At 72.9% G+C, this 230,686-nt stretch carries 179 protein-coding genes, 2 pseudogenes and 6 riboswitches (2 of these 187 only partly in view); of the genes and pseudogenes, 90 read left to right on the top strand and 91 right to left on the bottom strand.

All coding sequences use genetic code 11. From position 1 onward, the window contains the following. The 13 genes from OG556_RS37115 to OG556_RS37055 form a co-directional block, all read right to left on the bottom strand. A protein-coding gene (locus tag OG556_RS37115; protein WP_331744371.1) for a hypothetical protein crosses the window boundary here: on the bottom strand, window positions 1-506 show its beginning. Its footprint begins 817 nt before the window's first position; the window shows 506 of its 1,323 coding nt (coding positions 1-506); the start codon lies at window positions 504-506; its stop codon lies beyond the left edge, outside the window. 390 nt (window positions 507-896) lie between these two features. Continuing rightward, window positions 897-1,745, bottom strand: coding sequence for a class I SAM-dependent methyltransferase (locus OG556_RS37110; RefSeq protein ID WP_331744369.1), 849 nt, complete (start codon window positions 1,743-1,745; stop codon window positions 897-899). A 174-nt stretch (window positions 1,746-1,919) separates the two neighbouring features. Next, window positions 1,920-2,375: a TIGR03618 family F420-dependent PPOX class oxidoreductase gene (locus OG556_RS37105; RefSeq protein ID WP_331744366.1), complete on the bottom strand. Its 456-nt coding sequence runs from the start codon at window positions 2,373-2,375 to the stop codon at window positions 1,920-1,922. An 89-nt stretch (window positions 2,376-2,464) separates the two neighbouring features. Further along, complete coding sequence (locus OG556_RS37100) at window positions 2,465-3,607, bottom strand: Glu/Leu/Phe/Val dehydrogenase dimerization domain-containing protein (protein ID WP_371523109.1); 1,143 nt, start codon at window positions 3,605-3,607, stop codon at window positions 2,465-2,467. Between the two features lie 32 nt (window positions 3,608-3,639). Beyond that, window positions 3,640-3,855 (bottom strand): MbtH family NRPS accessory protein, encoded by a 216-nt coding sequence (locus OG556_RS37095; RefSeq protein ID WP_331744360.1) that lies wholly within the window; start codon window positions 3,853-3,855, stop codon window positions 3,640-3,642. Window positions 3,856-3,859: 4 nt separating this feature from the next. Next, a complete protein-coding gene (locus OG556_RS37090; protein WP_331744357.1) occupies window positions 3,860-4,663 on the bottom strand; it encodes an indole-3-glycerol-phosphate synthase in 804 nt (267 codons plus the stop codon). Further along, window positions 4,664-5,338, bottom strand: coding sequence for an N-(5'-phosphoribosyl)anthranilate isomerase (locus tag OG556_RS37085; protein WP_331744354.1), 675 nt, complete (start codon window positions 5,336-5,338; stop codon window positions 4,664-4,666). It abuts the gene before it with no gap. Between the two features lie 6 nt (window positions 5,339-5,344). Next, window positions 5,345-6,484 (bottom strand): acyl-CoA dehydrogenase family protein, encoded by a 1,140-nt coding sequence (locus tag OG556_RS37080; protein WP_331744351.1) that lies wholly within the window; start codon window positions 6,482-6,484, stop codon window positions 5,345-5,347. A gap of 13 nt (window positions 6,485-6,497) precedes the next feature. Beyond that, a complete protein-coding gene (locus OG556_RS37075; RefSeq protein WP_331744348.1) occupies window positions 6,498-6,872 on the bottom strand; it encodes an ectoine synthase in 375 nt (124 codons plus the stop codon). 108 nt (window positions 6,873-6,980) lie between these two features. Then, window positions 6,981-7,784, bottom strand: coding sequence for a tryptophan synthase subunit alpha (gene trpA / locus OG556_RS37070; protein ID WP_331744345.1), 804 nt, complete (start codon window positions 7,782-7,784; stop codon window positions 6,981-6,983). Then, on the bottom strand, window positions 7,781-8,878 hold the full coding sequence (locus OG556_RS37065; RefSeq protein WP_331744342.1) for an anthranilate phosphoribosyltransferase: 1,098 nt from the start codon (window positions 8,876-8,878) through the stop codon (window positions 7,781-7,783). The genes trpA and OG556_RS37065 overlap by 4 nt, the downstream gene beginning before the upstream one ends. Before the next feature lie 2 nt (window positions 8,879-8,880). Then, window positions 8,881-9,150, bottom strand: coding sequence for an acyl carrier protein (locus tag OG556_RS37060; RefSeq protein WP_331744340.1), 270 nt, complete (start codon window positions 9,148-9,150; stop codon window positions 8,881-8,883). Next, window positions 9,147-10,664: an AMP-binding protein gene (locus tag OG556_RS37055; RefSeq protein ID WP_331744339.1), complete on the bottom strand. Its 1,518-nt coding sequence runs from the start codon at window positions 10,662-10,664 to the stop codon at window positions 9,147-9,149. The genes OG556_RS37060 and OG556_RS37055 overlap by 4 nt, the downstream gene beginning before the upstream one ends. Window positions 10,665-11,100: 436 nt before the next feature. On the opposite strand from OG556_RS37055, the gene OG556_RS37050 reads away from it, so the two are divergent. From OG556_RS37050 to OG556_RS37020, 7 genes are all read left to right on the top strand, one after another. After that, window positions 11,101-12,813, top strand: coding sequence for a condensation domain-containing protein (locus OG556_RS37050; RefSeq protein ID WP_331744338.1), 1,713 nt, complete (start codon window positions 11,101-11,103; stop codon window positions 12,811-12,813). Beyond that, a complete protein-coding gene (locus tag OG556_RS37045; RefSeq protein WP_331744335.1) occupies window positions 12,810-17,156 on the top strand; it encodes an amino acid adenylation domain-containing protein in 4,347 nt (1,448 codons plus the stop codon). The genes OG556_RS37050 and OG556_RS37045 overlap by 4 nt, the downstream gene beginning before the upstream one ends. Next, complete coding sequence (locus OG556_RS37040; protein WP_331744332.1) at window positions 17,153-20,302, top strand: amino acid adenylation domain-containing protein; 3,150 nt, start codon at window positions 17,153-17,155, stop codon at window positions 20,300-20,302. Before OG556_RS37045 ends, OG556_RS37040 begins: the two co-directional genes overlap by 4 nt. 131 nt (window positions 20,303-20,433) lie before the next feature. Next, window positions 20,434-20,814 carry a nuclear transport factor 2 family protein gene (locus OG556_RS37035; RefSeq protein ID WP_331744329.1) on the top strand — a complete coding sequence of 127 codons (381 nt, stop codon included), beginning with the start codon at window positions 20,434-20,436 and terminating at the stop codon, window positions 20,812-20,814. 4 nt (window positions 20,815-20,818) lie between these two features. Further along, the gene (locus OG556_RS37030; protein WP_331744327.1) at window positions 20,819-22,921 is read left to right on the top strand and encodes a non-ribosomal peptide synthetase; all 2,103 of its coding nucleotides are present in this window, start codon (window positions 20,819-20,821) and stop codon (window positions 22,919-22,921) included. After that, window positions 22,918-24,153 (top strand): cytochrome P450, encoded by a 1,236-nt coding sequence (locus OG556_RS37025; protein ID WP_331744325.1) that lies wholly within the window; start codon window positions 22,918-22,920, stop codon window positions 24,151-24,153. Before OG556_RS37030 ends, OG556_RS37025 begins: the two co-directional genes overlap by 4 nt. Window positions 24,154-24,207: 54 nt before the next feature. Continuing rightward, window positions 24,208-24,966, top strand: a complete 759-nt coding sequence (locus tag OG556_RS37020) for a thioesterase domain-containing protein (protein ID WP_331744323.1) — start codon at window positions 24,208-24,210, stop codon at window positions 24,964-24,966. 112 nt (window positions 24,967-25,078) lie between these two features. Here the strand turns inward: OG556_RS37020 and OG556_RS37015 are convergent, their stop codons facing one another. Then, window positions 25,079-29,992, bottom strand: a complete 4,914-nt coding sequence (locus OG556_RS37015) for a glycosyl hydrolase family 18 protein (protein WP_331744322.1) — start codon at window positions 29,990-29,992, stop codon at window positions 25,079-25,081. A gap of 338 nt (window positions 29,993-30,330) precedes the next feature. Here OG556_RS37015 and OG556_RS37010 point away from each other — a divergent pair, with 338 nt between their 5' ends. The 7 genes from OG556_RS37010 to OG556_RS36980 all read left to right on the top strand — a co-directional run bounded on the left by OG556_RS37010 (window position 30,331) and on the right by OG556_RS36980 (window position 39,404). Then, complete coding sequence (locus OG556_RS37010; protein ID WP_331744320.1) at window positions 30,331-33,246, top strand: glycoside hydrolase family 3 C-terminal domain-containing protein; 2,916 nt, start codon at window positions 30,331-30,333, stop codon at window positions 33,244-33,246. A 292-nt stretch (window positions 33,247-33,538) separates the two neighbouring features. Then, entirely contained in the window at window positions 33,539-34,186 is a 648-nt protein-coding gene (locus tag OG556_RS37005) for a hypothetical protein (RefSeq protein WP_331744317.1), read from the top strand. Beyond that, window positions 34,183-35,079, top strand: a complete 897-nt coding sequence (locus OG556_RS37000; protein ID WP_331744315.1) for a DUF692 domain-containing protein — start codon at window positions 34,183-34,185, stop codon at window positions 35,077-35,079. Before OG556_RS37005 ends, OG556_RS37000 begins: the two co-directional genes overlap by 4 nt. Window position 35,080: 1 nt before the next feature. Further along, complete coding sequence (locus tag OG556_RS36995; RefSeq protein WP_331744313.1) at window positions 35,081-35,851, top strand: DNA-binding domain-containing protein; 771 nt, start codon at window positions 35,081-35,083, stop codon at window positions 35,849-35,851. Then, complete coding sequence (locus OG556_RS36990) at window positions 35,848-37,161, top strand: ferritin-like protein (RefSeq protein ID WP_331744310.1); 1,314 nt, start codon at window positions 35,848-35,850, stop codon at window positions 37,159-37,161. The genes OG556_RS36995 and OG556_RS36990 overlap by 4 nt, the downstream gene beginning before the upstream one ends. A gap of 159 nt (window positions 37,162-37,320) precedes the next feature. Continuing rightward, on the top strand, window positions 37,321-37,890 hold the full coding sequence (locus OG556_RS36985) for a LemA family protein (protein WP_331744307.1): 570 nt from the start codon (window positions 37,321-37,323) through the stop codon (window positions 37,888-37,890). Next, window positions 37,887-39,404 carry a hypothetical protein gene (locus tag OG556_RS36980; protein WP_331744304.1) on the top strand — a complete coding sequence of 506 codons (1,518 nt, stop codon included), beginning with the start codon at window positions 37,887-37,889 and terminating at the stop codon, window positions 39,402-39,404. The genes OG556_RS36985 and OG556_RS36980 overlap by 4 nt, the downstream gene beginning before the upstream one ends. Window positions 39,405-39,461: 57 nt before the next feature. Here OG556_RS36980 and OG556_RS36975 read toward each other — a convergent pair whose 3' ends face one another. Continuing rightward, a complete protein-coding gene (locus OG556_RS36975) occupies window positions 39,462-43,256 on the bottom strand; it encodes a hypothetical protein (protein WP_331744302.1) in 3,795 nt (1,264 codons plus the stop codon). A 334-nt stretch (window positions 43,257-43,590) separates the two neighbouring features. On the opposite strand from OG556_RS36975, the gene OG556_RS36970 reads away from it, so the two are divergent. The 3 genes from OG556_RS36970 (at window position 43,591) to OG556_RS36960 (ending at window position 46,300) form a co-directional block, all read left to right on the top strand. Next, a complete protein-coding gene (locus tag OG556_RS36970; RefSeq protein WP_331744299.1) occupies window positions 43,591-44,223 on the top strand; it encodes an RNA polymerase sigma factor in 633 nt (210 codons plus the stop codon). Between the two features lie 5 nt (window positions 44,224-44,228). Next, the gene (locus tag OG556_RS36965) at window positions 44,229-45,290 is read left to right on the top strand and encodes a CU044_5270 family protein (RefSeq protein ID WP_331744297.1); all 1,062 of its coding nucleotides are present in this window, start codon (window positions 44,229-44,231) and stop codon (window positions 45,288-45,290) included. Window positions 45,291-45,478: 188 nt separating this feature from the next. Then, window positions 45,479-46,300, top strand: coding sequence for an isocitrate lyase/phosphoenolpyruvate mutase family protein (locus OG556_RS36960; protein WP_371523108.1), 822 nt, complete (start codon window positions 45,479-45,481; stop codon window positions 46,298-46,300). 95 nt (window positions 46,301-46,395) lie between these two features. On the opposite strand, the pseudogene OG556_RS36955 reads toward OG556_RS36960, so the two are convergent. Further along, window positions 46,396-46,597: pseudogene (locus OG556_RS36955) on the bottom strand (transposase); the annotation flags it as partial. A 51-nt stretch (window positions 46,598-46,648) separates the two neighbouring features. Then, entirely contained in the window at window positions 46,649-47,371 is a 723-nt protein-coding gene (locus tag OG556_RS36950; RefSeq protein WP_331745427.1) for a TetR/AcrR family transcriptional regulator, read from the bottom strand. Window positions 47,372-47,481: 110 nt separating this feature from the next. Here OG556_RS36950 and OG556_RS36945 point away from each other — a divergent pair, with 110 nt between their 5' ends. Continuing rightward, on the top strand, window positions 47,482-49,026 hold the full coding sequence (locus tag OG556_RS36945; protein WP_331745425.1) for an FAD-dependent monooxygenase: 1,545 nt from the start codon (window positions 47,482-47,484) through the stop codon (window positions 49,024-49,026). Window positions 49,027-49,179: 153 nt separating this feature from the next. Then, window positions 49,180-49,902: a GntR family transcriptional regulator gene (locus OG556_RS36940; protein ID WP_331744293.1), complete on the top strand. Its 723-nt coding sequence runs from the start codon at window positions 49,180-49,182 to the stop codon at window positions 49,900-49,902. Between the two features lie 90 nt (window positions 49,903-49,992). Here OG556_RS36940 and OG556_RS36935 read toward each other — a convergent pair whose 3' ends face one another. Both OG556_RS36935 and OG556_RS36930 read right to left on the bottom strand, forming a co-directional pair. Continuing rightward, window positions 49,993-50,775, bottom strand: a complete 783-nt coding sequence (locus tag OG556_RS36935) for a MerR family transcriptional regulator (protein ID WP_331744291.1) — start codon at window positions 50,773-50,775, stop codon at window positions 49,993-49,995. Between the two features lie 47 nt (window positions 50,776-50,822). Further along, entirely contained in the window at window positions 50,823-52,022 is a 1,200-nt protein-coding gene (locus OG556_RS36930) for a serine hydrolase domain-containing protein (RefSeq protein WP_331744289.1), read from the bottom strand. 313 nt (window positions 52,023-52,335) lie between these two features. Between OG556_RS36930 and OG556_RS36925 the strand changes: the two genes are divergently transcribed. Then, complete coding sequence (locus OG556_RS36925; protein ID WP_331744287.1) at window positions 52,336-53,166, top strand: LLM class F420-dependent oxidoreductase; 831 nt, start codon at window positions 52,336-52,338, stop codon at window positions 53,164-53,166. A 76-nt stretch (window positions 53,167-53,242) separates the two neighbouring features. Here the strand turns inward: OG556_RS36925 and OG556_RS36920 are convergent, their stop codons facing one another. Then, on the bottom strand, window positions 53,243-55,342 hold the full coding sequence (locus tag OG556_RS36920) for a hypothetical protein (protein ID WP_331744285.1): 2,100 nt from the start codon (window positions 55,340-55,342) through the stop codon (window positions 53,243-53,245). 185 nt (window positions 55,343-55,527) lie between these two features. Here OG556_RS36920 and OG556_RS36915 point away from each other — a divergent pair, with 185 nt between their 5' ends. After that, on the top strand, window positions 55,528-56,481 hold the full coding sequence (locus OG556_RS36915) for a hypothetical protein (RefSeq protein ID WP_371523107.1): 954 nt from the start codon (window positions 55,528-55,530) through the stop codon (window positions 56,479-56,481). Continuing rightward, complete coding sequence (locus OG556_RS36910) at window positions 56,478-62,831, top strand: hypothetical protein (protein WP_331744280.1); 6,354 nt, start codon at window positions 56,478-56,480, stop codon at window positions 62,829-62,831. Before OG556_RS36915 ends, OG556_RS36910 begins: the two co-directional genes overlap by 4 nt. 134 nt (window positions 62,832-62,965) lie before the next feature. On the opposite strand, the gene OG556_RS36905 is transcribed toward OG556_RS36910, so the two are convergent. Beyond that, entirely contained in the window at window positions 62,966-63,679 is a 714-nt protein-coding gene (locus OG556_RS36905) for a TNT domain-containing protein (RefSeq protein WP_331744278.1), read from the bottom strand. A 399-nt stretch (window positions 63,680-64,078) separates the two neighbouring features. Here OG556_RS36905 and OG556_RS36900 point away from each other — a divergent pair, with 399 nt between their 5' ends. The 3 genes from OG556_RS36900 to OG556_RS36890 all read left to right on the top strand — a co-directional run bounded on the left by OG556_RS36900 (window position 64,079) and on the right by OG556_RS36890 (window position 66,524). Next, window positions 64,079-64,936 carry an alpha/beta hydrolase gene (locus OG556_RS36900; protein ID WP_331744274.1) on the top strand — a complete coding sequence of 286 codons (858 nt, stop codon included), beginning with the start codon at window positions 64,079-64,081 and terminating at the stop codon, window positions 64,934-64,936. 152 nt (window positions 64,937-65,088) lie between these two features. Then, complete coding sequence (locus OG556_RS36895) at window positions 65,089-65,784, top strand: hypothetical protein (RefSeq protein WP_331744271.1); 696 nt, start codon at window positions 65,089-65,091, stop codon at window positions 65,782-65,784. Between the two features lie 413 nt (window positions 65,785-66,197). Then, on the top strand, window positions 66,198-66,524 hold the full coding sequence (locus OG556_RS36890; protein WP_371523106.1) for a hypothetical protein: 327 nt from the start codon (window positions 66,198-66,200) through the stop codon (window positions 66,522-66,524). A 115-nt stretch (window positions 66,525-66,639) separates the two neighbouring features. Here the strand turns inward: OG556_RS36890 and OG556_RS36885 are convergent, their stop codons facing one another. The 6 genes from OG556_RS36885 to OG556_RS36860 form a co-directional block, all read right to left on the bottom strand. Then, complete coding sequence (locus OG556_RS36885; RefSeq protein ID WP_331744268.1) at window positions 66,640-67,581, bottom strand: nitrilase-related carbon-nitrogen hydrolase; 942 nt, start codon at window positions 67,579-67,581, stop codon at window positions 66,640-66,642. A gap of 284 nt (window positions 67,582-67,865) precedes the next feature. Beyond that, window positions 67,866-69,344: an MATE family efflux transporter gene (locus OG556_RS36880; protein ID WP_331744266.1), complete on the bottom strand. Its 1,479-nt coding sequence runs from the start codon at window positions 69,342-69,344 to the stop codon at window positions 67,866-67,868. A gap of 38 nt (window positions 69,345-69,382) precedes the next feature. Next, window positions 69,383-70,414 (bottom strand): cysteine synthase family protein, encoded by a 1,032-nt coding sequence (locus OG556_RS36875; protein ID WP_331744264.1) that lies wholly within the window; start codon window positions 70,412-70,414, stop codon window positions 69,383-69,385. Between the two features lie 38 nt (window positions 70,415-70,452). Continuing rightward, window positions 70,453-71,796, bottom strand: a complete 1,344-nt coding sequence (locus OG556_RS36870) for a Y4yA family PLP-dependent enzyme (RefSeq protein WP_331744262.1) — start codon at window positions 71,794-71,796, stop codon at window positions 70,453-70,455. Further along, window positions 71,787-72,776, bottom strand: a complete 990-nt coding sequence (locus tag OG556_RS36865) for an ornithine cyclodeaminase family protein (RefSeq protein ID WP_331744260.1) — start codon at window positions 72,774-72,776, stop codon at window positions 71,787-71,789. The genes OG556_RS36870 and OG556_RS36865 overlap by 10 nt, the downstream gene beginning before the upstream one ends. A gap of 129 nt (window positions 72,777-72,905) precedes the next feature. Then, window positions 72,906-73,886 (bottom strand): TauD/TfdA family dioxygenase, encoded by a 981-nt coding sequence (locus OG556_RS36860; protein WP_371523105.1) that lies wholly within the window; start codon window positions 73,884-73,886, stop codon window positions 72,906-72,908. A 383-nt stretch (window positions 73,887-74,269) separates the two neighbouring features. Between OG556_RS36860 and OG556_RS36855 the strand changes: the two genes are divergently transcribed. From OG556_RS36855 to OG556_RS36840, 4 genes are read left to right on the top strand one after another with little or no spacing between them, the layout of a single operon-like run. Next, window positions 74,270-75,826 (top strand): ABC transporter substrate-binding protein, encoded by a 1,557-nt coding sequence (locus tag OG556_RS36855; protein WP_331744253.1) that lies wholly within the window; start codon window positions 74,270-74,272, stop codon window positions 75,824-75,826. Next, window positions 75,823-76,821 carry an ABC transporter permease gene (locus OG556_RS36850; protein ID WP_371523104.1) on the top strand — a complete coding sequence of 333 codons (999 nt, stop codon included), beginning with the start codon at window positions 75,823-75,825 and terminating at the stop codon, window positions 76,819-76,821. Before OG556_RS36855 ends, OG556_RS36850 begins: the two co-directional genes overlap by 4 nt. Then, window positions 76,818-77,669, top strand: a complete 852-nt coding sequence (locus OG556_RS36845) for an ABC transporter permease subunit (protein WP_331744250.1) — start codon at window positions 76,818-76,820, stop codon at window positions 77,667-77,669. Before OG556_RS36850 ends, OG556_RS36845 begins: the two co-directional genes overlap by 4 nt. Then, complete coding sequence (locus OG556_RS36840; protein WP_331744245.1) at window positions 77,666-79,147, top strand: ATP-binding cassette domain-containing protein; 1,482 nt, start codon at window positions 77,666-77,668, stop codon at window positions 79,145-79,147. The genes OG556_RS36845 and OG556_RS36840 overlap by 4 nt, the downstream gene beginning before the upstream one ends. A 3-nt stretch (window positions 79,148-79,150) precedes the next feature. Here OG556_RS36840 and OG556_RS36835 read toward each other — a convergent pair whose 3' ends face one another. The 3 genes from OG556_RS36835 to OG556_RS36825 all read right to left on the bottom strand — a co-directional run bounded on the left by OG556_RS36835 (window position 79,151) and on the right by OG556_RS36825 (window position 81,258). Beyond that, complete coding sequence (locus tag OG556_RS36835; RefSeq protein ID WP_371523103.1) at window positions 79,151-79,684, bottom strand: MarR family winged helix-turn-helix transcriptional regulator; 534 nt, start codon at window positions 79,682-79,684, stop codon at window positions 79,151-79,153. Between the two features lie 195 nt (window positions 79,685-79,879). After that, window positions 79,880-80,827: a M48 family metalloprotease gene (locus OG556_RS36830; RefSeq protein WP_331744239.1), complete on the bottom strand. Its 948-nt coding sequence runs from the start codon at window positions 80,825-80,827 to the stop codon at window positions 79,880-79,882. After that, window positions 80,818-81,258 carry a BlaI/MecI/CopY family transcriptional regulator gene (locus tag OG556_RS36825; RefSeq protein WP_331744236.1) on the bottom strand — a complete coding sequence of 147 codons (441 nt, stop codon included), beginning with the start codon at window positions 81,256-81,258 and terminating at the stop codon, window positions 80,818-80,820. Before OG556_RS36825 ends, OG556_RS36830 begins: the two co-directional genes overlap by 10 nt. A gap of 250 nt (window positions 81,259-81,508) precedes the next feature. Beyond that, a riboswitch (cobalamin riboswitch) is annotated at window positions 81,509-81,700 on the top strand. Window positions 81,701-81,915: 215 nt separating this feature from the next. On the opposite strand from OG556_RS36825, the gene OG556_RS36820 reads away from it, so the two are divergent. From OG556_RS36820 to OG556_RS36800, 5 genes are read left to right on the top strand one after another with little or no spacing between them, the layout of a single operon-like run. Next, entirely contained in the window at window positions 81,916-83,415 is a 1,500-nt protein-coding gene (locus OG556_RS36820) for a CoA-acylating methylmalonate-semialdehyde dehydrogenase (RefSeq protein ID WP_331744233.1), read from the top strand. Between the two features lie 7 nt (window positions 83,416-83,422). Then, the gene (locus tag OG556_RS36815; protein WP_331744230.1) at window positions 83,423-84,562 is read left to right on the top strand and encodes an acyl-CoA dehydrogenase family protein; all 1,140 of its coding nucleotides are present in this window, start codon (window positions 83,423-83,425) and stop codon (window positions 84,560-84,562) included. Continuing rightward, window positions 84,562-85,635: an enoyl-CoA hydratase/isomerase family protein gene (locus OG556_RS36810; protein ID WP_331744227.1), complete on the top strand. Its 1,074-nt coding sequence runs from the start codon at window positions 84,562-84,564 to the stop codon at window positions 85,633-85,635. The genes OG556_RS36815 and OG556_RS36810 overlap by 1 nt, the downstream gene beginning before the upstream one ends. Continuing rightward, the gene (gene mmsB, locus OG556_RS36805) at window positions 85,632-86,522 is read left to right on the top strand and encodes a 3-hydroxyisobutyrate dehydrogenase (RefSeq protein ID WP_331744224.1); all 891 of its coding nucleotides are present in this window, start codon (window positions 85,632-85,634) and stop codon (window positions 86,520-86,522) included. Before OG556_RS36810 ends, mmsB begins: the two co-directional genes overlap by 4 nt. Next, window positions 86,519-87,295: an enoyl-CoA hydratase gene (locus OG556_RS36800; RefSeq protein ID WP_331744221.1), complete on the top strand. Its 777-nt coding sequence runs from the start codon at window positions 86,519-86,521 to the stop codon at window positions 87,293-87,295. Before mmsB ends, OG556_RS36800 begins: the two co-directional genes overlap by 4 nt. Before the next feature lie 46 nt (window positions 87,296-87,341). Here OG556_RS36800 and cobF read toward each other — a convergent pair whose 3' ends face one another. The 3 genes from cobF to OG556_RS36785 form a co-directional block, all read right to left on the bottom strand. Then, the gene (cobF, locus tag OG556_RS36795; protein ID WP_331745419.1) at window positions 87,342-88,100 is read right to left on the bottom strand and encodes a precorrin-6A synthase (deacetylating); all 759 of its coding nucleotides are present in this window, start codon (window positions 88,098-88,100) and stop codon (window positions 87,342-87,344) included. A 98-nt stretch (window positions 88,101-88,198) separates the two neighbouring features. Continuing rightward, the gene (locus OG556_RS36790) at window positions 88,199-89,125 is read right to left on the bottom strand and encodes an NmrA family NAD(P)-binding protein (RefSeq protein WP_331744217.1); all 927 of its coding nucleotides are present in this window, start codon (window positions 89,123-89,125) and stop codon (window positions 88,199-88,201) included. After that, window positions 89,122-89,946 (bottom strand): polysaccharide deacetylase family protein, encoded by an 825-nt coding sequence (locus OG556_RS36785; protein WP_331744214.1) that lies wholly within the window; start codon window positions 89,944-89,946, stop codon window positions 89,122-89,124. The genes OG556_RS36790 and OG556_RS36785 overlap by 4 nt, the downstream gene beginning before the upstream one ends. Window positions 89,947-90,058: 112 nt before the next feature. Between OG556_RS36785 and OG556_RS36780 the strand changes: the two genes are divergently transcribed. The 3 genes from OG556_RS36780 to OG556_RS36770 all read left to right on the top strand — a co-directional run bounded on the left by OG556_RS36780 (window position 90,059) and on the right by OG556_RS36770 (window position 92,328). Then, entirely contained in the window at window positions 90,059-90,418 is a 360-nt protein-coding gene (locus OG556_RS36780; RefSeq protein WP_331744211.1) for a helix-turn-helix domain-containing protein, read from the top strand. 105 nt (window positions 90,419-90,523) lie between these two features. Then, window positions 90,524-90,645: riboswitch (cobalamin riboswitch) on the top strand. Between the two features lie 99 nt (window positions 90,646-90,744). Continuing rightward, on the top strand, window positions 90,745-91,818 hold the full coding sequence (locus OG556_RS36775) for a peptidase (RefSeq protein WP_331744209.1): 1,074 nt from the start codon (window positions 90,745-90,747) through the stop codon (window positions 91,816-91,818). Between the two features lie 30 nt (window positions 91,819-91,848). Then, a complete protein-coding gene (locus tag OG556_RS36770; protein WP_331744207.1) occupies window positions 91,849-92,328 on the top strand; it encodes a flagellar hook-length control protein FliK in 480 nt (159 codons plus the stop codon). Between the two features lie 118 nt (window positions 92,329-92,446). Here OG556_RS36770 and OG556_RS36765 read toward each other — a convergent pair whose 3' ends face one another. Beyond that, window positions 92,447-93,811: a hypothetical protein gene (locus tag OG556_RS36765; protein WP_331745417.1), complete on the bottom strand. Its 1,365-nt coding sequence runs from the start codon at window positions 93,809-93,811 to the stop codon at window positions 92,447-92,449. 211 nt (window positions 93,812-94,022) lie between these two features. Next, window positions 94,023-94,099, bottom strand: a riboswitch (cobalamin riboswitch). Between the two features lie 90 nt (window positions 94,100-94,189). Continuing rightward, window positions 94,190-94,320, top strand: a riboswitch (cobalamin riboswitch). 103 nt (window positions 94,321-94,423) lie between these two features. Between OG556_RS36765 and OG556_RS36760 the strand changes: the two genes are divergently transcribed. From OG556_RS36760 to metE, 6 genes are all read left to right on the top strand, one after another. Next, complete coding sequence (locus tag OG556_RS36760) at window positions 94,424-97,507, top strand: prenyltransferase/squalene oxidase repeat-containing protein (protein WP_331744205.1); 3,084 nt, start codon at window positions 94,424-94,426, stop codon at window positions 97,505-97,507. Further along, complete coding sequence (locus OG556_RS36755) at window positions 97,504-98,721, top strand: hypothetical protein (protein WP_371523102.1); 1,218 nt, start codon at window positions 97,504-97,506, stop codon at window positions 98,719-98,721. Before OG556_RS36760 ends, OG556_RS36755 begins: the two co-directional genes overlap by 4 nt. 10 nt (window positions 98,722-98,731) lie before the next feature. Beyond that, window positions 98,732-99,991: a CbiQ family ECF transporter T component gene (locus OG556_RS36750; RefSeq protein ID WP_331744202.1), complete on the top strand. Its 1,260-nt coding sequence runs from the start codon at window positions 98,732-98,734 to the stop codon at window positions 99,989-99,991. Beyond that, a complete protein-coding gene (locus OG556_RS36745; RefSeq protein WP_331744199.1) occupies window positions 99,988-101,676 on the top strand; it encodes an ATP-binding cassette domain-containing protein in 1,689 nt (562 codons plus the stop codon). Before OG556_RS36750 ends, OG556_RS36745 begins: the two co-directional genes overlap by 4 nt. Then, window positions 101,673-102,563, top strand: a complete 891-nt coding sequence (locus tag OG556_RS36740; protein ID WP_331744196.1) for an ECF transporter S component — start codon at window positions 101,673-101,675, stop codon at window positions 102,561-102,563. The genes OG556_RS36745 and OG556_RS36740 overlap by 4 nt, the downstream gene beginning before the upstream one ends. Window positions 102,564-102,592: 29 nt before the next feature. After that, window positions 102,593-102,815, top strand: a riboswitch (cobalamin riboswitch). A gap of 164 nt (window positions 102,816-102,979) precedes the next feature. Next, complete coding sequence (metE, locus tag OG556_RS36735; RefSeq protein WP_331744193.1) at window positions 102,980-105,295, top strand: 5-methyltetrahydropteroyltriglutamate--homocysteine S-methyltransferase; 2,316 nt, start codon at window positions 102,980-102,982, stop codon at window positions 105,293-105,295. Window positions 105,296-105,380: 85 nt separating this feature from the next. On the opposite strand, the gene metF is transcribed toward metE, so the two are convergent. Continuing rightward, the gene (gene metF, locus OG556_RS36730; RefSeq protein WP_331744189.1) at window positions 105,381-106,298 is read right to left on the bottom strand and encodes a methylenetetrahydrofolate reductase [NAD(P)H]; all 918 of its coding nucleotides are present in this window, start codon (window positions 106,296-106,298) and stop codon (window positions 105,381-105,383) included. Between the two features lie 114 nt (window positions 106,299-106,412). Here metF and folP point away from each other — a divergent pair, with 114 nt between their 5' ends. Then, entirely contained in the window at window positions 106,413-107,273 is an 861-nt protein-coding gene (gene folP, locus OG556_RS36725; protein ID WP_331744186.1) for a dihydropteroate synthase, read from the top strand. 53 nt (window positions 107,274-107,326) lie between these two features. On the opposite strand, the pseudogene OG556_RS36720 reads toward folP, so the two are convergent. The 6 genes and pseudogenes from OG556_RS36720 to aceA form a co-directional block, all read right to left on the bottom strand. Further along, window positions 107,327-107,464: pseudogene (locus tag OG556_RS36720) on the bottom strand (bifunctional 2-methylcitrate synthase/citrate synthase); the annotation flags it as partial. Between the two features lie 20 nt (window positions 107,465-107,484). After that, window positions 107,485-108,390 carry a methylisocitrate lyase gene (gene prpB / locus OG556_RS36715; RefSeq protein ID WP_331744183.1) on the bottom strand — a complete coding sequence of 302 codons (906 nt, stop codon included), beginning with the start codon at window positions 108,388-108,390 and terminating at the stop codon, window positions 107,485-107,487. Then, entirely contained in the window at window positions 108,390-109,895 is a 1,506-nt protein-coding gene (locus OG556_RS36710) for an MmgE/PrpD family protein (RefSeq protein WP_331744180.1), read from the bottom strand. Before OG556_RS36710 ends, prpB begins: the two co-directional genes overlap by 1 nt. A gap of 235 nt (window positions 109,896-110,130) precedes the next feature. Further along, window positions 110,131-110,997: a 3-hydroxybutyryl-CoA dehydrogenase gene (locus OG556_RS36705; RefSeq protein WP_331744178.1), complete on the bottom strand. Its 867-nt coding sequence runs from the start codon at window positions 110,995-110,997 to the stop codon at window positions 110,131-110,133. A gap of 27 nt (window positions 110,998-111,024) precedes the next feature. Then, complete coding sequence (gene aceB / locus OG556_RS36700) at window positions 111,025-112,635, bottom strand: malate synthase A (protein ID WP_331744175.1); 1,611 nt, start codon at window positions 112,633-112,635, stop codon at window positions 111,025-111,027. 125 nt (window positions 112,636-112,760) lie between these two features. Then, the gene (aceA, locus tag OG556_RS36695; protein ID WP_331744172.1) at window positions 112,761-114,047 is read right to left on the bottom strand and encodes an isocitrate lyase; all 1,287 of its coding nucleotides are present in this window, start codon (window positions 114,045-114,047) and stop codon (window positions 112,761-112,763) included. A gap of 347 nt (window positions 114,048-114,394) precedes the next feature. Here aceA and OG556_RS36690 point away from each other — a divergent pair, with 347 nt between their 5' ends. After that, window positions 114,395-115,798: a short-chain fatty acyl-CoA regulator family protein gene (locus OG556_RS36690; protein WP_331745414.1), complete on the top strand. Its 1,404-nt coding sequence runs from the start codon at window positions 114,395-114,397 to the stop codon at window positions 115,796-115,798. A gap of 183 nt (window positions 115,799-115,981) precedes the next feature. Further along, entirely contained in the window at window positions 115,982-117,829 is a 1,848-nt protein-coding gene (asnB, locus tag OG556_RS36685; RefSeq protein WP_331744169.1) for an asparagine synthase (glutamine-hydrolyzing), read from the top strand. Window positions 117,830-117,953: 124 nt separating this feature from the next. On the opposite strand, the gene OG556_RS36680 is transcribed toward asnB, so the two are convergent. Next, window positions 117,954-119,063 carry a HoxN/HupN/NixA family nickel/cobalt transporter gene (locus tag OG556_RS36680; protein ID WP_331744167.1) on the bottom strand — a complete coding sequence of 370 codons (1,110 nt, stop codon included), beginning with the start codon at window positions 119,061-119,063 and terminating at the stop codon, window positions 117,954-117,956. A gap of 50 nt (window positions 119,064-119,113) precedes the next feature. Then, window positions 119,114-119,356: riboswitch (cobalamin riboswitch) on the bottom strand. A gap of 97 nt (window positions 119,357-119,453) precedes the next feature. Between OG556_RS36680 and OG556_RS36675 the strand changes: the two genes are divergently transcribed. Then, a complete protein-coding gene (locus OG556_RS36675; protein ID WP_331744165.1) occupies window positions 119,454-119,786 on the top strand; it encodes a metalloregulator ArsR/SmtB family transcription factor in 333 nt (110 codons plus the stop codon). Window positions 119,787-119,933: 147 nt separating this feature from the next. Here OG556_RS36675 and OG556_RS36670 read toward each other — a convergent pair whose 3' ends face one another. After that, window positions 119,934-120,875 carry a nitrilase-related carbon-nitrogen hydrolase gene (locus OG556_RS36670; RefSeq protein WP_331745412.1) on the bottom strand — a complete coding sequence of 314 codons (942 nt, stop codon included), beginning with the start codon at window positions 120,873-120,875 and terminating at the stop codon, window positions 119,934-119,936. Window positions 120,876-121,065: 190 nt separating this feature from the next. Between OG556_RS36670 and OG556_RS36665 the strand changes: the two genes are divergently transcribed. Then, the gene (locus OG556_RS36665) at window positions 121,066-122,067 is read left to right on the top strand and encodes a LacI family DNA-binding transcriptional regulator (protein ID WP_331744163.1); all 1,002 of its coding nucleotides are present in this window, start codon (window positions 121,066-121,068) and stop codon (window positions 122,065-122,067) included. Window positions 122,068-122,081: 14 nt separating this feature from the next. Here the strand turns inward: OG556_RS36665 and OG556_RS36660 are convergent, their stop codons facing one another. Then, window positions 122,082-122,627, bottom strand: a complete 546-nt coding sequence (locus OG556_RS36660) for an adenylate kinase (protein ID WP_331744160.1) — start codon at window positions 122,625-122,627, stop codon at window positions 122,082-122,084. A gap of 180 nt (window positions 122,628-122,807) precedes the next feature. Here OG556_RS36660 and OG556_RS36655 point away from each other — a divergent pair, with 180 nt between their 5' ends. Continuing rightward, entirely contained in the window at window positions 122,808-124,100 is a 1,293-nt protein-coding gene (locus OG556_RS36655) for a cytochrome P450 (RefSeq protein ID WP_331744157.1), read from the top strand. A gap of 110 nt (window positions 124,101-124,210) precedes the next feature. On the opposite strand, the gene OG556_RS36650 is transcribed toward OG556_RS36655, so the two are convergent. From OG556_RS36650 to OG556_RS36635, 4 genes are all read right to left on the bottom strand, one after another. Continuing rightward, window positions 124,211-124,864 carry a response regulator transcription factor gene (locus OG556_RS36650; protein WP_331744155.1) on the bottom strand — a complete coding sequence of 218 codons (654 nt, stop codon included), beginning with the start codon at window positions 124,862-124,864 and terminating at the stop codon, window positions 124,211-124,213. After that, window positions 124,852-126,099, bottom strand: coding sequence for a histidine kinase (locus OG556_RS36645; protein ID WP_331744153.1), 1,248 nt, complete (start codon window positions 126,097-126,099; stop codon window positions 124,852-124,854). The genes OG556_RS36650 and OG556_RS36645 overlap by 13 nt, the downstream gene beginning before the upstream one ends. Window positions 126,100-126,335: 236 nt before the next feature. Further along, window positions 126,336-127,001 (bottom strand): response regulator transcription factor, encoded by a 666-nt coding sequence (locus tag OG556_RS36640; RefSeq protein ID WP_331744151.1) that lies wholly within the window; start codon window positions 126,999-127,001, stop codon window positions 126,336-126,338. Window positions 127,002-127,037: 36 nt separating this feature from the next. After that, window positions 127,038-128,048, bottom strand: coding sequence for a sensor histidine kinase (locus OG556_RS36635; RefSeq protein WP_331744150.1), 1,011 nt, complete (start codon window positions 128,046-128,048; stop codon window positions 127,038-127,040). A 267-nt stretch (window positions 128,049-128,315) separates the two neighbouring features. Here OG556_RS36635 and OG556_RS36630 point away from each other — a divergent pair, with 267 nt between their 5' ends. From OG556_RS36630 to dacB, 4 genes are all read left to right on the top strand, one after another. After that, on the top strand, window positions 128,316-129,095 hold the full coding sequence (locus OG556_RS36630) for an ABC transporter ATP-binding protein (RefSeq protein ID WP_331744148.1): 780 nt from the start codon (window positions 128,316-128,318) through the stop codon (window positions 129,093-129,095). Beyond that, on the top strand, window positions 129,092-130,432 hold the full coding sequence (locus tag OG556_RS36625) for an ABC transporter permease (RefSeq protein WP_331744146.1): 1,341 nt from the start codon (window positions 129,092-129,094) through the stop codon (window positions 130,430-130,432). Before OG556_RS36630 ends, OG556_RS36625 begins: the two co-directional genes overlap by 4 nt. Window positions 130,433-130,484: 52 nt before the next feature. Next, the gene (locus OG556_RS36620; protein WP_331744144.1) at window positions 130,485-131,252 is read left to right on the top strand and encodes a DUF4097 family beta strand repeat-containing protein; all 768 of its coding nucleotides are present in this window, start codon (window positions 130,485-130,487) and stop codon (window positions 131,250-131,252) included. A 220-nt stretch (window positions 131,253-131,472) separates the two neighbouring features. After that, window positions 131,473-132,963: a D-alanyl-D-alanine carboxypeptidase/D-alanyl-D-alanine-endopeptidase gene (gene dacB, locus OG556_RS36615; protein WP_331744142.1), complete on the top strand. Its 1,491-nt coding sequence runs from the start codon at window positions 131,473-131,475 to the stop codon at window positions 132,961-132,963. A gap of 152 nt (window positions 132,964-133,115) precedes the next feature. Here dacB and OG556_RS36610 read toward each other — a convergent pair whose 3' ends face one another. The 3 genes from OG556_RS36610 to OG556_RS36600 all read right to left on the bottom strand — a co-directional run bounded on the left by OG556_RS36610 (window position 133,116) and on the right by OG556_RS36600 (window position 136,121). Continuing rightward, the gene (locus tag OG556_RS36610) at window positions 133,116-134,315 is read right to left on the bottom strand and encodes an alpha/beta hydrolase (protein WP_331744139.1); all 1,200 of its coding nucleotides are present in this window, start codon (window positions 134,313-134,315) and stop codon (window positions 133,116-133,118) included. Between the two features lie 244 nt (window positions 134,316-134,559). Further along, entirely contained in the window at window positions 134,560-135,231 is a 672-nt protein-coding gene (locus OG556_RS36605) for a hypothetical protein (protein ID WP_331744136.1), read from the bottom strand. Window positions 135,232-135,296: 65 nt separating this feature from the next. Next, window positions 135,297-136,121 carry an SAM-dependent methyltransferase gene (locus OG556_RS36600; protein ID WP_331744133.1) on the bottom strand — a complete coding sequence of 275 codons (825 nt, stop codon included), beginning with the start codon at window positions 136,119-136,121 and terminating at the stop codon, window positions 135,297-135,299. Between the two features lie 284 nt (window positions 136,122-136,405). On the opposite strand from OG556_RS36600, the gene OG556_RS36595 reads away from it, so the two are divergent. The 3 genes from OG556_RS36595 to OG556_RS36585 are packed head-to-tail and all read left to right on the top strand — an operon-like array spanning window position 136,406 to window position 141,453. Further along, window positions 136,406-137,911: a leucyl aminopeptidase gene (locus tag OG556_RS36595; protein WP_331744131.1), complete on the top strand. Its 1,506-nt coding sequence runs from the start codon at window positions 136,406-136,408 to the stop codon at window positions 137,909-137,911. Continuing rightward, window positions 137,908-139,608: an AbgT family transporter gene (locus OG556_RS36590; RefSeq protein WP_331744128.1), complete on the top strand. Its 1,701-nt coding sequence runs from the start codon at window positions 137,908-137,910 to the stop codon at window positions 139,606-139,608. The genes OG556_RS36595 and OG556_RS36590 overlap by 4 nt, the downstream gene beginning before the upstream one ends. Window positions 139,609-139,644: 36 nt before the next feature. Continuing rightward, entirely contained in the window at window positions 139,645-141,453 is a 1,809-nt protein-coding gene (locus OG556_RS36585) for an SLC13 family permease (RefSeq protein WP_331744126.1), read from the top strand. 6 nt (window positions 141,454-141,459) lie between these two features. Here OG556_RS36585 and glsA read toward each other — a convergent pair whose 3' ends face one another. The 3 genes from glsA to OG556_RS36570 all read right to left on the bottom strand — a co-directional run bounded on the left by glsA (window position 141,460) and on the right by OG556_RS36570 (window position 143,506). Then, window positions 141,460-142,686, bottom strand: a complete 1,227-nt coding sequence (gene glsA, locus OG556_RS36580; protein WP_331744125.1) for a glutaminase A — start codon at window positions 142,684-142,686, stop codon at window positions 141,460-141,462. Window positions 142,687-142,762: 76 nt separating this feature from the next. Beyond that, window positions 142,763-143,071: an SHOCT domain-containing protein gene (locus OG556_RS36575; protein ID WP_331744123.1), complete on the bottom strand. Its 309-nt coding sequence runs from the start codon at window positions 143,069-143,071 to the stop codon at window positions 142,763-142,765. Window positions 143,072-143,083: 12 nt separating this feature from the next. Next, window positions 143,084-143,506: a DUF6325 family protein gene (locus tag OG556_RS36570; protein ID WP_331744121.1), complete on the bottom strand. Its 423-nt coding sequence runs from the start codon at window positions 143,504-143,506 to the stop codon at window positions 143,084-143,086. A 364-nt stretch (window positions 143,507-143,870) separates the two neighbouring features. Here OG556_RS36570 and OG556_RS36565 point away from each other — a divergent pair, with 364 nt between their 5' ends. Next, entirely contained in the window at window positions 143,871-144,410 is a 540-nt protein-coding gene (locus tag OG556_RS36565; protein ID WP_331744119.1) for a hypothetical protein, read from the top strand. A 122-nt stretch (window positions 144,411-144,532) separates the two neighbouring features. Here OG556_RS36565 and OG556_RS36560 read toward each other — a convergent pair whose 3' ends face one another. The 12 genes from OG556_RS36560 to OG556_RS36505 form a co-directional block, all read right to left on the bottom strand. Beyond that, a complete protein-coding gene (locus tag OG556_RS36560) occupies window positions 144,533-147,367 on the bottom strand; it encodes a hypothetical protein (protein WP_331744116.1) in 2,835 nt (944 codons plus the stop codon). Next, a complete protein-coding gene (locus tag OG556_RS36555) occupies window positions 147,364-147,498 on the bottom strand; it encodes a hypothetical protein (RefSeq protein WP_331744114.1) in 135 nt (44 codons plus the stop codon). Before OG556_RS36555 ends, OG556_RS36560 begins: the two co-directional genes overlap by 4 nt. Before the next feature lie 455 nt (window positions 147,499-147,953). Next, window positions 147,954-149,252: an MFS transporter gene (locus OG556_RS36550; protein ID WP_371523101.1), complete on the bottom strand. Its 1,299-nt coding sequence runs from the start codon at window positions 149,250-149,252 to the stop codon at window positions 147,954-147,956. A gap of 133 nt (window positions 149,253-149,385) precedes the next feature. Then, on the bottom strand, window positions 149,386-150,663 hold the full coding sequence (locus tag OG556_RS36545) for an ATP-grasp domain-containing protein (protein WP_331744110.1): 1,278 nt from the start codon (window positions 150,661-150,663) through the stop codon (window positions 149,386-149,388). Then, window positions 150,660-150,896 (bottom strand): MbtH family NRPS accessory protein, encoded by a 237-nt coding sequence (locus tag OG556_RS36540; protein WP_331744107.1) that lies wholly within the window; start codon window positions 150,894-150,896, stop codon window positions 150,660-150,662. Before OG556_RS36540 ends, OG556_RS36545 begins: the two co-directional genes overlap by 4 nt. Continuing rightward, window positions 150,893-151,627: a DUF6875 domain-containing protein gene (locus OG556_RS36535; RefSeq protein ID WP_331744105.1), complete on the bottom strand. Its 735-nt coding sequence runs from the start codon at window positions 151,625-151,627 to the stop codon at window positions 150,893-150,895. The genes OG556_RS36540 and OG556_RS36535 overlap by 4 nt, the downstream gene beginning before the upstream one ends. Next, a complete protein-coding gene (locus OG556_RS36530; RefSeq protein WP_331744103.1) occupies window positions 151,624-153,426 on the bottom strand; it encodes a non-ribosomal peptide synthetase in 1,803 nt (600 codons plus the stop codon). Before OG556_RS36530 ends, OG556_RS36535 begins: the two co-directional genes overlap by 4 nt. Continuing rightward, the gene (locus OG556_RS36525; RefSeq protein WP_331744101.1) at window positions 153,423-154,811 is read right to left on the bottom strand and encodes a cytochrome P450; all 1,389 of its coding nucleotides are present in this window, start codon (window positions 154,809-154,811) and stop codon (window positions 153,423-153,425) included. Before OG556_RS36525 ends, OG556_RS36530 begins: the two co-directional genes overlap by 4 nt. 2 nt (window positions 154,812-154,813) lie before the next feature. Further along, on the bottom strand, window positions 154,814-155,713 hold the full coding sequence (locus tag OG556_RS36520) for a phytanoyl-CoA dioxygenase family protein (RefSeq protein ID WP_331744099.1): 900 nt from the start codon (window positions 155,711-155,713) through the stop codon (window positions 154,814-154,816). Window positions 155,714-155,786: 73 nt separating this feature from the next. After that, window positions 155,787-160,361, bottom strand: a complete 4,575-nt coding sequence (locus tag OG556_RS36515; protein ID WP_331744097.1) for an amino acid adenylation domain-containing protein — start codon at window positions 160,359-160,361, stop codon at window positions 155,787-155,789. Beyond that, window positions 160,358-163,336 (bottom strand): beta-ketoacyl synthase N-terminal-like domain-containing protein, encoded by a 2,979-nt coding sequence (locus OG556_RS36510; protein WP_331744095.1) that lies wholly within the window; start codon window positions 163,334-163,336, stop codon window positions 160,358-160,360. Before OG556_RS36510 ends, OG556_RS36515 begins: the two co-directional genes overlap by 4 nt. Continuing rightward, complete coding sequence (locus tag OG556_RS36505) at window positions 163,333-169,770, bottom strand: amino acid adenylation domain-containing protein (protein ID WP_331744093.1); 6,438 nt, start codon at window positions 169,768-169,770, stop codon at window positions 163,333-163,335. Before OG556_RS36505 ends, OG556_RS36510 begins: the two co-directional genes overlap by 4 nt. Before the next feature lie 829 nt (window positions 169,771-170,599). Here OG556_RS36505 and OG556_RS36500 point away from each other — a divergent pair. Next, on the top strand, window positions 170,600-171,418 hold the full coding sequence (locus OG556_RS36500; RefSeq protein ID WP_371523100.1) for an LLM class flavin-dependent oxidoreductase: 819 nt from the start codon (window positions 170,600-170,602) through the stop codon (window positions 171,416-171,418). A gap of 43 nt (window positions 171,419-171,461) precedes the next feature. Here OG556_RS36500 and OG556_RS36495 read toward each other — a convergent pair whose 3' ends face one another. Then, complete coding sequence (locus OG556_RS36495) at window positions 171,462-171,848, bottom strand: MerR family transcriptional regulator (protein WP_371523099.1); 387 nt, start codon at window positions 171,846-171,848, stop codon at window positions 171,462-171,464. A gap of 61 nt (window positions 171,849-171,909) precedes the next feature. Between OG556_RS36495 and OG556_RS36490 the strand changes: the two genes are divergently transcribed. Beyond that, window positions 171,910-173,193, top strand: coding sequence for an MFS transporter (locus OG556_RS36490; RefSeq protein WP_331744087.1), 1,284 nt, complete (start codon window positions 171,910-171,912; stop codon window positions 173,191-173,193). Window positions 173,194-173,243: 50 nt separating this feature from the next. Here the strand turns inward: OG556_RS36490 and OG556_RS36485 are convergent, their stop codons facing one another. After that, window positions 173,244-174,065: an alpha/beta hydrolase gene (locus OG556_RS36485; RefSeq protein WP_331744085.1), complete on the bottom strand. Its 822-nt coding sequence runs from the start codon at window positions 174,063-174,065 to the stop codon at window positions 173,244-173,246. A 201-nt stretch (window positions 174,066-174,266) separates the two neighbouring features. On the opposite strand from OG556_RS36485, the gene OG556_RS36480 reads away from it, so the two are divergent. Together OG556_RS36480 and OG556_RS36475 are read left to right on the top strand one after the other, a co-directional pair. Further along, the gene (locus tag OG556_RS36480; protein ID WP_331744083.1) at window positions 174,267-174,692 is read left to right on the top strand and encodes a VOC family protein; all 426 of its coding nucleotides are present in this window, start codon (window positions 174,267-174,269) and stop codon (window positions 174,690-174,692) included. 184 nt (window positions 174,693-174,876) lie between these two features. Further along, entirely contained in the window at window positions 174,877-175,809 is a 933-nt protein-coding gene (locus OG556_RS36475) for a glycosyl hydrolase family 18 protein (protein WP_331744081.1), read from the top strand. 41 nt (window positions 175,810-175,850) lie between these two features. Here the strand turns inward: OG556_RS36475 and OG556_RS36470 are convergent, their stop codons facing one another. After that, window positions 175,851-176,447 (bottom strand): TetR/AcrR family transcriptional regulator, encoded by a 597-nt coding sequence (locus tag OG556_RS36470; protein ID WP_331744079.1) that lies wholly within the window; start codon window positions 176,445-176,447, stop codon window positions 175,851-175,853. Window positions 176,448-176,510: 63 nt separating this feature from the next. Here OG556_RS36470 and OG556_RS36465 point away from each other — a divergent pair, with 63 nt between their 5' ends. Then, window positions 176,511-176,999: an SRPBCC family protein gene (locus tag OG556_RS36465; protein WP_331744076.1), complete on the top strand. Its 489-nt coding sequence runs from the start codon at window positions 176,511-176,513 to the stop codon at window positions 176,997-176,999. A gap of 151 nt (window positions 177,000-177,150) precedes the next feature. On the opposite strand, the gene OG556_RS36460 is transcribed toward OG556_RS36465, so the two are convergent. Further along, entirely contained in the window at window positions 177,151-178,650 is a 1,500-nt protein-coding gene (locus OG556_RS36460) for an alpha/beta fold hydrolase (RefSeq protein ID WP_331745409.1), read from the bottom strand. 457 nt (window positions 178,651-179,107) lie between these two features. Between OG556_RS36460 and OG556_RS36455 the strand changes: the two genes are divergently transcribed. The 3 genes from OG556_RS36455 to OG556_RS36445 all read left to right on the top strand — a co-directional run bounded on the left by OG556_RS36455 (window position 179,108) and on the right by OG556_RS36445 (window position 181,952). After that, a complete protein-coding gene (locus OG556_RS36455; RefSeq protein ID WP_331745407.1) occupies window positions 179,108-180,229 on the top strand; it encodes a histidine kinase in 1,122 nt (373 codons plus the stop codon). Further along, window positions 180,226-180,888, top strand: coding sequence for a response regulator transcription factor (locus OG556_RS36450; RefSeq protein ID WP_331744074.1), 663 nt, complete (start codon window positions 180,226-180,228; stop codon window positions 180,886-180,888). Before OG556_RS36455 ends, OG556_RS36450 begins: the two co-directional genes overlap by 4 nt. 344 nt (window positions 180,889-181,232) lie before the next feature. After that, window positions 181,233-181,952: a phosphatase PAP2 family protein gene (locus tag OG556_RS36445; RefSeq protein ID WP_371523098.1), complete on the top strand. Its 720-nt coding sequence runs from the start codon at window positions 181,233-181,235 to the stop codon at window positions 181,950-181,952. 222 nt (window positions 181,953-182,174) lie between these two features. Here OG556_RS36445 and OG556_RS36440 read toward each other — a convergent pair whose 3' ends face one another. The 4 genes from OG556_RS36440 to OG556_RS36425 are packed head-to-tail and all read right to left on the bottom strand — an operon-like array spanning window position 182,175 to window position 189,781. Beyond that, window positions 182,175-182,459 carry a hypothetical protein gene (locus tag OG556_RS36440; RefSeq protein ID WP_331744070.1) on the bottom strand — a complete coding sequence of 95 codons (285 nt, stop codon included), beginning with the start codon at window positions 182,457-182,459 and terminating at the stop codon, window positions 182,175-182,177. After that, on the bottom strand, window positions 182,456-188,650 hold the full coding sequence (locus OG556_RS36435) for a DNRLRE domain-containing protein (protein ID WP_331744068.1): 6,195 nt from the start codon (window positions 188,648-188,650) through the stop codon (window positions 182,456-182,458). Before OG556_RS36435 ends, OG556_RS36440 begins: the two co-directional genes overlap by 4 nt. Before the next feature lie 49 nt (window positions 188,651-188,699). Further along, window positions 188,700-189,269 (bottom strand): transposase, encoded by a 570-nt coding sequence (locus OG556_RS36430; protein WP_331745374.1) that lies wholly within the window; start codon window positions 189,267-189,269, stop codon window positions 188,700-188,702. After that, complete coding sequence (locus tag OG556_RS36425; RefSeq protein ID WP_331744066.1) at window positions 189,185-189,781, bottom strand: winged helix-turn-helix domain-containing protein; 597 nt, start codon at window positions 189,779-189,781, stop codon at window positions 189,185-189,187. The genes OG556_RS36430 and OG556_RS36425 overlap by 85 nt, the downstream gene beginning before the upstream one ends. Before the next feature lie 454 nt (window positions 189,782-190,235). Between OG556_RS36425 and OG556_RS36420 the strand changes: the two genes are divergently transcribed. From OG556_RS36420 to OG556_RS36410, 3 genes are all read left to right on the top strand, one after another. After that, on the top strand, window positions 190,236-191,477 hold the full coding sequence (locus OG556_RS36420) for a 2-isopropylmalate synthase (RefSeq protein ID WP_331744064.1): 1,242 nt from the start codon (window positions 190,236-190,238) through the stop codon (window positions 191,475-191,477). A gap of 14 nt (window positions 191,478-191,491) precedes the next feature. After that, window positions 191,492-192,151, top strand: a complete 660-nt coding sequence (locus tag OG556_RS36415) for a Sua5/YciO/YrdC/YwlC family protein (protein ID WP_331744062.1) — start codon at window positions 191,492-191,494, stop codon at window positions 192,149-192,151. Window positions 192,152-192,415: 264 nt separating this feature from the next. Then, window positions 192,416-192,853: a VOC family protein gene (locus tag OG556_RS36410; RefSeq protein WP_331744060.1), complete on the top strand. Its 438-nt coding sequence runs from the start codon at window positions 192,416-192,418 to the stop codon at window positions 192,851-192,853. A 32-nt stretch (window positions 192,854-192,885) separates the two neighbouring features. On the opposite strand, the gene OG556_RS36405 is transcribed toward OG556_RS36410, so the two are convergent. After that, window positions 192,886-193,533: a TetR/AcrR family transcriptional regulator gene (locus OG556_RS36405; RefSeq protein ID WP_331744058.1), complete on the bottom strand. Its 648-nt coding sequence runs from the start codon at window positions 193,531-193,533 to the stop codon at window positions 192,886-192,888. Between the two features lie 90 nt (window positions 193,534-193,623). On the opposite strand from OG556_RS36405, the gene OG556_RS36400 reads away from it, so the two are divergent. Next, complete coding sequence (locus OG556_RS36400) at window positions 193,624-194,013, top strand: Dabb family protein (protein WP_331744056.1); 390 nt, start codon at window positions 193,624-193,626, stop codon at window positions 194,011-194,013. A gap of 133 nt (window positions 194,014-194,146) precedes the next feature. Here OG556_RS36400 and OG556_RS36395 read toward each other — a convergent pair whose 3' ends face one another. After that, entirely contained in the window at window positions 194,147-194,683 is a 537-nt protein-coding gene (locus OG556_RS36395) for an AAA family ATPase (RefSeq protein WP_331744054.1), read from the bottom strand. A gap of 54 nt (window positions 194,684-194,737) precedes the next feature. Next, on the bottom strand, window positions 194,738-195,493 hold the full coding sequence (locus OG556_RS36390; protein ID WP_371523097.1) for a helix-turn-helix domain-containing protein: 756 nt from the start codon (window positions 195,491-195,493) through the stop codon (window positions 194,738-194,740). Window positions 195,494-195,876: 383 nt separating this feature from the next. On the opposite strand from OG556_RS36390, the gene OG556_RS36385 reads away from it, so the two are divergent. Continuing rightward, on the top strand, window positions 195,877-196,443 hold the full coding sequence (locus OG556_RS36385; RefSeq protein ID WP_331744051.1) for a hypothetical protein: 567 nt from the start codon (window positions 195,877-195,879) through the stop codon (window positions 196,441-196,443). A 178-nt stretch (window positions 196,444-196,621) separates the two neighbouring features. Here the strand turns inward: OG556_RS36385 and OG556_RS36380 are convergent, their stop codons facing one another. After that, on the bottom strand, window positions 196,622-198,148 hold the full coding sequence (locus tag OG556_RS36380) for an alkaline phosphatase family protein (RefSeq protein WP_371523200.1): 1,527 nt from the start codon (window positions 198,146-198,148) through the stop codon (window positions 196,622-196,624). Window positions 198,149-198,356: 208 nt separating this feature from the next. Here OG556_RS36380 and OG556_RS36375 point away from each other — a divergent pair, with 208 nt between their 5' ends. The 4 genes from OG556_RS36375 to OG556_RS36360 all read left to right on the top strand — a co-directional run bounded on the left by OG556_RS36375 (window position 198,357) and on the right by OG556_RS36360 (window position 202,070). Next, entirely contained in the window at window positions 198,357-199,124 is a 768-nt protein-coding gene (locus OG556_RS36375) for a GntR family transcriptional regulator (protein ID WP_331744047.1), read from the top strand. 129 nt (window positions 199,125-199,253) lie between these two features. Further along, on the top strand, window positions 199,254-199,463 hold the full coding sequence (locus OG556_RS36370; RefSeq protein WP_331744045.1) for a ferredoxin: 210 nt from the start codon (window positions 199,254-199,256) through the stop codon (window positions 199,461-199,463). Next, window positions 199,453-200,841, top strand: a complete 1,389-nt coding sequence (locus OG556_RS36365; protein ID WP_331744043.1) for an FAD-dependent oxidoreductase — start codon at window positions 199,453-199,455, stop codon at window positions 200,839-200,841. Before OG556_RS36370 ends, OG556_RS36365 begins: the two co-directional genes overlap by 11 nt. 32 nt (window positions 200,842-200,873) lie before the next feature. Further along, window positions 200,874-202,070, top strand: coding sequence for a cytochrome P450 (locus tag OG556_RS36360; protein ID WP_331744041.1), 1,197 nt, complete (start codon window positions 200,874-200,876; stop codon window positions 202,068-202,070). Window positions 202,071-202,096: 26 nt separating this feature from the next. Here the strand turns inward: OG556_RS36360 and OG556_RS36355 are convergent, their stop codons facing one another. Further along, the gene (locus OG556_RS36355; protein ID WP_331744039.1) at window positions 202,097-202,762 is read right to left on the bottom strand and encodes a TetR/AcrR family transcriptional regulator; all 666 of its coding nucleotides are present in this window, start codon (window positions 202,760-202,762) and stop codon (window positions 202,097-202,099) included. Between the two features lie 107 nt (window positions 202,763-202,869). Between OG556_RS36355 and OG556_RS36350 the strand changes: the two genes are divergently transcribed. Together OG556_RS36350 and OG556_RS36345 are read left to right on the top strand one after the other, a co-directional pair. Next, entirely contained in the window at window positions 202,870-203,817 is a 948-nt protein-coding gene (locus OG556_RS36350) for an SDR family NAD(P)-dependent oxidoreductase (RefSeq protein WP_331744037.1), read from the top strand. Between the two features lie 177 nt (window positions 203,818-203,994). Beyond that, window positions 203,995-204,627, top strand: coding sequence for a hypothetical protein (locus tag OG556_RS36345; RefSeq protein ID WP_371523096.1), 633 nt, complete (start codon window positions 203,995-203,997; stop codon window positions 204,625-204,627). Window positions 204,628-204,723: 96 nt separating this feature from the next. Here the strand turns inward: OG556_RS36345 and OG556_RS36340 are convergent, their stop codons facing one another. Then, window positions 204,724-205,704: a LysR family transcriptional regulator gene (locus OG556_RS36340; RefSeq protein WP_371523095.1), complete on the bottom strand. Its 981-nt coding sequence runs from the start codon at window positions 205,702-205,704 to the stop codon at window positions 204,724-204,726. Window positions 205,705-205,812: 108 nt separating this feature from the next. On the opposite strand from OG556_RS36340, the gene OG556_RS36335 reads away from it, so the two are divergent. Next, window positions 205,813-206,706, top strand: coding sequence for an NAD(P)H-binding protein (locus OG556_RS36335; RefSeq protein ID WP_331744029.1), 894 nt, complete (start codon window positions 205,813-205,815; stop codon window positions 206,704-206,706). Window positions 206,707-206,794: 88 nt separating this feature from the next. After that, the gene (locus OG556_RS36330; RefSeq protein WP_331744026.1) at window positions 206,795-207,172 is read left to right on the top strand and encodes a darcynin family protein; all 378 of its coding nucleotides are present in this window, start codon (window positions 206,795-206,797) and stop codon (window positions 207,170-207,172) included. A gap of 326 nt (window positions 207,173-207,498) precedes the next feature. Here the strand turns inward: OG556_RS36330 and OG556_RS36325 are convergent, their stop codons facing one another. The 4 genes from OG556_RS36325 to OG556_RS36310 all read right to left on the bottom strand — a co-directional run bounded on the left by OG556_RS36325 (window position 207,499) and on the right by OG556_RS36310 (window position 209,406). After that, complete coding sequence (locus tag OG556_RS36325; protein ID WP_331744023.1) at window positions 207,499-207,777, bottom strand: dsRBD fold-containing protein; 279 nt, start codon at window positions 207,775-207,777, stop codon at window positions 207,499-207,501. A gap of 50 nt (window positions 207,778-207,827) precedes the next feature. Next, window positions 207,828-208,256, bottom strand: a complete 429-nt coding sequence (locus OG556_RS36320; RefSeq protein ID WP_331744020.1) for an Hsp20/alpha crystallin family protein — start codon at window positions 208,254-208,256, stop codon at window positions 207,828-207,830. 65 nt (window positions 208,257-208,321) lie between these two features. Next, window positions 208,322-208,747 carry a CBS domain-containing protein gene (locus OG556_RS36315; RefSeq protein ID WP_331744017.1) on the bottom strand — a complete coding sequence of 142 codons (426 nt, stop codon included), beginning with the start codon at window positions 208,745-208,747 and terminating at the stop codon, window positions 208,322-208,324. Continuing rightward, a complete protein-coding gene (locus OG556_RS36310; RefSeq protein ID WP_331744015.1) occupies window positions 208,744-209,406 on the bottom strand; it encodes an OsmC family protein in 663 nt (220 codons plus the stop codon). Before OG556_RS36310 ends, OG556_RS36315 begins: the two co-directional genes overlap by 4 nt. Window positions 209,407-209,682: 276 nt before the next feature. Here OG556_RS36310 and OG556_RS36305 point away from each other — a divergent pair, with 276 nt between their 5' ends. Next, on the top strand, window positions 209,683-210,669 hold the full coding sequence (locus OG556_RS36305) for a hypothetical protein (protein ID WP_331744013.1): 987 nt from the start codon (window positions 209,683-209,685) through the stop codon (window positions 210,667-210,669). Between the two features lie 111 nt (window positions 210,670-210,780). On the opposite strand, the gene OG556_RS36300 is transcribed toward OG556_RS36305, so the two are convergent. Beyond that, complete coding sequence (locus tag OG556_RS36300; protein WP_331745405.1) at window positions 210,781-212,031, bottom strand: IS701 family transposase; 1,251 nt, start codon at window positions 212,029-212,031, stop codon at window positions 210,781-210,783. 145 nt (window positions 212,032-212,176) lie between these two features. On the opposite strand from OG556_RS36300, the gene OG556_RS36295 reads away from it, so the two are divergent. Continuing rightward, on the top strand, window positions 212,177-213,061 hold the full coding sequence (locus OG556_RS36295) for an IS982 family transposase (RefSeq protein ID WP_331744010.1): 885 nt from the start codon (window positions 212,177-212,179) through the stop codon (window positions 213,059-213,061). 119 nt (window positions 213,062-213,180) lie between these two features. Beyond that, complete coding sequence (locus tag OG556_RS36290) at window positions 213,181-213,981, top strand: maleylpyruvate isomerase family mycothiol-dependent enzyme (RefSeq protein ID WP_331744003.1); 801 nt, start codon at window positions 213,181-213,183, stop codon at window positions 213,979-213,981. A 131-nt stretch (window positions 213,982-214,112) separates the two neighbouring features. Here the strand turns inward: OG556_RS36290 and OG556_RS36285 are convergent, their stop codons facing one another. Continuing rightward, window positions 214,113-214,976 carry a GntR family transcriptional regulator gene (locus OG556_RS36285; RefSeq protein ID WP_331744000.1) on the bottom strand — a complete coding sequence of 288 codons (864 nt, stop codon included), beginning with the start codon at window positions 214,974-214,976 and terminating at the stop codon, window positions 214,113-214,115. Between the two features lie 249 nt (window positions 214,977-215,225). Between OG556_RS36285 and OG556_RS36280 the strand changes: the two genes are divergently transcribed. Both OG556_RS36280 and OG556_RS36275 read left to right on the top strand, forming a co-directional pair. Beyond that, window positions 215,226-216,431, top strand: coding sequence for a GDSL-type esterase/lipase family protein (locus tag OG556_RS36280; protein ID WP_331743997.1), 1,206 nt, complete (start codon window positions 215,226-215,228; stop codon window positions 216,429-216,431). A 297-nt stretch (window positions 216,432-216,728) separates the two neighbouring features. Next, the gene (locus OG556_RS36275; protein WP_371523094.1) at window positions 216,729-217,307 is read left to right on the top strand and encodes a hypothetical protein; all 579 of its coding nucleotides are present in this window, start codon (window positions 216,729-216,731) and stop codon (window positions 217,305-217,307) included. A gap of 77 nt (window positions 217,308-217,384) precedes the next feature. Here OG556_RS36275 and OG556_RS36270 read toward each other — a convergent pair whose 3' ends face one another. Next, window positions 217,385-218,473, bottom strand: a complete 1,089-nt coding sequence (locus tag OG556_RS36270) for an alcohol dehydrogenase catalytic domain-containing protein (protein ID WP_331745403.1) — start codon at window positions 218,471-218,473, stop codon at window positions 217,385-217,387. Window positions 218,474-218,575: 102 nt separating this feature from the next. Here OG556_RS36270 and OG556_RS36265 point away from each other — a divergent pair, with 102 nt between their 5' ends. Then, on the top strand, window positions 218,576-219,469 hold the full coding sequence (locus tag OG556_RS36265) for a LysR family transcriptional regulator (RefSeq protein WP_331743991.1): 894 nt from the start codon (window positions 218,576-218,578) through the stop codon (window positions 219,467-219,469). Window positions 219,470-219,605: 136 nt separating this feature from the next. On the opposite strand, the gene OG556_RS36260 is transcribed toward OG556_RS36265, so the two are convergent. From OG556_RS36260 to OG556_RS36245, 4 genes are all read right to left on the bottom strand, one after another. Further along, on the bottom strand, window positions 219,606-221,474 hold the full coding sequence (locus OG556_RS36260) for an ATP-binding cassette domain-containing protein (RefSeq protein WP_331743988.1): 1,869 nt from the start codon (window positions 221,472-221,474) through the stop codon (window positions 219,606-219,608). Between the two features lie 96 nt (window positions 221,475-221,570). Beyond that, window positions 221,571-222,005 carry a lasso peptide biosynthesis B2 protein gene (locus tag OG556_RS36255; protein ID WP_331743985.1) on the bottom strand — a complete coding sequence of 145 codons (435 nt, stop codon included), beginning with the start codon at window positions 222,003-222,005 and terminating at the stop codon, window positions 221,571-221,573. Then, window positions 222,002-222,247, bottom strand: a complete 246-nt coding sequence (locus OG556_RS36250) for a PqqD family protein (protein WP_371523198.1) — start codon at window positions 222,245-222,247, stop codon at window positions 222,002-222,004. The genes OG556_RS36255 and OG556_RS36250 overlap by 4 nt, the downstream gene beginning before the upstream one ends. Before the next feature lie 56 nt (window positions 222,248-222,303). Next, complete coding sequence (locus tag OG556_RS36245) at window positions 222,304-224,031, bottom strand: asparagine synthase-related protein (RefSeq protein ID WP_331743979.1); 1,728 nt, start codon at window positions 224,029-224,031, stop codon at window positions 222,304-222,306. 746 nt (window positions 224,032-224,777) lie between these two features. Here OG556_RS36245 and OG556_RS36240 point away from each other — a divergent pair. The 6 genes from OG556_RS36240 to OG556_RS36215 form a co-directional block, all read left to right on the top strand. Then, on the top strand, window positions 224,778-225,905 hold the full coding sequence (locus tag OG556_RS36240) for a transcriptional regulator (protein WP_331743976.1): 1,128 nt from the start codon (window positions 224,778-224,780) through the stop codon (window positions 225,903-225,905). Between the two features lie 219 nt (window positions 225,906-226,124). Then, complete coding sequence (locus tag OG556_RS36235) at window positions 226,125-226,718, top strand: ASCH domain-containing protein (protein ID WP_371523093.1); 594 nt, start codon at window positions 226,125-226,127, stop codon at window positions 226,716-226,718. A gap of 389 nt (window positions 226,719-227,107) precedes the next feature. Next, window positions 227,108-227,263 carry a hypothetical protein gene (locus tag OG556_RS36230; protein WP_331743970.1) on the top strand — a complete coding sequence of 52 codons (156 nt, stop codon included), beginning with the start codon at window positions 227,108-227,110 and terminating at the stop codon, window positions 227,261-227,263. A 362-nt stretch (window positions 227,264-227,625) separates the two neighbouring features. Continuing rightward, window positions 227,626-229,659 carry an ABC transporter ATP-binding protein gene (locus OG556_RS36225; RefSeq protein WP_331743968.1) on the top strand — a complete coding sequence of 678 codons (2,034 nt, stop codon included), beginning with the start codon at window positions 227,626-227,628 and terminating at the stop codon, window positions 229,657-229,659. Continuing rightward, a complete protein-coding gene (locus OG556_RS36220; RefSeq protein ID WP_331743965.1) occupies window positions 229,656-230,306 on the top strand; it encodes a 2'-5' RNA ligase family protein in 651 nt (216 codons plus the stop codon). The genes OG556_RS36225 and OG556_RS36220 overlap by 4 nt, the downstream gene beginning before the upstream one ends. 186 nt (window positions 230,307-230,492) lie before the next feature. Beyond that, window positions 230,493-230,686: the 5' portion of a serine hydrolase gene (locus tag OG556_RS36215; RefSeq protein WP_331743963.1), read on the top strand. It continues 1,069 nt past the right edge of the window; only the first 194 of its 1,263 coding nucleotides appear in the window; it begins with the start codon at window positions 230,493-230,495; its stop codon lies beyond the right edge, outside the window.

Genomic DNA, 230,686 nt, shown 5'->3' with positions numbered 1-230,686 from the left:
GCGCCGGTGCCCGCGGTGAGCGGTTCGGTGCGGCCGGTCCAGCGGTCGCGGACGTAGACGTCGAACCGGCCGTCGCCGTGCCGCCCCGGGATGACGTCGGTGGCGTTCGTGCTGAAGGCCACGTACCGGCCGTCGGCGCTGATCGCCGCCTGGTTGGTGGAGCCGTCGAGCTGGCCGCCGCCGTCGGCCACGCTCACCCGCTCGGTGTGCCCGGTCCACAGGTCGCGGACGAACACGTCGTACAGGCGGTTGGTGTCGCCGGGCACCAGGTTGGCGGCCAGCGAGGTGAAGAGGGCGTAGCGGCCGTCGGCGCTCAGGCCCAGCGGCTCCGACCAGTCGTCGGCCGGGGTGCCGTCGGGGGCGACGTTCACCGTGACGGTGCCCTCCGGGAGCGGCGCGGCCTGGGCCTGGACCTGGGCCGTGGTGGCGGCCAGGAGTGCGGCTGCCAGCACGCTGCCCGCCCGTACCGCCCACCGGCCGCGGGTCCTCGCGTTCGTCCGTTCCACCTGAACCGTCCTCCCCTTGCCTCGGCCCGCACCGCTTCCCGCCCCCGCCGGCCGGCTCGGGGCGAGCCAACCGCCCGGCCGTACCGGCGGTCAACGGGGCCGGACCGGTCATGGACACGATTTCGCCAACTCCTCTCCACCTCCCGACCACGGCGGATGCCGGTCCGGCCGGGCCCGGTGGGCATGCCACCTGCGGAATCCGGGAGTTGAGGAATGACCGTTGACGAACCCTTTGCCGGAACGCTCTGGACGTGGCGGCCACGGCCCGCACATCCGCGACCTCCAGCGGGATGCGCAGGCGGCCTGGCTTCGTTCACGTGAAGTGGCAGCGTTCGGGCGGCTGTTGGCCGACTGTTGGGCGCCTGTTGGGCGGAGGAACCGGGAGGCGCGCTACCGGCGGACCGCCGAGACCAGTCCGCCGGGCTGCTCCTCGCGCTGCGGCGGGGTGCTGATCGGGCGGCCGTAGGCGGCGGCGCGCTCGCGCAGGGTGTGGGTGTCGGCCTCCCAGCCGTGCCCGGCCAGCCAGTCCACCGGGTCGTCTGGCATCTCCGAGACCCACATGGACGCCGCCGAGCCGGGCACGGAGTCCGCGCCGAAGCGCTCGATCACGCCGCGCGAGCCCAAGGTCAGCCCCATCCGACTGCCTGGCGCCGACTGCGCGCTGATCCGGGCCAGCAGCAGCTCCACCGCGTCCTCGGGCAGATAGATCAGCAGTCCTTCGGCGATCCACACGGTCGGCGCGGCCGGGTCGTGCCCTGCGGCGGCCAGCGCGGCCGGCCAGTCCTCCCGCAGGTCCGCCGCGACGGTGATCCGCTCGCAGCGTGCGACGGCCCGCTCCTGGCGCAGCACCGAGGCCTTGAAGTCCAGTGGCACGGCGGTGTCGACCTCGAACAGCCGGGTGCCCTCGGGCCAGTCCATCCGGAAGGCGCGGCTGTCCATGCCGGCGCCGAGCAGCACGACCTGCCGGACCCCGGACGCGGAGGCCTGCTGCAACAGGTCGTCGAGGAACTTCGTCCTGATGACGATGGAGAACGACACGGCCAGTCGGCGGCGGCGCGCGGCCTCGTCGGCGGGTGGCGGCGAGGAGGGCCACAGGCCGCCGGCGGTGGCGAAGGCCTGTGCCAGCGGGTCGCGGAACAACGCGTCCACCCGCTCGGTCTCCAGCGCCCGCACCCTGGCCACTCCCACCGCCGTGGCCCACACTCCCGACGGCTGCACCCGCTCCTGCTCATCAGTCATCGCGCCAGCCTAGATGATCGAACCGGAGGGGCCTGATGAGGGCAGCCGGGTCCGTGCGCGGCCGACCGCGAATGCGCGCACTGACCACCAACCTTGAGTCGCTTCGGTCGCTTCGGTAGCTGATGAGTCGCTGGTGAGTCGCCGATGAGGCGAAGGGCGGCGAGGGCAGGAGCACTACTCAGGGGCAGGGGCAGGGACGGGCCCGCCGGGACGGAAGCGCTCCACCCCGACGATGTGCCGCACCTTGAGCGGGCGCACGATCACCGCGACCCGCTGCTCACCCGGCATGGTCCACTCGAAGCGCTCGACGCCCAGGTACTTGCGGGCCAGCCGGTCCATCCGGTCGTGCGCCTCCTCGCCCTCGACGAAGCGGGCCACCACGCCACTGATCTGCACGCGGTCGAAGGGATCGGTGGCGTCCGCGTGCGAGAGGTAGACGCGCGGGTCGCGACGGAGGTTCTCCTCCTTCACCCGCCCCACCGAGGTGTTGAACGTCAGTTCCCCCTCGCCCTCCAGATCCACCCATATCGGGCTGACCTGCGGTGCTCCGTCGGCGAACACGGTGCCGACGTACCAGATGTTGGGTGCCCGCAGCCGGGCGCGGACGGCTTCGTCGAAGGTCGCGGTCATCCCGGGAGGCTAGCAACCACGGAGGGTGCGGTCCGCATCGCGCGAGGCCACGTTCGAGTGAGGCCGTGAGGGTTCGTCCTGACGCCTAGTCACCGCCCAGCCCGCACCTCCGGTTCGGAGGCGTCGGCCGGGGCTCCGCGCGAAGCGAGGAGCTGCGCGACCGGATCGGCGCTGCCCGCGGCGCTCAGCTCCTGTACCAGCTCGCAGTTCCTGGCGACCCTGCTGGAGACCCACTCGCGCAGCCACGCGGACAGCTGCGGGAGCGGCAGGTCGGACGGGGCCAGCCCGGCGAGCACGCACCCGGTCGCCGCCGCTCCGCCGACGTTGACGACCACGTCCGGCAGGACGGTGTGGCCGGCCTCGCGCAGCAGCCGGCGGGCGGGCGGGGTGCAGCTCAGGTTTCCGCCCTCGACCACCAGGCCGGCCCGGACCGCCGGCACCGCCTCCTCGTCGACCGCGGAGGCGGAGGCCGCCAGCACCAGCACGTCGGCGTCGACGTGCAGCCACGCCTGCCCGGGCCCGTGGACGGTGACCCGGGCGGGCAGCCGGCTCCGGTCGATCGTGCCGTCGCTGCTGGTGAGCGCGGCGAGTTCGGCGACGGGCAGTCCGCGCTGGTCCTCGACGGTGCCCCGGACGTCGGCCACGGCCACCACCGAGTGGCCGTGGGCGGCCAGGTGGCCGGCCACCGCGCGCCCGACGGTGCCGAAGCCCTGGATCGCGATGCGTTGCGGGGTCCGCGCACCGGAGGCCCGTAGGGCGCCGAGCACCGCGACGGCCACGCCGAACCCGGTGATGTCGCCCATGTGGTCCCACAGTTCGGCCCAGTCGACGGTGAGGCGGGTGGTGCCGGGGCGGCGGGTGACGTCGTACCCGGCGGCCTCGAAGGCGACCTGCCGGTCGGCGTAGGTGGTGCCCTGGTCGCACCCCAGGTACACCCCGCCGTTCAGCAGCGGGGCCGCGGCGCGGCCGAACCCCCGCATCACCGCCTGCCGTTCGACGGTGGCGCCCGGATCGGGTGCGATGCCGGCCTTGGCGCCGCCGATGGGCAGGCCGACCAGTGCCAACTTGTGGGTCATCGCCCTGGCGAGCCCGGCCAGTTCCTGTTCGGTCACCGTCGGGGTCATCCTGGTGCCGCCCAGGGCCAGGCCGTCGACCATGGAGTCGACGACGACCCAGCCCCGGGCCTGGCACCCCGGGAGGTTCAGGGTGGTGGAGAGCAGGGGCTCGGCCACCGGGCGTGCGTCGTGCGGTGCGAGCGTCCGGTTCACTGCGCACCGTCCGCCGGGACGGACCGCAGGCGCAGGCTGCGGGGGCGCATGTCGGTCCACACGTGTTCGATGTGCGCGAGGCACTCGTCCTTCGCGCCCCGGACGCCGACCTCGCGCCAGCCGGCCGGCGACTCGCGGTCGGCGGACCAGATCGAGTACTGCTCCTCGTCGTTGACGACGACCTTCCACTGCTCGGGTGCTGCGCTGGTCATGCCGTTACCTCCAGATGTCGGTGGTCGGGGGGGCCGCCGGGCGGCGGACGGGTGGAGCCGGTTCACAGCCGGCGTCGAGACGGGTGTCGAGGCGAGTGCCGGGACGGGCGCCAAGACGGGCGTCGAGACGGGCATCGAGGCCGTCCAGCCACGCCGGCAGGCTGGCGGCGCGCAGGAGGCCCGTTCCGACGAGCACACCGGCGAAGCCCTCACTGAGCAGGCGGGCGGCGTCGTCGGGGCCGCGGATGGCCCCGGCACTCACCGGGCACCGGGTGCCGCTGCCCAGCACCGCGGGCAGGAGTGACGAGCTGCGCCCGAGGTCGCCCGCGCCGCGTTCGCGGGTGGCGATGTCCTTGTTGTTCACCGCGACCACGCACTCCTCGGCGCGCGGCACGCGGCTGATCTCCTCCTCGGTGGTGACCTCGACGAACGGCGTCAGGCCCAGGCTCAGGCCGAGCTCGACCAGATGGCCCAGGGTGGCGCGCGGCAGCAGCGCGGCGGTGAGCAGGACCGCGGACACGCCGCTCTCGCGGGCCTGGTGCAGTTGGCTCCGACGGGTGATGAAGTCCTTCTGCAGCACGGGCAGGTCCGTCGTCGCCATGACCTCGTGCAGCAGGTCCGGGGTGCCGCCGAACCACCGGCCGGTGACCACGGACAGGCAGGGCGCGCCGACGTCCTGGTAGTCGGCGACCAGCCGGGCGGCCGACCTGTCGCCGAACAGGTCGTGTCCGGCGGCGTCCTGCCGCTTGAGCTCCATGATCACCGGTCGGCGGGCGTCCAGCAGCGCCTCGATGAACGCGGCCGTCATCTAGGCCCTCGCTTTCGGGTCACGCCAGCCGCGCCGCACGGCCGTGACCCGGTCGGCGCTCAGCCGTCCGTCGAGGTCCCTGGCCGCCGTGTCCACGTCGACGCCCAGGAACAGGGGGTGGTCCAGCACGGCCCGGTAGTCCTCCCGGTTGTCGGCCGAGATGCCGCCGGCCAGCAGGAAGGGCCGCGAGAGGCGGTCCGCGAACTCGATGACGGCCCCGCAGTCCGCCGGTTGCCCGGTACTGCCGATCCGGCCGTCCCCGGCGACCGCGTCCAGCAGGAAGAGGTCCGTCCCGGCCCGCTCGTACGCCGCGATCAGGGACCGTTCCGCGCGGGTGTCCGCGCCGAGGTGCAGCACCTTGACCACGGTGAGGTCCGTGGTGCCCTTCAGGGCGCGGACCAGGCCCGGCGGCTGGTAGCCGTGCAGTTGGACCCACCGGACCCCGGCCGCGGCCGTCGCCGTGCGCAGCGTCTCGGCGTCGTTGAGGAAGGTCACGAGGACCGGATGCATCCGCGCCGTTCGGTGCACGGCGTCGGCGAGAGAGGTGAGTTGACTGAGCGTCAGATTGGCGCGGCCGCCTGGGACGCCGTGCCACAGGCCGACGAAGTCGGCTCCGGCGCTGTCGAGTGCTGCCACGTCCTCGGCCGAGGTGGCTCCGCAGATCTTGACCAGCATCAGGTGTCACAACCCCAACATGGCGGCGATGCGGTTGCGTTGGATCTCCGACGTGCCCGAGTAGATCGGGCCGGCGACCGCGTCGCGCACGTCCTTCTCCAGTCCGTACTCGGCCAGGTACCCGCTGCCGCCGAAGATCTGCACGGCGGCCAGTGCGGAGGAGAGGTTGCTCTCGCTGGTGAGGACCTTGCTGACGGCGATGTCCCTCGTGACGTTCTCGCCCTCCGTGAGCCGGACGGCCGTGTCGTAGAGCCACTTGCGCGCGGTGTCCAGGCCGATGCTCATGTCCACGAGCTTGTGGGAGACCGACTGGTACGAGCCGATCGGACTGCCGAACTGGACGCGCTCCTTGGCGTACTCGACGCAGCGGTCGAGCCGGTACCGCATCTGGCCGGTGTTGATGACGAAGGAGCAGAGGATCTCCCACTTCATCACGTGGTCCAGGACCAGGAACCCGGATCCGACCCGGCCGATCGCGGCGGACGCGGGGATCCGGCAGTCGTCGAAGTGCAGTTCGCCCAGCGGCGCCGTCCGCAGCCCCATGGTGGCGACGGGCGGCCCGACGACGAGCCCGGGGGTGTCCCGCTCCACGACGAAGGCGGTGATGCTGAGCGGGCCGGCCTTCGGGTGGGTGCGCGCGTAGACCACGAACACGTCGGCCACCGGGCCGTTGGTGATGAAGGCCTTGCCGCCCCGCAGCACGAAGTCGTCGCCCTCGCGGGTGGCCGTGGTCCTCATCGCCAGCGCGTCGGAGCCGCTCTCGGTCTCGCTGATCGCGTGCGCCCCGATCGTCTCTCCCGAGCAGATCCCCGGCAGGTGGCGCGCCTTGAGCTCCGGCGAGCCGAACCGTTGCAGCGGGACTCCGACGCCGACCAGGTGGGTGGCGACCGAGAAGTTCAGCCCGCCGTCACGGCATCCGGTGCCGAGTCGTTCGAGCACGTGCATGGTGGTGAGCAGGTCCTGGCCCAGCCCGCCCCACTGCTCGTCGAACGGCAGGCCGAGGATTCCGGACCGCTGGATCAGCTTCCACTTGTCCCACGGGAAGGCGCCTTCCGCGTCCCCTTCGAGATGGCCCGAGCTGAGTTCCTCGCACCACTGGGCGATGCCCTCGCCCAGGGCGATCTGGTCGGCGTTCCAGCTGATCATCCGTCAGTCCTGCTCAGTACTCGGAGAAGTCGGTCGAGTCCAGGTTGTGGCGTTCGTCGCCGCGCAGCGCGGGCGAGAACACGCACACCAGGCGGAGGTCCGCGTCCTGGTCCGCGATCAGGAAGTGGGCGTCGTGCAGGTCGAGCGCGTACAGGGTGCCCGGCTCGATCGGGTGGGACGTGCCGTCGGCGTTCACGACCTGGCCCGTTCCCTCGATGCAGTAGCAGGCCTCCAGGTGGCGGCGGTACTCCAGCCTCGACTTGGTGCCGGCGCGGACGGTGGTGTCCGTCATCGTGTAGCCCAGGCCGTCGGATTCGAGAAGGAACCTGCGGCTGAGCCCGTTGCCCCAGTCCACGGTGGTCACCTCGTCAAGGCGTCGGACGATCATCGGGTGTGCCTCCTGGCGGCTTGTTGAGTGAGCGGTTTGTTGAGTGAGTGGCTTGTTGAATCAGCGGGTTGCTGAGCGAGCGGTTTGTTGAATGAGCGGCTTGCCGGATCAGCGGTTTGCCGAGTACGGCGAGACGGTCCGTACGAAGGTGTGGAGCTCCTCGACCACGTCGGCCCCTGCGGCGAGGGCGTGCTCGATCCGGGCGACCCCGGCGCTGCCCACGACCGCGGCGTCGGCGCCGAGGCCGTGCAGCAGGTCGATGTCCGCCCTGGAGCGGACGCCGAACCCGACGGCGATCGGTGCGGCGGTCGTCCTGCGCAGCGCGGCCAGCGCGGCGGCCAGCTCCCGGCGGTCGGCCGTGAGCGTGCCGCCGCTGCGGCCGTAGTGGGCCACCAGGTACAGGTACGCGGTGGCGGATGCGGCGGCCGCGGCCTTGACCTCGGCCGTCGACGCGGCGTAGCAGGTGGCGACCACGGGCAGCCCCGCCTCCTGCACCGCTTCGAGGTAGCCGGCCCGTAGCCGCGGCGGCAGGCCGTGGACCAGCAGGCCGTCGACGCCCGAGTCGGCGACCTGCCGGACGAAGCCGGGCACGGTCAGGCCTCTGACCGTGTGGCTCCAGTCGGCCAGCAGTGCCACCCGCAGGTGGCGCAGCCGGGGCAGGATCCCGTTGAGGAGTCCGAGCACCTCGTCGAGTCCGACGCCGTCGGCCAGGGCCCGCTGCGCCGATCGGCGGATGACCGGCCCGTCGGTGACCGAGTCGGGGAAGGGCACCGCCAGCTCCAGGCAGTCCACGCGGCAGTCGTCGAGCATCCGCATGACGTCGGCGAGGACGGGCAGCGGGGGGTCTCCGGCGTTGAGGAACATCGCCAGGCCGGGCCGGTCCGGTGGCCGGTGTGCGAAGAACCCGCTCATCGCGCACGCGCCGTGGTGATCACGCTGCGCGCCGGGTGGGTGCGCAAGCGGTCGACGAGGTCGCGGGCGGCGCCGCTGCGGAGGGCGTCGTCGGCCGCCCGGATCGCCTCCGGCCAGCCGTCGATCAGCCCGCTCGCGACGGCCAGGGCGGCGGCGTTCAGGCGGACGGTCCGCGTTGCGAGAGGTGTCCCGGCTCCGGAGAGCACGGCGAGGAAGTGGTCGACGACGTCCTCTCCCGCTGCGGCCGGCCGTAGTTCGGCGATCGCGTCGGTGCCGGTGCCGGTGCCGGTGCCGGTGCCGGTGCCGTCGCCGGGAGACCCGGGCAACGTTCCGGGAGCCTCGGCCCGCAGGCGGATCGCGTCGGTGCCGTCATTGGTGAGGACGATGTTGTCGACGGAGCTGACGAGCTCGTCGACTCCCAGCTCGTTGGAGCACAGCCAGATCCTCCGGCCGGCGACCGTGGCGGCGACCTGGCCCAGAACCGGCAGCAGCGCATGGTCCGAGACACCGACGAGCTGGGCGGAGGCCGGCACCGCGGCCAGGAAGGGGCCGACGGAGTTGACGAATCCGCCGATCATCCGCAGGTCCATCGGCACGATGCTCCGGGCCAGCAGTGCCACCTCCCGCGGGTAGACGAAGTTCCCCGGGAAGGCGATGCCGAAGCGTTCCAGCAGGTCGTCGGTCTGCTCGTACGAGGTGGTCGTCCGGATGCCGAGGCGGTCGAGCAGGTCGTGGGAGCCGCAGGTGCTCGTGTAGGCGCGGGATCCCGTCTTGACGATGCGCACGCCCAGGGCGGCGGCGACGAACGCCGCCGCGGTGGAGATGTTGAACGTGGCCGGCCCGCCTCCGGTGCCGACGATGTTGGCCGTGCCGTCCAGCCGCGCGGGGACGGCCGGCCGGCGCTCGTCCAGCGAGCGGAGCATGGCGACCAGCGTGCCCCGGTCGGGCATCCGGGTGGACAGCGAGGACAGCAGCGCCACCGTCTCGCCGGAGCGGAGGGCGCCGTCACGCAGCTGGTCCCAGAAGGACCCCCACATCTCCTGGTCGACGACGGCGCGGTCCCGGCCGATCAGCGCTCGCAGCACCTCGTGCATGACTAGGGGGCGTCCGTCCGGTGCTGCTGGGCCTGCTCGATGAACCTGCTGATCGAGCCGACCGAGCGGAAGCTGTCCGGGTCGAGGTCGAGGTCGATCTCCTCGACGCGCAGGTCGAAGCAGTCCTCCAGCCAGGCGATCGTCTTGAGCAGGCCGAGGCTGTCGATGACCCCTCCGTCCACGAGGTCGTAGTCGGCGTCCAGTTCGTTCGCGCCGACGTCCGGCAGGAACTCCTCGATGATGAACTGGGTGACTACCGCGGCGTGTTTCACGTGGCCGTTCCTTCGTTTGGCTGGGACGGGGAGCAGGCGGGCTGGAGGGATGTGCGGTCGATCTTTCCGGTGGACGTCCTGGGCAGCGGGTCGTCCACGATCAGCAGGGTCGAGGGGACGGCGGTGAGCGGAAGCCGTTGTGCGCAGTGCCGGCGCAGCGCCAGCGAGTTCAGCCGGCTGTCCGGGGCGCGGCGGACCACGCCCCGCAGCAGGCGGCCGGCCACCGGGTCCGGCACGGTCACCACGGCCGCCTCGACGACGTCGGGGTGGTCGAGCAGCACCTGCTCGACCTCGTGGGTGTTGACCCGCACGCCGCGGACCTTGACCTGGTGGTCGTTGCGGCCTTCCAGGGTGATGCGGCCGTCCCGGTCACGCCGCACGAGGTCGCCGCTGCGGAAGTGGCGCCGCGCCTGCCCGTCGTGGTGGTGGGTCGCGAACCTGTCCGCGTCCTGCTCCCGGTCCAGGTAGCCGTCGGTCTGGAACGGTGTCGCGACGTGGAGCTCGCCGGTTCCCGGCCCGGTCAGGATCCCGCCGTCGGCACCGACGATCAGCGCGTGGACTCCGGGTAGCGGGCGCCCGATCGGCACCGGGCCGTCGGCCGGCTCGGTGCCGTCGACCTCGTGCAGGAAGCTGTCGTTGGTCTCGGTGCAGCCGTAGACGTTGTAGAACCGTGCGCCGGTGAACAGCTGCGGGAGTTCGGCCAGGCAGCGGGCGGGCATGCTGTCGCCGGTGAAGACGACGTGCTCGACCGTGTCGAGCCGCCGGCCGCTCCCGGCGGTCGCGTCGACCAGCAGCCGGTAGAACATCGGTACCGCCTGGACGAGTCGGACCGCGTGGCGGGACACGAGGTCCAGCAGGTAGCCGGGCTGGGTGGCCCGGGCCGGATCGACCAGGACGACGCGGCCGCCGTACTTGAGCGTCGTCCAGATGTCCAGCAGGCACAGGTCGAAGGTGAGCGGCGCGTAGTTGAGGACCGTTGTTCCCCGGCGGATGCCGAACCGCTCGCCGGCCCAGGTGGTGAAGCGGTCCACCGCCCCCGTGCTCAGCGGCACGATCTTCGGCCGCCCGGTGGATCCGGAGGTGGTGAACATGAAGGAGACGTCGGCGGGCTCCGTGCGGCGCGGCGCCTCCGGTTCCGCCGGCCGGCCCGGGGTACCCGGCCCCGGTCCGGGCGCCCGGGGGCTCTCCGGCGACAGGACGTGCCGGATTCCGGCCTGCTCGACCAGCGCGTGGGGTGTTCTCCCCTCCGGCGCGGGCGCGGGCAGCAGCAGGAAGCGCCGTCCTTCCAACAGGCAGGCGAGCACCAGGGCGATCGTCGAGGGCGACTTGGCGGCCGGGATGCCGACCGGCTCGTCCCCGCCCAGGGCGAGCCCGGCGATCCGGACGCGCTCCCGCTCCGCCAACTGGTGGAGTTCACCGTAGGTCGTCTCTTCTCCGCGCCATATCAGCGCCGGATCGCCGGGGTGGCCGGTGGCGTGCGAGACGAATGAACCCACCAGACTCTGCTGCTGCATCACGACTTCTCCGAGTTCATGCAACGGGGTGGGTTCATATACAACGGATGAGTTCATGCAACGGGTTCACCGATCTTTTCCGGAACAATGAAGGACCGACAGGAAAGGGGCCCACCCGGCCGTCCCCTGGAGACAGAAGAATTATCACGTGGTGCCCGTCCACGGAAGTGGAGTGCGTGATCCGCGTCATGACGGCACGTCAGAGACGGTGTCGGGTCGGCCGCGCCGATGCTAGCCGTCGAGCGTGTTCGATCTACATAAGGATTCCGGTGGACTGGCGTAAATATTGTCTTGATGCCTGCAACCCCGTTCTCGATCTTGCGGAGTGAGACGGGACCGACCTAGTATCCGCCGTACTGTTCGCCAAGTAGCGAATCGGCGAGGGGATTTCCGGGGCGTTGAAGCGTTCCCGATCGCCGTGAAAGGTGGATCCGTCATGCCTGGTCCCGATCGGCGCGCGCACGCTCCGACCCTGTTGTCCTTCGCCCAGCAACGGCTGTGGTTCCTCGACCGGCTGCGGCCGGGCCGGCCGGACCACAACGTCCCGACCGCGGTACGCCTGCGCGGCCGACTGGACCAGGAGGCGCTCACCCGGGCGCTGACCGAAGTCGTGCGACGCCACGAGGTGTTGCGCGGCAGGATCGTCGACACCGAGGACGGCCCGCGCCACGTCGCGGAGCCGGTCGAGACCTTCGTGCCGACGATCACCGATCTGACGCACACCCCTGCGGAGCAGGCCTGGCAGCGGGCCCGGGAGCTGGTGGCCGCCGATCTGGCGACCCCGTTCGACCTCGGCACCGCTCCGATGCTGCGGGCCCGGCTGATCCGCATCGCCCCCGACGACCACCTGCTGCTCCTGGTGATCCACCACATCGCCTGTGACGGCTGGTCGCTGTCGGTGCTGTGGCAGGAGTTCTCCGCCGCATACGGCGCCGCCGTCGACGGCCGGCCGATCGCCCTGGCGGACCTGCCCGTCCAGTACGCCGATTTCGCCGACTGGCAACGGAGCCACCAGGCCGGAACGGCGATGCTGGACCAACTCGCCTACTGGCGCGAGCACTTGGCCGACCTGAGCCCGTCGGTGCTCCCGACGGACCGAGCCCGCCCCGCGGAGTGGTCAGGCCGGGGCGACCAGGTCGAGATCGAGATCCCGGCGGAACTCGCCGAGCGCATACGCACACTGGGGCGCGCCCACGAGGTGACGCCGTTCATGACGCTGCTGGCCGCCTTCCAGGTCCTGCTCGCGCGCTGCACGGGACAGTCCGACGTGACGGTGGGGACGCCGATCTCCGGGCGGACCCGGATCGAGGTGGAGCCGCTGGTCGGCTTCTTCGTCAACACGCTCGTCCTGCGCACCGACCTGTCGGGCGACCCCGGCTTCACCGACGTGCTCGCCCGGGTACGGCGGGGCGCGGTGGAGGCCTACGCCCACCAGGACGTCCCCTTCGAGCGGCTGGTGCAGGAGCTGAGGCCCGAACGCGACCTCGGCCAACACCCGCTGTTCACGGTCATGTTCCAGCTGGAGGATCCGCCCTCGCTCCCGTCCGGCCTCCCGGGACTCGAAGTGAGTGCCCATCAGATACCGAACGACGTGGCGAAGTTCGACATCGAGGTCTCCATGACGGACGGCGGCGATCGCTTCACCGGCGTCATCCGCTATGCCGCCGACCTCTTCGACCGCGACACGGTGCGGCAACTCTCCGAGGGTTTCCGGGCGTTGCTCGACCAGCTCGTCGACAGCCCCGAACGGCCGATCTCGGCGTGGGAGACCCCTCCGGGCCTCCGCGTGTGCCGCCCCGCGCCCGCCACCCTCGGGACCGAGTCCGAGCCCGCCGCAGAGACCGAGCCCGAGACCGGACCCGCCACCGAGACCGAGCTCCTCGTGCTGGAGACCTGGGCCGAGGTGCTCGGTGTCACCCCGGACGGCGTGGACAGCGACTTCTTCGAGCTGGGCGGCCATTCGCTCCTCGCGTCGAAGGTCATGTCCCGACTCGGCCGGGCACTCGACCTCGAACTGCCCGTCGCCCTGCTCTTCTACCACCCGACCGTCGCCGAACTCGCCGACGGCATCGACGCGGCGTTGCTGGCGGACCTCGGCGCCGCCGCCGAAACGGAACCGCTTCCCGCCGGAAAGGCCCGTCACCCGTGAAGGCACAGCACAGTCGCCCCGAGCCCGGCCGGCCGACCGGTTCCGCGCCCGGAGCCGCCCAGTCGACCGGCCCGTCGACCGGCCCGGCGCCGGCCACCACACGGGCCGCCACCCGGGCCCTGCTCGACCAACGCGTCCGCGCGGCCCGGAGCCGGGCCGCCGAGGGCGAGCCGGAGGCCGCGATCCCGCCCCGCCCGGCGGGTGCACAGGTGACGTCGTTCACCCAGGAACGCATGTGGCTGATCGAGCGGCTGTCCACCGGCCCCGCGATGTACAACGTCCACGAGGTCTTCCGGCTGCACGGCCCGCTGGACGTGGCCGCCCTCGGCCACAGCCTCACCGAGCTGGTGCGACGCCACGAAGTCCTGCGCACCGCCTTCCCCGAGCGGGACGGGCGCCCCAGCCCCTCGGTCGAGCCGGCCCGGCCGCTCGACCTGCCCGTCACGGACCTCCGGGCCGAGCCCGCGGAACGCCGGGCGCAGCTGGCCCTCGACCTCGTCCGGTCCGAGATCCTGCGCCCGTTCGACCTGGCCGCCGCCCCGCTGCTGCGCGCAGCACTGCTGCGGGTCGGCGAGGACGAACACGTCCTGGTGGTGGTCGTCCACCACATCGCCGTCGACGGCTGGTCGATGCCGCTGCTGTGGGACGACCTGTCGGCGATGTACCGGAGCCGGCTGGAAGGCCGCGAGCACGAGCTGCCCCCCTTGCGGATCCAGTACGCGGACTTCGCCCACTGGCAGCGGGACCGGCTCTCCGGCGAGCGCCTGAAGCGCCAACTGGACTACTGGAGTACACAGTTGTCCGGGCTGTCGCCGCTGGACCTGCCCACCGACCGCCCGCGCGGACCGGTCCGCGCGGGCCGGGGCGAGCGGATCACCTTCACGGTGCCCGAGGAACTGGCCGGCCGGTTGCGGCTGCTGGGCCGGCGGCACGGCGCGACGATGTTCATGACGCTGCTCGCCGGGTTCCAGGCCCTGCTCGCCCGCTACAGCGGGCAGTCCGACGTGGCGGTCGGCACCCCGGTCGCGGGCCGGACCCGTCCGGAACTCGACCCGCTGGTGGGCTCGTTCATCAACACCGTGGTCATCCGCACCGACCTCGCGGACGACCCGAGCTTCGCCGAACTGCTCGACCGGGTCCGCCGGACCGCCGTGGACGCCTACGCGCACCAGGAGCTGCCGTTCGAACGGCTGGTGCAGGAGCTGCGGCCGGCCCGAGGCCTCGACCGCAACCCGCTGTTCCAGGTGATGTTCGCCGGCCTGTCCGACCCGGCCGCCGCCCTCCGGCTGGTGGGGACGGAGGTCGAACAGATCGAGGTCGACAACGGCACGGCCAAGGTCGACCTCAGCCTGGTGATAGCCGAGCGGTCGGCCGCCACGACCGCCACGACCGCCACGACCGCCACGACCGGCACGACCGGCACGACCGGCACCACCGGGACCGTGGCCTTCGACACCGACCTGTTCGACCGCGCGAGCGTGGAACGCCTGGTCGGCCACTACCTGCGGCTGCTGGACGCCGCGGCCGCCGACCCCGACCGCCCCGTCTCGCGCCTGGACCTGCTCACCGAGGCCGAGCGCGAAGCGCTGCTGGTGGCCGCCAATGCCACCGACGAACCCTTCCCCGCCGACCTCTGCGTGCACGAGTTGGTCGAGGAGCAGGCCCGGCGGACCCCCGACGCGGTGGCGGTCCGCTGCGGCGCCCAGCGACTGACCTACCGGGAACTCGACAGTCGGGCCAACCAGTTGGCCCGACACCTGCGAGCCCGGGGCGCGCGGCCGGAACGCCTGGTCGGCGTGTGCCTGCCGCGCTCGGCGGACCTGGTGGTGGCCCTGCTGGCCGTCCTCAAGTCGGGCGCCGCCTACCTGCCGCTGGACCCGGACCTCCCGGCGCAGCGCATGTCGTTCATGCTCGCCGACGCCGAAGTGCCGCTGCTGCTCACCCAGCGCTCCCTGGCCGACCGGCTGCCGCAGCACGGCGCCGCGACGGTGTGGACGGACGACGAGGCCGGGCTCATCGCGGCCCTGCCCGGGGACGGGCTGCCGCCGCTCGCGACGCCCGCCGACCTGGCGTACTCGATCTACACCTCCGGTTCGACCGGCCGCCCCAAGGCCGTGCTGGTCCCGCACGAGGGCGTGGTCAACTACCTGGTGGTCCGAGGCCGGCAGCTGGACCTCGACGGGGACGACGTCGTCGCCTCGGTGGCCTCGATCTCCTTCGACGTCATCGTCCCCCAGGTGCTCATGCCCCTGGCCTGGGGCGCGAGCGTGGTGATCGCCCCGTCGGAGGTCGCGGTCGACGGCCCGCGCCTGACGGAGATGATGCGCGAGTTCGGCGTCACCACGCTCATGGCCACACCGGCCACCTGGCTCCTGCTGCTGGACGGCGGATGGCAGGGCGGCCGGTTCCAGGCGATCTGCGTGGGCGAACCGCTCCAGCCCGCCCTGGCCCGGCGGCTCCTCGACCGGGTCTCCACGCTTTGGAACGGTTACGGCCCCACCGAGGCGTCCGTCGGCTGCGTCACCCGGCGCGTGGACGCCGACCGGGACCTGGCCCGGCCCGGAGGGTCCGTGCCGATCGGCCGGCCGCTCGGCAACCTCCGGATCTACCTGCTGGACCCGGCCGGCGCCCCGGTGCCCGTCGGCGTCCCGGGCGAGATCCACATCGGCGGGGTCGGCGTCACCCGCGGGTACGCCAACCGGCCGGGGCTGACCGCCGAGCGCTTCGTGCCCGACCCGTTCGGTGCCGACGGCGGCAGGCTGTACCGGACCGGCGACCTGGCGCGGTACCTGCCGGACGGCAGCCTGGTCTTCCTCGGCCGCACCGACGAGCAGGTGAAGATCCGGGGGTACCGCATCGAGCTGGGCGAGATCGAGGCCGCGCTGTGCGCGCAGCCCGGTGTCGCCAGGGCCACGGTGACGGTGCGGGGCACCGGGACGGACGCCGAACTGGCCGGCTACCTGGTGTGGCAGGACCAGCCCGGTGACCTGGCGGTCCTGCGGCGCTCGCTGCGTGAGACCCTGCCCGAGTTCATGGTGCCCACGACGCTCACCGCACTCGACCGGATCCCGTTGACCACGAACGGCAAGGTGGACCGCGGGGCCCTGCCCGAGCCCGCCCGCCACGGCCACGAGGCGGGTGCGCTACCGCCGCGGGACCTGCTGGAACTCCTGATGACCAGGATCTGGGAGCGCGTGCTGGGCACCCCGCGGGTCGGCGTCCGGGACGACTTCTTCGCGCTGGGCGGGCATTCGCTCAGGGCGGTCGAGCTCGTGGAGGCGGTCCGGCGGGAGTGGGGGGTCACCGTGCCGCTGAACACGGTGTTCCGCCACCCCACCGTCGAGGGGCTGTGCGCGGAACTGCCCAACGCCTCGCAGGCCCTGCGCCGGCTCGTCGTCCCGCTGGCCGAAGGAGACCACCGCAGGGCGCCGCTGATCCTGGTGCACCCGCAGAGCGGCGACGTGTGCTCCTTCCTCCACCTGGCCGAACACCTCACCGAACACCTCACCGAACACCTCACCGAACGCCTGGCCGAGCACCCCGCCGCACACCCCGCCGCACACCCCGACGGACCGCTCGCCGCCGGACCGCTCGCCGGCGGCCGACCCGTCTACGGCCTGGAGGCCGTCGGCTACAACACCGACGAGCCGCCACTGGCCACCGTCGAGGAGCAGGCGCAGCGCTACCTGCGGGAGCTGCGGTCCGTCCTGCCCGACGGCCCGTACCTGCTGGCCGGCTGGTCCTTCGGCGGGCTGGTCGCCTTCGAGATGGCCCGTCTGCTGGAGGAGGAGGGGAACCCCCCGGGATTCCTCGGGATCATCGACGTCGGAGCGCCCGCGCCCGCCGACGGAGCCACCGACGGAGCCACCGACGGCTCCACTGCTGGACCCACCGACGGGCCAGGCGGCCATGACGCGCACGGGACGGCCCGGTTCGCGCTCGCCTCCGGGCTGCCCACCGGAGCCGTCGGAGACCTCCACGAGCTCGACGAGCAGGACGCCCTCTCGCTGCTGCTCCACGACGCGCACGCCGACGAGCGCCTTCCCCGGCGGGTGCGCACCGAACAACTGCGGCGCATGGTAAGGGTCTTCACCACCAACGGCGACGCCGCCCGACGCTACCGGTCGACCGCGCGGCTGCGGACACCGATCCACCTGTTCACGAGCGCCGAGGCACACCCCGTGCTCGCCGCCCCGGTCGTGGTCCCCGCCCGGTGGCGCGACCGCACCGAGGGGGCGTTGAGCGTGGTCGAGGTGCCCGGCAACCACCACGACATGCTGTCGCCGCCCCACGCCGCACCCTTCGCCGACGCGCTGTCGGCCGTCCTGGAGGAGCTCGGATGAGCGACGGACACGAACTGCCGCTGTCGTCGGCCCAGTCCGGCATCTGGTTCGCCCACCACCTGCGCCCCGGCAGCCCCGTCTACAACACCGGCGAGTACGTGGACATCCCCGGGCCGATCGACCCGGAGCTGTTCGAGACGGCCGTGCGGCGCGTGGTGGACGAGACCGAGTCCCTGCGCGTTCGCCTCACCGACGGTGCCGAGGGCCCCCGGCAGGTCGTCACCCCGGCGCCCGACTGGTCGATGGACCACGTCGACCTCACCCTGGCACCGGATCCGCTGCGGGCGGCGGAGCGCTGGATGCGCGCCGACCTGTCCACGCCGGTCGGGCTCACCCGGGACCGGCTGTTCCGCCAGGCTCTGTTCGCCGTCGCGCCGGACCGCTTCCTCTGGTACCAGCGCGTCCACCACATCGTGGTCGACGGCTTCAGCATGTCGCTCATCGCGCGCCGCGTCGCCAGGACCTACACCGGGCTGGTCGAGGGCAGGGGAGGGGCACGGCCGGCCTTCGGGCCGCTGAGCACCCTGCTGACGTACGACGCCGCCTACCACGCGTCGGAACAGCCCGAACAGGACCGGGAGTTCTGGGCGGCCCGGCTGGCCGGGCGGCCCGATCCCGTCAGCCTCGCCAGCCGTTCGGCGGCCGCCTCGGACGGCTTCCTGCGCCGTACCAGCACCCTCGACGTGCCCACCGTGGCCGCGCTGCGGCGGGCCGCGCGGCCCGCCGGGGCGAGCTGGCCCACCGCCTTCACCGCGGCGGTCGCCGCCTACCTCCACCGCCTCAGCGGCGAACGGGACATCGTGCTGAGCATGCCGGTGACCGGGCGCACCGGCTCCTCCGTGCAGTCCGTCCCCGGCATGGTGGCGAACGTGGTGCCGCTGCGGCTGCGCGTGCACCCGGAACAGGGCCTGTCCGCACTCGCGCGGCAGGTGGCCGAGGAGGTCGCCGCCCTGCGCGGGCACCAGCGCCACCGCAGCGAGGACCTGCGCAGGGACCTGGATCCGGCCCGGTCGGAGCGGGTCCTGTTCGGGCCCCTCGTCAACATCATGTCCTTCTACTACCACCTGGACTTCGCGGGCGTCCGGGCCACCGTGCACAACCTGTCCAACGGGCCGGTCGAGGACCTCTCGTTCTCCGTCTACGACCGCTCCGACGGCACCGAGCCCCGGCTCGACGTCGACGCGAACCCCGCGCTCTACTCCGAGGCCGAACTCACCGCCCACCAGCAGCGGTTCCTCCGGTTCCTGGACGCGGTGGCCGCCGACCCGGACCGTCCGATCGGCCGGCCCGATCTCCTCACCCCCGAGGAACGGCAGCGCACCGTCGTGGCCGTCAACCGCACCACGCAGCCGCTGCCGCACCCGACGGTGCCGCTGGCCTTCGCGGCCGAGGTCGCGCGCACGCCCGACGCACCCGCCGTGGTGTGCGGCGAAACCACCCTGTCCTACGCGGAGTTGAACGACCGCGCCAACCGGCTGGCCCACCGCCTCATCGCCCTGGGCGTCCGCTGCGACAGCACGGTGGCCGTGCTCATGGAACGCTCCGCCGACGTGGTGGTGTCGGTCCTGGCGATCAGCAAGGCCGGCGGCGCCTACGTGCCGCTGGACACCCGGGCCCCGGCGGCCCGCCTGCGCCGCGTCCTGGACGACACCGGGGCGGCGGTGCTGCTCACCCACCGGGCCACCCGGGACGACGCACCACTGTCCCACGGCACACCGGTCGTGGTCGTCGACGCCGACCCCGGACTCGCCGACGAACCGGCCACCGACCCCGTCGTGCCGCTGCGCCCGGACCACCTGGCGTGCGTCCTGTACACCTCCGGGTCCACGGGCACGCCGAAGGGGGTGGCCCTGACCCACGGCAACGTCATCAGCCTGACCGCGCAAGGCTATTGGCGCGAGTCGGACGGCCCGCGGGTCCTCGCCCACTCCCCGCACGCCTTCGACGCCTCGACCTACGAGTGGTGGGTGCCGCTGCTCAACGGGGGCCGGGTCGTCGTGGCCCCGCCCGGCGAGCTGGCGCTCGCGGACCTCCACCGGCTCATCGTCGACCACCGGGTCGGGGCGCTGTGGCTGACGGCCGGGCTGTTCCGGGTGTTCGCCGAGGAGTCGCCCGGCACGCTGGCCGGGGTCGGCCAGGTGTGGACCGGCGGTGACATCGTGCCGGCCGATGCCGTCCGGCGCGTCCTGGCCCGGTGCCCGGACTCCGTGGTGGTCGCCGGGTACGGCCCGACCGAGGCCACCACGTTCACCACGCGCCGGGTGCTGCGCCCCGGCGAGCCCGTGCCCGACGTCGTCCCCCTCGGCCGACCGGTGGACAACAGGCGGGTGTACGTCCTGGACGAGGCGCTGTCGCCGGTGCCGCCGGGGGTGGCCGGCGTGCTGTACGTCGCCGGTGCGGGCGTGGCGCGCGGGTACCTGAACGACCCTCGCCGCACGGCCGGTCAGTTCCTGCCGTGCCCCTTCGGCGCACCGGGCGAGCGGATGTACCGCACGGGCGACGTGGTCCGCTGGAACGCCGAGGGGGAACTCGAGTTCCTCGGCCGCGCGGACGAGCAGGTCAAGCTCCACGGCTTCCGCATCGAGCTGGGCGAGATCGAGGCGGTGCTGGCCGGGCACCCGGCCGTCGCCCAGGCGACCGTGGTCGCCGGCCCGGGCGCCTCGACCGGCCGGCGTCTGATCGGCTACGTCGTCCCGGCCGGGGACTCGGGGCTCGACCCGGCGGCGCTGCGGGAACACGTCGGCGCGGTGCTGCCGGACTACATGGTGCCCTCGGCGATCGTCACGCTCGACGCCTTCCCCCTGACGCCCAGGGGCAAGATCGACCGGGCCGCGCTGCCCGTCCCCGACCTCGCACCGGCACCGTCGGGGCCCGAGCCGCGAACCCCGGCGGAGCAGACGATGTGCGCGCTGTTCGCCGAGGTGCTCGGCCGGCCGGCGGTGGGCGTCGACGACGGTTTCTTCGCGCTGGGCGGCAACTCCCTGCTGGCGACCCGGCTGGTCAACCGGGTGCGGGTGCGGTTCGGCCGTGAACTCACCCTCGGCGCCCTGTTCCAGGCACCCACGCCGGCGCGCCTGGTCGAAGCGGTCGAGGACGCCCCGGACGCCGCGGCCGTACCGGCCCTCTCACCACGCACACGACCCTGACACCGATCAAGCGATCGAACGATCACAGGAAGCACCTCGGCATGGTCCACACCCTCTCCCATCCCGACGAAACGCCGGCACCACCGGCACCACCAGCAGCACCGGCAACACCCGCACGACCGGAGACCCCGATGGCCCAGAAAACCCCGACGGCCCCGGCACTGGGGGTGTCCCAGGTCCGCCGGTACTACCAGCTCGTCGACGCCGGGGACGTGCCCGCGCTGGTCGCCCTGTTCACCCCGGACGCCCGCTACCACCGCCCCGGCTACCGACCCATGGTCGGGCACGCCGAACTGGAACGCTTCTACCGCGACCAGCGGGTGATCCGCACCGGCGTGCACACCCTGGCCACCGTGGTCACGACCGACGACGAGGTGGCGGTGCACGGCCTGTTCCGCGGCGTGCTGCACGACGGCGGTGAGGTCGAGCTGCGGTTCGCCGACTTCTTCCGGATGACGCCGCAGGGCCGCATCGCCGCGCGGGACACCTTCTTCCACGTGCCGGCGGTCTGAGGCGGTGGACGCACCCGGTGACACCGCGCACCACGTGCTGCGCAGCGGCCACCGCGACGACCGCCCACCGAGCAGCGCCGACAGCGGCCACCGCGCCGGCCACCACGACGGCGACGGCCACAACGACGGCCCACACGGTCGCGCGTCCAACCCCGACGGGGACACTTCAGCACAGGAAAGCGGGAAGCAGTTGACCAAGACGGTCCTCACCTCCGACATCCCGGCGTTCGTCGGCAGCGGACGGCCACCGTTCGACGCGCGGGCCATCCACGAGCTGGTCGCCGAACAGGCGGAGCGGGCCCCGCACGCGCCCGCCGTCACCTGCGACGGACGGACCCTGACCTACCAGCAGCTCAACGACCGCGCCAACCGGCTCGCCGGGCGGCTGCGCGCGGCCGGACTGGCGCAGGAGGACGTCGTGGGCGTGCTGGTGCCGCGGTCGCCGGAGCTGATCGTGGCCCTGCTCGCCGTCCTCATCGCGGGCGGGGCGTACCTCGGGCTCGAACCGGACGACCCGGCCGGCCGCCACGCGATGCTGCTCAGGGACGCCGGCGCGGGCATGGTGATCGTCGGAGAGTCCCTGGGGGAGCAGCTGCCCGTCACCGTCGTCACGGTGACGGAAGGCGGCCCGGCGCAGGAGCCGGCCGCAGGGCCGGCGGCTGCGGCCCGCCCCGGCGACCCGGACCGGCTCGCCTACGTCAGCTACACCTCGGGCTCCACCGGCGAGCCCAAGGGCGTCGGCGTGCCCCACCGGGCGATCGACCGGCTCGTCCGGGGTGCGGACTGGGTGGACGTCCGCGCCGAGGACGTCTTCTTCCACCTCGCGCCGGTCGCGTTCGACGCGTCCACGTTCGAGATCTGGGCCCCCCTCGTCAACGGCTGCCGGCTGGTCCTCTTCCCCCCGGTCGCCATCACGCTGGAGCACGTGGCGCGCGTCGTCCGCGCCGAGCGCGTGACGGTCCTGCTGCTGACCACCGGGCTCTTCCACCAGATGGTGAGCTCCCACCTGGAGGCGTTCGCCGACGTGCGGCACGTCCTCACCGGGGGCGACGTGGCCTCGCCGGGCCACGTCCAGCACCTGCTGGCCCGCTACCCGGAGCTGCTCTTCACCAACGGCTACGGGCCGACCGAGAACACCACGTACACGACCTGCTGGACCAGCAGCACCCTCCCGGAGCTGCGCAGCGTGCCGATCGGACGCCCGATCAGCGGCACCCGGGTCGCCGTGCTCGACGGCGACCTCGGGCCGGTGCCCGTCGGCGAGTGCGGCGAACTGTACGTGGCCGGGGCGGGCCTGGCCCGCGGCTACCTGGGCCGCCCGGCCGCGACGGCCGAACGGTTCCTGCCCGACCCGTTCGGGACCGAGCCGGGGGCCCGGATGTACCGGACCGGCGACCTCGTGCGATGGCTGCCCGACGGCACGCTGGAGTTCGTCGGACGCGCGGACGACCAGGTCAAGGTCCAGGGCTACCGCGCCGAACCGCGCGCCGTCGAGGTCGAGCTGGAACGGCTCGCCGAGGTGCGGCACGCGGTCGTGCTGCCGCAGGCCGACCCGGCGGGCGGCACCCGGCTCCTGGCCTACGTCGTGCCCACGCAGCCCGACCCGGCGGGCAACGCCGACCTCGGCCGGCGACTGCGCCACGAGCTGCGGGACAGGCTGCCGGGCTACCTGATCCCCTGGGCGATCCTCGTCCGTCCCGAGCTGCCGGTGAACCGCAACGGCAAGATCGACCGCCGGGCCCTGCCCAGCGCCACCCGGGTCCCGCGCAACGTGGCCAACGAGTACGTCCCGCCCGTCACCGAGGTGCAGACGCGACTGACCGAGTTGTGGGGCGACATCCTCGGCATCGAACCGGTCGGCGTCGAGGACGACTTCTTCGACCTCGGCGGGCACTCCCTGCTGGCCACCGACCTCCTGGTCGCCACCCAGCGCGAGTTCGACGTGGACCTCCCCGCACAGATCCTGTACCTGTCGCCGACCGTCGCCGAGCTGGCGACGGCCCTCACCGCCCGGATGCGGACGGCGGACCCGGACGGTCCGACGCAGAGCCCGGACGGTCCGACGGCGGGTCCCGCCGGCGGAGCACGGCAGGAGCAGCCCCGATGACGGCCGTTCCCCCCACCCCGCGATGCCCGGTCCTCGCCCCGCAGCCGGTCGACCTGATCGACCCCGACCTCTACCACTCGGGCGGGGCGCACGAGGTGTGGCGACGGCTGCGCCGCCACGCCCCGGTGAGCTGGCAGCCGGTCGGCGACATCGGCTACTGGTCGGTCGTCGGCTACGCCGAGGCCAACCGGGTGCTCCGCGACCACGACACGTTCACCTCCGAACAGGGCACCCTGCTCAACCTCCTCGGCCAGGGCGACCCCGCCGGCGGCCGGCAGATGGCCGTGACCGACCCGCCCCGGCACGCGCACCTGCGCGGCCCGCTGCAACAGGCGCTGTCGATCAAGACGGTGGAGAACGACCGGGAGGCCATCCGCCGGGTCATCGTCGAACTGCTCCGGCCGTTGGCCGACGGCGGCCCGTTCGACTTCGCCGCCGCCATGGCCACCCTGCCGATGGCGGTGATCGGCACCATGATGGCGCTGCCGGAACAGGACTGGCCGCGACTGGTCCGGCTCGCCCACGCCTGCATCGCCGCGGACGACCCCGAGTTCCAGCTCGCCGCCGGACCGCAGGCCACCCTGGTGACCGCCCACCGCGAACTGTTCGCCTACTTCCAGGACATCGTCACCGCGCGTCGCCGCGCACCGGGTGACGACCTGATCAGCGTGCTGCTCACGATGGAACTGGACGGACGCCGGCTGTCGCCGGGCGAGATCGTGTCCAACTGCTACAGCCTGCTGCTCGGCGCGACCGTCACCACCGCCCAGCCGCCGATCGCGGCGATGGTCGAACTGGCCGGGACGGCGGTCCTGGACGACTGGGCGGCCCACCCGGAGCTGCTCGGCAGCGGCGTGGAGGAGTCCCTGCGATGGGCCTCGCCCACCCAGCACTTCATGCGCCACGCCACCCGCGACGTCGAGGTCCGGGGCGTGCCGATCGCCGAGGGGGACGCGGTCGTCGTGTGGCTGGGGTCGGCCAACCGCGACGAGACCGTGTTCGCCGACCCGGACACCTTCGACATCCGACGGCGGCCCAACAAGCACATCGCGTTCGGCGTCGGCGCGCACTACTGCATCGGACACACCGTCGCCCGGGTGGCCCTGCGGATCCTGTTCGCCGAACTGCTCGGCCGGTTCACCGGCTTCGAACTCGCCGGGGAGCCACGACGCATGCGCTCGAACATCATCGCGGGCTTCACCCACCTGCCGATCACCGCGCGGACCCGCTAGGCCCTGTCCCACCGCAGCCGCACCCGAGAAGAAACCCCACCCGGAAGGTCATCAGTGAACGCTCCGCCGGCCCGTACCCGCAACAAGTGGTTCCTGCGCGAGCCGTCGCCGGTGGCACCGGCCCGGCTGTTCTGCCTGCCCTACTCCGGGTGCGGAGCGAGCATGTACCGCCAGTGGCCGTCCTCGGCCAACGGCGTCGAGGTCTGCCCCGTGCAGCTGCCCGGCCGGGAGAACCGGATGCGCGAGCCCGCCCACACCACCTACGAGGCGCTGGCCGACGACCTCTGCGAGGCGCTGCGCCCCTACCTGGACCGCCCCTACGCCCTGTTCGGGCACTGCGGCTCCGCGTTGGCGGCGTACGAGACCGCCGTACGGCTGGTCGAAAGGGGCTGCCCCGCCCCGACCCGGGTGTTCGTCTCCGCCGAGGTCGCGCCGCAGGACGGCCCCTACGGCCGCTTCCTCGGCATGGACGACGACGAGCTGGCCGACGAACTGCGCCAGCTCGTCGCGGAACTGGGCGGCACCCTGGAACCGAGCCTGCTCGCGCTCTACCTCGGCGTCCTGCGGAACGACGTCGACATGAACAAGCGGTACCACGTGGCCGAGCCGGTCCGGCTGCCGTCCCCGATCACCGCCATCGGCTGGACCCAGGACACGGGCATCGAGCCGTCACTGATGACCGGCTGGTCGGCCTGCGGCGAGACGACCTTCGAACTCCTGGAGGGAGGCCACTACCGCTTCATCGAGGCGCCGACGGACCTGCTGACGCTCCTGGTCGCCGACCTGACGCCCACCCGGCCCGGCACCCCCTGACACCTGCACCCGGGTGAGCCGGCCGGCCGCGCCGATGCGCAACGGGCCCCGGCAGAGCGGCGATGCTCTGCCGGGGCCCGCCGGCGTCAACTCCTGTCAGGGTGCGGGTCGGTCACGGCGTGGGGCCGAGCTTCTGCCAGGCGTCGCTCCTGCCGGGCTCGTCCGTCGCCTTGTTCCACCACTTGGCGCGCCAGTAGAAGCCGTTCCACGACACCGTCGAGGCCCAGGCGCCGTCGGTGTCCCCGGCGATGATCTTCGTACTGGAGGCGGTGGCGCTGTTGGCGGGGGCGGCGAGGTAGGCCGGGGTCTTCCACCAGTCGGTCCCGTCTGCGAAGCTGCCCAGCGCGTAGGAGCTGCCGTGCTTGGCGCCACCGGTGACCCACCGGTCCAGCATCGGCTTGCCCGCGGTGGCCTGGTCCGTGCTGAGCGGCACCAGCCGCCACCACTGGTCGACCTTCCCGTCGCAGTCCCGCACCGTGAGCGTGCCCCTGGCCGTGGTGGCGCCGAGGCACTGGTCGTGGCCGCTGGTGGCGGACTTGATGTGGTACCAGCCCTGGTCGTCCTCGCTCACCGTCCACAGCTGGTTGGCGTTGCCGGTCTGCTTCATCGACAGGTGGGCGTCGGTCCAACTGCCCGGGTGGTCGAGGACGTTGCCGCTGTTGCGGTCCTCGATGATCCACTTGTCGCCGGTCTGCCAGAACGCGAAGGAGGGGTTGGGGTTGTAGGCGTGCGCCTGCCACGGCGCGGCCTGGCACTGGCCGGTGCCGGACACCGCCGGAGGATCGACCGTCGTCACCGCCCTGCGCCGGTCACCGGTGGACCCGAAGTCCTTGCCCGCGATCCTGAAGGTGACGTTCGCCGGGCCGGTGATGGGCAGGTAGTACTTGACGTCGATGTCCTTCGACCGGCCGGCGGGCACGTCCTCGCAGTAGCCGAGCTTGATGGTCACCCGGTGGAAGTCGCCCTTCAGCCCGCCCGCGTTGGGCCCGGTGTGACCGGGGACGATGCCGCTCATCTCCTTCCAGGCCCCGTCCTTCACCACCGGCGGGGCGGAGGTGGGGAGGTCGAAGGAGATCTCCGTGCCCTGGACGAGGGCGACCTTGGAGTTGTTGGTGATCCGCAGCTTCGGCTGGATCGGCCACATGTCCCCGACGTCGGTGGGGAAGTCCACCAGCTCGGCCTTGACGTCGATCACCTGGGAGGGCAGCGGCTTGCCGCCGCCGGTGGTGTTGCCGTACGCCCCCGCGCCCTTGAGCGCGTTGTCGAGGCGGGTGGTCAGGTCGTAGCCCATGCCCCACTCGCCGTTGGAGCGCTTGGTGTAGTCGCCGGCGAGCTCCCAGATCATGGCGCCGCCGACGCCCTTGTCCGCGATGTACTTCACCTTGGCGTCGATCGACTTCTCGTTCTCCGTGGAGAGGAACACCTTCCTGCTGTCGTTCCACAGCCACGACGACTGGAGCGGGTCGGAGTACTTCTCGGCGTAGCTGCCGGTCAGCCTGCCGGCGTCGGTGGCCGGGTCGACCCCGTAGGACTTCAGGTAGCCGGGGGTGCGGCCGTCCTGGAGGTTCTTGGTGTGCCACAGCGGGTTCGACCCGGCGCCGACCTCGCGGCCGTCCTCGGTGTCGTGCCACACGTTGTCGATGCCGGTCGCGCCGAGACCGCAGTCCTGGCCGTTGGCCGGGCCCCGGCCGCCGACGCCCAGCGGGCACTTGGACTGGTCCGGCATGGCGGAGGTGCCCCACAGTCCGTCCGTGCCGCCCTGCACGCTCTGCCAGCCGCGGGAGTAGTAGGGGATGCCGAGGTTGATGCGGCCGGGCGGGAGGGCGCCGCGGTAGTAGTGGTAGGCCCAGTCGACGTTGAAGTAGCCGTTCTTCTGGTAGTCCTTGGTGTCGGGCGCCTGGTCGTTGTAGATCCCGGCGTCGGCCAGCTCGTTGTCCCTGCCGTCGTCGTGGAGCGGGGCCTGCGGGCCGACGTACTTGTTCCAGGAGCCGTGCAGGTCGTAGCTCATGACGTTGACGTAGTCCTGGTACTGCAGCGCCTGCCCGGCGTCCAGCCCGCGCACGAGGTAGCCGGAGGCGGACCCGGCCGAGGTCAGCAGGTAGTAGCGGCCCTTGGCCGTGCCGGACTGGTCCAGCTTGGTCCGCAGGGTCTTCATCAGCGAGGTGTAGCCCTGCTGGAGGCCCTTGCGGCGCGGGTTGGAGACGTCCCAGTCGTTCGGATTGCCCGTGCTGGGAAGGGCGGTGGGGTACTCGTAGTCGATGTCGACGCCGTTGAACCCGTACCGGTCGAGGAAGTCCGTCACGGAGTCGGCGAACGCGTCGATGCCCGCCTGGTTCACCGAGCCGTCGGCGTTGGTGGCCATCGCGTAGAAGTTGCGTGTGTCCGCCCAGCCGCCGACGGAGATCAGCGTCTTCACGGCCGGGTGCTTCTTCTTGTAGGTGTTCAGCAGGTTGAAGTGCCCCTTGTACGGCAGGGACGGATCCATGGCGTTCCGGTCGCCGTCCCAGGTCATGCCGGTCGCCGGGTTCTTCGGGTCGTTCACGTCGCCGACGGAGATCCGGTTGTCCTCGACGCGGGCGAAGGCGTAGTTGACGTGCGTCACCTTCGACCACGGGATGTTGGACGCCAGGTACGTGGGGTCTCCCTTCGTCCCGGTGCGCCATCCGGTGAAGTACCCGACCGTACGACGGGTGCGGTTGTTGCCGACCCACTCCCGGCCGGCGTTGTCGTAGACGTCGCAGTAGCGGGCGGCGACGCCCGCGGTGGGCGTCATGCCCTCGGGGCGGCAGTCGCCGGAGGTGGCGGGCTTGGTGCCGCGGTCGTCGGCGGAGTCGTCGAAGGGGGAGCCGGCGTCGCCGTTCACGGGCGTGGGCCGGTCGGTGCCCGACGGGTCGTTGAGCACCCACTTCTGGGCGTCGCTGCCGTTGCAGCCGTACAGCTGCAACTGCCGCCCGTCGTCGGACACCGAGCCGGGTACGTCCAGGCACAGACCGGCGTTGACGTTCTTCAGCTCCCGGGCCGCGGTGCGGGTCCACTTCTGGGCGTCGCTGCCGTTGCAGCCCCACAGCTGCACCTTGGTGCCGTAGTCCTTCCCGGAGTGGTCCGCGTCCAGGCACAGGCCCAAGGCCTGGACCGTGCTGTCACCGGGCACCGACCACGTCTGGGCATCACCGCCCTTGCAGTCCTGGAGCCGGACCGGGGTCCCGTTGTCGCGGGAGCCGTCCTTGACGTCCAGGCACTTGCCCGCCAGGCCCTTGATCGGGCCCGGGGCAAGCCCCTTGGACGGTCGGTGCATGCTGTCCGGGATGCGGGTGGCACCGTTTCCTGCAGAGAAGAGCGAGTTCCTGAAGTAGTACCAGTCGTCGTCGATCATGCCGGCCGAGATGTAGTCGTCGTCCACCGTGCCGGGATGGACCTCCATGGAGACGAAGGCGCCGTTCTTGATGAACACGGTTTCCGTGGAGGACGACGAACTACCCCCTACGGGCCGGGGCACGGAGAAGGCGGCGTCCAGGTCCCGGAAGAAGCCGGCCGCCTTCAGCGCGGACCAGTTGTCCGCGATGGTCTTCGGACCGTTCACGATCCTGTCCCCGGTCCCGCCGAGGTCGACCTGGACGAGGGCGTACTGGTCCCCTTTGAAGAAGTAGACCTGGCTTCCGGTGACGGAGACCGCGGTGTCGACGCCGTTCGCGAAGACGGTGCCCTTCAACGGTTTGAAGGCGTCCCCGATGGCGGCCGGCTTGGTCACCGCGGAGCAGCCCTCCAGGGTCTTCCTGCCGAACGCTCCCGTCCCGAGCCGGAGGCGAAGGTACTGGTCGCCCCGGAACAGCAGCAGGTCGTCCGGGTAGTCCGGAAGCCGGAGGGCCGCGTCGACCCCGAGGGCGAAGTCCGTGCCCCGCAGTGCCGGACAGGCCTGGACAATGCTGCTCGGCTTCCCGTCCAGTGCCCACGGCCAGTCCCGGGACCCGATCATGTACTGGAAGCTCGGCCCCTTGAACAGGATCACCGTGCCACGCGAGTCGCTGACCGACACCGCGGCGTCGATGGGCTTGTACCGGGCGGTGCACGTGTCCGGCCCGGCGGAGGCCGCGTCGGACCCCAGCTGGAACGGCCGTCGGCAGCCGGGGCCGGGCACGGCCGCCGCCTCGACGTGCACGGTCGCGAGGATCACCAGGACCTTCCCTATGGTGAAGGGGACACCCCGCAACGCCGTGTCGAGCACGCCCCCGTCGTAGGGGGTCTCCAGATCAGCGCCCGGGGTCCGCATCCAGGCCGTGACGAACCGGCTCAGGTCGTTCCAGTGATTGGTGAGCCAACCGCCGGTGACGACCTGCCGCACCGCGTCGGGAACGGTCTCGTTGTCCCGCCACACGGTCTCGTTGGCGTGCCACGTCCCGCCGTTCGCAAGAGCGCGGTAGATGCCGTCGCGGATGGGCTGGAACCGGGCCGCTTCGGCCACACCCACGGCCAGCCGCAGGAGGTGCCCACGCAGGTACTGGCGGTAGTCGTGATTGTTCCTCGCCGTGCGCAGCGCCTCCGCGGCGATCTGGAGATCGGAGCGGTTGATCGTCACGGTGTTCTGGTCGTCGAGGCCGTTCGCGTCGTTGTACCTGTCGTTGTATCCGAGGTCGACCTCTTCGTAGCCCTCCGGTGCCGTAAGGCCCCTCACCTCGCGGAACCGGAAGAACCGCCCTTGCCTCTCGTCGCCCATGGCGGGCCTCAGGAACCCCACGATGTACAGATCGCTCCGGCGCACGTACAGGCTGGCCGGCTGGCGATCCGTCGTCGGATCGAGTTCCTCGAGCCAGGTGAGCGGGATCTCTACGAATCCCTCTGTCCCTTCCTGGGCCTGACGGACATCGTGCTCGGCTGCGGCCTGGGCATCGAGCAGCGGGAGGGTCGCATTGGCCCGCACCTCGTCGATGAACTTCAGGTACCGGGCCGCGTACACCGTGTCCTCCGTCGACGCGGACGCGGGCGGAGCGCTCAGCATGGACATCGACGTGAACGCCAGGAACACGGCCATGCCTATGGCGGCCAACCGTTCGGGCCACCGCCCGCGCGGCCGCACCAAGGGGAATCTCACTGATCGCGCCTCAACTTTCTTCCGTATAACGCCCGCATCACGGGGCGCGGACAAGCTAGGGTCGGCGTGTTGACAGCGGATAGACGACGCGTCAACGACGGCCGGGACGACGCCGCCCGCGCCCCGCCTGCGCCCCTCGGTGACTGTCTGCGCCCTTGGTGCATCCGACGCGCCCTTGCGCGCTACCTGCCGGTAAGTGTTAATACGCCGTAAATTTGACTGGCCGTCACATTTCCCGGCCCTCCCGGCTCGGCCCGCCTTCGTCGAAAGGTGCTGCCATGCGGCGTATCTCCTCGTGGACGCGAATACTCCGTTTCGGACTCAGCGGCTGCCTCCTGGCGGCCGCCTCCGGCTCCGGCATGTTCCCAGCGGTCGCCGGACCGGCCGGTCCGGCGCCGCACGGCGGGCAGTCCCAGGACGGGCGGTCCCAGGACGGGGCGTCGCACGGCGGGCCGTCGCAGGGCGGGCCGTCGCCGGAGCAGCGGATCGAAGCGCTCCTCGGCCAGCTGACCACCGACGAGAAGGCGACGCTGCTGCAGGGGATCGCCGCACCGAACGGGGTGTACTCGGTCGGCTACGTCCGGGGCGTGCCACGGCTGGGCATCCCGCCGCTGCTGCTGTCCGACGGCCCGGCCGGCGTGCGGGACGGGCAGCCGGCGACGGCGCTGCCGGCACCGGTGTCGCTGGCCGCCGCCTTCGACCCGGGGCTCGCCGCCACCTACGGCGCGGTGCTGGGCCGCGAGGCCCGGGCGCGCGGCTACCAGGTGCTGTACGCGCCGATGGTCAACCTCGTGCGCGTGCCGCAGGGCGGGCGGAACTTCGAGACGCTGGGGGAGGACCCGTTCCTCGCCGGGCGGGTCGCGGCGGCGGAGGTCCGCGGCATCCAGGCGCAGGGCGTCGCGGCCCAGGTGAAGCACTTCGCGGCGAACAACCAGGAGAACAACCGGCAGTCCTACAGCTCGGAGGTGGACGAGCGGACGCTGGCCGAGATGGAGCTGCCCGCCTTCCAGGCGGCCGTCCGGGACGGCCGGGCCTGGTCGGCGATGTGCGGCTACAACCCGGTCAACAGCATCTGGGCCTGCGAGAACTTCCCGCTGCTGCGGGACGTGCTGAAGGGCCGCTGGGGGTTCGACGGGGTGGTCGGCTCCGACTACCCGGCCACGCACTCCTCGGTGAACGCCGCGACGGGCGGGCTGGACCAGGAGTTCGGCGGTACGACGTACTTCGCCGACCTGGCCGCCGCCGTGGCCGACGGCCGGCTCGCCCCGGCCGTCCTGGACGACCAGGTGCGGCGGGTGCTGCGGCTGATGGTCCGGACCGGGGCGCTGGACGGGGGCCAGCCGCCCGCCGCCGACCCCGCCGCCGGCGCGCGCGACGCCCGGGCGGCGGCCGCCGCCGGGACGGTGCTGCTGCGCAACCAGGGGTCGGTGCTGCCGCTGGACGCCGCGCACCTGTCGTCCGTCGCGGTGATCGGCCCGTGGGCCGACCACGCCTACACCGGCGGCTACGGCTCCTCGCACGTCGCCCCCTACCCCGACCAGGTGGTGACGCCGCGCCAGGGCATCGCCGCCCGGGCCGGTGCGGGCGTCGCGGTGCGCTACCACCCGGGCGACGACGCGAACGCGGCCGCCGCGGTGGCCGCCGGGGCGGACGTCGCGGTGGTGGTGGTCGGCGACGAGGAGACCGAGGGCGCGGACCGCGGCTCGCTGGACCTCGCCCCGGCGGACGACGCGCTGATCCGCGCCGTCGCCCGCGCCAACCCGCGGACGGTGGTGGTGCTCGACACCGGCGGGCCGGTCACCATGCCGTGGCTGGACGCGGTGCCGGCGGTGGTCGAGGCCTGGTACCCGGGCGAGCAGAGCGGTACCGCGCTCGCCGACGTGCTGTTCGGCGACGTCGATCCGGCGGGGCGGCTGCCCGTCACCTTCCCGACCTCGGCGGCGGCCACGCCGATCCGGGACGCCTCCCAGTACCCCGGCACGGACGGCGCCTACCACTACACCGAGCAGCTCGCGGTCGGGTACCGCTGGTACGACGCGACCGCCACCGCCCCGCTGTTCCCCTTCGGCCACGGCCTCTCGTACACCACCTTCGGCTACAGCAACCTCACCGTGACCGGCCCGGACGCCGCCGGCCGGGTGCGGGTCGGCTTCGACCTCGCCAACCAGGGCGCCCGGACCGGCACCGAGGTGCCGCAGCTGTACGTCTCCTTCCCGTCCGTCGCCGGCGAGCCGCCGCAGCAGCTCAAGGCCTTCGACAAGGTCACGCTGGCGCCCGGCCGGTCGACGCACGTGGAACTGCCGCTGGACCGCTCCTCCTTCGCGGTCTGGGACACCGGCGTGCACGGCTGGCAGGTGCCCGGCGGGCGGTACGGCCTCATGGTCGGCTCCTCCTCGCGCGCGCCGAAGCTGCAGGGTGCGGTGGACGTCCCGGGCGCGCCGGCCGTCTCCACCTGGTCCGGGCGGATCACCGGCGCCGACGGGTCCTGTCTGGACGCGGGCGCCGCCGCCGCGGACGGCAACGAGGCGGTAGGGCTGGCCGGCTGCGCGGGCACGGCGGCCCAGGACGCCACGGTCGGCTCGGACGGCAGCGTCCGCGCCCTCGACGGCTGCCTGACCCCGGCGGGCCCGGACGACGGCGCCGCCGTCCGGCTGCGGGACTGCACCGCGGGCGCCGACCAGGTGTGGCGCCCGGGTCCGGGCTCCTCGATCCTCCACCCGGCGTCCGGCCGCTGCCTCGCGGCCGCCGACGGCCGGCTGCTGCTGCGGACCTGCTCGGGGGGCGCCGAACAGAGCTGGGCCACCCCCCGCCCGAGCGGCCGGGTGACCGGCATCGCCGGGCAGTGCGTGGACCTCAACCGCGCCGACACGGCCAACGGCACCGCCGTCCAGCTCTACCGCTGCAACTCCACCGGCGCCCAGGACTGGACCGTCGGGCAGGACGGCTCCCTGCGGGCCCTCGGCAAGTGCCTGGACGTCACCAACGGCTGGACCGCCGCCGGGACGCCCGCCCAGCTCTACGACTGCAACGGCACCGGCGCCCAGCGCTGGCAGCCACGCCCGGACGGCACGCTCCTCAACCCGGCCTCCGGCCGCTGCCTCGACGCCCGCGACGGCAGCGGCGCCGACTGGACCAGGCTGCAGATCTGGGACTGCCACGGCGGCCCCAACCAGCGCTGGACCCTCCCGTCCTGACACCCTGCCGTCCTGATACCTCCCGTCCTGACGCCTGCCGTCGGCGCAGGCGTCCGCCGCCGCCACCGGGGCGGGCCCCGCTCCGACGCGGACGACGTCCGGGCGCTGCGCCCGACTGAAATAATTCGCACACTACTCATTTGGCGCTATCCAGCCCGCCCCCGGCTGTGATCACCTTGGCGGCTGTGGCGCGCGTCACATCGTGTGAGATCGCGCCACCTCACATCGCGTCACATCGCGGCGGAATCGCACCGCCGTGGGTGCCCGAGCCAAGGCGATCGAGGAGGTACTCGTGAGTGGCAGGGAGAACGGTGGCAGGAAGGCCGACGGTGACGGCTTCCCGGACCTGGGCCCCGAGGAGCTGGCGGAGATCGAACGTGTGATCCTCGGCGGCGACGACGGGATCGCGCTGCGGCACGCCGCGCACGAGGCCGGCGGGCCGCGCGTGTCCGCGGCCGATCTGCAGAAGGCCCTCGAACTCCATGTGTGCATGGGCCTGAACGCCTGCCGCAACCACGACATCGACGAGAAGGCGCCGATGGCGGGCATGGGGGCCTGTGCCACCGTCCTGCACGTGTGCCACGGCGCCAACGAGTGCCGCGGACAGGGCGGGTGCGGCTACACCGGCCCCGACGCGGAACTCGCCAAGCCGGGCGACCAGGCCTGTCGGCAGAACGGCAGCTGCGCGAGCCCGATCAACGTCAGCCGGGTGTTCGCGGGCGGCCCGCTGAAGGGCAAGAGCGTCTGGAAGCTCGCCCGCCAGCTGTTCGAGGCCCGGATGTACGCCGCCGGCCTCCCGTTCGGCCCGTCCCCGGGCGAGGGCTACCCGGACGACCTCGTCCCGCCGTACGAGGTGAACGAGGCCGAGCGGAGGAAGAGCAGGCTCGACCGGAGCAAGCCGCAGGTGCTGCCGCTGCCGTCGGACGAGGCGACCGCGTGACGGAGCCCCACCAGGGCGAGCGGCACGGCAGGGTGTCCCGCTTCGACCTGCCGAACCTGGGGTTCGGTGTCGGCCTGCGCAGCCCGCACCACCGGTACGTACTGGACCACCTCGGCGACGGGCTGGGCGCCGAGTGGCTGGAGATCATCTCCGAGAACCACCTCGACTCCCACGGCCACCCGCGTCACGTACTGGACCGGGTCGCCGAGCGGCACCCCCTGGTCATGCACGGGGTGTCGCTGTCGATCGGGAGCGTGGAGCCCCTGGACTTCGACTACCTGAGGCGGCTCCGGCAGCTGGCCGACACGGTGGGCGCCGCCTGGGTGTCGGACCACGTGTGCTTCACCGGGGTCGCCGGGCTCAACACCCACGACCTGCTGCCGGTCCCCTTCACCGAGGCCGCGCTGACGCACCTGGTGCGAAGGGTCAGGACCGTGCAGGACTTCCTGGAGCGCCCGCTGGTGCTGGAGAACCCCAGCACGTACGTGGGCTTCGCCGCATCGACCATGCCGGAGGAGGAGTTCGTCGCGCGGCTGGCGGTCGAGGCCGACTGCGGGCTCCTGCTGGACGTCAACAACGTGTACGTGTCGGCCGTCAACCACGACACCGATCCGCGCGCCTACCTCGGAGCACTCCCGCACGACCGGGTCGTGCAGATCCATCTGGCCGGTCACACCGACGCGGGCACACATCTGATCGACACCCATGACGGACCGGTCGCACCGGCCGTGTGGGAGCTGTACGACGCGGCGATCGCGCTGACCGGGCCCGTGTCCACCCTGCTGGAGTGGGACGACCACCTGCCGCCCTTCCCCGAACTGGTGGCGGAACTCGACAAGGCGCGCCGACGGGCCCTCGATCCGACGAACGCTCCCGTCGCGACGGGAGTCTGACATGTCGACGGTCGAAGGGGCGCCGCTGCACCTGGCCGAACTCCAGCACTGGCTGCAGGCCGCCGTCCTCCACGCCACCGGCCCGGACCAGGAGGGCGGCGCGGCCACCGCCCAAGTGCTCACACCGTCCAGCCGGCTCACCGCCGACGAACGGCTGGACGTCTACCGTCGCGGCTACCGGCTGCGCCTGCTGGCCTGCCTGCGCTCCTGCTTCCCCGCGCTGCGCCGACTCCTGGGGCCGGAGGCCTTCGACGCGCTCGCCACCGAGTACCTGAACACCTGCCCGCCCCGCAGCTGGACCCTGGAACACTTCGCCGACGGCTTCGCGACACACCTCGCGACCACCAGACCCGACCGCGACCCACCGGGCCGCGACGTCGACCCCTGGGTCCAGCTGATCGTCGAACTCGCGGGATATGAACGGGCCTTCGCCGAGGTGTACGACGCCGAGCCGGCCCGCGCGTGCCGCGTACTGGCCTGTCGCCACCCCGTGCACCACTACGCGGCCGCGGTGGCCCGCGGCGAGGACCCGCAGCCGCCGGCCGCACGCCCCGTACTCCTGCTGCTGCGCCGCCGGGACCACGGTGTCCACGTGACGGAGCTGACCGAGGACGTCCGGCGCGCGCTCCTCGCCTCCTCGAACACCGAGCACTCCTACACCGACCGCCCGGACCGCCCCGCCCGGACCGGTCCGCCACTCGCACCGCCCTCACCGCCCTCACCGCCCCCACCGCGCCCCGAGCGCCCGGAACCGAACGGAGCCGAGGTATGACGACCACCAAGCCCGCCACCCGTCGCCAGGCCGACATCCCCTTCGCCGTCACCCCGATCAGCACGATCAAGGCCGATCAACCGATCGAGGACATCGACACCCTGCTCGACCACCTGTACCAGGCGGCCCAGGTCGAGCTGTCGACCGTCCCGATGTACCTGTACGCGGCCTACTCCATCGGCACCAAGGGCCACAGCCAGTGGGACCCGGGAATCTCCGCGCAGCGCACGATCATCAGCATCGCGATCGAGGAGATGCTGCACCTGTGCCTGGTGCGCAACCTGATCATCGCGCTCGGCGGAGCGGACCGGGTCGTCTTCTACGACCCGGACTTCATCCCCAAGTACCCGAGCCTGATGCTCCATCGGACTCCGCCGCTGACCCTCCACCTGGAGCCGTGCAGCAGGGATCTGATGAACCGGGTGTTCCTGCCGCTGGAACTGCCCGCCGAGAAGGGCGCCGCGCCGCAACCGGACGAGTACAACACGCTCGGCCAGTTCTACAAGGCGATCGAGGTCGGCCTCAAGCACCTGACCGAGGTCGACCCGGACAACGTGTGGAAGTACGCGAAGGCGAACGCCCCCTGGCAGTACGAGAGCGCGTACTGGAACCACGACGGCGGCGGCGAACCCGTGGTCATCACCGACCTCCAGACCGCCGAGAGCGCTCTGAGGATGGTGGTCGAGCAGGGCGAGGGCGTGGACCCGAAGAAGGCCACCGTCCCGATCGACCCGATCAACCCGCGCCCCGGCCTCGACGAGCTCTCGCACTACGCGAAGTTCAAGAGGATCGAACAGGGCATCGAGGTCATCGGGCAGGTCCGCAACGTCCCCGGCGATCCCCGGGTGAAGGACTTCTCCGGACCGGCCGCAGGCCTGGCCGTCCTCTTCAACGCCGCCTACTGCTACACCCTGGCCATGCTCGACAAGCTCTACGACGTCCAGTCGAACTTCAACCCGAACCAGCGGAACACCCGCTACCACCTGGAGCGCACCTTCATCGCCGCGATGAGCGGTGTGCTCTACCCCCTCGCGGAACTCCTCATGACGACCCCGGGCAGCGACGACCCCGCCTGGGACGGGACCTGTGCCGCCCCCACCTTCGAGTACTACGACTTCGCGGCGGAGCAGAAGGCCAAGGGGCACCCGACCATGAAGGAGCACCTGCTCTGGCTCTGCGAGACCGCCGTCGTCGACTTCCCCGAACTCGGCGGTGACAACAGCGTCCACTGGCTCCTGAAGAACCTGCCCAGCGTGGACGACATCCCCTCGGATCCCCCCGCCAGCCGCCCGCGCCCGATGCCCAACTGACGCCCCGCGACCGGCGCCCGTGAGTCCGGCGCCCACCAGCCCGGCGCCGGTCGCACCCGCCCCCCGGTTTAATGGCGCCGGTCGACCGGCGAATACCCCTAAGATCGCCACGACCTGCCGGAATGCCCGGAACACCGGGTCATTCCTCGGGAGGGCATCATGGGTGTCGTCATAGCCGGAGCCGTCGTCGTCGTACTGGTGGCGGTGCTGGCGTGGTGGGTCGTCGCGACGTACAACCGGCTGGTGCGGCTGCGCAACCAGACCCAGGCGTCGTGGGCGCAGATCGACGTTCAGCTGAAGCGCAGACATGACCTGATACCGAACCTGGTCGAGGGCGCGCGCGGGTACGCCGTGCACGAGCAGGCGACGTTCGAGGCCGTCGTCACCGCCCGCGGGGCGGCCACGGGCGCAGGCCTCGGGGTCGCGGACAAGGCCGCCGCGGAGGACGTGCTGACCGCGTCCCTCGGCAGGCTCCTCGCCCTGGGCGAGAGTTACCCGCAGCTGAAGGCCGACCGGCATTTCGCCACCCTCCAGGCGGAGTTGACCACGGCCGAAGACAAGATCGCCTACGCGCGGCAGTTCTACAACAGCGCCGTCCAGAGCTACCACACCGCTCTGGAGAGCTTCCCGGGGAACCTCGTCTCCCAGCTCGGTGGCACGCACGGCCAGCGGGAGTACTTCGAGGCCGAGGCCGCCGTTCAGGAGGCGACCCGGGTGAGCTTCGCATGAGCCTCGAAGACCAGTTCTACTGGGCCGGCGCCGGGCTGATCGTGCTCTGGTTCGCCGCCTTCTGGCTCTCCCTCATGGCCACCCGGAACGGCACCGTGCACACCGGCCCCGCCACGCAGGAATTCGGCTCCGAGCCGGAGGCACCGGCCGTCGTGGCCCTGCTGGCCAACCGGTGGCGCTCCGTGGACCACGCCGCCGCCGCGACCCTGCTGGACCTCGCGGCGCGCGGCCTGGTCGAGGTGCGACAGCCCGCCGCCGATCCGGGACACAGCACGGTGCACGTCACCGGCAGGGACGCCACCGACCTGACCCCGTACGAACAGCGGGTCCTCGCCCGGATCACCGAGCAGGCCGGCGGGTCCGGTGCCCCGATCGGCGCGATCGCCTTCCGCGCGGAGGAACGCGCGAAGGCGTGGAACAGCGCGCTGCGCCGGGAGATCATCGCCGAGGCCCGGCTGCGCGGGCTCTCCCGGGCCCGGTTCGCCCCCCTGCTGGCCGGCGCGCTGTCCGTCGCCGCCTTCGGGCCCGGGGTGCTCCTCGGACTGGGCGTCCTCACGGGCGGGCACAACGTCCGCGCCGCGGTCGTGGTCGGCGTCCTTCCGTCGGTCCCGCTGATGTACCTGCTGACCAGGGCGCTCGGCGAACGGGCCACCCGGTTCGGACTCGAACGCGCAGGGCACTGGGCCGGAGTCCAGACGTGGCTGCGGGCGCACGAGGACTTCGCCCAGCTGCCGCCCGCGGCCGTCACCGTGTGGGACCGCTACCTCGCGTACGGCGCCGCGCTCGCCGTCACCACCCACACCACACGACTCCTCGGCTTCGACGCGGGCGACAAGCGCCGGGTCTGGTCCTCCTACGGCGGTGCCTGGCGCCCGGTCCGGATCCGCTACCCCCGCCTGCGCCTCGGCTTCGGAGCCGGCACCGCACAACTGCTGCAACTGGCGGGCGCCGCCGCCGTGGTGGTCGTGGGCCTGGCCCTGTTCGCCGCACTGCGCCAGCCCGACTGGGCCGTCACCTCCGGCCCCGACGCGAGCCACTCGCTCCGCCGCCCGGGGCTGCTGCTGACCTTCGGCTGGGTCGGCATCGGGATGCTCGCCGTCGCGGCGGCCGGCCGCTTCGGCCGCTGGACGCTGTTCGCGGCGTTCCTCGCGACGATGCCCGGCAACTACGCCAGCGGCCACGGCTGGCTCGGCCACGCCATGGAGCGCTCAGGGCCCCTGCCGGGCGAGACGGTCGCGATCGCCTGCTTCGGCGCGCTCACCGCCTACTACCTCGCCCTCGCCGTGCTGGAACGGCGCGCTCCGCACACCGTCACCGGCGAGGTGCTGCGCATGGAGCCGCGCAAGCGCGACAAGGCACCGCGGTTCCTGGCCGTGGACACGGGCGACGCGGACCGCACCGTCGCCTGGGCCCTGCCCGCCGGGGCACCCGCGCTCGCACCCGGAAGCGTGGTCCGCCTCACCGTGTCGCCGGCCACCCGGGCGGTCAGGTCGGCGGAACCCGCCACCGCCTGACCGGCGGGGCCGGACCGGCCGGGATCGGCGCCCCGGGCGGTTCCGGCGCGATACCGCTCACCGGCAGGAGCCGCCCGGGGTGGGGCCGGAGGGGGAGCCGGGCCAGTGGTTGGTCCGGCTCAGGTCGCAGATGCGGTCGGCGGTCCGGTCCGCGTCCGTGGGCCACAGCCGTGCGCCGTCGCCGGCGGCGGTGAGGAGCGTGCTCTGGTCGGGGCTGAAGGCCGCCGTGTGCACGGCTCTGGTGTGACCGACGAGCAGTGCCGTGACCTGATGTGATGCCACGTCCCACAGGCACACCGTGCCGCTGGCGTCCGTGCTGGCCAGCGTGCGGCCGTCGGCGCTGAAGGTGACGGAGAAGACGGTGTTGATGTGGCCGGTGAGGGTGGCGACCGTCCGGCGCTGCGCCACGTCCCACAGGCGCACGGTGGCGTCGGAGCTGCCGGTGGCCAGGGTGCGGCCGTCGGGGGAGAAGGCCAGGGAAGAGATGGCGTTGGCGTTCTCGGACAGGACGGCGACGGTGCGGCGCGTGGCCAGGTCCCACAGGCGCACCGTCCCGTCGTACCCGGCGGTGGCCAGGGTGTGGCCGTCGGGGGAGAAGGCGGCCTTGGAGACCAGGCTGGTGTGCCCCTGGAGGACCGCTGTCGTCTGGTGGGTCGCCACGTCCCACAGGCGTACGGTCGTGTCGAGGCTGCTGGTGGCCAGGGTGCGGCCGTCGGGGGAGAAGGCGACGCTCGACACCTGGTCGGTGTGGCCTTCGAGGGTGGCCACCGGGCGGCCTGACGCGGCGTCCCACAGGCGCGCCGTGCGGTCGGAGCTCGCGGTGGCCAGCAGGAGGCCGTCCGGGGAGTACGCCAGGTGCATGATGTCCTGGCTGTGCGCCGCGAAGGTCACGAGCGGGCGGGGCGGGTTGGTGGTCCACGAGGTGACGGAGCCGTCGGTGTGGCCGATGGCGAGGGTGCGGCCGTCGGGGGCGTAGGTGGCGACGGTCGCGACGGCCTCCAGGCCGTTGGTCGCGCTGAAGGTGGCGGCGATCTGGCGGGTCCTGAGGTCCCACGTGTGGACGATGTGATCCGTGGCGGTGGTCGCCAGCTCGTTGCCGTCGGGGGAGAGCGCCAGCGCGGGGGCGGACGTGTTGGTCTCGTGGAGGGTGGCGGTCAGCCGCTGCCCGGCCACGTCCCACAGGGCGACCGTGTTGTCCTGGCCGACCGTGGTCAGGGTGCGGCCGTCGGCGGTGAACGCGGCCTGGCTCACCTCCTGGGTGTGCCCGTTGAGGACGGCCGTGGTGTCGTGAGACGCCAGGTCCCACAGCCGGACGGTGTGATCGGTGCCGGCGCTGGCCAGGGTGCGGCCGTCGGGGCTGAAGGCGACGGTGCCGACGGAGCCGGTGTGGCCGCTGAGGGTGGCGAGCACGCGGTGGGTGGTGCTGTCCCACAGCTTCACGGCGTGGTCGGCGCCGGCGGTGGCCAGGGTGCGGCCGTCGGGCGCGTACGCCACTGCTCGTACGGAACCGGCGTGACCGGTGAGCGTGGCGACGGTGAGCTGGGACGCCACGTCCCACAGCCGGGTGGTCTGGTCGGCGCCGGCGGTGGCCAGGGTGCGGCCGTCGGGCGAGAACGCCGCCGAGGAGACGGCGCCGGTGTGGCCGGTGAGGAGGCCCGTCGTGCGGCCGGAGGCGACGTCCCACAGCCGGACGGTGTGGTCGGCGCCGGCGCTGGCCAGGGTGCGGCCGTCGGGGCTGAAGGCGACCGCGTTGACGATGCCGGTGTGGCCGGTCAGGGTGGCGAGCATGCGGTGGGTGGTGGTGTCCCACAGTTTCACGGTGTGGTCGGCGCTGCCGGTGGCCAGGGTGCGGCCGTCGGGCGCGTACGCCACCGCCGTCACGGCGCCGGTGTGACCGGTGAACTGGTTGGAGGAGTAGGCGGCGTAGGCGCTCAGCAGGCTGCCCCGGGCCTCGGTGGTGCGGGCCGTCCGGTAGCCCTCCAGTGCGACCAGCGCCGCGGCCTCGGGCTGCGTTTCGAGGAGTTGCCTGGACTGGGCGGCCCGTTCGCGGGAGACCGCGACCCGGCGCTGCGCGTCGGACCGCTCCCCCTGGACGAACGCGGTCACCGCCAGCACCAGGGAGAGCACGGTCAGGACGGCCAGCGCCACGACCGTCCGGCGTCGGCGACGGCCGCGCTGGTCGTCCGCCGCGATGCTGGCGTCCAGGAAGGCGGACTCCAACCGGTTGAGCGCCGCGCCCCGGGTACGGGACCAGCCCCAGGCGGTGGCGAGCTGCGCCCCCCGGTACAACGCGCCCGGGTCGCGCTGGAGTTCGTGCCAGGTCAGGGCGGCCTGGGTGAGCCGGCGGTGCGTCCGCAGGGCCTCGCGGTCGACGTCGATCCAGTGGCGCAGCCGCGGCCAGGCGCGGATGACCGCTTCGTGGGCGACGTCGACGGTGCCGTCGGCCAGGACGATCAGGCGGGCGGCGGCGAGCCGGTGCAGGAGGTCGTCGACGGTCGCGGCGTCGGCGAGGCCGTCGAGTTCCTTCCGGGCCAGGCGGCGGCGGGTGTCCTCGGTGCCCTCGCCCGGGGCGGTGAGCCGGAGGAACAGCAGCCGCATGGCCTCCTGGTGGCCCGGCGGGAGAGCGGCGTACATGGCCTCGGCGGTCTGGGTGATGGCTCCCCGCATGCCGCCGATGGCCCGGTAGTCGGCCAGCCGCAGGACGGTCCCGCGGTGCCTGGTCCAGGTCTCGCGCATCGCGTGGGCCACCAGCGGCAGAGCGCCGGGCTGGCCGGTGGCCTCCGCGAGGACGGCCTCCAGCAGATCGGGGTCCACCACGACGCCTGCTCGGGCCGCGGGCTCGACGACGATGTCCCGCAGCTCGGCCCGGGTGGGTGCGCCGATCGGTAGTTGGGCGCCGGAGCGGAGGGCGGCGGCCAGGGCGGGGTGGGCGAGGCAGCGGTCGTAGAAATCGGCGCGCACGCTGATGACGACCCGTATTCGGGCCTCGGCCGCGCCGGCGGCCCCGTCGCCGGTCGTCCGCACGCCGGCCGTCCAGGCCAGGCAGGCCAGGGCCGCTTCCCGCTCCCCGGCGTCCGCGCAGGTGGTGAAGAGCTCCTCGAACTGGTCGACGACGAGGACGACGCGCCGGTCGGCGGGCTGCGTGACCAGCCAGGTGTCCAGCGCGATGCCCAGGGCCGCGGGCTCGTCGGCCAGCGCGCGGGACAGCGCCTCCGCGTCACCGCCCGTCACGGCGCAGACCGCCAGGGCCAGCGCCCGTAGTGGGTGGTCGCCGGGGACCAGCGGCGCGGTGTGCCAGGACTCGTCGAGCCGGGGGAGCAGCCCGGCCCGCAGCAGCGAGGACTTGCCGCTGCCGGAGGCGCCGACGACTGCCGTCAGCCGGTGGTCACCCACGTGCCGGACCAGGTGGCTCACCAGTTCCGAGCGGCCGAAGAAGATGTCGGCGTCCCCCGTGCCGAACGCGGCCAGTCCCAGGTACGGGCAGTGAGCGGGGTCGCCCCCGTCCGCGCGGTCCTCGTCGTCGTCCTGCGCGGTGGCGGACGGCCCCTGGACGGCGCGGGAAGCCGCCAGCCAGCGGGCCTCCCACTCCGCCTTCTCCCCGCCGCACACCCGCGCGTAGGCGAGCACCACGGCCAGCGACGGCAGGCGCTCGCCCTTCGCCGCCTCCGCCAGCGTGCTGGCGGAGTAGTGCGACTCCTTCGCCAGTGCGCGGTAGCTCGGTGCGCCCGACCGGTCCCGCAACTGGCGCAGCTCCCAGGCGAGCCGTTCCACCGGGCCGGCCTGCGGATCGACGAACCCCTCCGGTCTGCCCAGTCGGGCCTTGCGCCGTGTCCCGTTCGGCCGCGTGTCCACGTTCACCACCCTTGGCAGGCCTCTCCCGCCCCCTCACATAGTTGTCCGACTTGAATGTCCTGCCCAGAGGGCTCTTTCGGACAATGCGCCGCCGCTGCAGAGTTCTCGGCATCGGGGGGTTCGCCGGAACACCTCGTGGCGTTCGGGGGACGGCCCGGTAGGCAGCCGCTCGCTACCGGGCCGAGCGCCTCAGGTGCCGCCGCGCAGGTGCCGCCGCTCAAGTCGGCACCTGCGCGGAGGACCTGCTGTCAGTGCGAAAGGCATCCGCCGATTGCCGGCACACCTGTGACGCAGCTCACTGGAACTGCTTCGTGGTGGCCGGACAACCAGAGGTGTGGACTATTCGCTGCACGAACGGATCAGAGCCGGGGACCCGGGCGCCTTCCGGCAGTTGTTCCAGGAGCACTCGCGCGCGGTTCTGGCGCACGCGGTCCGGGTGAGCGGGGACCGCGCCGGTGCCGAGGACGTCATGGCGGTGGTCTTCCTGGAGGCCTGGCGTCTGCGGGACAAGCTCCGCGACGAGGGCACCACTCCCCGCCCGTGGTTGATGGGCATCACCGTCAACGTCCTGCGCAACCGGGCCAGGGCCGCCCGCCGCCATGCGGCCGCCCTCGCCCGCATGCCGCTCCCCGATCCCGCCCCGGACTTCGCCGACGAGTTGGTCGGCCGCCTCGCCGACCGCGATCAACTGCTGGCTGCCAAGGCGGCGCTGGAGAAACTGCGCCGCGGGGAGCGCGAGGTGTTCTCGCTGTGCGTGTGGGCGGGCCTCAGCTACCCCGAGGCCGCCGAGGCCCTCGGCATCGCGGTCGGCACCGTGCGCTCCAGGCTCTCCAGGGCCCGGACCCGGCTGCGCGCCCTGGCCGACAAGGAACTGCGGCAGGCCGAGAAAACTCGCCGGGAACCCCTGCGGGCAGCCGGACAAGTACAGGGTGGCCGGATGGTTCCGGCCCGGTCGAACAAGGAGTGAAGCAGATGACCAGCATCCCGCAGCGGCGGCAGCCGCTCGACGACACGGAGCTGAGGCACCTGCTGCCGGCGGCCGGAGCACCTGCCGTCCCGCTCGGCCGGCAGCGCCAGATCGAGGAGTTCCTGATGAGTGAGATCACCCGTACCACCGAAGCCGCAGTGCCGGTCCGCCCCGAGGTCAGGAAGCGCCGGCGGCTGCTGATCGCCGTTCCCACCACGGTGGCGGCCCTCGCCCTCGCCGCCACCGTGGCGGCCACCACGTTCGGCAGCGCGGGAACGACCCCCGCGCGCAGTGAGCGCGTCGCCGCGCCCGTCATCCAGGTCTCGGCGGGCGACACCGCGGGCCTGGCCGGCGCGGTGGAGCGGATCTCGCTGGCCGCCAAGGCCGCGCCGGACGTCGTCCTGCGTCCGGGGCAGTACGTCTACATCGAGAGCACCGTCTCCCACCTCGCGGGCTCCGTCGACCTCAGCAGCGGCACGTCGAAGGTGTGGGTCGAGAAGCCCCACCAGCGGCAGATCTGGCGCTCGGCCGACGGCCGTACCGGCTGGCTCACCGAGGAGGGCAAGTCCCCGGAAGGCGGCGCGGCACTCTCGGCGGACAGCGGCAACCACCTGAACGCGCCGTCCTACGACTACCTGCGCACCCTGCCCACCGACCCGCAGGAACTCCTGCAGAAGATCTACACCGAGACCAAGGGGAGCGGCAACGGGCCGGACCAGCAGGCGTTCGTCACCATCGCCGACCTGATCCGCGAGCAGGCCGTCCCCGGCGAGCTCGCCGCCGCGCTCTACCAGGCGGCGGCCCGCATCCCCGGTGTCGTCCTCCTCGACAGCGCCACCGACGCCGCCGGGCGCACCGGCATCGCGATCGCCCGGACCAACACCGCCACCGGCTCGCGCGACGAGATCATCTTCGACCGCAGCTCGTACGCCTTCCTGGGCGAGCGCAGCGTCCAGGTCACCGAGGCCGCCGGGGTCGAGCCGGGTACCGTCACCGCGAACACCGCCGTCCTCAAGCGCGCCGCCGCCGACGCCCCCGGCCGCCAGCCGGGCAACGCCCAGGCCTGACCGCACCTGCGCGTCGTTCCGCGCGTTGCTCCGCCCGTCGTTCCGGCCCTCGTTCTCGGGCCGGGGCGGCGGGCGGAGCCGTGTGAACGGAGTCGGACAGAGAGCTCTAGGCCCTGTCCGGCGGATCATGGCGTCGACGGGGTGCGGGCCGTGATCGTCCATCTGGCTCTCGTGATGCAATGTTGCTTATGGCAACGCTTCTTGATGTGGCGCAGAGGTTCCGTTCCCTGCATGTACCTGGCACGCCGCTGGTCCTGCCCAATGCGTGGGACGGTGCTTCCGCTTGTGTGGTGGCGGACGCAGGTGCTGTTGCGATCGCGACCACCAGTGCCGGGGTCGCCTGGTCACTCGGCCGCGGCGACGGCGATCACATGACCCGCGACCAGGCGCTCGGCGCGATCGCCCGGATCACGGCCGCTGTTGACGTACCGGTCACCGCCGACATCGAACGCGGCTATGCGACCGGCCCTGACGGCGTGGCCGAGACTGTCCGAGGCGTCCTCGCGGCCGGAGCCGTGGGGATCAACCTCGAGGACACCCTGCACCCCGTCGCCGAGCAGGCTGAGCGGATCGCAGCCGCCCGCAGGGCCGCGGACGAGACCGGCATCCCGCTGTTCATCAACGCCCGCATCGACACGCACCGCCTGCCGCCGGGTGACCACACGGCCTGGCTGGACGAGACGCTCACCCGCGCCCGCGCCTACGCGGCAGCCGGCGCGGACGGCATCTTCGTCCTCGGCACGCCGGACGCCGAGACGGTCAGGGCACTCGTGGGCTCTCAACCCCTGCCGGTGAACGTCCTGGCCGGCCCCGGCGCACTCCCGGTCTCTGAGCTCGCCGAGGCGGGAGCCGCCCGCATCAGTGCTGGATCCTCCATCGCAGAGGCGGCGTACGGGCTGGTCCGCCGGGCTGCCCGCGAACTGCTGGAGAATGGCACGACGACCACACTGGAGGGCGGATTCGACTACGCCACCCTCAACGCGCTGCTCCTGGCCGAGCCCGCGCACTGAGACGCGGTCAGGGGCGCAGCCACAGCCTGATCGCCGCTAAGGTGACGGTTCCGTGGAAGACGTAGGCCCGCTTGTCATAGCGCGTCGCCACGGCCCCAACGGCGGTGGCGCTCGTAGACGGTTTTCCAGTTCCCGAACCGCGAGGGCAGGTCCCGCCACGGGACGCCTGTGCGTATTCGGAAAAGGATCCCGTTGATCGCCTTCCGGTGATCGATCCAGCGCCCTCCGCGGCAACCGGACTTCGGCAGCTGCGGCCCCAATCGCCCACTCCTCGCTTGTCAGTTCGCCCCGCCCCACAAGCAATAATCATCCAAGAACGAGGCCGTCATGTGATCCGCCGGAAAGGGCCTAGTGGCGGCCGAGGCCGTCGATCATCAGGGAGACGGTGAAGTCGAAGCGGTCGTGGCCCGTGCCCGCGGTGATTTCGGCGGCGTGGCGGGTGGTGTGGGGGAAGGACGCGGCGGGCAGGGCGGTGAGGCGGCGCAGCAGTTCCCCGCGGTCGAGGACCCACGCGTCGTCGTCGTGTGCTGCGCGCTGGCGCACGATCGAGGTTTCGAGGCAGTAGGCGGCCACGTACAGCAGGAGCGCGTCGACGGCCCAGGCGGCGGCCTGCGGCGCGACGCCGCCGGCGAGCAGGATCGCCAGCATCCCTTCGCTGACGCGCATGGTTTCGAGGTCGGTGGGGGCCATGGCGAGCGCGGCGCGGGAGATCCCGGGGTAGTCCAGGTACTGGTCACGGATCTGGGTGCAGACGCCGCGGATCTGGTCCCGCCAGGCCGCGGGGTCGGGCTCGGGCAGGACGAGCGCGGCGCACAGCCGGCCGATGAGCAGCTCGTCGAGGTCGGCCTTGTTGACGACGTGGGCGTAGAGCGAGGCGGGCCCGGTGTCGAGGGCGCCGGCGAGGCGGCGCATGGTCAGTGCCTCGTAGCCCTCGGCGGCGATGACGTCCAGCGCGGTGTCGACGACCTGGTCCACGGTGATGGGGGCCTTGCGGCGCCGGGGCCTGGGGTCGGTTCCGGCGTCGGGGTTCGGCGGCTGGTGGCGTGCCGCGCGTCGCTCTCTCGGGTTCACCGGACCATCATAGCTTGACACGAACGCCGTTCGTTTATAGAACACTGTTCGTGACTAGGAATGTGAACCGGGATTCGAACCAGGCCGTGAGCCCGGACGTGCACCCGGACGTGGACGTGACCGTCGTCGGTGCCGGGCCGGTGGGCCTCGTGCTCGCCGCCGAGCTGGCGCTCTCCGGGGTGACGGTGCAGGTGCTCGAACGACTCGCCGAGCCGGACCGGTCGATGAAGGCGGGGGCGATCAACGTCCCGACGGCCGAGGCCCTCGACCGCCGAGGCCTGTTGCCGGCCGCCGAACAGGTGCAGCGGGAGCAGCTCGAACGGGTCGGGGCGTTCGCCCGCGCGGTCGACCAGCCGGCCGGCGGCGACCGGCCGGCGCGCGCACCCCGCTTCACCGGGCACTTCGCCGGGATGGTCCTCGACGCCGACCTCGTGGACTGGTCCGACGCCGACCTCGCCGCGCACACCGCCGTCGACGGAGCGCGGATGGTGCCGCAGCGCGAGCTGGAGGCGCTGCTGGCCGGCCGGCTCGCGCGCCTGGGCGTGGCGGTGCGTCGCGGGGTGGAGGTCACCGCGCTCGAAGACACCGGCGACGGCGTGATCGTCACCACCACCGCCGGCCCGGTGCGCACCGGATGGCTGGTCGGCTGCGACGGCGGGCGCAGCACCGTGCGCCGCCTCGCGGGCATCGGCTTCCCCGGCACCGACCCCGAACTCACCGGACACCTGGCGGTCGTCGACATCGCCGACCCCACGGTGCTCGCGGACGGGTGGGTGTGGTCGTCCAAGGGCGCCTACCGCTGCGGGCCGCAGCCCGGGCGGGTGGTCACCGTGGAGTTCGGCGGCGGCCCCGTCGACCGCTCCGCGCCGGTCACCCTCGAAGAGGTGCAGGGCAGCCTGCGCCGGGTCTCGGGCACCGACGTCACGCTCACCGCGCTGCGCGCTCCCGCGACCCGCTGGAGCGACAACGCCCGCCAGGCCGCGTCCTACCGCTCGGGGCGGGTGCTGCTGGCCGGCGACGCCGCGCACGTGCACTCGCCGTTCGGCGGCCAGGGGCTCAACCTCGGGGTCGGCGACGCGATGAACCTCGGCTGGAAGCTCGGCGCCGTGGTCGCCGGGTGGGCGCCCGAAGGGCTGCTCGACACCTACGACGCCGAGCGCCGCCCCCTCGGCGCCTGGGTACTGGACTGGACGAGGGCCCAGATCGGGGTGCTGCGCGGGGACGCCAAGTCGGCCGCGCTCCGGGAGGTCGTCGCCGACCTGCTGGGCACCGGGGCGGGCGCGACCTACGCGGTCAAGAAGATCTCCGGGGTGACGCAACGCATCGACCTGCCCGGCGACCACCCGCTGGTCGGCCGGTACGCCCCCGACCTGTGGCTGGGGGACGGCTCCCGGCTGGTCGACCACGGCCACGGCGGCGGATTCCTGCTGCTCGACCGCACGGCGGACGGCGCGTTCACCCGCCTCGCCACGGGCTGGACCGGGCGGGTGACCAGCGTGACCGACGGCCACGCGACACCGACCGGCGTCCTCGTCCGCCCGGACGGAGTGGTCGCCTGGGCCTGCGACACCGCTGACGCTGCCGGCCTCGAAGCCGCCCTGCACCGCTGGGCGGGCACACCGTCCCCCGAGCCGCAGCCCGACCCGGTGCGCTGAACTTCACCTCTTGTGAACCGCCACTGCGAACTCCCTGGAGCACTCAACCTGTGTCCTGGGTCAGAAGGTAGAGCGAGGAGAAGTGCTGTCGGCTTCAACATCGGTGCACTAGCGTTTTCCTGAGTGACTATCACCTCGACCGAGGAGTAGCGCATGGCCGGCCCCAAGACGTTCACCGCGATCGCCGATCACTACCGGCAGGCGATACTCACCGGCGAACTCGTTCCAGGCGAGAAGCTCCCGACCAACAGGGAGATGTGCCAGCGGTGGAACGTCGCAGCGGCGACCGTCAGCAGGGCCTTGAACCAGCTGTTGGTGGAAGGGCTCATCAGGACGAGCCCGCGGGGCACGTTCGTCGCGGACGAGGTGACGTCCACCGCGACGGGGCGGGACCGGCTGACCACCGTCCAGCGGTTCAAGTCCAGTCTGATGGAGGGCGAAACCAGCCGGGTCACCGCCGCCGAGCTGGTGGTGCCCCCGTTGTACGTGCAGGACATCTTCAACCTCGATCCCGGCGATCAGCTCGTCCGCCGCGAGTACATCGCGGGCCGGGGCAGGAGCCGGACCATGCTGGCGGTCGTCTGGTACCCGGCGCACTTCGCCGCGCTGGTGCCGGATCTGCTCTCGACGGCGCCCGGCAAGAACGCGGGTCTCACTGCGAAAGTGCTCGACGCGTCCGGCCGGACGATCACGCACGCCCGGGACGACATGCACGCCCGGGAGTGCGATGCCCGAGAGGCATCGGCCCTGGGTCTTCGCGTGGGGTCCCCGGTCCTGGGTGGGGTGCATCGCTGGTCGGACGATGAGGGCGTGATCGAGTTCGGCCTCTGGGTCGTCCCGACCCGGGTCACGATCGGCTACGAGTACGGCGCCTGAGCCATCGACACCTGCGCCACCGGCGAACGAGCGAGCCGCCCCGGTCCCGTAGGCCGGGGCGGCTTTGTCGCGTGATCGGTCCCGTCTCGGTCAGGGGGAGTTCGGCCTGGGGATGCGGATGTCGGCGGAGCGGAGCTTGGTTTCGACCAGTGCGACCAGGCGGGCCCCGGCCGATCCCTGTTCTTCTCCGTGGTGGGCGATCAGTTGGTACCGGGTCGCGGCATCGGTGCGGGCCTGGAGGCCGGTCACGATCTTCAGCTGGGCGGGGTTGGCGAGGAAGTGGTCGGCCGCGGCGGTCGCGAGTTCGGCGATGCGCGGGTCGTCCGGATCCCAGGCCGCGGCTTCGGCTCCGCGCCTGAGCAAGGCGACGAACCGCTCGTCCAGCAGAGCGTGTTCGACATCGGTGAGGTAGTCCTCGAAGCCTTCCGGGACCAGGGCTCTGGCCAGCACCCAGCCCTCCCGGGTGGCCGCCGCCTCGTCCGGGGTGAAGCCGAGTCCGGCCATCCGCTCCAGCAGTGCCACGGCGCGGTCGGGCAGTAGTGCCCGGTCGCCGTCGGCGAGCCGGTGCAGCATGTCGCGCCGAGCGGTCAACTCCTCAATGCGTTCGGTGAGTTGACGTTCGACGTCGGCGATCGCGGTGGTGAACAGCGCGGCGTCGGCGTCGAGCAGGGGCGCGGTCTCGGCCAGCGGCACCCCGGCGGCGGCCAGCGTCCGGATCTGCACCAGCCGCAACAGGTCGGCCGATCCGTACCGTCGGTATCCGGAGCTGTCGCGTTCCGGCTCCTCGGCCAGGCCGAGCTTGTGGTAGTGCCGCACCGTCTTCACCGTGATGCCGACGAATGCCGCCGCCTGCCCGATTGTGACTCCGTTCATCCGTCAATCCTGCCCCGGGTTCGAACTCGGCGGCTACGCACAGCACATCAGTCCGTCGGCTGGGCCGGATCGGCCTGCCTGCCGCAGAACACCTCGGCGACGAGCCTGCGCGTCGCCTGCTGGAACGCCCCGCCGATGGACAGGTCGGCGTCGTCCACGCAGTTCAGCGCGGCGGTCAGGGTCCTGCGTCCGTCGGGCGTGCTGTACATCAGCGCCGCGTGGCCCACGGCGGCGCCGTTGTGGGAGATGACGGTCGCGCCGTCGTCCGTCGTCACCACGAACACGCCCAGGCCGTAGTCCATGTTGGGGATGCCCGTCGGGTGCGGGGTGCACATCTCGGCCAGCAGCGGGGCAGGCAGGAGCCTGCCGCCCAGGAGCGCGGAGATGAACGTGTGGAGGTCCCGGGTGGTGGAGATCATGTCGCCGCCGCTGGAGATCCAGGAGGGGTTCTGGCGGGTGATGTCGATCGTCCTCTGCTCGCCGGCGTCCTCGTAGCGGTAGTAGGCATGGGCGTGCGGCTCGGGGATCTCCGGTGAGGCGCCCGGCACCACGGTGGCCGACAGTCCGAGCGGCCCCAGGATCAGCCGCTGCGTCTCCTCGGCGGCCGGGTGGCCGGTGACCTTCTCGATCAGCAGCCGGGCCAGCACGTAGTTGGTGTTGGAGTAGCTCCAGCCCGTCCCCGGCTCGAACCGGGCCGGCCTGGACAGCGCCAGCCGTACCAGCTCCTGCGGCCGGTAGGTCTTGAACCGGTTGTCCATCCACTCGCTGCCCGTGGTGCCGTAGGGGATGGGGATGCCCGGCGCGACCGTCCCGTCGGCGTAGACCTCGCCGGTGTGGTTGAACACCCCGCTGGTGTGCTGCAGCAGCATCCGCACCGTGATCCGCTGGTCCAGACCGAACTCGGGCAGGTAGTGCGCCGCCGGGGTGTCCAGCCCGACCTTGCCCTCGGCCACCAGTTGCAGCACCAGGGTCGCGGTGAAGGTCTTGGTGGTGCTGCCGATCCGGACCCGCCCGTCCGTCGGCGGCTTCGCGGCCCCGCCCAGTTCGGCCGTCCCGGCGCTGCCGACCCACGCGCCCCGCTCGTCGTGCACGCGCAGCGACACCCCGGTGAAACCGGAGTCGACGATCTCCTCGATCGCCTTCTGCAGCTCCGGGCGGTCCTGCCCGGCGGCGTCGAGGGCGGCGGTCCGCAGGGTGTTCTCGTCCTGGTCGGAAGGGCCGGAAAGGTCGGAAAGGGGGAGTGGCATGGTGGTGTGCTCCTTCGCATCGGTGACGCCCGGGTCGGCGCCGTGCCGTTGCGAGGAGCTTGAGCCCTGACCCAAGGTCAACCTCAACGGTGATGTGGCTCACAGGCGAGCAGGGGGGGGGCGGGTGGGCTCGGGTTGTCGAGGACGTGCAGGAGGTGCAGGGCGGTGGCGGCCGCGCGTCGTCCGTGACGGCGGCCGCCGCTTCGGGTATGACGGGTCCACGGCCGTGAAACGCGCACTCCACCGGTGCGGCGTTCCCGGCCGCACACATGCCGTTGTCGAACGAGGCGGGCAGTCATTCATGGAACTCGGAGTGTTCGGAATCAGTGCCAAGGCCACGCACGGGCCGCGGGCGACGGCGCGCCTGGCCGCCCTGGCCGAGGAACTCGGCTACCGGTCCTGGTGGGTGGGCGACCACGTGGCGCTGCCCGACCCGCGCACCCCCGACTCGCCCATGGACGCGGGCGAGCCGATCCTCGACCCGCTCGTCCACCTCGCCTACGTCGCCGCCCTCACGGAACGGATCGAACTCGGCACCGGGATCATCATCCTGCCCCAACGCCACCCCGTGGTCCTCGCCAAACAGCTCGCCAGCCTCGACGTGCTCAGCGGCGGCCGACTGCGGGTCGGCGTCGGCGCCGGCTACCTGGAACCGGAACTCGCCGCCATAGGCGTGCCGTTGGCCGAGCGCGGCGCGCGCACCGACGAGTACCTCGACGCCATGACCGCCCTGTGGACCCAGCCCGCACCCGCCTTCCACGGCAGGCACGTCGCCTTCGACCACCTCGACGCCCACCCCCGCCCCGTACAGGCCGGCGGCCCGCGCATCCTGATCGGCGGGCACAGCCCCGCCGCCTACCGCAGGGCCGTCGCCCGCGGCCACGGCTGGTTCGGCGCCGGCGACAGCCCCGACCAGCTCGCCGCCAACCTCGCCGGGCTGCGCAAGGCGGCCGACGAGGTCGAACGCCCCGCCCGGCTGGGCCCCCTCGAACTCAACTACACCGCCATGACGCCCGTCGACAGCGAGGCCCACCGCCGCTACGCAGCACTCGGCCTCAGCCGCCTCGTCGTCTACCCGCTGCCCCTCGACGACGTCCAGGAGGTCGCCGACTACCTCCGCCGACACGCCCGCCTCGCCGACTGAACGAGCCGAGGGCCGGGCGGCATTGGTGAGGTTCCGGCCCCTTTCGCTGCCTACCGCGTACGGCAGGTGGCGGCCGTCATGTGCCCCGGGTCGTCCCGGAATCGCTCCGGGGGGCGGCCGACAGGAGGCCGCTGTTCGGGGCGAGGGCGGTGGACAGTCGTCGTGTCCCGCGTCCTGGGTGCCGGGCCAGCTCGCGGAACAGGATGTCCACGGCCTCGCTCCGGGGACCGGTCGGAGCGAGGCGGCACCATCGGACGAGGTGCCGACAGGTCAGGTCGAAGACTCCGTCGTGGTCCAGGCTGCGGCGGATCAGTTCGACGACCGGCCGCATGCACGCGCCCTCGGCGAGGATTTCCTGCTGGAACCAGGACGCCTCGGTGAGGAGATCCGCCAGGAGGTGCGGAAAGAGGCGCAGGGCAGATTCGGCGTCGGCCTCGCCCTGCCGCAGCCGGCTCGCCAGGTGCCGCACAACCGTCGGCTGGCTGCCCGAGGTGAACAGGCTCACCACGGAGGGGCGGACGGCGCGTTGGACCAGCAGGCTCGGTTCACCGCCGGGCCCTTGGGCGACCCGTAGAAGGAGCTCCATGGCACGATCCGGCCGAGAACGTCCGAAGGAGGTGCCGCAGACGTGGGCCACGGTGCCGCGATGTCGCAGGTCATGGCTCCGACTCAACCGGTTCAGAAAGGACTCGACCTGCTCTGCCGGCGTCGGATCGGCGGCCGCTGCACTCAGGGCGTGGGCCGCGATCGCCCGGTCGGCGCCGCGTCCCGACGCGGCGAGGGCGCCGATCCGCCGGAACGCCTGGGGGCCGAGGCCGCAACCCGCGGCCAGGCCCAGGGCTCGGCCGGCCGCCGCGGTCAGTTCGGCGGTGTCGGCGACGTGTTCGAGCCATGTGGTCAGCGCGGCGGCGAGGCCGCTGTACTCGCGCCAGACATGTCGTAGGACCGCTTCCGCCTGCCGGTGTCGCGTGAATCGCACCGGTTCCAGCGTCCGGGGGTGAGGTGGCCCGGTGCGGATCTCCGGCGGCATCCGCTCCGCGCGGACGATGTGCAGCAGCTCCTCCCACGGCCATGCGAGGGCGAGTCGAGGATCGGCGTAGAACTGCGGGCTTCCGTCGTCGCCGTTCCCGGGTACGGTCCGAAGGGCACCGTCGAGGATGCCGAGGAGCCGCTCCGCCTGTTCCTGGACGACCCGGTGGTCGAGGCCTTCGAAGACGCAGACGGCCAGCAGGAACGCCAGGGCATGCGGGTTCGCGCGCAACTCGGCGACGATGCGCGGAGCTTCGCTGTCGGCGAGGAGGACCAGTCGCTCCTGCAGACTGCCGAGTGTCAGGGACTTCCCGGCCGAGGTGGCCACGGCCGTCGCCAACTCGGCGACTTCGGCGGGCACCAGTTCCGGGACGAGCAGTGTGTCCAGCAGGCCGGGCGCCAGGCCTCCGAGCAGCCGGTCGCGTTCGTCCGGGTCCGGTACTGCGGCTGCGAGGCGGGCCGCGAACACGACTTCGGGGATCGGTGGTTGATGCCTCAGTGGACTGATGCGGAGCTGGTGTTCCAGACCTCGGACGAGTTCGGGGCTGTCGGGTACGACGATCACCAGGTGGGCGTCGGCGTTGTCCAGCGACTGCTGGAGATGATGAACGGTGCTGAGCCTCAAGGAGCGCGGAGCCTGCCGGTCGTCCAGCAGGTAGCCGCCGGCCTCTCCTCGGTGGGGCCGCCACGACGACAGGTCCGTATCGCCGTCGACGGACCACAGCGCGCTGCCCGGCCGACCGCGGCGGAGAAGCAGGCGGAGCAGCAGATTGACGGCCGCGGTGCGCCGTCCCGTCCCCGGCCGCCCGGTGAGGAAGAACAGCCGCGCCCCAGGTGACGCCAGGGCGCCGGCGAACCAGTCCGGCTCTGCGAAGCCCGATTGCGCGTCGGCGAGTTCCGCCGGGGGGATCGGGCCGCTGCGGACGTGTGCGTGACGGTCCTCATGATGAGCCGCATGGTCGTTGAGGACGCGCTGGTCGCCGTGTACCGCACCGGTGTTGATGTTTCCGTATGGCGCGTAGATGACCGGGCCGGTCCGATCGCCGGCGCTCAGGAGGTCGGCCAGGTCCTCGAACGAGGTACCGGTACCGGCACCGCACTCCTCGTCCGCCGTCTCGTCGGGATGTGCGTCCGGGTGGTTGGCCATGGCAGGACGCTAGCGGGTTTCGAGGTGACGACGGGTAAACGCATGGATTCGACAGTGATGATCAACAAGACTGGTATACAGGGAAGTTGCCAGCTCGAAAGTCGTCCGAGCGGTCGCTCTGGACCGCTGCGGTGAACGGAGGAAGGGTGACGAAGGGTGCACGGGTGGGCGAACAGTCGGGAGCGGTGACCGTGCTGACGACCCTGCCGGTGATGTACCAGGCGCTTCTGGGCCAGCTGGACGAGGTGGAGCGATGGCCGGTCGGGGCGCGGGAGTTCGTGGCGTGCGGCCGGCTGGCCGGCAGTTCGTGGCGGGTCGCGCCCGTCCTCGTCGGCGGGTACGACCGGGCCGCCGCGGTGATTGCCGAACGTGTCGGTGAAGCCGAACCCACCGCCCTGTTCTTCGCCGACCTCGTGAACTGCCTGGAGGACGACATCGCGCTCGGCGACGTCGTCGTCGCCACCGAGGTGCATCACGAACTGGCGGGCCCGTACTCCGTGGGGCTCGGCGGCCCTCCACGGCCGTGGCAGCCGCCGGTGCCCCTGGTGCAGGATGCCTCGGCCGCTCTCACCGACGGGCGATGGCGCGACCGGATCGCCCCGGGGGTGCTCCTGACCGGGAGGCCGGCCATCCACTTCGAGCCGATCGTTTCCGGAGGCGCCCCGCTCGACGTGACGGTCGGAGAGGTGGCCGGTGGGGTGGCCGAATCGTTGAGCGGCGACCACCGGGACGCGGTGGCGGTCGACGACGGGCGCGCAGGGTCCGCGCTGGCGTACCTGCGCCGTGCCCGCCAGGCGTTGGTGGTGTGCGGGGTGGGCGGCCGTGCGCAGGATGCCGGACAGGCCGTCGACACCGACGGATCGCGATCGAGAGCGGCAGCTTCTGCCGCCGCCGCGGTGTCGTCCGTGATCGCCGGCCTCCCCCCGAGGCAGTCGGCCGGTCCAACCGGTGACACCTTCGCCACCACGTTCGCCACCACGTTCGCCACAGCACGGGAGCGACCTGCGGGCCGGACCGGCGGTGACCGCCGCTACGGCGGTGACCACTACGAGTTCAACGGAGTCTTCACGGGCTCGACGGTGACGGGCAGACAAGCAGGTTGCCGTGCGGAGCGGCCCCACTCGGATGGTGATCGTTGAGGAGTCTGTTCCAGGTCCAGGCCGAACGGCTGTGCCGGGTCCGGGCGGGCAGTGATCCGGTCGAGGACCTGTTCCCGCTCGGGTACGACGGCTTCCTGGACGAGGAAGCGGGATACCGGCCGGTGGACGGCGAGGTGCTCCCGGGGGCCCTGCTGCGGCCGGAGGAAGTGGCGGGAGCCGGGGTCATGGTGTTGCTGGGCGAGCCCGGCGGCGGGAAGACGACGGTGCTGCGGCGTCTGGTCGAGGACTTGGCGCCGCTGGACCCGGCGGATCCGGGGACCTCGGACGGCTACGTCTGGGTCGACGGCTCCGAGCTGACCGAGTACTCCTACCAGCAGCTGGTCGGACGGATTCTGGACGGCCTGCCCCGCAAGCCCCGCCGGAGCGGCGACGGCACGGCGGCGGCATCGGATGCGGCAGCCGCCCGCCGCCTGACCATCGTGCTGGACCAGCTGGACGAGAGCCCCCGGCTGCTCCCCCTGCACGGAGCCCTGGCGAGGTCGCTGAACGGCAGGGACACCACGGGCCTGCGGATGCTGCTGGCCTGCCGGACCGCCGACTGGCCCCCGCGGCTGACCGACGTACTCACCGAACACTTCAGCGACTGCCTGTTCGTCGACCTCGCACCACTGTCCCGTGCCGAGGCCGTGCGCCTGGTCGACAGCACCGGTATGGACGGCGAGCGCCTGGTGACCGCCGCGGTGTCGGTCGGCGCGGGCGCCCTGGCCAGCGCGCCGCTGACGCTGGAACTGCTCGTCCGTTCCTGCCGGGAGAACGACGGCCTGAGCGGTGATCCGCACGGGCTCTTCGCGAGCGGTGCCCGGCTGCTGGCCGCCGAACACGACCCCGGACGCAACACCCCGGGCCCACCGCAGACGTTGCCCAAGCAGCGCGTGGAGATCGCCGGCCGGATCGCCGCCCGGATGCTGCTGTCGGGACGACGGACGCTCTGGCACGAGCCCGCGCACCGCGATCAGCTGCACCGGCTCGACCTGGAGATCGACGACGTGGCCGGGGGAGAGGAGGAGACCGCGCCGGGGGACCGCTTCCAGGTCACCCCGCCGGCGGTGCGGGAGGTGCTTCACACCGCCCTGTTCACCGCGACCAACCGCGAACGCAGCGCGTTCCGGCATTCGTCGCTGTCGGCCTATCTCGCCGCCTCGTACCTGGTCCGTCGACGGCTGCCGCGCCGGCAGCTGAAGGCGCTCTTCCTGGTCGACATCCCGGGGGCGAGCGCGGCCCGCATCCCGCCGCCCCTGCGCGAGACGGCGGCCTGGCTGGTCGCCCTCGATCCGGAGCACGTCGGATGGCTGGCCGACGCGGATCCCGAGAGCGTGACCGTCCACAGCTCGCTGGTGCGGTCCGACGCGATGCGCGAGCTGATCGTCGCCCGGCTCCTGGAGGACGCGGCCGAGGTGGAGCTGAGCGCCAACCGGTGGCAGCTCACCCGCTGGAGCCTGCTGCACCCACGGTTGGGGGAGCAACTCCGTGCGGCCCTGGTGGGCGACCCGACCGCGCTGGACGACGACTGGCCGATGCGGGCGCGGGTACGGGTGGCTCTGCAACTCGCCCGGGGCTGCGCCGCACCCGCCCTGGTGGCCCCGCTGCTCGCCCTGTGCCGCGACGACCGCTGGCCGGCGACCGAGCGCAGGCTCGCCGTGAGCGCGGCGTTCGCCTGTGCCCCCGAGACGGCTGCGAGTGAACTGCGGCCCCTGCTCTGCTCCCTGGAGGACGACGAGTACGCCGCACGCGTCGATCCGGACGATGAGCTCCGAGGCGTCCTGCTGACCGGCCTCTGGCCCGGTCATCTCGACCTCGCGGCGGTGCTGAGGGTGCTGCGACCGCCGCGGAACACCCATCTGTACGGCAGCTATCGCGCATTCCTCCGGGTTCTGGTGGCCGACTGCGACGAGGAGCAGGCAGCCGGTCTGCTGGGCCGGCTGGTGGCCCGGGACTCCGGGTTCCCCGGTTCGGACGATCCGGCGGTGGAGCAGTTCGTCGACGCGGTCATCGATCGCGTGCTGAGCTCCGAGCGTGCCGCGGTGCTCTATCCGCAGGCGGCGGTGATCGTCGCCGGGCGCCTCCGGCGGCATGCGCGGGTCTCCTGCCCGAGCGCCATGGACGACACCGAGCCCGACGACACCGGGCCGGGCGCCTCCGCTTCCGCCGCGGCCCGGTCGCGCCGGTTGGCGTTCGTGGACGCGCTGGTCAGGGAGAGCCTCAGCGACGACCGATCGTCCGTGGTGGTGCTGTGGGAGCTCACCCGCCCGCGGTGGTCGGCACGGGATCGTGCTTCCCTGTGCAGTCTGGCGAAGGCGGAGGACTTCGGGTGGGTCCTGGACCAGGGGGATCGGGCGGCGCAGGCTGGCGAGCCGGAGGTCGCGGAAGCCTACGCGACCCTCGCGTCCTACCTCTACCGCCACGATGACCAGGAGGCTTTCGAACTCCTCTGGGAGCGGCGGGAGGACCCGACCTGGGCGCGACTGAAGTGGATCTTCGAGGGAGTTCCGCTGGCCGGTGAGACGGCGGACTCCCTGCGCATGAATTCCGAAGCCGAACGCGATGCGTCCGAGCCGGCCGACGCATCCGCCGAACTGTCCGGTTTTCAGCATGCGGCACTCGCCGGTGCCCGAAACGGTGACACCGACAGCTTCTGGAAACTGCTGTGGAACCTCCAAGTGCCTCTCGAAGGCGGCAGGACCGAGGCGTGCGACAGCGGTGACATCAAGGACTGGCCGGGCGCCGCACTGTTCTCCGCCGAGCAGCTTGCCGAGCTTCCGGGCTGCGCGCTGCACTACCTCCGGGCCGAACACGACCACCGCGATTCCTGGCTCGGGACGGACAAGCAGGACCTGCGAGCCTGGGCGGGCCATCAGTCGCTCGTCCTCCTGCACCGGGCCGGCCGAATCGGCGAGGTTCCCGAACAGATCTGGCGCCATTGGACAGCGGCAGTCGCGTGCAGTCCGCCGACCGCGCCCGAGGGGGTGCTTCGTGAGGTGCAGGCGGCGCTGCTGCGCCTCGCCGCCGAGCACGCGCCGGACGATTTCGCGGAAACCGTCGAACGATGCGTCCGAGCAGACCTGGAGCACGGGCAGCACCCTTGCAACCTGCGGCTCCTGGAACCGCAGTGGTCCGCGCCGTTGGCACTCGCGATGGAGGGCCTGGCCCGGTCAGTGGCCGAGGGGATCGGGCAGTCAGCGGGTGACGACAGGGTGGACAGGGCGGCGTTGGACACCTGGTCGGTGCTGCTCGAAGCCTTGCTGCCGGCGGGAAGCGCGTCGGTACACGCTCTCGTGGCCGAGGTGCTGAAGGGGGTCGCGGACTTCCAGGAGCCCGTCCGAGCGGAGCTGGCGGTCAGGGCGGCCAAGGCGCTGCTGACCACGGACTCGCCCGGGGCGTGGCCGCGCCTTCGGACGCTGACCGGTAGATCGGAGTCGTTCAGCCGCGGCCTGGCGGAGGCCTGTACCGCGGAGGCGGCAAGGCAGCGGATCGAAGCACCGCTGGCAGAGGCCGAACTGGCCGAGCTCTACCGCTGGCTGCACTCCTTGTCCGCCGCAACCGAAGCCGCCTACCCCCTGGGAGCCCATTCCATCGGTGTCGAGCAGCAGGTCGTGGAGTGGCGGGACGCCATCCCCCGGACGCTGACTCGCCGATGCACCCCGGAAGCGCTCCATGTCCTCAAGTCACTGGTCGCGGAATTCCCCTGGCGACTGGGTCTGAAGTCCGCGCTCGTCGCCGCACAGAACGGCTACGCCGCGGCCGGATGGTCGGGAGTTCCCCTCGATGAACTGGTCGGCATCCTGTCGTTCCCCGGACAGCGGGGAACGATCGTCCTGGGGGACCACTACGAGTTCAACGGTCACTACATCGACACGAACGTCATCGGACAGCTGAACGGCCGGTCCGAACTCCCCTCGCCCGAGGACGGGTTCGCCCGCCCGATCGGCCTCGATCGCGAGGCTGCCGTCGCTGCGCGCCACGTCCGGCGGGCGGTGTCCGGCGACGACGCGTCGAGTGGGCAGGCCAGGAGGGACGCACTCCTCGCCGGCCTGTCCGCCAGCCGGGGACGGCTGGTGACGCGTTGGATCGCCGTGGGGCTGGCACCCGAACTGGCGGAGGAGCTGGCCGAGGACGGCGCCGTCGGCGCGTGCCCGGAGTTCGGGCGATTCCACAGCGGACGCAGGATCGCCGTCCTGACGGGCGACTTCGGCTCGGGGAAGACCGTCGCCCTGGAACGCGAGTACCGGACGTCGGTGCTGCGGGCCGTCGACGACCTCCGTGCGCCGCTGCCGGTCCACCTCACCGTGAAGTCGAGCGGGTCCGACCTGCTGCGAGCGCTCGACGAACAGGTCGCACGGTTCCCCGGCGACCACGACCAGGTGACGGTCTTCCTCGACGGCCTGGACGAGTTCGGTGCCGGGCGCTCGGCGGAGATCCTCGACGACCTCCGGGAATGGGTCTACAGCGCGTCCGGCCGGAAGGTCCTGGCCACCAGCCGCCCCGACAGCCTCCTTCAGAGCACCGACTGTCTCACCCTGCCCGCTCTCTCGGACACCGAACTCCGCGACCTCCTCGACAGGGTGGGGGCACCACGGGCGCTGGCGTGGCACTCCAACCCCGAGATCCGCGACGCACTGCACCGGCCGCTCTTCGCGCTGATCGCCGCCGACTGCCGGAAGGCCGGCTCCGATGTACCCCACACACGGGGGGAGTTCCTCGCCGCCCTCGTCGAACGGGCGCTCGCGCGGGCCCCCGGGCTCGGTGACGACACGTACGGCCTGCTCGGCCGGCTCGGGCGGCTCACCCTGGACTCCGGTGGCGCCGTCCCGGCGGGCGAGGCCGGGACGAGGGAGGAACAGCTGCGACTCGTCCGGACCAGGCTGGTCGTCCACCGGCAGCGCACGCTCACCTTCGCCCTCCCGGTGCTGGGACAGTACTTCGGCGGCCAGTACGTCCTGGACAACGGACTGCCGGAGCTCGTGGGGTTCTCGCCGCAGCGCCGGGACCGCTGGCGGGACGCCCTGACCTTCGTTGTCTCCAGCGGTCCCTGGGACCGCGTGACGGCTCTGCTGAGCGATCTGACGGCCGTCGACCCCGGGTTGGCCGCATGGATCACCGAGAAGGCCGTCCCGAGCTTCGGGCACGGATCGACGGTCGCGCACCCCGAGGCCCTCGAATGCGCCCGGCGCCTGTCCGGGACGCTCGACGCCTGGCTCGGCGGAGTCGGCCGCGCGAGCGCGCTGCTCAGCTGCTCGGACGGAACCGGCCGAGGGGTCCCGATCGGGGTCGGATCGGGCACCGAGAGTTCCAGCAGTCTCGGCCTCGTGTTCGCCGACCCAGCAGCCTTCGACGGCCGTGAGCGCTTCTTCGAGACCACTGCCCCGCCGGACCTGAAACGAGGCGAAGTGGACGGGCTGAGGATCACCTCGATGCGTTCGGTGACCGTCGCGTCCGATGTCCCGGCCTGGCCGTGGCGGCTCTCGCTGTCCTGGGTGAAGAGCAGCATGGCACAGGTGCTGGAGCACAGGGCCTTTCCACTGCCGGACAACCCGGCCGCGTGCCTGGAAGAGGCTTGGCGTCTCTCCCGGCTGCTGACCGACCAGCGTGGCACAGGGGCGCACCGTCCCGTTCCGATCCCCGACGTCGTCTCCACGATCGACGAGATCTTCCGCCATGCGCCGGACGCCGTCCTGCTGCGGTTCCGGCGCGGCGAGGTCGTGTCGAGGTCGCAGTTGGCGGAACTCCGCGACCGGTGCGTCGAACAGAGCCTCCCGATCACGCGTGACGGATTGATCCACCGCCCCTACCCGGTACCGGACGTCCCGCCGGAGCAGATATCGGGCGACATTTCGAGTGCGTACAGCGAGGAGGTGCTGATCGACCTGGTCGGACAGGTCTACTCCGGCGCCCTCTCCATCTACGAGGACATCGTCGCGCAGTACCTGTCTCCCGTCCGGCGGACCATGTTCCTCGGCGGTGCGCTGCCGGTGCGGTTCGCCTGCAAGATCAGCTGGCCCCCCGCCGGGAGCGACCGCGGCTGGGGTTTCGGGCCCACGTTCTCGCGGGTCGTCGTCCCGTTGCCGCTCGGTTCCTCGTCACACGTCGATGTCACCCGGGTGGAGGACGTCCTTGCCGAGCCCGACTCCTGGCCGTGGTCCGGCTCCGTCGACGGCCAGGCCGACTTCCGCCACCTCCGCCCCGAATCGGCCGCATGGTCCAGCCGGAGCGTCGTCCGTGAGGCCCTGTGGGTGTTCGGGGACACTCCGGCCACGGCTCTCGCCTACAACTGGCTGGCGAAGGACCTCGATGCGGTCGGGCTCTCCGATTCGGTCAGCCCATCCTTCGACTAGCCGTACTACCCGGTGTCGCCGCAGGTCACAGCCCCGTGCCGACTGCAGTGCCGGCCCCGCCGAGCGCGTAGCAGGGCGGGGCTGGGCGGTTGCCGGTTGCCGGGCGTGCGCGGTCAGGTCCGCCCGGGTGGGGGTCAGGCGTCGTTCTGGCCCGACAGACAGAAGGTCTTGTCGGCGGTGTGTTCGGTCAGGTACCCGGCGGTGATGAGGCCGGCGACGTCGTACGTGCCCGGGATGTCGCCCGGCTTCAGGTCGGGGTCGAGCCACTGCTGGAGTCCGTTGCCCGGCTGGGAGAACGCGCCCGCGATGTGTCCCTGCTGGACCTGGAACGGCCTCTGCACCTCGAAGCAGTGGTAGTTGTCGTCGCCTCCGTTGAGGGAATCCGGCGGAAGGGCGCGCTGGGGGAACGGCGTGCCGCCGGGGGCGAGGTAGGAGCCGTAGGCGTTGTTCCCGAAGCGGTCCAGCTTCTGGCTCTTCGTGATGGTCTGTACGGTCTTGTCGAGGGTGCCGTTGTTGTCGGTGAAGCCGTTGTTGTCCGGGTACTTCCACCCCCGCCAGTCCCGGTACCAGTCCAGGAAGCGCACCGGCGTCACTCCGCCCAGCCGGTCGTAGCCCGTCAGCAGCTTGCTCACCACGGCGTCCGTCGGCAGGGTGACCGGGCCGAGTTCCTTCCGGGTGCAGAGGTAGTTCTCGGCGCCGGGATCGCGGACCTTGGGGACGCCGTCGCACTCCGCGATCGGAACCCCTCGGGAGGCGGAGGACTGCGCGGCGGCGGTGCCGGTGGCGGCCAGCCCCGTCAGGGGTAGGGCGAGCGCCAGTGAGAGGGCGGCGAGAGTGGGGGTGCGCATGGGTGGGCGGCTCCGTTCGGGGCGCGGGGCGGGGAGGGGCCGGGCGGGTTGCGGCCGTCGGCTCGTACGGCGGACCGTGTGGCCGCCGGACCCGCGCACAGTTACGCACGGCGATTTGCCTTCGTGCACGCACAAGATGTCCGACGCCACTGGTGCCCACCCGTTCGGCCGATGCCGCTGACGGATACTCGGCTCGCTGCGGCGCCACGCGCACTGCCGCCCCTGGCCTGGACGGCCGCCGGTGGAGCAAGTGCCGAAGGCGGAAGCGTGGTGTTCCCGCTCCGCCTGGAGCGTCGGAGCGCAGTCGTCGGTGAAGAGCGGGTTCATGCACGGGCATCGGCCGTGGATCGAGGTCTAGTCTCAAGGGAGTTGATGTCCTTGACTTCGGGAGGATGACCTGTGGCAGCCGTGCACGTGACCGTGTGGGATAACCGCGACCGGGTCGGGGGAGGCCGGGCCCCGACAGCTTCGGTGACCCCTGTGACTCCGGCGGCTGCTGCCGCCCCCGTCCTCTTCGTCCACAACATCTTCACCTGGGGCAGCGACTCCACGTACGGGTTCGCCGGGCAGCGGCCCCTCGCGGACAGCCGGCGGCTCCTCCTGATGGATCGCCGGGGCTACGGCGACAGCCCGGACACCGCGCGCAGCGACTTCGAGGTCGACGCCGAGGACATCGTGGAGGTTCTCGGCGACGGGGCCTTGGCCGTGGGGCCCGGCGGCGCCCACCTCGTGGGGCACGGGAACGGCGCCGTCGCCGTGCTCATCGCCGCCGCGCGCCGACCCGACCTCGTCCGCTCCCTCGCCCTCCTCCAGCCCTCCGCCTTCACTGCCGCCGCACACCACCCAGTCGTCGCCGACCTCCTCGACCGGGTGCGCGACGGTGCCCCGGGCATCCCGGACGGCGTCACGCCGGAGCAGTATCTCCGTGAGTCCACCGAGGGGTTGGGGATGGCCATGCCCGAGCCCACGTCGCGCCGGCTCCGTGCCGTCGCCACCTCCATGGGGGAGCGGCCCGTCTGGGAGGCGGAGATCCCGTTGGAGGCGGTCCGGGGCGCCGCCCTGCCGACCCTGGTGATCTGCGGAACCTGGGAGCGCGCGCCGGCCGTGTACCGCGAGCACGTGGGGCTCCCCCTCATGGCCGTGGCCGAGTCCCTCACGGACTCCCTCGGGGCCCGCCTCCTACGGGTGCCCGGTTACTACCCGCACACCCAGGAGCCCGCCGCCGTCAACGCGGCCCTGCGGGAGTTCTGGGGCTGACCGTGCGTCCGGGCGGGCGCGGCTGCCCTGCCGGCAGGGCCCCCGGTGAACTCCCTCGCGCCCGCCGGGTATCCCTGGCATCATCCGGCGTGCGGCCCGGGGGGTCACCGGGGTGCGTCACACACGGACGCGGTAGGGCGGGTGGGGATCCGATGGACGGCTGGGCGGCGAATCCGAGCAAGCCGAAGCGACGGTGGCGGGACTCCCGTACCGCGCGCACCCTGATCGTCCTCGCGGGCCTGCCGCTGGTCGTCCTCGGCTTCGTCCTGTTCGTCGGCACCTTCGAGGAGCGCGGTGCCTCCCGCACCGCCCCCGTGTGCGATGCTCCGACGCCCGGGCGGGACGCCGGCTGCCTGCTGCTGGAGAGCGGCCAGGTCACCAGGAAGTGGCTGTCCTTCTCCGACGACGGGAACAGCTACTACCTGAACATCGCGCGCGAGGCGGGCTCCGCCCAGAAGTACGAGGTCGACGAGTCCCTCTACCGGCACGTGGAGGCCGGCACCGCCGTGGACCTGAAGATCTGGAAGGGCATGGTGGTCCGGATCGCCCACGACGGGCACGAGGTGAGCACCCTGACCCTGTCCTGGCGCGGTTGGCTCGCTCTGGCGGGAGCCACGCTGCTGATCGCCGTGGGCACGGTGGTGACCGCCTTCGGACTGCCCGGCCGGAACCCGGAGTTCTGGAACAGCTCGCCGGTCCTGCTCATGGGGATGGTTCTGGTGACCGGCATGGGTGTCGTCGTCCTCACGCTGGTGCAGTGGCCCTTCCCGGTGACCATCGGCCTCGCCGTCGCGGCCTGGCTGATCGCGATGCCGACCGTCAGGTACCTGCACACGTCCTTCTCCTAGTGGTGCTTGGCAGGTGACCCCGCGCGCGGCCTTGGTGTCGGCCGTCGTGCTTCGGCACATGCGGAGCCTGCTCGGTGGTGCCGTAGCATCCGGATGGCAGAACGCACACTTTTTAGCGGGGGAGAGTACTGCACTTGTTGAAGAGATCGACGGCCGTGCCGGCCGGGGCGGCGGCACGGGTGGCCTGCGCGGCGGTGCTGATGGTGTCGGGTGCCCTGGTGCTCGGCTCGTGCTCATCCGTGGGGTCGCCGGGCGGAGGGCGGGAGACGGCGAGTGAGCCCACACGTGTCGAGTCCCGGGAGGAGGCGTTGGCCCGGGCGGATCGGGTTCAGGACCACGTGCGCGAGCTGACGGGCCTTGAGCGGGATCCGTGGGGCAAGCTCATCGGCTACTACAGGTGCAAGGGGCGGGGGTTGGGTATCGCCGATGAGGGCGAGGCGTACCAGCTCAGTTCGGGGAACCTGTTGAAGGCCACGGACGACCAGCGTCCCGAGGTGCTGCGGGCGCTGCGGGAGAAGCTGGCGGGCGAGGGCTTCAAGATCACCTCGTCGGCGTCCGGTTCGGACGCTCAGTCCACCCCGCCCACCGGGGAGTTCGATGCCGTCCGCGAGTCCGACGGCTACACCGTTTCGGCGGGCGTGTCGAAGCCCGGCCAGGGTGTGAGTGTGATGGTCGTCCTGCCCTGCCAGGCCCCGCCGTCCGCCGGCGCGGCTTCGCCTGCTCCGACGGCCACCACCTGAGGTCGGTCCGGGCGGGTGCGTCAACTGCGCTATTGGAAAGGGTAGTTGGCAGTAGTCCCGGCGCGTCGGCTCGTGGTGGCGGGACGCCCCGGCGTGGATGCGCCGGGGCGTCCGGTCAGGCGTCGGGGCTCGCCGCGGTCAGCGGGGCGTACAGCTCGGGGCGGCGGGTGCGCAGCAGGCCGAACTCCCGCCAGTCCCGGCACTGGTCGAGGTCGAGGTCGGCGACGAGGACGGCGGGCCGGTCGCGCGGGGCGCGGAGCAGGATCCGGCCGTACGGGTCGGAGATGAACGACGAGCCGTAGAAGGTGGACCGGCCCTCCGTCCCGATCCGGTTGGGCACGATCATGAACAGCGCGTTGGCGAGGCCGTTGGCGCTGATGGCGTGCTCCCACATGGGCCGGGTGTCGAAGTCCGGGAGGTCGACCTCGGAGCCGATGGCGGTGGGGTGGACGAGGACTTCGGCGCCGCCGAGCGCGTAGGCGCGGGCGAGTTCGGGGAACCACTCGTCCCAGCAGGTGGGGAAGCCGAAGGCGGCGCCCTGGTGGGCCAGGACGGGGAACCCGCTGTCGCCGGGGCGGAAGCACAGGTCCTCGCGGTAGCCGGGGAAGGCCGGGATGTGGTTCTTCCGGGTCCTGGCGACGAGGGTGCCGTCGCGGTCCACGCAGACGGCCGTGTTGTAGCCGAGGCCGCCGTCCTCGGCGCGCTCGTACAGGGAGGCGTGGACGCTGATGCCGAGTTCGGTGGCGAGTTCGGCGGCGAGGCGGGTGGTGGGCCCCGTCTCGACGTCCTCCAGGTAGCGGGCGGCGCCCTCGCCCATCGGGTCGTCGGTGTTGCAGAAGTAGGGGCTGCGGGTCAGCTCGGGCAGGCACACCATCGTCGCGCCCTGCGCGGCGGCGAGTGCCACGCCCTCGCGAAGCCGGGCGTCGTGCTCGGCCGGGTCGGCGTACCAGCGCATCTGCACGAGCCCGACGCGCAGCGGTGTGCGTTCGGCCGGCCTGGTGCGGCCGGGGGAGCCGAGCGGGGAGCCGAAGGAGGTGAGGACGGCGTACGAGGTCACGGGCGGACCGTCCTCGTCTGCCGGCGGGACGTCCGGCAGGTGCCGGAGGCGGGGCCTCCGGCGGACGTGCGGCCGGTGGTGGTGGACGTGGTCATGGATGTTCCTTCTGTTCTCTGGTGCTGGCACGGCCCTGCGGTGTAACTGAAAGTTCAGTCAGCTTTGCTGGCGTGGTGAAGAATCTAGCCACGCCGGAACGTTCCGGCAAGGGGTGGGGGCCCGCGAAGGAACAGCACGAGCCGCCGGAGGGCGGGGTGGGTCGTGCCCCGGCACCTCCGGCGGGCGGGTCAGGCTCCGGCGGCGACGGCGTCGGGCGCCGCGGCGGCCTTCGCGGTGAGGGCGCGGCTGTAGCGGCGCAGGAGGAGGGCGGCGGTGGTGGCGAGGCCGAGGAGCAGCCCGAACCAGAGGCCGCGGATCTCGCCGCCGAGGGGGTAGGCGAGGAGCCAGGCACAGGGCAGGCCGACGGCCCAGTAGCCGATGAGGGTGATGCGGAAGCCGCTCCTGGTGTCGTCGAGGCCGCGGAGCAGTCCGACGCCGATGTTCTGGGCGCAGTCGAAGAGCTGCAGGACGGCCACCAGGACGAGGAGGCTGGTCGCGATGGTCAGGCCCTGCTGGTCGGCGGGCGCGTCCGGGTCGAAGTAGGGGCGCAGGACGAGGTCCGGGACGGTGAGGTAGACGATGCCGACGAGGGCGGTGACGGCGGCGCCGCAGGCGAGTGCGGTGTTCTTGATGCGGCGGGCGGCGGCGTGCTCGCCGAGGGCGAGTTCGCGGCTGACGTTGATGGAGGCCGCGTGGGAGAGGCCGACGGCGACCTGGAAGACGATGTAGACGAGCTGGTTGACGGCGGTGTGGGCGGCGAGCGCGGCCGGGCCGAAGCTGCCGGCGAGCAGGGCGGTGACGGAGAAGAACCCGGCCTCGGAGCCGTAGGTGGCCGCGATGGGGGTGCCCAGGCCGAGCAGGCGGCGGACGGTTGCCGGATCGGCGCGCCAGAAGTCGAGGCTGAGCAGGGGGGCGAGCTGCGGGTCGCGGCGGGCGGAGGCGTAGAGGGCGAGGAAGGACAGCAGGTAGACGCTGCTGGTGGCGACGCCGATGCCGGTGAGGCCGAGCCGGGGCAGGCCCCAGGTGCCGTGGATGAAGGCCCAGTTGAGGGCGGCGTTGACGGCGACGGAGGCGAGGGTGATCTGCAGCAGGGCCTGGGGGCGGCGCATGCCGACGGTGAACTGGCGGACGGCCTGGAACCAGAGGCAGGGCACGAGGCCGGGGGCGAGGGCGGCGAGCATGCCCTGCGCGCGGTGGGCGACGGTGGCGTCCTGGCCGAGCCAGGTGGCGGCCTGGCCGATGAGGACCATCAGGACGGCGCCGGCCAGGCCGGCGAGGGTGGCGACGGCCATCGCGGCACGCACCAGGCCCCGGACCTCGTGGTCGGCGCCGGTGGCCGGTTCGGTGACGGCGTCCGGTTCGGCGGCGGCCTCCTTGGCTCCCGCCTTCTCGGTGCCGGCCGCCTCGGCGCCGCGCTCGGCGCGGGCCGCTGCCGCTGCCACCTGGTTGCCGACGGAGGTGACCAGCCCGACGCCCATGGTGCGGAGCTGGTTGAAGATCACCAGGGCGAGGCCGCCGGCGGCCAGCGCCTCGGTGCCCAGGACGCCCATCATGATCGTGTCGGTGGTGGTGAGGGCGACCTGGGCGAGCTGGGTGAGGGCGAGCGGGACGGCGAGGGCGGTGAGGGCGCGGCTGTCGCGCGCCAGGGTGGTCAGCTGCTGCTGCATGGTGGGTGTCACGTCTCTGAATGTCACGTCTCTAGAAGTCAGGGCCTGCGGAGTTTGGAGAGGGACTCGTCGATCTCGGCCTCCACAGCTTCGTCGATGAGGTTGCGGGCGGTCATCCAGTCGTCGTTGAAGACGGTATCCATGTACTTCTCGCCGCCGTCGTTGATGAACGCGACCATGACGGCGTCCGGCGGAAGGGTCGTCAGGCGGGCCAGGGCGTCGTGGACGACGCCGCCGGCGGAGCCGCCGATGAGCAGGCCGGTGCGGCGGGCGACGACGCGGGCGGTGGCGAAGGCCTCGACGTCGCCGACCTTGACGCCCTCGTCGATGAGGTCGTAGTCGACGAGCAGGCCGATGGTGGCGCCTTCGGGGGTGCCGGTGCCGGACTGGTAGTAGTCGTGGGCGGGCGGGCCGAAGGCGATGGAGCCCTTCGGCTCGACACCGACGACCGAGACCCCGGGCACGTACTTCCTGAGCTCGCGGGCGGTGCCGCACAGGCCGCCGCCGGTGCCGACCGCGCCGATCAGCACGTCGACCCGGTTGTCGAGGGCCTGGGCGATCTCCCGGCCGACCGCGAAGTAGCCCACCGCGTTGCTGGGGTTGTTGTGCTGCTCGGTGAAGAACGTGTTGTCCTTGCCGCGGGCCATCTCCTCGGCCAGTTCCTCGCGGGCGGCGGTGTGGAGCTCCTCGCCGTCGGTGTCGGCGTCGACGTACACGAGCTCGGTGCCCATCGCCTTCATGCCGCGCAGCTTGTCGGCGGCGGCGTGGTTGTCGACGACGGCGGTGAAGCGGTGGCCGCGCTCGGCGGCGACGACGGCCAGCCCGAGGCCGGTGTTGCCGGAGGTGGACTCGATGATGTGGCCGCCCTCGCGCAGCAGACCGCGCTCCTCGGCGTCGAGGACCATCTGCCGGGCCATACGGATCTTGGCGCTGCCGGTGGGGTTGAACATCTCCAGCTTCAGCAGGAGGCGGGCGCCGTTGTCGGCGCGGGCGAGCTCGAACAGCGGGGTGCAGCCGATGAGGTCGGTCATCCGGGTGACCACCGGGGGGCGGTGGAGGGCGTCGGTCATGGCAGGGAGCGCTTTCTCGGGAGCGGGGTGGCGTGGGGTCACAGGGCCGGGCGGCGGTCGAGGCGCCAGCGCAGCCGGCCGTTCTCGTGGTGGATGACGACCTTGGCCGGCAGGGGGAGGTCGTGGAAGGGCGACTCGTTCGAATCCATCTGGTAGCCGGCGGTGTTGGGATAGACGAGCAGGTCGCCGACCCGGGGGCGGCGGGGGAAGGCGATCTTGCGCCAGGTGAGCAGGTCGGAGTCGAGGCAGCTGGCCCCGCCCACGCACGCCCGGTACTCCGCGGCGTCCTGGTCGGGGTGCGCGGTGAGGAGCAGGGGGTCGGGCAGGTACTCGCTGTTGAACCACTGCTCGGACAGGCTCAGGCTGCTGCCGTCGACGGTGACGATCCCGTACCCGGGGCGGTCCTTGACGCCCTGGACGGCGAACACCGAGGATCCGGCCCCGGCCAGCAGGGCGCGTCCGGGTTCCAGCAGCAGCATCACGCCGGCCTCCCGCAGCCGCCGGGCCAGCGGGGCACCCGTGCCGTGGGGGCGGGCGGCGAGGACGGCCCGCAGGGCGTCGGCCCCGGCGACGGGCGAGTGGTAGGGGTAGAAGTCGCTGGTGCTGAAGGACTTGCGGGCGTGGTAGTCGTCGGGGCCCTGCTCGGCGAGGAAGGTGTGCCAGGCCTCGGCGGGCACGTAGTCGACGGCGAAGCCGCCGCCGATGCTGATCCGGTCGGCCTGCAGCCCCAGGAGCCTTGCCTTGAGGCAGAGTTCGACGAGTTCTCCGGCGAGGTCGGTGCGGGGCTGCACGTCGTAGCCGGACAGGTGGAAGCTGAAGCCCTCCATCCGGACCCGCTCCTTCGCCGCGGCGCAGCGCTGCAGCGCGGTGTCGAGCTGGTCGTCGGTGAGGCCGAAGCGGCTGCCGGTCCGGGTGGGCGGGAAGCGGCGCAGCAGGATGCGGACGGGCCGGGGGACGTCCAGGTGCAGGACGCGGCTCAGTTCGTCGAGGGAGTCGACGGCTATCAGCGCGCCCTGGAGGGCCGCGACGCGCAGCAGCGGCTCGGCTTTGGCGGGCCCGGTGACGACGATGTCCTCGCCGCGCACACCGTGGCCGAGGGCTTCGCGCAGCTCGCCGTGGCTGGCGACGTCCACGCCGGCTCCCGCGTGGGCGCAGCGTTCGACGAACGCGGCGGCCTTGTTGGCCTTCTTCGCGAAGTGCACCGTGCCCTCGACCTCCGCTTCGTCGAGCGCGGCCCGGAAGGCAGCCAGGTTGGCGTCGAAGCGTTCGGGCAGCACGAAGTGGAACGGTCCGCCGAAGGCGTGGGAGAGGTCGTGCAGGAGGTCTCCGGCCGCGAGCCCGTCGTGGAGGGGATCGGGGTGGGCGGGAAGGGTCAGCGCCACAGCGCGACCTCGGTGCCGAGGTCCTGGTCGGCGGCGAGCTGGGCGAAGCGGTGGCCCAGCGCGATGTCGGTGACGACCAGGCCGCTGTTGTAGGCGAAGATCCGCTGGCCGGGTGCGGTACGGGCCTGGGAGGCGCCGGAGATGACGACGGGCAGCTCCACGTCGACGGCGGGCAGGTTGCCGTCGGCGTCGGCCATGTCGGTGCCGGTGACGCGCATCTGGGCCTCGCTGGTGGCGATGACGCGGTCGGCCCGGTGCAGCGTGGACGGGGCGAGGCCGTGGCCGACCAGGATCGCGGTCGCGCCGGGCTTCAGCCAGTCGGCCTCGACGGCGGCGGAGGTGTGAGCGCCGGCGGTGGCGACGATGACGTCCGCGTCGTGCGCGGCGCGCTTCAGGTCGGTGACCAACTCCAGCTCGCGGCCGGGGAAGTGGCGCTCCAACTCCTGGCGGACGGCGGCTATGCCGTCGGGGTGGGTGCCGGCCAGCAGCAGCCGCTCCAGCTTGGGCAGGGTGGTGAGCAGGAACGGCAGCGCGAGGCGGCCCTGGGTGCCCGTGCCGATCACCAGCGCCGTGGAGGCGTCGGGGGAGGCGCACTCGCGGGCCAGCAGGGCGGAGACGGCGGGGGTGCGGAGGGAGCCGATGCGCGAGCAGTCCATCATGGCGACCGGCAGGCCGGTGACGTCGTCGTAGACGGTCAGCGTCGTGTAGTAGTGCTGCTCCTCGCGGCCCTTGTCGAGGCCGTGCTTGTACGAGGTCTTGATGGCGACGACGTTGCGCGCCCCGTCGCGGCCGAGCATGGCGTAGGAGACGGAGTGGCCGTCGGCGGGCTTGACGGTGAGTTTGCGCGGGTTGTCGGACTGGCCCGCGGCCAGGGTGCGGTAGGCCTGTTCGACGGTGTCGACGACGTCGGTCAGGGTGATGTCCAGGCCGGCGAGGTCGCTGGTGGAGAGTACGCGCAGGGTGGTGTCGTCCCGGTCCACGGGGGTGCCCTTTCGGATGGGTGAGGCGGCATCTGGAAGGCAGGAAGGCAAGTGAGTAAGTCGGTAAGTCAGTGAGCCGGTAAGTCAGTAAGGCATGAAGTCGGTGAGGCAGGAAGGCGTGAGGGCAGGTCAGGCGGTCAGGGCGGCCTGGCCGTAGCCGTGTTCGTCGTGTTCGGCGGCCGGGCGGGTGGGTCGGTCCTCGACGCGCACGGAGGCGCGCTTGAGCCAGCGGTCGGTGCCGTCGTAGCGCGCCCGGAAGGGGACGCGGCCGTGGACGACGATGTCGTTGTCGACGACCAGTACGTCGCCCGGCTCCAGGCTCACCGCCACCGAGACGCGGGCGAGTTCGTCCTCCAGGCGCCGGTAGGCCGCGCGCCAGGTCTCGTCGGCGTCCTCGACCGGCGTGTAGGCGGGGTCGAAGCGCATGGTCAGGCCCTCGGGTGCCGCGTAGAGGGTGGGCACCGGTGCGGGTCGGCCGGTGAACTGCTGGGCCTGCTCGTAGGCGTCGTCGGGCAGGATCGGCACGGTCGGACGCTCCAGCTGGGCGACGTCCTCGTCGGCGAGTTCGGTGAGGCGGATGCTGGCCGCGGTGGTGGCGATGTTGTCGTGGTTGCGCATGCAGCACAGCAGGAGCAGGTGGGCGCGGCCGGGGTGGAAGGCGTCCTCGGTGTGCGGGGTGAGCAGGACGGAGCTGGAGGCGCCGGTCTGCTCGCTCTCGTGGCCGGGCGAGGGAACGATGTTGTGTACGAAGCGGCCGTCCTGCTGGCCGTCCCAGGCGATCGGGGTCCCCATCAGCGTGGAGACGAGCAGCAGGACCACGTCCCACAGCGCACCCGCGTCCCCGACGGTCGACCAGTGGCCGGGTGTCGGGCCGAGCTCCGCGTCGTCGGGGTGCAGTCCGCGCAGGACGAACAGGCCGTCGGCGGTGTCCACGGGGCGCAGCGCGTGCCGGAGTCCGGGGCTGAGCTGGGCGCACATCACGGGGAGGTCGGCCAGCAGGCGGGGACTGGTCGCAGAGCCGTGGAAGTCCAGCAGCTTGGCGGCGGTGGCGGTCAGTTCCGCGGTGGCGGCGGGGTCGAGACGGCGTACCGGGGCAGGGCAGGTGGGCACGGCGGGGCCTTCCGTCGGCAGGGGCGGGGAGAAAGGTGTTGCGGGCACGCGGCATCACCGCGCCGGTGCGGGACGGCGGGCGGGAGCAGCGCGTGAGGCGTGGGGTCCGGGTCGGCTCGGACGGCCGGACGACAGGAAACGTAACAACGACTTTGAGGTAAGGCAAGCCTTACCCGATCGGATGTCTACATTTACGTAGTCTCAGTTCGAGGCGGCGGCGCACGTGCCGCGCGGGGGCAACTCCGCTGCTCGGATTGCTGTTTGCGGCAGGGGGGCGCACACCCTGCGGGCCGGTGCGCTCCGCCGGGCGGCTTGCGAGCCGTCTCAAACTTAGGGTAGGTAAGCCTAAGCAAATCGAGCTCAACCCGAATCGAGGAACGAACGTGGGCGTCACCAGACGACAGCTGCTGTGGGCCGGTGCCGGTGTCGGGGCGGCCGGCGCGCTCGCCGCCTGCGGCGGTGGCGCGGGCGGAACCAAGGACGCCGCGTCCGCGGGCGCGGCGTCCTCGCAGCCCCGCGCCGGGGGGACGCTCAAGGTCGGCGCTCTCGGCAAGGCCTCCGCGATCACCCGCGACCCGCACGGCACGCAGGCCAACGAGAGCGACTACCTGATCATCAGTCTGATCTACGACACGCTGGCCGTTCCCGGATCCACCGCCAACACCGTCCCGCGGCTGGCCTCCTGGAAGCCGTCGGAGGACCTGAAGACCTGGCGCTTCACGATCGCCGACGGTGCGACGTTCCACGACGGCACCCCGGTCACCGCCGCCGACGTGGTCTGGTCGCTGCAGCGCCTGCGCAACACCCCGGCGGGCAGGAGCCGGCTGCCCGGCATCCAGCCCGAGGGCATCAGGGCCGAGGACGAGAAGACCGTCGTCCTGGTCTCCGACTACCCCAACGCGGACCTGCCGCTGCAGACCCGCCTGACCACCTTCGTCCTGAAGAAGGACACCAAGGACGACGCGATAGCCGGCGCCCCCGGCACCGGCCCGTTCAAGCTCGACTGGTACCGCGACGGCAACGCCCGGCTGGTGCGCAACGACAACTGGTACGGCGGCAAGGTGCTGCTCGACGCCGTCGAGGTGCGCCTGTTCGAGAGCCCGCAGGCCATGGCCAACGCCCTGCTCGCCGGGCAGATCGACCTCGCCTCCAACGTCGGCGCCGTCGCCGCCCGCACCGCCGAGGCCCGCAAGGACGTCCAGATCCTGCGCCGCCCCAACGACATGGCGATGCCCGTCGTCATGCGCACCGCCGACGGCCCGTTCGCCGACGCACGGGTGCGCGAGGCCCTGAAGCTGGCGGTCGACCGCGACGCCATGGTCAAGCAGGTCCTCTCCGGCTACGGCAGCGTCGCCAACGACATCCTCGGCACCGGCGACCCGGCCTTCGCCAAGGACATACCGCAGCGGGGGCGCGACCTCGCCAAGGCCAAGCAGCTGCTCTCCGACGCCGGGTTCGACACCTCCCGGACCTACGACCTGATCACCACCGAGGACGTCTCCGGCCTCGCCGAGTCCGCGACCCTGTTCGCCACCCAGGTCCGCGAGGCCGGTGTGAAGATCAACGTCGTGAAGCAGGACTCCAAGGCCTTCTGGGACGCCACCTGGCTCAAGGCGCCGCTCTACACGACGTACTGGGGCACCAACGACTCGGTCGTCTTCTTCGCCTCCAAGACGATGCTCTCCGACGCCGGCCAGAACGAGTCCGGCTTCAAGGACCCCGCGTTCGACGAGGCCTACCGCACGGCCATGGGCACCGCCGACGCCGCCGCGCGCGACAAGCTGCTGCACCGGCTCCAGGAGATCGAGTTCGCCCAGTCCGGCTACCTGCTGTGGGGCATGGCCGACGGCATCGACCTCGCCGGAGCCGCCGTGCGCGACCTGCCCAGGCTCCCCGGCTACGGCCGCGTCCAGCTCGAGAAGACCTGGCTGGCGCGTTGACCACGCTTCAGCCGGCCGGCGCCCGCGCGCCGCAGGGCATCCCGGCCCGCATCCTCCCCGGTGCGGGCCGGGTCGCCCGTCAGGCGGCCCGGCGCCTGGTCCTGCTCGTCGTCCTGCTCGCCGGCGTCTTCGCGGCCGTCGAGCTGCTCCCGGGCGACGCCGCCGGCGCGACCGCCGACCGCGGGGTCACCGCCGCCGACCTCGCCGCCCGCCGCAGCGCCCTCGGGCTCGACCGCCCGGTGGTCGAACGCTTCTGGGACTGGATGACCGGCCTGCCCACCGGCGACCTCGGCGTCACCGCGCGCGGCCAGCACGTCACCGACATCCTCGCCGGCCCCTTCCCCAACACCCTGCTCCTGGGCACCATCGCCCTCGCCCTGAGCACCATCGGCGCCCTCGCGCTCGGGAGTTGGGCCGCCCTGCGCCCCGGCGGACGCACCGACCGCGCCATCGACGCCGTCTCCACCGCCGCGTTCGCCCTCCCGGAGTTCGTCGTCTCCGTCGCCCTCCTGCTCGTGCTGTCCCAGTGGACCGGCTGGCTGCCCGCCGTCACCCTCACCGGCCCCGACGGAGCCCCCGAGTCCTGGACCATGCTCGTGCTGCCGGTGCTCTCGCTGGCCATCCCCCAGATCGGCTGGAACACCCGCATCGTGCGCGGCGCGCTCGCCGACCAGGCGGCGCTGCCGCACGTCCAGGCCGCCGTCCTCGACGGCCTCGCGCGCCGACGCATCCTCAGCCACCACATGCTCCCCGGCGCCCTGTCCGCCATCGCCGTCGGCATCGCCACCTCCGCCGGCATGCTGCTGGGCGGCACCGTCGTCGTCGAGACCCTCTTCAACTACCCCGGCATCGGCGCCGTCCTGGCCGGGGCCATCGCCGACCGCGACACCCCGCTCGTCGCCGGAGTCGTGGCCGCGGCCGGCGCCGCCATCAGCCTGCTCCTGCTGCTGGCCGACCTCATCCGCACCACCGCCCTCGGAGAGGAGCGCCGATGACCGCCGATGCCCCGACCGCAGCGGCCCCCGCGCCCGCCACCCGGCGCAGCGGGCGCGTGCTCGTCCGCGCCGTCCCCGCGCTCCTGCTCGTCCTGCTCGCCCTCGCCGGACCGCTCCTCGCCCCGCACCCCATCGACACCCCCGTCACCATCCCCTACGCCGAATCAGGCGGCGACGCGCCGCTCGGCGGTGACCAGCTCGGCCGCGACGTCCTCAGCCGCCTGCTGACCGGCGGCGCACCCCTGATCGCCACGGCCGTGGCCATCGCCCTGGTCGTCACGGCGGCGGCCACCGTCCTCGGCATCCTCGCCGTCCTGCGGCCCCGGCTCGGCCGGTGGATCGAACGCTCCGCCGACCTGACGATCCTCCTGCCCTCCGTCCTCGCCATCATGCTCATCGCCCTGGCCTGGCCCGCCGGCGGGCGCCTGGCCGTCGCGGCCGCCGCCACCCTCCTGGGCATCCCCTACGCCGTGCGCATCGTCGCCGCGGCAGCCGCCCCCATCGCCGCCACCGGCTACGTCGAGGCCGCGGCCGTCGGCGGCGAACGCCTGTGGCACCTGACGGTCCGCGAGGTGCTGCCCAACCTGCGCTCCACCCTCCTCGCCCTGTTCGGCCTGCGCTTCGTCGAAGGCGTCTACATCGTCTCGGTCGCCGCCTTCCTCCAGCTCGGCCCCCAACCCCCGGAAGCCGACTGGGCGTTGATGATCCGCGAGAACGCCGCCGGGATCACCCTCAACCCCTGGGCGGTCGGCGCGCCGTGCCTGGCCATCGGGCTGCTCGCCATCAGTGTCAACCTCGCCGCCGAAGCCCTCGCCCCCGCCCGGCCGACCCCGGAGACCCCGCTGTGAGCACCGCCGCCCCCGCCGCCCGCGCCACGGGCCTGTCCATCGCCCTCGCGGACACGCCCCTGCTCACCGGCGCCACCCTCACCCTCACCCCGGGCCGGGTCACCGCCGTCACCGGCCCCTCCGGCGCCGGCAAGACCACCCTCCTGCGCGCCCTCGCCGGAGCCCTCCCGCCGGGCGCCCGCGTCACCACCGGCACCGTCGACGTCCTCGGCCACGACATCCTCGCCCTCGCGCCCGAGGACCTGCGCCGCCTTCGCCGCCACAAGCTCGCCTTCGTCGGCCAGGACCCCGGCTCCGGACTCAACCCGCGGATGCGCGTCGACCGCCTCCTGACCGAGACCGCCGCCGACCGCCGCCGAACCTCCGTGCCCGACCTGCTGCGCGCGGTCCGCCTTCCGGCCGACGAGCGCCTCGAACACCGCCGCCCCGCGGGCCTGTCCGGCGGTCAGCAGCGGCGTGTCGCCCTTGCCCGCGCCCTCGCCCGACGGCCCGAGATCCTCCTCCTCGACGAACCCACCGCCGGCCTCGACCCGGCCCTGCGCGACGACATCGCCGACCTGCTGCGCGAGATCGCCGAGTCCGACGGCCTCGCCATCGCCCTCACCAGCCACGACCCCGACTTCGTCGCCCGCTGCGCCGACGACGTCCTGGCCCTGTGGCCCGACCGCCCGGCTGCGGCCCCGGCTGCGGCGGCCCCGGCTGTGGCTGTGCCGGCAGCGGCCGTGCCGGCCGCACGGGTTCGTCCCCGGGCCGCCTCCGGAACCTCGCCCGTCGTGGAGGTGAAGGCGCTCAGCGCCGGCTTCGGCGCGGTCCGCACCCGCCACCGCGTCTTCGCCGCCGTCGACCTCGTCCTGATGCCCGGCACGCTGACCGGGATCACCGGCCCGTCCGGATGCGGCAAGAGCACGCTGCTGCGCACCCTGGCCGGCCTGCACCGGCCCGAGTCCGGCAGCGTCGTCCTCCACGGCGAACACCTGGCCCCGTCCTACCGGCGCCGCAGTCGCGACCAGCGCCGCCGCATCCAGCTCGTCCCCCAGAACCCCCTCGGCGCCCTCAACCCGGCCCACACCGTCGGGGCCACCCTCACCCGGCCGCTGAAGCTGCACTTCGGCCTCCCCTTTGCCCGGTGCGAGGAGCGCGTCGCCGACCTGCTCACCGCCGTCGGCCTGCCCCCGCACTACGCGACCCGCCACCCCCACGAACTCTCCGGCGGCCAACGCCAGCGCGTCTCCCTCGCCCGCGCCCTGGCCGCCGAACCCGACGTCCTGCTCTGCGACGAGGTCACCTCCGCCCTCGACAGCGACACCACCGCCGCGCTCATGGACCTCCTCGACGACCTGCGCACCAGCCGGGGCCTGGCGGTGGTCCTCGTCAGCCACGACCTCCCCCTCGTCACCGGCCGCGCCGACCACGTCCTGCCGCTCGCGGGCCCCCACCCCGCACCGCTCACGGCGCAGCAGCCCGCCGGCGTCCGCTGACTCCTACTCGGCGACCCACCGCCGGCGCTGTCCGCCGGTGAGCACCCAGCCGGGGCCCGGCCGCGAGGGTGCGCGGCGTCCCGCGCCGCGGGCGGCCGCCGTGCACACCCGCCGCAGCAGGGAGTTGAGTTCGGCGCGCTGGCCCTTCGTCAACGAGGCGAGCAGGTCGCCCTGGACGGCGGACGCGTCGTCGTGCAGGACGTCCAGCGCCGCCTGCCCGGCCGGGGTGATCGTCAGCACCTCCTGCCGCCCGCCGATCTGGACGACCATGGAGTGCACCAGGCCTGCGGACAGGAGGTCGTCCAGGGCCTGGGCGGAGTCGGTCCCGGTTGCGGCGGCGGCGGCGTGCTCGGTGAGGTCGCGGCGCCCGTGCGGCCCCAACTGGGCGAGTGCGGACAGCATCGCCTGATGGGCCGGGCCCATTCCCCTCGCGTCGAGCCGGTCGGCCAGCAGCCGGTCGACCGCCCGGCCGGCCGTCGACAGGAGGTAGACGGTCTGTTCGAAGGGGCTCGTCGAGCCCGTCCTCCCGTCGTACACACCAGGTCCCATCGTCCGGTGGCCGCCGTGTTCTCGGTCCGGGGCCATGCTGGCGGCACCCGCGCGGGGACGCCGAGCCCGCGGGCCGGAGTGGACGCGGCCGCTGATCGCCGGAGGGCGGCAGCGCCAAGGCCCGCACGGGTCAGCCGAGCCTCACCATACCCGGACCCGCACGGTTGGTCTACATCGATGTCGTCAAACCGTGCCGTGATCCCTCAGGGCCCGGGCCGCGTACTCGACGTACTCGTGCAGCCCGTACGCCAAGGCCGCGCCGAGCAGGGCCGCGACCGTGACGGCGGCGACCAGGGCGACGGCGGCGTGCGCCCTGCGGCCGGTCGGGCGGGCGAGTTCGGGGCCCAGGAGGGCCCGGACGCGCTGGGGCACGGGGCCGGTGTTCACGGACAGCAGGGGCCCGGCGCCCCGGCGGGCGGGCGGTGATCCGGCCAGGGCCGCCCGGGCGATGGCGGTCGCGGCGGTGCGCCGGTCGGCGACCGCGGCGGCGGCCTGCTCGTCGGCCCAGCGTTCCAGGTGGTAGTCGAGGTCGGCCCGCAGCCGGGCCAGCGCCGGGTGCACGGCGGCGGAGAGGTCGGCGGCGGCGGACAGCAGGTGGTGGCGCCCGCGCAGGTGGGCGCGCTCGTGGGCGAGGAGCACCGCGCGCTCCTCCGGCCCCAGCGCGCGCAGCATGCCGGTCGAGACGACGACGCGGCCGGGGCGCCCCCGGTGGCCGGGCAGGGCGAAGGCCTCGGCCTCCTCGCCCGCGACCACGAGCAGGTCGCCGTCGCTCGTCGCATCGGCCGTCAGGCCCCAGGCGCGGGCGAGGAGCACGCGGTGCCCGCGCCAGCGCAGCGTCAGCCGTACGGCCTGGACGGCCAGCGCGGCCCCGGCGGCGCAGGACACCGGCACCACGGCCGGCCACCGGGCGACGACGCCGGACAGCGGCAGGTGCTCCAGGCCCGCCAGGAACGGGACGTGGAACAGTCCGACGAGTGCCGCGACGGTGCCGCCCGCCAGCAGGACGGCCGCGCCCGTGAGCGCGAGCGAGGCCTCGCGCGGAGGGAGCAGCAGGGCCAGGCGGCGTGCGGCGGGCGCCGCGGCCCAGGGGAGCAGCAGGGCCAGGGCGACGACCGCCAGGATCAGGCCCATGCGTCGTCCTCGCGCTCGGGCCTGCCGGAGTCCGCTGCGGTCGCGGTCGCGGCCCCGGCCTCGGTCTGGGCTTCGAGGAGCAGGCTGCGCAGGACGTCCTCGTCGTCCTCGGACAGGGAGGAGACGAACCGCTTCAGCACGAGGTCCCGCTGGGGTTCCTTCTCCAACTCCCGGCGCATGCGCCCGGCCGCCAGTCCGGCGGCGTCCTCCACCGGGGCGTAGGCGAAGGACCGCGCGGGGCGGCTGCGGACCAGGGTGCCCTTCTCGTGCAGGCGGGTGAGGATCGTCGCCACGGTGGTGCGGGCCAGCCCGTGGTCCAGCGCCTCCTTGACCTGCTGGGCGGTCAGCGGCTCGCCGGCCGCCCACAGCACCGCCAGCACGTCCGCGACCAGCTCCCCGTGCGGACGCCTGGCGTCCCGACCGTCCCTCACATCGTTCTCCCTGTCCCGACACTCCCGGCAGGCACACCCCCGGTGCCGACGGCGGTCGGCGGCCGAGGCCCGCCCGCGCCGGTATGGCGAAGATGGGCTCGACCTGTGTTGCTTAGGTGTGCCTCAGCTAACTTTACGGGCTCGTGGCGCCGCGCTGCCGGGTGCCTGATCGCGGGCACCGCCCGGTCGCGTGGTGCTCGGTGAGGCGGGAACCCGATGGCGCAACGCGCGTGCGGGCCTCTGGACTTACTAGGACGTCCAACTATATGGTCGAGGGCAGGTCCGCGGTGTCAGGGAAGCCGGTGTGAGTCCGGCACGGTCCCGCCACTGTGACCGGGGAGTTCGTCCTCGCAGACGAAGGCCACTGGCAGCCAGCCGGGAAGGCCTGGGGGCGTGCGGTGATCCGGGAGTCAGGATACCGGCCGCGGGTGTTCCGTGTTTTCCACGAGGATGGAGACGACACGCATGACTCCGGGCTGCTCCCGCTCCACTGCTGCTCCTGGTCGTCCCGTGCCCACGGCCGCCGGGGCGTCCACGCCCTGATGTTCCGTGCTGCCGCCGTACGCCCGTGCCGAGGGGCGCACCACCGTGTGCCCGCCGACGGGCGGCGGCCTCCGATCCTCCTCCTCTCCCCACCCTGTCGAGAGAAGGAACCCGATGGTCCGAGAACTGACCCACTTCGTCGCCGGCAAGCCCACCGCCGGCACCTCCGGTCGCTTCGGCGACGTGTACGACCCCAACACCGGCCGGGTGCAGGCCCGGGTGCCGCTGGCGAGCCGGGCCGAGGTCGAGGCGGTGATCGCCGACGCCGCGCAGGCCCAGCCCGCGTGGGCCGCGTGGAACCCGCAGCGGCGGGCCCGCGTCCTGCTGCGCTTCCTCCGACTCGTCGAGCAGGAGAAGGACGAGCTGGCCCGGCTGCTGTCCGCCGAGCACGGCAAGACCGTGGCCGATGCCCACGGCGACATCCAACGCGGCCTGGAGGTCGTGGAGTTCGCCGCCGGCATCCCGCACCTGCTGAAGGGCGAGTTCAGCGACAACGCGGGCACCGGCATCGACGTGTACTCGATGCGCCAGCCGCTCGGCGTGGTCGCCGGCATCACGCCGTTCAACTTCCCGGCGATGATCCCGCTCTGGAAGGCCGCACCCGCCCTGGCCTGCGGCAACGCCTTCGTCCTCAAGCCCTCGGAGCGCGACCCCTCGGTGCCGCTGCGCCTGGCCGAACTGTTCCTGGAGGCCGGGCTGCCGCCGGGCGTGCTGAACGTCGTCAACGGCGGCAAGGAGGCCGTGGACACCCTGCTGGAGGACCCGCGGGTGCAGGCGGTCGGGTTCGTCGGCTCCACGCCGATCGCCCAGTACGTCTACGCCACCGCCGCCGCGCACGGGAAGCGGGCGCAGTGCTTCGGCGGCGCCAAGAACCACCTGGTCGTGATGCCGGACGCCGACCTCGACCAGGCCGCGGACGCCCTGATCGGCGCCGGCTACGGCTCGGCCGGCGAGCGCTGCATGGCGATCTCGGTGGCCGTCCCGGTGGGGGAGGAGACCGCCGACGCCCTGGTGGCCAAACTGGTCGAGCGGATCGCCGCGTTGAAGGTCGGGCGCTCGGACGACCCGGCGGCGGACTTCGGCCCGCTGGTCGGCGCCGACGCGCTGGAGCGGGTCCGCGGCTACCTGGACCTCGGGGTCGAGGAGGGCGCCGAACTCGTGGTCGACGGGCGGGACTTCCGGCTGGAGGGCCACGAGGGCGGCTACTTCCTCGGCGCCTCGCTGTTCGACCGGGTGACTCCCGACATGCGGATCTACCGGGAGGAGATCTTCGGCCCCGTCCTGACCGTGCTCCGCGCCGCCGACTACGAGGAGGCGCTGCGCCTGCCCAGCGAGCACGAGTTCGGCAACGGCGTGGCCATCTACACCCGGGACGGCGACACGGCCCGGGACTTCGCCCGCCGGGTGAACACCGGCATGGTCGGCGTCAACGTGCCGATCCCCGTGCCGGTCGCGTACCACACCTTCGGCGGCTGGAAGCGCTCCGGCTTCGGCGACCTCAACCAGCACGGGCCGGACTCGATCCGCTTCTACACCCGCACCCGCACCGTCACCTCGCGCTGGCCCTCCGGGGTCAAGGAGGGCGCGAGCTTCACCATCCCGACGATGGGCTGAGGACGCCGTGCACGACCTCACAGAGGACCAGCTCGCCATCGCGGCGACCACCCGGGCCTTCGCCCGCGAACACCTGGCGCCGAACGCGGTCGCGTGGGACCAGGCCAAGCACTTCCCGGTGGACGTGCTGCGCAAGGCGGCGGACGTCGGCCTGGCCGGTGTCTACGTCCGCGAGGAGTCCGGCGGCTCCGGACTCAGCCGCGCCGACGGCGTGCTCGTGTTCGAGGCGCTGGCCACCGGCTGCCCGTCCATCGCCGCCTACCTGTCCATCCACAACATGGTCGCCTGGATGATCGACCGCTACGGCGGCGACGCCCAGCGCGCCCGGTGGCTGCCGGGCCTCAGCGCCATGGCGACCCCCGCCAGCTACTGCCTCACCGAGCCCGGCGCGGGCTCGGACGCGGCGGCGCTGACCACCCGTGCCCGCCGGGACGGGGACCACTGGGTCCTCGACGGCGTCAAGCAGTTCATCTCGGGCGCCGGCGTCTCCCAGGTCTACCTGGTGATGGCCCGCACCGGCGGGCCGGGGGCCGGCGGGGTGTCCGCGTTCGTCGTCGAACGCGACGACCCCGGCGTCTCGTTCGGGCCCGACGAGAAGAAGATGGGCTGGAACGCCCAGCCCACCCGCCAGGTGCGGCTGGACGGCGTCCGGCTCCCGGCCGACCGCCTCCTCGGAGCCGAGGGCGAGGGCTTCCGGATCGCCATGAACGGGCTGAACGGCGGCCGGCTCGGCATCGCCGCCTGCTCCCTCGGCGGAGCGCAGGAGGCCCTGGAGCGGGCCACCGGCTACCTGGCGGACCGCGAGGCGTTCGGCGCCCGGCTGCTGCACGCCCAGGCGCTGCAGTTCCGGCTCGCCGACATGGCCACCGAGCTGGAGGCGGCCAGGTCGCTGCTCTGGCGGGCCGCCTCGGCCCTGGACCGGGGGGACCCGAAGGCGCCGCAGCTGTGCGCGATGGCCAAGCGGCACGCCACCGACACCGGCTTCGAGGTGGCCAACCAGGCGCTCCAACTGCACGGCGGCTACGGCTATCTGGCCGAGTACGGCATCGAGAAGATCGTCCGCGACCTGCGGGTGCACCAGATCCTGGAAGGAACCAACGAGATCATGCGCGTCATCGTCGCCCGCGGCCTGACCGGGGCCGCGTGATGGCCGGGAACGACCTCGACGAGGTCCTGGTCCACCGCGAGGGCCGGGCCGGCCTGATCGTCCTCAACCGCCCCGCGGCCCTGAACGCCCTCACCCACGCCATGGTGCGGAGGATCTCCGACGCCCTGGACGCGTGGGAGGAGGACGAGCGGGTCCACACCGTGGTCATCACCGGCGCCGGTGAGCGGGCCTTCTGCGCCGGCGGCGACATCGTCGCCATCCACCGCGCCGCCACCGGCGCGGACCCGGGCGCGGTGGAGGAGTTCTGGCGCGACGAGTACCGCCTCAACGCCCGCATCGCCCGCTACCCCAAGCCCTACGTCGCGCTCATGAGCGGCATCGTGATGGGCGGCGGCGTCGGGGTCTCCGCCCACGGCAGCGTCCGGATCGTCACCGAGACCACGCGCGTCGCCATGCCCGAGGCCGGCATCGGCTTCGTCCCCGACGTCGGCGGCACCTACCTGCTCGCCCTCGCGCCCGGCGAGTTGGGCACCCACCTGGCCCTGACCGCCGGTTCCGTCGACGCCGGTGACGCGCTGCTCTGCGGCCTCGCCGACCACTTCGCCCCGGCCGAGCGGCTGCCCGCGCTGCTGGACGACCTGGCCGAACTCCCCGTGCACGACGCCCTCGAACGGAACGTCGGGCCCGTACCGGCCGGCGTGCTGGACGGCCGGCGGCCCTGGATCGACCACTGCTACGGGGCCGACACCGTGGAGGAGATCCTCGACCGCCTGCGGGACAGCGGCGAACCGGAGGCCAAGAAGGCCGCGGACCGGATCGCCGCCAACTCGCCGGCCGCCGTGAAGGCCACCCTGGCGGCGCTGCGCCGGGCCCGCTCCCTCGGCCCGCTGGAGGCCGTCCTGGACCAGGAGTACCGGACCTCCTGCGCGGCGCTCGCCACGCCGGACCTGGCCGAGGGGATCCGCGCCCAGGTCATCGACAAGGACCGCTCCCCGCGGTGGAACCCGTCGACGCTGAGCGCCGTCGGGCCCGCCGCGGTGGCCCGCTACTTCGCCCCGCTCGGCGACCGGGAACTCGGCCTGGCCCCCACCACACCCCTGGAGCGCTGGTGACCCACCGCATCGGATTCGTCGGACTCGGCAACATGGGCGGCCCGATGGCCGCCAACCTCGCCGAGGCCGGGCACACCGTGACCGGCTACGACCTGGCACCCGAGGCGCTGCGGCGGGCGGAGCAGGGCGGCGTCCGTCCGGCGCGGTCCGCGGCCGAGGCGGTGCGGGAGGCCGACGTCGTCATCAGCATGCTGCCGGCCGGCCGGCACGTGCTGGCCGCCTACGCCGACCTGCTCCCCGCCGCCCGCCCGGGAACGCTCTTCGTCGACTGCTCCACGATCGACGTCGCGGACGCCCGGGCGGCGCACGGCCTGGCCGTGGACGCCGGGCACCGGGCGGTGGACGCGCCGGTCTCCGGCGGGGTCATCGGTGCCACGGCCGCCAGCCTCACCTTCATGGTCGGAGCCGCCGAGCCGGACTTCGAGGCGGCCCGACCGGTGCTGGAGGCGATGGGCCGCAAGGTCGTGCACTGCGGATCCCCCGGAGCGGGGCAGGCCGCGAAGATCTGCAACAACATGATCCTGGGCATCTCGATGATCGCGGTCAGCGAGGCCTTCGTGCTCGGGGAGAGCCTCGGGCTCAGCCACCAGGCCCTCTACGACGTCGCCTCGACCGCCTCCGGCCAGTGTTGGGCGCTCACCACCAACTGCCCCGTCCCCGGGCCGGTGCCCACCAGCCCGGCCAACCGCGACTACGCGGCCGGGTTCGCCGCCGCCCTGATGGCCAAGGATCTCGGCCTCGCCGCCGGGGCCGCCGACGCCGCCGGCCTGCCCACGGACCTCGGACGCAGGGCGGCACAGCTGTACGCGGACTTCGCGCAGGCCGACGGCGGCGCCGGCCTGGACTTCTCGGCGATCATCACCACCCTGAGGGAGGACGGCAAGTGACCGGCTACGAGACGATCCTGGTCGAGCGCAAGGGCCGGGTGGGGCTGATCACGCTCGACCGGCCCAAGGCGCTCAACGCGCTCAACACCCTGCTGATGAACGAAGTCGTGCAGGCGGCAACCGAGTTCGACCGGGATCAGGAGATCGGCGCGCTGGTGATCACCGGCTCGGAGAAGGCCTTCGCGGCCGGCGCCGACATCAAGGAGATGCAGTCGCTCGACTTCGTCGACGCCTACCTCGGCGACTGGTTCGCCGCCTGGGACCGCTTCGCCGCGCTGCGCAAGCCCGTGGTCGCGGCGGTGGCGGGCTACGCGCTGGGCGGCGGCTGCGAGCTGGCGATGCTGTGCGACATCCTCCTGGCGGCGGACACCGCGAAGTTCGGGCAGCCGGAGATCAAGCTCGGCGTGATCCCGGGCATCGGCGGCTCGCAGCGGCTGACCCGGGCGGTCGGCAAGGCGAAGGCGATGGAACTGTGCCTGACCGGCCGGATGATGGGCGCCGAGGAGGCCGAGCGGGCCGGCCTGGTCTCCCGCATCGTCCCGGCCGACCAACTGCCGGCCGAGGCCCTGACGGTGGCCGAGACGATCGCGGCGATGTCCACCCCGGCGGCGGTCATGCTCAAGGAGAGCGTCAACCGCTCGTACGAGACCACGCTCGCCGAGGGCGTGCGTTTCGAACGGCGCCTGTTCCACGCCACGTTCGCGACGGCGGACCAGAAGGAGGGCATGGCGGCGTTCGCCGAGAAGCGCCCGCCGGAGTTCCGCAACCGCTGACAGCCCGCCCGGTGCGCCGCCCCTCGTCCGGGGCGGCGCACGCCGGTCAGCTCCCGGAGCGTCGCAGCAGGTAGGTGTCCATGATCCAGCCCTTGCGCTCGCGGGCCGACTCGCGCAGCTCGCGGATCCGCGGGGCGACGTCGGCGAGCGGGCCGGCGACGAGGATCTCGTCGGGGGTGCCGAGGTAGGCGCCGTAGTGGATCTCCAGCCCCTCGGGGTCGATCCCGGCGAAGGCGGCCCGGCCGTCGAGCATCACCACGACGTCGTCCACACCCTCGGGGAAGCCCTCGGCCAGCCGGCGGCCGGTGGTGATCTGCACGGGGCGGCCCACCCGGGTCAGCGTGGTGCGGTGGCGGGCGGCGAGTGCGGAGACGCTGCTGATGCCCGGGATCACCTCGTAGTCGAATGCGACGGCGCCGCGGGCCCGTACGTCCTCCACCACGGCGATGACGCTGTCGTAGAGGCTCGGATCCCCCCACACCAGGAACGCGCCCGTCTCGCCCTCACCGAGGTGCTCGACGGTCAACCGCTCGACCAGATCGGAGCGGCGGACGCGCCAGTCGTCCACGGCGGCGGCGTACGCGGGGGTGGTCCGGTCCCGCTCCGCGTCCGGCACCTCCACCACGCGGTGCCCGGGCCGCCCGTGCTCGGTCAGCATCCGGTGCCGTAGCTGGATCAGGTCCTGCCGTTCCTCGTTCTTGCCGAGGATGAAGAAGACATCCGTGCGGGCGAGTGCCTTGACCGCCTGCAGAGTGAGGTGGTCGGGGTCGCCCGCGCCGATGCCGATGACGAGAATGCTCCGCATGTTGCGCATGTTCCGCGTGTTCCGCATGGGAGGAATTCTGCCGTCCAGGACACCCTGATCACGCCGGCAGGGATGGCGCACCGGGCAGGTCCTCCTGGTCATCCCGTCCATCCGGTGTGGTGCAGCCAGTCCTCGAAGGTCATCACGTCGGGGTGCAGGCGGCGCAGGAGGTCGATGTCCCGGTCTCGGGCGTAGAGGTCACGGTCGGCGAAGAACCGGAACATCGCCGCGTAGTCGTGGCTTAAGCCGGGGGCGGCGGTGCGCAGGTCGTCGTGCGGCATCGGGACGTAGGTGCTGGGGGTGCCCGTGACCTGGGCGAAGGTGGCGGCGATCTCGTCGCCGGTGAGGCTGTCGCCGATCACCGCGAGGTCGCGGGCGCCCCAGGACTGCCAGTTGTCGAACATGTGGCAGACGAACCAGGCGATGTCGTCGAGGGCGACGAGCGGGTAGTGGGCGGCACCGAGGGGGAGCCTGAAGACCAGGCCGCCCCTGCCGTCCGGCCGGGGGGAGAGCCGGTCCCGCAGGTTCTCGAAGTACGGCGCCGTGGTCAGCACCGAGACGTGGTCCGTGTACCAGCCGTCGGTCTCCTTGCGGAGCATCTCCTCCGACCGCATCAGGCCGATGTGGGCGGCGACGGCGGCCTTGCTGTCGAAATGCGGGACGGGGTGGCCGGTCAGGGACACCGCGCTGTCCAACGAGGACCAGATGAAGCGCTCCACGCCGGCCCGCTCGGCGGCGGCCAGCAAGTGCAGCCCCTGCCGGTACTCACCCACCGCGCTGCCCGTCGCGAAGAAGTCGGTGTTGGCGAACACGTGGTTCGCCTGCCCGATCAGGACCTCGAGCGCCGCCGGGTCGGAGCGGACCAGTCGCACGCGGTCGGGCGCGGTGACGGCGAGTCCGGTGGCGCGGGCGGACTCCGGGTGGCGGGTGGGGACGGTGACGGTGGCGTCGGTGGCGGCCAGCAGGCGGCGGACCACATGGCTGCCCATGGCCCCGGTGCCGCCGATGACGAGGACGTGGGTCATGGCGTTCCTCCCTGGCGTGTCAGGACGTGTTCGGCCAGCTGGGCGTGGGTGGCGACCCAGACGTCGCCGGACTCGCGGATGTGGTCGAGGATCTGGCCGACCATGCCCGCGAGGAGCGGTCGGCCTCCGACGTGGGCGTGGATGGTCAGGTGGAAGACGCCCGGGCCGGGGGCGGCGAGCAGCTGGTTCAGCAGCTCACGGTGAAGGTCGCGGTAGGCGTACGGGCCGGCCGCGGCGTCGCGGACGTCGGAGTGGTCGCTGTGCATGAGGGAGACCAGAGGACCGTGAACGGTGGACAGGACCTGCGGGAGGTCGTGGTCGCCGTGGTCGCCGGTCCAGCGGTAGCCGGCCTCGGCGAGCAGGTCGACCGTGTGCCGCGAACCGGTGGCGCGCGGGCTCATCCACCCCGTCGGGCGAACACCGGTGACCCGGTGAAGGATTTCGGTGCAGCGACGGACGTTGGCCCGCTCGGTATCGACGTCGAGCAGCGCGGGCACCACGTCCTGGGCCCAGGAGTGTGCGGCGATCTCGTGACCCGCCTCGTGCACGGCCTCGACGGTCTCGGGGTGCCGCTCGGCCACCAGTCCACTGACGCCGACGGTGGCGGGTAGGTCACCCAGGACGTCGAGCAGCCGCCGGATGCCGGTGGTGACGCCGTAGTCCGCCCAGGAGGTGCTGTGCGTGTCGTCGATGCCGGACAGCGGCCACGCCGCGGCCATCGGCGCGTAGGCGGGCCAGTGCCCTGGTGACCACAGCTCCAGTGCGACGGTGACCAGCGCGACGACCTTCCGTCCGCCCGGCCATTCGGTCTCTGCCCTCATGCGGTTCCCCTGCTCCCCTGATCGATGGCTCGATGGCTCGATGGCTTCCGCAGTGGACGCTAGTGAGGCGGTAGGTACCTCCGGGTTCCTGGCGGCGGGCTACCGTCGGGTCATGCATGAGTACTCCGGCAGTGTCTTCCTCGCCGACTGCCCGGCTCGGCTGGCGATCGAGATCATCGCCGACAAGTGGGCGGTGGCCGTGCTGTTCGCGTTGAGCCGGGAACCGTGCAGACACGGCCAGCTGGTCGACCTGATCGGCGGAATCTCGCGGAAGGTGCTGACCCAGACGCTGCGCCGGTTGCAGGGGTACGGCCTGATCGACCGCCACGCCGGGACCGGGAAGGTCGAGTACGCGCTGACGGACCTGGGCCGGACGCTGGTGAAGCCGATCGCCGTGCTGACTCAGTGGGCTCACGAGTACGGCGCGGCCGTGGTGGAATTCCAGGAGTCCCAAGCGGGCCGGGTGCACTGACGGTGTCTCGGTCGGGAGGAGCGCGTCGCGAAGCCGGGTGCGGACCACCGTGATGTGACGCACGAACCCTTGACCGGATCTTTTCCGTATCGCCATGATGGGCCGTCATGTTGTGACTCCGCCGCTGGGGGAAGTCCGGTCCGAATCCGGCGCTGACCCGCAACGGTAGGCCGCCGACTCCACGTCGGTGGCGAGCCCGAGTACCCGGCGGCGGAGGTGTGTCGTCCCCTCCTCCCGTCGTGGTCTGCGGGCCGGAGCTCCGAGGGCTGCCCGGCTTGTCGCCGCCGTCCTCCGGGCCCCTGCGTGCGGGCCCGGAAAGGCCCACCGTGTCCTCGTTCCGACGCCCCCTGCGCCTCCTCGCGATACCCGCGCTCGCCCTCGCCACCGTCCTCCCGGCGGCCGCTGCCGCCCACGCCGCGCCTGCCGCCGCGACCTCGTCCTCGACGATCCGCCCCGACGCGGCCGCAGGCGGCTGGCTCGCCCGTCAGCTCGTCGACGGCGACCACTTCGAGTCCGTCTTCAACGGGACGGCCTACCCCGACCAGGGCCTGACCATCGACGCCGTACTGGCCTTCGCCGCCTCGCGCAGCTCCGACCAGGCCGCCGCGAAGGCCACCGCCTGGCTGGCCAAGCCCGAGATCATCAGCGGCTACCTCGGCGACGGCACCACCGAGGCCTACGCCGGGGCGACCGCCAAGCTGCTGCTCGCCGTGGAGGTGCGCGGCGGGAACCCGACGGCCTTCGGCGGCGTCGACCTGCCGGCCCGGCTGCGCTCGCTCCAGACCGCCGAGGGCCGGTTCTCCGACCGCTCGCAGTGGGGCGACTACAGCAACGCCTTCGGCCAGTCCCTGGCCCTGATCGCCCTGCACCGCACGACCGGTGGCGCCCCGGCCGCAGCCGTCGACTTCCTCGCCAACAGCCAGTGCGCGGACGGCGGTTACCCGGTCTCCTTCGGCCAGGCCGCCTGCACCAGCGACCCGGACGCCACCGCGCTCGCCGCCCAGGCCCTCGCCGCCACCGGCCGCACCGCCAAGGCCGACGCCGGGCTCGGCTGGCTGACCGCCCACCAGAACGCCGACGGCGGCTTCTCGGCCGCCGGGGCCGCCGCGTCCAACGCCAACACCACCGGCCTCGCCACGCAGGCGCTGCTGGCCGGCGGACGCTTCGTGGCCGGCCTCAAGGGCTGGAGCAGCCTGGTCAAGCTCCAGCAGGGCTGCGCCACCGACCCGGCGGTGCGCGGGGCGGTCGCCTACGACGCGACCGGCTTCAACGCGGGCACCGGCGCCCGGGCCACCGCGCAGGCCGTCCTCGGCCTGGCCGGCACCCCGTTGGCCACCCTCTCCGCCGCCGGTGCCCGCCCGGACGCGCCCGTGCCGGCCTGCCCGGCGACCACCCGCTGACCACCCGCTGACCCCGCGAGGAGAGCTCCGATGACCGACACCCCGGCGCCCGCGCGCCCGGCCCGCCGCACCCTCGGCTCGATCGCCGCCGCCGCTGCCCTCACCGCCGGCCTGCTCGGCGTCTCCGCCGTCCAGGCCCCGAAGGCGCAGGCCGCCGCCTGCGACGGCACCACCGGCGTCACCGTCGTGGTCGACTTCACCGCCGTCGGCGGCGGCATCCAGACCGGCTGCGCACCCGGCGACCCGGCCAGCGGCCTGGCCGCGCTGACCGGCGCCGGGTTCGCGTACACCTTCCACCCGCGCTACCCGGGCTTCGTCTGCACCATCAACGCCCTGCCGACGACCTGCACCAACCCCACCGGCAGCGCCTACTGGTCGTACTGGCACGCCCAGCACGGCGGCCCCTGGTCGTACAGCAACCTCGGCGCGGGCAGCTACAACCCGGCACCCGGCGACGTCGAGGGTTGGTCCTTCGGCGCCGGCGCCCAGCCGGGCGTCACCGCGCCCTGACCTCCGGCGACCCCCCCGGTGCCCCGGCCCCTCCGGAAGGGGGGCCGGGGCACCGGCGCTTCAGGCTTCGGACGGTGCGGACGCCGCTCGGGACGGGGTGTTCGAGCAGGACCCCGGATCAGTTGCCGTAGCGGAGCGAGACGGTGTCGCCGAGGTGGACGGTGGTGGCCCGGGTGGCGGTGGTGGCGGTGGTGCCGTCCAGGCTGACCTGCCAGGTGGCGGAGCCGCTGTTGGTGGTGCCGTTGATCGCGGTGACGGTGCCGGTGCCGGAGGACGGGGTGACGGCGGTGACGCAGCCGGCGGGGGTCGCGGATCCGGCGGCGTCGAGGACGTCGCCGAGGGTCGCGGTGGTGGCGGTCGGGGTGAGGGTGACGGCGCAGACCTTGGGCGCGCCGGTGCCGTCGTCGATGACCAGCGCGAGCTTGGCGGCGGTGCCGGGGACGAAGGCGCTGGTGGCGGCCCAGGCGGGCTCGCCGGCGGTGGTCGGGGTCGGCGGGGTGGCGGTGAAGCCGGCGCCGGCGACGGCGCGCAGGCCGTCGACGGAGGCGTAGGGGGAGGGGGTGGTGTCGGTGGGCAGGTACTTGAAGCCGCCGCCGGGCTTGAACTGCTGGGCGATCAGGAAGTCGACGGGGCTCTTGCCGGTGCCGCTGGTGAAGTCGGCGCCCTGGGGGTTGACGCCGCAGGCGTTGAGGCCGGAGACGGCCCAGCCGTTGGAGTCGGTGTTGACGCCGAACATGGCGCTGAAGGCGCCGGAGGCCGTGAGCTTGCCCTTGAGGAAGTTCTTGGCGGCGACGATCGCCGGGTCGGTGGCGGGGACGCCCCCGGTGCAGAGCGAGGCCATGGCGGCGCCGGTCATGTCGATGTCGCTGCCCTGGGCGAGGGCGTTCGGGTCGCCCGCGGCCTTGCTGAAGTTCCAGCCGCCGTCGTTGTGCTGGTTGGCGCGCACCGCCGTGACGGAGGCGTCGAGCAGCGGCTGCGGGACGCGAGGACCGCCGGCCTGGGTCCTCGCACCCGCGAGGGCGAGGAGGCCGAAGACGGTGCCGTTGAAGTTGGCGGAGGGGCCGTAGTAGCCGGGTTCGGCGGTCTGCCAGTAGGCGGCGAGGTCGGCGACGAGGTTGCGGCCCGGGCCGACCCGGGCGGGGTCGATGCCGGCGGCGTAGGCGTTGAGGATGCCGCGCTCGTAGTCCGTGACGACCGGCGAGGCGCTCGGCCAGCCCGGGGCGGCGAGTTGGCCGCGGTACACCAGGCGGGCGTTCTTGGTGGGGTCGCCGCCGGGGGTGACGTCCGTGGCGGCCGTGCCGGCGGCCGCGAGTGCGCTGAACGCCCACTCGTTGGAGAGCCCGCCACCGGTGACGTAGCTGCCGTCGGCGGCCTGGAGCGACTTCAGGTAGGTGACGCCGGTGCTCTTCGAGGTGGCTATCTGGGTCGGGCTGGCCGTCGCGTGGGCGGGGACGGCGGAGAGCAGGAGCGCGCCGGCCGTCAGGGCGACGGTGGCGGCGGAGGCGGCGCGGGCAGGGGTGGTCCGCGAGGGGGTGGTCCGCGAGGGGGCGAGGAGGGACACGGGACAGGCTCCTTGGGGTGGCGGGCGCCGACCCTGCCCCGGAGCTCCGGCGTCCGTTGGAGGGCGCGCGACTGCCGGAGCGGTCGCCGCCCGGATCGCGTGGGCCGGCTTTCGCCATGGTGCGTGGCCGGGTGGGCATTCGGGCTCAGGGCGGCGCGATCGCCACCCCACACCGCTGCGCGTCAGCCCCGGATTCGCACCGGGTTCCCCCGCTCGGCCACCGCGGACGCTACCGCACGGCGCACCGGCCCACGAGGTGACGTAATCGATATGACGCCCCGTTGACTCCCGTTCGAACGGCGTGGTCTGATGAACCGATTTTTTGCCCTCGGCATTCAGGGGAAGCCGGTCCAACTCCGGCGCTGACCCGCAACCGTGGACCCACCTGTGGTGGGTGAGCCGGAATGCCTGGATCGGGGGCCTGTTCACAGAGCACTTGCGTCGTCGCGGACTACGACGCGGTCCGGACGGCCCCTGCCCAGGGGGCCGTCGGCTGCGCCGTTGCGTCCTGCGTCGACCGACCAGGGAGTCGTCGTGAGGGTCAGCAGCAGTCGCACACGTCACAGGAACCGGGACCTCGCCTCCTTGGTGGTCGCCGGTGCTGTCGCGGTCGCCGCCTGCGGAAGCGTCCTGTTCGGGCGCCCCGGCACCGCGGCCGCCGACCCGATCGAGCAGTGCACGGCGACGTCGGGCGCGATCGTCGCCGTCGACTTCACCCACTGGGGCGGCGGCGTCGTCCGGGGCTGCGACGCCCACCCCACGACCGGGATGAACCTGCTGCACGCCGCCGGCTTCACCACCACCGGAACCGAGCACGACGGACCCGCCTTCATCTGCCGCCTCGGAACCGGGACCTTCAACAGCGGTACCCAGTACCCGACGCCGGCCGAGGAACCCTGCGTCAACACCCCGCAGGCCACCGCGTACTGGTCGTACTGGATCGCCGAACCCGGCCAACAGGCCTGGTCCTACAGCCGGTTCGGCGCCGGGACGCAGAAGCCCAGACCCGGCGAGGTCGAGGCCTGGGTGTACGGCGGCACGGACATCGGCGGCACCAGCGGGGCACCGGGCTTCACTCCGGACTCCGTGAGGGCGAAGAGCGGCGGCTCGTCGGCTTCGCCGTCCGCCTCGCTGTCGCCCTCGGCGACCCCGAGCCCGACGTCGACCCCGACCCCGACCCCGACCGGGCCGTCCGCCACCGGTGACCCGGCGGCCGCCGCGGCCTGGCTGGCCCGTCAGCTCGTCGGCGGCGACCACATGGAGAACTGGGCCGTCGAGGGGCCGGACTACCCCCGGACCGCCCTCACCGCCATCGCCCTCGCCGCCGCCGGCACGCAGGACCCGGCGCTGCGCAGGACGGTCGCCTTCCTCGCCGCCCACACCGACGCCTTCCTGTATCCCGACGGTCCGGCCGGCCGACCCGATGCGAGGGCCGCCGCACTGCTGGCCCTCGTCGCCGAGAGCACCGGTGGCGATCCCCGGGCCTTCGGCGGCCGGGACCTGATCGTCGCGCTCACCGGCCACGTCTGCGCGGCGGCGGGGGAGAACGGCAAGTGCACCGCGGCCGGGGACTTCCTCGGCGCGGCCTCGCCGTGGGTCCAGTCCCTCGGCGTCATCGCCCTCCAGCGCGCCGGCGTCACGCCACCCGCCCCGACGCTCGCCCGCTTCACGGCGCTCCAGTGCGCCGACGGCGGGGTGGCCGGATCGATGATCGTCGCCGGCGAGCACTGCGAGTCCGACCCGCTCACCACCGGCCTCGCGGTCCTCGCCCTGCGTACGGCCCCCGGGTACGAGACGGCCGCGAAGAAGGCTTCGGACCAGCTCGCGGCCGGACAGCAGGCCGACGGATCCCTCCTCCCGTACCTCGGCGCCCCCGGCGACACCATCAGCACCGCGAGCGCGGCCCAGGCGTTCAGGGCCACCGGGCAGGACACCCGCCGAACCGCCGCCACGGCCTGGCTCGCCGCCCGGCAGGGCCCGGACGGCGGCTTCGGTCCCGACGCGTCGACCACCGACCCGGACCCGGCCGCCACCGAGCAGGCGATCCTGGCCCTGACCGGCACCGACCTCACCAGCGTCCGGCACAACCCGGACGCCGGCACGCCGCCGACGACGCCCGCCACCACGCCCGCCACCACCCCGACGACGCCCACCACGCCCGCCGGCACGCCGCCGACCCTGCCCGCCGGGAGGGCCCCCGACGCCGCCAAGGGCAGCGCCTACCTCACCGACCCGTCCCGCCTGATCAACGGCCGCTACTACGAGGGCTTCCCGGCCTTCGCCGACTTCGGCCTCACCATCGACGGCGCCTACGCCCTCGCGGCCACCGGCACCGACGACGCCGCGCTGCGCAGGATCGTCGACTTCCTGGACCAGCCGGGCAAGGACGCCGGCGAGCGCACCGTCAACGACTGGACCGGCATCGGCACCGAGTACGCGGGCGGCGGCTCGATCGGGAAGGAGGCGCTGCTCGCCGAGGCGGTCGGCCGCAACCCGCGCGCCTTCGGCGGCCACGACCTGATCGCCGCCCTGGCCGCCCTCGTGTGCACCAAGGCCGACCAGAGCACCGGCTGCGCGGCGCCCGGCAACTACACCTACGCCACCTCGGTGTTCTCCCAGGCGCTCGGCATCATGGCCCAGCTCCGGGCCGGGGACTCGACGAACGCCGCTCCCGCGATCGCCTACCTGAAGGGCCTCCAGCACCAGGACGGCTCCTGGCCGAGCCTGATCCCCGCCACCGGCGACTCCGACGTGGACAGCACGGCGATGGCCGTCATGGCCCTCGCCCTCGTACCGGGCGACGAGGCCGCGGGGGCGGTGGACAAGGGCCTCGGCTGGCTCGCCGCGCGGCAGCTGCCCGACGGCGGCTTCCCGGGCGCGGCCGGCGACTCGACCAACTCGGCCGCGCTCGCCGTCCAGGGCATGACGCTGCGCCAGTCCACGTACGGCGCCCAGATCGCCAAGGCGCGCGACTTCCTGGCGGGCCAGCAGAACGGCGACGGCGGGTTCAACGTGGCCTCCGCCGGGCAGCCGGGCTCGGACGTCCGCGCGTCCACGCAGGTGCTCGGCGGTGCCACCGGGATCTCCTTCGGCACGCTGTTCCGGGACCTCGGGGGAACGTCGACGCCGACGCCGACCCCGACGGGCACCGGGACGGCGACCCCGACGGGCACGCCGACGAGCACGCCCACCGGTACTCCCACGGGCACGCCCACAGGTACGCCGACCAGCACCCCGACCGGCACGCCCGCAGGCACGCCCACGAACACGCCGACCAACGCGCCCACGAACACGCCGACCAACGCGCCCACGGGCACGCCGAGTCCGACGGGCTCGCCCGCGACGGCTGGGCCCTCGGACACCGCCGCTCCCTCGACCGGCGACGGTTCGGCCACCTGGTCGGCCGGCGGCATCGACGCTCCGGCCGGAGGCGATGGCGGTGGCGCCGTCGCCCCCGCCGGTGGTGTGGCGGCGCAGACCGGTTCCGGCAGCCTGGCCGGCACCGGTACCCAGGCCCTGGCGCTGACGGCGGGCGCGGGTGCGCTGACGGCGCTCGGCGCAGCGGCCGTCCTCGTCGCCCGGCGCCGCACCGCGGCCGCCCCGGGGCGTCACCGGTGAGCCGGGGACTCGGTGGTCGGCTCGGCGGCCGGCTCGGCCGGCTGTCCGGGGCGGCGGCCCTGACCTTCGCCCTCGCGTTCGGCGGCGTCGCCGTGGGCACCGCCCCGGCGTCCGCGGCGCCGCTGCCGATCGACCAGTGCACCACCACCTCCGGCGTGGTGCTCGCCGTGGACTTCAGCAAGTGGGGCGGCCCGCTGCTGCGTTCCTGCGGGACCACCCCGACCACCGGCTTCACCCTGCTCAACCAGGGCGGCTGGAAGACCACCGGGACCGGCCACGACGGTCCGGCGTTCATCTGCCGGATCGGCTACAGCGGCTTCCAGGGCGGCAAGCAATTCCCGGCGCCGGACCAGGAGAAGTGCGTCCTGACGCCCCCGGCCACGGCCTACTGGTCGTACTGGCACGCCGATCCGGGGCAGAACGAGTGGTCCTACAGCCAGCTCGGCGCGATGAGCTACCAGCCGAAGCCCGGCAGCGTCGACCTCTGGATCTTCGGCGGCACCAACGTCGAGGGCACCGAGGGGCGGCCGGGCTTCTCGCCGGACAGCGTTCGCGCGCACAACGACAGCCCCGGCGGGCAGCCCGCCGACCCCGGCCAGGGCACCACGGGAGGCTCCGGCGGCGGCTCCGGCAATTCCGGCGGCTCCGGCGGAGGGTCGACGGGCGGCACGGGCACGGCCGGCGGCAGCGGCACCGGTACCGGTTCGAGCGGCAGCACCGGCAGCACCGGCGGCACCGGAAACACAGGCGGAACCGGCAGCAACAGCGGCGGCACCGGCGGCACCGGCACGGCCGGTGGCACCGGATCGGGCCGGGCCCCGGCCCCCGCCAAGCCCCCGGCGGGCGGAGCCCGTCCGCCCATGCCCGCCACCACCCCGGGGCCCGGCGCCGCCGCCACCCCCGAGGACGGCATCACCCCGCCCGGAGCGCCCGCGTCGACGCCCGAGCCCGCCACACCGGTGCCGGTCGAGCCGTCCACCGCGCCGCCGACCGACACCCCGAGCGATCAGCCGACCCCGCAGACGGTCGAGGCAGCGGACGCGCCGACGCCCACCCCCGCCGTGCCCGGCGGCGTGGTGGACGCCAACCCGGTGGCCGACGCCCCGCACGACGCCGGGTCGATGGTCCCCGCCGTCATCGCGACCGCCCTCGTGGGGGTGCTGGGCGCGGCCACCGTGGTCGTCGCGCGACGGCGCCGCCGCCGGGCCGAGTGATCCGGTGACCATGCCCGACCAGCACGCCGCCGGCCCCCCGAAGCCGAAGCCCACCCCGAAGCCGAAGCCCACCCCGAAGCCGAAGCCCACCCCCGGACGCGACGCCGGGAGCCGGCGCAGCCCCCGGAACCTGCACCCGCTGGCCTGGTGGACCTGGGCGCTGGCCCTGGCGACGGCGGCCAGCCGCACCACCAACCCGCTGCTGCTCCTGCTCGTCCTGGCCGTGCTCGGCTACGTGGTCACCGCCCGCCGGACCGAGGCCCCGTGGGCGCGCGGGTTCACCTACTACCTGTGGCTGGCCCTGACCGTGGTGGCGATCCGGGTGGTGTTCCGGTGCGTCTTCGCCACCGGCATCACCCCGCACGACCACCTGCTCTTCTCGCTCCCGCACCTGCCCACCCCCGCCTGGTACGCGGGCATCCAGATCGGCGGGCCGGTCTCCCTGGAGGCGACCCTCTCCGCCGCCTTCGACGGGCTGCGCCTGGCCTGCCTGATCTGCTGCATCGGCGCCGCCAACACCCTCGCCAACCCCAAGCGCGCCCTGCGCGTCCTGCCCGGCGCCCTGTACGAGCTGGGCGTCGCCGTGACGGTGTCGCTCAGCGTCGCCCCGCAGCTGGTGCAGAGCGTCCAACGCGTCGCCCGGGCACGGCGGTTGCGCGCCGGGCAGCGGAAGGGCATCCGCGCGCTGCGCAGCATCGTCGTCCCGGTGCTGGAGGACGCGCTGGAGCGTTCGCTGCACCTGGCCGCCGCGATGGACTCGCGCGGGTACGGCCGCTCCGGCACCGCGAGCCGCCGCTCCCGCCGCGTCACCGGCGCCCTGATGCTGCTCGGCATGTGCGGCCTGTGCGCCGGGGTGTACGGGCTCCTGGACGGAACCGCCCCCGCCGCCCTGGGGCTTCCCGCCTTCCTCGCGGGCGCCCTGCTCTGCGTGGCGGGGCTGATCCTCGGCGGCCGGCGCGTACGGCGCACCACCTACCGGCCGGACCGCTGGCGGGCCGCCGAGTGGGGCGTCGCGGGCTGCGGGGTGACCGCCGCCGTCCTGCTGTTCGCCACCGTCGGCTATGCCGCCACCGACCTCAACCCATCGCTCTACCCGCTCAGTTGGCCGAGCCTTCCGCTCGTCCCGGTGCTCGCCCTGCTGCTGGCCGGCGCCGCCGGGGTCATCGCGCCGCCGCCCGGACGTACCCCGGGGCCCGGACGCACCCCGGAGCCCGCCGCCAGCACTCGCGCCACCAGCACCGACCGCACGACCCCCGAGGTGAGCACGTGATCCGATTCGACCAGGTCGGCGTGGTGTACGACGGCGGGACCACCCCCGTCCTGCGCGACGTCGACCTGCACATCCCGGAGGGCGAACTCTGCCTGGTGGTCGGCCGCACCGGCGTCGGCAAGTCGACCCTGCTCGGCGCCGTCAACGGCCTCGTGCCGCACTTCACCGGCGGCACCCTGGGCGGCAGGGTCACCGTGGACGGCCGGGACACCGCGCACCACCCGCCGCGCGAACTGGCCGACGTGGTGGGCGTGGTGGGGCAGGACCCGCTGGCCGGCTTCACCACCGACACGGTGGAGGAGGAACTGGCCTACGTCATGGAGCAGTTGGCCGTCCCGCCGGAGGTGATGCGCAAGCGCGTCGAGGAGACCCTCGACCTGCTCGGCCTCGCGGACCTGCGCCACCGCGCCCTGCACGAGCTCTCCGGCGGCCAGCAACAGCGCGTCGCCATCGGCTCGGTGCTCACCGCGCACCCCCGCGTCCTGGTCCTGGACGAACCGACCTCGGCGCTCGACCCGACCGCCGCCGAGGAGGTGCTCGCGGCCATCACCCGCCTGGTCCACGACCTCGGCGTCACCGTCCTGCTCGCCGAACACCGCCTGGAGCGGGTCGTCCAGTACGCCGACCGCGTCGCCTACCTGCCCGGCGACGGCACGGTCGTGCACGGGCCGCCCGCCGAGGTCTTCCGGCACACCGCGATCGCGCCGCCCGTCGTCGGCCTCGGGCGGCTGGTCGGGTGGCGGCCGTTGCCGCTCTCCGTCCGGGACGCCCGGCGTGCCGCCGCCCCGCTGCGGGAGCGGCTGAACGACGTGCCCGTTCCTCCGCCGCGCCGGGCAGCGGTGGCGGGGGAGCGGGTGCTGGACGCCCGGGGGGTGGTCGTCCGGTACGGGCCGGTGACCGCCGTCCGGGAGGTCGGGCTGGAGCTGCGGGCCGGCGAGGTCACGGCGCTGATGGGGCGCAACGGCTCGGGCAAGTCCTCGCTCCTGTGGGCGCTCCAGGGCTCCGGCCCCCGGCAGGGCGGCAGCGTGCAGGTGCTCGGAGCCGACGGCGGGCGGGCCACGGACCCCAAACGGCTCTCCGCGACCAGGGCCCGGCAGCTCGTCGGGCTCGTCCCGCAGACCCCGACCGACCTGCTGTACCTGGAGACGGTCGCCCAGGAACTCGCCCAGAGCGACCTGGAGGCCCGAAGCGCGGCCGGCCTGACCTCAGCCGGCCCGACCGCCGCCGGCCCGACCGCCGCAGGCCCGACCGCGCGGCAGATCCTCGACCGACTCGCCCCCGGGATCCCCGACGGCACCCACCCCCGGGACCTCTCCGAGGGCCAGAAGCTGGCCCTGGTCCTGGCGATCCAACTGGCCGCCGCGCCAAGGGTGGTGCTGCTGGACGAACCCACCCGAGGGCTCGACTACCACGCGAAGGAAGCGCTCACCGGCATCGTCGACGCCCTCGCCGCCGAAGGCCGTACGGTCGTCGTCTCCACCCACGACGTCGAGTTCGTCGCCGCCGCGGCCGACCGGGTGGTGGTGATGGCCGAGGGCGAGATCGTCGCCGACGGCCCCACCGCCGAGGTCATCGTCGCCTCGCCCACCTTCGCCCCCCAGACCGCCAAGATCCTCGCCCCGCTGCCCTACCTGACCACCCGGCAGGTGGCCGAGGCCCTGGAACCCGCCGAGGCCGCCCGGTGAGCGCCGTCCGGATCCCCGGCCGGGCCCGCGTCGTCGCGGCCCTGGCCGCCTTCATCGGCCTGATCGCCTTCACCTGGCCGTTCGTCGTCGCCCCCGGAAAGTTCGGCTCCTCCTACGCCCCGCCGCTGATCTTCGGCGCCCTCCTGGTCCTGGTGCTCGCCGTCGTCATCGCCGAGATCGCGGCCGGCGGCATCGACGCCAAGGCCCTCGCCATGCTCGGCGTCCTGTCCGCCGTCAACGCCGGGCTGCGCCCGCTCGGCGCCGGCACCGCCGGGGTGGAGACGGTCTTCTTCATCCTCGTCCTGGCCGGCCGGGTCTTCGGCCCGGGCTTCGGCTTCACCCTCGGCTGCACCTCGCTGTTCGCCTCCGCGCTGCTCACCGGCGGCGTCGGGCCCTGGATGCCGTACCAGATGTTCGGCTGCGCGTTCGTCGGCATGCTCGCCGGGCTCCTGCCGAGGACCCGGCGGCGGCGCTGGGAGGTGGCGATGCTGGCCGCGTACGGGGCGTTCTCCGGATACCTCTTCGGCTTCCTCCTCAACCTCTCCTTCTGGCCGTTCTCCACCGACCCGAACAGTTCCATCGCCTACCTGCCCGGCCTGCCCTTCACCGAGCAGTGGCACCGCTACCTGCTCTTCGACCTCGCCACCTCGCTCGGCTGGGACACCGGCCGGGCCGTCACCACCTTCACCGCCGTGCTCGTCGTCGGCCCGGCCGTTCTCACCGTCTTCCGCCGCGCGGCCCGCCGCGCCAACTTCGAGCCCACGGTGCGCTTCGAAGCCCCGGACGCCCCGGACGGTCGACGAGCCGCCGCGAACGGCACCGCGAACGGCACCGCCGTCGGCTCCGCGAGCGGCGAGGGAGTCTCACCATGCGGACGGCTTCCGTGAATTCCGCGTCGGCCCCGGCGGTTTGCCCCTAAGCTGGCGACGCAGCTGGTTCGTCCTGCCCGCCAGGCAGGACGTCGCAAGAGGGAACCCGGTGGGAATCCGGGACTGCCCCGCAGCGGTGAGTGGGAACGACCGCCGTCATACGCACTGGACCCGGGACGGGTCTGGGAAGCGATGGCCAGTAGGTACCGGACGCCGACAGGCCCGGTGCGCCCACGAGTCCGAAGACCTGCCCGTTGCCCGCCCGCGGACCGTTCCGCGTGCGGATATCCCGGTGACCTCGTGGGCGGGTCGGCGACCATACCAGGCGGGTCCGGCACGCGCATCGACGTGAGCCGCCGTCCGGTTCGTCATCCCTTCGCGTCCTCGTCCCGTCCCCGGGTGCTTGAGGAGCCAGACTCGCGAAGGAGAGTCCCTTGACCACGAAGTCCGCAGCCGCGGCAACCAGGGCCACCGTGTACGGCTACCCCCGGCAGGGCCAGGGCCGGGAGCTGAAGAAGGCCATCGAGGGCTACTGGAAGGGCACGGTCACCGCCGACGCCCTGCGGGAGACGGCGGTCGGCCTGCGCCGGGAGAACTGGGCGCAGCTCGCCCGGGCCGGGGTCCTGGAAGTGCCCACCGGCGACTTCTCGTTCTACGACCACGTACTGGACACCACGGTCGCCGTCGGCGCGATCCCGGCCCGCCACCGGGCGGCCGTCGAGGCGGACGCGCTGGACGGCTACTTCGCCATGGCGCGCGGCACCCAGGAGGTCGCGCCGCTGGAGATGACCAAGTGGTTCGACACCAACTACCACTACCTGGTGCCCGAACTCGGCCCGGACACCGTCTTCACCGCGGACCCGGCCAAGGCCGTCGGGGAGTTCCGGGAGGCGCTGGCGCTCGGCCACACCGCACGCCCCGTGCTCGTCGGCCCCCTCACCTACCTGCTGCTCGCCAAGCCCGCCCCCGGTGTCGCCGAGGACTTCCAGCCGATCACCCTGCTGGACCGGCTGCTGCCCGTCTACGCGCAGCTGCTGGCGGACCTGAAGGCGGCCGGCGCCGAGTGGGTGCAGCTGGACGAGCCCGCGCTGGTGCAGGACCGCACCCCGGCCGAGCTGAACACCGCCGCCCGCGCCTACCGTGAGCTGGGCGGCCTGGCGGACCGTCCGAAGCTGTTGGTCGCGAGCTACTTCGACCGCCTGGGCGAGGCCCTGCCGGTGCTGGCCAAGGCCCCGGTCGAGGGCCTGGCACTGGACTTCACGGGGCCCGCCGCGGCGAACCTGGACGATCTGGCCGCCGTCGGCGGGCTGCCCGGCAAGCGGCTGGTCGCCGGGGTGGTCGACGGCCGCAACATCTGGATCAACGACCTGGAGAAGTCGCTGGCCACCCTGGCGACCCTGCTGGGCCTGGCCGAGCGGGTCGACGTCGCCCCGTCCTGCTCCCTGCTGCACGTGCCGCTGGACGCCGCCGCCGAACGCGACGTCGACCCGCAGATCCTGCGCTGGCTCGCCTTCGCCAAGCAGAAGGCCAGGGAGGTGGCGCTGCTGGCCCGGGGCCTGCGCGAGGGCACGGGGGCGATCGCCGCCGACCTCGCCGCCAACCGCGCCGACCTCGCCTCGCGCGCCAACTCCCCGATCACCCACGACCCGGCGGTGCGCGCCCGCACCGCCGCCGTCACCGCCGACGACACCCGCCGCGCCCAGGCCTACCCGCAGCGGGCCGAGGCCCAGCGCGCCCGGCTCGGCCTGCCGCTGCTGCCGACCACCACCATCGGCTCGTTCCCGCAGACCTCCGAACTGCGGGTCGCGCGGGCCGACCTCACGGCGGGCCGGATCGACGCGGCGGCCTACCGGGAGCGGATGGAGACCGAGGTCCGGGAGGTCATCGCCTTCCAGGAGAAGGCCGGACTGGACGTCCTGGTGCACGGCGAGCCCGAGCGCAACGACATGGTCCAGTACTTCGCCGAACAGCTCACCGGCTACCTCGCCACCCGGCACGGCTGGGTGCAGTCCTACGGCACCCGGTACGTGCGCCCGCCGGTCCTGGCCGGGGACATCTCCCGCCCGCACCCGATGACCGTCGACTGGTTCGGCTACGCGCAGGGCCTCACCGACCGCCCGGTCAAGGGCATGCTCACCGGCCCCGTCACGATGCTCGCCTGGTCCTTCGTCCGCGACGACCAGCCGCTCGGCGACACCGCCCGCCAGGTCGCCCTCGCCCTGCGCGACGAGGTCACCGACCTGGAGGCCGCCGGCGCGGCCGTCGTCCAGGTCGACGAGCCGGCCCTGCGCGAGACCCTGCCGCTGCGCGCCGCCGACCGCCCGGCGTACCTGGAGTGGGCCACCGAGTCCTTCCGCCTGGCCACCTCGGGCGTCCGCGCCGACACCCAGGTCCACACCCACATGTGCTACGCCGAGTTCGGCGCGATCATGACGGCGATCGACGAGCTCGACGCGGACGTCATCTCGCTGGAGGCCACCCGCTCGCACATGGAGGTCGCCGGCGAACTCGCCGGGGCCGGCTACCCGCGCGAGGTCGGCCCGGGCGTCTGGGACATCCACTCCCCGCGCGTCCCGAGCACCGAGGAGGCCGTGGAGCTGCTGCGCGCGGGCCTCGCGGCCATCCCCGCCGAGCGGCTGTGGGTCAACCCCGACTGCGGCCTGAAGACCCGCGGTTGGACGGAGACCCGCGCCTCGCTCGACAGCCTCGTCGGCGCCGCCCGCCACCTGCGCGCGGAGCTCGCCGGCTGACCCGCCGGTGACGCGCCCCGGCCGGGCACCGCATCCTGTGCGGCGCCCGGCCGGGGCGGCTGCCCCGACGGCGGCCCGGCCGGTTTCACCCGGACCCGGGAAGCCCGAGGTTCTGGTAGATCTCCGTCGTCACCGTGGAGAAATTCATGGTCATGAAATGCAGCCCGGGAACTCCCTCGGAGAGCAGGCGGCGGCACATTCCGGTGGCGTGATCGATACCGATAGCCCGGACGGCCTTCGGGTTGTCCTGCTGCTTCAGCATGCTTTCGGAAAGCTCGCCGGGAATGGCGGCGGTGGTCAGTGTCGGAATCCTCCGAAGCGACCGGATGCTGGTCACGGGCATGATCTCCGGAATGACCGGAACGGTGCAGTCGGCCGATTCCAGTCGATCCCGGAAACGGAGGTAGCTGTCCACGTCGAAGAACATCTGGGTGATGGCGTAGTCGGCTCCGGCCCGGCACTTCTCGATGAAGTGCCTGATCTCGAAATCCCAGTCGGGGGACCTCGGGTGCAGGTCCGGGAAGGCGGCCACACCGACGCAGAAGTCGCCGGACTCCTTGATCAGCCGCACCAGGTCGGCGGCGTACTCCACCCCGTCGGGGTGGCGGTGCCAGGTGCCCAGCGGATCGCCCGGCGGGTCGCCGCGCAGCGCCAGGATGTTGCGAACGCCCTGGTCGGCGTAGTGGCCGAGGATGTTCCGCAGCTCGGCGACGCTGTGGCCGACCGCGGTCAGGTGGGCGGTCGGCGTGAGGGTCGTCTCCTGCGCGATGCGGCCGGTGACGTTCACCGTCCGCTCCCGCGTGGACCCGCCGGCGCCGTAGGTCACCGAGACGAAGGTGGGGGACAGCGCTTCCAGGCGCCGGATCGCGTTCCACAGTCCGACCTCCGCCTCGGCGCTCCGGGGCGGCATGAATTCGAAGGAATAGGAAAGCCTGCCGGTCGCGAGGAGTTCGCGGACGGAGGTCGCCCGATCCGTGCGCGTGGAGGGAATTCCGAGTGTCATGGCAGGAGGTTAACCAGCCGGGCTGTCGGTAGTCCTCAGGTGTCCACTCTGTGATACGAATTCTCTCGGAGGTGTGAGTTGGGGGACGGGTGGGGCGGGCGGCACAATGGGGGCATGAAAAGACCTTCGCAGATATTGTCGGGACTGCCCGGATGGGATCGGTGCGCGGTGATGGGAGTCGTCAACGTGACCCCTGACTCGTTCTCGGACGGCGGCCGCTGGCTGGATCCGGGGCGCGCGGTGGACCGTGGACTGCTGCTGGCCGAGCAGGGCGCGGACATCGTGGACGTCGGCGGGGAGTCGACCCGGCCGGGAGCGGCCAGGGTGTCCGAGGAGGAGGAGCTGCGCCGGGTCCTGCCGGTGGTGCGCTCGCTCACCGACAAGGGCGTCCTGGTCAGCATCGACACGATGCGGGCCCGGGTCGCCGAAGAGGCGGTGGAGGCCGGCGCCCGGATCATCAACGACGTCAGCGGGGGCCGGGCCGACGCGGGCATGGCCCGCGCCGCGGCCAGGGCCAAAGTGCCCTTCGTCGTCATGCACTGGCGCGGGCAGTCCGCGCACATGGACGAGCTGGCCGCGTACGAGGACGTCGCGGCCGAGGTGATCCGTGAGGTCGCACGGCAGATGGACGCGGTGGTGTCGGCCGGGGTCGACCCCTCCCAGGTCATCGTGGATCCGGGCCTCGGCTTCGCCAAACGCCGGCAGGACGACTGGGCGCTGCTGGCGTCGCTCGACGCCTGGCGGGTACTGGGCCGCCCGCTCCTGGTGGCGGCCTCGCGCAAGCGCTTCCTGGGCGAGCTGCTGGCCGACCCGCACACGGGCGAGGCCCGTCCGGCCCGGGAACGCGACGCGGCCACCGCGGCGGCCAGCGTCCTGGCCGCCGCGCAGGGCGCCTGGGCGGTGCGGGTGCACGAGGTCCGCGACACGGCCGACGCCGTCCGGGTCGAGGCCGCGATCCGAAGCAACCGGGTCTGAGAGAGGAAGCACGCGCCATGTCACGTCCGACCGGGCAGAAGGACCCCAGGCAATCGCCGGGCGGCGAGCTCCTGGACGGGGTAGCCGCGATAGGTGAGGGAGTTGGTCTCCTGGATGACGGTGGAGATCCCGGTGGTGTCGACGACGACACCGGCGAGGCCGCGGTGGATCCCGGGTGCGGTGGTGGGCATGGCTGGTCTCCGATGCGGGGTCAGGCGCCGGGTGGGAGGGTGAAGTCGAAGACGGCCGAGTCGAAGGCCGCGTACTGCTCGTAGCCGAGGAGTTCGTACAGCCGGGAGCGCGGCTGCATGCGCGGCAGCAGCGACTCCTGGGTGCCCTCGGCGGCGAGGGTGCGCAGGCCGTCCTCCACCGCGCCCATGGCCAGGCGCAGCAGGGTGACGGGGTAGAGCGCGATCTCGTACCCGAGGTCCTGGAGGGTGCGGGCGTCGAGCAGCGGGGACTTGCCGAACTCGGTTATGTTGGCGAGCAGGGGGACGTCGACGGCCTTGCGGAAGGCCTCGAACTCGGCCTCGTCGGCGAGGGCTTCGGGGAAGATCGCGTCTGCTCCGGCGTCGACGTAGGCCTTGGCCCGGTCGATCGCGGCGCGCAGTCCTTCGACGGAGCGGGCGTCGGTGCGGGCCATCAGCAGGAAGTCGGGGTCGCGGCGGGCGTCGACGGCGGCCCGCAGGCGGCGGGTCATGTCCTCGCGGGGGACGACGGCCTTGCCGTCGAGGTGGCCGCAGCGCTTGGGGTTGACCTGGTCCTCCAGGTGCAGGCCGGCGAGGCCGGCGTCCTCCATCAGCTGGACGGTGCGGGCGGCGTTCATGGGTTCGCCGAAGCCGGTGTCGGCGTCGATCAGGACGGGCAGGTCGGTGGCCCGGGTGGTCTGCTGGGCGCGGGCGGCGACCTCGGTGGCGGTGGTGAGGCCGATGTCGGGCAGGCCGAGGTCGGCGGCGAGGACGGCGCCGGAGAGGTAGGCGGCTTCGAAGCCGAGGTCCTGGATGAGCCGGGCGGAGAGCGGGTTGAGCGCGCCGGGCATCGTCAACAGCCGCCCGGTGGCGAGGCGTTCGCGCAGGGCGCGGCGGCGCTGGGCGGGGGTGGTGCGGGTGTGCAGCATCAGAACAGGCCCTTCGGGAGGAGTGCGTCGAACGCGCGCACGGCCTCGGTGTCGACGGCGGGGAAGAGCTCGTCCAGGTCTGCGGCCTTCAGCTCGGCGAGGTCGGAGGCGGCTGCCAGGAAGCGGTCCTGGTCGGCGGGGGAGACGACGCCCTCGGCCAGGGTGCGGAACTTCCGCTGGTAGGCGGGGCGGTCGAAGGGGCGGGCGCCGGCGGGGTGGGCGTCGGCGACGCCGAGCTCGTCCTCGATCACCGTGCCGTCGTCCAGGGTGATCACCACGCGGCCGCCGAAGGCCCGGCGCTGCGGGTCGGGGTCGTGGTAGCGGGCGGTCCACTCTGGGTCCTCGACCGTGGTGATCTTCTGCCAGAGCGTCACGGTTTCGGGGCGCCGGGCCCGCTCGGGGGCGTAGGAGCGCTCGTGGTGCCAGGCGCCGTCCTCCAGGGCGACGGCGAGGATGTACGGGATCGAGTGGTCGAGGGTCTCCCGGCTCGCGGTCGGGTCGTACTTCTGCGGGTCGCCCGAGCCGGAGCCGATGACGTGGTGGGTGTGGTGGCTGGTGTGCAGGACGACCGAGCGGACACCGCCCAGCGGTCCGGCCTTCTCGCGCAGCCGCCGGGCCAGGTCGATGATCGCCTGGGCCTGGTACTCGGCGGAGTGCTCCTTGGTGTAGGTGTCCAGGATCGCCCGCCTCGGCTCGCCGGGCGCGGGCAGCCGCACGGTGTAGTCGGACTGCGGGCCGTCGAGCATCCAAGCGAGGAAGCCGTCCTCGCCCTCGTAGACGGGGGACGGGGAGGTCTCGCCGCGCATCGCCCGGTCCACCGCCTCGATCGCGGCCTTGTCGGCGAAGGCGGGGGCGAAGGCCTTCCAGCTGGAGATCTCGCCCTTGCGGGACTGCCGGGTGGCCGTCGTGGTGTGCACGGCCTGCTGCACCGCCTGGTACACCGTCTCGGTCGGCAGCCGCAGCAGCGCGCCGAGCCCGCAGGCGGTGGCCGCGCTCAGGTGCGCGACGTGGTCGATCCGGTGGGCGTGCAGGCAGATGCCCCGCACCAGTGCGACGTGGACCTCGTAGGCGGCGACGATGCCGCGCAGCAGGTCGGCCCCGCTGCGGCCGGTGTGCTGGGCGGCGGCCAGCAGCGGCGGGATGTTGTCGCCGGGGTGCGAGTAGTCGGCGGCGAGGTAGGTGTCGTGGAAGTCCAGCTCGCGCACCGCCGTGCCGTTGGCCCAGGCCGCCCACTCCGGCGAGACCCGGGTCGGGCTGCCGAACACCCGGGCGCCCGGCGCGCCGCGGTGGGCGAGCGCCTGGGAGCGGGCCACCGCCACGGGCCGGCGCAGCAGCGACGCGACGGCCACCGCCGCGTTGTCGATCACCCGGTTGACGGCCATGCTCGCGCCGGCCGGGTCCAGCTCCTCGGTGCCGGTCGCGACGGCGGCCAGCTTCCAGGCGAGCTGCTCCTCACGCGGCAGCCGGTCGGCACTGGGGTGGACGCGGACGTGGTGCTCGATCACGGGACTCCTCGGGAGTGTGTGACGACTCTGGGGGCTTGCGTGATCGAGCCTGCTGGTCGGACGGCCGATGATCCAGCATGCCAACCGGTGGAATCCGTACGGCGGATTCCTGTGAAGCTGCGAAACCTGCGAACCGCCGGGCTCCCCGCGGTGCCCCGGGACAGCACAGCGCCCCGGTGAGCGCGCGGGTGGCGCGTTCTCCGGGGCGGTGGGCGTAGCGGGTGCCGCGGGGCCGTCAGGCCGAGGGGTGTGCGTGGAACCCGCGCCCGCTCTTGCGGCCGAGCAGGCCCGCCTCGACCATGCGGGAGAGTAGGGGCGGCAGCGCGTAGAGCGGTTCCTTGTACTCCTCGTACATGGACTCGGCGATGGCCTGCACGGTGTCCAGGCCGATGAGGTCGGCGAGTTGGAGCGGGCCCATGGGGTGGGCGCAGCCGTGGACCATGCCGGCGTCGATGTCCGCCGGGCTGGCGTGGCCGGCCTCGGCCATCCGGACGGCGGAGAGCAGGTAGGGCACCAGCAGGGCGTTGACGACGAAGCCGGCCCGGTCGCGGGAGCGGATGACGTGCTTGCCGAGGGTGTCCCGGGTGAAGGCCTCCACCCGGTCGAGGACGGTCGGGGCGGTGTGCAGCGAGGCGACCAGTTCGACGAGCGGCATGACGGGGGCGGGGTTGAAGAAGTGCAGGCCGAGGACGTGGGAGGCGCGGTCGGTGGTGATGCCGAGGCGGGTGACCGGGATGGCGGAGGTGTTGGTGGCCAGGACGGCGTCGTCGGCGACGAGCACCTTGTCCAGGGTGCTGAGCACCTCGGTCTTGACCCGTTCGGCCTCGACGACGGCCTCGACGACGAGTTGGCGGTCGGCGAGCGCTTCCAGGTCGTCGGCGAACAGCAGGTGGGCCCAGGCGTCCGTGCGCTGCTGCTCGTTGATCCGGCCGCGGTCGACGGCGCGGTGCAGGGAGCGGTCGATCCGGCTGCGGGCGGCGCGCAGGGCGGCCCGGCCGGCCTCGCAGACGACGGTGTCCAGGCCGGCGCGGGCGAAGACCTCGGCGATGCCGGAGCCCATCTGTCCGGCGCCGACGACCGCTACGCGGCGGATGTCGTTCATGGGGTGCTGCCTCCGTGGTCGGGCGGCTCAGGCCGCGGTGCGGATCCGCACGAGGTGGCGGGCGTAGGCCTCGGTGGTGAGGAAGGCGGGCAGTTCGGCACCGAGGGCGGTCTCCTCCAGGATCCGTACGGCGTCGTCCACCAGCGCCGGGTCGGCGCCCTCGGCGAGCAGGGCGGCGCGTTCGCGGTCGATCAGCCGCCGTACGAGGTCGGGGGTGGCGAGCGATCCGCCAGTCAGCCGGGAGCAGTGGTGCTGCCACTGCCAGATCTGGCAGCGGGCGATCTCGGCGGTGGCGACGTCCTCCATCAGGCCGAAGACGGCGACGGCCCCGGAGCCGCCGAGCCAGGCCGTCAGGTAGCGCAGGGCGACGGCGACGTTGGAGCGCAGGCCCTGTTCGGTCGGCAGGCCGACGGACAGCCTGTGCACGCCGAGCAGGTCGGCGGCGGTGACCTCGACGTCCTCGCGGGTGCGGTCGAGCTGGTGCGGGCGGCCGTCGAGGACGGTGTCGAAGGCGGCCCGGCAGGTGGCGACGAGGCCGGGGTGGGCGACCCAGGAGCCGTCGAAGCCGTCGCCGGCCTCGCGCTCCTTGTCGGCGCGGACCTTGGCCAGGGCCGCCTCGTTGGCGGCGGGGTCGCGCTGCGGGATGGCGGCGGCCATGCCGCCGATGGCGTGGGCGCCGCGGCGGTGGCAGGTGCGCACCAGCAGGTCGGTGTAGGCGCGCAGGAAGGGCTGGGTCATGGTGAGGGTGGCGCGGTCGGGCAGGACGTAGCGGGGGCCGTGCGTGGCGAAGTTCTTGATCAGGCTGAACAGGTAGTCCCAGTGCCCGGCGTTGAGGCCGGCCGCGTGCTCGCGCAGCTCGTACAGGATCTCGTCCATCTCGAACGCGGCGGTGATGGTCTCGATCAGCACGGTGGCGCGGATCGTTCCGTGCGGGATGCCCAACTCGTGCTGGGCGAGGGTGAAGACGTCGTTCCACAGCCGGGCTTCGAGGTGGTTCTCCAGCTTGGGCAGGTAGAAGTACGGGCCGCTGCCGCGCTCGATCTGCCGCCGGCCGCAGTGGAAGAGGTGGAGGCCGAAGTCGACCAGGGCGCCGATCGCCGGGCGGCCGTCGATCAGCAGGTGGTGCTCGTCGAGGTGCCAGCCGCGCGGGCGCACGACGATGGTGGCGGGCGTGTCACCGATCCGGTACCGCTTGCCCTCCGGGGTGGTGTCGTCGATCCGGCGCTCGATCGCGTCGAGCAGGTTCAGCTGGCCGGAGAGCAGGTTGTGCCAGGTGGGGGAGGTGGCGTCCTCGAAGTCCGCCAGCCACACCTTGGCGCCGGAGTTGAGCGCGTTGACGGCCATCCGGCGCTCGGGCGGGCCGGTGATCTCCACCCGGCGGTCCGCCAGGCCGGGGCCGGCGCCGGCGACCCGCCAGGTCGGGTCCTCGCGGACGGCGCGGGTCTCGGGCAGGAAGTCCAGGGTGCCTCCGGCGGCGAGCGCCGTCGCGCGGCGGCGGCGCTCGGCGAGGAGTTCGGCGCGGCGGCCGGCGAAGGCCCCGTGCAGGCGCGCCACGAAGTCCAGGGCGGCGGGGGTGAGGATCTCCTCGAAGCGGTCCTCGTGCTCGCCGAGGACGTCGATGCGGCTGGGCTGGCTCATCCGGTTCTCCAGGTGGCGGGTGGGAGGGCGCCCGGGCCTCGTCCCTCAACGAGGCCCGGGCGGCGGGGTGAAGGGCGGTCTCTCCCCAGAGGCCGCCGGGGTGGGCTCAGTGCGCCGGGGACGGCTCAGTGGAACTGCTCGGCCTCGGTGGAGCCGGTCAGCGCCAGCGTCTCGGCGTTCGGGTTGAGCGCGGTGGAGACCAGGTCGAAGTACCCGGTGCCGACCTCGCGCTGGTGCTTCACCGCGGTGTAGCCCTGCGGCACGGCCGCGAACTCGGCCTCCTGGAGGTCGACGTAGGCCGTCATCCCGTGCTCGGCGTAGCCGCGGGCGAGCTGGAACATCGAGTGGTTCAGCGCGTGGAATCCGGCCAGCGTGATGAACTGGAAGCGGTAGCCCATCGCGCCCAACTCCCGCTGGAACTTGGCGATCTGGTCGTCGTCCAGGGCCGCCTTCCAGTTGAAGGACGGCGAGCAGTTGTAGGCGAGCATCTTGTCCGGGTACTCGGCCTTGAGCGCCTCGGCGAACTCCCGGGCCTGGGCGAGGTCGGGGGTGCCGGTCTCCACCCAGATCAGGTCCGCGTACGGGGCGAACGCGAGGCCGCGCGAGATCACCGGGGCCATGCCCGGCTCGACCCGGTAGAAGCCCTCGGCGGTGCGCTCGCCGGTGCAGAACCGGGCGTCGCGCTCGTCGACGTCGCTGGTCAGCAGGTTGGCGGCGAGCGCGTCCGTGCGGGCCACGATCAGGGTCGGCACGTCGGCGATGTCGGCGGCCAGGCGGGCGGAGTTGAGGGTGCGGACGTGCTGGGCGGTGGGCACGAGCACCTTGCCGCCCAGGTGCCCGCACTTCTTCTCGGAGGCGAGCTGGTCCTCGTAGTGGATGCCCGCCGCGCCGGCCGCGATCATGCCCTTGGTGAGCTCGAAGGCGTTCAGCGGACCGCCGAAGCCGGCCTCCGCGTCGGCGACGATCGGCACCAGCCAGTCCGGCCCGCCGTCCGTCCCCTCCGCCGCGTCGATCTCGTCGGCCCGCAGCAGCGCGTTGTTGATCCGACGCACCACCTGGGGAACGGAGTTGGCCGGGTAGAGGCTCTGGTCCGGATAGGTCTGGCCGGCCTGGTTGGCGTCCGCCGCGACCTGCCACCCGGACAGGTAGATCGCCTGCAGCCCGGCCCTCACCATCTGCACGGCCTGACCACCCGTCAGCGCCCCGAGGGCGTGCACGTAGTCCTGCTCGTGCAACTGCCGCCACAGGCGCTCGGCGCCCCGGCGGGCCAGCGTGTGCTCCTCGCGGACGGTGCCGGACAGCCGCACGACCTCGGCCGCCGAGTACGTGCGCTCGATGCCCGCCCACCGCGGGTCGGACGCCCACCGGGCGGCCAGCGCCGCCGCCTGCTGCTGCCGGACCGACTGAGTCATGGGTCTGCTCCCCAGGGTGCTCGTTGCGAAGGTTGTGAGGTACCTCACCGCAAGGGCGAGTGGGCGGCCGGGCGGTGCCGGGCGGCGGCGTGACACCGCAGGACGTGGATGCCCGGACAACCTGCCCGGCCGCGACCGACCTGGTGTTTCGCCGCTGTCCTGCGCACCTCCCGGCCGCACCACCGACTCTGGCACCCCGCGAAGCCGCCGTCACCGGTGGACCACTGCCAACTTCTGCGAACGGCCCTCGGCAAATCTGCGAAGGTTGCGACGACTTGGCGCCCCGCAGTGCGGCTAGGCTTCCCGCACCGGATCGGCCGATGCGCGCAGTGGGGGAGAACGACACGATGGGAAAGGCCTTCGCCGGCGCCCGGCTGCGCCGCCTGCGCGAGGAGCGCGGACTCAGCCAGGCCGCCCTCGCCCGGCTGATCGACCTCTCACCCAGCTACCTCAACCAGCTGGAGCACGACGCCCGCCCGCTCACCGTGCCCGTCCTGCTGCGCCTCACCGAGGCCTTCGGCGTCGAGGCCGGGTACTTCGCCCCGCCCGAAAGCGCCCGGCTCACCGCCGAACTGCGCGACGCGCTCGGCGAGGAGCTCGCGGCCGGACGGGTCACCGCCGGGGACCTCGACGAGGTCGCCGCGCGCCTGCCCGCCGTGGCGCGGCTGCTCATGGACCTCGGTCGCAGCCGACGGGCGGTCACCGAGCAGCTCGCCGTCCTCGCCGGGGACCGCGGCCCGGCGCCCGACACCCTCACCCCGCACGAACAGGTCCGCGAGTTCTTCTACCGCCGCCAGAACTACCTCCACGAACTCGACACCGCAGCGGAGGAGTTGGCGGCCGCCATCGGCCTGCGGCGCGGCGAGGTCAGGGCGGTGCTGGCCGACCGGCTCGCCTCCGGCCACGGCGTACGGACCGTCGCCGGAGGCGAGCACCTGCACCGGTACGACCCGCGCAGCAGGGTCCTGAGGCTGTCGGACCGGCTGCGCCCGGGCCAGCAGGCCTTCCGGATGGCCACCCAGCTCGCCTACCTGGAACACGATCCGCTGCTGTCCGAACTCGCGGCCCAGGACAGCCCGGAAGGCTCCACCGCCTGGTCGCTCACCCGGATCGGCCTGGCCAACTACTTCGCCGCCGCCCTCGTGCTGCCGTACGCCGCCTTCCACGCCGAGGCCGAATCGGCGCGCTACGACATCGAGCACCTCGCCGACCACTTCGGCGTCGGCTACGAGACGGTCTGCCACCGGCTCAGCACCCTCCAGCGGCCCCGGCTGCGCGGCGTGCCGTTCTCCTTCGTCCGGGTCGACCGGGCCGGCAACGTCTCCAAGCGCCAGTCCGCGACCGACTTCCACTTCTCCCGCACCGGCGGCACCTGCCCGCTGTGGAACGTCTACGAATCCTTCGCCGCCCCCGGCCGCGTCCATGTCCAGGTCGCCGCCATGCCCGACGGCCGGCGCTACCTCTGGACCGCCCGCGCCGTCACCCGCTCACCCGGCGGCTGGGGCCGCCCCGGCAAGACCTTCGCCATCGGCCTCGGCTGCGAACTCCGCCACGCCGCACGGCTCGTGTACTCGGCGGGACTGGACCTGGGCGACCGGACGGCCGCCACCCCGATCGGGCTCGGCTGCAAGGTGTGCGAACGCCCGGCGTGCCCCCAGCGCGCCGCGCCCGCCATCGGCCGGCCGCTCGCGCTCGACGAGCACACCAGCACCTTCATCCCCTACCCCGCGCTGCCCGACCCCCGGAACTGAAGGCCGCCGGCCGGTGTACCGGCCTGGCCGTCCTTGGCCCGACGCCCAGCGGCTCGCGCTCGGCGGGCTTCGGAAATCACCCGGCTGCCCGGAACTTCCCGGACGTCCGGCCCGACTCCTGTGCCGGGCGCCGTCGCCGACAGCGTCCGGCAGAGCACACCCCTTCACCCCAGGAGCGCGAGCATGTGCGGGATCACCGGCTGGGTGTCCTTCCACCAGTCCTTCCACCAGGACATCGGCCACGGCGCCGCCTCCGTCATCCGGGCGATGACCGACACCATGGCCCGGCGCGGACCCGACGCCGGCGGGATCTGGCTCGGCCGCCACGCCGCGCTCGGCCACCGCCGCCTCGCCGTCATCGACATCGAGGGCGGCACCCAGCCCATGACCGACCGCCCCGACCACCCGCAGGTGGTGCTCACCTACAGCGGCGAGGTCTACAACCACCACCGGCTGAGATCCGAACTCGCCGCCAAGGGCCACCGGTTCGAGACCCGCAGCGACACCGAGGTGGTCCTGCGCGCCTACCAGGAGTGGGGGGACGCCCTGGTCGATCACCTGGAGGGCATGTACGCCTTCGCCGTCTGGGACGACCGCGAGCAGCGCCTGCTGCTGGTCCGCGACCGGCTCGGGGTCAAGCCGCTGTTCTGGGCCGAAACCGACGGCGGCCTCGCCTTCGGCTCCGAACCCAAGGCCCTGTTCGCCCACCCCGAGGTGACCCCCACCGTGGACGCCGACGGCCTGCGCGAGGCCTACAGCCTCCTGTTCAACACCGGCCCCACCGTCTGGGTGGGCGTCCGCGAGGTGCACCCCGGCAGCCTGCTCGTCCTCGACCGCGACGGCATCCGCGAACGGCGCTACTGGGAACTGGCCGCCCGCCCGCACACCGACGACCCGCAGACCACCACCGAGCTGATCGGCGGCCTGGTCGACCGCGCCGCCCGCACCCAGCTGGAGGCCGACGTCCCGCTGTGCAGCCTGCTCTCGGGCGGCCTCGACTCCACCGTCGTCACCGCCCTGATCGCCGACGAACTCCGGCTCCGCGAAGGGCCGCAGGCCACCCTGCGCTCCTACGCCGTCGACTACAGCGACCAGGCCGAACGGTTCACCGGCGACGTGCTGCGCACCGGCCACGACACCCCCTTCGCCGCCGAGGCCGGCGCGTTCATCGGCACCGAGCACTCCACCGTCGTCCTCGATCCCCGCGCCCTGCTCGACCCGGACAACCGGCGTGCCGTGGTCGCCGCCCGGGACTCGCCGATCGGCGTCGGCGACATGGACACCTCGCTCTACCTGCTGTTCGGGGAGATCCGCAAGCACTCCACCGTCGCCCTCTCCGGCGAGGCCGCCGACGAGGTCTTCGGAGGCTACCCGTGGTTCCACAACCCGAAGGCACTCGCCGCTCGCGCCTTCCCCTGGCTCCTGGTCACCGGGGACCAGGCCGCGATGCCGCTCCACCCCGACCTCGCCGCCCGGCTGCGCATCCCCGAGTTCCGCGCCGACACCTACCGCACCGCCGTGGCCGCCGTCCCCCGCCTCGACTCCGAGAGCGCCGCCGAACACCGCCTGCGCGAGATGCAGCACCTCTCGCTCACCCGCTGGCTGCGCCAACTCCTGCACCGCAAGGACCGCCTCTCCATGGCCCAGGGCCTGGAGGTGCGCGTGCCCTACTGCGACCACCGCCTCGTCGAGTACGCCTTCAACACCCCCTGGGCGATGAAGAACCACGACGGCCGGGAGAAGAGCCTGCTGCGCGACCTCGGCCGGGGCATCGCCCCCGACTCGGTGCTGTGGCGGCCGAAGAACCACTACCCGGCCACCCACCACCCCGACTACAACGCGGGCCTGCAACGGCTGGCCCGCGAGGCGCTGGACGCACCGCACGTCCGGGACATCGCCGACGAGACGGTCGTCGGGGCCGCCCTCGACACGCCGGCCGAGCAGTTGCCGTGGGGCCACCGGCTCCGCCTGGAGCGGGTCGTCGACCTCGCGCTGTGGCTCGACCACCACCGCCCCGCCCTGGCCCTCTGACCACGACAGGAACGCGAACGCCCTTCGTGGCCCCGACGGTGGTCGGGCCACGAAGGGCGCAGGACGGGGCGGACGCGGCCGACCCCGTTCCTGGTCGAAGGGGGAGCCGGCCCGGGCGGGCGGGTCAGCCGGTCTTCTCGACGCGGGTGGCCCAGCGCTGCTCGACGTTGCTGAAGCGCCAGTAGGCGAGTGCGCAGGCCCAGACGACGACGAACATGCCGACGAGGATGTAGCCGACGTTGTCGAGGCTGATGTCGGCGATCCAGCCGGTGACGGGGTCGGTGAGGTCGAGCTTCTCGTGCAGCACGCCGACCAGTTCGATGGTGCCGATGACGAAGGCGACGGCGATGGACAGGCCGGTGATGGTGAGGTTGTAGTAGACCTTGCGGACCGGGTTGGAGAACGCCCAGTGGTAGGCGAAGTTCATGAAGGTGCCGTCGAGGGTGTCGAACAGGCTCATGCCGCAGGCGAAGAGCAGCGGCAGGCAGATGATGGCGTACCAGGGCAGGCCGGAGGCGGCCCCGGAGCCGGCCATGACCATCAGGGCGACCTCGGTGGCGGTGTCGAAGCCGAGGCCGAAGAGCACGCCGACCGGGTACATCTGGCCGGGGCGGCGGATGGACTTGGTGAGCTTGCCGAGGATGCGGTTCATGAAGCCGCGCTCGTCGAGGTGCTTCTCCAACTGCTTCTCGTCGAACTGGCCGGCCCGCATGGCCTTGTAGACCTTGTAGATGCCGGCCAGGGCGATCAGGTTGAGCGCGGCGATGAGGTAGAGGAAGGTGCCGGAGACGCTGGTGCCGATGACGCCGAGCCACTGGTGGGCGGTGGACTTGTCGTCGACCAGGGTGCCGGCGATCTGGGCGCCGCCCGCGACCAGGGCGGCCATCGCCATGACGATGCTGGAGTGGCCGAGGGCGAACCAGAAGCCGACCGAGACCGGGCGCTGGCCGTCGGCCATCAGCTTGCGGGTGGTGTTGTCGATGGCGGCGATGTGGTCGGCGTCGAAGGCGTGTCGCATGCCGAGGGTGTAGGCGGTGATGCCGAGGCCGACGCCGAAGGCCTGGTTCCCGATCGTGTAGTGGTTGGGCGCGACGAGCAGGAACAGCATGCCGAAAGCGACCACGTGCATGGCGAGGATGACGCCGAGCAGACTGGCGGTGCGGACGGTGTCCTGGCGCCGCCAGCGCGGAGGCAGGGGCAGGGCGGATGACGGGGTGTCGTCGGTGAGGGTCATGACGGGCGGCCTCTCCAGCTCCTCGATGGGGGCACCCCCGGTGAGGTCGGGGGAGTCGTGCGCGCCGTGGCCGGTCTCCTGGCTGGGGGATGGACAGTTCTGCCCGCGTCCGGGCAGGGCTGAGCGCACCCCGCGGCTCGTCTTCCCGTGCGCCGTACGGCACCGGTGACTGCCCGCAGTGGCTGCGGGCGCGCCGGGGGCACTTCCCGTTCACAGTGGCGAGGGCCGCGCCGGATTCGGCCCCTGAGGAGCTGTCACCGGACTTCCCGAACACCACGGCGGGGAACACCGTAGGGGCTCGGACAGTCAGTCGACAAGGCTGCGCAGTTGCGCATATGTTGCAATAACGCAAAGTGCTGACAAAGCCGTGACGAGGGGGAAGGGCAGCACATGCCCGAGGCAATCGATGCCCGAGCGGTTCAGGCGGCCGTCGCCGCGGTGGCCGACCGTGACCAACTGCGCGCTGTCGCCGAGCGGTTCGCGCTGCTGGCCGAGCCCGGCAGGCTGGCCCTGCTGGCGGCGATGCACGCCGCCGGGCCGATCCCGGTGTCCGACCTCGCCGGCGCCTGCGGCATCAGCCCGACCGCCGTCTCCCAGGCCCTCCGCCTCCTGAGGGCCTCCGGGGTGGTCTCGGCCGAGCGGGACGGGCGCGTGGTGCGCTACCGGCTCCGTGACCAGGGCGTCGCCCGTCTCCTCGACGAGACCCTGCCGAGGAGTGCCTGAACCGGGAGCGGCTCGGTGGCGAGAACCCGGCGGTGACCGCGCGGGGAGCACGTGCCGGTGTCCTGTCGGGGGCCGGCCGGGTGGCCGGCGATGCAGCCGGGCCTCCCCGTTTCCCGGTCGGAACCGGGCCGGGGAGGCCGGGGGGCGTCAGCGCTGGGCGGTCAGGGGCGCGTAGGCGTCGGGGCGGCGGGTGGTGTTGAAGGGGAAGAGTTCGAGCCAGTCGTGGCGCTGGTCGAGGTCGAGGTCGGCGACCAGCACGGCGGCCTCGTCGCGCGGCGCCCGGGCGAGCACGCGGCCGTACGGGTCGACGATGAACGAGCTTCCGTAGAAGGTGAGTTCGCCCTCGGTGCCGATGCGGTTGGGGACGACCATGAAGGTGGCGTTGGCGATGGCGTTGCCGGTGATGACCTGCTGCCACAGCGGCTGGGTGTCGAAGCCGGGGTGGCCCGGCTCGGAGCCGATGGCGGTCGGGTAGACGAGGACGTCGGCGCCGGCGAGGGAGTAGGCGCGGGCGAGTTCGGGGAACCACTGGTCCCAGCAGGTCGGCAGTCCGACGGCGGCGTCGCCCACCGCGGCGAGGGGGAAGGCGTCCTCGCCGGCCGGGCCCTGGCGGAACCAGGTGTCCTCGTAGTAGCCCTCGGTCACGGGGATGTGCAGCTTGCGGGTGCGCTGCACCAGGGTGCCGTCGGGGGCGACGAGGATCGCGGTGTTGTAGCCGAGGCCGTCGGGGCCGTCCGGCCCGTCGGCCTTCTCGAAGAGCGAGGCGTGCACGTGGAGGCCGTGCTCGCGGGCGGCGGCCGCGGCGAACGCGAAGGTCGGGCCGGTGCGCAGGTCCTCGGGCTCGACGGCCTGCGGGTGGTCGGACTGGCGCAGCACGGCGAAGTACGGGGAGAGCGTGAGCTCCTGGAGGGCGACGAGGGCGGCGCCCTGCTCGGCGGCGAGGCGGATTCCCTCCAGCAGGCCGGCCCGGTGCTGCTCGGGGTCCGCGTGCCAGCGCTGCTGGACGAGGGCGACCCGCAGGGCGGCGCGCCGGGGTGCCCGGGTGCGGGCCGGGGACGCGGGCGGGTTGAGGGCGGTGATCAGGCGCATGGCGGGTCCTCGGGTCATCTCGGGTCGTGGTGTCGGGAGCAGCGGCGGAAGCCGTGCCGAACCCGTGCCGGAACGTTCCGGCACGGGTGACCCTAAGCTCTGCCGGAACGTTCCGGCAAGAGGATGCGGGCAGCATCGCAGGCGCCCGGACGACGGGTGGCCACCGGTTCTGCGTCTAGACTTCCGGGCTGTGACCAGCCGATCCGTGACCCTGTTCGACGTGGCCCGGGCGGCCGGGGTGTCCAAGAGCACCGCCTCCGACGCCCTCCTCGGATCCGGCCGGGTGGCCGAGGCGACGCGCGAACGCGTCCAGGCCGCGGCCCGGGAGCTCGGCTACCGGCCGAACTCGGCGGCGCGCAGCCTGCGCCGCTCCAGCACCGGGGCGGTGGGCCTGTACCTGCCGCGCACGGCGACCCGCCTCGACTACTACATGAAGCTGGCGTTCGGCGCCGTCGAGCGGGCCCGCGAGGACGGCCTCGACGTGGTGCTGCTCGCCCCCGGGAAGGCGGCGGAGGGCGGGTTGGCCGCCCGGGTCGACGGGCTGATGGTCATCGATCCGGAGGTCGACGACCCGGCCGTGCCCGGCCTGCTGGCCGCAGGCGTGCCCGTGGTCACCGGGGAGCGCTACCTCGGCGGCGGGGCGGCGCCCAGCGGATCGGTGGTGTGCGACAACGCCACCTCGCTCGCCGCCCTGCTGGACCACCTCGCGCAGCGCGGCGCCCGCCGCCCGGCGCTGCTGGCCCCCGGCCCGGGATCCGACTGGGCGGCCGCCCTGCGGGCCGCCGCCGCCTCCTGGACCGGGCGCCACGGCGTCGAGGTCGTCGTGCGAACCGTCCCGTTCGCGGCCACGCCGACCGAGGCCGAGGCCGCCACCACGGACCTGCTCGCCGGCACCCCGGGCCTGGACGCCGTGGTCTGCGCCCCCGACGGCGCGGTGCCCGGCGTGCTGGCAGCCGTGGCCCGGGCAGGCCTGCGGGCCGGATCCGAGGTGCTGGTGGCCGCCTGCGTCGACGGCGCCGCGGCCCGCGGGTCGAGCCCGCAGGTGACGGCGGTGGACCTGCGCGCGGCGGAGTACGGCCGCGAATGCGCGGCCCTGCTCAGCGACCTGCTGTCGGGCGCGGCGGAACCGGGCGTGGTACGCACCCACGCCTGGGAGCTCCACGTCCGGTCATCCACCGCCGGGCGCGGCTGACACCTCCGCGCGGCTCACTCCCGGGCCCGGACAGGGGCCGGTGCCGGGCCGCCGACCGCCCGCAGCCACCTGCGCGCCGCGCGCGCCGAGGTCAGGTGGACCAGCGTCAGCTCCGGGTGGGCCGCGAGCCGGTCCAGCGTGCGCCGGCGGTGGACGGAGTGCCTGGCCCAGGCCCAGCGGATCGGGTGTTCCGGGTCCAGCCAGTCGCGGAAGCCCTCGCGGTTGCCGTTCCAGAGCTCGCGGCGGCTGAGCGCGCGGGCGAACGAACGGCGCAGGACGCGGTACATGACGGTGCGCCGGGGCAGGTCGAGCCAGACGTAGGTGTCGGCCCGAGCAGTCAGCAGGTCACCGAGCAGCCGGGTGTACTGGTCCTCGACGACCCAGCGCGAGGTGCTCGCGAACGCCTCGACGTCGGAGCGGAACTCCGGGCGCGGAGTCCAGTTCGGGCCGTGGTGCAGGGCGTCCAGCTCGTACCGCGGCAGGCCGAGCCGCTTGGCCAGCCGCCCGGCCATCGTCGTCTTGCCCGCCCCTGAGATCCCCGCGATCAGCACCCGTTCCACGACCGCCACCTTAGCGAGAGCGAGACGGCGGCAGTGGCCCCGGAGGACGGCCGTCCTCGTCTCCGAGGTCGACGGCGAATACGTTCGTTCGGGTGGATTGGCACCGACGACGACAGGTGGTGCGCGGCCCGGCCGCCAAGATGCCGTCACGGAACGACCACCCGTTGGGAGCGCCTCACCATGACGACACAAGGCCGGGCCACCACCGAGACCGGCGACGAACCGCTGGACCTCGCCGACCAGGAGCTGGTCCGCGACCCGTTCACCTCCTACGCGCACATCCGCGAACGCCAGCAGCTGGTGCGGGGCCGCGTCCAAGGCGTCGACCCCATGTGGGTGGCGACCCGCCACGACGACATCCGCACGATCATGAGCGATCCCGACTTCACCATCGACGCCGCGACCGTCCCCGGCGCGAAGGTGGCCCACCGCACCGAACAGACCTGGCAGGCCCGCGGCATGTACGCGGGCCACGAGAAGTACCTGCGCGCCGGCATCTTCGACTCGGACGGCTCCGACCACCGCCGTCTGCGCGGCCTGGTCGCCGCCGCGTTCTCCCCGCGCCGCGTGGCCGCGCTGCGCCCCCGGATCGAAGCCATCGCCGCCGACCTGCTCGACCGCCTGCCGGACCACGCCGAGGACGGCGTCGTCGACCTGATCGAACACTTCGCCCGGCCGCTGCCGATCACCGTCATCTGCGAACTCATCGCCGTCCCCGAAGCCGACCGCGACCGCTGGCGGAGCCGCAGCGCCACCCTGGCCGCCGGCACCAGCGGCGAGGAACTGGGCGCGGCGCTCGCCGGCATGGTCGCCGACGCCCACCTCCTCATCGGCCTCCACACCGCCGACCCGGGCGACGACCTCATCTCCGAACTGCTCGCGCCCCACCACGACGACCGCCTGAGCACCGACGAGCTCGTCTCGCTCATCACCAACCTGGTCGTCGCCGGACACATCACCACCGTCAACCTCATCGCCAACAGCACCGAAGTGCTCCTCGCCCACCCCGACCAGCTCGCCCTGCTGCGCGAGGACCCTTCCCTCATGCCGCACGCCGTCGACGAACTCATGCGCTACTGCGGGCCCGTCGTGCGCGCGCTGCCCCGTTACGCCACCCGCGACACCACCGTCGGCGCCACCCCGGTGTGCGCCGGAGAAGCCGTCCTCCCGATCGTGTCCGCGGCCAACCGCGACCCCGCCGCCTTCGCCGACCCCGACCGCCTCGACCTCGGCCGCACCCGCCACAGCAAGGAGCCCCACCTCGGCTTCGGCCACGGCGCGCACCGCTGCCTGGGCGCGCACCTCGCCCAGGAGGAGGCCGCCGTCGCCCTGGCCGCCCTGTTCAGCCGGGTACCCGACCTGCAACTCGCCGTCGCCCCGGAGCACCTGCAACGCGGCACCAACCCGCTCAACTGGCACCTGAAGGCACTCCCCGTACGCCTCCAACCCCCGACCCACACGGCGTCGGTCTAGCCCGTGCGGGTCGCGTCGGCCGGCGGACCAGGCCGATCAGGAGCTGGTCCCCGATCCGTTCACCTCCTAGCTGGTACTCCAGCCGTAGATCGTGATCACGGATGGGAAGGTCAGGCCCGGGACGCTCCGAGGAACCGCAGCACGGCCAGGACGCGGCGGTGGTCCGCGTCGACCACGGGCAGGTCAAGCTTGGCGAAGATGTTGTTGATGTGCTTCGCCACGGCACTCTCGCCGACCACCAGCGCCTGCGCGATGCCGGCATTGGAGCGCCCCTCGGCCATCAGGCCGAGCACCTCCCGTTCGCGGGGGGTCAGCCGCGCGAGCGGGTCGCCGTCGCGCCGCAGCAGCAGCAACTGGGCGACGACCTGCGGGTCCAGGGCCGTGCCCCCGTCCGCCACTCGCCGGACCGCCGCCACGAAGTCGGCGACATCGGCAACCCGCTGCTTGAGCAGGTAGCCCACACCGCTGGTGTTCGCAGACAGCAGGTCGGCCGCGTACCGCTCCTCCACGTACTGCGAAAGCAGCACCACCGGCGTCCCCGGCCAGCGCCGGCGGATCTCCATCGCCGCCCGCACCCCCTCGTCGGTGAAGCCGGGCGGCATCCGGACGTCGATCAAGGCGAGTTCGGGCCGGTGCTCCGCCACTGCCGCCAACAGCCCCTCCGCGTCGCCGGCTTCCGCGGCGACCTGGAACCCGCCCATCTCCAGCACCTTGATCAGGCCGACCCGCAACAACACCGAATCCTCGGCGATCACCGCGCGCACGGCAGCTCCGCGGTGACGGTGGTGGGCCCGCCGACGGGGCTGCTGACGTGGAAGGCCCCGTCGAGGGAGCCGACCCGCTTGGCCAGCCCGGTCAGCCCCGTGCCGGCGGCGGCGTCGGCACCGCCCAGCCCGTCGTCGGTGACGCGCACTCGCAGCACCTCGCCGACCTGACGGACGATCACCTCCGCATGCATCGCGTTGGCGTGCTTCGTCGCATTGGTCAGCGCCTCGGAGATCACGAAGTACGCGACCGACTCCACGTTGGGCGCCACCCGCTCCTCCAGATTGACCCGCAGCCGCACCGGCAGGGGCGTGCGGGCAGCCAGCCCGGACAACGCCGCGTCCAGACCTCGGTCTTCGAGCACGGCCGGGTGCAGCCCCCGCACCAGGTCATTGAGTTCGGTGATCGCCTCCTTCGCCTCCAGGTGCGCTTTCGCGATCACCTCGCGGTCATCACTCGGCAGGTCCGGGCGGGTGGCAAGGGCCAGACCCAGGTTGACCGCGAGAGACACCAGCCGCTGCTGGGTGCCGTCGTGCAGGTCGCGCTCGATCCGGCGGCGCTCCGCGTCGACGGCCTCGATCAAGTCGGTCCGGCTCACGGCCAGCTGATCGACCCGCTCCTGGAGCCGCTGCGCCCGGCTGGGCCCGAGCAGGCCCGACGCCAGCCGCGCCTCGGCCCGGGCAACTGCCCGCGCGGTCCAGGGCAGGGCGCACAGGAGGAGGAGTCCAGCCGCTGTGTAAGCCGGCAGTTGGGTCAGGTAGCCGAACCAGTCCTGGCGGATTCCGGTTGGCAGCGCCCATGACCAGGCGTAGGCGGTCACGCCCGCCAGGCCCGCCGCTGCCACCGCGAGCACCAGCAGCTCCAGCAGCGAGAGCAGCGGGCCCAGCAGGAGGTGGTAGCCGATCCTGCGCCAAGGCCGCGTCGCCGCGAGCCACCGGGCGGTCGAGGCCCACGTCCGTTGTTCCGGCGCGGTGGCGGTGAGCCGGGGGACGTCCACACCGATGAGCACTCGGTACCGAGCCCGCTGAACGGCCGTCAGCACCGGGGTTCCGAGCAGGACCAGGGCGGCCGACAGGGAAACCGTGAGGAGCCAGTTCCCCGTCCTGGCGGTAGTCGTCGCCGCCCAGGCCCACACGGGCGCCAGCGCCAGGTGCGGCAGCACACCAGCGGCAAGGAAGCAGGTGTCCCGCCGCGCCCGGAGGGCCGGGCGTCTCAGTCCAGCTGGAAAAGTCATGGCACGACGCTAGGGCACCGCAGGAGGGCGGTGCCATGAAACCTGTACCCGATCTCATGGTGAACCTAGTGCCCCAGCCGTAGATCTTGATCTTGGCCTGTGGGCGGACAGCATCTCGGCTCGGCAGGTCGGCTTCTGCCGGCCGCCGGCAGGTGGACCGGGCCCGCTGGAACAGGTCCACGTCATGGAAGACGGACTCGCATCACGCCGCCGGTAGACGCAACGGCGTCGAAGTCCTAGTTGTATTCGAACCAGGTCAGGATGGCCTTCACCCGGCGGTTGTCCTCGCCGGAGGGCATGCCGAGTTTCAGGAAGACGTTCCCCACGTGTTTGGCCACGGCGGCGCCCGAGAGGAACAGCTCTGCCGCGATCTCCGCGTTGGAGCGGCCTTCGGCCATGAGGGCGAGCACCTCCTGTTCGCGGGCCGTGAGCCGGGCGAGCGGGCCCCGCGGCGGGTCGGCGCGGGTGACGTGGCGCACCACCTCGGGGTCGATCACCACCCCGCCGCCGGAGACCGTCTCGACGGCCCGCAGGAAGTCCGCCACTCTGCCCACCTTCTCCTTGAGCAGGTAGCCGACTGCCCCGTCGGCGCCCGGGCCGTTCAGGAGTTCGCGCACGTACGGGCCCGTGACGTAGGCGGAGAGGACCAGTACCGGCAGGTCCCGGTGCCGCGACCGAATGTCGATCGCGGCCCGGAGTCCGTCGTCGGTGTTCCCGGGCGGCATGCGAACATCCGTGATCACCAGGTCGGGGGCGGCTCCGGCGGCGGCGAGGTCGTCGACAGCGGCGACCAGTTCGTCGGCGTCCTCGCATTCGCGGATCACGTCGTGGGCACTGGAAACCAGGATCTCCCGGATTCCGGCGCGTATCAGCAGACTGTCGTCCGCCAGGATGATTCTCACAATCGATTTCCCATCGCTTTTCCCTGTCGAATTCCGTCACCACGGGGGTTGGGCCGGGGCGGATGCCACGACCTCCGTTCCGCCGCCCGGCGGGCTGGTGATTTCGAGGTTCCCACCGACGCTTCGCATCCGCTCACGCAGCCCGGAGAGCCCGGATCCGGTGCTGATCCGCGCGCCGCCGGCGCCGTCGTCGCCCACCCGGACGCGGACGCCGCTCTCGGTGCACCGCATCTCGATCCGGGCGCTCCCGACGCCCGCGTGCTTGGCGATGTTCGTCAGGGCCTCGGAGACCGTGAAGTACACGGCCGTGGCGATCGGTGAGGAGAGCCAGGCGTCCGTACCGGTGCTGGTCAGTTCGACCTGCAACGGTGATCTGGCCACCAGTTCCCGGACGGCGGCGACGAGACCGAGATCGCTCAGTTCGCTGGGGTGGATGTCGCGCACCGTCTCCCTCAGCCGTTCGAGCGCGCGCTCCGCCTGGGTCTGGGCCTGGCGGGCCAGCTGGACGATCCGTTCCTGGTCGGTGGCCGTCGCCGCGGTTTCCAGGATTCCCAGGCGCATGACGAGGGCGACGAGTTCCTGCTGGGCGCCGTCGTGCAGGTCGCGCTCGATGCGCCGGCGCTCGTTCTCGAAGGCCGCCGTCAGCGAGGCCCGGCTGGCGCGGAGTTCCTCCAGTTTCGCGAGCAGGTCGGGGTTCCGGCTCCCCGAGAAGGCCCGCAGGAGCAGGTCGCGGAGCAGCGAGATGCCGGCCAGCGCGCCCACGGTGACCGCACCGAGGGCGATTCCCGCGGGCACCGCCACGAGGGTTTCCCACAGGGCGGCCGGGGTGAACGGGCCGACTTTCGCGGCGATGCCGAAACCCCAGAGGACGGGGGAGAAGACCAGCGCCAGAGTGCCGAAGAATCCGAAGAAGCCCACCAGCAGCGAGAGCGCGGACAGGAGCGCGGCGGTGACGAACACGGGGAGGTCGGTCCTCCACACCGACCGTGCCCGCAGCCGACCGGCCACCCACTGCGGCCAGCTGCGGTCGGCGGGTCGCAGCGGCATCGTCCGGACTCCGCACCACTGCGCCCTGGAGCGGTCCAGTTCGGCCACCACCGGAACCGAGACCGGCGCAGCGAGAACGGAAATCAGGAGAATCGGAAAGGCGGCCGCTGCGACGAATTCGGTCAGCAGCCTCCGGGCAACACGAATCTGCGCCATGATCAACATTTTCGCACAGTTCGGATCGGTCGGGCGGTAGATCCAAGTCTACCTCCAATAGCAGTGCAGGAACCCGTGCACTGCACTGCCCGGCCCTGCTTTCCTTGATTCATGCCATTTTCCACTACCGCTCCGGTGCCGTGCATTCGTTTGCGCGGCCTTCGGACGGAATTCCCCATTCCCGGCCGCCGGGGCGAGACGACGCGCGTCCTGCACGACATCGACCTGGAGATTCCCGAAGGCCGGCTGACCGCCGTCGTCGGCCCCTCCGGTTCGGGCAAGTCGACGCTCCTGCTCTGCACGGCCGGGCTGGAGCGGGCGACCGCGGGGTCCGTCGAGATCCTCGGGACGGACGTCCGCTCACTCAGCTCCCGCAAGCAGGCCGCGTTCCGCAGCGAGAACATCGGCTTCGTCTTCCAGGAGTACAACCTCGTCAGCTCGCTGACGGTCGAGGACAACATCGCCCTGCCGGCGCGGCTCGCCGGCCGCCGGGTGCCCAGGGCGCGGGTCGAGGACGCCATGGCGCGGCTCGGCATCGCCAGGCACGCGCGGCGACGCCCCGACCGCCTCTCCGGTGGCGAGCGCCAGCGCGTCGCGGTGGCCCGGGTGGTGGCGAACCAGCCGCGGATCGTCTTCGCCGACGAGCCGACGGGTGCGCTCGACATCAAGTCGGGTCATGTGGTGCTCGACTGGCTGCAGGCGCTTCCCGCGCAGGGGAGCACGGTGCTCATGGTCACCCACGACCCTCATGCGGCCGCGCGGGCCGATCAGGTCGTGGTGATGGGGTCCGGGCGGGTGCACGCCGTCATCCCCGGGGGCGACTCCCGCGCGGTGGGCGACGCCGTCCTCGCGGCGCAGTCGGCGGACGAAGCGGGCGGGGAGGAGTCGTGATCCGGCTCGTGCTGTCGGACATCCGCCTGCAGGCGTCGATGTGGTGGTGGACGCTCCTGTGCGCCACGGTCGGCGCGGCGTGCTCGGCGGGCTCGGCCATCGCGATGTTCACCGCCGTCTCGGCGGCGCGGGCGGCGGGTGACGCACGGATGGTCTCCGCGTCGATCGCCCTCGGCGGCAACATCGTCTTCTTCACCGTGCTCGCCGCCGTGGGCGTCGTCGCCTCCGCGGTCGGTCTGACGCTGACGACCCAGCGGCGCGAGCACGCCCTGTGGGTGATCCTCGGGATTCCGCGCCACCGGGTCAGGTTCATCCTGCGGACGGAGCTGGTGGTGCTGGGCGCGGTGGCCGGGGCGCTGGCCGCACCGCTCGCCCTGCTGGTCGCGGGTGTCGCCCTCACGCAGTGGAAGGGGGCGGGTCTCGACCTGCACGGGGCCTCGGTCGGGTTCCGGTTCTGGTACGTCGGCGTGAGCGTGCTGTTCGGACTGGTTCCGTGCCTGCTCGGGGGCTGGGGCGTCACCCGGCGGGCCGCCAGGACACCGGAGATGCACGCCTTCCGGGACTTCTCCGATCCCCCGGCGCGGCCGGGCGTGGCCCGCGGTGGCCTCGCCCTGTGCCTGCTCGCCGGTGTGGTCGGGATGTGGGTCCCCGGCCTGGGCCTCGAACTCAAGGGCGGGCTCGCCCAGCGGACGGCCTTCGCGTTCGCCGGGAACCTCTTCCTCGTCTGCCTGCTGCTGCTGATGGGGCCGTGGGTGCTCACCCCGCTGATGAAGCTCTGGACGGCGCTGGTGCCCTCGCGCGGCGTCGCCTGGCACCTTGCCGTGCAGTCGTGCCGGGCCCGCGCGACGAGGAGCGTCACCACGGTGCTGCCCTTCGCGCTCTCCCTGTCGTTCGTCGGCCTCTTCATGGTGATGGGGAAGGTCATGCCCGGAGGCAGCGCCGGGCTGGACAACATCCTGGTCGTGCTGGGCTGGGTCTTCGTCGTGTCCTGGGTCGGGGGCCTCGCCGTGATCGCCCTCGTCGGGCGGGAGCGCGCCCGTGACTCCGCCGTCGTGACGGTGGCCGGTGCGCGGCCGGGCGTGGTCACCCGGTCGATGGTCTACGAGGGGGCGATCTACGCGGGGACGGCGATCGTCTTCGGCGCGCTGTTCGTCGCCGTGTCGAGTCTCACCATCGCCCTGGGAGCCCGGATCGACGTCGTCCGGGTCCTGGCGGGCCTCCCCTGGGCCACGCTCGGGGCGCTCGCCGCCGGGACGCTGGTCACCACCTGCCTCGCGTTGGTCCTGCAGGCGGCCCGGGTGTCGCGCACGGTCGCGGTCCGGGCGCTGCGCTCGTGAACCGGGGCGCGGGAATCCATACCACCATGTTCGTCGACGAAGGAAGAATTCGATGAAACCGACCATGCGCACGCTTCTCGCCTTCGGCGCAGCCTCGCTCCTCGGCCTCGCCGCCACGGCCTGCACCACGAACGGCGCATCGGCCGACGCGACCGTGGATTCGAAGTCCTTCGACTTCGCCGGTGGCAGCCTGACCGTCAACTCCGGTTCCGCCGACCTCGCGCTGGTGGCCGCCGACGTCGACGGCGTTCAGGTGGAACGACGGGTCAGCGGCAGGAAGGTCGGCGGGGAGGTGGGGTCCGGCTGGCAGCTCGAAGGGGGCACGCTCACACTCTCGGTGGACTGCACGGGGATCTCGGTGGGCTGCAGCGCGAAGTACACCGTGAAGGTGCCGCGCGCCGTCGCCGTCACCGCCGAGAGCGGCAAGGGGCGCATCGAGGCCACCGGCTTCACCGCGGACTTCTCGGCCAGGACCGCCGGCGGCGACGTCCGGTTGTCCGACCTCCACGGAGCCGAGCTGGCCCTGGAAGGCGGCGACGGAAGCATCAAGGGCGACGGGATCTCCGCCCGGTCCGTCAGCGTCACGTCGCGGAACGGCAACGTCGACCTGGGCCTGGCCGCCGTGCCCGACCTGGTCGACGTGCAGAGCAGGGACGGCAACGTCGAGCTGGGCCTGCCGGAATCGAAGTACGCGGTCCGCACGGCCGCGAAGAAGGGCGACGTCACCGTGAACGTCGCGAAGGACGACGCGAGCGGCCATTCCGTGACCGTCCGGACCCGCAACGGCAGCATCGCCATCGGCACGGGCGGGAAGTCCTAGCCGCCGCGCAGCAACCAGGCCGGAAGCGTTCGATCGAGCGCGAAAGTCGAACAGGAAAGAACGAATGTCAAGCAACTCCCTCTCCGGAATCAGGACACCTCGGGTACGGCGGCGTACCGCCCTGGCGCTCGCCGCTTCGATGACGGCTGCCGTGGCGATGACGGCGTGTTCCCACAACTCCACGGACAACTCGGCCTCTCCGGCACCGGGTGCTGCACGGGTGAGCGCCGACCTGCAGAAGCTCATGAGCACCGCGCCGTGGTCGTCGGGCCAGTGGGGCCTGCAGGTCGCCGATCTGCAGACGGGGAAGGTCGTCCAATCCAAGGGCGCCGATTCCCAGTTCATGACCGGTTCGACGGCCAAGACCTTCGCGGTCAGTGCTGCGCTCGATGTCCTGGGTGACGACCATCGCTTCCGTACGCCCGTGGTGCATTCGGGTACGGTCTCCGCGGACGGGCGGCTCTCCGGCGATCTCATCCTGGTCGGGAACGGCGATCTGGCACTCGGTGGGCGGACCACCGCGTCAGGCGGACTCGACGTCCCCGACTTCGACCACTACGACGCCAACGCCGTACCCGGCATGGCGACCGTCACCGAAGAGGATCCGCTGGCGGGTGTCAACGAGCTGGCCCGACAGGTCGCGGCCAGCGGAGTCCGCCATGTCGACGGCGACGTGGTGATCGACAACCGACTCTGGGATCCGGTGTCGATCGGCGGGGTGCCGATCACTCCGACCATCGTCAACGACAACCTGATCGACGTGCTCATCACGCCGGGCGCACCCGGCGAGCCGGCCAAGGTCGACTGGCGCCCGAAGACGGCCGCCTTCGGCGTCGACGCGCAGGTGACGACCACACCCGCCGGAACCAAGCCGGCGGTGACGACCGAAAGCGTGAGTCCTGGTCATATCCGGGTCCGAGGTTCCGTGCCCGCGGACGTGAAGGCCCCCTTCGTGACGACCTACCAGGTCCCCGACCCGGCGGCGTTCGCCCGCACCGTCCTCATCGAGGCACTCGCCAGAAACGGCGTCAGCGTATCCGCCCCCTCGCTGGGAGCGAACCCCGACAGCAAGCTTCCCCCGTCGGCGGAAGTGAGCTCGCTGCCCGTATCGGCGACCTACACCTCTCCGCCCTTCAAGGAGTACGCAAAGCTGATCAACAAGGTCAGCCACAATCTCGGGGCGAACCTTCTGCCGCCGCTGATGGCGGCACACAACGGGCAACGAACCTATGCGGACGGCATGAAGATCGAGAAGGAGTTCCTCGCTCACGCAGGTGTGGATCCGAATTCAGTGAGCCTCGTCGATGCCCAGGGCCTCCCCGGCGACAAGGCGACGCCGACTGCCCAGGTGGCGCTGCTGCGGCACCTGGCACGACAGGACGACTTCGACGTCTTCTACGACTCCATGCCGAGCATGGGCGTCGACGGTTCGCTCGCCGACGTCATCGAGCGCACCGATCCCGCCGCAGGACACATCCGTGCGAAGACCGGCACCCTGGTCAGTTCCTACCAGGGCAAGCTGGCCCTCGGCACGAAGGCGCTCGCAGGCTACATCGATGCGAAGGACGGCCACCGCTACGCCTTCGCGATCTACGTGAACAACATTCCGGTGCCCAGTGACTCCGTGAGCGATGCCATCGACCTCGCGCTCAAGGCCAACAAGCAACTGGGAGCGATGGCCGCCACCATCTACCAGTCGCCCAAGGCGTGATGGGCAGCCCGAGCAGGTGACCGGTTCAGCAGCCGGAGATCGTCCGGGTGATGACGACAGGCTTCTCCTGCGAACGGGACCCCTGGTTCTTGATCATCTTGCTCGACGCAAGCGATCTACCAGAGGTCCCGTTCCTCGTCGTCAGGTACTGGCTAGTACTGGAAGAGCACTTCCGGATTGTTCGGCGAGGGGCCGTCCAGCAGCGGACTGTGGATCCCCTTCAGCGCCCGGTCGAAGAACGCTGTCACGTACTCGCGGGTGATCACGATTCCACGTTCGGGGTCGAGGGGTGGCGTCGGGAACCCGGCCTCCTCTTCGAGCAGGTCCACATCGGTGAAGCTGGGGTGGTTGGCGCCGGTGACCGCCAGCCACTTCTTGTAGCCGCCGAGGGCGGCCCAGGCCTGCCCCCAGTTGTCACCACCGCCGGCCGAGTGGTAGGCGGCCGCACCCAGCATGAGGAACGGCCGGTCGATCCGGCTGGGCATCGGGGCCGGGTGGAAGCTGCCGTCCATGTTCACCCCGGCCCGAACTCGCGGGTCGGTGATCATCGTGGCGGCGGCCGCCGCTCCGCCGATGGAGTGTCCGGCCACGCCGATTTCGTGCTTGTCGATGAGGTGTGCCAGGGGCCACGCGGTATTGCCATGCGTCAACCGGTCGATCACGAAGGACACGTCCAGCGCACGGCTGGCGGTGATGGAGTCGAAGTCGAGCGTCGCCGGGTCACCGCAGATCGCGCACGGCGGCGTCTGGCCGTTCGCCAGCGTCTCGCCGCTGTCCTCGTAGGTGTGGCCGACGAGCGCGACGACGTAGCCGTGACTGGCCAGTTCGGTCGCGAGCGAGGTGAGCACCATGCGCGGGTCCCCGAACCCGGGTGAGAGGACCACCAGCGGATACTTGCCGCTCTGCGGCCGCGCGCCGTCGAAGGCGTGCGTGGTGACGCTGGAAAGGTTCTGCGGGGTGATGCCGGAGCCCGCCGGTATCTTCGCGTGCTGGATGTGTCCGGCTGCCTCGGCGAGGGTCATATAAGGGGCCGGAGTCCCGGTCCCGGGGACGGCCGGGTAGACCATCGTGACGGTCAGTTGGCGGGGGCCGGATGACGGCACCCACGGGTCGGGACGGCTCGCGTCGGTGAGGTGGATGACGTCCTCGCCGGCGGCGTGGGGGCCGGTCGGCACGGGGAGCGTGCCCTGGAAGGACCGTGCGGGCGCTGCGGCAGCTGTGACGGCGGTCGCGTGCACGGCGGACGGCGGGGTCGTGGCGGCGAGTCCGGTGCCGGTCGCGGCGACTGATGCGGCGAGACCCAGGATTGCGACGGCGCTGATACGGCGCTTGCGGTTCGAGGTGGTGTTCACGGGCACGATCCTGCCCGGCCCCGCCCTGACGCTCGATCATGCAGGTTTCCGTCTTGAGGGTGGTACTGGTTACACCCTGAGATCCCCACGGCGCGAGGTTCCCTTCACCGGCATCGTCGAGCGCCACCTTCGTCCCGCCCTACGACGAACACGACGCCAAGTCCTACCGCTGGACCTACGACGGGGTCGTCGAGTTCCATGCGGTGATGTTCACCGGCCGACGCTCCAGAAGAAGTTGATCAGCTCAGCTGTCCTCCCGAACGGTGTGGTAACCCAGCGCGCGGGCCAACGCGGCGACGGTGTCGAAGTTTGCGGTGGGCGAGAGCGCGGAGACCATTCGGCGATCGAGCGGGGCTTCCGTCAGCACGGCCGTCACCGCCTCCCGGTCGACGGAACGCTCGTGGTGGTCCTCGGCGTAGCCCACGAACGCCTCCGTACCGTCGGCGGCGGTGAGCTGGTCGAACAGCCAGTCGGCGCCGTCCGTCTCGCCGTCGGCGAACTCGACCGGTCCGCACCGCCAGTCGGTGCTGCCCGTCTCGCGCCAGGCGCACACGGTCGCGTCGAAGAAGCCCTCGAACTGGAACTCCGGCGCCTGCGCGTAGTGCGCGAGCGGGCCGGGCAGGCCGTCGAGCAGGCCGGGCCAGTGCGCGCGGTCGTCCTCCCGCCATGGAGTGGCGTCGCTCTCGTGGTCGAACCCGTAGAGGAACACCCCGGCCGGGTCGAAGACGATCGCGTACTGGTCACCGGAACCGTTGACCATGCACGCCAGGTCGACGCCCGGACGCCATTCGGCCACGTACGAGTGGTCGGGTTCGTAGGGGACGGAGACGATCGAGTCCAGCAGCGCCAGCGCCCGGCAGCGGGCGCGCAGCTCGTCGGGTCCGGGCAGGGCGGCCAGCAGGTGGTGAACAGTCATGGCGCACACTCAACAGCACGCCACTGACACTCTCCGCCCGGCCGCCTGCACGGCGTACGAGCCGGTTACGGCTTGCGGGCCAGTGCGCAGGAGATCAGCTGTTCCCACACCGTCAGGGCGGGCCCGGCCACGCCGTTCCCGGTGCCGTCGTCGCCCGGCGCGGGGTCCGGCCGCCACAGGGCGCAGGGGACCAGGCCCGGTTCGAGGAGTTCGAGGCCGTCGAACAGGCCGGTGATCTCCTCGTCGGTGCGCCAGCGGCCGCGGCCGAAGCTGGCCTGCAGCTTCTGCTCCATGAGCCGGGTCTCCTCGTTCCCGCCGGAGCGGAAGTGGGAGATGTAGACCTGACTGTCCGACGGCACCCGGTCCACCCACCAGCGCGCGAGTTCGTCGGGGCGTTCGGCATCGGTGAGGTGGTGCAGCACGGCGCTGAAGACGACGCCCACCGGCTCGTCGAAGTCGATCAACTCCTGTAGGCCGGGGTCGTGGTAGAGCTCCTCCGGCGCGCGCAGGTCCGCCCGGATCACGGTGGTGCGGTCGTCGGTGGCCAGCAGGGCCCGGCTGTGGGCGACCACGACCGGGTCGTGGTCGACGTAGACGACGCGCGCGTCCGCACGGTGCCGCTGGGCGACCTGGTGCACGTTGTCGGCGGTCGGCAGGCCGCTGCCCATGTCGACGAACTGGGAGACGCCGTCGCGGGCCATGGCCGCCACGGCGCGAACGAGGGCCCCGCGGTTGGCGAAGGCGATCGCCCGCGAACCGGGCAGGTCCCTGATGAAGAAGTCGCCGATCTCGCGGTCGACGGCGTGGTTGTCCCTGCCGCCGAGCAGGTAGTCGTAGACCCGGGCGATGTTCGGTTTCGACTGATCGTCCTCTGTGCTGCGATCGGTCACGGCAGCCGACTCCCCGTCCCTCGGACCAGTGCGGCCTCAAGCCTAGGGGTGTTCTCGCACCCCCGCCCGCGCGCCCGGGCGGGGGTGCCGGGCGTTCGTGCGTTTAGGGGGCACAGCGCGTGGCGTGTCCTGGAGACGCCCTGACCGTGCGTCTTACTGGGGAACGGCTGCTGGGACCGGCGGCCTCTGGACCGCCGCCCCCAGCAGAGGAGAGCACAGTGGCGCAGAGCAGGGCAGCCCTCGATCTCATCCCTTCGTGGAGCCGCGTTCCGAGGGTTGACGTCGTGCCGGCCCGGGATCCGTCGGCGGTGCGGGATCCGGAGGCGGTGGGGCTGCCGGTGGTCCAGGGGGCGGTGGCGGTGCCGGCGTGGATCGGGATCGGGCCGGGGGCCGTGGAGGCCGCCGGGATGACGGGGGCGGTGGGCAAGGTGCTGCTGGTGCCCCGGGAGGAGGGGCCGGACGTCGTGCTCTACGGGACGGGGCCGGAGGGTGCGGCCGGTCCGGATGTGCTGAGGGACGCCGGGGCGGCCGTGGCGCTCGCGGTGCCGGGCCGTTCGCGGCTGGCCGTCGTGGTGCCGTCCGGGGCGGGTGCGACGCCGGGGGAGGCGGCGCAGGCGTTGGTGGAGGGGGTGCTGCTGGCCCGTTACGGCTTCGATCCGCTCAAGCGTGAGCCGTCCGGCACGGCGCTGGAGGCTGTCACGGTCGTGGCGGATTCGGATTCGGAGTCGGACTTGCGCGAGGCCGTCGAGCGCGGGGTGTGGCTGGCCCGCGCGACGATGCTGGCCCGGGACCTGGCCAGCGCGCCGCCCAGCCTGCTGACCGCGCCGGACCTGGCCGAGGTCGCGGTGCGGCTCGGCGCGCAGTGCGGCCTGAAGGTGGAGGTGTTCGGGCAGCGGGAGCTGGAGGAGCTGGGCTGCGGCGGCCTGCTGGGCGTGAACCGGGGCGGCGTGGACGAAGCCCGCATGATCAAGCTCACCTACCTGCCCTCCGGCGCCGGTGACGGGACGCCCCGGCTGGCCCTGGTGGGCAAGGGCATCACGTACGACTCCGGGGGCATCAGCCTCAAGCCCGCCGACGCCGTGCACGCGACGATGAAGAACGACATGTCCGGTGCCGGGGCGATCCTGGCGGCCCTGTGCGTCCTGGCCGGGCTCGGCTGCCGGACGGCCGTGACGGGCTACCTGATGTGCACGGACAACATGCCCTCGGGCTCGGCGCTCAAGCTGGGCGACGTGCTGTGGATGCGCGGCGGCACGAGCGTGGAGGTGGTCAACGCCGACGCGGAGGGCCGCCTGGTCATGGCGGACGCCCTGGTCCTGGCCGGCGAGGAGCCGGGGGACGCGATCGTGGACATCGCCACCCTGACCGGCGCGTGTCTGCGGGCGCTCGGCGCCGAGACCGCGGGCGTGTTCGGCAACGCCCAGCCGCTGGTCGACCAGGTCCTGGACGCCGCCGCCCGCACCGGCGAGCCGGCCTGGCAGCTGCCGCTGTCGCGGCGCTACCGGCCCGAGCTGGACTCGGAGGTGGCGGACCTGAAGAACATGGGCGGCCCCAACGGCGGGGCGATCCATGCCGCGCTGTTCCTGGAGGAGTTCGTCGCCGGCCGCCCCTGGGCGCACATCGACATCGCCGGTCCGGCTCAGAACGACAAGCCGAGCGGCTGGCGCACCAAGGGCTGCACCGGCTTCGGCGCGCGCCTGCTCGCAGAGCTCGCGCTGGCCTTCACCCCTCCGTCGGCGGCCGCGCGGACCGACTCGACCCGCTCGATCAGTGAAGAGGCCGGCTGGTGAGCGCCCTCGCCCACGCCCAGGCCGACGGCCCGCAGGACAAGAGCGCCACCGCCTCCGGGAACGGGAAGTCCGGCGGCGGGTCGGGGCGCGTCCTGGACGCCATCGAGAAGATCGGGAACAAGGTCCCGCACCCGGCCATCATCTTCCTGCTGCTGTGCGTCGTGGTGATCGTGCTGTCGGCGGTCCTGGCCGCGTTCGACGTCCACGTCACCAGCGAGACGGTCAAGTCCGTGCCCTACCCGGCCACGCAGGTCCACGAGGGCGGCACCGAGTACCCGGGCACCCACCTGCCGCCGGAGTCGACGTACACCCACCGCTACGAGACCGTCGTCGAGACGACGAAGGTCGAGAGCCTGCTGTCCGGCGACGGCGTCCGGTTCCTGTTCACCTCCGCGGCGCACAACTTCAACGACTTCGGCGTCATCGCGGTCATCCTCGTCATCATGGTCGGCGTCGGGCTCGCGGAGGAGGCCGGACTGATCGCGGCCCTGATCCGACGCCTGGTCAGGATCTCGCCACCGGAGACCCTCACCGCGATCATCGTCTTCGCCGGCATCCTGTCCAGCATCGCCTCCGACGCCGGCTACCTCGTCCTCATCCCGCTGGGGGCGGTCGCCTTCATCAGCGCCGGACGCCACCCGCTCGCCGGGATCGCCGCGGCCTTCGGCGGGGTCAGCGCGGCCTTCAGCGTCAACCTGCTCATCGCCCCGATCGACGGCATCATGACCGAGATCACCAACCAGGCGATCCGGCTCGTCAACCCCGGCCAGTCCCTCAACCTGACCGCGAACTACTACTTCGCGATCGGCTCCACGCTGTTCCTCACCATCGTCATCACCTTCGTCACCGAACGCATCATCGAACCCCGCCTGGGCCCCTGGCAGCCGCGGGACACCCCCGCCGTCGCGGACAGCGAGGAGCCCTCCGTCGACACCGCGGCCGAGGCCCGGGGGCTGCGCTACGCCGGCCTCTCGCTGATCGCGCTCGTGGTGGCGGTCACGCTGCTCGCGTTCATCCCCGGCGCGCCGCTGCGCAACCCGGAGACGGGGAGCCTGTTCGAGGACTCGCCGTTCATGGACGGCCTGATCGTCATCATCATGATCGCGTTCCTGGTGATGGGCCTGGCCTTCGGCGCGGGCGCCAAGACCTTGCGCGGCAGCGCCGCCGCGATGGACGCGATCACCAAGACCTTCGCCGGGCTCGGCGGCCTGATCTTCCTGCTGCTGATCATCGCCCAGTTCATCTCGTACTTCAATTACAGCAACATCGCCACGGTGGTCGCCGTGCAGCTCGCGGACCAGCTGGAGAGCGCGAACATCGGCGCGATCTGGCTCCTGATCGCCTTCATCCTGTTGACCTACGTCATCAACCTGATCATCCCCGGCATCATCCCCAAGTGGGCGATCTTCGCGCCGATCTTCGTACCCCTGTTCATCCGCCTCGGCGTCGCGCCGCAGACCGTGCTGGCCGCCTACCGGGTCGGCGACTCCCCGACGAACGTCGTCACCCCGCTGATGGTCTACCTGCCGTTCATCGTCCTGCAGTGCCAGAAGTTCAGGAAGCAGGCCGGCGTCGGCACCGTCATCTCCCTGATGCTCCCCTACACGGTCGTCGTGGCGGTGGCCTGGCTGCTGTTCTTCGTCGCGTGGTACGCCATCGGCATCCCGATGGGGCCGGGCGCACCCGTCAGCCAGTGAGCCGGCGCCCGCCCCTCCCACCGGCGGGGTGAGACGGTGAGCGACGCCGCCCTGTGCCTGCTCGTGCTGGCCGTGGTCATCGCCCTGTTCGTGTGGAACCGGTGGCCCGTCGAGCTCGTCGCGCTCGGCTCCGCCCTGCTGCTGCCGGCCGTCGGGCTGCTGCCCGCCGACCGGGTCTTCGCCGGGTTCGGCGATCCGGTGGTCGCCCTCGTCGCCGCCCTCTTCGTGCTCAGCACCGCCCTCCAGGCCACCGGCGTCACGACCTGGGCGGGCCGGGCACTGGCGGCGCTCGCCGGCACCGGCGAGCGCCGCCTGCTCGTCCTCACCATGCTCGCGGCCGCCCTGCTCACGGCCCTGATCACGGTCAACGGAGCCGTCGCGGCTCTGCTGCCGATGACCGTGCTGCTCGCCGTCCGCCACCGTCTGCCCGTCTCCAGGCTCGCGATGCCGCTGGCCTTCGCCGCACACGCCGGCTCGCTGCTGCTCCTCATCGGGTCACCCATCAACGTGATCGTCTCCGAGAGCGCGGCAGCGGCCGGCGCCCGGCCCTTCGGGTTCTTCGAGTTCGCGGTGGTGGGACTCCCGGTGCTGGCCGGCACCGTCGCCATCTGCGCGTTCCTCGGGCGGGCCCTGCTGCCCGCCCGCACACCCGACGCCCTCCCGGCCGACCTGAGCCGGCACGCCCGCACCCTGATCGACCACTACGCGCTGACCCGCGACTCGGCCGCCCGGCAGGTCCCGCAGGGCTCGGACGCGATCGGCGCGTCGGTCGAGCAGCTCGCCGCCACGGCCCGGGACGGGGTGCTGGTACTCGGAGCCATGACCGCCGACGGCCACGACCCACGGGGCACCGGGCCCCTCGCCGCCGGGGACATCGTCATCCTCCGGGGCACCCCGGCCGCCATCGACGGTTTCAGCGACCGCCACCGCTTGGAGCCCCTGCCCCCGCCGCTGGACGACCACCTCGCGAGCGTCCTCCTGGACCAGCACACGGGCCTGCTCGAACTCGTCGTCAGCCCGCGTTCCTCCTTCGCGGGCATGACCGCCTTCGCCGGGATGGCCGACCGCACCGGCGACCTGGCCCTCCTCGCCGTGCACCGCCAGGACCGACCCGTGGGCCCCCAGCCCCTGACGCTCGCTCCGGGCGACCACCTGCTGCTCCGCGGCCGGTGGGACGAACTCGAGCGCGCCAGTGCCCGCCCCGGTGTGCTGGCCGTCGACCAGCCCTCCGGCATCCGCGGGCAGGCCGCCCCGCCAGGGGGTGCCGCCGTGCGCGCCCTCGCCGTGCTCGGCGGCATGATCGCTCTGCTCGCCTCCGGCGCCACGCCGCCGGCCGTCGCCGCGACCCTCGCGGCGCTGCTCCTGGTCGCCCTTGGCGTGGTGCGCGTCGACCAGGCCTACGGCGGCATCTCCTGGACCACCCTGGTCATCGTCGGCGGCATGTTCCCGCTCTCCGAGGCCATGAAGTCCTCCGGAGCGGCGGAGGAGGTCGCCCACCTCGTCGTCACCGCGGCCTCCGGCAACGGCCGGCTGCTGCTGCTCGCGGTGTTCCTCCTCACCGCCGTCCTGGGCCAGTTCATCAGCAACATGGCGACCGCGCTGATCGTCGCCCCGATCGCCGTCAACGCCGCCGGCGATGCCGGGGTCTCCGTCCTGCCCGTCCTGATGTGCGTCGCGGTCCCCGCCGCGGCGGCCCTGCTCACCCCGGTGGCCACCGCCGCGAACCTCATGGTCATGAGCCCCGGCGGCTACCGGTTCGGTGACTACTGGCGGCTCGGCCTGCCGGTCCTGCTCTGGTACCTCGTCGTCGCCATGACCGTCGTTCCCCTGGTCTGGCCGCTGTGAGGACGGCTAATCAGCCGGGGCGTCGCTCCGGCCTGCGGACGGCCCCCGGACCAGGCCCGCGGGGTCGACGAAGCGCACCGTCGTCCGGGCCCGGAGGCCGGCGGCGCAGTCGGCCAGCAGCCTGCGGGCGATCGGGCGCACGGCGGTGACGTGGGAGAGGTCGACCGTGACCAGCGGCCGGGGCTGATCGCGGGCCAGCCGGCGGACGCGGTGGACGATCTCCTCGGCGGCCGCGAAACCGAGGTCGCCCAACAGCTCCAGGTGGTGCGCGCCGTGGTCGGTGCGCACCGCCTGGAGCGGTGAGCGCGCGCGCTCGGTGTGCCGCAGGACGTGCAGGCCCAGTTCGGCGGACAGCTCCCGCAGGACGGCGCTCGCGCGGACGCTGTTGCCCCGAGGGTCCAGCGGCGGGCTGAACACGCCGACGCCGAACTGACCGGGGCTCACGGCACAGACCCCTCCGCCGACGCCGCTCTTGGCGGGCAGGCCCACTCTCAGCATCCATTCGCCGCTGTGGTCGTACATGCCGCAGGTGGCCATGACCGACAGCGTCGCGCTCGCCGCGTCGGCGTCCACGACGCTGCGCCCGGTCACCGGGTTGCGCCCGCCGTTGGCCAGCGTGGCGCCCATGACGGCCAGGTCGACGGCGGTGACCTCGATCGCGCACTGGCGGAAGTACACGTCGCAGGCCTGCTGGGCCGGGCGCTCCAGCACGCCCTGGGAGAGCGTGAGGTAGGCCAGCGCCCGGTTGCGGTCCCCGGTGGCGGCCTCCGACCGGTAGACGTCCTCGTCGACCGTCAGCCGGCGGCCGGCGAAGCCCGACAGGGTGTCGCGGATCCGTTCGAACGCGGTCTCGGAGTCTCCGCCGATCAGCGCGGTCGTCACGATCGCCCCGGCGTTGATCAGCGGGTTCGCCGGGCGCCCGGTGCCCGCCTCCAGGCTGATCGCGTTGAACGGCTCCCCGCTCGGCTCGAACCCGACCCTCCTGGCCACCTCCGCCAGGCCCAGCTCCGACAGTGCCAGCGAGTACACGAAGGGCTTCGAGACCGACTGGATCGTGAAGGCGGCCGACGCGTCACCGGCCTGGTAGGCGTGGCCCTGGACGCTGACCATGGCGAGGCCGAAGGCGTGCGGGTCGGCGCGGGCGAGTTCGGGGATGTAGCGGGCGACGTCACCGGCGGTGTCGGCGCGGTGCCGTTCGACGAGTTCGGCGAGCACCGCCGTCACGGGCTCCATCACCGCACCACGGCGGCGCGGCGCGCGGGCCCGGTCGGGCCCTGCCCCCGTGCGGGAACCGTCGGGCGGAGGGGGTTCACGAGGTGAGCAGGCGTTGCTTGGCCGCCGTGAACTCGTCGTCGGTCAGCATCCCGCTCTGCCGCAGTTCGACGAGGCGTTCGAGCTGGGCGAGTGTCTGGTCGTTCGATCCGGCGTTCGGCGCGGCCTGAGGTGCAGGCGCGGGTGCGGGCGGCGGTGGTGCCGGGGCCGCCTGCGCGGTGGCCTGCTGGTGCCGGGCGGCGACCCGGCTCGACACGGAGGTGGCGGTCCCGGCGATGACGGCGGTGCGGGCGGCGGTGCCGATGAGCCCCGGGCGTCCGCTGCGCGACAGACGGCGGCCGATCATGACAGCCTCCTTCTAGAGTCCGATCGCGGCGAGGTCGGCCGCCACCACGGTGTGCGGCACGTGCTCGCGCGTGACCAGGATCCCGTCCGCGTCGTCGAGCGCCCGCAGCAGCGGCGCGGCCCAGCGGTGCTCCCAGACGATGATCGCCGCCGAGCACCCCGCCGGGATCTCGTCGCAGATGCTGGCCAGGTCCTCGTCGCTCAGCAGGCCCATGATCTCGCCGTCCAGCTCGGCGAACCCGGCGGCTTCGTCGCTGTCCAGGGCATCGAGTTCGAGGACGCGGACCGCGCCCTGCTCGTCCCTCTTGATGAAGGTGAGGTCGAGGATGCGGATGATCCCCTCGGAGGTCAGGCGCCTGAGCTCCGGCAGGATCGCCCCCCGGAACCGGTTGCCCGGAAAGGCCATGACGGCGTACTCGACCGGTCCGACGTCCATGGCGTCACGCCCCTTCCGCATCGCGTCCCGCCCGTACCCTCATCCTCCGCCGCCCCGAGCGCCGTCGCGACCGCGCGGACGGCTCACCCGTACTGATGACGTTCTGAGGGCGAACCGTTGACGGGTGGAACCGGATCGCCGAGGCCGCACCGCCGCCCCCGGCGATCCGCCGTACCACCGGGACCTGCGGAATGCCGCCGCGGCCGGGTGAGCGCGGGCGGCCCGCCGGGGCGTGGGCGAGGGGCGGGAACGGGCGCCCGGCCGCAACGGGGAGCGGTACCGTCGGGCGGGTGACCCGACCGGCCGAAGAACCCTGCGACCGGACCTGCCGCGCACCCGCCGCGGCCGTGTGAGGAGGAGTCCCGTGTCATCGCCTTGTGACCCCCGATACGCCGCCGTCGGCGATGTGAGCACCGCGCTCATGATGATCGACTCCCGGCTCAAGGCCATCTACGACGGTAGGACCGGGACGGACCCCGAACAGCAGCGGCTGGTCGACGAGTTCGCCGCAGCCGTGGGCCCCGAAGAGTTCAACGCGCTGCTGGACGGCGCGTGCACGCTCATCTACCTGTTCATGAACTGGCTGCGGTCGGCCTGCGAGGAGCACGACAAGGACGTCATCGAGCACGTGGTGCCCACCCTCGTGGCCACGATGCGGATGATGCCCAGGACCTTCCGCCCCGAGGTCATCCCCACCATGGCCGGCCTGGTGATCGCCGCTGGCAGCGGCCTGAGCCCCAACCTGTGGCGCGCGCAGTACGGGCCCTGGACGGACGCCGAGATGAACCCCCTGGAAGCCACGGCCACCCTGCTCGCGGAGCACGTCAACCGGGTGTCCGGCGACGACCACGACTTCGCCACCCGCCTGATCACCGACGCCCTGTCCAAGCTGGACCAGGACTGAGGCGCGGCCAGAACGCGGTGGCGCGTCGGACAGCCCGGGAGCAGTCCGACGCGCCCGCGTTCCCCCGACCACGGGGTCGGGGGCCGGTCAGCCGGTGATCGCGGAGAGCCGCCGTCGCGGTGTCACGACTGCTCGCCCGCCCGCAGTTCGGTGGCGATCTGGCGCCGGCCGGCGACCAGCGTCTCCAGCACCACCCCGAGGCCGACCAGCAGGGCCAGGCCCGCGGTGGGCAGCAGCACCGGCATCAGCGTGGGGGTGACGACCTCCCCGACCCTGGCGCCGACCAGGGTCGAGATGTCGAACGCGCCGCCCAGCAGGGCGACCGCCGCCACCGCGACCAGCCCGCCGCCGACGGCGGCCGCCAGGGTCTGCGGCAGCGCCTCGGCGACGATCAGTGCCAGCCCCTGGCGGGGCCGCAGGCCCATGGTGCGCAGCCGGGCGAGCACGGCCGTGCGGTCGGGTGCGGCCCGGAACAGCGTCAGCAGCACGGCGAGCAGGGCGAACCCGGCGCCGGCGGCACCCGAGTACCAGAACAGCCGCCCGGCGGCGTGCTGCAGCGGGTCGTTGCCGAGCTCGGCCGTGGTCTCCCGGCTGCTGTGCACCGTGTACCCCGCGGGCAGGCCGCCGACGGCCTTGCCGACGGCCGCGGCGTCGTCCGCGATCATCTTGGCCAGGCCGGTCGGCTCGACCCCGCCGTTGTTCCGCAGCGCCGCCCTGACCCCGTCGGGGTCGACCTCGCCGACGGCGAACCACTTGTTCACCCGCTTGGCGTCGGGCAGTCGCTCCCAGGCGGGGCCGGCGGGAACGACGACGAACGGCTTGCCCGGGTCCGGCAGGGCGGGGGTGGCGCCGACCGTCCCGGCGACGGCGAGGCGCAGGTCGTTGCCGTTGGGCGTGCGCACCTGGGACGCCCCTGCGGTCAGGCGCTCGGTCAGGTCGCGGCTGACCAGCGCGGGCACCGGGGTGTCCCGGCCGCCGGGCGCCCCGGCCAGCTTCGCCGGATCGAACTCGCCGGCCCCGAGGGTCCGGGCGATCTCGGCGTACGCCGCCGGATCGGTCACCATCACCAGGTAGGCCTCGATGTAGCGCTGGTCGGCGCCGGCGATGCGGGCGCTGGGCTCGACCCAGGCCGCGGTCGAGGCCCGCACGCCCGGCAGGGCGTCGGCGGTCTGGGTGAACGACTCGGACAGGGTGGCGTAGCCCGGGAGGGAGACGCCGATGTCCCCGCCCGTGGCGATGCGCGCGGCGCGGGTCCGCGAGTGATCGACGGTGTCGAGCACGGTGGCGCCGAAGCCGGTCGTGGTGACGGCGATGACCAGGGCGAGCAGCGGCAGGGCGGAGGGCCGGCGGCGGCCCGAGTTGTCGCGGGCGGCGCGGGCCAGGCCGAGGAAGCCGATCAGGCCGCGACCCCGGCCGACGAGGGCGGCCAGCCAGCCGACCACCACCGGCTCGACCCGGGCCAGCAGCAGCCCGCCGGTGACGGCGAGCAGGAGCGGGGCGGCCACCAGCAGTGGGTCCAGCCCGGAGCCGGTGCCGACGCCCCGGTGCCGGACCTCGGCCACGGCTGCGGCGGTGACCGCCAGGACGGCGAGTTCGCCGACCAGGCGGCGTCGGCCGCCGCCCGCCCGCCGGCGTGCCCACAGCAGGGCCGCGCGGGCCGGGAAGGCCAGCAGTGCGATCAGGGCCGCGACGAGGGCCGCCAGTACCGAGCGGTCCCACCGGGGGGTAGGTAGCAGTACCAGGGCGAGGGCCGTCGCGAGTACGGCGGCGGGCAGGACGGTGACGGCACCCTCGCCGATCAGCCGTCGCAGCACCCCGCGACGGGAGCCGCCGCGGGCTTGGAGCAGCCTGATCTCGGCGGCGCGCCGGTCGGTGGTGAGGGCGGCGGCCAGGAACAGCACCACGGTGGCGACGCCCGCGACGGCGGCCGGGCCGATCGTGCTGAGCGGCAGCGAGGCCTGGTAGCGGTCGTCCGCCCGGCTGAGGATCTCGGGAAGGCCCGAGGAGGTGTGCAGGTCGGCACGGCGGGTGGCGTCGGCCAGGGCGGTGGCGTCGCGCCCGGTCTGGAAGGAGCTGAGGATGCCGCGGGTGCGGTCGAGCCGGTCGGCGTGCAGCGAGGCGGCGTCGACGGGCAGCCGCCAGAAGTTCTCGGCGTTCGAACCCCAGCGGGCCAGCGCGGGCAGGCTGTCGCCGTCGACGAATCCGCTGGTCATCCAGTGCTCGTGCTCGGGTTCGGCCCTCAGACAGGCGCGGGCCGGGCAGCCGAGCTCCTCCCAGAACGGGTCCTGGGGGTCGTTGATCCGGTAGAGGCCGACCACCACGGTGGTCCGCTTGGCGCCCGAACCCTCGGTGCCGTTGTCGATGACGTCACCGAGCTTGATGTGGATGCTCTCGGCGGCCTTCTTGCTGATCACGATCGGCAGCGGAGCGCCGGCGGCGGCGGGGGTCGGCCAGGTGCCGTCGGTGAGGGTGGCCCGGGCGGCCAGGTCGTGCAGGTAGAGCAGGCCGAGGACCGGGTCGGTCCTCCTTTCCGCGAACCGGTCGTACTCCGGATTGCCCATGCCGCGGTCGCCCACGGCGCGGGCGCCGTGGGCCTGGCCCGGCTGGGTCAGCGTCAGCTGTCGGCCGACCAGCTCGGTGAGCTGTTGCTGCACCCGGTCGAGTTCGGCGGCCTTGTCGTCGTCCCGGGTCTTGGACGTGGTCTGCAGGCTGGTCTGGTTGAAGCCCTTCTGACCGACGAAGTCCTGGAGCGCCGTGTCCGCTCCCCGGTCCGCGACGCGGGGGAAGGCCGCCGCGAGGAAGACGGCGACGAACGCCAGGGCCGCCATGAGCAGCGCGGCCAGGGGATTCGCCCGCAGCCTGGTGCGGACCCAGCCCGCGGGGCGGTGGGGTGTCCCGGGAGCTGCCCCGGGGATGGGCGCGGTGGTGGGCACGGTGGTGCCGGTCTGGGGGGTCACATCTCCTCCACGTGGCGCGGCCGGGTGGCCACGTCCCGACGGCGGCGTCCGATGAGGAAGGCCGACAGCGGCGGGGCGGCAGCCGCCAGCGGCAGTCGCCCGCGCGGTCGGCGCACGACGAAGCCGAGCATCAGGTTCTCCCCCCGGTCGCATCCCGGCCCACCCGTTGATCCGATCCAGGCACATCTCGGCCGTGGACGGATACCCGTGGGCGCACCGGCGCAGTGATCACCGACATTCGGTCGCCGGATAGCGGACGATGCTGTCAGATTCGCTCCGGGAACGGAAGGGATTCGGGCGAATCAAGTAAGCAAGGGGCAAATGCCATGCACACTTCACAATTCTGGTATTGCCGCACTCCTTTGACCAGGGGGAATTCCTTGCCCGAATCTTCTGCTCGGGACCGTGAACCCGTGAGCCGCTACATCCGTTGGCCGAGGCCACCACCGGCCCGGCGGTGGCCTCGGCCGAACCCGTTTCGGATGAGGTTCGATAACGATGTTCCGTCGCATTGTCCGAGAAATCCGGGGTTTCAGCCGGAAAGCGCGGTCATTCGAGATCGTCGGCCGCCATCGGCGGACAGGGCCTATAAGACGAGGGGATCCGGGTCCTTCGCCGCCGGATGGTCCTCCGAGGCCGTGGTGCTCAGCGCGCGGGCCTCGCGGTCGAGGGCCAGGTGGAGGCCGACGGCCAGCATGGGGATCGCGGCCAGCACGAACGCCCACTGTATGTCCCAGCCGACCAGCAGGCCCATGGCCGCGATGGAGAGCGGCTCCAGCGTGGCCCGGGGCAGTTCCATCACGCTGCTGACCCGGCCCAGCACGTCCGTCGGGGTCCTGGTCTGGATGAACGTCGGCAGCGCGACGTCGCTGGAGTAGGCGACGCCGATCCCCAGCAGGGTGAGCACCACCGCCGCGCTCCACACGCTGGGAAGGAAGCCCAGCAGCACGAAGGCGGTCCCCTCGCAGAGCGTCATCCCGATGATGAGCAGCCCCCAGCGGCGCGGCAGCCCGGTGAAGACCGCGCCGATGGTGCCGATCAGCTGCCCCAGCCCCCAGGCGGACAGCAGGACGCCCAGCGCGAGCGAGCCCTGGGGGAAGGTCTTGGCCAGCGCGGGCAGCCCCACGCTGAAGAGACCGCTGTAGCTGAGGGCGGCCGCGCCGATCAGCAGGAGGACGGTGCGGATCTCCCGGCTGCGTCCGGCGTAGCGGAGCCCTTCGACGATCTCCCGGCGGATCGCCGTGAACGACTTGGCGCCCTCGTCGGCCTCGCCCGCCTGGTCGGAGGCCTGGTCGCCCGCCTGGTCGGCCGGTTGTCTGCGGGGTGCGCCGAAGACCGTCAGGGCGGCGAAGAAGAAGGTGAAGGCGTTGAGCAGGATGGTGGTCGACGTCCCCACCGCGGTCACCAGGGCGCCGCCCAGGATCGGTCCCAGCAGCCGGGCCCCCTGCTCTCCGAAGCCGACGAGCGCGTTGCCCCGGGCGAGGTGCTCGGGCGGCAGGAGGGAGGGGATGATGCTGCCGGCGGCGGGCCAGAAGAACGCTTCGGCGATGCCGGTGAGCGCGCCGAGGGCGTAGAGGTGCCACGTGCTCACGTGGTCCGTCAGGGCGATCAGCCCCAGTGTGGCGACGGCGAGCCCCCTGAGCGTGTGGGAGCAGAACATGACGGCGCGCGGGGACAGCCGGTCGGTGACCGCGCCGCCCACCAGCATCAGCACGCCCCGGGGGACGGCCTGGACGAGCAGGATCGTGGCCAGCGTGGTCGTCGATCCGGTCTCGTTCAGGATCAGCCAGATGAAGGCGACCTCGAAGCTGTAGTCCCCCACCAGGGAGACGGTCTCGCCCAGCCACACCCGCCGGAAGGGCCGGTGTTTCAGTGGCTGTCGCACCTTGTCGAGCATCGACTACCTCTCTGCTGTTCCACTTTTCCACGATGAAGGACTGGGGGGCACTGCGGGGCACCTGCTCTTCGACGCCCTCGGCGGGGCGTGCGCGGCCGGTCTGTGGTGGGGAACGTTCTCTTCACTGGGGTGCGAACTCCAGGTGGAATCTGTCATGGACGGACGTGATGAGCCGCAGCAGCTCGTCATGGGTCGCGACGGCGCCCCGGACGAACGCCAGGCGCTGTGCGGGGTGGCGCCAGTCGACGGGTTGCCCCGGGGCCGTCGCCACGTCGACCTCGCCGACACCGGGCAGGGCCCGGACGGCGTCGGCGCCGTCGATCGCCCGGACGGTGCCGACGGTGCGCGGCGGCACGATGAAGTACTCGAAGGTCACCGCCGCCGGCCGGGGGGCCGTGACGGGCCCGACGTCGCGCTCCAGGGCCAACGCGAAGGCGAGGGCGAGCAGATCGATGCCCAGCGCCCGGTCCAGCAGGCCCACCGCGCGCCCGCCGACGCGGCCGTTGACCTCGATGACGCGGGGGCCGTCCGGGGTGAGCTTCACCTCCGTGTGGGTCACCCCGGTCGTCACGCCGAGCGCCCGGACCGCGGCCGCCGCGAGCTCGGCGACGTCCTTCTCCACGGCGGGCGTGAGGGTGGCGGGCAGGAACAGTCCGGTCTCCCGCAGCGGGTCCGCCAGGGCGAACTTGCCGGTGACACAGAGGGTCGTGACCTCCGCGTGCTGCACGACGGCCTCGACGGAGACGTAGTCCCCCCACTCCGGTCCGGCCACCGCAGGGTCCCCGGGCAGGTACTTCTCCACGACGAAGTCACGCGGGCCGCCGCCCGGGCCGGCCTCCCCCTCGCCGGGCCCGGGGGCGAGGCCGACGTCGGCCAGGGCGCGCCGCTGCTGCTCCGCGTCCGCCAGCCGTACGGTGTCCTGGCTGCCCGCCCCGGTACGGGGTTTGAGCACCACGGGGTAGCCCAGGCGGGCCACGGCGGCGTCGACCTCGGCGGCGGAGCGCACCACGACGCTCGGGGTGTGGTCGACCCCCGCCGCCGCGAACGCCGCGCGCTGGTCGGCCTTGTCGGTGAGCAGCCGGACGGTGTCCGGCCGGTGGTAGGGCAGGCCGAGGGCTTCGGCCAGCCGCGCGGTGCCGGCGAGGCAGTACTCGCTGAAGGTGACGATGCCCACCGGGCCGTGCTCGCGCAGCAGTTCGGCGGCGGCGGTGTCGTGTCCGCCGATCTCGCAGACCCGGGCCCGCCGGCGCATCCCCGCGAGCAGCGGCGCCACGCCCGGGACGGCCGGGTCGCAGACGAAGACCACGTCGCACAGGCCGCGGGCGGCGCCGAGGATCTCGGCCGGCCCCGCCGACCCCCTGCCGTAGACGACGGCGACCGTGGGAAGCGTGCCGGTCACGGGGACCCCGCCGCGCCGGCCGGGCCCGCGGGGGCCGTCGCGGCCGGGGCCGCCTCGCGCCGGGCGGACTTCGGGGTCATGTCGACCCACTCCTCCTCGATCCTGCGCAGGCAGTCCTCACGCGACGCCGGCTCGCCCACCGTCCGCCACCCCTGGGGGACGTCGTGGTAGGTGGGCCAGATCGAGTACTGCTCCTCGTGGTTGACGACGATGCGGTACTGGTCCTCGGTCACGGCGCGTCGTTCTCCTTTGCCTTCGGGGCGAGCTCGGGCAGGCCGTGACGTTCCACAGCGGTCACGTACAACTCGCGCAGGAGCGGGTCGCGTACGCGGCCCCGTTCGTAGTGGGCGCGGAAGTTCTGATCGTAAATCCTGAACCAGGCGCGGTGCTTGTACAAGAAGAGCACATCGTGGGGCGCCATCCGGCGGATGGCGAACAGGCCGACGGGGGCCACGGAGACGGGGAAGAGCGGGTTGCGCACGGCCCGTTCGTCGCAGTGCGGGTGGAACTGACCGACCATCAGGCCGTGGGCGACCGCGTTGTTCTTCAGGTCCTCGTACGCCTCGTCGAGGACCTTCCAGCCCTCCGGCCCGGTGGCCGGCAGCACCACGATGCGGCAGTCGAGGGAGGCTCCGGTGTGCGTGCGGCTGCGCTCGGTGCCGAGGGCGAACGTGGACATCTCCGCCTCCAGGGCCTCGCGCAGCTGCCGCTCGTCCTCCCCGGTGATGTCGTAGCGGAAGCTGAACTGGGCGTCCTTGCCGCTGAGGGCGGGCGGGATGAAGGGGCAGACCGGCCCGGTGCGGCCGATCTCGTCGTGGGGCCGGCTGATGTACTGGCGCAGCCAGGTGTGGACCTGGGCGAAGTCCCGGGCGTGCCGGGCGGGTGACTGGGGTTCGATCACCCGGATCCACAGGCCGTCCATTCTGGCCAGATCATTGTCCTGATCCTGCATCACCTGCGTCATGCGACGGCCTCCTGGGCTCGGTCGCCGGGGGGTGCCGGGGTGGCGCTCGGGGCGGTCAGCCGGCACAGGTCGGCGTACGTGGGAGCGGCGTAGAGCTGGGCGAAGTCAAGGGTCGGTCCGAGCTGGGTGCGCACCTGTTCGACCAGGCGCATCAGCCCCAGGGAGGTGCCGCCTTCGGCGAAGAAGTCGGAGTCGGGCAGCGGGCGGTGGCCCGTCTGGGACTCCCAGGCCGCGGCGAGTGCGGGGTGGCCCGGGGCGGCGGTGTCGTCCGAGCCGTGCGTCCGGGCGTCCGTGTCGTCCGCGTCGTCCGCGAGGCGGGCGAGGGCGGCGCGGTCCACCTTGCCGGTGGGCCCCAGCGGAAGGGCGTCGACCGCGATGATCCGCTCGGCCACCAGATGGCGCGGTGCCCGCTGCCACGCGCCCCGGCGCACCGCGTCGGTGTCGACGGACGCGGGCGTGAGGAAGGCGGTCAGGACGGCGCCGTCGGGACCGGTGCCGGCGAGGACCACGGCGTCGTCGACGGCGGGGTCGGCGGCGAGGACCGCCGCCGCCTCCGCCGGATCGGTGCGGAAGCCCCTGACCTTCACCTCGTCGTCGGCGCGCCCGAGGAAGTCCAGGGCGCCGTCGGGGAGGTGCCGTACGCGGTCACCGGTGCGGTACATGCGGGCACCGGGCCGGGCGGAGAAGGGGTCGGGGACGAACCGCGCGGCGGTCGCGGCCGGGTCGTGCAGGTAGCCGCGGGCGAGCCGGGGGCCGCCGAGGTAGAGCTCGCCCACCGCGCCCGGGGCGACGGGCCGCAGCCGTTCGTCGAGGACGTGGCACGTCGTTCCCGCGATGGCGGTGCCGATCGGGAACGCGGTGGAGTGCTCGCGGTCCCACGCGGCGGCGTCCCCCAGGGTGCTGAAGGTGGTGTTCTCGGTCGGGCCGTAGCCGTTGACCAGCCGGGTGGCGGGGTGGGCGGCGGTGAAGGAGCGCGCGGGGCCGGCCGGGACGGTGTCACCGCCGGTGACGAGGGTGCGCAGGGTGCCCAGCGCCGGGCCGTGGTGGGTGGCCATGAGGCGGAACAGCGGGGCCGTCAGCCAGGCCGTGGTGATCTGCGGCCGGGCCAGCAGGTCGGCCAGTTCGTGGAGGGCGAGGGGGTGGCGGTCCGCGGCCGTGATCCGGGCCCCGGCCAGCAGCGGGGACCAGATCTCGAACGTGGATGCGTCGAAGGCGAGGGTGGAGTGCAGGAGCACGCCGTCGCCGGGGCCCAGCCGCAGGGACTCCGCCCCGAGCGCCAGCCCGGTGACCCCCCGGTGGGTGACGCCCACGGCCTTGGGGGCTCCCGTGGTGCCGGAGGTGAACATGACGTAGGCCAGGTCGTCGGGGCCGGCCGGTGCGGACGGCACCGCCGTGGTGGTCCGCTCCGCGAGGAGGGCGGCGATGTCGTGCACGGGGATGCCCAGGTCCGCCACCGGAGGGCGGTCGGCGTGCAGGGCCAGGGCCGCCCGGGTCGTGTCGGCCATCAGCCGGACGCGGTCCGCCGGGTACCGGGGGTCCACCGGGACGTAGCAGCCGCCCGCCATCAGGACGGCCAGCATGGCGAGGACGGTCCGGTGGTCGCCGTGCCCGACGATCAGCACGGCGGTACCGGAGTCGACGCCCTTCGCCCGGAGCGAGGCCGCCGCGGTGCGCGCCCGCGTCAGGAGCTCCCCGTAGCGGATCTCGCCGTACCGGTCGGCCAACGCCACGCGCTCGGGGAACGCCTCGGCGACGGCGGTGAAGCACTGCTCGATCCGGGCGTGCGGCGCGGTCGTCATCGTGCCCCCGTGGGGTGCTTGCGGGCGGTGCCGAGACCGATGGCCGCGGTGCCGGTGTCGCTGTCGCTGTCGGAGCCGGGGTGCGGGGTGAACACGGCGCGCGGGCTGGGGTCCGGGGTCAGGGCGATGGCCGGCCGGAGTCCGGTCGAGGCCCGGTCGCCCAGCAGGGTGAACCGGCCGTGCGCCAGGATCGTCGCCGTGGCGAGTTGCGCCTCCAGCAGCGAGAACTGCCGCCCCAGGCACTGGTGGGGGCCCGCCCCGAAGGGGAAGTACTGCTGGACGGGCGGGCGCCGGCCCAGGAAGCGGTCCGGGCGGAACTCCTCGGGTGCCTCCCACAGGGCCGGGGCGCGGTGGATGGCGTAGGTGCTGGCCAGGACGAGGTCGCCGGGCTCCAGCCGGACGCCGGCCGCTTCGACGGGGGTGTCGATGCGGCGGAAGAGCGCCCACGCGGGCGGGTGCAGCCGCAGGGATTCCTCGACCACCGCCAGGGTGTACGGCAGGGTCCCCTGGGGGATCGACGGCGCGGCGCGCAGGGCGCCGAGGTCGGTGGAGCGGACCTCGTCGAGGGCGCGGGCCAGGGCCGGGGGCGAGCCGGCCAGGTTGTGGAAGGTCCAGGTGAGCAGGGTGCCCATGGTCTCCACGCCGGCCACGAAGATCGACATCAGTTCCTCGCGCAGCACGTCCTCGGCACGCTCGCCGGGCGTGTCCCCCCGCTGGTGCAGGGCGGCGACGAGCGACGGCAGGACCCCTTCGGCCGCGGCCGGCACCTGGGCCGCCCGGTGCGCGATGAACTCCTCCAGCACCGCCCTGTCCCGGGCGAACGCCTCGCCGTCCGCGTCGGTGACGGTCTCCGGGGCGAACAGCCGCCGGTCCAGGTAGTGGACGGCCGTGTCCACCGTCGAGGCCAGGGAGGCCAGTTCGGCGCCGGTCAACTCCGGGTCCACGAGCCGGAGGATGATCTCGATGCTCAGCTGCTGGAGGGTGTGTCCGAGGTCGAACTCGCGGCCCGCCGCGGGCAGCAGCCGACGGCGCACGAAGTCCTCCGCGCTCTCCAGCACCAGGGTGTGCAGCTCCGCCACGGCCCGGGCCGAGAACATCGGGCGCAGCAGGGCGCGGCGGTGGCGCCACTGCTCCCCGGAGGCGACCACGAACAGCCCGCTGCCCACCAGTTCGCGCAGCAGCCCGCGGTGGTTGCGGGTGCCGTGGGCGAGGGCCGCGGCGGCGACGGCGGGCTCCGCCGCGACGATCAGCCGGGTGCCGTCGTCCAGCGGGACGGCGCTGACCGTCCCCTCGTCGCGCAGCCGCGTCATCAGCCCCAGGGGGTCGCTGCCGAGCTGCTGGTCGAACTCCTCGTAGCCGACCGAACTCACGGTGATGCTCGCCATGGCTAGCCCCGCCCCTCGGCGGACTTCTCCGCGTCCTCCGCGAGCGTGATGATCTGCTGGGAGTGGTCGTTCATCGTCCAGCCCTCGGCGGTGCGCACGGAGGTGCGCTGCTGCTCCGTGTAGCCCCTGCCCCGGTCGTGGAAGTGCCAGGCGAACGGCGGGCGGAGCAGCCGGCGTTCGACCGGGGTCCACTCCTCGCCCGGGAGGTCCTCGGGCACGGGCGCGGGAGCGGTGTGCTGCACCATGCCCGCGGTGTAGCGGCAGAAGACGACCCGGCGTTCGAAGTCGGCGGCCCAGGGCCAGCTGCCGTGGGTGGCGGTGTCCGCGAAGAGGACCACCGAGCCGGCCCTGACCGGGACGCGGGAGACCCAGTCGCCGACCTTCTGCCAGGTCTGGAAGTCCTCCGGGATCTCGAAGGCCGACTTGTGGCTGCCGGGGACCACCGCGAAGCCGCCCTGGTCGGCGAGGGCGTCGGTGAGGCAGAACGCGACGATCAGGTGTCCGCCGTAGATCCGGCCGTCGCGGACCTGGTAGGTCAGCGGGGGGTACTCCCACGGGGTGTTGCCGTTGTGCAGGATCAGCGCTCCGGCGCCCTTGCGGGCGTAGAGCACCTGGCCCTCGTCGTAGCGCAGGTCGGGGCCGAGCACCTCCTCCAGGTGCGGCAGCACCTTCTGGTTGCTGATCAGGTCGCGCACCGGGCGCGGGGTGGTGTGGAGCGGGCCGGCGTTGGCGATGAACGGGTTGTACCGCTTGAGCAGCGGGTAGTCGAGCTTGTTCTCGCCGTCCCACAGGCCGTGGCCGTCGAGGGCGGCGTTGACGGAGGCGAGTTCCTGCGCGGAGAGGATGTCCTCCAGGACCAGGTAGCCGCGCAGGTCGAACAGGTACTTCTGCTCTTCGTCCATGACTTTTCCCCTTGTGTCGGATGTGTCTGGTGGGTGTGGCTGGGGAGGTGTGGCTGCGGCTGCGGGCCGGGCCTCAGCCCTGGTCGGATTCGAGCTCCGCCAGGGCCCGGGCGAGGTGCCCGCGCAGTTCGGCCTGCGGGAAGAGGTCGACGGCTCCGGTCAGGAGCACCGAACACCCTCCCGAGCGGGCCGGTTGCACGTGGAGGACGAGGTCGAGGTCCGCCCAGTGCTCGGGCACGGTGTCGTGGGGCAGGTCGTCCGGCACCACGGCCGGGTTCTCCTCCTGCCCGTGGACGACCAGCCCGGCCGCGCAGACCGGCGGCCGGAGCGCGGGGTCGACCGGATCGGCGAGCTCGGCGATGTGCAGCAGCGGCAGGTCTGCGTGGTCCAGGGCCGACAACAGCGCCCGGTGGGCGTGGCCGGCCCCGGTGGCACCGAGCACCACCGGCAGCAGGTCGACGGCGCGGCCGACGAGCGATTCCTCGGTGGCCGCCGAGCGGTGGGAGACCGGCATGCCGATCACCGTGGACGTGCCGCCCGACATCCGGGAGACGATCCGGCCGAGCAGGTCGAGGAAGGCGGCCGTGGTGGTCGTGCCCGCCGTCCGGCCCGCCCGCTGGAGGCGCGTGTACGCGTCGGCGGGGAGGACCTTCCGCACCCCGTGGTTGCGGAAGGTCCTCGGGCCGGTGCGGCGCTCGGCGAACGGGTCCGGGGGGACCGGGCCCAGGCTCGTGCGCCAGTACCGTTCCAGTTCGGCGCGCCGGGCCGTGCGGCGGGCGGCCCTGGCGCGGGCGTAGTCGCTGTAGCGCGGGGCCGGCCGGGGCAGGTCGCGTCCGGCGAGCAGGGCGAGGAGCTCGTCGGCGAGGATGCCCACGGAGGCGCCGTCGCCCCGGTGGCGGGCCAGCCTCAGCAGCAGGTGCCGGACGGTGCCGTCCTCCCCGGTCAGCAGGACGACCTCCAGCCCCGGTGATCCTGCGGGCAGCGGCCGTTCGATCAGCGCGGTGTCCCAGTGGGCCTGGGCGGGCCGGTCCGGCAGCGGGGCCACGGGGCAGGGCTGCCACGCGTCGTGCTGTCCTGTTCCGGAGGCCTGCGTCATCGCGGGCGCGGCCTGCGGGCCCGTCGGCCGCAGGGCCTCGTGCCGGGCGACCAGTGCGCGGACCGCCCGCTCCACGTCCTGCGGATCCACGGGGGCGTCGAGCCTGAGTAGCAGCGGAATCGGGGGAGCGGGGTGTCCGAGGGCCCGCTCCTGCTGGGCCACCAGCAGCTGTTCGGGTGTCAGGGGAGCGTCGGCTCCGGTGTCGGCGGGCGCTGGCGGTGCTGCCGCTGCGGCGAGCAACGTGCGGACCTCGACGGCGAGTTCGGCGACCAGCGGATGCGTCAGGACGGTGCGCACGGGGACCTCCGCCCCGAGGCGGCGGCTCAGCGCGGAGGCGATCCGGGCCGCCCCCAGCGACGCCCCGCCGAGGTCGTAGAGATGGTCGTCCAGGGTGGCCGACGGTCGGTCGAGCGCCGCCGCGAACGCCTCCACCACGGCGGCGGCCACCCGGTCGTGGGCGGCGGCGGGGCCGGCCGCCGTGCGCGCGGAGCGCACCATCGCCAGCAGGGCGCGGCGGTCCGCCTTGCCGTTGGCGGTCACCGGCAGCCGAGGGAGCACCCGGATCTCGCCGGGCACCATGTACGGCGGGAGGGTGCGGGCCAGATGGGCGCGCACCGCCGCCGGGTCCGGGGCGGGCTCACCGGTGACGAAGCCCACCAGGCGGCTGACGCGTTCCCCGACGACGACGGTGGCCGCCTCCCGCACCCCCGGCGCGTCCACGACGTGCCGGTCGACCTCCTCCAGCTCCACCCGGTGGCCGCGCACCTTGACCTGGTTGTCGCTGCGGCCGACGAACTGCACGCTCCCGTCGGCGTTCCACCGCACCCGGTCCCCGGTGCGGTACATCCGCGAGCCCGGGGGACCGGCCGGGTCGGGCAGGAACCGGGCCGCCGTCTCGGCCGGACGGCCCCGGTAGCCGCGCGCCACCCCGGTGCCGCCGATGTACAGCTCGCCGGTGACACCGATGGGCACCGGACGCAGCGCGCCGTCGAGGATGTGCAGCCGCACGCCGGAGATGGGATGGCCCACGGGGGCGGTGCCGCCCTCGGCCCCCGCCGCGCACCGGTACGAGGTGGCGTCGATGCAGGTCTCGGACGGCCCGTACTGGTTGCGCAGTTCACCGCGGCCGACGCGCAGGTAGCGTTCGGCCTGCGCCGAGGGCAGCGCCTCCCCGCCGCAGAAGACGACCCGGGCCGGCAGCCGGCGCAGATCCTCGTCGTCCAGGGCCGCGAGCAGCGACGGGACGACGTCGACCACGGTCGCGGAGTGCTCGAGGGAGGCCTCCACGAGGGCGGCCGGATGCGCCCCGAGGTCGACGCCGGGGAAGACCACGCCGGCCCCGGCGACCAGCGGTCCGAAGCACTGCCACAGCGACGGGTCGAAGACCAGGGGGATGGTCTGGAGCACCCGGTCGGGGGCGGCGAGGCCGATCGCCTCGCGGCGCCAGGCGAGCTCGTTGGCCAGCGCGCCCAGCGGCACCGGGACGCACTTGGGCGTACCGGTCGTGCCGGAGGTGAACACCGCGTAGGCCAGGTCCTGCGGGCCCGTGCGGGCCACGGGCGGCACCGCCGTGCCGGTGGCCGGGAGCTCGCGCGCGCCCCCTCGGGGGAGCCGGATCGTCCGCAGCGCCCTCCCAGGGGCGCCGTCGTCGGCGTCGTGTGTGTGGGCGTCGTGCCCGGGGGCGTCGGCCGTGCGGACGAGGAAGTCGGCCCGGGCGCTGCGCAGCAGGGCGCGGCGGCGTTCCACGGGGTCGTCGGGGCGCAGCGCGATGATCCAGCCGCCGAGCCGCCAGACCGCCAGGGCCAGCGCCGGGTAGTCGGCGCCCGCCGGCACGTCCAGGGCGACCGCCGAGCCGGGGCCGACCCCGGCCAGGGCGAGGTGGGCCGCCGCGCGCTCGGTGCGCTCGTGCAGCGCCCGGTAGGTGAGGTGACCGTCGGCGGCGTCCCAGACGGCGAAGGCCTCGGGGGTGCGCCGCGCCCAGTCCGCGAAGGCGTCGTAGGGCAGGCGGGCCCCGGCGGCGGGCGGCGCCGTGGAGGCGGCCGCGATGGTCGCGCGCTCGGCCGGGTCGCGGGCGTCCAGTGCGGCCAGCGGTGCGTCGGGGGCGGCGAGGACGGAGACGAGGCAGCGTCGGTAGGCCCGCCCGAGCCGGGCGAGGGCCGCGTCGGTGTAGTGCTGCGGGGAGCCGGTCAGCCGGACGGCGGCGGTGCCGGCGTGTTCCGTGAGCTGCACGGTCAGCGCGCCCTGGTCGCCCTGGACACGCACCGGAAGGGGGGTGACCGTGAGGGGGCCGGCCGGGCGCGGCCGGTTGTCCTCGTGGGTCAGGACGAAGGCGGCGGCGGGTACGGGCACGGCGGTGTCGTCGGAGGTCAGGGGGAGGGTCGGGTGCTGGGAACCGGTCAGGAGCTGCTCGCCGGTCCGCCGGGCCAGCGCGGCGAAGCCCAGCGCGGGCGGCAGGGGCAGGGTGAGGGGCATCGCGGAGACGAAGGCGCCCACGGTGAGGTCGTAGCGCTCCGCCGCCCGGTTGGCGGTGGGGACGCTCACGGCGGCCGTCCGGGCGCCGGTGACGGCGCTCCAGGTGGCTGCGAACGCGGCGAGCCACACCGCGTGCGCCGTGCAGGCGTGCCGCCGGGCGAACGCGTGGACCTGCCGGGTGAGGCCCGGGGACAGCGCGAGCTCGGCGTGCGGCATCCGGGCGGCCTGGTGCGAGGTGGTCTGCTCCGTGGTGGTCTGCTGCGCGGTGGCCTGCTCCGCGGCGGTCGGGTCGACGGCGAAGGGGAGTTCGCTCCCGTCGTCGGCGCTGCCGCTGGAGCGGGCCCAGTGGGCGGCGTGGGCGGCCAGCGCGGCCCGACCGTCCGGCGACTGCTCCCAGTGGACGTAGTCGAGGTGTTGGGCGGCCGGCGCGGGTCGGGTGGAAGCGGGGCCGCCCCCGGCGGCGTACGCGTCCAGCAGGTCGTCGATCAGCACCCCCAACGACCATCCGTCGCAGACGGCGTGGTGGAAGGTCAGGAGGAGGGTGTGCTGCTGCGCCCCCTGGGCGAGCAGGACGGCACGGACGTACGGGGGCCGGTCCAGGCGGAACGGGCGCGCCGCCTCGGCGTCGAGCGCCCGGTCCCGCTCCGGCGCTCCCGCGGGCAGTTCCCGCACCTCCAGCGGGATGCGGGCGGGCAGGTCGAAGCGCTGCCGGGGCACCCCGTTCTCCTGGCCGAAACGGGTCCGCAGGGCCAGATGGCGGGCGGCGAGGGCGTCCAGGCACGCGCGGAGCCGGTCGACGTCGAGCGGGCCCGCGAGCTGGAGGGCCAGGGGCACGGTGTAGGCCGCCGACGCGGTGGGGGACGCCTGCTCGGCGAGCCACATCCGGTACTGGGTGACGGAGAGGGGGTGGCTGCGGGCGGCGGCGGCGGAGTCCGGGCGGGGCGGGAGCGCCGGTTCCGCATCCGTCGGCGACGGCGCGGCGGCCGCCGGTGGCGCGGCCGCGGGGCTGCGCCCCTGGAGCCGGGCGGCCAGCTCGGCGCGTTGCCCGGGGGTGAGCCGGTCGAGGGGTGAGGCGGTCATCCGAGCTCCTCCCCGGCCTCGTCCAGGATCTGCTGGGCGATCAACCGCTCGACCAGCGCGTACTGGAGCCCGATGGACCGGGCCTGCAACAGTTCGCCGACGGGGACGTCGACGCCGAACCGGCGGCTCATCCCGCGTGCCAGCCGGGCGACGGTGAGCGAGTCACCGCCCAGCTGGAAGAAGTCGGCCGTGTCGGGCGCGTCGGTCACCCCCAGCTGTTCGGCCCACAGGGCGCGGAGGATCGCGACGGGGGTGTCCGCGGCAGGCTCGGCCGCTTCGGCGACCGCTGCCCGGGCGGGTGGTCCGGGCGGTGCTTCGGGCGCCGGGGCGGCCGGCACCGGGTGGCGCGGGCCGTGGAACGGATAGGTCGGCAGCGGGACGGAGCGCCCCGGGGCGTGGAGCGGGGCGAGGTCCAGGGGGAGGCCGGAGCACCACAGCCGGCCGATCGCCGCCAGCACCGGGCATGCGGTGGCGGCGGCCGGGGCGTGCGACGGCGCGGCGGGGGCCGGTGGCGAGGAGCCCAGCAGCGGGATCGCGGGCAGCCCGGCGGCTTCCGCGAAGCCGCTCAGCACCCGGCCGGGCCCCACCTCGACCGCGACGGCGTCGGGGAACTTCGTCCGGGCCGTCGCCAGCGCGTCCGCGAAGCGCACCGGCCGGCGGGCGGCCCGGGCGAAGTGGCCGGGGTCGGTGAGCGAGCCCTCGGGTAGCAGCTGCCCCTCCGTGTTCTCGATCCACGCCAGGGTGGCGGGGCGCACCTCGTCGGCCGTCGGGGTGCCCCGCAGCGCGTCGGCCGCAGGTTCGATCAGCGGGGAGTGGAATGCGCGGCAGGACCGCAGCACCTTGGCCGCGTACCGGCCGCCGATCCGCTCCCGGAAGGCCGCCACCGCCTCGGGGGGCCCGGCGAGCACGGTGCTGGTGGCGGCGTTGACCGCCGCGACGCTCAGCTCGGCGCCGGTCCCGGCCAGCAGGGCCCGGGCCTCGGCCTCGCCGCAGGCCAGGGAGACCATCGCGCCCGGGGCGCAGTCCTGCATCAGCAGGGCCCGGCGTGCCACGAGACGGGCCGCGGCGTCGAGGGAGAGCGCGCCGGCCAGGGTCGCCGCCGTGATCTCGCCCAGGCTGTGCCCGAGCAGGGCGCAGGGCACCAGGCCCAGGGCGAGCAGCGCCGTCCCGGCGGCGTACTCGACGGCGAAGAGCGCGGGTTGGGCGAGTGCCGTCCGGGCGAGGCGTTCGGCGGGGAAGGAGACGTCGTGCAGCGCCTCGTCCACCTCGCGGGCGAGGTCGGGGGAGTAGGCGGCCAGGCAGGCGTCCAGTGCGTCGGCGAACGCGGGCAGGGCGGCGGCGAAGGGCGCCGCCATGCCGGGGAACTGCGTCCCCTGCCCCGGGAAGAGCAGCAGCGCCGGGGCGGGGTGCGCCGCGGGCTCCGGTGCCGGCTCGGCCGGGGCCCGCAGCGCCGCCACGACCTCGGCCACGCTCGCGCCCACCGTCGAGGAGCGGTACGGGAGTTCCGCGCGCCGGGTGAGGGTCCGGCCGACGTCCTCCAGCGAGGGTGCGGATCCGGGGTCCTCCAGGTGCGCGGTGAGCCGCTCCCGCATCCGGGCGAGGGCCTGCGGGTCCTTCGCGGAGAGCACCACCAGCCGTTCCCGCCCGGGCGGCGGGGCGGGCGGTGCGGTGGTCGGATCCGGGGGCTGCTCCAGCAGCATGTGCACGTTGGTCCCGCCCACGCCGAACGAGCTCACCGCGGCCCGGCGCGGCTGCGGGCCCCGCCACGGCCCGGCCTCGGCGGGCAGGGCGAGCGGCGAGTCCTCCCGCTCCAGCAGCGGATTGGCCCGGCCCAGCCCGGGGATCGCGGGCACGTACCCGTGCCGGAGCACCAGCAGCGCCTTCACCAGCCCGGCGAGTCCGGCGGCGGCGTCGAGGTGGCCGATGGTCGCCTTGAGCGCGCCGACCGGGATGCTGCCGGGAGCGGCACCCAGCGATCGGTACACCGAGGAGGCGGCGGACCACTCGATGGGGTCGCCGACGCGGGTGCCGGTGCCGTGGCTCTCCAGGTAGCCGACGGACGCGGCGTCGACGTCGGCGGCGGCGAGCGCGGCGCGGATCGCCTGCTCCTGGCCCGCCGCCGACGGTGCGAGGAAGCCCGCCTTGGCGGTGCCGTCGTTGTTGACGGCGGAGCCCAGCAGCACTCCGTGCAGGGGGAGCGGGCCGTCCGCCACGTCCTCGTAGCGGCGCAGGACGACGCCCAGCGCGCCCGAGCCGGCGAGGGTGCCGTCCGCCGAGGCGTCGAAGGGGCGGCAGTGTCCGCTGAGCGACATCACTCCGCCGGCCATGGGCAGGTGCCCCGCCTGGGGGGCGTTGGCCGACGCGGCGAGCACCAGGGCCTGGTCGCACTCCCCGTTGTTCAGCGCCTGGACGGCCAGGTGGGCCGCGACGAGCGAGGAGGAGCAGGCCGTGAGGACGGTGAGCGCGGGCCCGGTCAGCCCCAGTTTGTAGGCGATGCGCGTCGCGAGGAAGTCGCGTTCGTTGACGAGGAGGGCCTCCTCGAACTCCGGGGGCGCCAGCGAGCCGGAGGCCAGGAGCGCCCGCAGGTGGCCGCTGCCGCTGGCGGCCGCGTACACCGCCGTCCGCAGCCCGTCGCCGGCGGTGACGCTGTGGCCGGCGTCCTCCAGGGCGGCCCAGGCACACTCCAGCAGCAGGCGGTGCTGCGGGTCCGTCAGCGCGGCCTCGCGGGGGCTGACGCCGAAGAACTCGTGGTCGAAGCGGTCGGGATCGTCGAGCGCCCCGTGGACGGGGACGTAGGCCGGATCGTCGGCGAGGGACGCGGGGACGCCACGGGCCGCCAGCTCCTCCCGGCCCAGACGCCGGGTCAGCACCCGCCCGTCGCGCAGGGCCTGCCACAGCTCTGCCACATCGGCCGCCCCGGGGAAGCGCCCCGTCATGCCGGTGACGGCGATGTCGAGGGAACGGTCGCGGTTCATCGGTCGGCCTCCTGGGCACGGCGGTCGCGGAGCGTACGGGCCGCGTCGCCGCGTCGGCGACGGGGCGAACCGGCTGAGGGCGGTGGGTCCGCCCCGGGGGCGGGCGGCGTGGCCGTCTTCGCGCGGGCCAGCCGGGCCGCGAGGTCGGCGACGGTGCTGTGGCGGAAGAGGTCGAGGATCGGCAGCCGGACGCCGGTGTGCCGGTGCAGGGCCTCCTGGAGCGCCGGCACCAGCAGCGAATGCCCCCCGAGGTCGAAGAAGTTGACGTCGCCGGGAACGTCGACGACGCCCAGGACCTCCCGCCACGCCGCGGTGACCGCCGCGTGCCCGGGCGAGACGTCCCCGGCGGGCCGGGCGAGCGCCGAGGCCCGGCGCCGGGCCGCCTCCTGCTCCAGGGCCCCCCGGTCGACCTTGCCGTTGGGGGTGACGGGCAGCCGCTCCAGCGCGTGGACCACGGCGGGGACCATGAACTCCGGCAGAAGCTCGGCGACTTCGCGCCGGACGGCCTCCGGCCGCCCGCCGCCGGTGACGAAGCCGACGAGGCGCGCGCCGCCGTCGGCGACCACGGCCGCCTCCCGGACGCCCTCGGCGCCGCGCAGCGCCGCCTCCACCTCGGCGGGTTGCACCCGGTGGCCCCGGACCTTGATCTGGTGGTCCAGCCGGCCGACGAAGGCGAGCGCCTCCGGCCCCTGCCACCGCACCCGGTCGCCCGTGCGGTACATCCGGGCCCCCGGCTCGCCGCTGAACGGGTCGGGCAGGAAGGCGCCGGCCGTCTCGGCGGGCCGGCCGACGTACCCCCGGCCCACCCCCGCGCCGCCGACGTACAGTTCGCCGTCGACCCCCGGGGGGACGGGGCGCAGGGCGTGGTCCAGGACGTAGAGGCGGTACCCGGGCACCGGGCCGCCGATGTCGACGGCCTCCGGCCCGTGGTAGCGGCGGTAGCTCGCCCAGACGGTGGCCTCGGTGGGGCCGTACTCGTTGACCAGCGCCACCCGGGGCAGGACGGCGAAGTGGCGCCGCAGCAGCTCGTCCGGGAGCGGTTCCCCGGCCGTGACGACCTCGCGCAGGCTCCGCACCGCGTCGGGGCCGGCCCGGTCGGTGGCGGTGAGCAGCAGGGCGTGGAGCGAGGGTACGCACAGCAGCCGGGTGACCTGGTGCCGGGAGATCAGGGCGACCAGGGCCTCGGGGTCGCGGACCTCGTCGTCGCTCGCGACGACCAGGCGGCCACCGGCCGACAGCGTTCCCCAGATGCCGGCCGCGGCCGAGTCGAACGCCGCCGGCGAGAGCAGCAGGAAGACCGGCCGCCCCGGATAGACGGTGCGGCGGGCGGCCGTGGAGGCGGCCAGCGTGCCGTGCTCGATCACCACGCCCTTCGGCCGCCCGGTCGTTCCGGAGGTGTAGATGACGTAGGCGGGATCGTGCGGTCCGGGCGGGAGGGGGGCGGCGGGCTCGGCGCTCCGGTCGGCCGTTGGCTCGGCCGTCGAGGGCAGCGGAAGCACGGGCAGCCCGAACGACGCCGCCCGCTCGGCCATGGCCGCGTCGGTGACGACGGCGGCGGCCCCGCAGTCGGCCAGGCACGCCGTCATGCGGGAGTCGGGGTGCCGGGGATCGAGCGGGACGTACGCGGCGCCGGCGAAGTGCACGCCGAGCAGCGCGGTCAGCAGGCCCGTGGACCGCTCGGTCAGCACCGCCACCCGGGCGCCCCGGGCGGTCAGCCGGGCCGTCAGCCGGGCGGCGAGGTCCAGGGCGTCGGCCCGCAGCCGCCCGTAGGTGAGCTGCTCGCCCCCGGCGACCACGGCGGTCCGCTCCGGTGCCTCCCGGGCGATCCGGGCGATGAGCTCGCTCACCGGGACGACCGGCGTGAACGGCTCCGGGCCCCGCCCCCACTCCAGGGGCAGGCGCCCCGGGTCCAGCGCCGCGGGGAGCGCGGCCGGCGCGGAGGGCTCGCCTACCAGCGCGAGCAGCGCGCCGCGGATCCGCTCGGCCAGCTGCCAGGCCTGGTCCGTCGTCCACCGGTCGGTGCGGTGGAGCACGTCCAGCCGGGCGCCGTCAGGGGTCTCCCGGAGCAGGACCTCGACGTCGTACTTCGCGATGGCCGCCGGGATCTCCACCGGGCGGGCGCGGATGCCGGGCGGCGCGGCCGTCGCCGTGGCCGATTGCTCGTGGTCGACCAGCACCTGGAACAGGGGGGCCTGCCCCGGACCGGCCCGCAGACCGAGCTCCCGGACGAGTTCGTCGAAGGGGTGCGCGCGGTGCGCGTGCGCCCGCAGGAGGGCCGCGTGCGCCTGGGCGACCGCCTCGCCGGCGGTGCCGCCGGGGCGGGGGCGCAGCCGCACCGGGACGGGGTTGACGAAGAGGCCGACGGCCTCGCTGAAGCCGGGCGGTCGGACGTCCATGGTGGTGCCGACCAGGACGTCTCCCGCCGCGCCGTACCGGTCGGCCGTCACCGCGAACGCCGACAGGACGAGGACGAGGGCCGTGGTGCGGTGCGCACGCGCCGCCTCCGTCACGCGCCGCCACTGCGCCGCGTCCAGCGGGACGCCGACCGTCGCCGCGGTGCGCCGGTGCGGGCCCGGCCGGGGCCCGCCGAGGGCGACCGGCGAGTGGGCGGAGACACCGGCGAGTTCCTCGGCCCAGAACCGGCGCAGCCGTTCGGCCTCGGCGGGGGACGGTCCGGGGACGGCGCCCGCCGGGGCGGGCGGGAGCGCCGGGCCGCCGGCCAGCCGGCTCAGCAGCTGATCGGTGATCAGCTCCGTGGAGCGGCGGTCGAGCACGAGGTGGTGGCCGACGAAGACCAGCACGTGCTCCTCGGGGCCGGTCCGGAGCACCCGCAGCTCGATCAGGGGCTCTTCGAACAGGTCGAAGGGCCGGTGGGCCACGCGCCGCAGGTGCTCCGCCAGGGCGTGCCCGGGCACGTCCCGCACGCTCACGGTGAACGCCGAGAGGGGCCACTGCCCGCGCCCGGGGGCCGCGTCGTCGTCGATGACCCGCAGCCGCGTCTCGGGGTAGGCGGTGAGCACGTCGTGCCAGGCCGCCTCCAGGCGCGCGGGATCCAGCGGACCGCTCAGCCGCAGCGCCCAGTACACGGTGAACTCGTGGCTGTCCGGCTCCGCCCGGTGCAGCAGCCACAGCCGCCGCTGGGCGGCCGACAGACCGGCGGGCGCAGCCGGGGTCGGGCCCTCGGCGCCGGCGGGCGCGGCCCGCGCGATCAGGTGCCGCAACCCCTCCGGTGTGGGGTCGCCGAAGAACGAGGCGAGGTCGACGCGCACCCCGCACTCCTGGTTGACCTCGGCGACGAGCCGGGCCGCGTCCAGTGAACTCCCGCCGCAGGAGAAGAAGTTGCCCCCGTCCGAGGCTGGCGGTCGGCCGAGCGTCAGCGCCCAGAGCCGGACGACGGGGTCCGCGCCGTCGTCCGGCGGCCGCACGGGCGCGGGCACGTGCAGGGCGCGCTCGTCGACCTTCCCGCTGAGTGTGAGCGGGAACGCGTCGACGACCTCGATGTGCGCGGGCACCGCGGCGGGCGCCAGCCGCCGGGCCGCGAGGCCGCGCAGTTCCCCCGGCACCGGAACCGGCCCGGGGCGGCGGGGGGTGACCCAGGCGAGGAGCCCCGCCGTCCCGATCGGGCCCTGGCGTGCCACGTAGGCGTCCTGGACGCCCGGCATGCCGCGCAGCACCTCCTCCACCTCGTACGGGTCGACCCGCTGGCCGCGCACCTTCAGCTGGTGGTCGGTCCGGCCGTGGTAGATCAGGTGCCCGTCGGCGCCGAGGGTGACGCGGTCCCCCGTGCGGTACATCCGGGCGCCGGGTGCCGGGGCGAAGGGGTCCGGGAGGAAGCGCTCGGCCGTGAGCGCGGGGGCGTTGAGGTAGCCGCGGGTGACCAGCGGCCCCGCGAGGTACAGCTCGCCGCGGGAACCGATCGGCACGGGGCGGAGGTCGGCGCCCAGGACGTAGGCCGAGGTGCCGTCGAGCGGCCGGCCGATGCTGGGGGTCCCGTACTCGTCGAAACCGCACCACGTGGTCTGGATCGTGACCTCGGTCGGGCCGTAGCCGTTGGACCCCCTCACACCCAGCTCGCGCAGCCTGCGCCAGGTCGTGGCGTCGACCGCCTCGCCGCCGAAGTCCAGCTCCAGGCCCGTGCGTTGGAACACCTCCTCGACGCCGAAGGGGCGCATGGCGGCGAACATCGACGGCGAGGTGCTGAGCAGGCGCACGTCGTTGCGCTCGACCCACTCCACCAGTGCCTGCGGATCGCGGTACGTGGCCTGGTCGGCCACCACCAGGCAGCTGCCCCGGAAGAGGTAGAGGAGCTGCTGGAAGAAGACGTCGAAGGAGACGGCGGCGGTGACGCCGACCCGGGCGGCCCCGGCTCCCGCCGGCTGCGCGTCGACGAGGACGGCGAGACCCCGGTGCTCGACCATGACGCCCTTGGGGCGGCCGGTGGTGCCCGAGGTGTGCAGGACGTACGCCAGATCGTGGGGGCGGGCGTCTTCGGTGGGCGCGTTCCCGGTGTGCGCGTTCTCGGCGTTCGGGGCCTGGGTGTCCGGGGTCTGGGTGTCGGGGGCCTCGGTGTTCGGGGCCTCGGTGTCGGGGGCCTCGTCGTGCGCGTCCTCGTCGACGATCGTGAGCGAGGCGTCGAGCCGGTGGCGCGACGCGGGGTCGCACAGCACGAGACGGGTGCCGGTGTCCGCCACGACGTACGCGAGACGGGAGTCGGGCTGGGAGGGGTCGAGGGCGACGACGTGGGCCCGCACCCGCCACGCCGCCAGCACGGACGCGACCAGGGCGACGCCCCGCTCGCGCAGGACGCCCACCGCGGTGCCCGGGCCCGCGCCGTGGCGGCGCAGGGCGGCCGCGAGCCGGACGACCTCGCGGTCCAGGCCGGCGAAGGTGAGGAGGTCGTCGCCGCACCGCACCGCCGGCCGCCGGGGCTGTGTGCGCACCCAGGCGTCGAACCGGTCCATGAGGGGCTGCGCGTGCTCCGACGGATCGGCCGGCGCGACGATCAGGGACGGCGTCGCCGCGCTCGTCGAGCGGGGCAGCGGCGCCTCCGGGTCGCGGGCGAGGGCGAGCAGGACCCGGCGGTAGGCGGCGAGCAGTTCGGCGGCGGCCGCGTGGGTCGTGCCGCCGTGCACCCGGCGCGTCACCGTCACCGAGGCGTCGTCCGCCCGTAGGCAGAGGTCGAATTCGAGGTCGAAACGCGTGAGGCCGTTCGTCCCGCCGGGGTGCCCGGCCGGGGGAGCGGCCTCGGGGGCTCCGGGAGTTTCAGGGGCTTCGGGGCCTTCAGTCGCTTCAGTCGCTTCAGTCGCTCCGGGCACCTCCGGTGCGCCGGCGACGGGTGCCGTCGGCGTACGCACCGCTTCCAGCGCGCGAACGGTGAGCCCGCCGAGTGCCGGCCCCGGGAGGGGGTCCCGCAGCTGGAAACTGACGGTGAGTCCGGGCGCCGCGGCGTCGAAGAGGTCCGCGCTCTCGTGGATCGGCTCGTGCGCGTGGGACAGCGCCTCGGCGACGGTCCGCCGCACACCGTCGCAGAGCTCGGCGCCGGAGGCTCCCGAGGGCCACCGCCGGCGCAGCGGGACCATCCGCGCGAAGCAGCCGACCAGCGACACGGTGGCCGGTGTCCGGGAGGCGAACGGTGTGGCGACCATGACGTCGGGGGCGTTGCCCTGCGTGGCGAACGCCGCGTAGAGGGCGGCGAGTCCCATGAGGTACGGGGTGACGCGCAGGCGGCGGGCCGCCGCGCGCACCACGTCGGCCTCGTCCGGGGGCAGCGGGAGCACCAGGACGTCGGCCTCGGCGGTCCGGGGGCCCGGGGTGCGCGGCAGGGCCTCCGGCCACTGGGCGTCGGCCAGTTCGAGGGGCCAGAAGCGGGAGGGCTCCGCCGGCGCGGGCGGGTCGGGTGTCGGGGCCGGTGATGGCGAGAAGGGGGGCCCGCCGTTGGCGCGGGCGTTGTACGCGGCACCGATGTCCGCCAGCACGTTCTCCAGTGACGCCCCGTCGCACGCGATGTGGTGCACCAGGAGGGAGAGCACGTGGTGGTCCGGTCGGTGCCGGAACAGGTCGACACGGACGGGGCAGTCTCGTCTCAGGTCGAACCGGTGGCGTCCGACGGGCGCCCAGGGCGCGGCGTCGGCCGTCGAGGCCGTGTCCACCACGGTCCATCGCGGCTGCGGCGCGCCGGGAACCCAGGAGGGCACGCCGTCCTCGTCGACGAGCCGGCGGGCGAACACGGGGTGCCGGGCGACGGTCTCCTCGACGGCGCCCTTCAGGGCCTGCTCGTCGAGCCGCCCGCGCAGCTCCCAGACGCGGTGGATGTTGAAGGACTCCGGCTGGTCCCGACAGGTGAGCCAGATACCGAACTCCGGGGCCGAGAGCGGGAATGCGAATTCGGCATCCGACGCCGGACCCGAATCCGAAACCAGGTCGCTCCTGTTCACTTCGGTTGCCCCTTCCGTACGTGCTGGCGGCACTCGGCCGGTGGTCCGAGTGCGGGGTGTCGAGAGGAAGAATGAAGCTGTGCGGCCATCCGGGCATGGGGCTCTGCAAGCGCGAAGAGTTCGCCCGTGAGCGGGCGGATGCCGACGACGGCGAATTGAGCGGGGAACCAGGGGCGCGTACGTGAAGGTGCGGTCGGCGCCCTCGGGGATCGGTGCCCCGGGTCGGACCTCCGGCATGCCGGGGTCCGTTCACGAAACGAGTCTGTATGTACCCTGGGAATTTTTCAAGAACGGGCAAACGGAATGTCTCATTCTCGCAGGCACGGGGAAGGCGACTTTCTGGACATAGGGCTGCGCCCGCCTCTCCCGACACCGGAGCCAGTGCTTCCGCCGGCGCTCCTGCCGCCTCGGGGTCGGCGCAAGAGCGCACTTTGGGGCGAATCGCACCGTTGGTTTGAGTGAAACCTGTGGACCTTGCGAAGGTTGGTTAAAGGATGTTATATGGCTCGGTAAATGAGCTCCTGGCCCGGATTGGCGCACTTCTCGAAGGCTCGACCCCTGTGGTACGTTCCAGGCGAAGGTGTATCTGATCTGCTTCGTCGGCTGCGCACGGCGAGCGGAGACCCCTTATTTCGACAGGGTTCGAAAGGGTTCGACGGGATTGGAAAATCCTGTGGATCGCGGCCCTGAAGTCGGTATTCATCTGGCTCCCGCCAATTCATCGACCGTCCGCCCGGCAGGCGGCCGTGCCCCTCAGGCAATATCTCGACAGGGAGGTCTCATGGGTCTGCAATTCGGCTTCTGTTTCGGTACCTCGTTGCGTCATGACGTGACGCGGGACCACTTGTGGAAATTGCTCGACGCGGTGGAGCAGCACGGATTCGATTCGTTCTGGTTCTACAACAACAACGGGGACGACATGCCCCCGCCGCTCGAGCTGGCCCGGGAAGTGGCCCACCGGACGTCCGCCCTGGTATTCGGTCCGCACGTCCTGGTCGCCGCCGGCCTGGAACCCTCCGCCGTGGTCCGCGAACTGACCGACCTGTACCGGCGCTCCAACGGCCGGTTCGTCGCCCAGCTCGGCATCGGCGGCCCCCGCGAGGCCCTCATCCGGGACCCCGCCGAAGCCGCCGCCGCCCTGGAGGACATCCTGCGCCGCCTGCGCCGCCTCGTCGGGGAGTCCGCCGGGGAATCCAGCGGCAGCGGCCCGACCGGGGTGCCGCCCGTGTGGCTGGGCGGGGGCAGGGAGAGGACCGTACGGCGCGTCGCCGCCCTCGCGGACGGCTGGGTCCCCGCGTTCATCACCCCCGCCGAGTACCGCCGGCGCCTGAAGGTCCTCGACGAGGAGCGGCAACACCTCGGCCGCACCGAGCACATCACCCGCGCGGTGCAGCTCGTCTACGTGCCGCCCGTCATCGACACCCCCGAGCTCCGGCGCGAGCTGGACGCCGAGGTCTCGGCCCACAAGCAGGGCTGCACCAGCCGCGACGTCTATGCCGTCGGCGGCGACCGGGCGTTGCGCGAGCGCCTGGCCGAGTTCGCGGCCGTCGGCGTCGAACACGTCATCCTGGTCCCCGCCCGCGCGGTCCCCGACTGGGAGGACGAGATCGCCCGGCTCCACCACACCGTCACCACGTCGTTCGGCTAGGAGCGTGGGTCGGTGACGGGCGCCCCCGACCGGGAGGAGCCGATCAGGTATCCGTGGCGGGTGCGCCGGCCAGGAGTTCGCAGTCGGTGAAGTTCATGCAGCCGCAGGCGAGGCAGGCCGCGACCGCTTCGCGCAGCTGCTGGGTCTGCTGGACGACGCGGTCGAGTTCGGGGAGCTTGCGTTCGGCCAGGGCCCGCCACTGGCGGGTGGCGCCCTGGCTGGTGTCACTGTCCAGCAGTTCGCGGATCTCAGCCAGGGTGAACCCCGCGCGCTGCGACATCCGGATCAGCGCGATCCGCCGCAGGGTGGGGGCGGGCCACAGTCTGCGTCCGCCTTCGCGGCGCGCGGCCGGCAGGAGCCCCAGGCTCTCGTAGTAGCGCAGGGCCGAGGCCCGCATGCCCGACTGGCGCGCCAGCTCCCCGATGCCCACGTATCGCACTGCATCACCCGTCGTTTGACTTCAAGCGCGCTTGAACCGCTTGCCTGGCCACATGATCTCAGCACGCCTGCTCCGTCGGCTGCCCCGAGGGTACCGACCGCTCTTCGCCCACCGCCCGTTTCGGCGTCTGCTGCCCGCACTGGCGGTATCCGACCTCGGCGACGGGATGAGCGTGGTCGCGGTGGCATGGCTGGCGGTACAGATCTCCCCGCCCGGCGCACGAGGCCCGCTGATCGGAGCCGCGGTCGCCGCCTACATCCTGCCGGGCGCCATCGGCGCACTGCTGCTGGGCCGATGGCTGCGCTCCCTTCCCGCACAGCAGTTGATCCGCGCGAACGCCTGGACCCGCGCGCTCTTCCTCGGCTGCATCCCCCTCGCGTGGGCGCTCGGCATGCTCCACCCCGCCCTCTACCTCACGCTGCTCGCCGGCTCGTCCCTCCTGCACGCCTGGGGCGGCAGCGCCAAGTACGCCCTGGCCGCCCAAGCCCTCCCCGCCGAGCACCACTTGGCGGCCAACGCACTGCTCAGCACCAGCACCTGTGTATCCACGATCGTCGGCCCGGCTCTTGCCGGATTCCTCGCGGCGGCGATCGCCCCGGCCTGGATCATCGGCCTGGACGCCCTGTCCTTCGCCGCACTGGCCCTGCAGAGCGCGCGCCTGGGCGAGCCGGGTACTCCGGCACCCGCCGGGCCGGCCCCCGACACCCGACCCGGCGAAGGCCTGCGCCTCCTGCGCGCGCGGCCCGAACTGCTCGGCCTGCTCGCGGTGACCTGGCTGTTCAACCTGTTCTACGGCCCCGTCGAAGTCGCCCTGCCCCTGTTCGTTGCCCAGGACCTCCACGCCGGCGCGGGGGCCCTCGGCCTGTACTGGGCCGCATTCGGCATCGGAGCGGTCACCGGCACCCTGGCCGTCGGTACCCTGCGAAACCTGCCGCTGTGGCCGGTCCTGCTGTGCATCATCGCCGGTCACGGCCTGGCCATGCTGCCCTTCGGACTCCACGCGCCGGCGGTGTTCTCCCTCGGGGGTTTCGCCCTGGCCGGTGTGATCTACGGCCCCTACAGCGCCCTGGCCTTCAAACTGTTCCAGGAGCACACCCCGGCAGCCCTCCTGACCACCATCCTCGCCCTGCGCGCGTCCGTCCTGCTGACAGCGGCACCCGTCGGCGCGGCACTGGGCGGACCCCTCACCACCGCCCTGGGGGCCCGTCAGGTGCTGACCGGCACGGGCATCGCCATGATCCTCGTCGCCGCCTGCGCCGTCGCACTACGGATCCGCAGCACGAAACGGCACCGGATCCGCACCCACACACGCCCGGTCAGCGACCCACGCTCCTAGCCGGTCCTGCGGCCGAGTGGCTCCCGGTTCTCCCTCGCCGAAGCGGTGCTTCACCGGTCGCGGGCCCCGCGATGAGCGGTGGTCGAGCAACCGGGCGGCGTCTTCGCCGGCGCTCCAGCGGATCGGACGTCGTTTCCTGGGCCCGGTACTGACGGACGTGGCCGCAGCAGTGCGCTGACGAGGCGCTGCCGGTCCTCCGGGTGGTCGGCCAGCCAGGCCCCGAGCCGGTGGTCGGACCCCGCGAGGCGCAGCTCGGAGAAGTCGGCCTTCGCGGCCAGCGACGTGCGGACCAGGTCCGTCACGCCGGGCGGGATGACGGCATCCTGCTCCGGGACCACCAGCAGGGCCCGGCCGTCGAACCGCGCGAAGGTGCCGGGCGCGGAGCTGGTCCGCCAGCTGTCGGGCCTGCGGATCAGTTCGGTGAACCCGGAGCCGAAGGGCACGTCCCAGGCCTCCACGCCGTAGATCCCGGGGACGCAGGCGGCGAGCGCCGCCACCCGGCCGCCGTACAGCGCGACCAGGTCGGCGAGGGTCTGACCGCTCATGCTGAAGCCGACCAGGGCGAGCGGCAGGTCGGCGCCGAACACCTCCTCGATCACGGCCGCAGCCTGGTGCCGGCGTCGGCGGAGGCTGAGGTCGCGCAGCTCGCCGGTGCTCTCCCCGTGGCCGGAGAAGTCCAGGGCGACGGCCGGGTGCCCGAGTGCGGCGAAGTCCTCGGCGAGCGGCAGGTTGCGCTCCTTGCTGCCGTTGCCCGCGCCGTGCATGACGACGACGCCCACGCGGTCCGCGACGGTGCCGGGCCCCGGGGCCACCGTGTAGACGCTCAGCTGCTCGCCGTCGATCGGGTGAACGGTCTTGTGTACGACGACCATGTTGCCCCTTCGGCAAGGGAGTTGACTTGTGATCAGCAGAAAAATGTCACACTGCAATCGTGCGCCGCCACTATACTGACCGGACGTGCGGGGGTTCGTGGCAGGGCAGTTGACGAAAGGGTCGGCCAAGGTTCCGACCTCCCGACAACATGCGTATTCCTGGCGGGAGATGAGCGAGGGGACCCCTGTTATCGTGCGCTTATGTCATTGATCAAGCAGTTCCAGGTCACCTTCGACTGCGCGGAACCCCGGCGCGTCGCCCGCTTCTGGTGCGAGGTGCTGGGGTACGAATCGCCGCCGCCGAAGGGGTTCGCCACCTGGGACGAGTACGACCGCTCCCAGCCTGCTGAGGAGCAGGGTTCGTGGTCCGCCTGTATCGACCCCTCGGGTGTGGGTCCGAGACTGTTCTTCCAGCGCGTTCCCGAAGGCAAGGTCGTCAAGAACCGGGTGCACCTGGACGTGCGGGTCGGCACCGGGCTGGTGGGCGAGGAGCGCCTCGCCACGCTCGAAGCCGAGTGCACCCGGCTGGTCGCGCTCGGCGCGGTGCGCGTCCAACTGCTCTACGACGGCCACGATTCGTGCATCGTGATGCAGGACGTCGAGGGCAACGAGTTCTGCGTCGACTGAGCACCATCGGAGCCGGCGGGCCGGGCCGAGGGGTCGGGTCGAGGGCCGGCGGCGGTGGTACGGGGCTGGCGGAGTGGAATTCCAGGACGCGTGGTGGGAATGCGCGCGGCCCTCCCGGGTGGAACGGCACGCTTCCTGGTGACCCGCAGCAGGTCTGCGGCCGATCACCAGGAGGAACCCGGCCATGAGCAGTCACGGACACCCTGACGGAGCATCAGGCGCCTCTCCCGCGGCGAAGGCGTCGGCGAGCCGCCACGTCGTCGCGTTCTACCAGACCGGCACGACCACGGGCGATCCGGGGAGCCAGTACGTCTCCCCGGTGCCCCTGATCGGTCACGCGGACGTGGTGGAGGTGGCCGCGTTCCACCTCAACGACCCCGCCCAGTACCCGATCCTCACCCTGAACGACGACCCGCCCTCCGCGCCCAAGTACGTTCCGATGTGGCGTGACATCGCCGCGGTGCAGGCGAAGGGCGTCAAGGTCACCGCTCTCCTCGGCGGCGCCGCGCAGGGGACGTACGGGCTGCTCGACAAGGACTTCGGCACGTACTACCCGCCCGTCCGCGACGCCCTCAGGACGTACCGGCTGGACGGCATCGACCTCGACGTCGAGGAAGCGTTCCGCGAGGTGACCGCCGAGCGGCTGATCCGTCAGCTGCGCTCCGACTTCGGGCCGGACTTCCTGATCACCCTTGCCCCGGGGCCCGGCGATCTCACCGTGCCCGAGGGCGGCAACCTTCCCCTCCTCGACTACCGCACGCTCGAAAAGCAGGTCGGCCCCCTGATCCGCTGGTACAACACCCAGTTCTACTGCGGCAACGGCAGCCTCGCCGACACCACCGACTACGACGCGGTCATCCGGAACCGGTTCCCCGCGTCCAAGGTCGTCGCCGCCGGCATCACCAACGACAACCTGGACTGCGAGGGCTACGTCGAGATGCCGGTCCTCCAGGGGACGCTGCGCGCTCTCGCCGACAAGTACCCGGACTTCGCTGGGGCGGCGGGCTGGGAGTACGCGCTCTCCCGTAACATCGACGGTCCCAACTGCCCGACCGGACCCGCCAGTTGGTACTGTGCCGTCCGTCAGGCGCTCGCCGCTCCGGCGGCCAGGGCCTGACGGTGTGGCTCCGTGGAGGCCTCCGGCGTCGGGGACTCCGATCACGGAGCCCCCGCGGCGGCCAGCAGGGCCGTCGTGCATTCCTCGGTGAGGTCTTCTGCGTGCGGTGGCAGCGGCTGCCCGGCGCGCAGGTGGCGGCGGACCACGGACAGCGGCAGGTCGATCAGGGCCAGGGTGATGCGCTCGTGGTCCCGGGGGGCCGCCGCGCCGAGGGCTTCGGCGAGGGAGGTGATGGCGTCGAGCACGCGTCGGCTGCCGAGGTCCGTGCGCTCCTGGTGTTCCTCGGACCAGTCGGTGCGGCCGAACTCCTCGGCGCCGTAGAGGAGGAGTGAGGCTTCCTGGGGGTGGGCGCGGCTCCAGGAGATGACGTGCCGCGCGGCCGCGCGGGCGGCCGGGTGGGGGTCGGGGGTGCTGCCGAGTGCGGCGAAGTACCCCTCCTGGAAGCGCTCCACGGTCCGCAGCCACACCTCGGCGAGCAGTGCCGTACGGCCGGGGAAGCGGTGGTACATGGATCCGCTCGGCGCACCGATCGCCTGGGCGACGGCGGACATGGTCACGCCGGCCGGCCCGGTGGAGGCGGCCAGCCGGACGGCGGCGTCGAGGATCTGGTCGGTGTCGAAGCGGGGTGGTCTCGCCATGAATCAGAGGGTACCCTCCAGATTATTAGAGGATGGTCTCTAATAATCTGGAGGGGAGGACGCATGGGCGTCTACAACGTGCACGAGCGCCTGCTGGCCGCCAAGGCGAGCGAGGTGGGCGCGCTCATCGACAACCTGTCAGGCGGCCCGGTGGACCGGCTCTGGCCGAGCCCGGACTGGCCCGCGATGGAGTTCGACCGCCCACTGGCGGTCGGCGCGACCGGCGGCCACGGCCCGGTCCGCTACACGGTCACCGCGTACGTGCCCGGAGTGTGGATCCGCTTCACCTTCAGCGGGCCGCGCGGCTTCCACGGCTTCCACGAGTTCACCGTGCTGCCCGTCGACGAGGAACGCACCGTGCTGCGGCACACCCTCGCGATGAAGGCCGGCGGCCTGGCGCGCCTGACCTGGCCGGTGGCCTGGCGCCCGATGCACGACGCCTGCCTGGAGGACGGCCTGGACCGCGCCGAGCTCGCCTGCACGGGCACGGTGGCCCGCCCGGCCCGCTGGACCCCGTACGTACGCCTGCTCCGCGCGTTCGCGCACAGGTGAACGACGACACGGGGCCGCCTGCCAGCGGTTTCGAGCTCGGCCGTCCGGCCGGTGATCTCGTCTGATCTCACCCGACCTCGCCTGATCTCGCCTGATCTCGTCTGATCGAGCCGTCCCCGTCCGGCAGGCGTGCGTGCCCCGGAACAGCTGGTCAGTGGCTGCTGTCCGGGCGGTAGACGCTGAGGTCGCCGTAGGCCGGCAGAACACCCGTCAGGTCGCCGGGTTTGCCCCGCAACGTGGCGTCCAGGAAGGCGAGGGTGGCTGCGGCGACGACGCGCGGGCTCTCGGTGCGGCCCAGGGAGCCGACGATCGAGGGCACGGGCGGCAGGTACAGGGGGCCGTCCATGAAGGTGAGATGCGCGGCGCCGGGGATGGTGAGCCGGTAGCTCGTCGCCGTGCTGGACTTGAGCGCCTCGGTGAGGCGGGGCGGGTAGCGCGGGTCGGTTGCCGGGGTGATGGCCTGGGTGAGCGCGAGCGTCGGTTGGTCGAGGGCGGGGGAGGCGGGGCCGTGGGGGAAGCCGTCCAGGTCGATGACGGCGTGGAAGCGGCGGTCCCGCCGGGCTGCCTGGAGGGCGGCGGCACCTCCCATGGAGTGGCCGGCCACCGCGACCCGGCCGGTGTCCAGGTGTCCGCTCAGCGGGTCGGCGGTCTCACTGCGGTCCAGACCGTCCAGTTGGGTGAGGACGAAGCCGAGGTCGGCGGCTCGGATCGCCGTCCAGTCGGCCGCCAGTTTCTCGTCCTGGTCCGGGTCGCCGGTGGAGGTGGTCTCGGTGGTGATCGTCCGGCCGTCGGCGAGGACGACGGCGGCGGAGTCGTACGGGTGGTCGAGGGCGGCGACCACGTAGCCGTGGCTGGCCAGTTCCTCCGCCCAGGCGGTGTTCTGGGTGCGGACTCCGCCCGACCCGGGGGAGAACAGGACGACGGGGAACCGCCCCCGCCCGCCGTCCACCGGGGCGTCGAAGACCGCATGGGTGTGGGCACGCGGAACACCGTCGACGAGGAAACCCGGCAGACCGACCTGGTGGGCGAGGGCGTCGGAGACGGTGCGCGCCTCGTGCTCCGTGCGTCCGAGGTACTGGGCCCGCTGCGCGCCGGCGGGGCTCTTCTGTGCGGGGTACCAGAGCTGGACCACGACCGTGCGCCGGTCGTCCGGATCGGTGGTGAAGGTCTCGGGGCGGTGCGGGTCGGTCCACTGGACCACGCGGGTGCCGACCGCGAACTCGCCTGTCGGGGTGGGGAATTCGGGTACGGGAAGGGCCCAGGCGGCCGCCGGGCCCGCGGCGATCAGGCCGACGCAGGCCATCGATCCCGGCAGCGCCAGCCACCAGCGGGCCCGCCACACGGGTCGGCCGGGACGGCGCCGGAGCGGCCGCAGCAGGGGGGAGAGGGCGAACGGCAACGCGAAGGCGGCGCCTGCCAGGACCGGCAGCATCTGCCAGCGGATCCCCGTCACGCTCAGCAGGATCGCGGACAGCACGAGAACCGCTCCCGCCGCGATCGTGACGCGTGGACGGGCGGAGGGGGGAAGCCAGCGCGCCGTCACCAGTGCGACGGCGCCCAGCAGGGCAAGGATTTCCAGGGGGGACATGTACAGCCCCGTGATGATCTCGGTCACCAGGCCATGTTCGGCGCCGGGCACGCGCCGCCACATCGATCCCGGGTCGCCATCGTGTGCCACCGCAGTCGCAATCCGTGGCAGCTCCCTTTGCGACCGGAGTGGCAATCGGGCACGTTGGATCGGGGGCCGCCCTACGACCACGGGAGGTAGCGGGACTCCTCCTGCGGGCGTAGGGCGGCACGGTGCCATCAGACGGTGGACGCATGTGCTCCGTGGGGCCCGTGGCCTACCGTGACAGGGCCGCCTGCACGCGGTGGAGGCCCCGGCCGGGGCCACCATGACGCTGAATCGACAGGGACGTGTGATGACGGAGGCGGTCACGGAGTCCGGCGATGCCAACCGGGACCGGGCGCGGGACCGGGTGTGGGTGCGGGTCCGGGCGCGCTGGGCGGCGACGGTCTCGCGGCTGACGAGGTACGCCGACCTGGCCTCCGCACGAGCGGCGCGACTGGTGACGGCCGCCGGGCGCCGGTCCTCCCGGCTGCCGCCCATGGTGTGGGACTCGCTGCTGCCGACGCTCCTCCTGCTCAACATCATCACCACCCGCGCGCCGCACGAGCTGCCGGTGGCCGTCGCCCTCACCGCCGCCCTCGCGCTGCCCCTGGTGTGGCGGCGCCGGGCCCCGCGCGCGGTGTTCTGCGCCGTGGCAGCCGCGGCCTTTGTCCAGTGGCTGGCGGGCGTCCAACTTCCGGCGGACATCTGCCTGTTGGTGGCCCTCTACACGGTGGCCGCGAACTCGGGCCGGCGCGGCACGCTCGTCGCCGGTGCCGTCGTGGAGGTGGGGGCCCTGCTGGCCTGTCTGCGCTGGGCGTCGGAAGGCGCGTTCCTGACTCCCTTCGTCGCGGTCACCGCGACGGTCGTCGCCGCCGCCGTCCTGGGTGTGAACGTGCGGACCACGCGCGCCTACCTCGCGGCCCTGGAGGAACGGGCCGCACGCCTGGAGCAGCAGCAGGAACAGCAGGCGCGACTGGCCGTCGCCGAGGAGCGGACACGTATCACCCGGGAGATGCACGACATCGTCACCCACAACCTGTCCGTCATGGTCGCGCTCACCGACGCCGCGGTCTACGCGCAGCACCGCTCGCCCGACAGGGCCACCACCGCGATGCTCCAGATCTCCGAGACGGGCCGACAGGCGCTGACCGACATGCGGCGCTCCTTGGGTATCCTGCGGACCGACGAACCGGACGCGGAACGCCACCCGTTGCCCGGCATCGCCCAACTGGAGGCCCTCGCCGACCAGATGTGCGCCGCCGGGCTGCCGACCCGGATCGAGGTCCAGGGCGGCCACACCCATATCCCCGCCACCGCACAACTGACCGTCTACCGCCTGGTACAGGAAGCCTTGACCAACACCCTCAAGCACACACCCGCCGGCACACCCGCGAAGGTCCGGATACGGTGTTCGACCGGGACCGTCACCGTGGACGTCACCGACAGCGGCCCCCGCCCGGCACCTCCCGGCGCCACACCGTCCGGCCACGGCATCCCCAGCATGCGCGAGCGCTCGGCCGCCTACGGGGGGACGCTGCGGGCCGGACCGCTTCCGGGCGGCGGCTGGGGAGTCCACACCCGCCTCCTCCTCGACAGCGGCGGAGCGGCGTCCGCATGACGATCCGCATCCTGATCGCCGACGACGAGGCACTGCTCCGGATGGCCTTCAGCACGGTCCTGGAGGCCCAGCCCGACATGGCGCCGGTCGGCGAGGCCGCGGACGGCGCCCAGGCCGTACGCCTCGCCCGGGAGTTGCGCCCCGACGTCGTCCTCATGGACGTCCGGATGCCCGGGATCGACGGGATCGAGGCGACCCGGCAGGTCATCCGGACCTCCCCACAGAGCAGGGTGCTGATCCTCACCACCTTCGACCTGGACGAGTACGCCTTCGCCGGACTCGGCGCCGGAGCCTCGGGCTTCCTGCTGAAGAACACCAGGCCCGAGGAACTGCTCACCGCGATACGCAACGTCGCCGCGGGTGACGCGGTGGTCTCCCCGCGGATCACCCGCCTCCTGCTGGAGCACCTGCGCCCGCACATCCCCGCCCGCGGCAACGCCGGCCCCGACCATCGGCTGAGCCGACTCAGCGCCCGTGAACGCGAGGTGCTCATCCAGGTGGGCTGCGGCCTGTCCAACAGCGAGATCGCGGCCGCCCTGCACCTCGCGGAGGCGACGGTGAAGTCCCACCTGGGGCGAATCCTGCACAAGCTCGAACTCCGCGACCGGATACAGGCGGTGGTCTTCGCCTACGAGAGCCGCCTCATCCACCCGGCATGACGCCGCCGGTGCCGGGTGGGACGGGAACCGCGACGTCGTCGTCGGCGTCCCCGTTCAAACCAAGTCGTCTACGACCAGGGCTCGCGGCTCCCCGAGGTGTGAGCAGAAAGACAGTGATGACTCAGCAAGATCACCAGTCCCTGTCCGCACCCGGACGGGATGCTCCCGGGGCGGACGCACCTGGGCCGGACGTTCCCGGTCGGGCCCCGGGGACCCCGGCCGGAGGAGGCCCCGCGCGGTCGATACGGCCGTGGCTGCCGGCTCTGCTGTGCGCCCTGGGGTTCCTGGCGGTCTACCTGCTCGCCGTCTGGACCCCGTTCGGGCAGCGGGGGGAGAACTCCCTGATGAACGGGAACGGCGGCGAACCGGCGTGGATCTGGGACTGGTCGGGGTCGACCTTCGACTCGGCGGCCATGCCCCCACTGGAGTTCACCGCCCTGCCCACCCTGGTCGTGGGGATGGCCGTGATCGTGCTCGTCGCCCTGGTGCGGCGGTGCTGGTGGCAGGGCGTCGCGGCGATCGGGGTCGTCCTGGGCACGTTCGGCGGCACCGAGGTGTGCAGCAAGATGGTCCTGCCCCGCCCCGACCTGGTGAACGCGCCCGCCATGCTCACCGAGGTGAGCTTCCCCAGCGGGCACGCGGCCGTCCCCATCGGGCTGGTCCTCGGCGCGGCCCTCGTCGCCTCCCCGCGCCTGCGCCCCTACGTGACCGCGGTCGGCCTGCTGTGGCTCACCGTCACCGCCGCTGCCGTGCAGGCGCTCTACCACCACCGGCCCAGCGACGTGCTGGGAGCCGCGCTGCTGGGCTGCGCCTGCTACGGTCTCGCGCTCTGGCTGCTGCCGTCCTCCGCCGCACCGGGCGTCGCGCGCAGCCCTCGCGCCCTGCCGGCCGTCGTCCTCGTCCTGTCGGCGGCCGCCGCGCTCGCCGCCGGCGCGCGGGACGACTCCGTCCCGGGACCGCTGTACTTCGCGGCGGCGGCCTTCCTGTGCGCGGTGCTGGTCTGGGTCACCGTGGTGGAGGGCCCTGCCCGCGCCGCGCGTCGTACGCGGCCCGCGCTGGGCTGACCGCGGTGGGCTGACCGCCCGGCACGTCGTCCGGCCGAAGGCCGAGGCCGTTGGCCTCGGCCTTCGCCATCGGCCGCCCCGTCCGCCCCGTGATCGTCGGTGTGCTCCGCCGGAACGGAAGCAAGCGCGGAACGAGCACGGAGCGAGCACGGAGCGAGCACGCAACAGGCCGACCCGCCGGTGGCGCCGGCGGGTCGGCCTGTCGTAGGGGTGTGCGTCGGGCTACTGCCGGCCGGTCCGCGCCCGCAGGCGGCGGGCCACGAGGGTGGCCGTGGCGCGCAGGGCCAGGCCGATCACCGGTGCGAGGAGCAGGGTGCACCAGGTGCGGGTGGTGGCGTCGGCGGTGAGGCGGTCGGCGAGCAGGTAGGCGGCGAGGAAGGACGGGGCGAGCCAAGCCCCGTTGGTCGCGGCGAGGCGCAGCGGGCTCGCCCGGCGCGCTGCCGGTTCCCCCGCCGAATTCGCCGAATTCGCCGAATTCGCCGGCTCCGCCGACTCCGTGGATGTCACACGAACCTCCTGACCACGCCGATCACCTTGTCGACGATCCGCTGGGAGACACCGCGGTCGAAGACGAAACCCGCGAGGCAGCCGGCGACGGCCCAGACGATGCGCTGCTTCCAGCCGCCGCTCCCGAACAGTACACCGGCGCAGGCACCGCCGGCGCAGTTGCCGATGTGGAGCGCCCAGGGTGCCAGGAAGGGGACCCAGGCGGCCACGGCCGCGGTGACGGACAGTTGGACGGCGCGGGAGACGGCGGCCTTGAGCGCGGCCTTCAGCCAGCCGGGCATCCGGCCGTTGAGGTCGGTGCAGTTGACCGGGTCGGCGTTGCAGTAGTCGTAGGCGTTGGCGCTCGCTCCCTGGACCGGGTCGGGGGAGAGGAAGCGGCCGGTGGCCGGGTTGTAGAGGCGTGCTCCCATGAGGGTGAGGGCGCTCGGGGTCTCGTCGGAGCGCTGCTTGTCGCCGAGCCAGGCGTAGCGGGTGCCGGGCTGGCCGGTGCGTGGCTGGCCGTACTCGTCGTAGTCGAGGACGGTGGGCGCGACGGCGGTGTCGAGCGGCAGCCGCAGGGTGATGTCGCCGTGCAGGTTGGCGAGTTGCAGGACGGTGCCGCCGGTCTTCGCGGTGGTGGCGGCGAGGGTGCCGGCGGGGCCGGTGACGTTGCGGGTCAGGGTGCCCGCGGTGTCCTCGGTGATCCAGCGGGGGCTGTCGGTGTCGGAGCCGTAGTGGTTGGTCCGCAGACCGGTCTGGGCCCAGGTGCCGGCGGTGTTGGTCTCGGTGGTCCAGGCGCGGAAGCGCTGGGCCGAGTCGAGGGTCCAGCTCTGCCGGTTGGTGCCGCTGGTCTGCTGCTGCACCAGGTCGGTGTTGTAGTACGCGAGGGTGCTGCCGGGCAGTGCGGTGGTGCGGCCGAACGCGTCGTAGGTGTAGCCGGGGTTCACCAGGCGGTCGGCGGTGTCGTAGGTGCTGGTCTGGCCGGTGCCGGCGGTGGTGGTGCAGGTCTGGCCGCGGGCGGCGTCGGCGGTGGCCAACGCGGTGCGGTTGGTGTTGCGGTCGAAGGTGTAGGTGCGGGTGGTGCAGACGGCGTCGGTCGAGGTGTCCTGGACCTGGAGGAGCCGGCCGGCCCGGTCGTAGGCGTAGGTCTGGGCCGCGGTGACGCCGGGGGTGCCGGTGTGGGTGGCCCGCTGGCCGTGGATGGTCTCGGTGATGCCGTCGGAGACCAGCACGAGGCCGTCGCTGTCGCGGGTGTAGGTGCGGCTGGTGGTGGTGCCGGCCGGGTCCTTGTCGTCGGTCCGGGTGTAGCCGCCGGGCAGGCCCTGGGTGAGCGGCGTGCCGTCGGCGTCGTAGCGGGCGGTGAGGGTGCCGGCGACGGAGTCCGTCACCGAGGTCGCCAGGCCGCGCGGGTCGACGGCGGTGTCGTAGGTGTAGGTGGTGGTGGAGGGGGAGGTGTCGGTGACCTTGGTGGGGCGGTTGAGGGCGTCGTACTCCGTGGTGGTGACGGCGCCGTCGGCGTCGGTGTAGGAGATCAGGCGGCCGAGTTCGTCGTAGCCCTTGGTGATGGTGCCGCCGGTGGCGGACGTCTGGCGGGTGACGGCTCCGGTGCCCGGGTGGTACGTGGTGGTGGCGGCGGGGGCCGGGGTGCCGAGGCCGTCGGTGACGGTGACGGTGGTGGGGCGCCCTGCCGTGTCGGTGTCGGTCACGGTGGTGCGGGTGACGCCGTTGGCCGTCTCGGTGGTGCGGGTGACCTGGCCGAACTGCCCGTACTGGGTCGTCCTGGTGGGCAGTTGTGCGGGGTTGGCGCCGCCGCCGGTGATGGCCGCGGCGGGCCCGGTCTGGCAGACGAGGTCGGCCCACTCGGGGCGGTTGCCGCAGGTGCCGGTGCCGCCGGCGGTGTAGTAGGTGGTCCAGCCGGCCGCCGCGTCGGTGCCGGTGGAGGCCGGCTGCTGGGTCGAGACGATCCGGCCCTGGCCGTCGTAGCCGGTGGTGGTGGTCAGGGCGAGGCCGCCGCTGTCCTTGATCTGCGCGGTGGGCACGCCGAGCGCCCAGTTGTACGTGGTCCGGTCCTGGCGGGCGTCGACCAGCAGGTCGGGCCAGGCGCGGAGCCGGGCGCCGGTGGTGGTGAGGGTGATCTGGTTCTTGATCTTGGCGGTGCCGTCGGTCGGCCGGCCCTCGTCGTAGGTCTTCACGGTGTGCTGGCGGGCGGGCAGTTGGGTGCCGGCCTTGGCCAGGACCGTCGCACCGGAGGTGGCGTCGGCGGCGAGGGTGATGCGGTGGAGCGGGTCGTAGACGTCGGTCTCCTGCTGGCCGTCCGCGCTGTAGGCGCTGCTGCTCGACAGGAGCCGGGCGCGTTCGGCGGAGGGCAGGGTGTCGATGCCGAGGTCGGCCAGCTGGGCCTTGGCCGCGGGGGTGGCCCCGAGGGCGAGCTCGCGGTTGCCCGCGGTCAGGCTGCGGACCTGGTGGCCCTGGTTGTCGTACTCGGTGGTGGTGACGTGGTGGCCCGGGGTGGCCTGGTTGACCTGGCGGCCGGAGGCGTTCAGGTAGGTGACGCTCGCCCTGGTGTAGTCGCCGGCGCCGAGGTCGGTGCCGTTGTTGGAGGCGGGGGCCTGGTCCGGCGGGAACACCGCGGTGGCGTCGGTCGGCAGGTCGCTCTGGCCCCACGCGGAGGCGGCGGACGCGGAGAGGTCCTCCGGTGCCTTCGTGCCGGAGAGCGGGACGCCGTAGACGACGGTGGTGGTGGCGGTGCCGTTCACGGTGCCCGTGGTGCCGGGGGCGAGGGTGTCGTGCCAGGTCTTCGTCAGCATGCCCGGGCCCGCGGCCGGGTTGGCGGTGACGGTGCCGTACGCCAGCGAGGTGGCGCGGGTGCCGCTGAGCTGGACGGAGGAGAGCAGGCCGTCGTCGGCGCCCTGGGTGTAGTAGGCGTACTGGTTCTGGCTGCTCTGGCCGAGCCGCGGGTCCCAGGTCTGGCGCAGCCGCCCGGCCGAGTCGTAGCGGTAGACGGCGACGTCGGTGGCGGTGGCCGCGGCGGCCCCGGGCGCGGTGCTCCAGAGCCTGATCGCGCTGACCTGCCCGGCGACGTCACCGAACTCGGTGTCGGTGGTGACGCCGGTGGCGGTGGTCGCGGTGGCGTAGACGAACTGCAGGACGCGGCAGCCCTTGGCGGCGACGTTGGCCGCGCACACGGCCGGGATGGCCGCGGAGGTCGGCGCGATGACGAGCTTCGGCCGGGCCAGCGTCCTGCCGCCGACCACGGTCGTCTCCGACACCACGCTGGTGGTGGTGTTGGCCAGCCCGCCCTGGAGCGTGGAGGTCACCGTCCAGGTGGCGGCGGCCGGATCGGCCTTGGCGAAGGTGGTGACGGTGCCCTCGGTGCCGGAGAGCGTGAAGTCGGCGCCGAAGGAGCCGCTCAGGGTGAGGTCCTCGCTGCCCGGTTCGGGCGTCCAGCCGTTGCCGGCCGCGTTCGAGGTGAAGGAGACGGCGGAGCCGTCGGCGGACATCACGCTGAGCGAGGTGCCGGAGGTCCTGCGGATCTCCGTGTACTCCGAGGCGGACAGGCTCGACGACACGCTGGACACCCAGTTGGGGCCGAAGACCGCTGCCTGGCCGTCCTGGCCGGCGGCGGCCCGCGGGTCACGCGAGGAGTGCGTGCGGCCGACCGTCATGCCGAACACCGACACGTCGGTGGCCGGGACCCTGAGGTCGCCGGTGAGCAGGTTCAGCGCGCCCGGGCCGACGTTCTCCGTCGCCGCGCCGTCGGCCTTGCGGTCGACGACGACCCGCACCGGCTCGGAGGAGACGGCCGCGGAGCCGGGCCCGGTGAAGTCCGCGCGGAGCTGGACGGTGCCGTCCGGGGTCACCGTGGAGGTGGCGTTCCAGGTGAGCGCCGGGCTCTTGCCCGCGGTGAGGGGCACGGGCCAGGCCGCCAGTGCGGCACCGCCGTTGGTGATGTCGCCGGCGGGGATCCGCGTCCAGGCGTCGGCGTCGGAGCGCCGCCAGGAGAAGGCCACCTGGTCGTACCGGGCGGCGTCGGCCTCGGCGGTGAGCGGCAGGCGCGCCGCGGTGCGGGTGCCGTCGTTCGGGGAGGTGACACCGCCCGCGCCGACCTGGAAGGTGTGGGTACGGGCCTCGGACTTGTTCTCCGCCCGGTCCACCGCCCGCACCTGGAGGGTGTTGGTGCCGGCCTTGGCCGGGGTCACGCTGAAGGTCACCGGCGCGGCGGAGCCGTTCGTCGCGACCTTCGTCCAGGTCGCGCCGTCGAGCGTCCACTCCAGGGCGTTCTGGTCACCGGCCGGCGGGGTCGCGGTGAAGGAACCGGCCTGGCCGGGGCCCTTGACCCACTGGCCCGACGGGTAGTCGGTGGAGGAGAGCGCGGCGGGCGCCGAGGGGGCGGAGGTGTCGACCGTGAAGGTGGCCCACGCCGACCAGTTGTTGTTGTAGTGCAGCCCGTCGTACGGGGAGGTGCGGAACTTGTACGTCTTGCCGTTGGCCAGCACACCGGCCGGGACCTTGACGGAGGCCGGGGCCCCGCTCGGCACGTACGGGGAGACCAGGACGTTGCCCACCTGGGTGTCGGTGGCGGTGTCGAAGATCTGGAAGGTGCCGTCGACCTTGTCGTTGTTCGGGTCGACGAAGGTGTCGCGCAGCGTGGGGGTGGTGGAGTTGACCCACCAGGTGCCGGCGGCGTCCTTGTAGAACGGGGAGCCGGCCTGCTGGTCCGTCCCGGTCCGGGGGCGGTAGTTGTACGTCACCGTCAGCTTCGGGACGTTGGTCGCGGCGTTGGCGGAGTTCACCTCCTTCCAGTACTTGGTGTTGGTCTCGTCCGGGGCGCGCAGCCCCATGCCCGAGGTGGTGTTCTTCGCCGACGTCCAGGTCTGCACCAGGTTGGTGACGTCCGCGGTGATCCAGCCGTCGCCGCCGCAGGCGTCCCGGCCCTTGGTCTCGGTGCCGGTGGCCTTCTTGGCGTTCCAGGAGGGCTGCGACGTCCAGCGCGAGGCGGTCGAGGCGAGGCCGGTGTCCCAGATGTCCCACGCGTAGGGCTGGCAGTCGCTGTTGCCGGAGTGGAAGTTGTACAGCGACAGGCCGGCGTTGGTGATCAGCGCGTCCGCGATCGGCGCGGTGTTCCAGTTGATGAACGACCGGGCCTGGCGGGAGGAGCCGTCCGCGTTCTTGGTGCCGGAGTTGCCCCAGTAGATCTCGGTGTCGGCCGACCAGTCGACCGTCTCGCCCTGCTGCACCCGGGTGTCGAAGACGTTGCCGAGGGCCGTGGTGGAGGGGTCGACCGTCACCGGGTACTGGGTCTTCGGGTCCGCGAGGAACGCGGCGTCCGGCGTGAACACCAGGTCGATGCCGTCGCCGCGCTGAACGACCTTCAGGCCGACCTTCGCCTGCCGGGCGTGCTCGCCGGAGCCCTCGGCGGCGGCCGTCGCGTCCCACATCACCGGCGCCGGGAGCACGGCCCGCCGCTCGCCGGTGTGCTTGTCGGTGAACAGCACGCCGCCGTCCGGCTGGACCTCGGCCTTCAGGCCGTCGGCCTTCAGCGGCATCGTGTACGAGAACCCGGCGGCGCTCGGGCGCTGCTTGAGCACCGTGTACTGCTCGAAGCCGGTCCGGGTGGCCTCCACGACCAGGTCGGCCGCGCCGTCCGCGATCGCGTCCCGGTAGGTGGCCTTCGTGCCGTCCAGGGCGGGCTTGGGCAGGCCGCCCCGCCACTGGAGCTCGACCTGCTGGTCACCCTGTCCGAGGGTCACCAGGGTGCGGGCGTCGTCCGGGGCCGCCGCCTGCGCGTGGAGCAGCGACTTCGCCCGGGTGCCGCCGGCACCGGCGAGCCGCAGCGCGTTCGGGTGGGCCTTCGGCGCCACCGACCCGTCCGCGCCCGCCTGGAGGCCGAGGTCGACGTCCACCCACTGGCCGTCACGCTGGAAGCGGACCGGGCCCGCGAACAGCTCGGTGGTGAGCGAACCGTCCTTGTTCACCCACGTCGTCGACGTCTCCGTACGCTCGGAGAGCGCCTCCACCCGCTGCCCGGACAGCCGGGCCGCGACCCTCGCCGACGGCACGTCGGCGGCGGAGGTGGCCCACTGCCCGGTTCCCTTGCCCGCCTTCGCCGCCGCGTTCGGTGATGCGTTCGGCGTCGCGGCGAGGGCCGTCTCGGACCCGGCCAGCAGCGACACCGCCACGGCCAGGGCCAGCGACCCGCTCAGCGCCCGCATGCCAACAGGCCTGCTGGGTCTGCGTCCTGTGGTTACTGACCTCGGTGCTTCAGGGTGACGGCGGTGGGAGGTCGAGGGAGAGTCCAGTTCCGGTAAGGAAGCCGTCGAGGATGTCGGAGCGGTATTGCAGTCGTTTGAGTCGGTTGCGGACGAGGGATTCGAGTCGGTCGAGGGCAACGCTGGAGAGGTTGGCGAGACTTCGTTTGACGTGGGCCCACAGGTACTCGACCGCGTTCAGCTCGGGTGCGTATGCGGGGAGGATGAACACCGTGAGCCAGTCCCGTGCGCTGATCAAGTCGCGCATGGCATTGGAAACGTGGGTGTTGAGTCGGTCCCAGACGAGCACGATCGGTGCTCTGACCAGCTGATGGACTCCGTCGAGCAGGCCGATGTAGTCGTGCTCGGACAGGCTGCGGCGCTCGCCCTTGCGTCCGGTGTGCCGGCGCAGCCTGTGGCACAGCCGGGTCCGGGAGCCCGGGCGCATCGCGATCAGCCCGGCGACCGAGATCCGTCCGGAGCCACGGCCGCAGACCTTCACGACCGGGGTGGTGCCGCGTCGTCCCCATGTGCGTCCTGTGGGCGGTCTGCGGGTGAACCCGGCTTCGTCCTCGAAGCAGATCCAGCCGTCGCAGGCCGCCCGGGCGCTTTTACCTCCGCCCAGGTCGCCTCCTTCCACGCGGCGACGACCTGTTCGTCGCGTTCGGCTGCCCGACGCGCAGGGAGCTGCAGGGTGAAGCCGAGCCGGTGCATCAGACGAGTAGCCCCCGAGACGCTGTAGGAAACGTGGAACTTCCGCCCGATCAGCGTGGCGACCCGCGCGCCGGTCCACGCCTGGTCCTGGTCCCAGCCGTGAGCGGCCGGCCCCTGCTCGAGGTACTCGGCGAGCCTGTCCTGGCACCGTGCCGACAGCTTGCACCGCTGCCCACCCGGTCCCCGTGAGGCCAGCGCCCCGGCTCCGTCCTCCCGCCAGGCCGCGTGCCACTGGTAGGCCGATTTCGCGGTCACCCGCAACCTACGGGCAACCTCCCTCGGCGGGACACCTTCGTCGAACAACGCGGCGGCCTCCAGCCGCACCGCCTCGCGGTGCTGACGTGCCTTCGCCGTCAGTCCGCCCCCATCCGCATAGCGCATACCAACGGCATAGCGCGTAAATGACCGTCAGTCAGCTACACAAACAGGCCAATCACCTTGAACCGCCAAGGTCAGTATCCGTCTGTTCATCTCGACTCCTTGAAAACACCGTCGCTCGACGGCGCTCTCGGAGCATAGGAGTGGGCGGCAAGATCAAAGATGGGGTCAAATAGCGCCAAAGGATCATCAAATAATGATCTTGTTTCGACAAGATTCACGTGATCGTGATCATGGCGTAGGCAACCGCGGGCGCCGTGCCCGCGTTGTCGTCATCCGCACTGCGGGAGTCGCTGCGGGAGTCGCTGCGGGAGCCGCGACGGGGGCGTGGACGTCGGTCCGGGCAGGGGCCCGGGCGCGGGTATGGGCACGGGTCCGGGCGTGGTCTACGATCCGCCGAGGGGATTCTCGATGTATCGCGGTACGCGAGTGCCGCGCTGGGATGGGGGGCGGGGCATTGTCGCCGGCGGACGTGGTGCGGGAGTCGGCGAGAGCCGGGCGGATCGTGCTGTTCGAGGAGTCCGCGCGCGACGGCGCGCAGGCCAAGACCCTGATGAGCGCCGGATTCCGGGTGCGGCTGGCCCGGGAACAGGGGGCGGTGTTCGGCGCGGACGGGCCCCGGCACGTGGTGTTCGCGGCCGGCTTCCCTTCGGTGTGCGGGCAGGAGTTCGAGGCGACCCGGCGGGTGGCGCTGGAGGCACAGGATTCGGTGAGCCCCTCGGCGATCTGCCGGGGCACGGTGGCCGACGTGCGGCTGGCGCTGCGCGCGGTGCGGGGCGCGGCGCACGCGCGGGTGATGGTGATCGTGGCCGCCTCCGAGGCGACCGCCCGCGCCCTCGTCCACAGCGGCGCCCGCGAGGCCCTGGCAGGCGGCCTGGACGTGCTGAAGGCGGCGGCGGACCTGGCGGACGGCACGGCGGTGGACGTGTGCCTGGTGGACGCGCCCCGCGCGGACCACGCCCTGGTGGCCGAGTACGCGGGGGCGATGACCGCCCACGGCGCGGGGACGATCGTGCTCGCCGACACCGTCGGCGACCTGTTGCCCGGTCAGACCCGGGCCCTGTTCCGCCGGGTCGCCGCCGACGCGGGGCCGGACACCGTCCTGGTCTCGCACCTGCACAACGACCTCGGCCTCGGGCTGGCCAACACCCTGGCCGCACTGGAGAGCGGGGCGCGGGTGGCCGCCTGCTCCTGGCTGGGCATGGCCGAGCGCAGCGGCATGGCCGCCACCGAACAACTGCTCTTCCTGCTCGCCCACGACCGCGCGAAGGCCGAACAGGTGCTGGGGCCCGGCTGCGAACCGTGGTGGACGCAGCCGGACCTGACCCGGCTGCCCGGGATCGCGCGGATGGTGTCCACCGAGACCGGGATCCCGCTCACCGTCACCACCCCGATCGTGGGCACCGGCGTCGCCACCATCTCCACCGGGACCCCGTTCACCCACCCGCGGACCTTCCAGCCCTACGACCCGCAACAGCACCTGGGCCTGGCTCCGACGGTGGTCCTCACCCACCTCGCCAGCCGGCGCGTACTGCAAGCCGTCGCCGAGCGGCTCGGCCACCGACTGGACCAGGCCCAGACCGGCACCGCCCTGGCCTGGGCCAAGGACCGCGCCTACCGCCTGAACCAGGCCGTCGTCCCCGACGCCGACTTCGCCGCCTACCTCGAAGGCCTGACCGCCACCACCCCCACACCGTGAACGGACCCGCCCCCATGCCCGCCACCGCCCGGCTCGACACCGGCACCGCCGCCCGCACCCTGACCGCCGGGCGGGCCGTCATCCTGCCCAACCCCAGCCCCCTGACCTACGTCGCCACCGCCACGAACCCCCAGGCCGTCAACAACGCCAAGGGCCGCCCCGTCGACCAGGAAGTCGCCCTCTGGGTCCACGACGACACCACCTGGGCCGACCTCGCCACCCGACTGGACCTGACACCGACCGCCCTGCACACCGCACTCACCCTGCTGCGCGACCACCTGGTCACCCTGCTGGTCCCCATCCGCGCCGACACCCCGCCGGCCTGGGCCGCCCCCGCCCTGCGCGACGGCCACCTGCTCCTCTTCGGCGCACGCTGGCAGCCCCTGATCCCGCTGCTCACACTCTTCCCCCGCCTGTACGTCAGCAGCGCCAACCGCACCGGACACCCGCCGGCCGCCACCGCCGACCAGGCAGCGGCCATGTTCGGACCCGACACCCCCGTCGTCGACGCCGACGCCCTGCGCGACACCGCAAACCCCCACGCCGCCACCACCATGCTGCGCATCGCCCGCGACGGCGGCCTGGCCCACATCCGGCACGGCGCCCAGGACCGGGTCCACGGCGCCGACCCGGCCCGCTATCTGGAACACCTCCGCGCGGCGACGACCCGCTGAGCTCCCTGCCTCCGATTGATGAGCGGGTGCCACGGGATCGTGGTGGCAAGGGAGTTGACCACATCGTCGGATGCAGGGTGCGTCAGTGGGATCCGAGTGCGGCGAAGTGCGGCGAACCGGCCGAGCCGTCCCGCCTGTCGGGGGGAGGGGGATGCCCCGCTCGGGCCGAGGGCCATGACGGCGCCGGCCGCACCGGATGGCTCGCCGGCCGCGAGTGTCAGAGGTGCGCGGTACCGTCGCGGCATCCGACCGGAGGAGGACCGCATGGCGACCAGGTGGAGCCTGACGATCGACTGCGCCCACCCGGCGAGGCTGGCCGCGTTCTGGGCGCTGGCGTTGGGCTATGCGGAGAAGCCCGCACCTGCGGGATTCGGGAGTTGGGAGGAATGGCTCTCCCACTACGGGGTCCCGGAGGACGAGTGGGACGACGGCGCGTACCTCTGCGATCCCGACGGGGTGGGCCCCACGATGTCCTTCCTGAAGGTGCCGGAGCCGAAGGCGGTGAAGAACCGGGTGCACGTGGACGTCCAGGTCGGTGGCGGCCGTGAGACACCGTGGGAGGTGCGATGGCCGCGCGTCGTCGAGGCGGTGGCGCGGTTGACCGCCGCGGGCGCGACCGTGGTCAGCGAGGAGGAGTTGGACGGCAGGCCCGATCACGTGGTGATGGCCGACCCGGAGGGAAACGAGTTCTGCCTGGTCTGACCGCCGAACTCCACTCCGGGCACCGGCTCGGGTCACCGGGCCGGGTCGCCGCCATAGGCGCGCAGGAAGACGTCCACGGCCGATTCGGCGAGGGCGCGCAGGTCGGGCGCGGGGGTGTCGGAGCGGTAGTCCAGGGGGCCGGTGAGGAGGGCGAGGAGGTGTTCGGCGGCCTGCTCGGGATCGCACGGGCGCAGGCGGCCGGTGAGGGCCAGTCGGGCCAGGCGGTCGGCGAGGGCGGCGCGCACCCGTAGCGCGGTGCGTTCCCGAACGCCCACCGCCACGTCGGGGAACTGCGCGGCCTGGGCGCTGGCCAACCGCCTTACGGCACCGGCGCCTTCGCTGCCGTGCACCTCCAGCAGCGCGTGGCCGGCGCCGACCAGGGCCGGCCGCGGGTCGCCGTCCGCGGGCAGCCCGCGCAGCCCCTCGACGGCGGCCAGGCCGGCCTCCGAGAGCCGGTCGGCGGCCGCGAGGACGGCCTCGCGGAAGAGTGCCTCCTTGTCGGTGAGGTGGTTGTAGACGGTCGGCTTGGCGACGCCCGCCTCCTGGGCGATCTCCTGGACGCACGCCTGCGCGTAGCCGCGCCGGGCGAAGACCATGAACGCGCCGTCCAGGATGGCCTGGCGTCGCTCGATCCGCCCACGGGGCTTGCGCCCGGCCCCGGTTGACACTTCTGAACTCATGGGTTCAGTCTACTGGTGAACCAGATGGGAAGATTTTCTGAACCAGCTGGTTCAGCCATGACGTCGATGACACCAGGGATGGGACCGCCCGTGATCGTCCACATGCTGCGCTTCGCCTTCAAGGACTCCGCGACCGAGGAGGACCGCGAGCGGGTGCTCGCACTGATGCGGCGCACGGCCGCCGTGGAGTCGGTGTCGTTCTCGACCGTCGGCCCCGCCCTGGGGACGCAGGACGGCTTCACCCACGCCTACTGCGTGGGCATCGCGGACCTGGCGGCGCTGCGGCGCTACATGCACGACCCGGTCCACCTGGCCGGCGATCCGCAGATCATGCCGCACCTGGCCAGGATCGCCATCGGACCCGACCTGTCCGACGACCCCGACCCGGGGCTGGCCGCGAAGGTCCTGGGCCTGCACGAGGAGAAGACCGCCCTGTACCCGCAATGGGCCGAGCAACTCGGGCCGCTGCTAGCCGGTTAGGCCGGGGCGGCGGGAGGTGCCGACGGCACCGACCAGACCCTTCACGACCTGCTGCGCCGGCAGGCGGCAGCGATGCCCCGATCCCACACGGTCCAGTGGCGACATATCAGGCTTCACGTCACATGCCGACCTCTCAGGGGCGGGGCGTCCAACCGGGCGGGGTGAGGCGGGTGTCGGCGAGGATCCGCTCGACCGTCTCGTCGAGCGTGCTGTGTTGCGGGACGACGTGTTCGAGGCCGCCGGGCAGGAGGTCGTGGGGCTGGTACCAGTCGGCCATGTCCTCGGGGGAGAACTCGCCGGCCTGGGGGCGGGTGGCGTGGCGGCGTACGGTCTCGTCGAAGTCGGCGTCGAGGTAGTACAGGTGGCTGCGGCCGCGGTGGTCGGCGGCGAGCCGGGCGAGCATCGGGCCGTAGCGCTCGGCGGCGAGGATGCCCTCGACGACGGTGTGGAAGCCGTGGTCGAGGGCGTGCCGGGCGACCAGGTCGATGAGGCCGATGTTCGCCCCGCCCGGGAGGTCGCGCTCGCGCAGGACGGTGCGGCGGAGCAGGTCCTGGGCGACGACGGCCACGCCCCGTCCGTACGCGGCGCGCAGCCGCGCGGCGACGCTCGACTTGCCCGCCCCGCTCGGGCCGCGGACCACCACCAGCACGGTGTTCTGAGTTCCCGTCACATCGGTACCGTACCGGCCGCGTACGGGGGCCTCCCACGTGCGCTGTGAGACGCGCTACGCTGCCGGCGGCACGCTGTAGCGGCTCAGGACGTCGTCCGCCGTGGACTTGTCCAGCAGGCGCAGTTCCCACGGCCCGGAGTTGACGTCGAAGTCCTTGCCGAAGCCGACCCACTTGCCGGCCATGCGGCGGCCGGTCGGGTCGACCAGCAACTGAATGGCGCCGTGGTATCGCGCCCCCTGGTAGTAGCCGTCCTGTGCGGTCTGTTCCACCCAGGAGCCCGTAACGATGTTCCGATCAACAGTGAGATCGAATGACAGCGGCGAGTCCGGATTGGACGACGCGCCGGGGAGGGATCGGCCCGTGATCCGGTTCCCGTTCTGGGACAGCACGACGTGGTGCAGGCCGCTGAACGTGTTCTCCCGACTGCTGCTGTAGAACTCGTAGTGGCTGACCCATACCCCCGAGTAGTCCTCACCCGTGGGAGCGGGCGCAGCCTGCATGGGCACGCCCGGTTCATCACTGGCCACGTCGTGCCCTCCCGTACCGTCCACGCTGACCCTTGGCGGCAACTGTGGCGAGTCGAAGCCGAGGCGGTCAACAGGAATCCTGGTGACAGCCTCAAGGGCTCGAACGTACACCGGGCGGGGAGACCTCACCTCCCCGGACTCCCAGCGTTGCACCAGGCGCTTGCTGGCGTCGTTCGGCTCCCCTTGGTCCTCCCCAGCCGCCCGCAGCCGCTTCGCGAACTCGTCCTGGCTGAGACGGAGTCCGAGGCGTACGGCCCGAAGGGTCTCGTTCGGTGTAGTCATCATGGACCTCCGTGGATACCCCCGGCTTCAGCCGGGGGAGGAAGTCAAGACTAGAAGATAGGACCAAACATCGTCTGACGACGTCGACATGACGTCGTGCCGGGACGCCGAAGTGACGCCTCCACGCCGTCGCAATGGTTCGCTGGGTTGGGGCACGATCGGTCTCCAACCCGCCACCAGCCGCAGGTAGGAGGTACCGCCCATGCGCGTCGAGATCATCGTGTCCAAGCACAAGGGGGAGCCGAAGGACCCGCCGAAGCACCGGGGCAACCCGGCGCCGGAGCAGCCGCAGCCCGCCCCGCAACCCAAGTAGTCACCTGATACGCCGGGACCCCTGCCGACCGTGCACACGGTGGGGGTCCCGTTCACTCGGAGGAGTGCCCGTGGTTGACCCGAACCGGTTCCATATCGCCTACGCCATGCGGCAGTTCGCCGACGAGACGTGGACCCGTCGCGCCGAACGGTGGACGGCTTCGTTCTATGTTCCAGCCGAGAACATCGGCACAGCCGAGATCACCCGCGTGGTCCCCGGCTTGACGCCGAACCCCCGTGCCGCTCTGGAAGCCGACCCGGGCCTGCTCGACCGCATCCCCCGCGTGGTCTTCACCGAGGACGGCGCCCTGACCCCCGCCGTGGCCGAGAGGAATCCGACGCTGCTGCTCCTGCTGGAGTCCGTGCACGTCACCGACGCGTGGCGAGGCAAGGGGGTGGGCATGCGACTGGCCGTCGCCGCGCTTCGCCGGCTGGCAGTCCCCGGGGCGCTGGCCGTTTGCTACCCGGCCCCGATCCACGACCACGGGCCGGACGAACCGTGTTCCTACGCCTCCGACGACCCGGAGATCCGACGACCGGACGAGGAGGCGATGACGAAGCTGCGCCGAGCCTGGGAGCGGCACGGCTTCACGCACCTCGATCAGGGCGTTTACGCCATGGCGCTGAGCAGCCCATGATCGGCCCTGGGAACATCGAGGCCCCCGGGCCCCCGACGGAGGCTAGCCCGGGGGCCTGGTACCCGCAATGGGCCGAGCAACTCGGGCCGCTGCTCGCCGGTTAGGCCGGGCGCGGCAACGCCCTCCCGCCGCCCCGGGAGGCCGGGGCGGCGGGAGGGGCGGAGGGGCGGCGGGGGCGTCAGGCTCCGAAGGAGACCTGGTCGACCGTCCAGAAGGCGCTGTTGGTGCCCGTGTAGCGGAACTGCAGGCGCGCGGTGGTGGCGCCGGCCGGCACGGTGACGGGCAGGTGCTCGACGGTGTTCAGGTCGGCGCGGTAGGACTTCACCAGCTGCGGGGCGCCGTCGTCGAAGACCACGTACACGTCGCCGGTCTGCGGGCCGTCGACCTTGTAGTTCGTCGCGAAGGACAGCGTGGCCCGGCCGAGGCCGGCGACCGGGTAGGCCGGGCTGACCAGGGTGGAGTCGAACTGGCCGGCGCCGTGCGCCTTGTCGTCCCACTCGTCGGAGTCGGCGACCGCGAACACGTTGCGGGCCCGCACGTTGGTCTCCCGGCTCTGCCCGAGCTGGGTGGCGCTCCAGAACTCGTCGGTGGCGAAGGCCCAGCCGCGCCACTCCGTCACCCCGCCGCTGGGCATCCGGGAGTTGTCGATGCTCCAGCCGGCGGGCGGCGTGTGCGTCCAGCCGCGGACCGCGGCCGGGATGCCCGTCTCGTCCACCCGGCCCTGGAGGACGGGGCGCAGCGCGTCGAAGGCGTCCGGGGTGATCTCGTCGATCGGCTGCCCGTCCAGGCGCCAGGCGGGGTCGATCGCCGCGCCCTCGTGCTTGAGGACGGTCGGCGCGATGTCCACGGGCTTGACGTCGTAGCGCCGGGAGCCGGCCGGGTAGCCGGCGCCGTCGGCGATCACGAAGGTCTGCCGCTCGTTGGCGCTGTTGCCGCCGTGCCCGCCGGCGTCGGTGTGTCCGTGGTCGGTGGTGACGACGATCAGCCAGTCCTCCGAGCCGTACGTGGGGCGGGACTTGACGGCCTGCACGACCTGGCCGACGAGTGCGTCGACGGTGTGGATGGCGGCCGCGTACTGGGCGCTGGCGCCGCCGGAGGCGTGCCCGGCCTCGTCGATCCCGTCGAAGTGCAGGAAGGCGGCGTCCGGGTTGCCGTGGGCGAGGTAGTCGGCGGCGTCGGAGGCGGTCTTGCTGTCGTTCTCGCTCTCGGCGATCCGCAGGTCGGCCTTGCCGTTGAAGACGTTGCCGGTGATCGGGTTCCACGAGCCGATCACCAGCGTGGAGGCGGCCGGGTCGGCGGTCTCCAGGCGGCTGGCGAAGTCCGGGTACTGGTCGAACCGGGCGCCGGTGAAGGCGTTGTCCTTGACCTGGTGCTTGTCGGGCCACACGCCGGTGGCGATGGTCGACCAGCCGGGCCCGGAGAGGGTCGGTGCCAGCGGGTTGGCGTACAGGTTGCTGGTGGCGGTCATGCCGCCGGCCATCAGCGCCTTGAGGTTGGGCGCGTCGGCGGTCACCAGCTTGTCGTAGCGGGTGCCGTCGACGCCGATGACCAGGGTCTTGGCCTGCTTGGTGCCGTCCGGCAGGCCCTTGTAGGCCGGGGCGGCCAGGGCGGCGGGGGAGGCGCCGGCGGGCGCCGACGGCAGCAGCACGGTGGTGGCGGCGGCTACGGCGGTGGCCACGGCGACGGTCCGGATGGAGCGGGGGATACGCACGGGGGCTCCCAACTAGGGGGCGACGCGGTGCGGTTGCACCGGCATCGAGGATGGGGCGCCCGTACGAGGAGGAGCCCTCGCCGGATCCACGGTTGTATGAACAACCGCCGAAATTCAGTCCAGACTGGTTACCATTTCGTGATCTCAGCGGCGCGGAGCCGCCACCCGACGGCGCCGGACCGCCGCTCGATAGGGTGGCGCGGTGAACCACGGCACCCCCCGGCCCCCCGTCGCCCCCGTCCGCTCCGGCGTCCCCGACCACGGCCGGGTGCCCAAGTACTACCTGGTCAAGGCCCAACTCGAAGACCTCATCGCCGAATTGGGCCCTGGCGGGCGCCTGCCCACCGAAGCCGACCTCGCCGAACGCCACCACGTCGCCCGCGCCACCGTCCGGCAGGCCCTGCGCGACCTCCTCCTCGAAGGCCGCCTGCGGCGCCAGGGCCGCGGCACCGTCGTCGCCGGCCCCAAGATCGAACAGCCGCTCTCCCTCGCCAGCTACACCGAAGGCGTCACCCGCCAGGGCCTGCGCCCCGGCCGCACCCTCATCACCCTCGACCGCCTACCCGCCGACCCGCCCATGGCCCAGCGCCTCACCGTCCCCGAAGGCGAACCCCTCTGGCACCTGGAACGCGTCCTGCGCGCCGACGAGGAGCGCGTCGGCCTGGAGTCCACCTACGTCCCCGTCGCCCGAGTCCCGCACCTGGAGCGGGAGTTCGACCCCGAAGGCTCCTTCTACGGCTACCTGCGCGAGTGCGGCCTGCGGCTCGGCGGCGCCGACGAGCGCATCGAGACCGTCCTCGCCACCCCCCGCGAAGCCCTGCTCATCGGCACCCCGCCCGCCCTGCCCATGCTGCTGCTCCACCGCCGCAGCCGCGACGCCGCCGGCCACCCCCTCGAACAGGTCCGCACCCTCTACCGCGGCGACCGCTTCAGCTTCACCCTCGCCCTGCACGCCCCGGACGCGGACTGAAGCCGGCACTGCGCCCCTGGCGGCAGGTGCGCGTACCAGTATCGGTTCCCGGCCCGTGCTGCGCCCGTCCGGTTCTCGTCCCATGCTGGAAGAGAGAAGGGGGATACGGCGGCAGAGGAAGTGGTGGGGATGCGGACCGTTGTGGACCTCACGCGTTGCCAGGGCTACGCACAGTGCGTGTTCCTCGCGCCGAAGGTGTTCCAGCTGCACGGCGAGGAGGGGCTGCTGTACGCCCCGGCCGTCCCCGACGACCAGGTCGAGCGCGTGCGCCAGGCCGCGGCGGCGTGCCCGGTCCAGGCCATCCTGCTCGGTGAGGAGGTGAGCGCTGATGGCCGGTGACCAGAGGGCCGGTTACCAGACCGAGGGCCGGATCGTCGTCGTCGGCGCGTCGCTGGCCGGGCTGCGCGCCGCGGAGGCGCTGCGGGAGGAGGGCTTCACCGGCTCACTGACCGTGGTCGGCGAAGAGCCTCATCCGCCCTACGACCGGCCGCCGCTGTCCAAGCAGGTGCTGCTGGGCCACGCCGCGGCGGACTCCACCGGGCTGCCGATGCGCCGGGATCCGGACGCCGAGTGGCGGCTGGGCGTACGCGCCACCGGTCTGGACCCGCTGGGGAAGCGGGTGATGCTGGCCGACGGCGAGTCGCTGCCGTACGACCGGCTGCTGATCGCCACCGGGACCCGGGCGCGCCCCTGGCCCAATCCGCAGGAGGGCGCCCTGGACGGGGTGTTCACCCTGCGTACCCGCGAGGACGCCGGCGGTCTGGCCGAGCGGTTGGCCGCCGGGCCACGGCGGGTGCTGGTGATCGGCGGCGGTTTCACCGGCTCGGAGATCGCCTCGGCCTGCCGGGAGCGCGGACTGGACGTCACCGTCGCCGAACGCGGCCCCGCACCCCTGGTGGGCGCGCTCGGCGGCACCCTGGCGAAGCTCGCGGCCGCCATGCAGCGCAACCACGGTGTGGACCTGCGCACCGGCGTGACGGTCACCGCCCTGCGCGGGGACGACGGCGGCCGCTTCACCGGCGCGGAGCTGTCCGACGGCAGCCGCGTCGAGGCGGACGTGTGCGTCGTGGCGCTGGGAGCGGTCCGCAACGTCGAGTGGTTGGCGGATACCGGCCTGGCGGCGGGCCCGCGCGGAATCGCCTGCGACGCCGGGTGCCGCGCCTTCAACATGTACGGAATCGTCACGGACGACGTCTTCGTCGCCGGCGACGTCTCCCGCTTCCCCCACCCGCTGTTCGGCTACCAGATGCTCTCCCTCGAACACTGGGGGAACGCGGTCGAACAGGCCGGGGTGGCGGCCCACAACATGGTCAGCCCAGGTCCCCTGCGGCGCCCGCACCTCGCCCTCCCGACGTTCTGGTCGACCCAGTTCGGGCTCAACATCAAGTCGGTGGGCGTGCCCACCTTCTCCGACCACGTGGTCATCGCCCAGGGCTCCCTGGAGGCGCGCCGTCTGGCGATGGTCTACGGCTACCAGGGGCGGGTCACCGCGGCGGTCACCGTCGACATGGCCAAGTCGCTCGACTACTACCGGCACCTGATCGAGACGGCTGCGCCGTTCCCGCCCCCGCCCGGCGCGGCGGACCGCGCGCTCGCGGCGGACATCCCGATCCCGTCCGACGTGCCGGATCCGAAGGGGCTGTCCCACGGCCCCACCGTGGCGCTCACCGGATACCTGCCCGACCGTCGACTGACCGTGGTGCAGCCCGGCCGCTGACCCACGTCCCGCCCAAACGACGAGGAGCCACCATGGACTCCGACACCCTGCTGGCACGGATCACCGACTACGCGAACCGCCCCGACCCCTACCCGCTGTACGCGGAACTGCGCGAGGCCGGTCCCGTCGTGCGGCAGGCGGACGGCAGCTACCTGATCGGCACCTACCACGAGGTCGCCGCCCTGCTCCACGACCCACGGATGAGCGCCGATCCCCGCACCTGCGGCGAGACGACGCGCAAGCCGCCGTTCCTGCGGCTCGACGACCCGGAGCACCACAGACTGCGCACCCTGGCCATGCGGCCGTTCGGCCCCCCGCACAGCCCGCACCGGGTCGATGCCATGCGCGACGAGATCGTCCGGCTCACCGGGGAACTGGTGCAGCCGTTCCAGGCGGGCGGCCGGATCGACATCGTCGACGACCTCGCCTACCCGCTGCCCGTCACGGTGATCTGCCGCCTGCTCGGCGTGCCGCGTGAGGACGAGCCGCTCTTCAGGGCGTGGTCCGACGCGATCGTGGCGTCCGCCGACGTCCGGCCCGAGGAGGACCCCTCCGAGCGGGACGAGGCGGGCGCCCAGGCGGGCGAGCAGGCGCGGGTCGAGATGGGCCTGTACCTGGCGGGCCTCGCCGAGAAGCGCCGTGGCAATCCGAGCGACGACATGCTCTCCGCCTTCGCCAACGAACCGGACCCGGCCCTGCGGCTCACCCAGGAGGAACTCGCGGAAACCGCCGTGCTGCTGCTCATCGCCGGACACGAGACCACGGTGAACCTGATCACCAACGGGGTGCTCACCCTGCTGCGTCAGCCCGAGCAGCTGGACCGGCTGCGTCGTGAACCGGAGCTGCTGCCGCGAGCGGTGGAGGAACTGCTGCGCTACGAACCCCCGGTCCACATGCGCGAGCGCATCCCCCTCGCCGACATCGACGTCGGCGGCACCACCCTCCCGCGAGGCGCCACCGTCGTGCTCGCGCTGGCCTCGGGCAACCGCGACCCCAAGCGGTTCCACGCGCCGGACCGGTTCGACCCCACCCGCCCGGACAACCAGCACCTAGGCTTCGGCAGCGGCATCCACCTGTGCTACGGCGCACCGCTCGCCCGCATCGAGGCCGAGGCCGCGCTCGGTGCGCTGATCCCCCGCCTCGGCGCGGCACGCCTGGTCCAGGACCCGCCCCCCTACCGGCAGAACGCCATGCTCCGCGGCCCTCGCCACCTGCCCGTCCACCTCTGAGGCCGCTCAGTTCAGTGCGACGCAGGTCAGCCGCGGGGCAGCACGCCCAGGAGGGTCGCGGTCAGGGCCTGCTTCAAGTAGTCCTTCAGCTCCAGGTGGAAGCGGGCCAGGTCGGGCTCGGCCTGGTAGGCCGCCTGCAGGCTGGGCGGGGGTGTGCTGTACGCCGACAGCGCGCCGGCCATGACCATGGTCTGCAGGCTGAACAGTGTCGCGTTCTCGCCCAGCTCCGGCAGGTACTTCAGGACCAGGGCGGTCATGGTTGTCAGGCGGTCCAGGGAGGCGCGCTTGTAACGGGCCACGACCTCGACGGAGACGTTGTGTTCCAGGACGCTGCCCTGTGCGCCGAAGAGGTCGCACAGCACCGCCCGGCTGGAGAGCGAGCGGCTGAGGATGTCGGCCACCCCTGCCGCTCGCTCGGCCATGGGTAGGTCTTCGTCGATGCCGGCCGCCAACTCGCCTGCCAGTTCCGTCAGCCACTCCTGCAGGAAGCGGTCCAGCAGTTCCAGCAGCACCGCCTCGCGGGACTCGAAGTAGCGCAGCACGTTCGGCTTCGCCAGGCCCACCCGGCGGCTGAGCTCGTTCAGGGTGACCGCGGCCACGGGCATCTCGTCGAGCATCGCCGACGCCGTGTCGAGGATCGCCCGTCGACGCATCTCCCGCTGCTCTTCGGTTCGCGCCCGCTGGAAAGTCATGATCACCAGACTAGCTTAGGTACCTGCGGTACGTTGACAACGTACCGGAAGTACTTTAGCGTCGTGCACAAGATACCTTCGGTACGTTAATTGGTCGGGAGCCTGGCATGAGCGAGAAGTGGACGACGGCGAACATTCCGGACCAGCGTGGGCGGGTGGCCGTGGTGACCGGGGCCAACACCGGACTGGGGTACGAGACCGCCAAGGCGCTCGCCGGGCGCGGGGCGTCCGTGGTGCTCGCCGTGCGCAACGTGGAGAAGGGCGAGCAGGCCGCGGCCCGCATGACCGGCGACGTGACCGTGCAGGCGCTGGACCTGACCTCGCTCGACTCCGTCCGGACCGCGGCGGCCGCGCTGCGGTCCCGGCTCGACCGGATCGACCTGCTGATCAACAACGCCGGCGTGATGTACACCCCGAAGCAGACCACCCGGGACGGCTTCGAGATGCAGTTCGGCACCAACCACCTCGGCCACTTCGCGCTCACCGGGCTGCTGCTGGACCTGATGCTGCCGGTGCCCGGCTCGCGCGTGGTGACGGTCAGCAGCACCGGCCACCGCATCCGGGCCGCGATCCACTTCGACGACCTGCAGTGGGAGCGGTCGTACAGCCGGGCCGCCGCCTACGGTCAGTCCAAGCTGGCCAACCTGATGTTCACGTACGAGCTGCAGCGTCGGCTCGCCGCGCACGGCACCACCGTCGCGGTGGCCGCGCACCCCGGAATGTCCAGCACCGAGCTCGCCCGCAACACCCCCGCGGCCGTCCGGCTTCCGCTCACCTGGCTCGCGCCGCTGATCACCCAGACGGCGGCGATGGGCGCGCTGCCGACGCTGCGGGCCGCCACCGACCCCGCCGCGCTCGGCGGCCAGTACTACGGCCCCGGCGGACGCTACGAGGTCATGGGCCACCCCCGGCTGGTCACCTCCAGCCCGGAGTCGTACGAGGCGGCCGTCCAGCAGCGGCTGTGGGCCGTCTCCGAAGACCTCACCGGGGTGGAGTTCCCCGTCGTCCGGTCCGGGCAGAACCCGTCTCCCTCCGGATCGGCCGGCACGATGTAGCCCGCGATGGCAGGAGGCGCCGGCTCGTCGCGGAGCTGGTGACCCCTCAGCTCGCGTCCGCCGCTTCGCACATGACTCCGGCGATGTCTTGCCGGTCCTGTGCGGAGGGCGTAGGTTCCGCAGGTCGGGGGTGGGAGACGGCCCCGACCCTGATGAACCCGGCGGGAAGAGGCGCAGATGACGTTGGCGGACAACAGTTCGGCGGGGGGTGTGTCCGCTCTGTGCTTCGGGGCCTTCGTCACCGTTCTGGGCGGCGTTCTCGTGACGGACTTTCGGGGCTTCTCCCGGTGGTTCACGCGCGGCGCGGAGGCGTCGGGTTCGGGCTTGCGGCGGATACCTCCGTGGCGGTGGCTGGGGGAGCGCTCCGGACGGGTGGGGGTGATCTGGGTCCGGTTGATCGGCGGGGTGTTCGCCGTGGTCGGCCTGGTGGTGCTGGTGGTCGGTGTCGTGCTCACCGCGCGGGGGCAGGGCCGACTCCTGGCCCGGGCCCCGCATCCACCCGTCGGAGAGGCCAAGTTCATCTATCCGGTGATGGCAGGGCTCTGGTTGATCCAGTTCTGGCGGCCCGGCGGCAGGTTCGCCGCGGTCTGGCGCAAGGGTGGCGCTGCGCGACGTGTGCTCATGGTTCTCGCCTCGGCGGCCGTCGTCGGCTTTGTCGTTGCCTGGTGGCAGGGTTTCTCCACCCTCGCCGTGGTGGCGTTCTTCGCCGCATGGCTCGGCGTCCTGGTGCTGGCCTCTCCTCTGTCGCGCCGGTTGGGAACGCCTGACACGGATCCGGGCCGGGCGCCGGTGGCCGACTCCGACGGGTAGACACCCGCCTGCGGAGCCGGACACCTCGGCCTGCCGTCCGGTCCGCGGCCTCGTTGCCCACGGGCATGTGTCCGCGCGGGCCGGGGCGGCGGCGTCCTATGCGGGGTCGATCGCGTCCGCCGTGGTGGGCCCGGCGGTTGCCGCCGGTGTGCGGAGAACCCGGCGGACGGCGTCGCGGAGCCAGCGGTGGGCCCCGTCGGCCGTGTGCCGGGGGTGCCAGGCCATGCCGATGGTCAGTGGCGGCAGGGCCAGGGGGATGTCGAGGAGGCACAGTCCGAGGGCGCCGGCGTCGTGAGTGAGGGGCGAGGGGGCGGCGCCCGGGAGTGCGGCGGGTACCAGGCAGACGAGGTCGCTGCGGGTGGCGAGGATCATCGCGGCCAGGTGGCTGGGCAGGACGACGTTGACCCGCCGGTGGAGGTCGTGCGCGGCCAAGGCGGTGTCGAGGGGGCCGGTGAACCGGCCGCGGCGGCTGACCGCGATGTGGTGGGCGGCAGCGAGCCGGGCCGGGGTCAGCGGCCCTTCGGTGAGCGGATGGCCGGGCCGGACGGCCGCGACCATGCGGAGGCTGACCAGTTCTTCGACCCGGGTTTCGGGGTCCACGTGGTCGATGGATCCGACCTCCAGGTCGATCCGGCCGTCGCGCAGGGCGGGTCCGGCCTCCAGCTCTTCGGCCCGGATCCGGAACGAGACCCCCGGTGCCTCCCGCCGGGCCAGTTCCAGCAGACCGGGGACCAGCGCCGCGCCCACCAGGTCGGCGGCCTGGAGGGTGAAGGTGTTGCGGAGGCCGGCCGGGTCCACGCTCGTGCCGGGGCTGAGCAGCGCTCCGAGGCTGCGCACCACGGTGGCGGCCTCCTCGCGCAGGGCCTCGGCGCGCGGGGTGGGAACCATGGTCTGCCCGGCCCGGACCAGCAGGGGGTCCTGGAGGATGCGGCGCAGCCGGGCCAGGGTGCGGCTCATGGCGGCGGGCGAGGTGTGCAGCCGTGCGGCGGCCCGGGTCACGCTGTGCTCGGTCAGCAGAGCGTCCAGGGCGATGGCGAGATTGGCGTCGATGACCGGATCAGGGCTGCTCACCAGCATTGTTCCATTTCAGGCAATGATTCCGTGCTGAAGTTCCCATTGTGGCAGCACGGCGGATCTCAGCAGGATGAGGGCATACCGAAACCAGCACGACCTGCGAGGTTTTTCATGATCGTCATCACTGGTCCCACCGGGAACATCGGCCGCCACCTGCTCACCCAGCTCCTGGAGTCCGCGCCCGCCGCGGGCGAGGAACTGCGCGTGATCGTGCGCGATCCCGCCCGGCTCCCGGACGCGGCGCGCGGACGCGTCGAGGTGGTCACCGGCTCCCACGCGGACGCCGAGGTCCTCGACCGGGCCTTCGAGGGCGCGGACGCGGTCTTCTGGCTCGTCCCCCCGGACGCCTCCCTGACCCCGTACGACGCGTACAGCGGTTTCACCCGCGCCGCCACCCAGGCGCTCGTCGCCCACGGCGTCGGCCACGTCGTCGGCGTCTCCGCGCTCGGCCGCGGCACCCCGCTCGCCGACCGGGCCGGCCTCGTCACCGCCTCCCTCGCCATGGACGACCTCATCGCCGGTACCGGCGTCGCCTACCGGGCCCTGGCCAACCCGTCCTTCTTCGAGAACCTCCTGGAGGAGGCCGACTCGATCCGCGAGAAGGGCGTCTTCACCGACTCCGTCGACGCCGAGCGCAAGGCCCCCTTCGTCGCCGTCGCCGACATCGCGGCCGCGGCCGCCGGTCTGCTGCTGGACCGCTCGTGGACCGGCACCGGCAGCGTCCCGGTCCTCGGGCCGCAGGACCTGTCCCCGAACGACCTGGCCCGCATCATGACCGAGCAGTTCGGCCGCCCCGTCCGCTACGAACGCCAGTCGTTCGACGAGCTGTACACCGACCTCGTCGGCTACGGCCTCAACGAGGCGTTCGCCCGGGGCATGGTCGACATGAAGCGGGCCAAGGACGACGGCCTCGACGCCGGCGTCGCCCGCACCCCGGACACCGCCTCCCCCACCGGCTTCGAGCAGTGGTGCGCCCGGACCCTCAAGCCCGCCGTCCTCTCCTGAAGTCCAGCACCCAGAGCCGGGCACACCGCGGAGCCCGGCGTACGGCGAACCAGGACCACCACCCACCCGCCGCTTTGGAGGCACCCCGATGTCCGCTGAAAAATCCGCTGAAAAGTCCGAACCGCCGGTCACGGCGTTCATGCTGGTCAAGACCACGCCCGAATGGCTCGCCCTGACCGTCCAGGAACGCGTGGACGCCTTCACCACCCAGGTCCTGCCGGCCATCAAGGCCAGGACCACCGGCGTCCGGTCGCGCTTCTACGACACGGAGTTCTACTCCGCTCGCGTCACCGACGTCTGGGTGTGGGAGGCCGACGACCACCACGCCTACCAGCTCCTCGTCGACGCGCTGCGCGAAACCCCTTTCTGGGACCGCTACTTCGAGGTCGTCGACCTCCTCGTCGGCACCGAGAACGGTTACGCCCGGACCTACGGCCTCGAACCCGTCGCGACCATCGCCACCTGACGCGCCGCCCACCGGCCCACCGGCCCACCGGCCCACCTGCGCGCGAGCGCCGATGCCTCCTAGCAACCGCCGTCGCAGTCAGGGGGCACCGGTCCGGAAGGACCAGAGGAGTGGTCAGAGGGCGCGACGGTGCTGATGGGGCCAGGCCGTCTGGTCCGCGGGGCGAGTGCGGAGGGCGAAGGAGGGGCCACGGAGGAGAGGGCGCCCTATCATCACGGCGTCCACCCGCGCATCGGTGGCACCGCCCGGCGCGTGAGCAGGTGCAGGTGCAGGTGCAGGGCGGATCGTCGAAGAACCCCGGCGAAGAACCCCGCCGCAGGGTTCGCTCAGCCGGCTTCCGAGCGGTCGTTCGCTGCGGCGTCCGCGATCCCGGCGCGGAGCAGTTGGTGCCCGAGGTCGATCAGGGCGCGGGCGGCGGCGTACTCGTCGCCGATCTCGGGGACGAGCGGGTCGTGCGGGTTGCGGCGGGCGGTGGTGCGGGACTCCAGGGTGTTGTCGCCGGTGTCGAGGACGGCGTGGACCTTGGTGGTGTCACCCTCCTCGAAGAGGTCGAGGCGCAGGCTCCACCGCTTGGTGCGTATCGGAGTCGTGGTGTTCGTGCTCATGTCCGGTCCTCTCGGGGCCGGGCGGGCTCGGGCCCGCCCGGCCGGTCAGGTCAACCGCCCCGCGTGATCTCGATCGTGCGAGCGGGCTTTTCGGTCGCGCCGATCGGCGCGCGGACGGTCAGGACGCCCTGGTCGTAGGCGGCGGTGACGTCCTCCTCTCGGACACCGGCGGGGAGCCGGACACTTCGGGTGAACGAGCCGTAACGGAACTCGGAGCGCTGTTTGTCCTTCTTCTCCTCGGTGCGTGCGGCACGGACGGTCAGAACGTCGTTGTCCAAACTGACGGTGATGTCCTTGTCGGGGTCGACGCCGGGGAGTTCGGCCTTGAGCTGGTAGACGCCGTCGGTCTCGGACTCCTCGATGCGGATCACGTGCTCGCCTTCAGGCATGCGGAGGTCGAGCGGGAAGTCTTCGAAGAGGTCCGGCAGGGACGGCCACCGGTAGCCGAAGGGGAATCTTCTGAGCAGTTCACCGGCCATCTTGGCCTCCAGTGGATGCGAGTTGCGGTACTTCCGTGGTCGGGGGTCGGCCGGGTAGACGGGGATCAGGCGGAGGTCTCCCGGAGGGCGCTGCGGGAGACCGGGATCATCAGGTCGACGAGCCGTTCGACGACGTCGCGCAGCAGGTCGTCGATGGTGAGCATGCCGACCGGGCGGCCGTCGTCGAGGACTGGCAGGCGGCGGACGCCGGAGGTGCGGAAGGTGCGGTACGCGGTGTCGAGGTCGTCGTCGGCGTCCACGGTGGTGACCGGGGTGGTCATGAGGTCCGCGACCGGGTGCCCGGTGTCGTGCCCGTGAGCGAGCCCGCGGATGGTCAGGTCGCGGTCGGTGAGGATGCCCCGCAGTCGGCCGTCGTCGGTGACGAGGACGCAGCCGACCGCCTGCTGCTCCATCCGCCGGGCGGCTTCGAAGGCGGTCACGGTGAGGCCGACGGTGGCCGGCGGTGCGGTCATCAGCGCTGCGGCTTTCATGACGCCAGGGCCCCTTCGGTGTCGTTCAACGAGACCGTGACGTTCGGCGGGTGGTCGAACGTGTTCTTCACCGGGCAGTGGCGGACGACCGCGAGCAGGCCGGGTGCGCGGTCGGGCGGCAGGCTGGGGGCGGTGATCTCGATGGACACCGAGGCGATCCGGGCCGGGCCGTCCTGGGCCATGGTGTAGTCGGCGGTGATGCGGAGCCCGTCGCGGCTGAGATGGTGCCGGTCGAGGTAGCCTCCGGCGTAGTGGGCGGTGCAGGAGGCCAGCGCGGACGCGCACAGTTCGACCGGGGTCGGTGCGGCGTCGCCGCCGCCTGCCCGGACGGGCTGGTCGACGGTAACGGTGTGCGACCGGGCGCCGACGGCGTAGAGGTCTCCGGCGACGGGATCCACCTCGATCCGGCCTGGCCGCAGGGATTGGGGACGGTCGACGGCAGCGGCCTGGCGGAGCAGCATCCCCGCCAGCTCTCGGGCCTCGGCGGGAGTGAGCGAGATCCAGACCTCGCCCGTGTCGTAGGGTTTGCGGACCGTGTCGAGGACGACGCGGCCGGTGTCCGGCAGGACTTCGGGGGTGAAGCGGGACACCGCGACGGTGCGCCCGCTGGCGGTGTACATCAGCTGTTGGGTGGCGGTGCGGAAGTCGTCGGTCAGCACGGCCGTGCCTCCGGTACTCAGGGCCCGGCACGATGAACCGGGCCTCTCCCGTCCAGCAGACCGTCGCCGGGTGCGAGGCGGCAGGGCTGTTCGGCCCTCCGGTGGGCCCTATCCGCGGGGGCGGCGCAGGCCTGCCCGGCGAAGCCGGACGCGTCGGCGGGCACCGGTGTCCGCTCGGCCGTGGGGCCAGGGCCTTAGGGCCCTCGCTCGGCACCACCGGCTCGGCGGATGCTTGAATCACCGGCGCTCCCCGCCGAGAACAGGGAGTGATCAACCATGACCACCGAAACCGCCCTCACCACTGCGGATCTGCACCTGTTGGCCGAAGCCGGAGGCCTGGCCCCCTCGCTGCACAACAGTCAGCCCTGGCGCTTCCGTCCCACGCCCGACCTGCTCGGCCTGGAGGTCCACGCCGAGCTGAGCCGGGCCGTTCCGGCCGCCGACCCGGCCGGCAGGGCGCTGCACATCTCGATCGGCGCCGCCCTGTTCAACCTGCGGGTGGCCGCCGCCCACCTCGGCCGCGAGGCCGCCGTCCGGCTGCTGCCGGCCGGCGAAGGCGCGCAGCCGTGTGCCGTGCTCGACCTGTCCGCGCCGGCCCGCACACCGCTGCCCTTCGGCGCCGACCTCTACCCGGCCATCGCCGGGCGCCACTCCAGCCGGCAGCCGTTCACCGACCGGGACGTCCCCGAGGCACTGGTCGCCGAGCTCATCTCGGCGGGCCGGGACGAAGGCGTCACGCTCACCGTGCTGGAGGAGGACGGGGTGCGCCGGGTGCTCGCCCTCACCTCCGAGGCCGAGGGCCGGATCGCCGCCGACGTCACCCGCGAGGCCGAGACCCGCCGCTGGCTGCGGCTGGAGCCCTCCTACGACGGCATCCCGCTCGCCGCCCTCGGCTCGCACGACCGCGACGCCCGCGTCCCGATGCGCGGCTTCGCCGGTCACCCGCCGCGCCACAGCACCCCGGCCGAACGTTTCGAGGCGCTGCCGCAACTGGCCACCCTCACCACCCACCTCGACAGCCGGGCGGACTGGCTGCGCACCGGACAGGCCATGGAACGGGTGTGGCTGTTGGCCACCGTCCGCGGCCTGCGTGCCTCCGTCCTGCACCAGGCCGTCGAGATCTCCGACACCCGCTGGCGCCTGCGCGACCCGCACGAGGGACCCGGGCACGTCCAGCTCGTGCTGCGCCTCGGCTACGGCCCGTCCGGTGCGGCCAGCCCGCGTCGCCGGGTCGAGGACGTCCTCGACCCGGCGGAGGGCTAGTAGGGCTTGGTCAGGTTTGTATGGATTTGGGTATGTTGCGGTGGCAGGTGGGGCAGGCGCCGGCCCAGGTCGCGAGGAGGAACTGCATTTCGCGGACGACCTGGTAGAGACTCAGGCCGGTGCCGTTTCTTTTGGGGCACGGGCCAGCCTCCGCAGGGTGCAGAAGGCGTGGGCGAGGGCGACGAGGGTGACATGGTGGTGCCAGCCGTTGAAGGTGCGACCCTCGAAGTGGGCGAGTCCCAGGGCCTGTTTCATCTCCCGGTAGTCGTGCTCGACGCGCCAGCGGAGTTTGGCCAGGCGGACCAGAGTGGTCAGCGGGGTGTCGGCGGGCAGGTCGCAGAGCCAGAACTGCACCGGCTCGGGCTCCTTGGCGGGCCACTCGGCCAGCAGCCAGCACTCGGGCAGTTCCGCACCGTCGGCCCGGTCGCGGATCTCCCGTCCGGCGGGCCGGATCCGCAGCGCGACGAACCGCGAGTACATGCGTCTGCACCCGGTGCGGCCCCTGCCCGGGCGTGAGCCCTCGCGCCAGGACACCGGCCTGGCCGCACCGCGTCCCGCCTCGACGGCCAGCGTCTTCACGCTCTTCGCCGGATCGGGATACCGGGCCACCGGCGGCCGTCCGGTCCCGCTGTAGGGCGGGGTGAGGGGCCGGGCGGAGCCCGGCTGGGCGCTGAGGGTGGTGGAGATGCCCACGACGTAGTTCATCCCGCGCTCGTTCACGCCCAGCCGGAACGCGGCCGTGTCGCCGTAGCCGGCGTCCGCGACGGCCAGCGGGACGTGCACGCCCCAGGAACGGGTCTCGTCGATCATGTCCAGGGCGAGCTGCCACTTCTCCACATGCCCGAGATCCGCCGGGATGCCGCACCGCTGGCGGCGGGCCACCTTGAGCGGGTCGGCCTTGTCGGAGGCCGGGTCCCAGGGCTTGGGGAGGAACAGCCGCCAGTCGACGGCGGCGGAGGCGTGGTCGGTGGCCAGGTGCAGCGAGACGCCCACCTGGCAGTTGGTCACCTTGCCCGCGGTTCCGGTGTACTGCCTCGACACGCACGCGGAGGCGTCACCGTCCTTGAGGAAACCCGTGTCGTCGATGATCAGCGCCGTCGGCTTCAGCTCGGCCTGCATCCTCCAGGCCAGCCGGGCCCGCACATGCGCCGGGTCCCACGGGCTGGTGGTCACGAAGTGCGCCAGCGCCTGCCGGTTGCCGTCCTCACCAAGCCGCGCGGCCATCGGCTCCACCGACTTGCGCCGCCCGTCCAACAGCAGTCCCCGCACATACGCCTGCCCCCAGCGATGCTGATCCGCGCGCGTGAACGCTTCGAACATCTCCGCCGTGAACGCCGCCAGGTCCTCCCGGACCCCGGCCATCTCCTCAGGTGTCACACACCATCAACGACACAACCCGCCAACAGACACGCCACTACCGCACAGACCTGACCAAGCCCTACTAGATGAATGAGTCCGATTGTTGGGCTGGCCGCGACCATGACGAAGGGTGCCCGTTGGTTGGTTTGTGAAGACGAACCTGGACACCCTTCTGACGGCACTGTACGTGTTCATCGACGATCACATGGCCCCTCGTCACCGGATCGGGCGACCTCCGAGGCTCTCGGATGCGGAACTGCTGTGCCTGGCCGTGGCGCAGGTACTGCTCGGCTTCCCGTCGGCGAGGCACTGGCACCGCTTCGCGAGTGGCCGGCTGCGGCACCTGTTCCCGTACCTGCCGGGGCAGTCCGGCTACAACAAGCGTCTGAACGCGGCCGGCCCGCTCATCCCGCAGGTCGTCGGCGCACTGGCCCGGCAGGTGCCGACCTGGCACGACGACCTGCGGCTGATCGACTCCACGCCGCTGCCCTGCGCGGCCTCCCGTGAGACGGTCAAGCGCTCGGCCCTGGCCGGCACCGCAGGGTACGGCTACTGCGCCAGTCACTCCCGCTTCTTCTGGGGTCTGCGGCTCTACCTGTTGACCACGGCCGAGGGCATGCCGGTCAGCTGGTGCCTGGCCAACCCGAAACTCGGCGAGCGCGAGGTCATGGAGGCCATGCTCGGCCGTGACCGACACCTCGTGCGCCGGGGCCAGGTGATCCTCGGCGACAAAGGCTTCGCCGGAGCCGCGTTCGAGGCCTTCGTCACCGACGAGCTCGGCGCGCACCTGGTCCGGCCCGACCGCAAGGGCGAGCCTGCCCGATTCGGCAGGCTCGCCCGCGTCCGCCAGTGGATCGAGGCAGTCATCGACACCCTCAAGGGCCAGCTCAGTCTCGAACAGCACGGCGCACGAACCGAGGCCGGCGTCTTCGCCCGCACCGGTCAACGCCTGCTCGCCCTCGCCGCCGCGATCTGGCACAACTGGAACACCGGCGCCGCGCTCAAGCGCTCACTCATCGCCTATGACCACTGAGGACATCGGACTCATTCATCTAGGCGGGCGGTGGGAGGTGAGGACGTCCGCAATGGCCAACCGGCGGCGACCGTGAAAATCGCTGGTCGATCACCGGAGCACGGTGATAGACATCCGGCGTGGAAAAGAATCTCGGGCTTCCTGACCTGTTGCGACTGATCGATGAACGGTCGACCGCCTTCCGCGCCGCGGTCGCCGCCGCGCCCAGTCTCGATGCACAGGTGCCGACCTGCCCCGGGTGGACGCTGTTCGATCTGGTGAAGCACCTGGGTGGGGGAGACCGTTTCTGGGCCGCTATCGTCGGCGCGGGGCCTGCCGACGCTCCCCCGGCCGAGGCCGCCGCTGCGCGCGCCGCGCTGGAAGTGCCGCGCGAGCGTGAGGCCCTGCTGGCCTGGCTGGCCGCGTCGACGCAGCTCCTGCTGGGCGCCCTGCGCGAGGCGGGCCCGGAGAGCGGTTGCTGGACGTGGTGGCCCGCGTCGCAGTCACCGCGAACCTCCGGCGGTGTCGCCCGGCACCGGGTCCAGGAGATCGCGGTGCACACGTACGACGCCCGGCTCGCCGGGGGCGCTGCGCAGCCGCTGCCGGTCGAGGTGGCACTCGACGGTGTGGAGGAGTTCCTGTTCACCGTCTGCGGAACGCCGAGTGCCTGGCCGCACAAGCCCACGGCCTTCGACTTCCACTCCGCCGAGGGCCGCTCCTGGCGCCTCACGGTCGACGGCGACGGCGCACGCTCCGCCCGCATCCCGGCGCCCACCGCCGCGGCCGGCGAGGAGCCGGAGGCAGCCGGCGCGTCCGTCCATGGCACGGCCGGCGAGTTGGTCCTCTACCTGTACGACCGCATCAAGGCCGAGTCCTTGCGCGTGGACGGGGACGCAGGGCTGCTCGACCTGCTCCGCGCCTGGGAGCCGGAGGAGAAGTAGGACGTAGCGGGTCGGTGGCCCGGCGGCTTCACCGAGGCCGTCGGGCCACCGGGCTCTTGCCCCCGACGTCCCGGTTGTTCCGGTTGTGCCTGGTCACACCTGGTCACACCTGGTCACACCTGGGCGCAGCGTCAAATGCGGTCCGGATCACTTGCGACGGGAGAGAGGTGAGAGTCCCCGCGCGACGAGGCGCGTCTCGGCCGCCGGGTGTCCGCGCCGCCCGAGCCCTGGTCCGCCTGGCGCCACTCGCGGTAGCGCATCACGAAGCTGGCGTTCTCGCCGTAGATCCGCCGGCGTACGTGGAGGATCGGCCGCCCGTCCGGTGCGCAGCTGACCCCCTCGCGCAGGAGCAGCGGACTGCCGGCCGAGACGTCGAGCCGCTGCGCGTCGGCGATGTCGGCGGCGATCGCGCTGAACGAGCGCCAGTCGTATTCGAGTTCGATACCGATCGCCTCGGCCACCGCCACCGCGGTGTTCCGCGACTCCGTTGACTCCGCGAAGCCTGTGGGCAGCAGGTGCGTGGCCACCCAGTAGCTGTTCACGGCCCAAGGCTGGGCGGAGATCACGATCAGTGTGTCGATGCGAGTCAGCGCGCTCGTGGGCAGCCGTAGATGCTCGGCCGCCTGCCGGTCGGGCGCCGTGTCCGAGCCGACCGACACCTCCACGGCCCGTTCCTCGGTGCCCTTCAGACCGCGCACCGGCACGCTCTGGCTGCCGACATCGAGGCGGGCGCTGTTCGGGTCGACATCGATCGTGGCCCGCACGACCGGCCGGCGCACGAAGGTGCCGACCCCCCGCCTGATCTCGATCGCGCCCGCGCGGTCGAGATCGGCGATGGCCTGACGAATCATCAGGCGGTCGGCGCCGAACTGCCCGCACGGTTCCGGCTCGCTCGGCAGTCGGGAGCCCGGGGGGTACTCGCCGGTGTCGATGCGCTCCTGGATGGCGTGGGCGAACTGGAGGCACAACGGACCGTTGTTCCGTGGCGTCGGCACGTGGCGAATCCTACGGAGCCGCGGTCCTGGGTTCAGTCCGGATTCGCATCCGTGAAGTTCTCCTGTTGTTCAACCGGGTGCGGTTCGGCGAGGGATAGCATCTGCAGCCTGGACATCTAGACGTCTAGATGTCTTACCGGAGCCTCAGCAGGCCCTGCACAGCCGCCTGCTGAAGGGCCCTGGCCCCCGGCACCCCCCCCATCGAATGAATCGCAACACCACGACAACCCCGACGGGCAGGCCGACACCATGCACCGCCAGCACGATCCGCACGCCTGGATCACCACACCCATCACCGCGGACCTCCTGCGCGGAGCCCTCGACCTGGAGCAGACCGAGCGCGGCCTGCTGCCGCACCGACTGCCCGCCTGGGCCCGCGCCCAGTGCGCCGACCCGCAGCTGGCCAGGGCGGAGTCCCAACCCTCCGGTGTACGGCTGGCCTTCCGCACCCGGGCCACCGCCGTCGAACTGGACACCCTGCCGACCAAGACCGCCTACGTGGGTGCCCCGGCGCGCCCGGACGGCGTCTACGACCTGCTCGTCGACGGCCGCCTGGCCGGTCAGGCCGGCGTGACCGGTGGCGACACGCTGACCATCGACATCACCGCCAGGACCGCCAAACGCCGCCCAGGCACCGCCGGCACTCTCCGCTTCAGCGACCTGCCCGACCGGGTCAAGGACGTCGAGATCTGGCTGCCCTACAACGAGACCACCGAACTCGTTGCACTGCGGACCGACGCCCCCGTCGAGCCCGCGCCGGACCGAGGCCGCAAGGTGTGGCTGCACCACGGAAGTTCCATCAGCCACGGCTCCGACGCCGCCGGTCCCACCACCACCTGGCCCGCTCTGGCCGCCGCCCTCGGCGGCGTGGAACTGATCAACCTGGGCCTGGGCGGCAGCGCCCTGCTCGACCCCTTCACCGCCCGCACCATGCGGGACACCCCCGCCGACCTGATCAGCGTCAAGATCGGCATCAACGTGGTCAACCACGATCTGATGCGCCTGCGCGCTTTCACCCCCGCCGTCCACGGCTTCCTCGACACCATCCGCGACGGCCACCCCCGAACGCCGCTGCTGGTCGTCTCGCCCATCCTGTGCCCCATGGTCGAGGACACACCCGGCCCCAGCACGATCGACCTCACCGCTCTCAGCGCCGGACAACTCTGCTTCCGGGCAACGGGCGACCCCGCGGAGCGCGCGAGCGGAAAGCTGACGCTGGGCGTCATCCGGGACGAGCTGGCCCGCATCGTCGAACAGCGGGCCGCCGACGACCCGAACCTCCACTACCTCGACGGCCGCGACCTCTACGGACCGGCCGACGCCGCCGGCCTCCCGCTGCCCGACCAACTCCACCCGGACGCCGCCACCCACCACCACCTGGCCCAACGCTTCGCCACCCTCGCCTTCACCACCCCGGGCCCCTTCGCCCCGCAGCCTGCGAAGCGTGGCGAGTAGGCGCGCCACGGCCGCCCGTCATGCCGCCCTTCGACCGCGAGGCCCACAAGCCGCGCAACACCGTCGAAGGGGTCCAGTACTGGCAGGCGTCTGTGATCGGGTGATCCGAGCCCGCTCGGCCGGGCTCCGCAGCGTCCTCGTCCAGCACGAGGTTCAGAGCGAGGTTCGGCGCGAGCCGGCACAACCAGACGCGGTGCCAGCCGACTTGTCGGTGTTCGACCGGCCCCGACGGGAGCCGCACGGCCGTTGACCCATCCCCCTGCGAGGCCGGGGCGAGGGCGGCGTAGTGTGCGCAGTGTGAATGAACTGATCTTCCGGGGGAAAGACAGATTCCGCCCGGACTGGTCCGACCTCGGGCCGGTGCTCATCGTCGTCACGGCCGAACTCGTCGCCGGCCACCTGAAGTTCCACCTCGGCCTCGGCCCCATGGTCCTACTCGTCGGCGGGACGGTGGTGTTGGCCGCCGCGAGTCGCCTCCTCTCCATGCGGTACTGGAGCAGGGTCGGCACCGACGGAGTCACCATCAGCTGGGGGTTCGGCCGCGGCCGCACCTACTCCTGGCAACAGATCTCCTGGATCGACGTGTCGGAGTTCCAAGGCCGCGGCGCGCCCACACGTGTGGCCCGGGTCCACACCACCGACGGCCGGCGCCACTGGATGTCCACCGTGATGGCCAGCGACCTCCACCCGTCGGAGGACTTCGACGCCGACTTCCGGCGGGTCGTCGACTGGTGGAAGCACAGCACCAGTCCGAGCCAGCGCGTCCTTCCGGAGAAGCGCTTCCGGGACTGGCTGACGCCCATGCGGGCCGCGGTGCTGTGCACCATCGTCCTCGCCGTCGTCCTCTTCGTCTTCACCGTGGTGCTGGCCCAGTAGCCACCTGAACGCGTCGGCCCGGCTCCCCGGACGAGCGCTGGGCCGTGGCGCTGACGTGTGGAGATCAGCCGGCCCGGTCAGCGAGCCGGTGGGATGAGGGCGGTGCGGTCGAACGGGCCACCATGTGAGGCGGCGTACGCGACGGCGTCGTTGACGGCACTGAGGCCGAAGGACCGGACCCGTTCGGGGGCGAGGTCCAGGGCGCCCGAGGCGAGGAGCCGGATGATGCCGACGTTCGCCGTCCGCGGGTACATCCACTGGCCGCGCACGGTGACCGAGTTGCGCATGATCCATGGGTACGGGAGCGCGAGGTCGTCGCCACCGAGCATGCCGACGCCGCCCATGAGAACGACGCGGCCGTACTCGCGCACGGTCATGGCTGCCGTGCGCGCCACCGAGCTGGGTGCGCTCGGCGGCAGCAGGTCGATCACCATGTCGATCGGGCCGTCGCCCGCCGCGGACATCGCCGCGCGGTCGCCGGCCTCGTCCCCGGTCAGCGGGATGGGGCGCACCCGCGGGCCGAACCGGTCCGCGAGGAGGTCGAGCGCGGCCCGGTTGCGGCCGGGGGCGACCACCCGGCCCGCCCCCATCGCGAGCGCGACCGCGACCGCACTGCTGCCGAGGTTGCCGGTGGCCCCGCTGACGAGCAGCGTCTCACCGGCCGCGAGCCCGCCGGCCAGCAGCCCGCCGTACGGGATGACGTGAACGCCGAGCGCGGCCCAGCGGGCCGGGTCGTCCCCCGCCGCCGCGGGCAGCGGGAAGACGTTCTCCGTCGGGACCCGCATGAGCTCGGCGAACGATCCGTCGTGCAGGTGCCGGGCGAGCCGCGCGCCGCCCTCGCCGCGGGAGCTCCAGCCCTGGAGCGTGATGTCGGGCGTCAGGGCGTCATCCCGCGAGCGCACCGTGCAGTCGCACCACACCAGGTCGCCGGGGCGCAGCCGGGTGGCGTCCGGGCCCACGTGGACGACCCGTCCGACCCCGCCGATCCCGGGCACCACGGGAGGGACCAGGGGGTAGTTCCGCTCGCCGCTGAAGACCTCGGCCGCGTACGGGGCCACGCAGGTGGCGAGTACCTCGACCACCACCTCGCCGCCGCCGGCCTCGGGGTCGGGCACCTCCCGCACCGTGAGCGGGGCGCCGAACTGCGTCAGGACTGCTGCTCGCACGTGATGACCTCCGTGTTCGTCGAGTTCGTCGAGTTCGACCCTAGAAACCCGGGAGAGCATGCGGGAAGCGACGATCAAGCATCTGTGGTATGCGTATGCCGCATGGATATCTCCAGCACGGGCCTGCGGGTCCTGCAGCAGATCGCCGAGTCCGGCAGCTTCACCGCGGCAGCCGCCCGGCTCGGTTACACCCAGTCGGCGATCTCACGCCAGGCCGCCTCCCTCGAACGGAGCGCGGGCACCACCCTGTTCGAACGCCGCCCCGACGGGGTGCGGCTCACCCCCGCGGGCCTGACCCTGCTGCGCCACGCCCGCACGATCCTGGACTGCCTGACGGCGGCCGAGCACGACCTCACCGGCACCGCCCCGCGGACCGAACTGGTGCGGCTGGGACTGTTCCTGAGCGCGGGCGCGGCCATCTTGCCTCCCGCCCTCGCCCGCCTCGCGGCAACCGACCCGCGGATCACGGTCACCACGACCGAGGGCACCACCCCCACCCTGGTCCGGGCACTGCGCGCGGGCTCGATCGACCTCGCCGTCCTGACGTCCCGCCCGCCCCACCGGCCCTTGGACGGCGAGTCGCCGCGCCTGCACGTCGAGACCGTCATGGACACCGAACTGGTCGTTGCGGTGCCTTCGACCGGAGCGTTCGCCGGCCGCACCGAGGTGCACGTCGACGAACTGGTCGACGCCCCGTGGATCGCCGCCCCGGCGTCGAACTCCGAGCCACTGCTCGGCGTCTGGCCCGGCCTGCCCGCACGTCCGCACATCGTCCACAGCGCGCGCGACTGGCTGACGAAGCTCCAACTGGTCGCCGGCGGCTTCGGGGTGACGACGGTGCCCTCCCGGCTCTCCCCGGTGCTGCCGCCCGGGGTGAGCCTGCTGAACGTCGAAGGCACACCTCCCGAGCTCCGCCGCGTCCTCGTAGTGCGCCTCCCCGGCCGCCCGACCCCGGCGGTCACGGCCGTCACCCGAGCCATCACCTCGACCGCCTGACACGCGCCGCCGGTCCCCTCGGCCCCGGCGCCGCCGCCGGTTGAGGGCGAGTGGGCCCCTCCTACCGGGCCGCCCGCGCCGCCGCCCGCCCGCGCCGGCACCCTTGGGCCGTAGTCGGCCAGGTGCGGGACAGGGATCAGTGCCCCTCCTGGAGCTTCAGGAGATCGTGGAACAACCCTGGGCTGGTGGAGAGTTCACTCCAGGACCCGGTCTGCACCACCCGGCCGTGCTGAAGGACGACGATCAGGTCCGCGGCGCGGGCGTTCGACAGCCGGTGCGTGACGAACACGGTGGTCCGGCTCGCCGCGAGGGACCTGAGGCGGTCGAACACCCGGCGCTCCGCCCTGGCGTCCATGGCGGCCGTCGGCTCGTCCAGGACGAGTACCGGGGCGTCGCGGTGGAACGCCCTTGCGACGGCGAGGCGCTGCCACTGGCCGCCCGAGAGGTCGTGCCCACCCCACCAGGAGCGGGCGAGGGAGGCGTCCAGACCGTGGGGGAGCCGGGCGACGACTTCGTCCGCGCCGGCGGCCTCGGCGGCGGCGAGGACCTTCGCGTCGGTGCTCGCCTGGCCGAGCGTGATGTTCTCCCGCACGGCCAGCGGCCACCGGGTGTAGTCCTGCGGGACGACGGCGAGCTGGCCGAACAGGCTCTCCGGGGTGGCCCCGGCGAGGTCCTGGCCGTCCCAGGCGACGGTGCCCGCCGTCGGCAGGTACAGGCCGGTGAGGAGTTTGGCCAGGGTGGTCTTCCCGGAGCCGTTCTCCCCGATCAGGGCCACCATCTCGCCTCGGCGGAGGGTGAGATTGATGCCGTCGAGGGCGGGGCGGTCCGTACCGGGGTAGGTGAACTGGACGTTGGTCGCGGTGATGGTCGCTGGGGCGGCGGTGATCCGTGCGGTGCCGCGGCGGTTCGCCCAGGAGTCGGCGACCCGCAGGAAGTTGGTCCAGTCGTCCAAGGCCAGGCAGGTGCGGAACAGCCCGGCCCCGGCGGCGAGCAGGCCGGCGGAGGCGGCCGAGGCGGTGCGCAGGGCGAGCGCGGCGGCGCCGGCGGCGGCTGGATCGGTGCGGCCCGTGGTGGCCAGCCACAGCAGCACGGCCCAGGTCGCTGGGGCGGCCGCCGCGGTGATCGTGTCGCCGGCCCCCTTGGCCAGCAGCGCCCGGCGGGCCCCGGCGAGTTGTTCGGCCTCCAGCCGTGCGGACACGGTGCGGTACTGCTCGGTGAGGTAGGGGCCCATACCGTTTGCCCGGACCTCGTCGGCGGTGGTCCGCTCGGTGGTGTAGCCGCGCAGGACGCCACGCAGCCGGGCGTCGGCGAGGGCGCGGTGGTGCGCGGCGTGCTCGATCCGGGCGGCCCGCACCGCGCCCCACGCTGCGGGCAGCGCGGCGGCGAGCAACAGCGGCAGCAGCGCGGCATGCAGGTAGGCGAGAAACGCGGCACCGGCTGCCAGACGGGCGGCTGCGGCGGTGAGGTGTTGGGCGTCGGTGATCAGGTCGCGGGTGCGTTCGGTGCCGTCGGTGGCGGCCTCGTACGCGGTGGCGAACGCCGGGTCCTCGTAGGCGATCAGCTCCGCGCGGGTCGCGGCGGCGATCACCTGGAGGTCGGCCTCGCGGACGACCCGGGGGGCGAGGCGGGCGGCGGCGGCCTGTGCGACGGCGTCCGCGAGGTAGCGCCCGACGACGACGGCGCCGAGCAGGGCCAGCGGCCAGACGTTCGCGGCCAGCGCGGCGCGCAGGCCGCCGGTGGCGAACAGCGCGGCCAGGAGCCGGGTGGTCGCACCCAGGGCGGCGACGGTCAGAGCGGCCGTCACCGCCTGCGCGGTGAGCAGCAGGACGACGGTGGGGCGGTCGGTGCGCCAGCCCAGCACCAAGGCCTGGCGCAGGGCGGCCGGCAGGCGGCGGGCGATGCTGCCGGTGCTGACGGCGCGCGCGACGGCGTCGTGGCGGTCGGCCTCCAGCGCCATGTGCGGGACCTGGCCGGTCGGGGCCAGCGGGAGAACGGGAGCGGTCACCAGGACATCAGGGGCCACGGCGCGATAGCCGGGCAACCAGTTTCCCGAACCATCCAGGGAATCACGAGAGTTCAGCGAGCCATGGCGTCAACTCCGCTATGAGGGATTCACTCGCTCGGGGAATCGTGCGACGGGTGTCCACGGGCGGTCGCCCGCGTCCCCGGTGTCCCGGCCTGCTGCTCCTCCCGGAACTTCGGCCCAGGCGTGTGCGGCGTCGGGGAGGAACCGGGCGCCGTAGACCAGATCGGCTCGGCGGCCCGCCAGCGCGCACGCCAGCACAGTGGCCAACCCCACCTCCGTGCACGCGATCCGCCCGGGCCACCACCGGGGCACCACCGCGAGGACCGCGTCGTACCGCCCCTCCAGCACGGCCACGCTCGCGTACCGTGCGCGCCCCAGCGGGCGGAGCACCGCCAGACGGTGACGCAGTGGCAGCCGGTGCAGCACCAGCGACGCGGCCAGCGCCAACACGGCAGCGAACCGGGTGCGCCGGCGGACAGGTGGCCTGGCGGCCGGCGTCATCACGGTCATCGCGTGCTCCTGAGCCGCCGCCACCACGGCCGCCGTGGCAGCGGGGCGTTCAGGTCGGTGAGCAGGCCACGCTCGACCATGCCGGCGACGGCTGCCACGATCTTCTCCCGGACGGTGGCCGGGTCCGCGTCGACGGGGACGGCGATCTCCTCGGCGAGCCCTTCGGTACCGCCGCGATGCACGATCGCCTGCCAGATCCGGGAGGCCGCCGGGTCGAGCATCACCCAGGTCCCGGCCTGCACGTTCAAGACGGCGGTCCGGCTGTTCGCTGTGGCATGCCGCACGTGCGGCGAGACGGTCAGCATGCCGCTGCCAACGGCACCGAGGCGGACACCGACCCGCGCAGCCACTGGCACACGATCACCAGGTGGTGGAGGTCGGCGATCGGGTCGGCCGTGCGCCCGGCCGCAGTCTCCGCGAGCGCGGAGCGCACCGCCCCCGCGTTGACCAGCCCGGATGCGGCCAGGGCATTGTCGGTCACCAGCTCCTCTAGAGTGCGGCGGTGGCGAGCTAGACCCTGGATGCGTTGCGCGGTGAATGAGCCCTTCGAGCGTCGCCCGATCAGCCAGTCTGGCAGCTCCACCGCGGCGGCCAGAACCGGCTTGTAGGTGTAGGTGCCCCGGCGGCGGTAAGCGGGGATCGCGAAGGCGGCGCGCACCACCTGGTTGTCGAGGAACGGGTGCACCGGCCGGACGCCGATGGCGTCGTACAGTGGGGCGGCGGCGCGGGCATCGTCCCCGACCGCCCACAACGCTGCCCACTGGTCCACGTCGTCGGCGAAACCGTCGTGCACCGGCTCGCCCCACGTGCCATCCAGGAGGTCGGCGACCGCACGCCGCCCTGGGGCGGTCAGCCATCCGGCCCCCTGCCCCGGGCGGCACCAGGCCCACCCGGGGGACGTCGGCGGCAGCCCTCCGGCCCGCAACTGCCGCGCCGTCGTCCCTGCCGCCCGGGAGGGCGTGGAGGCCGCCGCCTTCTTGAGCGACTGCCAGTACGGGCCGGGCGCCACGTTGCGCAGCCGCGCGAAGTCGTGCGCGCCGCGCCGGGCCTCGCCCGACATGCGGCGCTGGATCTGTCCGACCCAGCACGCCGCCGACGAGTCCAGCACCACATCCCCGCCGTGCCCGGTCAGGTGCACGGGCAGACCGGCCACGGGCTCCAGGTAGCACCGGTCCATCCCCAGGTTCACCACCGCTGCGGCGGGTTCTGCGGTGGCCGGCGCACTTTTCAGGCCGAACGGCAGCTCGCTGCTCCCGCCCTGTGCGATCGTGTGCCTGACCCCCGTGTGCACCGCCACCCGCGCCGCGTAGAGAGCGTCCTCCGCGCTGGTGAGCGCATCGGTGTAGGTGACCGCGTGCACCGAACCGACCTCGGCGGCGAGCAGCACGGACGCCGACGAATCCAGCCCTCCGGACAGATCCGCCCCCACCGGCCCGCCCGCCAGCCGTACCCTGCGCTGCACCGCGACCCGCAGCGCCTCACCGAGCCGCCCCGCCCCGGCCACCACGTCCTTCTCCGGTCCCACATTCCGGACATCGACCAGGCGCACCCCGCTCCGGTCCAGGACCAGACCCCACCCACCCGGCACCCGCTGTACCCCGGCCCACGGACTGCGGGTCGGCCAGTGCTGACCACCAACCGCCAAGCGGGCGGCCAGCAGCTCCAAATCCACCGACGCCCCCACACGGGCGGCCAGCCGGGCCAGGTCGCTCGACCACACCACCCCAGCCGCTCGGTCCCGGGCGTGCCACAGCCCCCGCACACCGGCCAGGTCACCGCACACGAACCGGCGCCCGCCTGCCTGCTCGGCCACCACCCAGTACGAGCCCGCCCAGCCCGTCAGCTCCGCCCAGCGCCCCGCGGCAACCGCATCCAGCGCGGCACGCAGCCGCGCCAGTTCCGCGCCGCAGTCACCGGCTATCGCCAATCGCCCCCGCTCGTCGCTGACCTCGCGCACTGCGACGCCGCCGCCGAACACCGGACGGCCTGACAGCCCTGGCCCACCGCTCTCGATCCACTCGATCACAACGCCTCCTCCACCGCCGACCGTCTTCGTTCATGAACCGGGGGTCCGGCTCGGCTTCCCGCCGTGCCGGACCCCTTGCTCGCCACCTGTCCCGGGCGCTCTGCGCGGGACGTCGGCGGCTACTCGAAGTAGTTGTCCTTGTCGCTGTCGTTGCTGCGGTTGCGGCCGTTGGTCAGCGCGTCGGCCTCGTGCTCGCCGAACTGCGGGTCGAAGACCTCGTCCGTCAGCAGGTTCTCCATCGTGATCTCCTCTGGGAGGTGGACCGTCCGGCGCTCGCCGGCTGACCACAAAGACACCGCATCCGGCTGCTGCGGTGACAGGCGCGCGACTGCTGCACTCCCGTGCGGACCAGCACCGCGGAGCCCGCTGCGGGCTGCTGCGTTTTGCTGCGAACAGCCCTTCAGTGCCACGTGGTTGACTGCCCGGGGCGTACGCTGATGACCCTGAACTGCACGGCACAACGCCACCGAGCAGAGGGGGAGCCTCCGGTGCCCGCATCCGGACGACGCCCGAACAACGCCCTGGCCCACTGGGTCACCCGCACCGGGGCCAGCCACGAGAGAGTCGTTCGGGAAGTCGGCAAGGTAGCCCGCGAGCACGGCCGGAACGACATCCAGCCCGACCGCTCCCGTGTGCCCCGGTAGATCGCGGGCGAGGAGCCGCGGGCACCCATCCCCGAGTACCTGGCCAAGGCGCTCGGACGCCTCAGTACTCCCCAGGTTCTCCTTGCCCCGGCCGACATCGGTATGACGGGCCGACCGGCGGTCGGCATCGCCTCGGCCTGGTCGGGAGCGGCGGTCGTCGCAGCGATCATCGACACCACCCGGAGCGACGCCATGACCGACGACACCACCCCCAGCCGCGCCCGCCTCCTCGCCGGCCCGGAACTGCTCGCCGCCGTGCAGCCCTGGCTCCACCTCCCGGACGCCGAACTCCCCAACCCCACCAGGCCGGGCCGCCTCGGCATTTCCGACGTCCAGAGAATCCGTGCCACCACCGATGCCTTCCGCACACTCGACAACGCGCACGGCGGAGGCCTCAGCAGGAGAGCCGTCGTCGGCCAGCTCCACGACGTCACCGAACTCGCCAAACAGGGGCGCGTCAGTGACAAGGTCGGACGCGAGCTGTTCGTCGCCGTCGCCGACCTCGCCTCCGTCGCCGGTTGGATGACGCACGACACCGGACGGCACGCCGAGGCCCAGGAGTACCTGCTGCTCGGCCTCCAAGCGGCCAAAGCCGCGGGACCGGCGGGCGCCGGAATCGCCGGGCACCTTCTGAACTGCCTCGCCAGGCAGGCAAACCATCTGGGGCGCACGGCCGACGCTCTCGACCTCGTCCAAGCCGGGCTGTACGGAACCCGCAAACGGCCCGCCGACCGGCTGCGCGCCGTCCTGGCAACCCTGGAAGCCCGCTGCCACGCCACCCTCGGCGACCTGCCCGCCGTCGAGCGATCCATCGCGGTCGCCGAACACGCCCTCGACTCCGACACCGAGATCCCTACCTGGGTGGAATGGTTCGACCAAGCCGAGTACGAGGTTACCGTCGGCGTGTGCGAGCTGATCGCCGCCGAGCACGACATCGACCGGGCCCGACGGGCGATCACCGGCATCCAATCGGGCACCGTGCTTCGCCCGGTCGAGCGGACACGCAGCAGGGCCTTCGACCAGATCGCTCTGGCCCGCGCGTACGTCCGCGCCCGCGAGTTCGACGGCGCGGACACCGCAACCGCAGCGGCCCTACACCTGTTCGGCCACGTCAACTCCACCCGGATCACCGACCGCCTCCACGAGCTCGACGAAGAACTCGCCGCCGTGCAGGGGTCCAGTGCGGCCCGCTCCGCGCGCGACCGAATCAGCTCGGCAACCGCTTCCTGACCTCGTCAGCGCCTGACCTGCCAGGGGGAGAAGGCACGGCATCTCCCGGGAACCGCAGCCAGACCGGCCGCCCGAGCGGGCCTGCCCTCAACTCCACGGCGGCGGGGCACAACAACGTTCGGAGAAACAGGACCAGTGGCACATTCATGGGACGACGCAGACCGCCTCGTCGGCTGGCTGGACAGTGACGCCACGCTGCCGCCCGAACAGGAACAGCTGATGCGCATCCTCAAGATCAGCGAGGAAGCCGGCGAGGTCAGCGAAGCCGTGGCCGATCTCCTCAACTCCGACCCGCGCAAGGGCCACAGCCGCACTGAGGCCGACGTCCAGGCCGAGCTGTGCGACGTGATCCTCACCGCCATGGTCGCCCTGCGCAGCCGCACCCCTGACTCGGACCAGATCTTTCGCGCACACCTTGACCGGGTCACCCGTCGCTCTCTGCCCAACTATCGCGGCCCGACCGGAACACATGACCTGCACCTCTTGCCCGAATACCACCAACTGATCGCCTCCGGCGCGAAGACCGTCGAGGTCCGCACCGCCAGCCCGGCCAAAGCAGCGATCCGCCTCGGCGACACGATCACCTTCCGCACTGACCACGACGGCCCGGTCACCTGCGAAGTCGCCCGCGTCAGCCGCTACCCGGACTTCACCAACCTCCTCGACCACGAGGACCCGGCCGCGATTAACCCGACCACCGATCAGGACGGCACCCTCGCGGCCCTGCGCGACATCTACTCCGTCGAGAAGGAGCAGTGTGGTGCTCTCGCCATCGAGATCGTCCTGCTACCCGTCGACGGCCCTGGTCGGTAGCCGGCCGCGGCGGCGCCAGCGAACCTGGACGCCGCCCCAGCTCACCAGCCTTCGAACAGAACGGACAATGCGCGGCACGTCCTCCTGGAAGCGAGCCCACCGCTGAGCACCACCAGCGAAGCACGACACCGCCGTCGTGCACCGTCTCGATCGGCCTTGGGGCCAACGGCATTGGCGTTGCGGCCGACACCGCAGACCTGTTTCTTGGTGGGTCGGCAGGAGGATGGGGTAGAACAGCAAGCACGGTCCGGCGCACTTCATTTGCGTCGGACCGTGGCCAACTCGAACTGTCTGCTGGGCGAGTTCGAGGTCGAAACTCGCCGTTTGCCACTGCCGTGAGGGAGGCGGTGTGTGCCTCGGGATCCAGGGCCAGGGCGGGTCCATCAGGGGTGCGATGTGTCCGCTGCGCCCGGTGCGCCCGCTACCTTGACGCCCCCACCCACCCCGTCATCGCGCAGGCGGTCCGCGACGCCGTCGTCGTCGAGAACCAGGGCCTGCCGTTCGCTCTCTCGGCTGTCGCCGTGCTGTCGTCCATCCCGAACTGACCGACACGAACACGCGACGTTCCCCCGAAAGCTCATTGGCGACATCCTGAACCACCCGGTCCCGGACTCCGGGGCCATGGCGCCGAGGCGTCCCGTCACCCCGCGAACCCGGTGAAATCTGAGCTCGCCGGCGCCGCTGATGGCGACCCCGACACCCGTCCGGGCCACCATCCGCGAACCGAAGCGACCTGTCGCGCCAGTACGACCTGCGGCCACCCGCCACCCGCCGTCACCCACTCGGGTGATCCGGCAGGAGCCCGCCCCAACGCACGGGCGTGGCGTCGACACTGGGCATTCCAGCTCGAACAGCGCCCTCGATCCCGTGAGTTCCACTACCCCGTGCCCCCTGCGACAGGAGTGCCATGACCTCACCCAGCACGAACACGACGACGGACAACCTCCACGTCTCCGAGAGCGAACGCCTGCTGTTCGGCGGCCCGATGCGTTACGACTACGGCTGGGCCAAGCACGAGTTCGCCGGCGCCAGGGTGACGTTCTGGACGGTCGCCCGTCAGATGCCCACGTTCCTGCGGCTGGCCGGACGGATGGCCTGGGCCGCCGACCGTCCGGCGTTGGTGGCCCTGGTGACGGCCGAGGTGCTGCGCGGCGTCGCCGCCGCGGCCGCGCTGATCGCCACCAACCAGGCCCTCGGCCGGCTCCTCGCCCCGGGCGACATGGCGACCGTCCTCCGCTCGGCCGTTCCGGCGGTCGTTGCTGTCGGGGCCGTCGCCGCCCTGTCGGCCGTGCTCGCGGCCGTGTCCGGACTCGCCTCCGGACGCCTGGAACCGGCGGTGTTCCGGGCGGCCACCGTCGACTTCCTGGCTGTCGTCTCCCGCTCCGAGCTGGAGGCGATCGAGGACCCGGAGTTCCTGGCCGAGGTCGACTCGGCCCGCTGGGGTGCCGGGTCGATCCAGCACATCGTCGGCCAGGGCGTGTCCGTCCTGACGGCGGGTTTCGCCCTGGTCTCCGCCGCCGGAGTGCTGACCATCCTTCACCCCGCACTGCTGCCGATGCTGCTGCTCATCACCGCCCCGCGCGGCTGGGGCGCGGTGCGCACCGCGCGCCGCCGCTACCTGTCCACGCAGGCGATGCTCCAGCACAGCCGGGCCAGCGGCCTGCTCTCGGACATGCTGATCCGCCCCTGGTCGGCCGCCGAGGTCCGCGTCCACGCGTGCGGGCCGTTCCTGCTCGGGCACTACGAGCAGATGGCCCGCGCCGCCGAACGCGAACAGGCCCGTCTCGCGGGAGCGAAGGCCCGCACCGACCTGCTGACCGCCTCCCTCGCCGGACTCGCCACGGTCGGCGCGTTCGCCATGCTCGGCTGGCTGGTCAGCACCGGCTCCATGCCCCTTGCTGTCGCCGGCACGGCCGTCGTCGCCATCCGCACCGGCTCCGCCTCGATCTCCGGCCTCGTTTCCCAGATCAACTCCCTCTACGAGGAGTCCCTGTTCGTCGCCGACCTCGACCGGCTGCGCCGTCACGGCCACCGCCGCGCGATCCCCGTCGGCGGCACACCGCTGCCCGAACGCCCCGAGCAGATCCGCGTCGAGGACGTCTCCTTCACCTACCCGGGCCGCGACACCCCCGCCCTCGACAAGGTCAGCCTCACCATCGGCCGCGGCCAGGTCATCGCGCTGGTCGGGGAGAACGGCTCCGGCAAGTCCACGCTCGCCCACCTGCTGTGCGGCGTCTACCAGCCCCACCAGGGCCGCATCCGGTGGGACACCACCGACACCGCCACCGCCGACCGCGCCCAACTGTTCGCCGGCATCGCCTTGTTGGCCCAGAACTTCCAACGCTGGTCCTTCACCCTGCGCGCCAACCTCCTCCTCGGACGACCCGACGCCCCCGCCACCCAGCAGCAACTGGAAGCCGCCGCCGACTACGCCGACCTCCACCCCGTCCTCGCCGAACTCGACCGAGGCTGGGACACCCTCCTCGCCAAGGGCTTCGAAGGCGGCGTCGGCATCTCCGGCGGGCAGTGGCAACGCGTCGCCATCGCCAGGCTGCGCCACCGCATGACCACCCCCGCACCGGACGGCCGCCTCCCGCACCTGATCGTCGTCGACGAGCCGACCAGCGCCATGGACGCCAAAGCCGAAATCGAGGCCTTCGAGAAGATCCGCGCCCTGACCGAACTCGGCGTCAGCATCGTCCTGATCACCCACCGCCTCGCGGCCACCGCGCAGGCGGACCGCATCTACGTCCTCGACCACGGCCGCCTGATCGAGGAGGGCACCCACGACGAGCTGATGGCCAAGCCCTCCGCCTACTCCGAGGCCTACCGGCTCCAGGCCGCCCAGTACGGCATCGGCGACCGCCTGCCCCGCCAGGCCACCACCGCACCCGACGCACCCGCCGAACCCGACGCACCCGACCGCCAGGAGACGAAGTGAAAGCGTTCCACCCCACCTTCGGCCGCCAGCCCTGGCCGGACGGCCTACGCGTCCTCCAGGTGTACGCCCTGCCCGACCTGCCTCCCGGGTCGGCGCTGCACACCCTGCTCGCCGACCTGCGCACGGCCCTCGCCGGCTTCCCCGTCCTCCCGGTGCCGGACGAGCGCGCGCACATCACCCTCGACATGCTCACCTCCGCCCCGGCCGACGCCATCACCGAAGCCGAACGACGGCACCTCGCCGACCAGTTGCGTGCCGCAGTCACCGGGACGGGACCGGTCTCCTTGCAGGCAGGCTCGCCGATCGCCTACCGCACGGGAGTCCGCCTCGACCTCCACCCCGACGGCGAACTCGCCGCTCTCCAACACCGCGTCCGCGCCGCCGTCCACCAGGTCTTCGGCCCCGACTCCACCGACTACCCGCTCGGGGTCCTCCACACGACCGTGGGATACGCCGCCGCCGACACCGACACCGACGAACTCGCCCAGGTCATCCACCGAGTCCGGCCCGGCCACGCTTCCTTCCGCGTGAGCCGGATCATCGTCAACGAGGTCTACTGGCGTCCTGCCCAACTGCCCGGCCGCACAGGCTTGATCGGCCAGCAGATCTGCTGGAACACCCTCGCCACCATCCGGCTCGACGGGTAGCCACCGGGTGGGCGGTGCCCGCTCGGGCGCGGCGGGCGATGAGAGCATTCGGCGCCGCAGCCGCCGGAGATCTCCAACTGGAAAGGTAACATCCCACGTGAACAAGTGCGCTTTGCAGCATCAGAGTTGACTCAATCGCCGAGAGCGGGCCCACCTCCCTCGGCCCCCACCCCGCGGAGGGGACGAATGACCGAAACACCCGGTACGGACACGTCACCGTCGACGGCCCAGGCCCAGGCCCAGGTGGACTGGCTTGTGGACGCCTCGGCACGGGCGCCGGTGACGGACGCCGAGATCCACGACCACATAGCCGCGCCGCTCCTGGCCGCCAGCGGCGGTCCGAACGCCTTCAATGCGGTGCTGCACCAACTGGGCCCCAT

Source organism: Kitasatospora sp. NBC_01300, from assembly GCF_041435235.1.
Lineage (GTDB): Bacteria > Actinomycetota > Actinomycetes > Streptomycetales > Streptomycetaceae > Kitasatospora.
Note: the sequence above shows the minus strand (reverse complement) of the source record. Positions and strands in the feature narration are given on the sequence as shown.

Coding starts and splice junctions, on each gene's coding strand:
- OG556_RS37110 (WP_331744369.1), bottom strand. CDS start 1,745: ATGACTGATGAGCAGGAGCGGGTGCAGCCGTCGGGAGTGTGGGCCACG.
- OG556_RS37105 (WP_331744366.1), bottom strand. CDS start 2,375: ATGACCGCGACCTTCGACGAAGCCGTCCGCGCCCGGCTGCGGGCACCC.
- OG556_RS37095 (WP_331744360.1), bottom strand. CDS start 3,855: ATGACCAGCGCAGCACCCGAGCAGTGGAAGGTCGTCGTCAACGACGAG.
- OG556_RS37090 (WP_331744357.1), bottom strand. CDS start 4,663: ATGACGGCCGCGTTCATCGAGGCGCTGCTGGACGCCCGCCGACCGGTG.
- OG556_RS37085 (WP_331744354.1), bottom strand. CDS start 5,338: ATGCTGGTCAAGATCTGCGGAGCCACCTCGGCCGAGGACGTGGCAGCA.
- OG556_RS37080 (WP_331744351.1), bottom strand. CDS start 6,484: ATGATCAGCTGGAACGCCGACCAGATCGCCCTGGGCGAGGGCATCGCC.
- OG556_RS37075 (WP_331744348.1), bottom strand. CDS start 6,872: ATGATCGTCCGACGCCTTGACGAGGTGACCACCGTGGACTGGGGCAAC.
- trpA (WP_331744345.1), bottom strand. CDS start 7,784: ATGAGCGGGTTCTTCGCACACCGGCCACCGGACCGGCCCGGCCTGGCG.
- OG556_RS37065 (WP_331744342.1), bottom strand. CDS start 8,878: ATGCACGAGGTGCTGCGAGCGCTGATCGGCCGGGACCGCGCCGTCGTC.
- OG556_RS37055 (WP_331744339.1), bottom strand. CDS start 10,664: ATGCAGCAGCAGAGTCTGGTGGGTTCATTCGTCTCGCACGCCACCGGC.
- OG556_RS37050 (WP_331744338.1), top strand. CDS start 11,101: ATGCCTGGTCCCGATCGGCGCGCGCACGCTCCGACCCTGTTGTCCTTC.
- OG556_RS37040 (WP_331744332.1), top strand. CDS start 17,153: ATGAGCGACGGACACGAACTGCCGCTGTCGTCGGCCCAGTCCGGCATC.
- OG556_RS37035 (WP_331744329.1), top strand. CDS start 20,434: ATGGCCCAGAAAACCCCGACGGCCCCGGCACTGGGGGTGTCCCAGGTC.
- OG556_RS37025 (WP_331744325.1), top strand. CDS start 22,918: ATGACGGCCGTTCCCCCCACCCCGCGATGCCCGGTCCTCGCCCCGCAG.
- OG556_RS37015 (WP_331744322.1), bottom strand. CDS start 29,992: ATGGCCGTGTTCCTGGCGTTCACGTCGATGTCCATGCTGAGCGCTCCG.
- OG556_RS37010 (WP_331744320.1), top strand. CDS start 30,331: ATGCGGCGTATCTCCTCGTGGACGCGAATACTCCGTTTCGGACTCAGC.
- OG556_RS36995 (WP_331744313.1), top strand. CDS start 35,081: ATGTCGACGGTCGAAGGGGCGCCGCTGCACCTGGCCGAACTCCAGCAC.
- OG556_RS36990 (WP_331744310.1), top strand. CDS start 35,848: ATGACGACCACCAAGCCCGCCACCCGTCGCCAGGCCGACATCCCCTTC.
- OG556_RS36985 (WP_331744307.1), top strand. CDS start 37,321: ATGGGTGTCGTCATAGCCGGAGCCGTCGTCGTCGTACTGGTGGCGGTG.
- OG556_RS36980 (WP_331744304.1), top strand. CDS start 37,887: ATGAGCCTCGAAGACCAGTTCTACTGGGCCGGCGCCGGGCTGATCGTG.
- OG556_RS36965 (WP_331744297.1), top strand. CDS start 44,229: ATGACCAGCATCCCGCAGCGGCGGCAGCCGCTCGACGACACGGAGCTG.
- OG556_RS36960 (WP_371523108.1), top strand. CDS start 45,479: ATGGCAACGCTTCTTGATGTGGCGCAGAGGTTCCGTTCCCTGCATGTA.
- OG556_RS36940 (WP_331744293.1), top strand. CDS start 49,180: ATGGCCGGCCCCAAGACGTTCACCGCGATCGCCGATCACTACCGGCAG.
- OG556_RS36935 (WP_331744291.1), bottom strand. CDS start 50,775: ATGAACGGAGTCACAATCGGGCAGGCGGCGGCATTCGTCGGCATCACG.
- OG556_RS36930 (WP_331744289.1), bottom strand. CDS start 52,022: ATGCCACTCCCCCTTTCCGACCTTTCCGGCCCTTCCGACCAGGACGAG.
- OG556_RS36920 (WP_331744285.1), bottom strand. CDS start 55,342: ATGGCCAACCACCCGGACGCACATCCCGACGAGACGGCGGACGAGGAG.
- OG556_RS36905 (WP_331744278.1), bottom strand. CDS start 63,679: ATGCGCACCCCCACTCTCGCCGCCCTCTCACTGGCGCTCGCCCTACCC.
- OG556_RS36895 (WP_331744271.1), top strand. CDS start 65,089: ATGGACGGCTGGGCGGCGAATCCGAGCAAGCCGAAGCGACGGTGGCGG.
- OG556_RS36880 (WP_331744266.1), bottom strand. CDS start 69,344: ATGCAGCAGCAGCTGACCACCCTGGCGCGCGACAGCCGCGCCCTCACC.
- OG556_RS36875 (WP_331744264.1), bottom strand. CDS start 70,414: ATGACCGACGCCCTCCACCGCCCCCCGGTGGTCACCCGGATGACCGAC.
- OG556_RS36845 (WP_331744250.1), top strand. CDS start 76,818: ATGACCGCCGATGCCCCGACCGCAGCGGCCCCCGCGCCCGCCACCCGG.
- OG556_RS36830 (WP_331744239.1), bottom strand. CDS start 80,827: ATGGGCCTGATCCTGGCGGTCGTCGCCCTGGCCCTGCTGCTCCCCTGG.
- OG556_RS36820 (WP_331744233.1), top strand. CDS start 81,916: ATGGTCCGAGAACTGACCCACTTCGTCGCCGGCAAGCCCACCGCCGGC.
- OG556_RS36810 (WP_331744227.1), top strand. CDS start 84,562: ATGGCCGGGAACGACCTCGACGAGGTCCTGGTCCACCGCGAGGGCCGG.
- cobF (WP_331745419.1), bottom strand. CDS start 88,100: ATGCGGAGCATTCTCGTCATCGGCATCGGCGCGGGCGACCCCGACCAC.
- OG556_RS36790 (WP_331744217.1), bottom strand. CDS start 89,125: ATGACCCACGTCCTCGTCATCGGCGGCACCGGGGCCATGGGCAGCCAT.
- OG556_RS36785 (WP_331744214.1), bottom strand. CDS start 89,946: ATGAGGGCAGAGACCGAATGGCCGGGCGGACGGAAGGTCGTCGCGCTG.
- OG556_RS36780 (WP_331744211.1), top strand. CDS start 90,059: ATGCATGAGTACTCCGGCAGTGTCTTCCTCGCCGACTGCCCGGCTCGG.
- OG556_RS36770 (WP_331744207.1), top strand. CDS start 91,849: ATGACCGACACCCCGGCGCCCGCGCGCCCGGCCCGCCGCACCCTCGGC.
- OG556_RS36750 (WP_331744202.1), top strand. CDS start 98,732: ATGCCCGACCAGCACGCCGCCGGCCCCCCGAAGCCGAAGCCCACCCCG.
- metF (WP_331744189.1), bottom strand. CDS start 106,298: ATGACACTCGGAATTCCCTCCACGCGCACGGATCGGGCGACCTCCGTC.
- folP (WP_331744186.1), top strand. CDS start 106,413: ATGAAAAGACCTTCGCAGATATTGTCGGGACTGCCCGGATGGGATCGG.
- prpB (WP_331744183.1), bottom strand. CDS start 108,390: ATGCTGCACACCCGCACCACCCCCGCCCAGCGCCGCCGCGCCCTGCGC.
- OG556_RS36705 (WP_331744178.1), bottom strand. CDS start 110,997: ATGAACGACATCCGCCGCGTAGCGGTCGTCGGCGCCGGACAGATGGGC.
- aceB (WP_331744175.1), bottom strand. CDS start 112,635: ATGAGCCAGCCCAGCCGCATCGACGTCCTCGGCGAGCACGAGGACCGC.
- aceA (WP_331744172.1), bottom strand. CDS start 114,047: ATGACTCAGTCGGTCCGGCAGCAGCAGGCGGCGGCGCTGGCCGCCCGG.
- OG556_RS36690 (WP_331745414.1), top strand. CDS start 114,395: ATGGGAAAGGCCTTCGCCGGCGCCCGGCTGCGCCGCCTGCGCGAGGAG.
- asnB (WP_331744169.1), top strand. CDS start 115,982: ATGTGCGGGATCACCGGCTGGGTGTCCTTCCACCAGTCCTTCCACCAG.
- OG556_RS36680 (WP_331744167.1), bottom strand. CDS start 119,063: ATGACCCTCACCGACGACACCCCGTCATCCGCCCTGCCCCTGCCTCCG.
- OG556_RS36675 (WP_331744165.1), top strand. CDS start 119,454: ATGCCCGAGGCAATCGATGCCCGAGCGGTTCAGGCGGCCGTCGCCGCG.
- OG556_RS36670 (WP_331745412.1), bottom strand. CDS start 120,875: ATGCGCCTGATCACCGCCCTCAACCCGCCCGCGTCCCCGGCCCGCACC.
- OG556_RS36655 (WP_331744157.1), top strand. CDS start 122,808: ATGACGACACAAGGCCGGGCCACCACCGAGACCGGCGACGAACCGCTG.
- OG556_RS36645 (WP_331744153.1), bottom strand. CDS start 126,099: ATGACTTTTCCAGCTGGACTGAGACGCCCGGCCCTCCGGGCGCGGCGG.
- OG556_RS36635 (WP_331744150.1), bottom strand. CDS start 128,048: ATGCCGCTGCGACCCGCCGACCGCAGCTGGCCGCAGTGGGTGGCCGGT.
- OG556_RS36630 (WP_331744148.1), top strand. CDS start 128,316: ATGCCATTTTCCACTACCGCTCCGGTGCCGTGCATTCGTTTGCGCGGC.
- OG556_RS36620 (WP_331744144.1), top strand. CDS start 130,485: ATGAAACCGACCATGCGCACGCTTCTCGCCTTCGGCGCAGCCTCGCTC.
- OG556_RS36605 (WP_331744136.1), bottom strand. CDS start 135,231: ATGACTGTTCACCACCTGCTGGCCGCCCTGCCCGGACCCGACGAGCTG.
- glsA (WP_331744125.1), bottom strand. CDS start 142,686: ATGGAGCCCGTGACGGCGGTGCTCGCCGAACTCGTCGAACGGCACCGC.
- OG556_RS36575 (WP_331744123.1), bottom strand. CDS start 143,071: ATGATCGGCCGCCGTCTGTCGCGCAGCGGACGCCCGGGGCTCATCGGC.
- OG556_RS36570 (WP_331744121.1), bottom strand. CDS start 143,506: ATGGACGTCGGACCGGTCGAGTACGCCGTCATGGCCTTTCCGGGCAAC.
- OG556_RS36555 (WP_331744114.1), bottom strand. CDS start 147,498: ATGCTCGGCTTCGTCGTGCGCCGACCGCGCGGGCGACTGCCGCTGGCG.
- OG556_RS36535 (WP_331744105.1), bottom strand. CDS start 151,627: ATGACGCAGGTGATGCAGGATCAGGACAATGATCTGGCCAGAATGGAC.
- OG556_RS36530 (WP_331744103.1), bottom strand. CDS start 153,426: ATGACGACCGCGCCGCACGCCCGGATCGAGCAGTGCTTCACCGCCGTC.
- OG556_RS36525 (WP_331744101.1), bottom strand. CDS start 154,811: ATGGCGAGCATCACCGTGAGTTCGGTCGGCTACGAGGAGTTCGACCAG.
- OG556_RS36520 (WP_331744099.1), bottom strand. CDS start 155,713: ATGGACGAAGAGCAGAAGTACCTGTTCGACCTGCGCGGCTACCTGGTC.
- OG556_RS36515 (WP_331744097.1), bottom strand. CDS start 160,361: ATGACCGCCTCACCCCTCGACCGGCTCACCCCCGGGCAACGCGCCGAG.
- OG556_RS36510 (WP_331744095.1), bottom strand. CDS start 163,336: ATGAACCGCGACCGTTCCCTCGACATCGCCGTCACCGGCATGACGGGG.
- OG556_RS36490 (WP_331744087.1), top strand. CDS start 171,910: ATGATCTCAGCACGCCTGCTCCGTCGGCTGCCCCGAGGGTACCGACCG.
- OG556_RS36485 (WP_331744085.1), bottom strand. CDS start 174,065: ATGGTCGTCGTACACAAGACCGTTCACCCGATCGACGGCGAGCAGCTG.
- OG556_RS36480 (WP_331744083.1), top strand. CDS start 174,267: ATGTCATTGATCAAGCAGTTCCAGGTCACCTTCGACTGCGCGGAACCC.
- OG556_RS36475 (WP_331744081.1), top strand. CDS start 174,877: ATGAGCAGTCACGGACACCCTGACGGAGCATCAGGCGCCTCTCCCGCG.
- OG556_RS36470 (WP_331744079.1), bottom strand. CDS start 176,447: ATGGCGAGACCACCCCGCTTCGACACCGACCAGATCCTCGACGCCGCC.
- OG556_RS36465 (WP_331744076.1), top strand. CDS start 176,511: ATGGGCGTCTACAACGTGCACGAGCGCCTGCTGGCCGCCAAGGCGAGC.
- OG556_RS36460 (WP_331745409.1), bottom strand. CDS start 178,650: ATGTGGCGGCGCGTGCCCGGCGCCGAACATGGCCTGGTGACCGAGATC.
- OG556_RS36455 (WP_331745407.1), top strand. CDS start 179,108: ATGGTGTGGGACTCGCTGCTGCCGACGCTCCTCCTGCTCAACATCATC.
- OG556_RS36450 (WP_331744074.1), top strand. CDS start 180,226: ATGACGATCCGCATCCTGATCGCCGACGACGAGGCACTGCTCCGGATG.
- OG556_RS36445 (WP_371523098.1), top strand. CDS start 181,233: ATGAACGGGAACGGCGGCGAACCGGCGTGGATCTGGGACTGGTCGGGG.
- OG556_RS36435 (WP_331744068.1), bottom strand. CDS start 188,650: ATGCGGGCGCTGAGCGGGTCGCTGGCCCTGGCCGTGGCGGTGTCGCTG.
- OG556_RS36425 (WP_331744066.1), bottom strand. CDS start 189,781: ATGCGCTATGCGGATGGGGGCGGACTGACGGCGAAGGCACGTCAGCAC.
- OG556_RS36415 (WP_331744062.1), top strand. CDS start 191,492: ATGCCCGCCACCGCCCGGCTCGACACCGGCACCGCCGCCCGCACCCTG.
- OG556_RS36410 (WP_331744060.1), top strand. CDS start 192,416: ATGGCGACCAGGTGGAGCCTGACGATCGACTGCGCCCACCCGGCGAGG.
- OG556_RS36405 (WP_331744058.1), bottom strand. CDS start 193,533: ATGAGTTCAGAAGTGTCAACCGGGGCCGGGCGCAAGCCCCGTGGGCGG.
- OG556_RS36390 (WP_371523097.1), bottom strand. CDS start 195,493: ATGACTACACCGAACGAGACCCTTCGGGCCGTACGCCTCGGACTCCGT.
- OG556_RS36370 (WP_331744045.1), top strand. CDS start 199,254: ATGCGGACCGTTGTGGACCTCACGCGTTGCCAGGGCTACGCACAGTGC.
- OG556_RS36365 (WP_331744043.1), top strand. CDS start 199,453: ATGGCCGGTGACCAGAGGGCCGGTTACCAGACCGAGGGCCGGATCGTC.
- OG556_RS36360 (WP_331744041.1), top strand. CDS start 200,874: ATGGACTCCGACACCCTGCTGGCACGGATCACCGACTACGCGAACCGC.
- OG556_RS36355 (WP_331744039.1), bottom strand. CDS start 202,762: ATGACTTTCCAGCGGGCGCGAACCGAAGAGCAGCGGGAGATGCGTCGA.
- OG556_RS36350 (WP_331744037.1), top strand. CDS start 202,870: ATGAGCGAGAAGTGGACGACGGCGAACATTCCGGACCAGCGTGGGCGG.
- OG556_RS36345 (WP_371523096.1), top strand. CDS start 203,995: ATGACGTTGGCGGACAACAGTTCGGCGGGGGGTGTGTCCGCTCTGTGC.
- OG556_RS36340 (WP_371523095.1), bottom strand. CDS start 205,704: ATGCTGGTGAGCAGCCCTGATCCGGTCATCGACGCCAATCTCGCCATC.
- OG556_RS36335 (WP_331744029.1), top strand. CDS start 205,813: ATGATCGTCATCACTGGTCCCACCGGGAACATCGGCCGCCACCTGCTC.
- OG556_RS36330 (WP_331744026.1), top strand. CDS start 206,795: ATGTCCGCTGAAAAATCCGCTGAAAAGTCCGAACCGCCGGTCACGGCG.
- OG556_RS36325 (WP_331744023.1), bottom strand. CDS start 207,777: ATGAGCACGAACACCACGACTCCGATACGCACCAAGCGGTGGAGCCTG.
- OG556_RS36320 (WP_331744020.1), bottom strand. CDS start 208,256: ATGGCCGGTGAACTGCTCAGAAGATTCCCCTTCGGCTACCGGTGGCCG.
- OG556_RS36315 (WP_331744017.1), bottom strand. CDS start 208,747: ATGAAAGCCGCAGCGCTGATGACCGCACCGCCGGCCACCGTCGGCCTC.
- OG556_RS36305 (WP_331744013.1), top strand. CDS start 209,683: ATGACCACCGAAACCGCCCTCACCACTGCGGATCTGCACCTGTTGGCC.
- OG556_RS36300 (WP_331745405.1), bottom strand. CDS start 212,031: ATGGCCGGGGTCCGGGAGGACCTGGCGGCGTTCACGGCGGAGATGTTC.
- OG556_RS36280 (WP_331743997.1), top strand. CDS start 215,226: ATGCACCGCCAGCACGATCCGCACGCCTGGATCACCACACCCATCACC.
- OG556_RS36265 (WP_331743991.1), top strand. CDS start 218,576: ATGGATATCTCCAGCACGGGCCTGCGGGTCCTGCAGCAGATCGCCGAG.
- OG556_RS36255 (WP_331743985.1), bottom strand. CDS start 222,005: ATGACCGTGATGACGCCGGCCGCCAGGCCACCTGTCCGCCGGCGCACC.
- OG556_RS36240 (WP_331743976.1), top strand. CDS start 224,778: ATGACGGGCCGACCGGCGGTCGGCATCGCCTCGGCCTGGTCGGGAGCG.
- OG556_RS36235 (WP_371523093.1), top strand. CDS start 226,125: ATGCGCATCCTCAAGATCAGCGAGGAAGCCGGCGAGGTCAGCGAAGCC.
- OG556_RS36225 (WP_331743968.1), top strand. CDS start 227,626: ATGACCTCACCCAGCACGAACACGACGACGGACAACCTCCACGTCTCC.